We start from the raw sequence: 230,686 nt of genomic DNA on the forward strand, positions 1-230,686 counted from the left end.
ATGAGTAGGAGCACGCGATGACAGCTCGGATTCGGCTGATCGGAGACGATTCGGGAAGAGAACTGCGTGACTTGATGTCTTGGCTAGAGCGTGAGGACGAGTTTCGTGGACGTATAACTGTCGAGCAGCAGCCCGTACAGCCGGGTGAGATGGGGAGCGGATGGTCAGACGTGCTGATCGTCGCATTCGGGGCCGGTGGAGCCGGTACCGTTCTGGCTACGACAGTGGGGGTATGGATTACGCACCGAAAACCACGAGTTGATATCGAAATCGAGCGCGGTAAGGGCAAGTCGGTCAAGATCACCGGTCGTGATCTGCCTGCGAAAGAGGTGACTGAGCTGCTTCTCAAAGCGCTGGATGATTGAGGCGGTCTTCCCAATACTGCCAGGACTCCGGCAATTAGCTGCGGTGGTATCGGGATGCGATAGCAAACCAGGCACAATGTATGGCAAATCCGCTGGCACGAGGTCGAGGCCTGAGCCTGTTTCCGGCCCAGGTCCCAACTTACTCCCAATTTCATTGGACCTCGGCGAAGTCCTCCAGGTCCTCGCATGCGTCGGGGCCTCCGTGGGTGGGCTAGATGTAGTGCCTCAGGGTTGTGGCGCTGCTGGCTTGTGAAGCGGCTTTCTCGATGTCCTTGTGGCCGATCTTGGTGCCCACGGTTTTTACGGTAGGTGTGCGGGTTCATCGGCAGGACGGGGCAGGCCCACGCGGTTGCGGGCTTCGCCGATCGCGGTGCGGACGTTGTTGGGGTGGCAGAGACCACCCGAGATGCCATGGACAAAAGCATTCAACTGGTCGCGATGTCCAGCCTCCCCCGCTGGGGTTTGACCGTACGTCAGAGCACTCCGAACCAGGCCGCGATCATGCAAATCCTCGCTGATCGGTATGGCTTCTGGGAAGACGACATACCACACCCCGATCCCTTTCACGGACGACTGCATGATCCACACGAACCCTCCCCGGCAGCACCTACGCTCGAACGTCCAGTCTGAAACGAACTGCCGTCGATAGCGGAACCAAGCACGCCTGAAATCACCGAGTGCGGGCACAGTCCTCGGTCAGGGTAGCGGTTCACGTTGAAGACCGTACCGCGCGAACAGGCCGTTACGGCGCGCGATGGAAGGTGTTCATCCCGCGTCGCTCCACGTCAATCGTGGTTCATGTCCTATGATGGGCATAGGACTTGAGCACGCAAGGTGTGGCGATTCATGATCGCGCTGGTCCGCCAGGGAGAAATCGAGGTTCGAGTCCTCGACCGCCACCAACATGGCGTACTCGTTCAATTGGTAGGACACTCCCTCTCTCTACATCAGGCGGAGCCCGATGGTGGTACACGGTCCCATCCGGTTGAGGTGGGACTGGTCAAACGGGTTACGTTCAACCGAGACCGAGTTCCGCGGCGCAACTCCGCCAGCACAGACTCTTGCCGTTTCCCGAGATGTTCGATTACCTGAATCGCATTCCAGCGCGTCAACTCTGGAGTGGAGCGTGCCACGTGGGTGTACCAATTACCCAGAAACTCCAGGGTGAGATCTACGAGAGCACGTCCGGTGTGAGCATCCAATGTGTCGGTCGATGACGCGAATCGGCCATCGTGGAGCGCCGTGTTCCGCAGCGTATAGAGCCATTCGAGGTTGACCTCGAAATCTGTTGCTGTCTCATCGATCCAAGTGGCGAGCGCTGGGGGCGTGGACAGCAAAGTACGCCAGGCTTGCAACCGAAAACCAACTTCGCCCGTCAGGTATTCGGCTATAGCGCTCAGGGCATCTGCGGCAGCGCGCAGCACTGGTTCCGCGTCGGTGTCGGCTGCGAATACGTCGAGCCAGCGGTCGATGTGGTGCAGTGTTCCGTCAGATCCGACGCGGGTCCAAGCGTCGATCGAAACACGGTGAGCGTCAACTGCTTTTGCCTGCTCCAGCGCAGTGTATCGATGGAGAGCGGCCGCGTGCGCTTTCTCGGCTTGTTCCTTGACTGCTGAGTGTTGGCTTTGGATGAAGGAGGTCTCGAGGCTGCGGACCCTGCTCTCCGCCGCACGGACGGCGTCGGTCCGCGCGCGGACTGCGGCTAGCACAGAGGTCCGCACTTGATGGTGTAGATCCGTGAGTTGCTGACGAAGAGCTTGAAGACTGAGCGCACGAGCAAGGCTATTGACACTGGCGCGCTCAGATTTCACCTCCAAAGCCTCCAGAGCGACCCAGCTCAAACCTGCGGCCGTCATGGGGGCTTCGATGACGCGGGCGATATGCGCAGTACGCAGGCATTCGCGAAGCGCAGACGGCCAATTGGTGGTCAATGGATCTGCTGGTGCCGACCCCAATGCGGGCATGGAGAACCGCCGATATCGCCCCGTGCGTGGGTCGCTGACAAGAGTTTCGGGACGCAATCGCAGTTCTGCGACCCGCTGGCCCGCAACGTATTGATCGAGCAATTCTGATGCCTGAAGTCGGCCGAGGTGGGCGGCGCCGCCGAAGTCGCGAGCTCTGACTGTGAAAACCAATAGCACGTGGCCGACCGCGTGATCAGACGACGACCACTGGTTGCGCGCGGTTGAAATGAGGCCAGCTTGATCAGCCAGCGCCACCAGTTCCGTGGTCGGTACACCCCAACTGATGGCCGGTGAGTCAGCGGCGATAGTCGTTGCTGCCGCGGCGGAACCGAGCAGCCCGGTTGCCGACTCCAGTTGGGACGCGCCCTCGACAACTACCGCCACTCGGATATCACGCTCCGCTGGTAGCAGAATTTCAGAAAGTTCGGCAGAGTCCACAGTTCCTCGACTCAACGCCTTCTGCAAGCCCTCGACCAGCATCCGATACCAGCGGCCTTCCATCGTGCAGAAGGCCGCCACCTCCATCGCCAGCCGTTCCGCGACCTCGCCGGTCCTCGTCCCCTCCCACGCGGCCGCGAACTGATCGAGAAGTGCAGCCTTCACCTCCTTAGCGCACCTCGCCAAGTTTGCTGCCGCCCCCGCGCAGTCTTGCGCGCTCGTCAACCCGATCTCGCCCGTCGTCTCAATTGTCCGGAGAGTGGCGACAACTCCGTCGATAATCCCGGCTCCGAAGACCAACCTGGATGATTCGCAGACCTCCCGTGCAGCCACGACCAGTTCAAAAACATTCTTCGCGTAAGGCTGTTGCTTCTTTCGGCCCTCTCGTGCTCTAGACTCCACCGCCGATAGCGCCCGGGCTATCGAGGTCACCACCGTCTGTGTGCTGGCAGAGTGTCTGGTGAAGACCGTTTGCGGATCACACGCCGCCAAAAGAGTCTCCAGCAAAATCTGCTGTAAGTCGCTGAGTTGGCTTGTGTCGTACAGTCGGAGCCACTCGGATCGCCCTCGCACCAATGACATTCCCCGACCCTAGTGGTATCGGTAGCATTCGTGCTGGTAGTCATACAAATCTTCGGCTGCTCGGGCGGACCCTGGTATGGGTCTTGTCGTGGGGTGGGTCGTGGGTCGGCGACCTCCTGGGCGACGTGGAGATGACAGCAGCGTGCCGAGGGGAGAGAGAGGGTACCGATCCGGCATCGACGCCCAGCACCCACGTTACAAAGCAACCTAAGTTCGGCCCTGTCCCCATCAGTTGTGCGTCGATGCCACCAGGACCGAGCGATACCATCCCTCGGATCATTCGACAGGCAGGGCCAGGAAGTCATACCGTGCCGGGCGACCACGGCCCGCACGTCTTGTCGCTGACAGTAGGGTTGCCACCGTGAGATGCCTGCTGATCACGAACCCTCATGCTGCTGACGATCAACTCCGAAACGTAATGGAGGAACTATGCGTCGAGGTCGTCGCGATCGATCGCCTGCATATCGACTGGCTTACCGAGAAGCTCACCCCACCAGCGGATTTCGCCTGCGCGATACTGGCTGAACCCGCTGACGCTGAAGCTGAAGCCGCTGTGTTCGTGGACATCGGCGTCGCGCTCGGTCGAGAAGTGCCGGTCTTCCTGGTAGTCGCTCCCTCCCGGAAGGTCCCACTTGTTCTAGCCGGTCTCACCCGCGTCGACGCCGATCTCGACAATCGCGGCGCACTAGAACTGCACCTCAAGCAATTTCTGCGATCAATTAGCCGTGAAACTCCCCGCGCGCGCCAGCCGCTCGAGCAATCTCCAGCACTCACGCCCGAAGAGGCCGCCGTCGCCCGCACGAGCTTATGGGATCTAGCCCGCGAACCGCGCGGCCATAGCGCGCGGACCTTCGAGCATCTCATGCTGAACCTGCTGGACAGTCCAGGTTCCCAAGTATCCCGGCCGGTTCCGGACGCTGAAGGCGGATGGGACCTATCTCTGTGGGACCGGGGCACCGAACTCGCGATCGACGGTCCCGTACTTATTCAGCTCAAACTGTGGGACTCGCCGCCGCGCCAAGGGCTGATCACGGCCGCTCGCCGCTTCGCCGACCAACTCGCGACAAGACCAGCACCCTTCGGTCTGCTGATCTACCACGTGACCCTCCCAGGGGCATACGACATTCCGTTACCCGTTGAACTAGCATCCCGGATCGTCGTGGTGTCGGCGGGTGACCTCATCGACGTGCTCGCTGAACAACCCATCGGCAAAGTGCTCGTCTCCATGCGAAATGCCATGGTGCACGGAGGCTTTGCTCGTGGCTGAGTTGAGCAGCGCGGCGATCTCAAGCTACATGCGCCAAGCAGTCGACCCTGCGAACTCAACCTACGTGCGCGGCCGTGCCTACGAGGACGTCATGGTCCACATCTTCGAGTCGATAGCTGGATGCGAGACGCAGCGCAACAGCCTGAACCGCTTCGGCTCGGAAGAGGTCGACATAGCGGTCATGAACTTCCGAGAAGACGACGGTCTACGCTTGCTGCCCGAGATTTTCCTCGTCGAGTGCAAGAATTGGAGCAATCCTGTCGACTCTTCAACCGTAAGCACATTCGCCACCAAGATCCGTCACCGCGGATGCTCTCTCGGCGTTCTGGTTGCGGCCAACGGTGTCACCGGTAACCCACATGAGCAGACACGGGCCTACCACTCAGCGGCGTTCGCGTTGACTGAGCAGACGAGAATTCTGTTGCTGACGACGGATGACCTGACCTCGTTGACCTCCAGCAAGGACGTCGTCGCCCTCCTGCACCGCCGTCTGCTCGATCTCGTCGCGGCAGGCACATTCACAACAGCATGACTGTGCGGGCGCCGCGGTCCCAGCTGGACGCAAACAGATCGACCCGGACGAAAGGACAACGAGACACGGTGCCCCAACCCGAACCCGAACCCGAACCCGAACCCGAACCCGAACCCGAACCCGACACCGCACGCCGCGCAAGCCCGCGCCTCCGACCGCTGGTCACTACGACGGCCATACCGTACACGTCGACCTGCTCGGTCAGCCTGCCTCCGCGCCAACACTGCCATCGTTTGCTGCCCCTGGGCAGAAGGGCCACGGAAACAACAACTCTTGTCCGTGGCCATGAGAAAGTGGCTCTGGCGCACTTTCGGTGCAGTTGTCCAGCAATCGCGTTGCGGCGCTGATGGTTCCGTTGTAGATGCTGCTGGTGGCTGTGAGTGTGGTGGAGTCGTCGGTGTGCGGGGTGCTGTTCCCGCATTTGTCCGGGGTTCGAGTTGATGGTGTGGAGGCCCGCGGGTCGACGATCTGGTTCGATGCCGGCACCGACACGGATACCGCCGTCTGCCCGATGTGCGGGACGGCCTCCGACCGGGTCCACAGCCGCTACGTCCGGCATCTGTCGGATCGCAGCGTGAGTGGGCGTGAAGTGCGTATCCGCTTGAAGGTGAGGCGATTCCGATGCGCGGACCGGCGGTGCGCCCGCGTGATTTTCGCGGAGCGGCTCGGTGATCTGGCCGGGCGGTATCAGCGCCGCAGCAGCATGCTGACCACGCTGCTGACCATGGTCGGGCTGGCGTTGGGCGGCCGGGCTGGGCACCGGATGACCCGCCACCTCGCCGCCGAGGTGTCCCGTTCCACGCTGCTGCGGCTGGTCCGAGCGATTCCATTACCGCAGGTCGGCGCACTGCCTGCCGTGGGCATCGACGACTTCGCCATCCGCCGGGGCCGCATCTACGGCACGATCATCGTCGACATGGCCACCCGGCGACCAGTCGACCTGCTCGAAGACCGCACCTCCGATGTGGTGGCCGACTGGCTGCGCGGACATCCGGAGGTCAGGGTCGTCTGTCGCGATCGTGGCGGCCCTTACGCCGATGGCGCCCGCCGCGGCGCTCCCGACGCGATCCAGGTCGCGGACCGCTGGCATTTGCTGCACAACCTCACCACAGCGGTCGACCGAGTCGTGCGTGCGCATCGTAAATGCCTTGTCCAGCAAGATGATACGCATGAGAGTGATCCTGAATCGGTTGCACGGGAACCAGCTACAGTTCTGGCGCTGGGTTCCCGAGACGAGGCAATCCGGCAGCGTTATACGGAGATTCACGAGTTGTTCGCTCGCGGTGTGAACATCACCGTGATCAGTCAGCGGTTGCAGCTGAACCGCAAGACCGTCCGTCGCTACGTCCAGGCCGACGTCGTCGAGCACCTGCTGGCCCCTGCCGCCAAACGCGGCAGCGCGCTCGACGAGCACACCGCTTACCTGCGGCAACGGTGGGACGAGGGGTGCACCAACGCGCTGCGCATGCTCGAAGAGCTGCGGGAACGTGGCTATACCGGCAGCCACCGGTCGGTGCGGCGGCTGGTACAGACCTGGCGCATCGTAACGCCACTACCAGCAGCGAGTACTCCGGCGGCGCCGACGCCTCGTGACGTCGCAGGCTGGATGATGCGGCCTGCGGCCGTGCTGTCCGACGACGAAAAGCGGCAGCTGCAACAGATTCTGGCCGGTTGCGGCACGCTGCGGCAGGTGAACCAGCTCGTCGCCGACTTCGCGGGCATGGTCCGCGAACGCGGCGGCAAACACCTGGACATGTGGATCACCGCCGCCAAGTCCAGCGACATCAAACAGCTCGCCGGTTTCGCCGATGGCCTGCTCAAAGACTATGATGCTGTCCGTAATGGCCTCATGCTCGAGTGGAGCAGCGGCGCTGTCGAAGGCAACGTGAACCGTGTGAAAATGTTGAAGCGGCAAATGTTCGGCAGAGCCAACTTCGACCTTCTCCGCCGCCGCGTACTCCTGGTCGAGTAGCGCACCGTCACCGAAAGTGCGCCAGAGCCACCTACAAATGGCCATTGACAGTCGGGCGTCGCTGGTCACTCTCGAGGGTCATGTTCGACTAATCGTGGCAGTCCCATCTTGCTCATCGCGATCACACCCGCCTCCAGACCCGATCCAGCACCCGGCTACCGTGCGGTGAATGCCCTCTTCTGCCGCATACCGAGCTCTCATGACCGGCCGGGGACTGTCGGATGAACGGCTCACGACGTTGCCATAATCAGACATCGTGACCGGCCAGGGCATGCGTTGAGACTGCGTCCCACGTAAACGTGCCTTCGACTGGGCTCTGGTGGACGGCTACGAAATGCAGTGCTGTCACTTCTAGTGTGGCCGCGGTGTCTATTCCTGAAAGTGCGAGCTCGAGTGGTGCCGAGTCGCAGTTCGTGATTCCGTAGCCCAGGGATACATGCGGAATCGTCGGTGCCGCGGGGAGCGGACGCTCCGCCCAAAGATATGCGCTGCAGCGGCGCGAGTACGGTCGAGAAGCGACTGCCATCGACAGTCGTTCGGGCCGACCATTCCAACGCTGTCCTGGCGAACGAGCGGGCCGGACAGGGGATCGCGAACTTTGCGGTACCAGCGGCGATCTCCCCGAGTTCGACAGCGAACAGATCGAGCAGTGTTCGATCAATTTCATTGCGCCACCAAGGGATCCGGGTAATTGTTGCGTGCAGCCATCGGGGTTCCACTACGGCGCATCCTTCGAACCTCTCGATCGCATCGAATGCGGGCCGCATCGACGACGTGAAGTCGGCATCCGGCAGCACATAGATGTGCAATGAGTCGCGAAGCCTTGGCCACCCAAGGACATCCGGATCGAAGAGGTTCCGCACGAGCCGATCCTCGGTGCCGCCGCAGTCCGCGCACACTCCTCATGCCGCATACTGCTTGTCCACCAGATCATTTGGGGCGTGCTATCGGGAACGGTTGGGTAGGCCGTCCGGCGAGGTGCCTGCAGTGTGCGGGTCCTTTTCCGGGCGGCCTCCCGCCGAACCGGACGTGCCAGTTTCCCGGCATCCGGCTCTCCAGTGACTATTCCGTGGTGGTCCTGGGTTGGCCGGGGTGGATCGTGTCGTGGCAGGGCGGGCAGACCACGAGGGTCTTGCGTCGCTTTCGTGCCATGATCGTGTCCCATGCCGGTTGATCAGGGCCGGTGGGTGCGAGGTCGGCGAGTTTCGCGACGTGGTGGACTTGCATTTCGCCGTGGTGCCCGCAGAGCTCGCAGGTTCCGCGCAGGAGCCGGGTGATGATCTCCTTGCGTGTCAAGGGGTTCCGGGTGTGGACGCGATCGGTCAGGATCGCGGTCTTGCGCCGGGTGAGGGGGATGCCTCCGAACCGTGCGACCAGGGGCCTGCTGCTGTTGGGACGGTGGCGGGTTGCTTCCATGCAGGTGCGCAGACCGCGCGGTGTTGTGATGGTGGCCCGATGTCGGGCCGCCATCTTGGTCACCGACGATTTATGCTTGCCCGCAAGCGTTTTCAACAGCGAGGTCTGGATCACCCAGTGCAGCCGTTCGAGACGGTGAACGTCTGCGGCGAGTAGGTAATAGTTGACCAGGCCCCGATAGATGCCCCCGAACGCTGCGACGATGCTGTAGTCGTCGAAGTTCTGCAGGGTCCGCTGCGCGGTGGGTTTGCCGCCGCGCAGGTATGGCGCGCACGAGGTTTTGATCACCGGGATCGGCACCCGTAGCCGGATGGCGCCCTCGGCGGTTCTGCGGCCGCCGGTGCCGGTCTGAGTGGTGATCTCGTATCCGAGGAATCGTGCCGCGCGGGTGCGCGCGTGCGTGATCAGCGTTTTCTCCTGTGACAGGTCCAGGCGCAGGTCGTTGCGCATGAACCGAGTCAGCCGCTGTTTGATGTCCTCGGCCTCGGTTTTCGGCCCGGCGAATCCGAGCAAAACGTCGTCGGCATAGCGAATGTAGCGCAAGCGACGGTAGCCGGGATCGCGGCAGTCGACGCTGGGCAGGCGAGCCAGCCGTGCGCGCCACTGCCGCACCATATCCCGGTCACCACGCCTGCGCGCCCGCGCGAGCCGGTGACGAATCCGCTCGTATTCAGCGTTACGGATTCTTCTTGTCCCCCTTGTATATTCGGGAATGAGTGTGTTCTCAACGTAGGTGTCCAACCGGTGCAGGTAGATATTGCACAGGATCGGCGACACGACACCCCCTTGCGGGGCACCCGACACGGTGGCATTCCATGTCCAATCCTCGAGGTATCCGGCGTTGAGCATGTTGCGCATCAGCCGCAGGAACCGGTTGTCGTGAATCTTTTCCGCCAGGATCTCGATCATGACGTCGTGATCGAGACTGCCGAAGCAATCGGCGACATCGCCCTCGACGAACCAGGTTGTCCCGGTCCAGGTATCGTCCACCTCGCCCAGGGCGGTGTGGCAGCCTCGGCCAGGACGGAACCCGTGGGAGCGGTCGGAGAACCGCGGCTCGTAATACGCCTCCAACAGCAGGCGGACCACTTCGCCGAGTACCTTGTCCGACCAGGTCGGCAGTCCCAGCGGGCGCAGTTTCCCATTGCGTTTGGGAATCCAGACCCGTCGGGCGGGGCTGAACCGGTAGCGCTCGTGGCGCACCGCGTCGATGATGCGGTGAATCCGGTTCAGCGACATGCCGTCCACGGTTTCTGCGGTGGCTCCGGGTGTCATCGCACCCTTGTTGGCGTAGATGCGTCCGTAGGCCACCAAATACAACTGTGGGTTGAACAACTGTCGATACAACTCATCTAGCGGCAGCCCCTTGCTGCCGCGATCACGGAGGACACCCAGCACCGTTGCGGCGCTCTACATTTCGCATACCTCCCAGTTCCTGTGGTGTCCGATCACCTGTCGTCCTTCGCCCTGTGGACGGTTTTCCCGTCCTCCTCGGCCGGGCGTGACTCCGGCGACTACTACGACGACTCCGTCGCCCTAGGACTCGCGTCCCGTAGACGATCCCGCGTTCGTCTTCGTCGTACGTATCGAGCGCGACGTAGGCGGCCGCAGGGTAGGCTGCATGGCGAGGTATCTGTTCTACCGAATAGACCCTTTTCCAGCAGCCCCCCTCCGAACCGGGCATGCGAGCTTTCCCCGCACCACGGCTCTCCGGTGACTATTCCTTGAGTGCGGTTTTCTTCCCGTCATGGATTCTGTCGTGGCAACTGCCGCAGACCACAAGGGATTTGCGGCGCATTGTTGTCATGAGTTCAGCCCATGCGGGCCGGTCGGGTCCCAGTCGTTCGAGGTCGGCGAGCTTGCGGACGTGATGAACGCGCATATCGTCTTTCTGCTCGCAGATCTCGCACCTGCCCTTGAGGAGCCGAGTGATCAGTTCCTTGCGGGGGTAGGTGATTTCGCTTGGTATACGGTCGATGACGACCGCGTTCCTCTGCCGTTTCAACGGAATCCCGCCGAACCGAGCTACCAGTGGTTTCCTGCCTTCCCGTTCCACGGGGACTTGAAAGCACGTGCGCAATCCATGTGGTGTCTCGACGACCGCTCTATGACGTGCGGCCATCTTCGTGACCGTGGACTGATGCTTTGCTGCCAGCGTCTTCAGCATGGAGGTCTTAGCGACCCATTCCAGCCGCCGCAGCCGATAGACGTCGCCAGCCAACAGGTAATACTGGATCACGCCCCTGTACTCGGCCCCATATGTCGCGACGATGCTGTAGTCGTCTCGGTTGACCAGTTGGTTCCGACGCGCGGGTTTTCCGCGCCGGAGGTAGGGGGCGCATTTGGCCGCGATCACCGGCAGTGGCACGCGCAGCCCGATCTTCCCGTTGACCATGCGCCGGTCGCCGGTGAGCTTGCAGTCGCCGTGTTGAACGGTGATTTCATAGCCGAGGAATCTGGCAGCCCCGGTACGGGCGTGCGTGATCAGCGTCTTCTCTTGTGACAGTTCCAGCTTGAGATCATCACGTAGGAATATCGCCAAGCGCTGTTTTATTTCCTCGGCTTCGGCTTTCGGTCCGATGAATCCGAGCAAGGCGTCGTCTGCGTATCGCACATAATGCAACCTCCGGAAGCGTGGATCGTTCGGATCCCTGCTCGGCAGGCGGCGTTGCTGTTTGCGCAGTTCCCGCACGGTAGTGCGGTCGCCACGTTTGCGGGCTCGCGCAATCGCATTCTCGACCTTCTTGTAGGCAGGACTGGCTGTCCTGCGTGCTCCTCGGGTATAGTTCGGGATCAAAACTGTTTCAACAAAAGTGTCGAGCTTATCCAGGTAGATATTCGAGAGGATTGGGGATACGACGCCGCCTTGCGGTGCGCCGGACAGCGTCTTTTTGTAAACCCAGTCTTCGAGATATCCGGCTGTCAGCATATTCCGCACAAGTCGCAGGAACCGATTGTCGTGAAGATTCTCCGCCAGCGTCGAGAGCATGATCTGATGGTCAAGACTCCCGAAGTAGTCGGAGATATCCAACTCAACAAACCAGGTCGTCCCGGTCCCGGTCTTTTCCACCTCGCGCAAGGCGGTGTGGCAGCCCCGTCCCGGGCGGAACCTATGAGAATGGCCAGATAATCGGGTCTCGTAGTACGCTTCGAGAAGAAGGCGGACCACTTCACCGACCAGTTTGTCCGACCATGTCGGCATCCCCAGCGGACGTAATTTCCCATTCTTTTTCGGGATGTAGGTCCGCCGCACCGGCGCGAACCGATAGCGCTCGTGGCGCATCGCCTCGATGATCGCGTCGATTTTCGCGATGGACATGCCGTCCGCGGTTTCCTGCGTGACTCCTGGCGTCATCGCTCCCTGGTTAGAGTAGATCCGCCCATAAGCCAACAGATACAGCTCGGGATTCCACAATTGTCGATACAGTTCATTACACGGCAATCCTTTCCTGCCGCGTTCGCGGATGACACTCAATACCGTTTCGGCGTCCTGCATTTCACAGACCTCTCGGAATTAATGAGCATCCAGTCACCTGTGCCTCTTGGCCCTGTGGACGGCTTTCCCGTCCTCCCTGGTGGGGCGTGACTCCCACGACTACTACAGACACTCCGTCACCATAGGACTCGCGTCCCTTAGGTGATCCCACGTTCGTCCTTACCGTACGTAATAGCGTGATTTAGGCGTCCCGTTCGCCCCCTTTAATACCCTCGCTGGGCATCGCTCCATACCCTGGAGGTTGCGACGACCTGAATGGGATGCCATCGCAGGGCTGGCGCCGGTTTCAGATGTCTTTCCGGCGGATGAGGAGTTGCATCTTCTGGGGGCTGGGTTTCAGGCAATCCAGCTTTCACCGTGTCACGCGGATCTCTCAACGCATCATTCCGTACACCTGGACATGATCGTTGATTTTCTGCCATGCTCCTGTCCCTTTCACCTTTCGGATCCAGGTAAGGCATCAGATCCAGAAACGTTCCTCCAAGTTCCTCCCGACTGAGCCGGGAATACGGTCAGGCGCCTCGTGGCGCAGCACTCATCTCCTTGAATGTCCTCACTGGACATCGCTCCGAATCCGGAAGGCGGGCCGGCCAGCGGACGAGACCGGCCCGGGACACAGCGTCGGCGATCAGGCATCTTTCCGACGGGCGGGCATTTGCACCCGCTGGAGATTGGGCTTCAGGCAATCCAGCTTTCACCAATATCGCGCGGGTCTCCCGACGCACCGTCCCCGATACCTGGGTTCGGTCACCGGTTTCCTGACATGCTCTTGTCCCCGTTAACCTTTCGGCGCCGGGTAAGTCATCAGACCCAAGGACCTCCTTCCAATCCTTCCCGGCTGCGCCGGGGATATGACGAAGCGCCGCACGGCGCACTCCGCTCATGCCGATGACCGCGCACGCAGAAGGGCCGCCGTGTCGGGATCGGTGTAACGCGGCCTGGCGCCGTGACAGGGCTCGAGAACCACAGAGATCTCTCACAAGTCATGGGAGCGAGGCCCGACCCGGCCCAGTAGCGTCCAGGGCGAACGAAGGAGATCGAACATGACTGGTGGGCGCAACGGATTCCTGCTGCTCGGTGGTGCGGCGTCGGTCGGGGCGGGTGCGTTGCACCTGTTCGCCGCGGGACTGCATACCGAGCACGCCACCCTCGCCCGGCTGATGGTCGTGCTCGCGGCAGCACAATGCGCGGGCGGGCTGCTGGCGTCGGTGAGCACGCGAAAGGCCATGCCGGTCACGGTGATCGGGGTGAACCTCGTCGCGGTGGTGATCTGGGGGTACACCCGGTTCGCGGGGCTGCCGTGGCCGGACGGCCTCGACACGGCGGAGGCGCCGCAGTTCCTCGACAGCACGTGCGCGGCGCTGGGGCTGCTCGCGATCGCCGGTGCAACCGTCACCCTGGCGCGCCCCAGGGCGACACTGCCCACGGCACCGACCGCGGCCGCCGCCGGTCTGGCCGGCGCCCTCGCCGTCGCGGCGATGCTCGGCGGCGCCGGACACGTGCACAGCCACGACACCGGCGACCATACCCATGCCGGCGGCGACCACACCGACCACGGGACCGGCACCGCATGGCCGCGGCCGTGGGATCCGGCGACCCCGGTCGATGTGTCCGGCGTGCCGGGCGTGACCGCCGCGCAGGAGCGGCGCGCGACCGCCCTGATTCGCAGCACCCTCGACCAGCTGCCCGCGTTCGCCGACGTCAGTTCCATCGGCGCACTGGGCTTTCGCTCCATCGGCGACTCGGCCACCGGTTACGAGCATTACATCAACCCCGGCTACATCCGCGACGACCGATTCCTCGACGCTACCCACCCGGAGTCCCTGGTTTACCGGGTCGACGGCGCCGATCGGACCCTGGTCTCGGCGATGTACATCGCCAGGGGCAAGAAGATCGACGACACCGAGCTGGTGGACTACGGCGGGCCCCTGATGCAGTGGCACGTCCACGACAACCTCTGCTGGAAGAACGGCGCCGACGGTCCTCAGGTCGCCGGTGTCACCGACGCCCAGGGCACCTGCCCGCCCAACTCGATCAACCCCGGCGCGGGGAATCCGATGGTCCATGTCTGGATCACCGCCAACCAGTGCGGACCGTTCGCGGCCCTGGAAGGCCACGGCGCAGGGCAGGCAGCTACCACTGTGGACGGCCGCCGCACCGACACCTGCTCCCACGATCACACCGGCGGGCACCGCTGAGTGGCCCCTCGCCCTAGCATGAACTCCTATGCACCCCGTTCCTTCCCGAAAAGGCCAGCGCTGCTGCGGAACTCACTAGATCAACGAGTGACAAGCTGTCGGCGTCGCCTGCAGCGGAGCACCACGGAACTCGCCAGAGGTTGGACTGCGACGCGACACCAGGCACCGGCACTCCCCACGCTGACGCCGAACGGTTGGGTCGGCCGTCCGGCGAGGTGCCCGTAGTGTGCGGGTCCTTTTCCGGGCGGCCTCCCGCCGAACCGGACTTGATGGTTTCCCGATCATCCGGCTCTCCAGTGACTACTCCGTGGTGGTGGCCCGGGTGTGGTCGGAGTGGATCAGGTCATGGCAGGGCGGGCAGACCACGAGGGTTTTGCGTCGCTTTCGTGCCAGGATCGTGTCCCATGCCGGTTGGCCGGGGCCGGTGGGTGCGAGGTCGGCGAGTTTCGCGACATGGTGGACGTCCACTGCGCCGTGACTTCCGCAGAGCTCGCAGGTGTCGCGCAGGAGCCGGGTGATGATCTCCTTGCGGGACAAGGGGTTTCGGGTGTGGACGCGGTCGGTGAGGATCGCGGTCCTGCGCCGGGTGAGAGGGATGCCTCCGAACCGTGCGGCCAGGGGCTTGCTGTTGTGACGGTGGCGGGCTGCCTCGAAGCAGGTGCGCAGACCGTGCGGTGTTGTGATGGTGGCCCGGTGTCGGGCCGCCATCTTGACTACCGACGATTTGTGCTTGCCTGCAAGCATTTTCAACAGCGAGGTCTGCATCACCCAGTGCAGTCGTTCGAGGCGATGAACGTCTGCGGCGAGTAGGTAATAGTTGACCAGGCCCCGATAGATGCCTGCGTATGCTGCGACGATGCCGTAGTCGTCGAGGTTCTGCAAGGCGCGCTGCGCGGCGGGTTTGCCGCCCCGCAGATAGGGTGCGCACGAGGTTTTGATCACCGGGATCGGCACCCGCAGCCGGATAGCGCCTTCGGCGGTCTTGCGGCCGCCGGCACCGGTTTGGGTGGTGATCTCGTATCGGAGGAATCGTGCCGCGCGGGTGCGCGCGTGGGTGATCAGCGTCTTCTCCTGCGACAGCTCCAAGCGCAGGTCGGTGCGCATGAACCTGGTCAGCCGCTGTTTGATGGCCTCGGCCTCGGCCTCGGTTTTCGGTCCGGCGAATCCGAGCAAAACGTCGTCGGCGTAGCGGGTATACCGCAGTCGACGGTAACCGGGGTCACGGCAGTCGACGCTGGGCAGGCGAGCCAGCCGAGCGCGTAACTGACGCACCATATCCCGGTCTCCACGTCTGCGGGCTCGCGCCAGCCGGTGACGGATCCGCTCGTATTCGGCGTTCCGGGTTCTTCTTGTCCCCCTGGTGTATTCAGGGATGAGCGTGACGCTCGCGGAAGGCCCCTGCCTGCTTGGGCAGGTAGATCCGACGACCCGAACTCCGGATGCAAGGGCAGCGATTCAGCCAATTGGCCACAGGCCCCAGCCGACGAAAACTGAGAACCGCGGATCTCATGCGGCCCGAACAACGGCGGCCAACGGGTCAGCTGGCGATCCTCGCCGACGATGACGCCGTGCCGACCCAGGAACTGCGCCGGATGGGGCTTGATCCGAAGGCGATCGCCCAACACCTCCTCGCCGCGATTCACTCCGACGGATACCGGACAACACGGCAGCGCGCCAAGTTCGCCGACGGCCGAACCATCGAGCGATTGCCCGATGGCCGGGTAGTCACCAATTTGGCCAGACGGCCGGCGTGCGGAACTACACGAGGAGTCCTGATACGACGAATAGCCCCCTCAGCCCGTGGCTTGGGTTCACGTGGTCGTCGCAATGCTCTCGATGTGAGGGGTTGCGGCGACCGTGTCGTTTTCGGAGGATGTGGTCCCGTTCGGTGACGAGCTGGTCCAGTTGGTCAGCTGTGCGGGAAGCCGCAGCGGTGTTGGGGATTACGCGGCCGCGGTGTTATGCGATCCTGCGGGTGAAGGGCATGGTTCGCAGAATGGACACGCCGCCGATGTCCTGCAAGAGGAATCTTGGAATATTCGACGTCGAGTGGGATGCCCGGCCTATATTCGGCTGAACCATATTCAGCCTGTTGTCCGCTCTGGCCCGATTGGGCACGATAGCCTTTCGCTATGTATCGCATCTACAGATTCCTGGCCGGAACTGCGGCGGTATCGCTGGTCGCGGGGAGCGTTGTCGCCGGGGGCGCGCACGCCGCGCCTGCCGAGCAGCTGTCGTGTGGAGTGTCGTCCGGGCGAGAGCCGGAACGGGCGGCCCCGGAACAGGTTGGACTGGATTCGGGACTACTCGCGGACGCCGTGGCATTCGCGAGCGCGCGTAATCGGTTGAATGTGCAGGTGTTCCGGCACAACTGCCTGATCGGTGAGGGGCCGACGAACGACGCGACCGGAAATGTCGCCTGGAATATCTGGAGTGCGACGAAGAGCGTTGTGTCGTTGCTCGCCGGAATAGCCTGGGATCAGGGGAAACTCGATATAGCAGCGCCGATCGATCGGTATCTGCCGCCCGGCCTCGGTGATGCGCAGCATCGGTCGATCACCGTGGAGAATCTGCTGACCGAATCGTCCGGCCTGGCGGTGGGTATACTCTCCGAGGGTATCACCGGGGTGATTCCGATCGATCCGAATAGTGCCGTGCAGGCGCTCGGAGTGCCGTTGGAGAATCCGCCGGGCGCGGCATTCAGTTACAGCGAACGCGCTGTCGATCTGCTCGCCTATGTCATCGAGTTGGCCATGGGTGAGCCATTACAGCAGTTCGCGCAACGTGAGCTTTTCGATCCGCTCGGCATCGAACGCGGTGATTATTATTGGGCGCGCGATCGCGCCGGTCACACCTACGGATACGCCTATCTGCTGATCCCGCCGAACAATTTCGCGAAGCTCGGCCTGCTGGTGAGCAACAACGGACGCTGGGGCACGCGGCAACTCGTCTCCGAGACCTATCTGCGCATGGCACGCCAGCCGTCACCAGCGAACAAGTGCTTCGGCTACCTGTTCTGGATCGGCCTCGGATGCTCTGAGAACTCCGGCTTCCAGCCCGCCGACATGTACTTCATGGTCGGACTCGGCATGCAGAACGTCTTCATCGTGCCGAGTCTGGATTTGACGGTGGTGTGGACCGGAGTCTTCGGAAATGTCAGCAACCAGGGCATTGCGGAGGCCCTGCAGAACACCACGGAGCTGCCGCACGAATTCTTCCGCCGACTGTTCGCGGCATTCCAGGACCATCCGGTGCCCGATCCCGGTCCGTATGTCGAACCGCCGCCACGCGAGGATCCGGGCAAGTACGTGGATACGAATCTGCTGATCGCCGTCTTCGGTGTCGGGCCCGCGGCATATCCGGGCTGCAATGTCTTCAGCTGCCTGAACTACCCGTTGGCACCACCATTAGCGGATACCCCGCCGGGCTGCGTCGTTCAAGTCTGCCTCGGTCCGGATCCGCGCACGCCCGGCATCCGCTGAATCGGACGCCGAAGAAGGGGCGCCTATCAGCTCGGAAATCCGGCGTTAGCGCTCATGTCGCTACGAGATCCGGGTCGACGGTGTCTTGGCCGGCTTCACGAAAGCATTCAGTTGCCGCACTGGACAAGGTCACGACTCTTGACCTCAGAGGCAACTTGCTCACCCTCCCGATCGCCGACGGCGGTGTGCTCTACGTTGAACCACTGTTCACCGAGCGGATCTCGACAACACCGAGCGGATCGACGTTCCCACAACTAGCACGGGTCCTCGTCAGCTACCGCGACCCCGGCACCGGCGGCGTTCGCGTCGGCTACGCCCCAACCCTCGCCGAGGCGCTCGACCAAGTGTTCGGCGCGAATACCGGTCGGCTCGCAACCGCACCCGGCGGCGGCCCCGCGGCCCCGCCGCCACCGGGCCAGCAGCCCGCGCCTCCACCGCCGGCGCCTCCACCAGGGGAATCCCCGCAGGCTGTGGATCAGGCGAAGATCGCCGAACTCAACGCGCAGATCGAGGCCATCCGCGCGGCGCTCGACCGTCTCCAACAGCAGTTGAACGACCTCGAACGTCCCCGTCGATGAGGCTTCTTTCAGCTAGCACGACAGTTGTATTTCGTTGTGCTGCAAGCGAGTTGGTTCTGGGGTAGTTTGGCGCGGGTGCTGGATGATGTTGTGGCCGAGGATGTTTCGGCTTGGCGAGTGGGTTTCGATGAGGTGTTCGCGCGGGTAGCGGGGGTGTTCTATCGGACTGAGCCGCGGCGGTGGGCGCGGGCGTATCTGACGGGGTTGTTGGCGCCGGTGGAGCGCAAGAACTCCTGGCAGTTGGCCGATGCCGCCGGCGTGGTGGAGCCGGACGGTTTGCAGCATTTCCTGAACAGGTCCAGGTGGAGTGCTGATGATCTGCGTGATCATGTGCGCTCGTATGTGGCCGAGTCATTGGCCTGCCCGGACGGTGTCCTGGTGCCGGATGAGACCGGGTTCGTCAAGAAGGGCACGAAGTCGGCCGGGGTTCAACGCCAGTATTCCGGCACCGCGGGCAGGGTGGAGAACAGTCAGTTGGGGGTGTTTTTGGCCTACTCCGGCCGCGCTGGGCGTGCGTTGATCGACCGGGAGCTGTATATACCCGAATCATGGATCAGCGACCGAGACCGCTGTAGCGAAGCGGGAATACCCGAAAAGCGTTGCAGTGAAGGTGTTTTGACCAAGCCGCGACTGGCCGAGGCCATGATCGAGCGGACACTGAGGGCCGGGGTGGTCGCGGGGTGGGTGGCCGCTGACTCCGCCTACGGCCGTGACGGGAAGTTCCGGGCATTCCTGGAGGCTCGTCGGATGTCCTATGTCCTCGAGGTGCCGGTCAAACAGACCGTCACCGATATCGACGGGCGTCGTCGGGTCGACACTCTCATCGGCCGTGCTCCCGCCGAGGCATGGCACCGGGTTTCGTGCGGACCTGGGGTTCGAGGCGAGCGCGTCTACGACTTCGCGTGGGCCACGCTGCCCGGCTTCGGTGACCTCCCGGCCGGGTTCGTGCGCACCCTACTCGCCCGGCGATCGGTCGAGGACCCCGCCGATATTGCCTACTACCTGTGCTTTCACCCCGACACCGTGACTCGTGAGCAGATCGTCGCCGTCGCTGGAGCCCGGTGGGCGATCGAGGAATGCTTCCAAGCCGCCAAAGACCAATGCGGCCTCGACCACTACCAGGTACGCCGATGGGACCCCTGGTACCGCCACATCACCCTGGCCATGCTCGCCCACGCCTTCCTCGCAGTCACCGCCGCCACCGACCCAAAAGCCCACGCGGGCTGGGCCCGATCACAGTCGCCGAAATCCGCCGTCTCCTGGCGATAGTGCTCCACCCAGCCCGCACCCTCACCCACGCACTCGCCGCCTCCCGCTGGCGCCGACGCCACCAAACCCGCGTCCGACAAACCAGATACCATCGACAACGACTGTGACACAACGAAATACAACTGTCGTGCTAGCACGACAGTTGTATTTCGTTGTGCTGCAGGTTGGTTCGCTCTGGCGTAGTTTGTCGCGCGTGCTGGATGATGTTGTCGCTGAGGATGTTTCGTTGTGGCGGGCGAGTTTGGATGATGTGTTCGCCTGGGTGGCGGGGGTGTTCGGGCGGGCTTGGCTGGCACCCCACGCCACTCTCGCCACCGCCGCCCGGTCACAGGTCCGAACAAGAAGGTAGAGGCGTCCGTGGTGGGGAGTGTCGGGTGAACTGGACAGACCCGAAACACAGCTATTTCACAGCCCCAGTTGATACGGCAGCAGCCAGCCCTGTGCAACGTTGGGCTGGCTGCTGTGTGGGGCTATCGGGTTATTCGCCGTGCTTCATCAGCTTCCGATGGGTTGCGGCACATGTTGGGCCCGCGTCACACATTTGGGTGAATACCCGAGGCTAGAAGGCGGAACCGGTACCGGTGGGCAGGCATACCGGACCAAAGCACACGCTGCCGGACTGCACCACGGCGATACCGGCTGTGGCGCTCAGGCCGGTGGCGACAGTAAACGGCGTGCCGCCGGAGGTCGGCAGCGCAATGACCGTGCCGTCGGCAAGGGCGATGAACAGGGTGGTGCCGGAAGCGGTGATACCGACCGTGATGCCCAGGCCGGTGGCCACGGCGACGGTCGCGCCGCCGGAGGTCGGCAGCGCAACGACTGTGCCGTTGGCTTGGGCGATGAACAGGGTGCCGCCGAAAACGGTGATACCGACTGGGTTGGTCAGGCCGGTGGCCACGGTGGTGGTCGCGCCGCCGGAGGTCGGCACTGAAACGACCGTGCCGTCGGTTTGGATGATGAACAGGGTGGTGCCGGAAACGGTGATACCGACTGGGTTGGTCAGGCCGGTGGCCACGGTGGTGGTCGCGCCGCCGGAGGTCGGCACCGAAACGACCGTGCCGTTGGCTTGGGCGATGAACAGGGTGGTGCCGGAAACGGTGATACCGACTGGGCTGGTCAGGCCGGTTGCCACGGTGGTGGTCGCGCCGCCGGAGGTCGGCACCGAAACGACCGTGCCGTTGGCTTGGGCGATGAACAGGGTGGTGCCGGAAACGGTGACACCGACCGGGGTGCCCAGGCCGGTGGCCACGGTGGTGTTTATGCCGCCGGACGCCGGCACCGAAATGAGTGTGCCGTTGGTTTCGGCGATATAAATGGTGCTGCCGCCCGTCGGAGTCGGTAGTGCGGCGGCCGGGCCGGCGGCCGCGACCGCGATCACCGTTGCGAGCGCCAACGGTGCCGTTGCGGTGAGGGCCAGCACCCTACCTATGGACCGTGCCGCGGCTGCGAGGCGGGAAACAGGTCGCCCACCTCGAGTCTGGCGGAAATGCACGTTCACGCTATTTCTCCTTTTCAAAACGGGTCACAGGACGCGGGCCGCGGCGGTCGGCCAACGGCACGCTGAGTTGTCTACTGCCGAACAGGTCGCGCGGCGACCCCGTGCAGGCATAGCGAACCTCACCCGGTGAGGGCGAGGAGATGCGAACAATCTCGGTACAGGCCGCTGCGGCGGTCCGCACTGCCAGGAGTGAACGTCGGTCGATCGACGCACCGTCGCCCGATATATCACGCGAACTCTTGCACCACGAGCAAGCCGATCTTCCGGACGATCCGCTAACAGTGCCGCATCAACATATCCGCGCAATCGACGAAGTCAAGGATCACGAGCGTTTTAAAAACGCGTCGGCAGTAGCACCCCGCAGCAATCCACCGATGCAACCTCGTGCAGAATGCCAACGCATCTGAGGCCTCGTGGCTGTGCGGGGTTTGTGCTGGTAGACGTATAGAAACGGGTGTGCCCGAAGCTGGACGAATCTGCGGAGGAGCCGTGGACTGTGATTCGATTGGTCGCGGGTTCGAGCCCCGCCCGACCCACTTTATGCGTTTGACCTGCGAGGATGCGAAAACCGACAGCTAAAGATGCTGTCCACCAACGTGAAGAAAAGGTTCATGGGTTTCGCGTTCGAGGCGATTGGGCACTTGACCTGCGCTGACGGTGGCTCGGAGCGGCCGACGATGATTTCCTCGTCGCCCTCGGGATGCCGCCGCGATTTTTGACGATCATGATGTGAGACGGTGACGGCCAGGGCTATCTTGAACGTCGGCCAGCGCGTTCACAACCTGTTGGCGACGAGTAATCCCCAACTTCCGGAGTAAGTGAGCAACGTGGCCTTCGACGGTTCGAACCGAGAGCACCATGAGGTTTGCAATCTCTTTGTTGGAGAGCCCTTCTGCGACGTAGGAGGCGATGTCGCGTTCACGCGGAGAAAGTTCCGACGTCGCCGCCGACCGGGCAGCAGTGTCCTGATCACGCTCTTCGTTCAGCGCAAAGGCGATCACCTGGGCTCTCGACATCGTGGCGCCCTGTCGATGTGATTGCGTGTAGGCCGAATTACCGAGCGACCTTCGTGCACGCGCTTCGTACACTTCACGCCGCTGGACCCAGTGCTGAGATCCGTACAGCTGCATCCCGAACGAATCCCACATCGATGAAGCCGCCCCGAGCAGTACCGCCGCCCGTTCACCGGAGCCGGCCGCTGCCTCTGCCCACGACAGCAGATCTGTCACAAGAGTTGTTCCTACCGTGTCGTCGAACGCGCGCTTGAGGCCGAGGCTGATTGTCGCAAGTCGGATCGCCTCCTCGTGCTGACCTAGAACGAGAGCAACAAGGCCGAGACCGTAGACCGAGTAGGACAACATCCACTTCTCGCCCGTGGCCGACGCCTGTTCACGAACCAACTCGAAATGCTCCGCCGCGCGCAGTGTTTCACCGTTGGAACTGCACAGCATGCCCATTTCGATGTGCGCTGTCCACCGGAGATCAGTACCGTCGGGAAGCTGCTCGTAGAGCGCGAGAGCTGCCTCGAGGTGACGTTCTCCTGCTTCGAAGTCACCACCGAGGTAGGTGTTCAAACCCTGCGTCTGGCGTGCAAACGCCAAGGTCGCCTCGTCGTTCGCTGCGTGTGCACGCCGGACGGCGGATTCGAGGGTTCGAGCCGCCTGCGTTCGGTCACCCTGCATCGTTTGGAGGACGCCCATCGTGGCCTCGAGCTGGGCGATGCGGGAATCGCTGAGCGAGGTCAGCTTCAAGAAGTTCGTGATCCACATTCGGTGCTCGCGCACGGAAAATGCCGACGACCACAAGAACCACGTCGCAATCAGACCTGACGCCAGCGCAGTCGATTCGTCGGTCGGGTTACCCAGCGCTGTCTGTAACGCCAGTCTGAGGTTGGCTCGATTTTCACGGAGCCGACCGCTGACCCGTTCTTGTTCGTGGCCAGTCCATTTGCGTCGTGCGGACGCCACCAGTGCGGAACACCATCGAAGGTGGGCACACCGGAGTTGTGACGCCTCATCCGGCGTCAGCTTGCTCGCTCCGAAATGACGAAGCGTCTCCAGCATGCGAAACCGTACGCTGCCACCGCTGTCGTCTCGCAGAAGTACGGATTTGCTTACCAAACCGGCGATTACGTCCAGAACCTGACCGGTTTCCACCGTGGAGTCCGCGCACACCGTCTCGGCCATCGTGAGATCGAATCCCTCGGCGAAGATCGATAGTCGAGACCAGAGCGCCTGTTCGCGCGAGTTGCACAGGTCGTAACTCCATTCCACCGTCGCATTCAAGCTTCGGTGTCGGTCCGGGCCGCCACGATTTCCGACGGTCAGCAGTGCGAATCTGTCGTCGAGCCGTGCGGCCAGGTCATCGACGGACAGCGCGGTCAACCGTGCGCAGGCGAGTTCGATGGCCAGTGGTATTCCGTCGAGTTGAATACAGACACGTCTGACTGCGTCTCGACTGGCGTCGGTCAGGGTGAATCCGGCAATCGCGGCGGACGCTCGATTCTCGAACAACTCGATTGCCGCGCTGTTGTTTTCGCGACTGTCGTCGTCGATGGTGGACAGCGGTTCCAAGACGTAAACGTGTTCGTCCGGCACCGACAGTACTTCACGACTGGTTGCCAAGATCTTGACATCGACGGTGTTTCTGAGGATCAGCGAGATCAGCTCCGCGCAGGCAGAGATCATGTGTTCGCAATTGTCGAGAACGATCAGCAAGTTCTTGTCGCGGACGGACTCGATGAGCGATTCGAGCACGCTGCGTTCGGGCAGATCGGTGTCGCCGAACCCCAGTGCGTCCAGCACAGCTTGGGGCAGTAGCGACTTGCTTCGTAGCGACGCGAGCTCGATGAAGCACACGCCATGGGTGAACGCGCGCCGAAAGTCCGACGCGGCTTCGGCGGCCAGTCGGGTCTTACCGATACCGCCCGGGCCGGCGATCGTGACGAGTCGGCTTTCGCCGAGCATCGCACGGAGACTACGTAAGTCGTCTTTTCGTCCGACGAAGCTGGTCGAGAAGTGCGGAATGTTCGAGGCGCGACGCGCCGGCACTAACGGCGTCTGCCCGGTTGCACCCGGACTTCGTTCGGCTCTGACTCGCTGGACGGCGCGTGCGAGTGTGTTGCGCGATCCGCTCCACTGCAACTCTCGATGCAATTGAGCCACAGTCATATTCGGGTTGACATCGAGAAGTGTGCCGATTGCGGGTGCGAGCGAATCCGCCGTCGATCCGGTTCGTGGTCGGTGGTCGCGGGGCGGTGCGTCGAACGTCAGTGCCCGACGCACCGTATTGCGAGATATATGCAAGGTGGTGGCGATCGCCGAGACCGACTCTCCCGCTTTCCGGAGGTCGACGATCTGGCGCCACTCGTCGGAGTTCACTCGATGTCTCGCTTCAGTCGATGTGCTTGTGACCGGCGTCACCTAGTCGATAGTGAACTGTCGGTGCCTACTGGTCAACATGTGACATCGTGCGTATTGACGCACGGGTGCTGACTTCGAGGAGCCCTGTCAGCCCTTTGACCAGGGAGTTCGACACACTTCCACCCGGATTGGCGGACCGAGTATTTCTACGGTTTCGCGGTTGACCGCCACGATGGACAGTGATGCAGGTCATAGACGAGCGAACTTGTCGAACAGACGGAGCGACCATGAGCACGCCGGAACAGAACATCGAGGCAGCGAACAATTTCGCGAAAGTCTTCTCCACGGGTGACGTGGTGCAGATCTTGGACACACTCCATCCCGACGGGACCTACTGGGTCTCCGGGGGCATCGAGGGCATGTCGGGGACCTACGACAAGAAGGGGCTCGGTGCGCTCTTGAGCGGGGTCACCTCCGTGTACGAGAACGGCGCGCTGGAGGTCACTCCGACTGCAGCGGTCGCGCAAGGCGACAAGGTCGCCGTCGAGGCCACGTCGTACGCGAAGTTGAAGAACGGCAAGGTCTATCAGAACGCTTACCACTTCTTGTTCGAGTTTCGGGACGGGAAGATTCTGTCCGTCAAGGAGTACATGGACACCAAGCACGCGTACGACATCTTCTACGCCTGATATCGCGATATCCGTTGTGCGACAAGCACGTCAATCGTCGTTCCACCGAAAGGCACATCACCATGGCAATGGAAACCGGACTGATCGTCCACCCGTACATGCGCCCCGAGCACACCTCGCGCCAGACGTTCGAATGGTGTGTGGATCAGGCGATCGTCGCCGATCAAATCGGCTTCGACTCGGTCATGTTCTCCGAGCACGCATCACAGCGCTGGGAGAACATTCCCAATCCTGAGTTGGTCATCGCCGCGGCCGCACGTCAGACCGAGCGGATCAAGTTCGCTCCGATGGCCCACATCCTTCCCCATCACAACCCGGCGAAGCTCGCCATCATGATCGGGTGGCTCTCGCAGATCCTCGAGGGCCGGTACTTCCTGGGTGTCGGCGCGGGCGCGTACCCGCAGTCCACGTATATCCACGGCATCAAGAACGGCGAGGACACGCAGTTCACGAACGAGATGGTCCGAGAATCCCTCGAGATCATGGAAAAGATCTGGAAGCGTGAACCGTTCTACTACGAGGGACGCTTCTGGAACGCCGGCTACCCGGAAGAACTGCACGGCGACGAGGGCGACGACCAGCACATGCTCGCCGATTTCAGCCCTTGGGGCGGCGCGCCGGAAATCGCGGTAACCGGATTCAGTGCCAAGTCGCCGTCGATGAAGTTCGCCGGCGAACGCGGATTCCGGCCGATGTCGATCTTCTCCGGTCTGGACGCTCTCAAGACGCACTGGGAAACGTATTCCACCGCAGCGGAAGCCAACGGTCACGTCGCCGACCGCTCGCGCTACCACGTATCGCAGACGGTGTTCGTGGCCGACACCGATAAGGAGGCCAAGCGCCTGGTCATGGAAGGGCCGATCGGTCACTGCTTCGAGCGCTACCTCATTCCCATCTGGTGGCGCTTCGGCATGATGGACGGATTCATCAAGGACGCCGGCGCAACAAAGGCTGACGTCAACCTCGAGTGGATCGTCGACAACGTGTTCTGCGTGGGTTCACCGGACACCGTGGTCGAGAAGATCAACGCCCTGTTCGAGGCGAGCGGTGGCTGGGGCACGCTCCAAGTCGAGTCGCACGACTACTCCGATGACCCGGCGCCGTGGTTCAACTCCCTCGATTTGATCGCCAAGGAAGTGGCACCCCGTATCTCCCTTCCCACGTCGGTGTCGGTCTAGAAAGCGAGAGGTAGTCATGTCGAACCGTTTGGTAGGAAAAGTCGCCCTCGTTACCGGCGCGTCTCGCGGAATGGGCGCCTCCCACGCGCGGACCTTCGTCGCCCACGGAGCGAAGGTCATCCTCGCCGATGTCTCCGACGAGGCCGGTGAGAAGCTAGCCGCCGAGTTGGCAGACAACGCGATTTTCGTACATCACGATGTGACACAACCGGATTCGTGGACGTCGGTCGTCGAGAGCGGTGTGCGCGCCTTCGGCGAGATCAATGTTCTGGTGAACAACGCAGGTGTGCTCGGTCCGCTGGCCGTCACCGCGGAATTGAGCGAGGACGACTACCGGAACGTCTGCCGGATCAACCAAGACGGTGTGTTCTTCGGGATGAAGGCGGTACTGCCGTCGATGGAGCGAGCGGGTATCGGTTCCATAGTCAACATTTCGTCGATCGCCGGCATGGCCGCGAACTACGGATTTCCCAATCTGGCCTACGTTGCCAGCAAGTTCGCGGTCCGCGGGATGACGAAGGCGACCGCAGTCGAATACGGACGCAAGAACATTCGTGTCAACTCCGTACATCCGGGTTTCATCCAGACCCCGATGATGGTGGAAGCGACCAACGAAGAGGGTGGTGACGCGTTGGCTCAGATCCCGCTGGGGCGTATCGCCGACCCGCAGGAAGTGTCCAACCTCGTGTTGTTCCTTGCTTCGGACGAGTCGTCGTACATCACGGGTTCGGAACACCTTGTCGACGCCGGAATGCTTGCCCAGTAGGACACGAAGTACCGCCGCTGGGGTTGGTGCGCGGCGCCCACCCCAGCGGATCACCACGTCGTGCACCCGACAGCGATCGCGCGCCGGTCGCACAACTTCTCCCGAAAAGGACTGAGCGACATGCGAACACCCATCGAGCGAGTCGAGCAGGCGTTGGCCGATGTAGCCGCTGGTCGTTCGATAGTCCTGATCGGCGGTACCGCCGATCAGGACAGCTATGTTCTGGTCGCCGCGGAGAAGTCCTCGACCGCGTCGATCGCTTTCATGATTCGGCACGGTTCGGGCTTGGTCTGCGCTGCAGTGACCGGAGATGAAGCCGACCGGCTCGGTCTGTCACCGATGTCGACCACACGCACCGGAAGCAGCACCGTCGAGTACCTGGTGTCGGTCGATACAGCTGAGGGTTCGGGGACCGGAATCTCAGCAATCGATCGAGCTCGCACCCTTCGGCTCCTGGCCGATCCGCACAGTCTGCCAGCGACGTTCACCCGCCCCGGTCACGTCATGCCGGTGCGCGCCGAATCGAGCGGAGTGCTCGGTAAAGCGGGCGCGGCGGAGGCCGCGACGGATTTGACGCGCTTGGCCGGGTCCATGAGCGCCGGCGCCTACACCGCTCTGGTGTCCGCCACAGACCAGACACGAATGGCGGACCCGCAGGAGGCCCACGACTTCGCAGATCGACACGGATTGGCCTGGCTGTATCTCGACGATGTCGTGTCGTATCGCAGAGCGACCGAAACTCATGTGCGTGCGACGTTCCGGCACAACGGATCCACGATTCTCGGCTCCTACACGGCGAGGGGCTTTCACAGCGACGTCACCGACGTGGATTTCGTGGCGTACACCGTCACCGACGTGAATGACCGCCGTACTGCACCGCAAGTCGTTCGTCATCGCGAGGACTCCGCCGACGTGTGTTCTCTTGACCCGGCCGACTCTCTGGCAACGGCCATGAAGTCGGTCGTCCGGCACGGACACGGGACGGTGGTGGTCGAGCGGTACTCAGCGGGCCACTCGTTGTCCGAGTGTGCTCGTCATGCATCTGCGGTCGACGCCGACGTGGCCGAGATCATTCGGGCCATCGGGTACTCGACCGTTGCATCCGTCGAGCGGGGTGGCGGGCGGGTTGCGTCCGACGCGCCAGTCGTGATGGGACTGGTCCAACACGGTGACGTATGGCAGGCCAGCAAGATCCTGGAATCCACCGTCCGAACAACGACCAATTGAGGCAATGATGTCGAACAACGCGCACTGGAGCGAGGTCTCGCCGCTCGCGGACCTGCTCGGCCGCGGAGCCGCCGACCATCCTGACCGCGATCTCATCGTCTTCCCGGACAGCCGGTATTCGTACGCGCAGGTGTACGAGCGATCGATACGGGTGGCACGAGGCCTCATCGGTCTCGGCGTCGAAGCCGGGGACCACGTGGGCTTGTTGGCCCACAACGGAATCGAGTTCCTGGAGGGGTTCTTCGGCGCCGCACTGGCGGGGTGCGTCGTGGTGCCTCTCAACGCGAGGCACAAATCCGCCGAACTCGGCTTCATCGTCGAGAACGCGGATCTGACGGCCCTGCTGACCGTCACGGGCGACAACGACTACATCGACTTCGTCGACGTAATGCACGAGGCGCTGCCGTCGCTGGAAGCGTCGGCCCACGGTCGGCCACTGTCCCTCCCCGAGGCGCCTCGCCTGCGGTCGGCTGTCCTGCTGAAGGGAGAGGACCGCGCAGGGTTCGTCTCCCGGTCGGCATTCGCCGCCGCCGCCGACCGCGTCGACGTCGACGCGGTCGACCGCCTGCGCATGCAGGTCCGCGTCCGAGATGTGGCCGCCATTCTCTACACATCGGGTACCACAGCGAATCCCAAGGGGTGCATGCTCACTCACGAGGCAATCACCCGCGGCCCGGTGTTCCGTGCACGACACCGGCTGGTGACCGAGACGCCGCACATCAGCTGGGGCGGTGGGCCGATGTTTCACATCGCCGCCCTCGCGCCACTCATCGGCGCCATGGGAGCAGGCGGCACCTACCTCACCGACACCTACTTCGAGCCGGGTCGTGCCATCGAGCTCATGGTACGAGAGAGGCCCACGACGATATGGCCGTGGTTTCCCGGCCCCATGCAGATGCTGACCAGCCACCCGAGTTTCGATGCGACCGCACTGGACTCGGTACGCTTCATCTTCCTTATCGGGCCGCGAGTGTTGATCGCGGAGGCGCAGACTCTTTTCCCGCAAGCTGAACTCGTCGCGGCGTGCGGCATGACCGAGACGGGCGGAATCTACGCTCTCAGTGACGAGACCGAGTCCTTCGATGACCGGTCCAACGCTCAGGGTAAGCCGGCACCCGGTATCGAAGTACGCATCGTCGACCCCGTCACTCGTCGGGAACAACCGGTCGGCATCCCCGGTGAGATTCTCGTGCGCGGGTTCTGTGTCACCGACGGCTACTACAACGATGCTGCGAAGACAGCGGAAGCACTGGACGGGGAAGGTTGGCTGCATACCGGCGATTTGTACAGCCGGACCGAATCGGGATGCCTGGTGTTCCACGGCCGCCTCAAGGACATGCTCAAGGTCGGGGGCGAAAACGTCGCCGCCATCGAGATCGAGTCGTTCCTGTGCGAACATCCTGCTGTGCTCAACTCCGCGGTCATCGGTCGTCCCGACGAACGCCTCGACGAAGTGCCGATAGCATTCGTCGAGATCAGAGCGGGGCACCACCTCACCGCCGACGAGCTGTTGTCGTTCTGCCGGGGAAAGATCGGTCGCTACAAGATCCCGCGCGATATCTACTTCGTCGCGGCGGGTGAATGGCCGATGTCGGCCACCAAGATCAACAAACGAGGGTTGCACGCGATCCTCCTCGACAGGTCCGAAAGTATGAGTCCCGCTTCATGACCGAGGTTCCTCCAGCCCGCGACTCGACCGTCGTCACCTCGGCCGAGATCCGAGCGGTCGCGGAGGACGCCCTTCGAGGCGTGGCCGACGGTGACGGCATGGACGACCGCACCGCCGCGCTCATCGGCCTTTCCGTCAGAGCCGTGGTCACCACGATGGATACCGAGGGCAGCGAGCAGTACATCAGGGTGGCTCTGGCCGCCGGCGCTACCTCGGCTCAGGTCCAAGAGGTGCTCACCGTGGTGGCCGCAATCGGTGTGCACACATTGTTCGAGTCGTCGAGACAACTGGCACGTATTGCCGCAGAGCTCGACTCGGCAGACTCCACCGCTCCAGCAACGGCCGATCGCGAGCTGTGGGCCCGCTACGTCGGAGACGATCCCTATTGGGCCAGAGTGGAAGTGGAAGTCCCGGGCTTTCTCGACGCGCTGCTGCGGATGTCGCCCGAGGCCTTCGGGGCGTTCTTCGAGTTCTGTTCGGTCCCGTGGAAGAGCAGGACCGTCCCGGCGCTGACCAAAGAACTCGTGTCGCTGGCGTGCGACGCGACGCCCGGTCACCGGTACCTGCCCGGGTTCAGACTCCACCTGGCCAACGCGTTGGAGCTCGGGGCCGGCGCCCTCGTCGTGCGTGACACATTGTGCATTGCCGAGAAGGCTCCGATGCCTCGAGGAGTGCGCTGATCCCTCAGCGCCGCCGCTGGGCCACCACACTGTCAACGCACAAGTAGTTTACGTCAACGTTGATGTGGTCGACTAAGGTCGGTAAGATCGCGTGTCGTGGCTACTTCCTCGACGACCGGCAGCGGCATGAGCAAGCGTAGAAGCAGCGCTCAAAACGAGAACAGCCCCGGGTATCAGGCGAAGCGAACCGAGCTCATGGGCGTTGCCGCCGAGGTGTTCAAGGAGAAAGGATTCGAGGCGGCGACCCTCAACGACATCGCTGAGCGATTCGGGACGGATCGCGCGTCGATCTATTACTACTTCGCAAGCAAGAAGGAACTTTTCCAAGCGCTGTTCCACGACATTCTCATCGGTGTACTGAACGAGAACATCGCGGTTGCATCCGCGATCGTTGCGTCCGATATGTCGGCACCCGACAAGCTCCGAGGCCTCGTCGAGCAACAGTTGATGTCGTACGAGAACAACTATCCCTACGTGTACCTCTACATCCAGGAAGACATGACGAAGCTGAGCCTGGACAACACGGCGTGGGCCAGAGACATGGCGCGCAAGACGAAGCGGTTCGAAAAGATCGTCACCGACGTCCTTCAGCAAGGCGTGGACGAGGGTGCGTTTCGCCCCGACGTGTCGGTGGCGCTGATGGCGAAAGCACTGTTCGGGATGATCAACTGGACGCACCGGTGGCTCAAACCAGGTATGCGCAAGACCGACGCTCGACAGACTATCGACGCCTTCTGTGCGATCTTTTTCGACGGAGCAGTCAACCGCCCCCGGTGACACTATCGGGGGCGGTCGGTTCGATCGATCAGCGTCCCGTCCACACGGCAGTTCTCTTCTCCGCGAAAGCCGCACGGCCTTCCAGACGGTCGGCGCTGTACTCGTACGCCTCGATCGGCTCGTACCGCGTCGCCAGCGCGGCGTCGAGCGGCCATCCCGCGCGTGAGAGCACGGCGTCCTTGGCTGCTTGGACGGCCAGGGGTGACGCGGACGCGATTCGCTCGGCCCACCCGGTCGCAGTCTCCGCGAGCTTTTCGTACGGAACCACCTCGTTCACCAGACCGTAGCGCTGCGCCTGATGCACGTCGATGCGTTCACCGGTCAGAATCATTGCCAACGCGATGTGATGGGGGAGTTGACGAATCGCCCGGTGCATGATGCCGGCCTCACCGATGATCCCGACCTTGGTCTCGGGAATGCCGAACTTGGTGGTGTCGGCAGCAACGATGATGTCGGCGCACATCGCCAGTTCGAAGCCGCCGCCGATGGCATACCCCTGCACCGCCGCGATGAGCGGTTTGCGCAGTGTCAACAGGGGCCCGCCTACGCCGGTGAGGCCTCCGCCCAGGGCCATGCGGCGCCCGGCGCCGTCGCCCCCACCGCTGACGTCCGCACCGGCGCAGAAGGCCTTCTCACCGGCGGCGGACAACACAGCGACCCAGATATCGGGATTGTTGTTGATCTCGGTCCACGCCTCGAACAGCGCGAGGTCCATCTCGGAGTTGATCGAGTTGAGGGCCTTTGGCCGATCGAGGGTGACGCGCGCGATATGTCCATCGATCGCGAATCCGATTCCTGAGCTCATCGAGTTTCCTTCTCTAGTGCAGTTCTTCCGGACCGACAGGGCGCTTGTAGTGCGCCACTGCGGCTTTGAGGCCGACGTCGGCGATCCACGCTCGTATCTGCTGCACCGACGGCGACAGGTGCAGCAACGCGTCCATCTCCGCTCCGCTCTGCGCGGCGGTACGTACGCCCATCGCTTCCATGGAGCGGTTGATCGAGAGCTTCTTGATCCGCAGGACATCCGACGGCGTGCGGGCGATCTTGGCCGCGAAGGTCTCGACGGCGGTGAACAAATCCCGTTCGGGGAGTGCATGATTCGCCCACCCCCACTCGACCGCGGTGGATCCGTCGATGGTGTTGCCGGCCACGAATGCCATCTCTTTTGCACGTTTGGGTCCGACCAACGGTGCCCAGATCGGAGCGATGTAACCCCCGCCCAGCGGCATGGCTGGCTCGCCGATCTTCGCGTCGTCGGCCACGAACGTCAGATCGGCGAACACGCACATCTGCGTCGCACCGGCAATGCAGTATCCGTGTACGGCGGCGATGACAGGTTTGGGGTGGTCCCAGATGGCCAGGAATCGATTCACGTTGCGCGCGAGTCGTTCTCGATCCGCAACCGGATCGGGTTCGGACACCACCTTGCCTACCTGGTCGATGTCGTAACCGGCGGAGAAGCCGCGCCCGCGGCCGCGGATGCCGATCACGGGGCCACCCTCATGCGCCAGCCCGGCCAGCGCATCGCTGAACTCGTCGAGGAGTGCATCGGAGAGCGCGTTCGCTTTCATAGGGCGGTCGAGCACGATCCAACTGATCGGACCCCTGTGCTCGACCTGGAGGTTCTCGTACTCGAAAGTGCCCTGTGCAGGTTCGGCGAAATCCACCTCGGTCGGGGACGTCATGCCGACGCTCGGCCGATCGGAATCTGCTTCTTGACATGAAAATCGACAACGCCCGATGCGCGGAGCTCGCGTCGGGTGAAGCGCCAACCGCTGGCGTCGTCGAAGACGAACTCGTCGTGGTACTGGCCGAAGAAGTGACCGTCGGCCTTACCCTCCTTGGTGTAGCGGTGCCACGCGTACAGCACCGATCGAACCTTGGCCGAGCGCAGATCGTCGGTGAAGTCGACGACGACGTTGGACACGTGGTGGCTGGTCGCGCTGAAGAAAGTTCCTATCCCATCGAGGGTTTCGCGATAGGCCTTGCGCCCTTCGGCACCGAAGTTCGGGCCGTAGGCGACGTAGCAGTCCTCGGTGAACAATGCCGCGAGATCGTCGGGAAGGTTCATGTCGAGGTAATACGCGTAGTCGAAGAGGACGCGTTCGATCTTTTTGATCGACAACAACTCCGATAGTTCGCGCGTCGTCGAGTCCTGGGCAGTTGTCATGGTCGTTTCTCCTAGGTCTTCGGTGTCGGCGGTCTCGACCGTGGCGACGGTTGCCGGCGAAGGCGTCAGCAGCAGGCCGTCGACGGTTCCGTCAACGTACGTGTAGATCATGGAGCGGATGATCTGCCCTTGTCAACCACGCGAGAATGCCTCTCGGCGCAGGCTGCACGCATGAATGCAATCAACGTGCATGTGGATTCAATCAACACGTGCATTGACAATGAACTCTTGCGATGTGACTATTGACGCAGGGAGCGACGTAGGTCACAGGCGCGGTGGTTCATCTACCGGCGGCCGCAGATACATTCTCGGAAGGTGTGTTCGATGACGATCCTCGACCCGACACGAACGATCGAACGGAGCCGTTTTCGGCACGTGCTGGGCCATTTTCCGACGGGAGTCACAGCGATCACCTCTCTCGACGACAACGGCAAGCCGGTCGGTATGGCCGTCGGCTCGTTCACGTCGGTCTCGCTCGACCCACCATTGGTGGCCTTTCTGCCGGACCGCTCCTCCACGACGTTCCCGATCGTGCGTGCGAACGGCAGGTTCTGCGTCAACGTCCTCAGCTCGCGGCAACATGCCGTCTGCAGAGCGCTGTCGAGAAAGGGCCCCGACAAGTTCTCCGAAATTTCGTGGTCACCCACGGCGACGGGCTTGCCGCGCATTACCGACGCTCTCGCCTGGATCGATTGCGAGATCGATGCCGTGCACGAAGCAGGCGATCACTACATCGCCATCGGCCGTGTCGACGCCCTGGAGCTCGACGCGATCGAAGATCCGCTGATCTTCTTCCAAGGCGGCTACCGCGCCTTCGGTCCAGCCGACGCTCTCGGGTGACCCGTTCGCCCGACGTACAGGCGGCAGCTTCGGTGTACCGGATGCGATATTGGCTTGGCCGACAGGCGATCTCGGTGCCACGGGTCGTGAAGCTACGGTCCGGTTGGGTTCAAGCGTGAACTAGATCCGCGATCGATGACATGGCGGAGCGGCAGGCCGCCGAGCGACGCTAGATCGCCGAGCACGAGGACCAGGGATGTGCCCGCAACGCGGCGTCGGTGTTCGAGATCGACGACGTGATCGATCCGGCTCAGACGAGGTCATGGATCGCCGCCACGGTGCGAGAGCACGAGGCACACCCACCGCGGCCGGGCGGGCAGCGCCGAATCGACACCGGGTAGCGCTCGACGCGGGAGGTAACCGACGCGCACAGTGGAAAGCGACTCCACCCGCACAGAAAGCGGGCGGAACCGAGAGGTTCCGCCCGCTCTGGTTGTGTCGCCGAGCGCTATTCAGCGAGTGGTGTAGTTCTCGAGATCTGCTCGCTCGGTCATCTGCCAGTACTCGACGTTGAGGAAGGGCATCACGAACACGACTCGTCCGTGCCTGTTGCGGTAGTAGGTCGACATTCCGCGGTGGGTCCACACCGTCTTATCGTGGGTGGCGTCGACGAGTTCGTTGTAGCGGTCGTTCGCTTCGGCGGTGGCATCGATCGCGGTGATGTCGTTTTTGAACATCTCCGTGAGAAGCCCACGGATGTAACGCATCTGCACCTCCATGAAGAACATGAAGCTGCCGCTGCCGGGGAACGAGTTCGGGCCGCCGAGCATGAAGAAGTTGGGAAAATCGGGAACGGACACACCGAGGTACGCCCTCGGATCGTCGTCGTTCCACGCCTGTCGCAGCGAGAGTCCGCCGATTCCACGGACATCGAGAGACGACACGAACCGCGCGGCTTCGAAGCCGGTGGCCCAAATGATGACATCGGCGTCGAACTCGGCCCCGGTACTACTGACAAGGCCGGTGGGGGTCACCCGGTCCACTCCGTCGTTCACCAGCTCCACATGGTCCTTGCGGAGGGTCGCGAACCAACCGTTGTCCAGCAGGATGCGCTTGCCGAACGGTGGATAATCCGGAAGTACCTTGTCCAACAGGTCAGTACGGTCCCCGAGCTGTGCGGTGATGTAGCGCGTGAAGTACTCGCGATGCGCGTCGTTGCGCGCGTTCACCGCGCGCTCCGGATGCTCCCACTCGGGGTCGACCCGAAGTGACTCGATGACCTTGTCGCCGAATTGCCAGAACAGCCGAATCCAATACCAACTGTGGTATTCGGGGCACGCCTGCATCAGCCGGCGCAGCTCCAATGGAATCGGTGCTCGGAACTTTTCGAACGGCGCGACCCATTGTGGGGATCGCTGGAATACAGTCAGTTGCTCGACCCGATCCGCGATGGCCGGTGTGATCTGCATGGAGCTGGCTCCGGTGCCTACGACGGCGACGCGCTTGTTCTCGAGATCCAGACCCTCGGGCCAGTCGGCGGAATGGAACTGGACGCCGGAGAACGTGTCCATTCCCGGCACATGGGGCAACTTGGGTCGATTGAGGACTCCCACGGCGCTGAGGACCACGCTCGCGTTCAGGACCTCTTCGTCGCCCACGCCATTGCGTACGGCGACGTTCCACCGCTTGGTGGTTTCGTCGTAGTCTGCGCTGAGAACCTCGGTGTCGTAGCGCACCCGCTCGTTCGCACCGAGATCCTTCATCGTTTGTGTGAAGTAGAGCTGCAGGTCGTTCCGCATCTCGAAGTGCGTATTCCAGTCGTTCTTCGCGAACGAGAACGAGTAGAGGTGGCTGGGGGTGTCGACGCCCGCACCCGGGTAGGTGTTCTGGAACCAGTTGCCTCCCGCCTCGGGTTGCTTCTCGAGGATGACGTAGTCCACGCCCATGTCCTCGAGCTGCTGGGCTGCCGCGATTCCCGCTACTCCGGTACCGATCAGCACAACATTGAAACCGGGCGGCGGTTGCACTGGCTCGAGCGCGATCTCGGGGGCGTCGGGAGCCACGCGACGCGCGAGCTCCTGGGACAGCATCGGACCGTACTCGTCGCCGACGGTTTCACCTATGCACACGGTCATCATGCGGACCGTGTCTTCGGGCGACGGGGACGGGATGGCGGGTGGGTGACCCGCTTGAAGTGACAGGATCGCATCCACCGCGTGTTCGCGTATCTCGTTCTGCAGTTTCGGATTCAACCCCCCGGAATCATGGTCACCCAAACCCTTCCCGCGGGTCGGGCGGTAGGGCTCTTCGAGCCACTTCGGGTCTCCGGTCGTCTGATAGACGACCATGAGCAATGCCGGCACGTTCGCGATGGCCACCGCGGCCCGCACTTCCTGCTCGGTCAATTGGTCCGGATTGAAGTAACCGTCGCCGGCTCCGTCTGTGGCGACTCGACTGCTGTTGTCGTCTTGCATTTGTCTGTACCTCTCGGATCGATCTGCGGAACCGAACTCGTGCATCGAACGTCGCCACGGAGGGGCGGAGCATCGCATCTTGAATCAACGCTGACGTTGATAGCCGTCTCCCGAATCGTGGCAGTCCGAGTCGTTGTTGTCAACGTGGGTGTAGATTGCGACAGTAGGCGGCCGGCCTCGAGGTAACTGGGCTCCGAATAAGTAGGCAGCGGTAACTCGGCCACCATGCGCTTGGCAGCGGTACGCTGATCAGCGTCCGGTTTCCTACGGTGGTGAGGAAGGTGGAGCCATGTCGACGACCGATCGTGACTGGACCAAACCGGCGGCTATGGCCATACCGGCTGAAGGCTATTTTGAGCTGGAGCGGGGCCGATACGGCCCGATCTATCCACGGACGCCTGCCTCCTATGGTTTCTCGATCATCGCGAAGGTGAAGCCGGGGCGAGAAGACGCTATTCGCGCGTACGGTAAGCAGATAGAGGACGCGGTCGCGAGTAGTCCGGATGTGCTGGCGCCACTGCGGCTGCACTATCTGCGATGGGTGTTGTTCGATGTCGGCTCCGGATTACATTTCCAATACCAAGGCATCTTCGACACCGATTTCGACAAATACACCGAGGATGCGGTGGCGCTCTTCGCCCAGACGGGTATCACCACCGTTTTCACCAACCTCGAAGGATTCCCCGAGGATTGGAAAGAAAACCCGAGCGCGTTCGCCCGATTCGTCCGAGAGCACCACTTTCCGAGCTTCCTCGAATACGGTGAATACCCCTACGTCACCGCCGACGAAATCAAGAAAGCGCTGCGGCTCGAGGCGGCGTTCTCCGATATGCTCGACCAGATGCAGTGATCACCCCGTCGACGCTCGAGTTCGACGATATCCAGCACATCCTGCTGACGCGCACCCCGGCGATGACGGGCCGCTACGAGTTCCTGTCCTTCGACGACCCCACCGGAGGCCGGGCCTGGTTGGCCGCCTTGCTGGATCGGGTCCAGTCGGCGGCAGACGCACGCGCCTCGATGGACAGTTCCCAGCGTTGGATCACCCTGGCCTTCACCTGGGGAGGGCTGCGGGCGCTCGGGGTGTCGGAGGAATCGCTCGCCACTTTTCCCGACGAGTTCCGTGAAGGTATGCCCGCCCGCGCCGACATCCTGGGCGACACGGGCGCCAATCACCCGGACAACTGGGTGGGCGGGCTGGCCGGTGACGACCTGCATGCCATCGCGATCTTGTTCGCCCGCACCGACACCGAACACCAGAGGTGCACCGCCGAGCACAACAAGCTTGTGGCCGGCTGCCCGGGTGTGCGGGTGTTGTCGTTCCTGGATTTGAACGCGACGCCGCCATTCGACCACGCCCATGACCATTTCGGATTCCGTGACCGGTTGTCCCAACCGGTGATCGAGGGATCCGGCGAAGAACCGACGCCAGGCTCGGGTGCACCACTGAAACCGGGTGAATTCATTCTGGGCTACCCCGACGAGGAGGGGTCGGCTCACGGGCTGCCGCAACCAGAAGTGTTGTCACGCAACGGCAGCTACATGGCCTACCGGCGGCTGCAAGAACACGTCGGTGCGTTTCGGAACCATCTGCGTGAGCATGCCGACACCCCTGATGAGCAGGAGCTGCTCGCCGCGAAGTTCATGGGCCGCTGGCGAAGCGGCGCCCCCTTGGTGTTGGCCCCCGACCGGGACGATCCACAGCTGGGTGCGGATCCCATGCGGAACAATGACTTCAACTACAAAGAGATGGACCCGCACGGCTACGCAGTGCCGCTCGGCTCGCACGCGCGGCGACTCAATCCACGCGACACCGCAGTGAATATGAATCGCCGCAGGATGATTCGCCGCGGAGCCACCTACGGGCCGGCGTTACCCGAGGGAGCCCCCGACGACGGGATGGACCGCGGCATTGCCGCGTTCATCATTTGCGCCAGCCTGGTCCGCCAGTTCGAGTTCGCCCAAAACGTCTGGATCAACGACAAGACATTCCACGAACTCGGCAATGAACACGACCCCATCTGCGGCGCCCAGGACGGCACGTTGGAGTTCACAATCCCCAAACGGCCCATCCGCACAGTGGTCGAGGGGTTGCCCGCATTCACCACGCTCAGGGGCGGCGCGTACTTCTTCCTGCCCGGTATCGGCGCCCTGCGATACCTGGCCGCCCTCGACAGTTGAGAGGTGACATCATGAACACCCGACCTGGGGCACGCACCTACAACCAGAACCACATCCCGCGCCCGCACGACGGGCGCCGGCGGATAAGCATCTACTGGACGTGGAGCTACCCGTGGGAGGCCCAACGCGATCCCGCCGAAATATACAACCGTTTCTCCACGATGACCGAAGTCCGCAACGTAACGTGGCCGGGCTACGAGACCTCCGAGTACGACGCAGCGCACTTCCTGCAAGGCATTGCCGGCACACTCGAGCTGTTCCATCGCTCAACTCTGGCGTTTCAGCGGCTGGCCGGTGCGGCGACCGGTCATCCCGTGGCGGTATTCCAGCGCATCGACCAGGCCGGCTACCAATTGCCGATCGACGAGCGGATCCTGGCCGACACCGACACGCTGATGGTGTTCGGGCTCGATCACGTCCTCTCCGAGCAGGAAGCCGCAGCCGAAGAGTGCGCCGCAATCCGGGACTGGCTGCAACGCGAAGGCACCTGCTTGCTATTGGCGCCGCACCACGACGTCGGCTTCACCGACGACTACACGCAGCGACAAACTGAATACGAGCATCACGGCGACCCCTTGGTGCCTCGCCAGCAGAGATTCGGCCAATACACGCGCTCACTGATGAAAGCGCTCGACGTGCCGGTCCACAATAAGTGGGGCCTACGCCCCGCGGTTGTCGACGGCACCGACAAGATCGCTCCCCTGACCGGGTTCCGCGATCTGGACACACCTCAACTGCTGGATAACGTCACCACCTTCAATTTCCACCCCCATCTGCCGCACTACGAACTCACCGCACCGGAAAGCGAGTCCCTGCGGGTCCTGGGACGTCAGCGCGTCGACCCCACCCGGCCCCATCCCTTCACCGCGGCCGGTAATACGGAATTCAACGCGCTTATCTGGATGCCACCCAACGGGCAACGTGCCGGCGACATCGTGCTGATCGACTCCACCAACTTCACCACACTGTTCGGCGGCACCGACAGCCTCGAAAACCTGTGGCACAACCTCGCGACCATGAAATGACCGCAAGCCAGGTTGCGCTGAGCCGCCGGTCCCAACTGGCGAGGCTTGGATGGTCTTGTGCTGTTGCGTTGGCTTTGGGACGGCCACGGGAGTGTGGGAGATGAGCGCACGCGACGGCCCCAGCCTGCGGCGGTTACATCGCAGCACGCGGGTACTGCTGATCATCCTCGCGGTGTCCGTCGTGTCGTTGCTGGTTATTCCCCGCCTGACCAGTGCCTATATCAACTGGCTGTGGTTCGGTGAAGTCGGATTCCGCGGTGTCTGGCTCACTGTGCTGATCACGCGGCTGTCGCTGTTCGTCGCGGTCACACTGTTCGTCGGCGGCATCGTTTTCGCGGCGATGTGGCTCGCGTTCCGGTTCCGCCCCTTCTTCTCCGGCTCCGGGGAGGATGTACTTCGGCCGTATCGCGCCATAGTGCTCCGGTGGCCGTTGCGGTTCGGGCTGGGCATCGCCGCCTCGCTGGGGCTCATCTGCGGTCTTGTCGGGCAGTCGAGCTGGGTGACAGTTCAACTGTTCATCCACGGCGGGTCCTTCGGTGTGTCGGATCCTGTGTTCGGACACGACGTCGGGTTCTTCGTCTTCGATCTACCCTTCTATCGACTCGTTGTGAACTGGCTGTTCGCCGCCACCGTTCTCGCTTTCCTGGCCAGCCTCTCGACGCACTACCTGTTCGGGGGTCTGCGGCTGTCCGGAAACACGAGAGGCCTGATTCGCGCCGCCCGCGTTCAGCTGGCGGTGCTCGCCGGCACGTTCATCGTCGTGAAGGCAGCCGCCTACTGGCTCGACCGATATTCGCTGCTGTCGAGCAGCAGCAAGGAACCGACTTTCGCGGGTGCCGGCTACACCGATATCAACGCAGTCCTGCCCGCCCGCCTCATTCTCTTCGCGATCGCCGTCATCTGCGCTGCCGCGGTCTTCGCCGCTGTCGTGGTTCGGGACCTCCGAATCCCGGCGATGGCGACCGCGCTGCTGCTGTTGTCGTCGATCCTGGTAGGAGGCGCCTGGCCGCTGGCTGTCGAGCAACTCTCGGTTCGCCCGAACGCCGCCGACATGGAACGCGTCTACATCGAACGCAATATCGCAGCTACCCGACAGGCGTACGGCATCGGCAGCGACAGGGTCGATTACCGAGCCTATCCTGGCGTCGGCACCAAGTCGCCGCCCGACGTCCCGGCGGACGTGACCACGATCGCCAACGCCCGCCTGCTCGACCCGAGTGTGCTCTCGCGAACCTTCACCCAGCAGCAACAACTGAAGAACTTCTACAGCTTCCCGACGAATCTGGACCTGGATCGTTACCGCATCGACGGGCAACGGCGTGATTACGTGGTGGCGGTCCGCGAGCTGACCCCGAATGCGTTGAGCGGCAATCAGACCCACTGGGTCAATCGGCACACCGTCTACACCCATGGAAACGGGTTCGTCGCCGCACCTTCCAACCGGGTAAACGCCGCGGTCCGCGACGCTGCCGACGACGCCGCCGCCAGCAGCAACAGCGGATACCCCATCTACGCGGTCAGTGACATCGCGTCCCTGGCATCCGGGCACCAAGTGATCCCGGTGGATCAGCCCCGCATCTACTACGGCGAGGTGATCGCCCAGGCGAGCCCTGACTATGCCATCGTCGGCGGAGGCATCGAACCCCGCGAGTACGACACCGACACCACCAAATACACCTATGCCGGAGTGGGAGGCGTCCCGATCGGGAACTGGCTCAACCGCCTGGCCTTCGCCACAAGCTACACCGAACGCAACATCATCTTCTCCAAGGCGATCGGTCCCGAATCGAAGATTATCTTCAACCGGGATCCGCGCCATCGCATCGAGCTCGTCGCGCCGTGGTTGACGACCGACAATAACCCCTACCCGGCAGTTGTGGACGGCCGGATCGTCTGGATCGTCGACGCATACACCACAATCGACGGCTACCCCTACGCCAAACGCAGCTCGCTCGAAGCGGGCAGCGACACCCGCATCCGGAATCCTCGAGAGATCTCCTACATGCGGAACTCGATCAAGGCCACCGTCGACGCGTACGACGGTACGGTCACCCTCTACCAAGTCGACCAGCACGACCCGGTCCTGACGGCATGGATGAACGTCTTCCCCGGCACGGTCGAACCCGAGGAGTCGATCACCGCCGAGTTGCGAGCCCACTTCCGGTACCCGGAGGACCTGTTCACGATCCAACGCGAGATGCTCGCCAAATACCACGTGGATGAACCACGAGAGTTCTTCACCACCAACGCTTTCTGGTCGGTGCCCAGCGACCCGACCGTTGACACCAACCCGCACCAGCCCCCGTTCTACGTCCTGCTCGGTGATCCGGACAACGCCCAGCCGTCGTTCCGTCTGGCCAGCGCGATGGTCGGTTTCAACAGGGAATTCCTCTCCGCCTACGTCTCCGCCTACTCCGACCCTGAGAACTACGGCAAGATCAGCATCTTCCAGCTACCCACCGACACGCTCACCCAGGGACCGCAGCAGATCCAGAACTCGATGATCTCCGACACCAGAGTGGCGTCCGAGCGAACCCTGCTCGAGCGTTCGAACCGGATCCAGTACGGCAACTTGCTCACCCTCCCGATCGCCGACGGCGGTGTGCTCTACGTTGAACCACTGTTCACCGAGCGGATCTCGACAACACCGAGCGGATCGACGTTCCCACAACTAGCACGGGTCCTCGTCAGCTACCGCGACCCCGGCACCGGCGGCGTTCGCGTCGGCTACGCCCCAACCCTCGCCGAGGCGCTCGACCAAGTGTTCGGCGCGAATACCGGTCGGCTCGCAACCGCACCCGGCGGCGGCCCCGCGGCCCCGCCGCCACCGGGCCAGCAGCCCGCGTCACCACCGCCGGCGCCTCCACCAGGGGAATCCCCGCAGGCTGTGGATCAGGCGAAGATCGCCGAACTCAACGCGCAGATCGAGGCCATCCGCGCGGCGCTCGACCGTCTCCAACAGCAGTTGAACGACCTCGAACGTCCCCGTCGATGAGGTCCGGGTCCTCGGCTTAACGCCGCAGGCATTCTACAAATGCACTCGCCGAACGAGTTCGCGGATTATCGGGAACCAGAGCAGGGTGAGGATCGTCAGCGCGAGCGCGTGCCAGGGTATCCGCCACCACCATTGGACCACCGGTGGGAACGATGCTGCGGTGGTGGTGGGCGGTACGGCGAAGGACCAGGCCAGGAAGGCATCGCCGATGGGGAGGGCGCCGAAGGCGTAGCGTTTGGAGTTGCCGAGAGTGACTGGTACGCCGAGGCTTTCGCCGAGGCCGGTGAGTGGACCGGCGAGAGATCGATCGCCGTGCGCTCGGGCCGCGCCGATGGCGACCACCGTGGCCGAGGCGCTGACACCGAGAATGAGTGGTCCGGAATCCACATCGCCCGTGCCGTTCCGGCCGTGCGGATACTCCCGCACTCCCGGCAGGCCGAGCGGGGTATCGACGAATAATCGGCGGAATGCGCTGTACTGCTCTCCCGCCCACGCGGCATCTATCTCGGGCAGGAACCGCTGGATCACCGATTGTGACGAGCCGCGCGCACCCTCCAGCACAGGTGTCGCTTGGTGCGGCAGCAGACCGGTCGCTGGGTCCAGGTGCGCGCGCGCCGACGTCAGCCATTCGGCGATCACCGACTCGAAACGCGATCCGACAATACGATCGTGCAACCTCAGCGCGGCCACAGCCACCACATTGTCGACCGGCCAGGCCTGGCCCGGATACGCCGCAAGGAACGGCCCGTCCGTACCGAACGCCGCCGCGAGTGCCTCGCAATCCGCGGTGAATTGTGCCGTCTCCGGTGCGCCGGCACCGGCGAGTTCGATCACGGCCCCGCGCAACCGGCTGGACCATCCGGCGTAGAAGACCCCGTACGCCGGGCGCAGTCGCGCATCGAAAACCGCTCGCCCCGAAGGGGATCCCAAACGCTCCAGCGCCCAGCGCGCCTCCCGAAGCGCCTCGTCCCGATACATCGTGTCGCCGCGCGCGACATCGGCCCACGCCAACCCGTACAAGGCGTGTGAAAAGAAGTACCCCTCGGGGAACATGCCCTGCATCTGCTCCCCCAGCCCCGAGCCCAATTCCGCACGGAGAAACCGCAATTGGGCGATGACATCGGTACGCGGCTGCTCATCCCGATACAGCCGAACCTGCGGCACGAGGATCAGCAGCGTGAGCAGAGCCACGGCGGCGACATACATCGCTCTCGAGACGGTCCGAACGGAGATCACACTTGGAGTCATACATGTGCTGGGCTGCTCTGTCGACCAGCGCCGGGGTCATCTCGGGCTTGCGGCCGAGTCGGTCGATCACCTGCGCCGCTGCTACGGCGAGAAACCTCTGTGCTGCTAGCCTGTGGGCAACGGCGCTGATCCGGCTATCACCGGGAAGCCTCCGGAAGAACAGAACCGCCCTTGGAGCGGTTCCCAGTAGAACCGGACGTTTGTCGCACGTCATAGCGACCGAATGAGCGGCACACGGGATCGTGTGCAAGCGGGGTGGTACCGCGGGCTTCCGGACTCGATGAGTCCGGGTGTTCGTCCCCGCACGGGTTACATCACATTGCCTGTGCGAGAACGGAATTCGGGAGCCTCGGAATATGGTCCACGACGATCGGCCTGCGTCACCCTTCAGCGTCCTGCCGACGCGAATCGACCTGCCCGAGGCCGAATCGAAGATTATCGACTGGTGGCAGGAGCGGAAGATCTTCGCGCGCAGTCTCGAGCGGACCGCTGACGGGCCGCGCTGGGGGTTCTACGAAGGCCCGCCTACCGCGAACGGCTCGCCGGGGGTTCATCACGTCGAGGCCCGGGTGTTCAAGGATGTGTTCCCGCGGTTCAAGACCATGAAGGGGTATTCGGTGCCGCGCCGAGCGGGCTGGGACTGCCATGGGCTTCCGGTCGAACTGGCGGTGGAGAAGGAACTGGGGCTCAACGGCAAACCGGAGATCGAGAAATTCGGTATCGCCGAGTTCAACGCTCGTTGCCGCGAATCGGTGATGCGGCACGTGGGCGAGTTCGAGCAGTTGACCGAACGAATGGGGTACTGGATCGACCTGGCCGACCCGTACACGACGATGTCGCCGGAGTACATCGATAGTGTGTGGTGGTCGCTGAAGCAGATCTTCGATCGCGGTCTGCTCACGGAGGATTTCCGCGTCGCCCCGTACTGCCCGCGCTGCGGTACGACGCTGTCCGATCATGAGCTCGCGCAGGGCTACGAGACCGTCACCGACCCGTCGGTATACGTGCGCCTGCCGCTACTCGAGCCGGTCGCCGGGATCGACGGCGTCGACCTGCTGATCTGGACGACGACACCGTGGACCCTGCCGGCGAACACCGCCGTCGCCGCCAACCCGCATGTCACCTACGTTGTCGCGCGAACCGAGGCCGGGACGTTCCTCGTCGCCGAGCCGCTCCTGACCGCCGTCCTGGGCGAGGACACCGAGCGACTCGCCGAGATCGCCGGTGCAGAGCTCGCAGGCCTGAACTACCGCCCGGCATTCGACCTCGTCGACATCCCGAACGCACACCTGATCGTGTTGGCCGACTACGTCACCACCTCCGACGGCACCGGCCTGGTCCACCAGGCTCCGGCCTTCGGCGCCGACGACCTCGTCGTATGTCAGGCCAACGGGCTGCCGCTGGTCAATCCGATCGAATCCAACGGACGCTTCTTCGATGACCTCCAGTTGATCGGCGGGATGTTCTTCAAAGACGCCGACCCGGTGCTGATCCAGGAACTCGAGCAGCGTGGACTCCTGTTGCGCCGCACGGATTTCGAACACAGCTACCCGCATTGCTGGCGTTGCCATACGCGGTTGATGTACTACGCCCAGCCGTCGTGGTACATCCGCACCACGGCCGTACGTGAGCAGTTGCACCGCGAGAACCAGCGGACGAATTGGTTCCCCGAAACGATCAAGAACGGCCGGTTCGGCAACTGGCTCGACAACAATATCGACTGGGCCGTTTCCCGCAGTCGCTACTGGGGGACGCCACTTCCGTTGTGGCGCTGCACCAATGGGCACGTCACCGCCATCGGATCACGGACCGAACTCGGTCGCCTGTCCGGCACTGACGTATCGGCGATCGATCCGCACCGGCCCTATATCGACGCCATCGGCTTCCCGTGCCCGGAGTGCGACACCACCGCCACCCGGGTACCGGAGGTCATCGACGCCTGGTACGACTCGGGCTCGATGCCGTTCGCCGCGCTGGGATATCCACATGTCGAAAACAGCGTCGAAGCGTTCGAACGTGACTACCCGGCGCAGTACATCTGCGAAGCCATCGACCAGACCCGCGGCTGGTTCTACACCATGATGGCGGTCGGCACGCTGGTGTTCGACCGGTCCTCCTACGAGAACGTCGTCTGCCTCGGCCATATCCTGGCCGACGACGGCCGCAAGATGAGCAAGCACCTCGGCAATGTGCTGGCCCCGATCCCGCTGATGAACGCACACGGCGCGGATGCGCTGCGCTGGTTCATGGCGTGCTCGGGTTCGCCGTGGTCGGCCCGTCGGGTCGGTCCTGGCCCACTCGATGAAATCTCGCGACGGCTGCTGATGACCTACTGGAACACCGCCGCGTTCTTCGCACTGTATGCGAGCAACTCCGAGTGGCGCCCGGAGACGGTGAACCCGCCCGCCGAGCGCCCGGTTCTGGATCGCTGGATCCTGAGTGAACTGCACACGCTGGCGGGTGAGGTGGACGCCAGGCTGGAGTCATACGACACGACCGGCGCCGGTCGGTTGCTGTCGGAATTCGTTGACGCGCTGTCGAATTGGTACGTGCGACGGTCACGTCAACGCTTCTGGGCCGGCGAACAGGACGCGCTGTCGACATTGTTCGAATGCCTGGACGTATGCACTCGGCTGCTGGCTCCATTCGTCCCGTTCATCACCGAACAGGTGTGGCAGGACGTCGTACGGCCCGGTGACCCGCTGGCGCCGGAGTCGGTGCATCTTGCCGAATGGCCCGTCGTCGATCCCACAGTGATCGACCGGTCCCTCGCCGAGCAGGTGCGCATCGCCCAGGCACTGGCCGAAGCCGGGCGCGCCGCGCGCAAGGCCAGCAAGGTGCGTGTGCGCCAGCCGCTGGCGCGGGCGTTCGTCGGGTTGGCGCCCGGTGTCGACCTCCCGCGCGACCTGTTGGGCGAAGTAGCCGACGAACTCAACGTCAAGAGCCTCGAGCGATTGCGAACGGCGACAACGGTTCTCGACATCAGCGTGAAGGCGAACTTCCGTGCGCTCGGCAAACGGTTCGGCAAACAGACGCAGGCCGCCGCCGACGCTGTGCACCGCGCGGACGCCCAGAAACTCGTCGACCAGCTACGCGAAAACGGTTCCGCGGTAATCGACTTCGAGGGCACGGAAATCGCCCTCGGCCCCGACGATGTGATCGTTTCGGAACTGCCCCGAAGCGGATGGGTCGTCGAATCGCAGCGCGGAGTCACGATCGCGCTCGATATCGAGATCACCCCTGAACTCGCCGCCGAAGGCATCGCCCGCGACATCGTACGAGTGGTCCAAAATGCCCGCCGCGATTCCGGACTGGACGTATCCGACCGCATCGCACTCACCATCGCGGCCACCGACGACGTACTGGCCGCCGCGAAACAACACGCGGCCATCATCGCCCACGAAACACTGGCGACAGCACTGGACTTCGCGGATTCCATCGAAGGCGGGTTCGTCGGAACAGTAGGCGACGGCATCGAGATCACCGTGCGAACCGTCAAACCCTGATTCCGCACAACGTTCGGTGAGTGGCCCGGCGCACAACCGGGCCACGCCGACGCGCGGACGGCTGGCGGGCAGACCCGTCTCATGCCGAATCCCCACCACTGCAACAAATTTGATGTGCGCGCCGCGACCGCGAGCCCCGCTGACGTGCAGTGAAACGCTCATGAGTGGATGCCGTCACCTTCGTGGTCAGCGCGGTTGCGCTGCTCGGTGTCCGCCGACCGCCGGAGATAGCGCGGACCGACCGGGCATTGGGTGATACCGCGATGTTGTCCAGCAACAGATGACCCGACCGCACCTCGAGTACGAGCAAACCCACAACAAGGTTCGCCTGTTCGGCCACCCATACCGTGCGTGTCTCGACCAGCGCGGCGTAATCCGCTTGCATCGGCGCCGGTTCCCGACCCATGCGTTCGACATAGCCCACATAGGCCGCGCGGGCGAGTTCGGACAACGCCGCCACGTCGCTCTGCACCGCTGGTCGAATGATCGTCACCCATACAGTTTCACAGTTCACCGGGTTTCATGTGCGGGACCATGCCCGACAGCGCAGCACAATCCGCCGAGTCATCAAGAAGATAACTATATAATAGCTACTGCAGGCTATTTCGCCGGTTATGTCAGCGCTGATACGGCGGAACAGCTCGTCGACTTGCCATCTTCGCAAGCTGCGGCAAACTCACCGACAACTCGCAATCGACCCGAAAGTTGTTGGTGCATTGAGAGAGACTTCGATGCGATGCTGCTAACGTGGGCTGGTCGTCGAGTGCCGGACGACTGGTTGGGCTTGCTCTGCCGGCGGGTGAAACTACCCGGCCTGCAGGAACTGTGGGGTGACCTGGTGCGCCTGCGATTGCCCGCCAGGGTTCCGGTCCTCGACGAGGACCTCATGGCCGGGGTCTCCCAATGGTCGGCGACGCGAGGAAGGCTGAACGAAGCGCAGTGGCAGAAGGCCTTGTTGCCGTGGCGCTCTCATGGATCCTGGCCCCTTACCTGTTCATCGTCTGGAGTCACGTCTTTGACCACGCCACAGTCCGGCACCCGCGCCGGAGTCTGCCCCGTACAGCACGGTTCACCCACCAATCCCGGTGAGCCCCGACTGTCGTTGCACACTCCCGAGTTCGCCGCGGATCCGCATCGCGCATACCGCAATGCGCGCAGTCAGTACGGTTCCCTGGTGCCGATGGAGTTGGCGCCCGGGGTGCCCGCCACGCTGGTGGTCGGGTACCAGACCGCGCTGCGAATCCTCAACGACCCGGACCACTTTCCGGCCGATCCGCGGACCTGGGAACAGACGATTCCCGATGACGCGCCCGTCAAGCCGATGATGATGTGGTATCCGAACGCGCTACGCAACGCCGGTGCGGCGCATGCCCGTTACCGGCAGGCCTACACGGCGAGTATCGACGGAATCGATCTGCACGCACTGCATTCGACGGTCGAGAAGATCGCGATTCCGGTGATCAACAGCTTCTGCGAGACCGGCTCGGCCGACCTGATCACGCAATACGCGCTGCCGGTCGTATTCGAGGTGCTCAACCAGATGGTCGGCTGCTCAGCGGAATTGGGGCAGCGGGTCGCGACCGGCATGGCGATGCTCTTCGATACGATCGAGGCCGCGGCGGGCATGGCGATGCTCAGCGAAGCGCTGATGGAACTGGTGCAGCTGCGCCGCGCGGACCCCGGCGACGACGTCACCTCCCGCATGGCACATCACCCGGCCAACCTCGACGACACCGAGATGCTCAGCCAGCTGATCAGCTTCTACGGCGCGGGCATCGAACCGCAGCAGAACCTGATCATCAACACCCTGCTGCTGATGCTCACCGATGACCGCTTCGGTGGCGATGTCCTCGGCGGCAGTCTGTCCACCCGCGACGCGCTCGACGAGGTGTTGTTCAACGACCCGCCGATGGCGAATTTCGGCATCTCCTACCCACGCCAGCCGATCCTGATCGATAACACCTGGTTGCCCGCCCATCAGCCGGTCGTGGTCAGCCTCGCCGGCTGCAACAACGACCCGGCGATCCGCGGCGGCGACCGCACCGGTAACCGCTCGCATCTGGCATGGAGCGCCGGACCGCACGCCTGCCCCGCCAAGTCGGTGGCCTACCTCGTCGTGCAGGACGCCATCGATCAGCTGCTCGACGCACTCCCCGAGATGGAACTTGCCGTGCCCGCGGAGCAATTGACCTGGCGGCCCGGCCCGTTCCACCGGGCCTTGTCGGCACTGCCGGTCGTCTTCCCCAAGTCCCCTCCGTTGCCCGTGTTCTAAGGAGAGAACGATGGAGCATGAACCGATAGTCCTGGACCTGACCGGCGCCGATATCCAAGGCGAGAACACGCGGATCCGGGAGCGCGGGCCGGTCACCCTGGTGGCCCTGCCCGGTGGCGTGCCCGCGTGGTCGGTGACCGATGCCGCCGTGCTCAAGAGCCTGCTGGCCGATCCGCGGGTGTCGAAGGACGCTCGGCAGCACTGGACCTCGTTCATCAATGGTGAGGTCACCGAGGAGTGGCCGCTGCATCCCTGGGTCGCGGTGGAGAATATGTTCACCGCGTACGGCAGCGACCACCGCCGCCTGCGCAGGCTGGTCTCGCCCGCGTTCACCCACCGTCGTACCACCGCGCTGCGCCCGCGTATCGAGGCCATCACCAAGGGTCTGCTGGATGCGCTCGCGACCACGCCGACGGGCGAATCGGCGGACCTGCGTGAGGGATTCGCCTATCCGGTGCCGATCGAGATCATCACCGAAATGATGGGCGTGCCGGAGCATCTCGGTCCCGGTCTGCGCACCTGCGTCGACGGGTTCTTCGACACTTCGTTCGGGCCCGAGGAGGCGCAGGCCAACTACCTCGAGATGTACCGTCTCGTCAGCGAACTCGTGGCCTACCGGCGCGAGACGCCCGGTGACGACGTCACCAGCGTGCTGATCGCGACCCGCGATGAGGACGACGGCTCGCAGCTGTCGGAGAAGGAACTCGTCGACACACTGATGCTGGTCATCAACGCCGGACACGAGACTACCGTCAACCTGCTCGACCAGGCGATCTTCGCGCTGCTCACACATCCACAGCAGCGCGCCGATCTGGTCGAGGGCCGGGTGCCCTGGTCGGATCTGGTGGAGGAGACCCTGCGCTACGAGGCTCCGGTCGCACATCTGCCGCTGCGCTACGCGGTTGACGATATCGATATCGGCGAAATCCGAATCCCCAAGGGCGAGGCCATTCTTGCCTCCTATGCCGCCGCAGGCCGCGACCCGAACCTGCACGGTGCCACCGCCGCCGAGTTCGACGTGCACCGCGCGAACAAGGAACACCTGTCCTTCGGCCACGGCGCGCACCACTGCATCGGCGCCCCGCTGGCCCGCCTCGAGGCGACGATCGCGCTCCCGGCCATCTTCGAGCGTTTCCCCGATATGCGCTTGGCCGTGGATCCCGCCGAACTGGCACCGGTCGGCAGCTTCGTCTCCAACGGCCACCGAACCCTGCCGGTGTATCTGTAACCGGATCGCGTGGGGTGCTGTTCGCTCGGCACCCCATCACCGGTATCACCGTTCGGTGAGGGCGATTTCGAGTTGCCGTCCCTCCGGCAGCAGCAGGGCCAGAACGGATTCGGGGTCGCGCAGCCGGGCCGACGTGGTCGAGAGGAGCTTGTCGGTCCACCTCCAAGGACCTCGTCGCGGATCGGGGTGTCATGGGTACCGATCCGCGTGGTCAGCCGTAGTCGAGCGCGGACGAACCACGCGAGGGCGAGGGCGACGCAACACAGGAACAACCACACCCCGGCCGACCGAGGGCTGTTCGATTCGGTGGACAGGTACACCACGAGACAGCCACCGAGACAGGCGACGGCGCCCGCAGCGCCGATGGCGGGCCAGGTCGTCAGTTCGCCGATCCGGCGCAGGAAGAACACGGCGGCCGCGCAGACCAGGGTGTAGGCCAGGACGTAGCCGCCCGCCGAGACGACCAGCAGAATGCCGATGGCCTGCTTGGAGGTCGCGCCCGCGAGCAGCAGGACGATGGGCACGAGGGTGAGCACCGTCCTCCTCGATCGCGGCCCGCGCGACCTACACCACCAAGCAACTCTGGGTGACCCGCTACGCCCCCGACGAGCGCTATCCCGCGGGTGACCTGGTCAACCAGAACCCGGGCGGCGACGGCCTGCCCGCCTACATGGCGGCCGACCGATCCCTCGACGGCACCGACATCGTCGTCTGGCACACCTTCGGCCTGACCCACTTTCCCCGCACCGAGGATTGGCCCGTAATGCCCACCGACTACTGCGGATTCACGCTCGAGCCCTACGGCTTCTTCGCCGCCAACCCCGTCCTGAACGTGCCGGCCACCACCAGCGACCATTGCGGCCCGGCACATGAATCCCATTGTCATGGTGGCTGATTCGCTCCGCACGCGGTCTCGGAACCACGTCCTGGGCCGCGTGCTCGCCACTGTCACCATTGCCACTGCGAGTCTGCATATCGCCGGCGTCGGTGCACACGGCATGCGCCACGGCATTGTCCTGGCCATCATGGCCCTGGCCGGTGTGCGCTGCGTACCTGTCCTGTGGAATCGACCGTCCGCCAATGCGTTCGGGCTGGTGGCGCTGATGAGTCTGGTGATGCTCGCCGTGCATTTCTCGATGCTGACCCCGGTCGGGTACCCGCCGGGGCACCACCACGGCGGTATCTCGACCCTGAACGAATCGTTCGATCCGTTCACCGCTGTCACTCTGGTCGTAGCTTCTTTCGAAGCTCTCCTGGCCACCTCCGCCGTTTTCGCCACGACACGTGGGGCTGTGCGCGCTATCGCCGATTGAGCGCATTCCGCCAGTAGGCAGTCTCATTCAGGGAGGTCGCGGATCGCGTCGCGGTGCCCGCGCCGACGAGGATGAGCAGTTGGCCCAGCGCGCTGAGCGGGTGGACCTCGCGAAAGCCGACCATGGTCATCGTGGTCACGGTCTGATAGAACGCAACGGGCTCACGCGAGGATTGTCCACCCGCGACAACGGTCATGCCGCACAACGCGTCCGCGGGGGCGGTGTTATGAGGTTGTCGGTTGTTCCTCGGTTGCCGGATGCTGTTCCTCGGTTGCCGGAAGCGGAGCGATGGCGCCGTCGATGGCGCCGACCACCGCGCCGACGGCGGCACCGGCCGCGGCGGCGGGGATGGCGATGACGGCGTAGCCGATGGCCGCGCCGATGATCGGGACGACGATCAGACCCGCGGGGGCGAAGACGATTCCGGCGATGAGTCCGGCGACAGCGCCGACCATTGCGCTGGTACCGGCGAGCGGACTGGCGAGGGTCGAGCCGACCGAGGCGCCGATCAGGCTGGCTCCGATGACATCGCCGGCCATGTAGTCGGCGCGGGCGGGTTCGACTCCGGCCAACTGTATGCCCTGTGCGAGGCCGGTTTGGGCACCTGCGGACGCGTCGTTGATCTGGGCGGCCTGTTCGGGGGGCAGCCAGTCGGGGCGGTCCATCTGGATGGTGCCGATGCGGATCCTGTTATCGGGGGTCGCGGCGGTCGAAGTGGGCAACGTCTGCGGGACCGTCGTGGCCGCGTCTTGGCGGTCGGGCGCTGCGGATGGTTCGGGGACCGGCGCGATGGCGTTGCGCAGCGACAACAGTGGGAATGTCGCCGGGTTGTCGACGGGAGCCGACGGATCGGCGACCAGTGCCAGTCCGTATGGAGTCTGTGTGAGGGCCGGGTAGCCGAGTGGCTGCGGGGCGGCGGTGGCTGGGGCGGTGCTGATCAAAGCGACGGACAGTGGCAGAGCACTGGCCAGCGCAAGTGCGGCCGCACGTCGACACAGGGGTCGGATCGGCGATGGGCGCTGATGTGTTCCCATAGGTAACCTCATTCCGAAAGTCGATGTTTACTTACTGCATTCGGAACCGCCCGCCTTTCGGATGAAGATTTCACAAGACCAATAAATTCCGGCTGGCCGGTAGGATCTGGAACGGTTGTAGTTCAGACAGAATCATTCTCGAAGTGATGTTCCCGGCGGATATGAAAGCCATTGGCTCGCAAGAAAATCAGTGGCCGCGCAGCGGGGTGGATTTCTACACTCCAGAGGTGCACACCGCTGAAATTCTCCATCACTTCCGCATGCACGCCGCGCCGCTCGAATTGTCCAAGGCCGGGGCTGTGGCGTGGGATGACGTGGATTTTCATCGGGCCGCATATCGCGCGGATCCGGCGGGATATGCGCTGTTGGCGCTGGTCCCGGGAGTACAGGAGCGGCAGCGGGCACGTGTGCTGCTGCAGGTGCTGGCGACTTCTCGGGCCGGGCTCGGCGAGGAAGTGCGCGGCACGCTCGACAAGACCACCCGAACTGCGCCGAGCACGGCGGCCACAACTTCGTTCCAGATGAAGAACATCGCCTGTTAAGCGACATTCGACCCGCCACTGTGTCGGCCGCCTGTCCCGTTTCTACTTTCTGATGACAGCGCGCGGCGCGAAACCGTGCCGCGCGCTGTCACGGATCAGGCGACGGCGACCAGTCGCGCCGCATTCGCCGACTCGTCGTCGGCGGCCTTGTTGGCGGCCAGTTCGGCCTCGACACGCTCGCGGTAGCGGGTGATTTCGCGGTCTGTGTCGGCGGCGTCCCAGCCGAGGCGCGACCCGATCAGCATGGCCACTTCGGGCGCCGCGAGCAGGCCGCGATCCTGAGCCTCGATGGAGATGCGCGTGCGACGGGTGAGGACATCGTCGAGATGCAGTGCGCCCTCATGGGTTACCGCGTACACGGCCTCCGCGGCGAGGTATTCCGCGGCGCCGGGGAGCGGCTCGGCCAGCTCGGGCTCGGCGGCGATGAGCTCGAAGATATCGGAGACCGCGCAACCGTAGCGGCCGAGCAGATGTTCGACGGTCGCCGCGGGCAGCCCGGCCCTTTGCGCGACGCTGTCCAGGTCGGCCGCCAGTTCCTGGTAACCGACGGCACCGAGCAGCGGCAGATGTTCGGTCACCGACGGTGCGGCCGCACGGCCCAGACCCTTGACGGCCGCGTCGACGACATCGGCGGCCATCACGCGGTAGGTGGTGTACTTGCCGCCCGCGATCACGAACAGACCCGGAACCGGTTCCGCGACAGCGTGTTCGCGCGAGAGCGTCGCGGTATCACTGGACGTGCCCGACAGCAGCGGCCGCAGGCCCGCGTAGGTGCCGACAATGTCGTTGCGGGTCAACGGCTCTCGCAGCACCGCGTTCAGGTGATCGAGGATGTACTGCACGTCGGCATCGCTGGCGACCGGATGATTCTTGTCCAGCGACCAGTCGGTGTCGGTGGTGCCGATGATCCAGTGCCGGTCCCACGGGATCACGAACAGCACGCTCTTCTCGGTGCGCATGATCAGGCCGGTGTCCAGATCCAGCCGCTCGCGCGGGACCAGAATGTGCACGCCCTTCGACATGCGCACGTGGAACGGGAATTCCACGCCGGTCATCTTGTTCATCTCATCGGTCCAGACGCCGGTCGCGCTGATCACCCGGCGGGCGCGCACGGTGTACTCGCGGCCGGTCTCCAGATCGGTGACGTGCGCGCCGATGACCCGCTCGCCGTCGCGCAGCAGCCCGGTGACCTTGGTACGGGTGAGCACGGTCGCGCCGTGCTGGGCCGCGGTGCGGGCGATGGTCATGGTGTGGCGCGCGTCGTCGACCTGCGCGTCGAAGTAGCGGATCGCGCCGACCATCGCGTCATCGCGCAGTGCGGGCGCCAAAGCCATCGCACGCGTGTGGGACAGGTGCCGGTGCATGGGCAGCGCCCTGGCTCCGCCGATGGTGTCGTACAGCGCGACGCCCGCGCCGATGTAGGCGCGCTCCCACACCCGGTGCCGCAGCGGCAGCAGGAACGACACCGGGCGCACCAGGTGCGGGGCGAGCCGGTGCAGCAGCAGGCCGCGTTCCTTCAAAGCCTCACGCACCAGCCAGAAGTCGAGCTGCTCCAGATAGCGCAGGCCGCCGTGGATGAGCTTGCTCGAACGGCTCGAGGTGCCCGCCGCGAAGTCCCTGGCCTCGACCAGCGTGACGGTCAGGCCGCGGGCGGCGGCATCGAGGGCGGCGCCGGCGCCGACTACGCCGCCGCCGATCACGAGTACGTCGATTTCATTGTCGCCCAGTGCGTTCAGCGCATTGGCGCGGTAGATCGGGTCCAAACGTGCGGACACGGGTTTGTCTCCTTGTTTCGGTGCAACTAAGTCTTCGTGGTTCGGGCCGAGAGGGTTTCGGATACCACTGGCGACTGCTTGCAGGTCGCTCGAAAGGGTCAGTCGACGTCGATCCAGTCGAGGGTGTGCGAGACGGCCTTCTTCCAACGGGCGTAACCGCGCTCGCGCTGTTCCTCGGTCCAGGTGGGCGTCCAGCGTTTGTCCTCGTGCCAGTTCTGCACGAGTTCGTCGGTGTCGCGCCAGAATCCGACCGCGAGACCGGCCGCGTAGGCGGCGCCGAGTGCGGTGGTCTCCGCGACCACCGGTCGCGATACCGGCACGTCGAGGAAGTCGGCCTGCAACTGCATGCACAGTTCGTTGGCGGTGACGCCACCGTCCACCCGCAAAGTGTCCAGGCGCACACCGGAATCGGCCTCCATGGCCTCGACCACATCGCGGGTCTGATAGCAGATCGACTCCAGCGTCGCCCGCGCGAGGTGGGCGTTGGTGCTGTAGCGGGACAGGCCGACGATGACGCCGCGCGCATCCGAACGCCAGTACGGCGCGAACAGTCCCGAGAACGCGGGCACGAAGTACACCCCGCCGTTGTCCTCGGCCTGCCTGGCCAGCGATTCGCTTTGCGCCGCACCGGAAATGACGCCGAGCTGGTCGCGCAGCCACTGCACCGCCGATCCGGTCACCGCGATCGAACCCTCCAGCGCGTACACCGGCTTCTCGTCGCCGAGTTGGTAGGCGACGGTGGTGAGCAGCCCATGCTGCGAGCGCACGATATCGGTTCCGGTGTTGAGCAGCAGGAAGTTTCCGGTGCCGTAGGTGTTCTTGGCCTCGCCCGGACGGAAGCACACCTGGCCGACGGTGGCCGCCTGCTGATCGCCGAGCACACCGGCGAGGGGCACCTCGCCGCCGAAGGGGCCGTCGGCCCGGGTCTTGCCGAACAGGTCCGGATTCGACGAGGGTGCGATGGCCGGCAGCATCGCGCGCGGAATTCCGAAGAGGGATAACAGTTCTGCGTCCCAGTCGCAGGTCTCCAGATCCATCAGCATGGTGCGGCTGGCATTGGTCGGATCGGTGACGTGCACGCCGCCGTCGACGCCGCCGGTGAGATGCCACAGCAGCCAGGTGTCGGTGGTGCCGAAGATCGCCTCGCCGGTCTCGGCATCGGCGGCGACGCCGGGAACGTTGTCCAGGATCCACTGCAGCTTGCCGCCGGAGAAGTAGGTGGTGGGCGGCAAACCGGCCTTGCGACGAATTATTTCACCGTGCCCGGCGCGTTCCAGCTCGGCGGCGATCTTGTCGGTGCGGGTGTCCTGCCAGACGATCGCGTTGCAGTACGGCCGCCCGGTCCGGCGGTTCCACACCACGGTGGTTTCGCGCTGATTGGTGACGCCGACCGCGGCCAAGTCGCGCGCGACGAGATCGGCCTTGTTGAGGGTGGATTCGATGACGGAGCGGGTGCGCTCCCAGATCTCGGTCGGATTGTGCTCCACCCAGCCCGCGCGCGGCAGAATCTGCTCGTGTTCGAGCTGATGGCGGGCGATCTCGTTACCGCCGTGGTCGAACACCATGAAGCGCGTGCTCGTGGTGCCCTGATCGATGGCGCCGACGTACTGGCCGAAGTTCACCGTTGAGCCTCCGTCTACTGTCCTGCCGCGGGTGCGGCCGCTGAAGCCGACGTTACGGCCGGACTGCTGAACCGGACATACCTCGCGTTCGACAATGCCGAACGGTTGTGGTGGTGATTCGCCATCGGCCGCCAGTACTGTCCAGCGCTCGTGGAGATCGCTACGGCGCAGGTCACATCGGGCAGCGGTGGTGATGCGCACTAGCTCCCGTGTGTTCGACATTGTCGAACTAGGTACTTCCGGATAGGTTCCGCGTATGCCGGGTCCGATTCAATCGATCGAGCGAGCGGCGGCCGTGCTGCGTCTGCTCGCCCGCGGTTCCGGCCGCCTCGGGGTCGGCGAGATCGCGGGTGCCCTCGATCTGGCCAAGCCGACCGCGCACGGCATCCTGCGCACCCTGCAGGGTGTCGGCTTCGTCGAACAGGATCAGGCCAGCGGCAAGTACCAGCTCGGCGCGGCCATACTGCATCTGGGCACCAGTTATCTCGACAACAACGAACTGCGCTCGCGGGCGATCAACTGGGCCGACGCACTGGCCGCGCGCACGGGGGCGTCGGTGCGGATCGGCGCGGCCGCCGACGGGAATGTGGTGGTCGTCCACCATGTCTTCCGGCCGGACAACACCGAACAGGCGCTCGAGGTCGGCGAACTGCTGCCGCCGCACGCGACCGCGCTGGGCAAGGTGCTGCTCGCCTACGATGCCGAGCTGGCCAACGTGGTTCGCAGTGGTGAGTTGGCACCGCTCACCCGCCGCACGATTGTCGACCGGGCGGTGCTCACCCGGGCGCTGGCCGCGGTCCGGCAGGCCGGGTGGGCGGGGGAGACCGAGGAATTCCGATCCGGCGTCGCGGGCATCGCGGCACCGATCCGGGCGCACGGCGGACTCGTGGTCGGCGCCATCGGGATCAGCGGCCCGGTCGACCGGATCTGCGATCCGCAGCTGCGGCACCGGCCGTCGCTGGTCGGGCACGTCCGCGACGCCGCGCACGCGGTATCGCGAGATCTCGCCGGACACTGATTTTCATCCAGCTCGACGCTGAGCACGCTCCATCGAACCGAATCACCGTCCGACAGGAAGCAGTCGCCGATGTCGCAACGTTATGTGCTGGCGATCGACCAGGGCACCACCTCGACCAGGTGCATCCTGTTCGATCAGCGTGCGCGCCTGGTCGGGGTCGCGCAGCGCGAACACCAGCAGCACTATCCGCGTCCCGGCTGGGTCGAACAGGACGCGCTGGAGATCTGGCGCAATGTCGAGCGGATCGTGCCGCAAGCGCTGCGGGATTCCGGTATCGCCGCCGAACAGGTTGCGGCCCTTGGTATCGCCAATCAGCGCGAGACCACGGTGGTATGGGACCGGCGGACCGGTGTGCCGATTCGGCGGGCGATCGTATGGCAGGACGTGCGCACCGATGAGCTGGTGCGCGAATTCGAGAGCAAGCCCGGCGCGGAACGGATTCGCGAGCTGTGCGGCCTGCCGCTGGCGGGTTATTTCGCCGCGCCGCGACTGCGCTGGCTGCTGGATACCGTTGCGGGACTGCGTGATCGGGCCGAACGGGGCGAAGTGCTGTTCGGCACCATGGAGACCTGGTTGATCTGGAATCTGACCGGCGGCGCGGACGGCGGGGTGCATCTGACCGATGTCACGAATGCCAGCCGCACGCTGCTGATGAACATCACCACACTCGCCTGGGATCGGGAACTGTTGGAGTTCTTCGGAATTCCCGCGGCGATGCTGCCGAGCATTCAGCCGTCGACCGCGTCCTACGGGACGACCAGCCGGGTGGTGCCCGGTATCCGGATCGCTGCCGCGCTCGGCGACCAGCATGCCGCGCTGTTCGGCCAAACCTGTTTCGCCCGTGGGGAAACCAAATGCACCTATGGCACCGGCGGCTTCCTGATGATGAACACGGGACGTGAGTTGGTGCAGTCCTCGCATGGTCTGCTCACCACCATCGGCTATCAGATCGAGGCCGAACCGGTGTACGCGCTGGAGGGGCCGATCGCGGTCACCGGATCGCTGGTGCAGTGGGTGCGCGACAATATCGGTCTGGTGTCGAGTGCTCCGGAGATCGAAACCCTCGCTCGCACTGTGGAAGACAACGGCGGCTGCTATATCGTGCCCGCCTTCTCCGGTCTGTACGCGCCGCATTGGCGCAGCGACGCAAGAGGTCTCGTCATCGGACTGACCTCCTACATCAACAAGGGGCACCTCGCGCGCGCCGTACTCGAGGCGACCGCATGGCAGACGCGCGAAGTCGTCGACGCGATGAACGCCGACTCCGGCCTGCAGGCCCGCACCTTGCGCGTCGACGGCGGCATGACTTCCGACAACCTGCTCATGCAGATCGTCGCCGACGTCCTCGATATCCCCGTCATGCGCCCCTTCGTCGCCGAAACCGTCTCTCTCGGAGCCGCTTACGCCGCCGGACTCGCCGTCGGCTACTGGCCGGACCTGGAAGGTCTGCGCAGTAATTGGCGCTTGGCCGGACAGTGGGTGCCGCAGATGGACTCGGCGCACCGTGCGGACGAATACGACAACTGGAAGCGCGCGGTCGCACTGACCTTCGGTTGGTCGCGGTCGAAACGAGCGGCGGGTCCGCCCACCGAATCGAGGGGTTCGTAGCGAATGGTTTTCGTGCAGGATGTACGGCATGGAGGGGAATTCGAAGAAGGCCGCGTCCCCGGCGTGGGTGGCCATCATGGCGATTAGATATCGCCGATATTGCCCTGACCCAACGTTTCGTCACGACCATCGGCGGCACCTGGAATGCGGACAGCATCGAGTACGGCGACCGCGAATTCGTCGGATAGCCCCACTGCGAGATGGGCCGCAGCGCTTAGGCTGAACAGGTTGCCGGTCGGCAGGGCAGGAGAGTCACGGTGGGCACTTCACTCGTCAAGGGACAGAACGGCCCGCTGACGGTATCGAATGTCGTTGTCTCGGTGCGATCGACGGCCGCGGCCGATGTCAGCGCGCTATTGGTGACCGCGGCCGGCCGGGTGCGCACCGACGCCGACTTCGTCTTCTTCAATCAGCCGAATGCGCCCGGTGTCGAATTGCGGTCGGGAACGCCCGCGTCGCTGGCCGTTTCCTCGGTTGACGTGCCCGCGGAGATCGCGCAGATCCGCGTGGTCATCACCCTCGACGATGCCGCAGCGACCTTCGGGCAATTCGCGGCCCCCGTCGCGACCGTCGCCGACGGATCCGGAAATACGCTGTACGAGTACGTGCTCGGGGGGCTGGGCAGCGAGTCGGTTGTCATCGCGCTGGAGTTGTATCGGCGTGGTGCCGAGTGGAAGATCCGCGCGGTCGGGCAGGGTTATGCGGGTGGTTTCGCCGCGCTGGTGACCGACCACGGTGTCAGCGTCGATGACGAGCCGGCGTCCGCCGCGCCGCAAGCCCCTGCCGCCCAGCCATCCCCTGAGGTCCGCACCGTCCCCGGCGAGGCAAAACTCTCCTTCGAAAAACGCGCGAAACTCGACCTCCGTAAACGCGAAGTCGCCAAGGTGCTGATCACCAAGAACGCCTTCGGAATTCGTGCCCGCGTCGTCCTGGTCATCGACAAGACCCTCAGCATGACCAGGCAGTACAGCAAACAGGTCGTGCACCGCGTCGTCCAGCGGATGATCCCGATCGCGACCCAGCTCGACGAGGACGGCACCTTGGAGGCCTACCTCTACGCCCTGTCCTTCGCGAAACTGCCCGATATCACCGTCGAGCACGGTGACGAATGGGCGCAGACCTTCCTGCACCTCACCGGCACCCACCAGGGCATCGACTACGCCGCGATCGGCGGCCGCAACGACGAACTGCCGATCATGCGCGACATCATCGCTTCGCTGCGCCCCGGCGATGCCCCGACCCTGGTGCTGTTCTTCACCGACGGCGGCTTCGCCAAGAAACGCGAGATCACCGCGCTCATGCGCGACGCGTCCCGCCTGCCCGCGTTCTGGCAGTTCGTCGGCCTCGGCAAAGCCAACTACGGCCTGCTGCGCACCCTCGACGAAATGTCGGATCGGGTCGTCGACAATGCCGGCTTCTTCGCCATCGACGACATCGACCAGGTCGACGACGCGCAGCTCTACGCCAGGCTGCTCGGCGAATTTCCGGACTGGCTGCACGCGGCGGGCCGAGCGGGCATCCTGCGCTGAATCGCGCACGATCCCACGGCATCCCGCACCGATGTGCGCCTACGTGCCGATAACAGCGTTCATGATGGTCCCCGCACTGGTCGCGACCACGCCGCCGATCATGGCTCCGGCCACCATCTTCGGGGACTCCAGGCCGCCGCCGCTCCACTTCTCCCAGGCGAAGCGCCCGCCCGCGTAGATGATGGCGACGACGCCCGCGAGCAGCACGAACCAGGTCAGATAGCGGACCAGTTGGAGGAACTTATCGGCCACCGGCGGGGCCTCGGGGGTGGGGTTGCCGATCTGCGCCCAAGTGTCGTAAACGGTGGCCAGGATCATGTCGTGTTGCTCATTCTGGATGTGGGACAAGGATCTTATTCGCGCTCACCGAGGATGGTATCGGTTTCTCGGCGACCGCGCAGTCACCTCCGACCTTGCCGGTCCCGGTGTCGAGGGGATGATGAGCGGCCCGCCGCCTGCCCGATTTCCGGCAAATGTGTGGCTATACTCCGGCTGATCTCTCGAAGTTGTCCGACCTGATCGGAAGTAGGGAGAAAGGCATGAGTGATGTGTCGCGGCGATCTTTGCTGATGGCCGGTGCCGCTGCGGGCACGGGGCTGGTCGCGTGTGGCAAATCGACGGATTCCGATGGCTCGGCGAGTTCGAGCAGTACGCCGCCCAGTGATCCGCGTTCGATCGCGACCGACGCCTATATCTTCGGCTATCCGCTGGTACTGGTGGACGTTACGAGGGAGTCGAGTGCCGCGGCCCTGCCCGCCAACCAGATCGCGGCAATCGGCGCGATCGACCCGACGCTGAACGCGGTGGTGATGCCGAATATCGATACCGTCTACGCCGGGGCCTGGCTGGATCTGCGGGCCGAGCCGGTGGTGCTGCAGGTCCCGGAGATGGACCCGGGCCGCTACTGGCTGATGCAGATCATGGACGCCTGGACCAACACCGCACACAATCCCAGCAGCGTCGCACCGCAGGTGAAGGCCGGCCAGAATCCGCCCTACGGCTATGCGATCACCGGCCCCAATTGGTCGGGCACGCTGCCGGACAATCTGACCCGATTGGCGATGCCCACCGCGACCGCGTGGCTGATCGGTCGCATCGAACTGCGGAATTCGGCCGATCTCGCGGCGGCCGATGGATTGCTGCGGCAGGTGCTGATGGCACCGCTGAGCGTCTGGCAGCGCGGTGAACGACCGCCTCCGATCATCGATCCGGAGACCGCCATCCCGATCTCGCCGCCCCAGCAGGTCGCGCGGATGGACGGGCGCACCTTCTTCGATCGGCTCTGTGCGCTGATGGTCACCAATCCGCCCGCCGCCGACGATGCTCCTGCCATGCACCGGTTTTCGAAGATCGGCATCGGGCCCGGCGGCAAGGTGGACGGCGTCGCGGTCGCTGATCTCAACGCCGCGGTGGCGGCGGGACAGCTGCACATCCCGGACTACGCCAATCCCGAGGCCAGGCGCGAGAACGGTTGGGACCTGGCGACCAATCTCGGCGCCTACGGCACCGATTACCTGTTGCGCGCCTCCACCGCGTGGACCGCGCTCGGCGCGAATCTGCCGCAAGATTCCGTCTACCCGGAGATCAGCGCGAACGCGGGGGAGCAGGGCGCGCCGCGCCGGTACCGGTTGCGCTTCGAACCAGGGCAGTCACCACCCGCGCGGGCCTTCTGGTCACTGACGGCTTACACCGCCGAGCGCTACCTGGTGCCGAACGCGGCGGGCATCTACTCGGTCGGCCACCAGCGTCCCGTCGTGCCGCTACCGGATGGTGCGGTGGAGCTCGCCATCCAGGCCGATGATCCGGGACCTGATGTGCCACAAGGTAATTGGTTGCCGATTCCGGAATCTGGAACGTTCCGGCTCGCTCTGCGCCTGTATGTGCCCGAGGACCGGGCGCTGGACGGCAGTTGGAAACCGCCGAGTCTGGTCCGAGTCGGATGAGCAGGGAGATTCATGAACACCGAAGGTGATGCACCGCTACGCCCTCGCCCGTGGGTCTCGCGCCGTGCCGTCATCGGGCTCGGTGTCGCCGGTATCGCACTGGCCGCCTGTGGAAAATCGTCGGACCACACCTCCGAGTCGACCAGCACGGCATCCGACGAGGTCAAGGACATCGCCATGGACGCCTACGTCTTCGGCTATCCGCTGGTGCTGATGGACCTCACCCGGGTTGCGGCCGAGGCGATCACACCGGTCAACACCTTCCAGCACACCACGGCGCTGCCGACACCGCAACGCCGCGATCTCGTGCGGCTCAACCTGGACACCCTGTATTCGGCCGCATGGCTCGATGTTTCGGCGGAGCCGATGGTCTTGCAGGTGCCCGCCATGGATCCGGGCCGCTACTGGCTGATGCAGTTGCTCGACGCCTGGTCCAATACCGTGCACAATCCGAGTAGCGTTCGGCCGCAGGCGAACTCGCAGGCACAGCAGTTCAGCTACGTCGTCACCGGCCCGGAGTGGTCGGGCACCCTGCCCGCGGACCTGACCCAGCTGCCGGTGCCGACGCCGACGGTGTGGCTGTTCGGCCGGATCCAGGTCAATGGTCCCGAGGATATTCCGGCCGTCGCCGCGCTTCAGCAGCAGCTGAAACTGGTGCCGCTCAGCGCATGGACGGTGAACAAGGACACGCCGACCCGGTCGGTCCCGACGCCGACGGATGCTGACGCGACACCGCCGCCGAAGCAGGTGCTGGAGATGGACGCGGCGACGTTTTTCCAGCGGATGTGCGCGGCGATGGCGGTGAACCCGTCGCGCCCCGAGGACGAACCGGCCATGAGACGCTTCGCCGCCATCGGTATTCGGCCGGGCGGCAGCGTGCATGGCATCTCCGACGGCGATCTGACGGCGGCGGTCACCGCGGCGCAGAAGGAGATTCCCGCCTACGCGGACCCGAAGATGGTGAACGAGAACGGATGGAGCTTCAACCCGAATGTCGACCTGACCATGCGGCTGTACGCGCCGAAAGACGTTGCCATCGAAGGGCGTTGGCGACCGCCCGTACTGACGGTTGTGCCTTAGGAGGCGAGACACCATGGGTCGCTTGGCTTTCCCTATCTCGGTCGCCGCTGCGGCGGTGCTGGTATTCGCCGCGCCCGTTGCCGCGGCGGATGTGGGTGATGAGGACGGTGTGCCGTCGCGGACCGCGTTCTCCTTCCGGTCGGTGGTGCCCGGTGTCCAGTGGGGCACCAGCAACGAGTACGAGATGCGCACCGGATTGTCGCTGGTCAAGCTCTATATGGTCGACTACGCGCTGCATCGAGGTGATGGGTCGGCGACGGATCTGGCGTTGGCGGAGCGGATGATCCGCTATTCCGACGACTCCGCGGCCGACGCACTCGGCGCGAAGTATCCGGAGGCGATCGACGCCATCGCCGCGGAGTACGGCCTGACCGGCACCAGATCGGGCCCGGCCTGGGGTAGTTCGTACACCAGCACCGCGGATGTGGCCACTTTCCTGGCGACCAAAAAGCGCACCGAACCCGGTTCGCCGATCTTTACCTGGATGGCCGCAGCGGGTGCGCAGGCGGCCGACGGCACGTCTCAGGATTGGGGGACCGCACGGCTGCCCGGCGTCCAGGGCAGCAAATGGGGCTGGTCCGATAGCGGTCCGCTCGAGGTGGCCTCGGCATCATTCGGAGCGGGTTTCGCGGTCGCGGCGCATACCCGCGGCACACCCGAGGATCAGACGGCTGATGTCACCGCCACCTTGCCGTGGTTGGTACTGGCTCTGGTCGAGCGCGTGACGGGATAGGCGGCGGTCAGTCGTCGTTGCCGTCCCAGGTCCAGTGCGGCACGGCGCGGATCGGGTGCAGTTCGTCGTCGGTCTTGGCATGTGAATTCTGTTGTGCCACTTGGGCGCCGAATTCGGCATGCTCGCGCACCGCGGCGCGGAAGGCCGGATCGTCGAACAGCCCCGCCTCCTCGAACGCCTCCAGATACAGCTGGGCGAAGCGCTCTCGCTGTTCATCGGTGATCGCGAGACCGCGGTGCACGGCGATGATGTAGTCGAAGCCGAGGTCGCGGGTGAAACGGTCCGGCCCGCCGAAGGATTCGGCGGTGAACCAGGTGAGGTGGTCGACGTGCGTCGGGCGGCGTTCGGTGAACTGGGTTTTCAGCCGGAGCCGTGATGGCTGATCGCTATGTAAGTGGCGTGCGAATGCGCGGCAACCGCGATTCAGTAAACAGGTATTACTAAACACTGTTCACAGACCCCTGTTGTGTGATTTCATCTCCTTCGGAACGTGTTCCACACAACGTCGTGAGGTCTGCAGCCAAGTCAGACCGGTAGGAGATAGCCGTGACCGTGACCACGCCATCGATTCCCGCGGGATTCGACTTCACCGACCCCGATCTGCTCGCCACCCGCCTGCCCATCCAAGAATTCGCCGAGCTGCGCCGGACCGCCCCGGTCTGGTGGTGTGCGCAATCCGGGCGGGCCAGCGGCTTCGATGACGGCGGCTACTGGGTCGTCTCCAAGCTCGAGCACATCAAGGAGATCTCGAAGAATCCGGAGGTGTTCTCCTCGCACGAGAACACCGCGATCATCCGGTTCAACGAGGAGACCACCCGCGAGCAGATCGACATGCTCGGCAACATGCTGATGCTGAACCTCGATCCGCCGCAGCACACCAAGATCCGCCGCATAATCTCCAAGGGCTTCACCCCGCGCGCGGTGGAGAGCCTGCGCGGCGCGCTCACCGAGCGTGCGGCCCGAATTGTGGACGAGGCCAAGAAAACCGGCCGCGGCGACTTCGTCGAACAGGTCGCCTGCGAGCTGCCGCTGCAGGCCATCGCCGAGCTCATCGGCGTCCCACAGGACGACCGCAAGAAGCTCTTCGACTGGACCAACCAGATGATCTCCTACGACGATCCCGAGTTCGACGGCAACCACCACACCGCGACCGCCGAAGTCATGGGCTACGCCTGGAGTATGGCCGAGGAGCGGCGCAAATGCCCGGCCGACGATATCGTCACCCAGTTGATCAACGCCGATATCAACGGCGAGAACCTGGGTTCGGACGAGTTCGCTTTCTTCGTGATCCTGCTGTCGGTCGCGGGCAATGAGACCACCCGCAATTCGATCACGCACGGCATGAAGGCCTTCGTCGACAACCCGGAGCAGTGGGAGCTCTACAAAGAGCAGCGCCCGCGCACCGCACCCGACGAGATCGTGCGCTGGGCCACCCCGGTGACCGCCTTCCAGCGCACCGCCACCCAGGACACCGAGATCGGCGGCCAGCAGATCAAGAAGGGCCAGCGGATCGGCCTGTTCTACAGCTCGGCCAACTTCGACGAGGACGGTTTCGAGGATCCGTTCACGTTCGACGTGCTGCGCAACCCCAACCCGCACGTGGGTTTCGGTGGCACCGGCACGCACTATTGCGTCGGCGCCAACCTGGCCCGGCTGCAGATCGACCTGATGTTCAACGCCATCGCCGATGTGATGCCCAATCTGCGGCAGGTCTCCGATCCGGTGCGGCTGCGCTCGGGGTGGTTGAACGGCATCAAGCGCTGGGAAGTCGAATACGCTTGAATTCCCTCATGAACAGGTCCAAGCCGCGGGGGCGGGCGCCGGTGCTCTCCGATGCGGATATCCGCCGGGTGGCGCGCGCACTGCTGGTCGAGTACGGTCCCGACGCGGTCACGCTGCGGGCGATCGCCCGCGAACTCGGCATCACCGCGCCCGCGCTGTACCGGTACTACAATTCGCGCGAGGACCTGTTGGAGAGTCTGCGCCTGGAGTTCTGCGAGGACCTCGCCGCGGATTTGTCCGAGCAGATCGCCTCCCTGCCCGATGACGGCGCGGTGCAGTTCTTCGCCATCTGCAAGGGGTTCCGGCGCTGGGCGCTGGCGCACACCAGGGAATTCACCCTGGTGTTCGCCTCGCCGGGCGCGGGCCGCGCGCGTTTGCTGCGGCGCTTCGACGAACCGTTCGGGCGGATCTTCCTGGCGGCCGCCGGTCGGCTTCTGGCCACCTATGACGTGGTGACGCCGCCGACCGATGTGATTCCGGCGGAGCTGCGCGATGATCTCGTGCTGTTCCAAACCGAGTTGCTGGCAGCGCTTTCCGAATCCGGGCAGAAGTTCCCCGCCGAAAAGCTCGACCTCGGCGTGACGTATCTGATGATCCAGATCTGGGCCCGGCTCTACGGGCACGTCACCCTCGAGGTATTCGGGAATTATCCGATTCCGCTATCGAATCCGGAGATTCTCTTCGATGCGATGCTGGCGGATCTCGGGCGCACCGCCGGGTTGATCAGCGAGTGAGCCGGGACAGCCATTCGGCGTAGCCGATGCCGATCGCCTCGCCCTGCTCGCCCAGATTGGCTGGCGCGCAACAGCGTCCACGGAATCTCGCCCGCGGTGACCACTCGTTCCTGGTCCACCTTCGTCCGGTAGTAGGCGATGGGCACGAGATCGCAGCCGACGATGGAGATTTCGACGGTACGCGGCTCAACGTGGGCCATCGCATATGCCTGATTCGCCACATCGGTGTTCCGGTGCGCGGATGCGTGCGGTATCGGACAGGTGACCGGTCGTGTGGTTACGTCAGATCCGCGCGCCTTTGGCCCGGTTACAGGCACGGCAGAGGATCTGCAGATTGGTCGCGCTCGTCGCGCCACCGCGGCTGAGCGGAATGATGTGGTCGAATTCGAGGTAGTGGCCGTCGCCGCATTCGACACATTTGCCGCCGTCGCGTTGCCACACTTCGGCTTTGACCTCCTGGGGGATGCTGCGGGTGTCGCGCTGGCCCGGGGTGAGGATCAGGCGTTTGGCGACACGCAGCGCGCCCTCCATGGCGGCCGCGACGTAATCGGGGTCCTCGACATCGAAGGTGGCGCCGCCGCGCGCCGAGGTCGCCGCGATGACCACCGTGCGTTGCTCGACCCGCACCGAAACCACCCGGTTCCACGGCAATTCGGTGCCGGTGTCGATTCCGACGAAGCGCAGCTTCTTATTGCTGGCGATCAGCCTGCCGTCGGTGTGTTTCGGGCCGCGCGCCAACTGCCGGATATGCACCGCGGCCAGGTCCAGGTGCACCTTCTCCTCGGGATCCAGATGCAGTCCGGGCGTCCGGACCAGCGGCAGATCACCGCCGCGCAGCCGGGACAGCAGGTGGCCGCGGTGCATTCGCCTGCGCAGATCCTCGACCAGCGGCCCGGTCAGACCCAGCTCATGGATCGCCTGCTCGAACGCCTCGAACTCCGGCTGCTCGATCTCCCCGTCCGCGAACGCGAAGGTGACCAGTCGCTCAACATAGCTCAGCGCCACCGCACGCAACGCATCCCGGCCCAGGTTCTCGTCGATCCGCTGATACCGCAACGACGCCCACAACGCGTCCCAATCCGCGCCGCGCGGCCCCGACGTGGTGAGCACCCGCCAAGCCTGGGTGTGCCAGTGCGTCAGGTACTCCTCGATCTCGGCCGCACAGTACAGACACGCCGCAAGACCACCGAACAGCTTGCGCCGCCTGAGATGTCCGCAACGCGCACACTCGCGTGCGCGCGGGGGTCGGGGCGGATACCCGGCGCCGGTCCACTGCGTCCCATCCCACCACCGCAACCTCGACGGATCCTCGGGATCCGCATACCAGTCGGCGCGTTGGGAATTCGGCGGCGGTGCGAGCGGACCGGGTTCAACCGCCTGTCGACGTCGGTCGAGATCGATCGGCCTGGTCGGCTGGGATGGCATCGGGGTGTTATCCGCTCGCGAAGCGGTCGGCTCATGGTCGGCGCCGGTCGGTTCGCGCTGCGATCGGTGCGTTGCGCCCGACGCTCGCGCGTCGGGTTCGTCGACGTTGACGCCGAATTCGGTGACGAGTCCGGGCAGTCCGCTCGACCAGCCCTGGCCGATGGCGCGGAACCGCCACTGGTCCTCGCGGCGATAGAACTCGCCGAACATCATGGCGGACACCGAATCGGCGTCGGTGATCTCGAATCGCGCGATCGGGCCGTGAGCGGCTTCGATGGTGAGGGTCAAACCCGTGATATCGCCGAAGGTTCCCGCGTCGACCGAGCCCGCGACGACGATCCGTGCCACATCCGATTCGGTGCGCGGTAGCGAGACACTCAGTCGCGCGGTGCCCGGCGCGGGCTCCTGATCGAGCGTCACCGCCTGCGACATATGCCGGGGCGCGTTGAAGAACACCAGATCCCGATCGGTGCGCACCGATCCCGCCGCCGCCAACAACAACGCATGCGCATCCACCGCATGCTCCGACCGCCACGAAACAACCACGGCAAGAAGGGAAGTCGGTACCGCCGTATTGGCCCCTTTACTGAGTTTCATCGCCACGGAACTATGCCACGACCCTCCGACACGCCGACCCGGTCGGTCCCGATATTCGGCGATGCGCGCGAACCGCAGTCCCAGCCCGGCAGGCACGGCACAAACCGGCCGCGTCGTTCATGCCCGGATCTGGGGCACCCACAAGGATGCGAAGGAGCGGTGGGGTTGGGACGCGCGGGGCTCAGCGAGTGGCGCGGTAGGTGGCCGCGGCTTTGAGGAGGGTTTCGTGGTATTCGTCCTCGGGGTCCGAGTCCAGGACGATGGCGCCGCCCGCGCCGATCCGCCACTGGCCGTCGTGGCGAACGGCGGTCCGGATGACGATATTGAGGTCCGCCGTGCCCGCCAGACCGAGGAAGCCGATGGTGCCCGAATAGATACCGCGCGCTTCGGTTTCCAGTTCGTCGATGATCTCCATGGTGCGCAGCTTCGGGGCCCCGGTCATCGAGCCGCCGGGGAAACACGCCCGCAGGCAATCGATGACGTCGACATGCGGGCGCAAGGTGCCCCGGATGGTGGAGACCAATTGGTGCATGGTCGAGTACGTCTCGGTCGCCATCAATTTCGGCACGTGCACACTGCCGATCTGGCAGACCCGCCCGAGGTCGTTGCGCAACAGGTCGACGATCATCAGGTTCTCGGCCCTGGTCTTGGGACTGTCGGCCAGTTCGCGCCGCAGCCGCTCGTCCTCTGCGGGCGTACTCCCGCGCGGCGCGGTGCCCTTTATCGGCTTGCTCTCCACGGTGCGGGCCCGGTCGACCTTGAGGAAGCGTTCCGGTGAGGAGCAAGCGATTTCGAGATCGTCGAAGCGCAGATATGCCGCATACGGTGCGGGATTGCAGCGGCGCAACGTGCGATAGAAATCGAGCCCGTCGGACTCGCGTGCCGCCATGGACGCGCTGTCGGTGAGACAGATTTCATAGGACTCGCCCGCGTGTAGTCGCTCCTGGCAGACCGCGATATCGGCGAGATACCGATCCCGCCCACGGGTGAACAGCGGTGCGACGGAGGCGGTATCGGAGAACACCTCGAGCGTCGGTGGATTCGCCCACGTCGGTAGGGATTCCAGAATCTCGCGGGTATCGCGCAACCAATCCGCCCCCGCCCGAAGGGCTTCCGGCGCGGGATCGGTGAGTGCGAGCAGATGGGTCCGCCCGCCGACATGGTCGACGACGACGATCCGGTCGGCGAAGATCCATTGCGCATCCGGCGTCGGTGCGCGATGCGCGGCGCTCGCCCCGCAGTCGGCCTTCACTTCATAACCGAGATATCCGATATATCCGCACGCGAAATCGAAAGGCAGATCCGGCAGTTCGGTATGCCGCAGATGTAGCTGCCCGGCTAGATAGTCGAGAATTCCGCCGGGCACTGTCCGCCGATTCCCATCCGAGGATTCGACCGTCACCATGTCCTCGCCGACCCGATACCGAACCACTTCGGCCAGCGGCCCGCTCGCATCGCCGAGAAAGGAGAACCGATCCAGCCCCGGCTCGACCTGCTCGCTGTCCAGCCAGAACGCGGTGCGGGAGTTGCCGTACAACCGGATGAACGCGGCCTCGGTATCGATCGCACGCTCGATCACCGCATGCCGGAGCTGCCACGAGCGCCGCGATTCGCGATACTCATGTCGGCTCGCGAGCGGCTCGGCATACTCGAACGGCCCAATGATGCTCGACCGAATCCGCTGTGCCGCAGTCAGTTTCGCGAAGTTGCCGAGTAACGCCGCGCCGTACTCGCTGGCGATCGATTCGGGATGGAACTGCACACCCCACTGTGGTCTGCTCCGATGCCGAACCCCCATGATCACCCCATCGGCCGCGACGGCGGTGATCTCGAGACCGTCCGGCAATGGTCGCCGCGCACACAGCGAGTGATACCGCACCGCGGTGAAACCCTCGGGGAGTCCGGCGAACAGGTCGTTGCCATCGTGCTCGATGTGGTCGAGATAGCCGTGCCGAGCGGCAGGCGCGGTGGTGACAATGCCGCCTTCCGCGACGACGATGGCCTGATGTCCGAGGCAGACGCCGAGCAGTGGCAGCTCGGCGTCACGAATCACCGCGGCCGAGATGCCGATATCCCGGGCGACGTCGGGCCGGCCGGGGCCGGGAGAGATGACGATATTGTCGAAACGCTCCAGTCGCAGCCGCGCGATATCGTCGACCGCGTCATTGCGCACGACCGTGGGTTCTTCCCCGTTCACCTCGCTGATCAGCTGATACAGGTTGTAGGTGAACGAGTCGTAATTGTCGATCAAGAGCGTACGCATCGTGCTCCGAACCCTACGCCGCACCGGTCGCGGCAAACTGTTGTCATGCGCCTTCAGTTTGGTCCGCCGTGTGGTGCACAATGTGGGACATGTCTGTTGCGCAACCGGTCGATGTGGATCGAGATGTCGTCGACTTCGCTGTCGTCGGTAAATGGATGGATGAGCAGGGTTTGCCGGCCGGCGAGTTCGAGGATGTGACCTCTCTCGGCGGTGGCACGCAGAACATCATGCTGCGCTTCGCCCGCGGCGGCCGGGACTACGTGCTGCGGCGCGGGCCGAAGCATCTGCGCGCCAAGAGTAATGACGTCATCCGTCGCGAGGCCCGGCTGCTCGGCGCGCTCGACGGCACCGGTGTGCGCGCCCCGCGAGTGATCGCCGCATGCCCCGACGAATCGGTCCTCGGCGCGGTCTTCTACCTGATGGAGCCCATTACCGGCTTCAACCCGCAGAACGAATTGCCCGAACTGCATGCGGGCGATCCGGAGGTGCGGCGGCAGATGGGCCTGTCCGCCGTGGAGGCTATCGCCCGCCTCGGCGCCCTCGACTATCAGGCGCTCGGACTCCAGGACTACGGCAAGCCGGACGGCTTCCTGGAGCGCCAGGTGCCGCGCTGGCTCGGCGAGCTCGAGTCCTATTCGGCCAATGAGGGCTACGCGGGTCCGGAGATTCCCGGCGTGCGGCAGGTCGGGGAGTGGCTGGATCGGAATCGTCCCGCACAGTGGACTCCCGGCATCCTGCACGGCGACTGTCACCTGGCCAACATGATGTTCTCCTATGACGGCCCGGAGGTGGCCGCGATGGTGGACTGGGAGATGTCGACCATTGGCGACCCGCTGCTCGACCTCGGCTGGCAGATCGCGACCCGCCCGGAACCCGGCACCACCGGCGCGGCGCTGATCGGCAAGCTCGGTGCCGTCGGCGGCCTGCCGACGCCGGCTGAGATGATCGCGCACTACGGCAAGTTCTCCGACCGCGACCTGAGCAACGTCACCTGGTACACAGTGCTCGCCTGCTTCAAGCTCGGCATCGTGCTGGAAGGTACGCACGCCCGGGCCTTCGCGGGCAAGGCGCCCAAGCAGGTCGGCGACTTCCTGCACGCCATCACCCTCGAACTCTTCGAGCGCGCACATCGCCTGATGGAGTGATCGCAGCTCTGGGCGAGAGGCTGTCGGAATCTTGCCGATGACTGGCTGGATATGTTCCGAGCGGCCCGACGCCGCAATCCGCCCGGACGACTCGACCTGGTCGGCGCTCGAGTACGCCGCCCATGTTCGCGACGTCTGCCGAATCTTCACCTATCGCGCGGCTGTGACGGCCCGCGCCAGCGCGGTCGATCCGCGGGTCACCGGCTTCGATGCGAAAGGTCTCGACGCCGGCGAGACGGCTGATGGCATCCCGGTGTTCTCGAACTGGGATCAGGACCTCACGGCCATCGCTGATCGATACGGTGAGCAGGACCCCGGCAAGGTGGCCGCGGAGCTGACCGAGGCGGCCGATGCGACCGCGCGTGCCTTCGAATCGGTCCCCACCGCCGACCTCGCCCGGCAGGCGCGGCGCAGCGACGGTTCGATCTTCACCGTCGAATCCCTGGCGTCCTACTTCGTGCACGACGTAATCCACCATGTGCACGACGTGCGCGGCTGAAGTCGGGCAATATCGGATCCGAGCGGGTGCTTCGCGGGGGCGAACTGGAACTCGTTCGGGGGTCTGGTCAATCCCTGTCGGCGAATTTTCGACCCAGTACTAGAACGCGTTCCAGTTTTCTCGTACTGTGGGTGCAGTCACATTGAAGCCCGTGCATGCGAGAGGTCGACAGGAATGAAGACGAAAGGCGCGATCCTGTGGGGGATCGACCAACCGTGGTCGGTGGAGGAGATCGAGGTCGGCGATCCAGTCGCCGGTGAAGTCCAGATCCGGATGGAAACCGCCGGAATGTGCCACTCGGACCACCACATCGTGACCGGTGCGACACCGATGCCCGCATTCCCCGTCATGGGTGGCCACGAGGGCGCGGGCGTGATCACCAAGCTCGGGCCGAACTGCCCCGCCGACCTGCAGGTCGGCGACCACGTGATCCTGTCGTTCATCCCCGCTTGCGGTCGCTGTCCGGCCTGCGTGAGCGGCAATATGGCGCTGTGCGACCTGGGCGCCGGACTGTTGATGGGTCAGGCCATCAGCGACGGCACCTACCGCATCCAGGCGCGTGGCGAGAATGTCATCCCGATGTGCCTGCTCGGCACCTTCGCGCCGTATATGACGGTGCACCACACCTCGGTGGTCAAGATCGATCCGAGTATCCCGTTCGAGGTCGCCTGCCTCGTCGGCTGCGGCGTGCCCACCGGCTTCGGCTCCTCCACCCATGTCGCCCAGGTACAGCCGGGCGAGACCGTGGTGATCGCCGGCATCGGCGGCGTCGGTATGAGCGCGCTGCAGGGCGCGGTGCTCTCCGGCGCGTCCAAAGTGGTCGCGATCGATCCGAATCCGTGGAAGCGCGAGCAGGCGCAGAAGTTCGGTGCGACGCACACCTACGAGAGCATGGCCGCCGCGATCATGCCGCTGATCGAGGCCACCGAGGGTCGGATGGCCGAGAATGTCATCCTCACCATGGGTGAGATGCACGGCGAATACATCGAGGAGGGGCTGATCCTCACCGGCAAGGCGGGGACCCTGGTCGTCACCTCGATGGGCCGGATGGACGAGAGCGACGTCAAGCTCAACAGCTTCCTGCTGTCCATGCTGCAGAAGACGGTGAAGGGCTGCATCTTCGGTGGTGGCAATGCCCGCCAGGACGCGCCGCGCCTGCTCGCGCTGTACAAGGCGGGTCAGCTGAACCTCGACGATATGATCACCCGCCAATACTCCCTGGAGCAGATCAACCAGGGCTACCAGGACATGCTGGACGGCAAGAACATTCGCGGCATCATCAAGTACACCGAGGCCGACTGGTAGATCACGTCACCGCTCGGCGAGTTCGGTGGCGATCCGCGTGATCAGGTCATACGGAACCGGCTTGCCGAGCGGGAATTTCAACATGCCCTTCCCGGCCCGGTACGGCTCGACGGTCGAAGCCTCCGCCTGGGCCCGCGTTCTCTGCGTCTCGTACGCTCGTTTCGTGCGTTCACTCGAGCAGATCAGGGACTGGCCGGTTCGGCACGCGGCGGCAGGGGTGGTGACCCGCGACGGCGCGCGGACGGCGGGCGATGTCGAGCGTGTATTCCCCCTCGCCTCGGTGACCAAGCCGCTGGTCGCTTATGCGGTGCTGGTCGCGGTGGAGGAGGGCGCGGTCGAACTCGAGCAACCCGCGGGCCCGCCGGGAGCTACCGTCCGGCATCTGCTCGCGCACACCTCCGGCATCGCCTTCGATACCACCGAGGAACTCGCCGCCCCGGGCACGCGACGGATCTACTCCAGCGCGGGCTTCGAGATACTCGCGGCCTTTGTCGCGGAGCAGACGGGCTTCGCGTTCCCGGACTACTTGCGGGAGGCCGTATTCGAGCCGCTCGGCATGACGGCCTCGGTGCTCGCCGGTCCGGCCGGGCACGCCGGCCGGTCCACCGCGGCGGATCTGGTGCGTTTCGCCGCCGAACTGCTGAACCCCCAGTTGATTTCGGCGCAGACCCACGCCGAGGCCACCTCGGTCCAGTTTCCCGGGCTCAATGGTGTGCTGCCCGGTTACGGATCGCAGCGTCCCAATGACTGGGGGCTGGGCTTTGAGATTCGTGACGGAAAATCGCCGCATTGGACCGGCGCGGCAAATTCCGCAGGTACCTATGGCCATTTCGGTCAGTCCGGCACATTTCTGTGGGTGGATCCCGAAATTGGGGTGGCGAGTATCGCTTTGAGCGACGAGAATTTCGGCGACTGGGCGCGGGAGGCTTGGCCCGTCTTCTCCGATGCGGTGATCGCGGAGTCGACCCTCGCACCGAACTCGGGTCCGAAGTAACAGCTCGGACACGCATCCGAAGTAACACGTGTAACTTCGGGCACTCCAGTACACTCGGGCAACGCCAGGTTCGACAGGTCGTTGGGGAAGACGTTCCTCGTCGAAGCTGGAGGTGTTAGTGGTGCGCGCATCGAGTCAGTTCGCGGACGCGACGGCGGGTGTGGTCTACATCCACTCGTCGCCCGCTGCGCTGTGCCCGCACATCGAGTGGGCGCTCACCTCGGCCCTCGGCGCGCCCGCGAAGTTGCGCTGGACCGCGCAACCCGCCGACGGTCAGCTGCGCGCGACCACCGACTGGATCGGTCCCGTCGGTACCGCCTCCCGGATTGCCCAGTCGTTGCGCTCCTGGCCCGTGCTGCGCTTCGAGGTCACCGAGGACCCCAGTGACGGCGTGGACGGCGAACGCTACAGCTTCGTCCCCACCCTCGGCCTCTGGCACGGCTCCACCTCCGCCAACGGCGATGTGACCATCGGCGAAATGCGCCTGCGCGCCATGCTGCAAGCCAACCGCGAACTCGGCAACTACACCGGCTACGACCTGGCCACCGAACTCGACCGCGCCCTCGGCACGCCCTGGGACGAAGACCTCGAGGTTTACCGCTACGGCATCGAATCCGGCGCCGAAGTCACCTGGCTGCGCCGCGACGTCGGTTAGTCCCCAATAACCAGCACAGGCGATGGTTTTTTCTTCAACAAACCGTTATCGAATGCACCGTTAAATAGCGGTACAATCCTTGCGGATATGATTTCGATCACCATGGGGCACCGCGGGAAGGCCTGTTCATGATCGCAGTCGGGCGGCCTGTGGAGCTATCGGCGCTTTCGGATGCGTTGCACGCCGAAGACATCGGCTATCGAAGATCGCTGCGCACACGCCAAGTTCAGATGATCGCGATCGGCGGCGTGATCGGCACCGGGCTGTTCCTCGGTGCGGGCGGGCGCCTAGCGGGCGCCGGTCCCGGATTGTTCCTGCTATACGCCGTCTGTGGCGTATTCGTCTTCTTTATTCTGCGGGCGCTCGGCGAACTGGTGCTGCATCGTCCGTCCGCCGGATCGTTCGTCTCCTACTCGCGTGAGTTCTACGGTGAGAAGCTCGCTTTCGCCGTCGGCTGGATGTACTTCTTCCACTGGTGCATGACCGGCATCGTCGATATCACCGCCATCGCCATATATGTCCGCTACTGGGGCATGTTCGAGGCCGTCCCGCAGTGGGTGATCGCGCTCATCGCCCTGATCGTGGTCGTGAGCACCAATCTGATCTCGGTGCGCTGGTTCGGGGAACTGGAATTCTGGGTCGCGCTGATCAAGGTTGTCGCGCTGGCCGGATTCCTGATTATCGGCACGGTGTTCCTGGGCTGCCGCTTCCGGGTGCACGGTGAAACCACCGGAATTTCGGTGATCACCCAGCACGGCGGATTGTTCCCGACCGGGCTACTGCCGCTGGTCACGGTTACCACCGGCGTCGTATTCGCCTATGCCGCAGTCGAACTGGTCGGCATCGCGGCGGGGGAGGCAGAGCAACCGGAGCAGATCATGCCGCGGGCGATCAATTCGGTGATCACCCGCATCGCCCTGTTCTACGTCGGGTCACTGATACTGCTCGGATTGTTGTTGCCCTACACCGCCTTCCGGGCGGGCGAGAGTCCGTTCGTCACCTTCTTCTCGCGCATCGGAGTTCCCGCGGCCGGATCGATCATGAATCTGATCGTGCTCACCGCCGCCTTCTCCAGTCTCAACGCAGGCCTCTACTCGACCGGCCGAATTCTGCGCTCGATGTCGCGTAACGGCAGCGCCCCCGCTGCCGCCTCACGCATGTCGCGCACCGGTGTGCCCTATATCGGTATCCTCGCGGCCGGTTCGATCGCCCTGATCGGGGTCGGGCTCGACATGGTGGTGCCGGACAAAGCATTCGAGATCGTCTTGAACGTCTCGGCGCTCGGCACCATCATGTCGTGGACCGCCGTCATGCTCTGTCAACTGCGGCTATGGCACCTGTGGCGCCGAGGCGTGGCGCACCGTCCGGCCTTCCGGCTCGTCGGGACCCCCTACACGAGTGTGGCGACGCTGATTTTCCTCGCGGCCGTAGTCATCCTGATGGCCTGCGGTGACGACCCGGTACAGCGCGCCGCCGTGCTCGTCATGGTCGTGTTCGCGGCCCCCGCCATGGTCTGCGGCTGGTTCCTGGTCCGCCGAAGGGTTCTGCGCATAGCGGCAATCCGCCACGATCACACCGGCCAGTTCCCCGTCGTAGCCGAACGCCCCTGGCCCGGCCACCCGGAAGAGCCGGACGTGATCGTCGAGGAGCCAGGGCATCGATTCCGAGACCAGAGCGGTCTCTAGCGCCGCGCGTTGTCGCCTGTTGCGCGACCGCTACCGATCCGCCCCGTGTGCAGCGTCGAGTCCGTCTATCGCCCGCCGGACCCGCGTGCCTGTTTCGCCTCTGCTCCCTTCCGTCTGAACGCGGCGTTCAGCAGATACGGCCGGGTGAATGCCGTATTCAGACGGCTCAATAGGGGAGCGAGGGGGCGTGGATCGATCTCGTGGAGTGCCTCGGTGAGCAGGCGGATGGGTTCGGCGCACGAGGCGTAGCGACCATCGGGGTCCTTCGCGAGCGACCGGTGCAGGATCGCGTCGAGCTCAGGCGGGATCCAACGGTTGCGCCCGGAGATTTCGGGGGGTGGGTCGTGCAGGTGGGCTTGCGCGGTGGCCATGAGGTTCCCGCGGGCGAACGGCGGGCGGCCGGTGAGCAGTTCGATGGCCGAGCAGGCCAGCGCGTACTGGTCCGTCGCCGGCGACACCGTGCCCGCCTGCAGCAGTTCCGGCGCGGCGTAGGGCACCGATACGACGACGAAACCGTTTGTGGCCAGGGGCGGTTCGGGCCGGTTCAGCCACCGGGCCTGATCGAAGTCCGAGATCTTCACCGCCGCCGGCTCATCCACACCGACCAACACGTTCGCCGGTTTCACGTCGAGATGGACCACATTGTTGGCGTGCGCGAAATCCAATCCCGCCGCGACATGCGTCAGCACATGCAGCACCCGCCGCAGATCGGGACGTTGATGCGGCATCCGCACGAGCGTCGCCGCTGTCGCACCTGCGATGTACTCGTGCGCCGACCAGAGCCTCCCGTCGGATTCACCATGCGTATACATCCGCACGATATCCGGGTGCCGCAGCGTGGACAGGATGTCGAACTCGTGCACGAACCGCGCACGCGCCTGCGCCGACCGGCTGTCGTTGGGTCCCAAAATCTTCAGCGATACCGACCGCGATCCCTCCGGATCCTCGGCCAGGTACACGTCGCTGCCACCGCCGTGACCGAGCCGGGCCCGCACAACAAATCCCGCAAACTGGTCACCTGGTTCTAGCGCCACGGCCCCACCCTAGTGCGCCAGTGACACAATTCCCCGCCCCTGTTGGGAAGCGGTGGGCGCAGACGGGTTCGAGCCCCGACCGCTGGTGCATCACGACACAATCCGTCGACGAGTGCTCGACCACCTCGACGTCGGCGCGGACCACGTCGCGATCCAGCCCAACAGTGTTGCATCTAATCCGATATCGGCGCTTTGATCTCGCTTGCGTCCTTGTCGCTGCGCAGGCCGCGCCAGCTCGGGTGGCGCAGGCCGTCGCCGGTGTACTCGCGGTACTCGATATCGCCGACCAGCTCCGGGCGTACCCAGTGCACGCCGCCGATGCCGCCGTGACCGGTGACGGGGGTATCGAACGGGCTCCGGTCCGTGGCGAGCGCGTCGAGGTGGGCACGCAGCTTGCGGCGGGTGGCCATCGTGAACCCGGTGCCCACGTTGCCGATGTAGACCAGGCGCCCATCCGGGGCGTGCGCCGCGAGGACGAGAGAACCGAACGTCGAACTCAGCATTCTCGTGCCGGTGGTCCATCCGGCCACGATCGCCTCGGTGGTAGTGCGCAGCGGCGTTTTGATCCATGACGGTGACCGATACCCGGGGTGGTAGGCGGACTCGACTTGTTTGGACATGATCCCTTCCAGGTGATGCTCGAGCGCCAGCTCGAGCATCCGATCCGCCGCCACTCCCAGCCAATTCGGCGGGACGCTCACCAGCTGGCTGGGCAGTTCCAGCTCATCGAGACGGGCACGGCGGGCTGAATAGGGCAGTGCGGTGGTCGGTTCGCCGTTGATGTCGAGCACGTCGAAGCCGTAGAACTGGACCGGTATTGATCGGATCAGCTCCGGAGATGGCCGCGCGACGTGCATTCGGCGTTGCAGCAAACCGAAAGACGGCGCGCCGGAGGCGGTTTGCGCGAGCACCTCGCCGTCGAGGATCAACGCCCGCCTCCGCGCCGACGCGGCCAGCGCCGCCGCGAGCTCAGGATATGAACCGGTCATATCTCGGCGATTCCTGCTGTACAAGCGAGCATATGTGCCATAGCAGACGGCGATGGTGCGGACGCCGTCCCACTTCATCTCGATCGCCCAGGCAGCGTTATCCGGCGGCCGCCCTGGGACGGCAAGCATCGGCGCTGGCACTGCTACCACAGGATCAGCGTATCGCCAGCTATCGATCCGCATCCACTATCGACGTCGGGCAGAAGATATGTCATGAGGCGAAAGTATGTTCGAGATCCTGGATGAAGCCCTCGGCGAGGGGCTGAAGGGCCGCTGGTCGCGGTGGATCGCGCCGCGTAGCCGGACGATTTGCGGGCTCGGATGGCGGCGATTCCGGGCCGGGTCGGTGCCGAGGCCCCGCACGCCCAGGTCGGCCGCGGATGTCATCGCGGTCGGCGGCGGGTTGGGGGAGGTGCTGCCTGACGGCGGTCTGGCCCGGGGCAGCGTGGCCGGCTGTACCGGTGGTGGCTATGCGCTGTTGGGTCTTCTTGCGGTGGCGACCGGTGCCGGGCAGTCGGCGGCGGTAATCGGGGCGCCGCGGTTGGGGTGCTCACATTCGAGCAGATGGGTGGTGACCTCGCGCGGCTCGCATATCCCCGATCGGGGACCGGATCCGCTGTCGATCGTCGCACGGGTGCATAGCCGATCCCCGCACTGCATCCCCAGCACCAGGACCATCGCCCTAGTGCTGGGCGTGTTGCACCCGATGGCCCCGGGGTGTGACGGCGGTGGCTCCCTTCGGGTAGTGGCGGCGCAGGTTGGCGGCGATGACGCGGTCGAGGGTGCGGTCGGACAGCATCCGGGTCAGGCGAGTGACCAGGGCGGCATCCAGGCCGATGGTGTAGCGGGTGCGCGGTCTGCGGGTCGTCACGGCCTTCGCGATGACCCGGGCGGCGGCGTCGGCGGTCACGCCCGATGCGGTGCCCGAGGCCATGAACTTGTTGTTCGCCTGGACCAGGCTGCCGTAGCGCTCGTCCTGTTCCGGCGTCATTTGGGCGGCCAAGGCGTTCGCTGTCTCGATCCCGCGGGCGGCCATCTCCGTGCGGACGCCGCCGGGCTCGACCACGACCACCTGCACGCCCAGCGGCGCGACCTCCCGGCGGAGCGAGTCGCTGACCGCCTCCAGGGCGAACTTCGTGCCCGCGTACGCGCCGTATGTGGCCATGGCGACCTTGCCGCCGACCGAGCTGATGTTGATCACGCGACCCTCGCTGCGCAGTAGCGCGGGTAGCAGCGCCTGGGTGACGGCGATGTGGCCGAACAGGTTGACTTCGAACACGCGCCGCCACTCCCTGGCTCGTGCCCGACGATTGACGCGACATCGAGATCCTGCCGGGTGGCTCGAGTGTGTGCCTGCTCCACGTTTGCTCCATGGAAGGGATATGGTGCAGGTGTGGCGAGGCGGTGAAACCGTTGTCTACCTGCATCTTCAGTTGTGGGCGCAGAGGGTTCGAACCCCCGACCGCTGGTGTGTAAAAGCGCGCCACATCGTCCAGCAGGTACCGCCGCGTCCATCCCGTCCAGGTCAGAGGCATGGGAACGTTCAGCCAGTACGGCTGTGTCCGGCTCGTATCTGCCTGTCTTGGCAAGGTCTTGGCAAGTTCGGGGGTACGCCGATCATGCCTATGACCTGCGCGGCGGGTGATCCGTTCGGCAACATCACGGTGCGCTGCCAGTACCGCCTCCGCGACCGTGATGGCCTGACCTGGGCTCGGAGCAGCCCAGAGCCTGCTACGTATCCATAGGGTCATCCTTCGCGACCTGCCAAGCTGTTGCGATCTCGATATCGCCGGTAGCGGCATCACAGATGCGTTTCCAGCTGTCGATCTGCCGCACACCCCAATCACCGGTTTGGTCGTCATCTCGTGTGGCCGTGGTGTACCAGCGATATGCCGGGTCGGAGTCTCTGATGTGCACGGCCGAGAACAGGTAGTTGTCAACGCGAAAGCGGATAACCGATCCGGGCGGCGGCTCGGGAAGATCTCGGTGCTCCGATATGCCCAGCTGCTCCGTTTCGGGCGGTGGTTGCTGCTGAACAGCTTTCGGCTGCTTGACGTAGTTGATCGCCATCCGAAACCTTCCACTGTGTGGTGCACCATCGGTCGCAGCGTAGATAAGCCACAGCATCCGGGACGTGGATTCGTCCGATCGCTTGCTGCGTCAACCTGCCCGCCGCTCCAACTCGGCCGTGATCAGTTCGCGCGTCGCGTCTCCGTAGACGGCCTGCTCCGCCAGCCGCGCGAATACCTTCTCGTACAGGGCGATCTCGCGGGGCTGGGTGATGGCGGACTCGGCGGTGATCGTCTCCACGAGCACCTTGCGCGGCCCGTAGAGCACGAAGTCGGTGAGGCGGCGGAAGTACGGACTTTCCCCCGGCACGATGCCGAACACCAGCCGAGGCAGTGTCATCAGGTCGAGCACATGCCGAAGTTGCTCGGCCATAACCTCATCGCTGCCGACCGTCGTTCTGAGTGCCTGCTCACCGACCAGCAGGCAGAACCGGTGCCGACCCTCACGGAGCACCCGTTGCCGTTCCATCCGCGCCGCTACCGCCGCATCGAGATCGCGTTCCGTGCCCAGGAACTCCATACCCGCTGCCAGTAGCGCCCGCGCATAGACGGCGGTCTGCAATAGGCCGTGGAACACCTGCGGGTCGAATCCGCGCAGCAGTTCAGCATGGTCCTCCATCTCACCGATGCGCCGTTGGTGGGAGGCGTATCCGTGGCCGACGATGCGCCGCCACTCCATCCAGGCGGCGGAGATATTGCGCACCGTGGCGAGCAGGTCGGGCAATTCGGCATCGGCCCCAGTAAACCGGCACCACGCGGCCAAGTCGTCCTCGGTCATCGACTGCGTACCGTGCTCGATGCGTGAGACCTTCGCAGGGTGCCAGCCCGCCTGTTCGGCGAGCTGATATCCACGCAGGCGCGCCGCTACCCGAAGAGCACGGAGACGGGCTCCCAGGTCGCGGCGTGCCTCACCGACATTGGTCACTTGGCGTATTCGTTGTGCGGAATGGCCTTTGCCCACAGCTCGTCTCGGCGTTGGGCGTATTGCGCGACGATTGCCGGATCGGTGATCGCTACCCAGCCCGGCAGCGCCGCCCCGTCACTGGTGAACACCGTGTACGCGGCAAGTTCGCCATCGAACAGCCACCAGTCATCGTCTGGAAGATGGGCTGGGGCATCCTGTCGCGGTAGCCACCGGATGTCTTCGCCCACTTCGATATTGGCGGCAGTGGTGCCGACCGAGAAGTGGGTGTAGTCCCCGTGCGGCTCCGTTATGACCCGGACCCGTTGCACCTCGGTGCCGTTGGCCGTGACCTCTCGCATGAGGGCGTGCCACCGCGCGCTTGCCCCTGGATCCTGCTGCTCACCGTTCATGAACCGCCGCACCCGGTCCGCCTCCCCGGCTACGCCGCTGTAGTCGTCGCGGACCTCCAGATGGAAGGCGCGGCGGTGGGTGCGCATGGCCTCGGCTAGGTCATCGAACGAAAGGTGCCGCATCGCGCCGCTGCTCCGTTCCGATCGCAACTTCTACCGCCGACTCGTGGCCGGGCAGCCGGATCTGTTCCAGGGCTTCGGGATCCGTGACCGGTTCGCCCGAGAGCAAGAACGTGCCGTGTCCGGTGTCGCGCAGCAATGCGCCGAGACACGTCCCGGGCTTTAGGAAACGGATCAAACGCTGAGGAATTTCGATGGTGTCGGGTCTGTCGGTGCTCCAGCCCTGCGTGACGTATGTCTCCCTATCACTGAGGAAGAGGGTGGGTGATTGTCCGTCTGTGCTGTCTCCGCCGAGTCGTTCGAGCTTCATGATTGGTCTCGTTTCTCGTGGTGAATGGGTGACGCACTCTCATCATCGGCGGATTGTCCGTGTCGCGCAGCCGACTTCGTCGCAATATGGCGCAATTTCCTGTTGTCAGCCAATTTCGCACGCCTAGCGTCTTTTTCAGCCCCGCCGCCGGGTTGCCTTGCCTCGGCGGTGGGTGCACACCAACACGGACGACCGAAGGGGGCGGGAGATGCATCTCCCCGCGCGATTCGATGACGAAGATCTCCGCAAGCTGGCGATAGCCCCGGACGACGAAGAGGGGTACAGCTATCGCCAACGCGATGACGGGTCATGGTCGCTGGTCGATAACGAGGGATGGGAAGTCGAGTTCGCCGAACCTAACGCCGATGTGATTTCGGCGATTGCGTCAGCGATGACCGCGCCGATCGACATAGAGCCGATTTCGTTGCGGGACAACGAGATTCGATGATTGGCGACGGGTGGATCATGCTCGGGTGGGTGGTCGTGTTCGGCCTGCCGCTGATCGTGTTCATCGCGGTGATCTTCTGGCCATCGAACTGAGGGTTGGTCCTCATTGCTGCGATGCTGAGATCACCTGCGCTGTACGTTCTTCCCCGTGTCCGAAGGGGAAAAGGCAGTAGCCGAGGCGTCCAGTAGTGATGTAGCCGGAGGGTGGGTCCGCCGAGTACGCACGTGGTGGCGTCAATCGCTCTGGGCCAATCTGGCGTTCATGGTGGTCGGCGCTCTGGTGGCGGGGTACGGTGCTGCCCTGTTCTTCGGGGTTCCCGCCGGGTTCTCTCAGCCCCTGGCAACATTCCTAGCCGGTGCGGGCGCGCTGTCCGCTGGTGTCCTGGCCTATCTCAACGGCGAACGCGCTCGCGATCTCTCCAGGGGCCAGCACGAAGCCGACACGAAGCGCGAACTACAACGGCACGAAGCCGACTCTCGCCGCGCAGAGGTATCGACTCTGCGGGAACGCTATAGCGCCATTGCTGCGCAGATCGGCCACGAGTCCGCTGCCATCCGGCAAGCGGGCGTCTATGCGCTGACCGCGCTCGCCGACGACTGGCACGCATTCGGCGAGGACGACGAACGCCAGGTCTGCATCGACCTTCTCCAGTGGTATCTGCGTGTCCCGTTTCCCGAGAGCGACGACCCCAATGAGCCGAACCTGCCCGAACGTGAAATCCGACAGACCATCGTCGGCATCCTCATACGACGCCGACGACGACCAGCCAGTGATCCGAAGTCCTGGGAAAAGGCTGTCATCAGCCTGGAGCACGCATCATTGCCCGGATGCGTTCTCGGGGGACTCGATTTCGTCGGGCTTGATTTGATCGGGGCGAACCTGAAAAGCGCGTACCTGGTTAACGCGAAGCTGTCTAGCGTGGATCTGCGTGATGCGAATTTGACCGACGCGAAGCTGTCTTACGCGAACATGACCAAGGCGGTACTGAAGGACGCGGATCTGACCAAGGCCTCCCTATTCCACGCGGTTCTAAACGACGCCATCCTGACTGATGCGATCCTCTTGAATGCCGATCTGGGGGACGCAAAACTGATTCGCGCAGATTTATCCGGGGCCTATCTGCACGGTGCGGATCTGACCGACATGGATCGGACCGACGCGATAACCGATAGGTACACGGTGTGGAGGGACAAGACCAGGCAGGAGACAGAAGACCCGGTAGACCCTCTAGCTGTCTGATTCCTAACCGCCGATAATTATCGGCGGTCAGAATTGCCCGTTTCCGAGGGTCGGAAACGCAGCCCGCGTCAGACATCCGCCCACGGTTCGGTGTCCTTCTCGAGCGGCGGTTCGAGCATGGCCGCCGTGATTCCCAGCGCGGCAAGATCTTCGGCCACGCGGGGCATGAAGGTCTCGTCCGACATTCCGGGAAGCTGCGCGAGGATAAGACGCTCGGGCATCGGCAAGCCGTGCAGTTTGGCCCGCCGGTCGTGGATGCGGAGCACCAACTCCGCTGCCTTCAGATCATCACCGTTGATGGCAGCGGGCCAGTACTTCCGAAACAGCGCCGCAGTCGCATGTCCTCCACCTTGCGCAGCTCCCGTGGCTGCATGGGATTCCACACGCTGGAGCAGTGATTCCACGGCTCGGATCGGCACGGCCCGCCGTATCGGCCGGGCGCATCATGGCCACTCCGGGCGAGCCGAATGGGCGGCGCGCTGCGCGGGGGCCGATGTGGTGATTCTTGATTGCCTGCGCCCGATCCTGGACCTGTCTTGGCCTTCGTCTGCCAGCACGCCGAAGGGGTGCGGTACGCGGAGGTGACCGCGAAGTTCGGCGACAAGGCGGGTCGGTACCTCGATCGACTGCGCGCCTCTGGCCGAGTCGTCCGGCCGAAGCGCGGCGTGTACGTCGCGGCCCCCGACACCGCGCAGCCGCTCGAGCCTCAGGGCGTGAAGGAACGGACCGTCACCACCATGCTGATTCAACTCTCGGCCGCGCTCGATGACGCGATGGAACAGGGACTCGTCACGCGCAATGTGGCTCGGTTGGTGAAGCGACCCGATATCGCCGATACCGAGATGCAGGTGTGGACGCGGGAGCAGAGTCGGGCATTCCGTGAGCACGTTCGCGGGCACCGCCTGTACGCCCTGTTCATGCTGTCGCTGTGTGGTCTGCGTCGTTCGGAAATCATGGGGCTGCGCTGGTCCCGTATCGAGGACGCGACGTTGAATGTGCGCCGGGGTCGTGTCGCGGTCGGCAAGGACGTAGAAGAGGACGATCCGAAGTCGCGACGCAGCAAGCGCAGCCTGCCGCTACCGGCCGATGTAGTTGCCGCGCTAAACCGGTTGAAGATCACCCAGAAGGCCGAAGCGCTGGCGATGGGGGAGTCGTGGTCAGACGACCGCCTGATCTCCGTCCACGAGGACGGCTCTCCAATTCGGCCCGAGTGGTATACCGATGAATTCCAGCGTCAGGCGAAGGCGGCGGGCTTGCCCGTGATCCGTCTGCACGATGCGCGCCACACTGCCGCGACGATCCTGCTCGACTCCGGCGCTGCCGTGTCGGCGGTGGCGAAGTGGCTCGGTCACGATCCGGCCGTGTTGTTGCGGGTCTATGGGCACGTGTACCCCGAGGCGCTGGAGGCGGCGGGCGCGGCCCTGTTCGGCGACGAAACCGACGAGACCGGAACCTAGCTCGCCGACCCGTTGGCAAGTTCTAGGCAAGATCAGCTTGCGCGGCGGGTGTTATGCGGGGACGGGGTGGACGGAAACAGGCAATGACCTGCATATTCAGTTGTGGGCGCAGAGGGGTTCGAACCCCCGACCGCTGGTGTGTAAAACCAGAGCTCTACCACTGAGCTATACGCCCGGTTCGCCGTCGGGTATCCGACGGCGACGGTTTATGAATCTAGCGCGGCGAGCGCGTTCTCCCAAGCCGCCTGGTCACGGGCCTCTCCGGGGCCGTTCATTTCGGCGAAACGGATGTGGCCGGACTTGTCGACGACGAAGGTGCCGCGGTTGGGGTAGCCGGATTTCTTGTTGAAGACGCCGTAGGACTGGGCGACGGCGCCGTGTGGCCAGAAGTCGGACAGCAACGGGAAGACGTAGCCCTGTTCGGCCGCCCAGATCTTGTGGGTGGGCGGCGGGCCGACCGAGATGGCGAGGATCTCCGCGTCATCGTTTTGGAACTTGGGCAGTTCGTCACGCACCTTGCACAGCTCGCCCTGGCAGATCCCGGTGAAGGCGAGCGGATAGAACACGATCAGCACGTTCTTCTTGCCGCGATAGTCCGAGAGCGTGACGTCCTGGTTGTTCTGGTCCTTCAGCGTGAAATCCGGCGCAACAGTGCCGACTTCCAGCGGGCCAACCTCGAGCGGCATCACTGATCCTCCATCGTGTCGGGCTACACCGGGCGGTGGGAACACCGCCCGGCGAAACCATAGCGAAAGCGGTCAGCGTTGCTTCGAGGGTGCCTTGGGCTGCACGAGGCGGCTTCCGGACCAGGCACCGAGGCTGATCGCCGAGGTTTGCGTCAGACCCGCGGTGGGCGCCGCTTCGGCGATATCGCTCGGATCGACATGGCCAGGTTGCCCGGTCTTGGGGGTGAGTACCCAGATGAAGCCTTCGTCGGCCAGCGGGCTGATGACTTCCATCAGCTCATCCGCCAAGTCGCCGTCGCCTTCTCGCCACCACAGCAGTACGGCGTCGACGACCTCGTCAGAGTCTTCGTCGACCATCTCCCCGCCGCTGGCCTCTTCGACATCGGCCCGCAGGTCGTCGTCGGTGTCCTCGTCCCAGCCCAGCTCCTGGACAACCATGCCGTGTGTAATGCCAAGCTTCTGAGCGTAGTTCTGCGCGTCCGCCGCGGCGACCACGGTGGTGTCCTCCTCAACTCCAGACAATAGGTAGTTGCAAGCGAACATGGTTATCGCCTCGAGCGCAAGCTGATCGGACGAAATACCCACGGAATGTCGCATGACAACCTCGTCTCGTCGGCCGATTTTCGCTGACCGGGCATGGTTCTGGCCCGAATCCTCGTGATGTGGTTTTCGCGGCGAGTCGCTCGGCTCAGCGTTTCGGGCAGGCGTCCTTGACCGCGTTGCGCGCGTCGTTGACCCGCTTGCTCGCATCGTTGAGCCCGCCGACCGGTGCGGTGTAGGTCATCTTGCGGGTCTCCGCGGCCAGCTGCCGCGCGGCCGCGACGTACTCGGCGAATTTCGCTTGCAGTTCCGTGGGTAGCGCGCCGTTGGCGTTGTTCACGCCGGTCTCGACCTTGGTGGCGGCGTCCTCGAGCGTCTTGGCCGCGGTGTCGCGCTTGGCGTTGTAGTCCGGCGCGTTCGCGTCGTGCGCATCTACGAATTCGTTGTACTTCGAAACACCGACACCTGTAGTTGTGGGGAATTGACCACAGTTGTCGCCGATCGCCTGCGCCTGTGCGGCGGCCTTGCGCGAAGAAGTGGCCGCAGCGGAGGATGAGGCCGCCTCGGTCTTGTACGCGGCAAGCTCCGAGGCATTCGGATTGGCAACTCCGTCAACGTGTTTCGCGCATCCCGCGACAGTCAGCCCGAATACGACCGCCACTGTCGCGCACACCGCTCCGAACCCGCGTGGGTCCAGCACCTTCATCGTCCTCCGCGCTCCTGTTCGTCTCGGCGGTCCTCGACTCACGTTCCCTGCGGAACGGTAACGCAGATGCCCCTGACATGATGACCTGGGCCACAACTTCCGCAAGGATGGAGGTGCGCCCGAACCTAACGCAGACGGACGGTCCGCCAACCACGCGTGCCCGCCCGGGGAAACAGACGCCCATCAGCATGTCCACCCCCTGTACGAGGAGCAGATTTGACCGACCTGATCCACTCTTCCGCGCCAGCGAAATCCGCTGGCACCGAATCCGCACCTGCCCCGGCCACGGGCCGCGATCCGCACGGATCGCACAACCAACCGGCCGAGCGCGTGCGGGTCATCCGCGAAGGGGTGGCGTCCTACCTACCGGACATCGACCCGGAGGAAACCTCCGAATGGCTCGAATCGTTCGATGAAATGCTCGACCGGGAAGGTCCGGGCCGCGCGCGTTACCTCATGCTCCGGCTGTTGGAACGCGCCGGTGAGCGTAGGGTCGCCATACCCGCTTTGACCTCCACCGACTATGTCAACACCATCCCCACCGAGAACGAGCCGTGGTTCCCCGGCGACGAAGAGGTGGAGCGACGGTTCCGTGCCTGGATCCGCTGGAACGCGGCGATCATGGTGCATCGGGCGCAGCGCCCCGGCATTGGTGTGGGCGGCCACATCTCGACCTACGCGTCCTCGGCGGCGCTCTACGAGGTCGGCTTCAACCACTTCTTCCGCGGCAAGGACCACTCCGGTGGTGGCGACTCGATCTTCATCCAGGGTCACGCCTCGCCGGGGATCTATGCCCGCGCCTTCCTCGAGGGCCGGTTGAGCACCGACCGGATGGACGGCTTCCGGCAGGAGTACAGCCACGGCGGACCGGGCCACGGCCTGCCGTCGTACCCGCACCCGCGGCTGCTGAACGACTTCTGGGAGTTCCCGACGGTGTCGATGGGCCTCGGCCCGATGAACGCCATCTACCAGGCGCGGTTCAACCACTACCTGCACGACCGCGGCATCAAGGACACCTCCGATCAGCACGTCTGGGCCTTCCTGGGCGACGGTGAGATGGACGAACCGGAGTCGCGCGGCCTGATCCAGGTGGCCGCGAACGAGGGTCTGGACAACCTCACCTTCGTGATCAACTGCAACCTGCAGCGCCTCGACGGCCCGGTGCGCGGTAACGGCAAGATCATCCAGGAGTTGGAGTCGTTCTTCCGCGGCGCGGGCTGGAACGTCATCAAGGTGATCTGGGGCCGGGAGTGGGACGCGCTGCTCGGCGCCGACCGCGACGGTGCCCTGGTGAACCTGATGAACACCACCCCCGACGGCGATTTCCAGACCTACAAGGCCAACGACGGCGCGTATGTCCGCGACCACTTCTTCGGCCGCGACCCGCGGACCAAGGCGCTGGTGCAGGATCTGTCCGACGAAGGCATCTGGAACCTCAAGCGCGGCGGTCACGACTACCGCAAGGTCTACGCCGCGTACGCGGCCGCGATGGCGCACAAGGGCCAGCCGACGGTGATCCTGGCCAAGACCATCAAGGGCTACACCCTCGGCAAGCACTTCGAGGGTCGCAACGCCACCCACCAGATGAAGAAGCTGACGCTGCAGGACCTCAAGGACTTCCGCGATCTGCAGCGGATTCCGATCAGCGACGCCGAACTGGAGAAGGATCCCTACCTGCCCCCGTACTACCACCCGGGTATGGAGGCGAACGAGATCCAGTACCTGCTCGATCGCCGCAAGGCGCTCGGCGGCTTCTTGCCCGAACGGCGCACCACGGCAAAGCCGCTGCAACTGCCGGGCGACGAGGCATACAAGTCGGTGCGCAAGGGTTCCGGCAAGCAGAACGTGGCCACCACCATGGCCCTGGTTCGGCTCATGAAGGAGCTGTTGCGGGACAAGGAGATCGGCAAGCGGATCGTGCCGATTATTCCGGACGAGGCCCGTACCTTCGGTATGGACTCGTGGTTCCCTTCGTTGAAGATCTACAACCGCAACGGCCAGTTGTACACCTCGGTCGACGCGGAATTGATGCTTGCCTACAAAGAGAGCTCGGTCGGGCAGATCCTGCACGAGGGCATCAACGAGGCCGGATCGACCGCGTCGTTCACCGCGGCGGGCACGTCCTACGCCACCCACGGCGAGCCGATGATCCCGCTGTACATCTTCTATTCGATGTTCGGCTTCCAGCGCACCGGCGATGGATTGTGGGCCGCCGCGGACCAGTTGGCCCGTGGCTTCGTGCTCGGAGCAACCGCCGGGCGAACCACGCTGACCGGTGAGGGTCTGCAGCACAACGATGGCCACTCGCTGCTGCTGGCCTCGACCAACCCGGCCGTGGTCACCTACGATCCCGCGTTCTCCTTCGAGATCGCGCACATCGTGCGGGACGGCCTGCGTCGCATGTACGGCGGCGGCACCGCGGAGCCCGGCCCCGGCGCACTGCCCGGCACGCACCCGCACGGGTCGGCGGGCGAGTTCGGCGGCGAGGACATTTTCTACTACATCACCCTCTACAACGAGCCGTATGTGCAGCCCGCCGAGCCCGACGATCTCGATATCGCCGGTCTGCTCAAGGGCTTGTATGTGTACAAGCGCGGTGGCGAGGGCAGTGTGCGCGCGCAGATCCTGGTCTCGGGCGTCACGGTGCCCGACGGTGTGCGGGCCCAGGCGCTGCTCGCCGAGGAGTGGGGTGTGCAGGCCGATGTCTGGTCGGTGACCTCGTGGGGCGAACTCCGCAAAGAGGCGCTGAGCAAGGAGATCGCCGAGCTGCGCAACCCGGGCACCGATGCCGGGGTGCCATACGTCACCCAGGCGCTGGCCAGGGTCGAGGGTCCGTATGTGGCCGCGACGGACTGGATGCGCGCGGTGCCCGATCAGGTCCGCAAGTGGGTCCCCGGTGATTTCACCACGCTCGGCACGGACGGATTCGGTTTCTCCGACACCCGTCCCGCCGCGCGCCGGGTCTACAACGTGGACGCGCAGTCGATTGTGGTCGCGGCGCTGTCCGCACTCGCTCGCACGGGGAAGATCGACCCTGTGAAGGCGCGTGAGGCGGCGGCCAAATACCGCATCGATGATGTCGACGCCGCGCCGAAGTCGGCTCCCGGCGCCGAAGATGAACTCGCATAGCGGACGATTGGATGGTGGAACGTAAACCGCCGCGGCCGCGACGGATCTCCGAAGGCTCCTCCGAGCACGAGGTGTATCTGCCGACGGGCGCGCTCTCCCCGAACCGGCAAAACCGCGATCCGCTCCCGGATACGCTGCTCAAACGCGTGAAGCAGTTCTCCGGGCGTCTCTCTACCGAGGCGGTCGGATCGATGCAGGATCGGTTGCCGTTCTTCGCCGATCTGGACGCCGCGCAGCGCGCGGGCGTCCAGATGCTGGTGCAGACCGCGGTGGTGAACTTCCTCGAATGGCTACAGGACCCGGATAGCGATATCCGGTTCAGCCTGGACGCCTTCCAAGTGATTCCACAGGACCTGGCGCGGCGGCTGACGCTGCGCCAGACCGTGGACATGGTCCGCGTCGCCATGGAGTTCTTCGAACAGTGGCTGCCCGCGCTCGCGCGCAACGACCGGCAGCTGGTCGCACTCACCGAGGCGGTGCTGCGCTACGGGCGTGAGCTCGGATTCGCCGCCGCCTCGGTGTACGCGAGCGCCGCGGAATCCCGCGGTGCGTGGGATACCCGCCTCGAGGCGCTCGTCGTGGACGCCGTGGTCCGTGGCGATACCGGCCCGGACATGCTGTCGCGGGCCGCGACCCTCAACTGGGATGCCACCGCACCGGCGACGGTGCTGGTCGGTACGCCGCCGGGAGACCAGGGCGTTTCGATGGTCGGCTCGGTGCACACCATCGCCGCGCGGCACGGTCGCGCGGCACTGGCCGTCGTCCAGGGCGCCCGGCTGGTCATGGTGGTCAGCGGAAATCTCGGTGAGTCCTCTTTTATATCGCCGTTCCTCGCGGACCTGCTCGCCGAGGTGTTCTCGGACGGGCCGGTGGTGATCGGCCCGACCACGCGCACCCTTGGCGCCGCGCATGCCAGCGCGGTGGAGGCGCTGGCCGGAATGGAGGCCGTGGTGGGCTGGCGCGGCGCGCCACGCCCGGTGCACGCAACGGAATTATTGCCCGAACGCGCTTTGTTGGGTGACCGAGCTGCGATCGACGCGTTGAACGAGTATCTTGTCCTTCCGTTGGCCGCTGCGGGTTCCTCGCTGGCCGACACTCTCGAGGCCTATCTGGATTGCGGTGGCGCGGTCGAGACGTGCGCGCGTCAGCTGTACGTTCATCCAAATACCGTTCGGTACCGCCTCAAGCGGATAGCCGAGATCACCGGGCGTGATCCGATGAATCCGAGGGACGCGTATGTGCTCCGGATCGCCGCCACGGTAGGTCGTTTGACACGAACCCGTAACGAATCGTCAACATCTACCCCAGAGGTCACTCAATTCTCGATGGGTCACGACGGCGTGTAACGGCGGCAGCGGATCAGTCGATCGGGACAACTCACGTGGCCTTTTGTGGGACCCCCACAAAACCACTCGGCAAGGTTCATTCGCGTCGACATCTCGTGCGGCCCACCTCACAGTGTTGTCTTAGAGGTGTGATCGCGTTGTTCGCCCCAGGACAGGGGTCCCAGACACCCGGCATGCTCGCGCCTTGGCTCGACCTTCCCGGCGCGACCGATCGGCTCGCTCTCTGGTCCAAGGCCTCCGGCCTGGATCTGGTCCGCCTCGGCACCACCGCGACGGCCGAAGAGATCACCGATACTGCCGTTACCCAACCGCTCGTGGTTGCCGCGGCGCTGCTGGCATTTTCGGAAGTAGAGCCGGATTCACTTCCGGCCGCTACCATCATCGCTGGACATTCGGTCGGTGAGCTCGCTGCCGCCGCGGTCGCCGGAGTCATCTCCGCCGACGACGCGGTCGCGTTGGCCGCCATCCGCGGTGCGGAGATGGCCAAGGCGTGCGCGCTGGAGCCGACCGGTATGTCCGCGGTGCTCGGTGGCGATGAGGCCACCGTGCTCGCGCGGCTCGAAGAGCTCGACCTCGTCCCGGCCAACCGCAACGCAGCGGGTCAGATCGTGGCCGCTGGACGAATGGCTGCCCTGGCGGAACTCGCCGCGAACCCACCCGAGAAGGCTCGGGTGCGTGCGCTGCCCGTCGCGGGTGCCTTCCACACCGCGTTCATGGCCCCGGCTCAGGACGCTGTGACGGAAGCCATAGCCAAGATCACGCCGAAGGAGCCGACCCGGATCCTGCTTTCGAACTTCGACGGCAAGGTGGTCGCCTCCGGCGCTGATGCGGTCGCTAAGCTCGCGGCGCAGGTCACCCGGCCCGTCCGTTGGGACCTGTGCACCGAGACCGTCCGGCAAGCGGGGGTTTCGGCAGTGGCGGAGCTGCCGCCGGCGGGCACCCTCGTCGGCATCGCGAAACGGGAGATGAAGGGCACGCCCACGCTTGCCCTGAAGACCCCCGAAGACCTCCCCGCGTTGGCCGGGCTCACCATCTCCGGCTAGCTTTCCCTCCGCGGCCGTGCAACGAAAACGCACGATCGTGACCGAGCAGACGGTAACCATCGCCTGACTCGATTCGAAAAACAACAGTAGAAGCCCTGCAAAGTAGATAAGAAGGGAGCCACGAAGTGGCCGCTCTGACCCAGGAACAAATCGTCGAGGAACTCGGCAAGATCATCGAAGAGGTAACGGGTATCGAGCCCGCTGAGGTGACGATCGAGAAGTCCTTCGTCGATGACCTGGACATCGACTCGCTGTCCATGGTCGAAATCGCAGTGCAGACCGAGGACAAGTACGGCGTGAAGATCCCTGACGAGGATCTGGCCAGCCTGAAGACGGTCGGCGACGCTGTCGGCTACATCCAGAAGCTCGAGGCCGAGAACGCTGACGCGGCCGCGGAGCTCAAGGCCAAGTTCGACGCCGAGTAGGGCCGACACTGTGACCACTCCTTCCACTTTGAACGGGAACTTCCCCAACGTCGTCGTCACGAGTATGGCGGCGACCACGTCGATCGCTGGTGATGTCGATGCGACGTGGAAGGGACTCCTCAACGGCGAGAGCGGCATCGACGTTCTCGAGGATTCCTTCGTCGAGGAGTACGACCTGCCGGTCCGCATCGGCGGTCACCTGAAGGTTCGGCCCGACACCCTGCTGTCCCGTGTCGAGTGCCGCCGGATGGCCTACGTTGAGCAGCTCGCGACCGTGCTCGGTCGCGAGGTCTGGCGCAACGCGGGCAGTCCGGAGGTCGACCCGGAGCGGCTGGGGGTGGCGATCGGCACCGGACTCGGTGGCGGTGACGCCCTCATCGACTCGGTCGACAAGCTGAAGAACGGTGGCTATCGCAAGATTTCGCCACTGGCTGTTCAGATGGTCATGCCGAATGGCCCGTCGGCTGTTGTCGGTCTCGAATTGAAGGCCAGGGCAGGAGTGGTCACTCCGGTCTCGGCGTGCTCATCGGGCTCCGAGGCCATCGCCAATGCTTGGCGGATGATCGTCATGGGTGACGCCGATATCGTCGTCACCGGTGGCGTGGAGGGTTTCATCGACGCGGTGCCGATCGCGGCGTTCACCATGATGCGCGCGATGAGCACCCGTAATGACGACCCGAAGGGCGCATCGCGCCCGTTCGACAAAGACCGGGACGGTTTCGTCTTCGGTGAGGCCGGTGCGCTGATGGTCATCGAGACCGAGGAGCACGCCAAGGCACGCGGAGCCACCATTCACGCTCGCCTGCTGGGCGCCGGAATCACCTCCGACGGTTACCACTTGGTCGCGCCCGACCCCACGGGTGACGGCGCCGCGCGGGCGATGACCCGGGCGATGCAGACCGCTGGTCTGACCAAGAAGGACATCACCCACATCAATGCCCATGCGACCGCGACCCCGATCGGCGATACCGCCGAGGCGAACGCGATCAACAAGGCCGTGGGTAACCACGCTTCGGTGTACGCGCCGAAGTCGGCACTGGGTCACTCGATCGGCGCCGTGGGCGCGCTGGAATCGATTTTGACCGTGCTCAGCATTCGCGACGGCATCGTCCCGCCGACGCTGAACCTGGAGAACCAGGATCCGGAGATCGATCTGGATGTGGTGCACGGCGAGGCTCGCCGTCAGGAGATCGCGTACGCGATCAACAACTCATTCGGTTTCGGTGGGCACAATGTCGCGCTCACCTTCGGTCGGGCATAGCCGCTCGGTAACCGATTCAGTCTGTGCGGAGCCCCTACATGGTTACGCAAGCTGCCGCCTCCGGGGCTTGACCGCACAGACTGGCTGACTGCACAGCGATCCCCGGTGGGGTCGGCAACTCCACAGTTGTCCGACCTCACCGGAGTTCGACATACGCAGCCGCGGTAGCGGCGCACTTCCTGAGGTGAGGAGAAAACGCGATGACAATTATTGCTCCCGCGTTTCAACCAGAGACTGCGACCGATCCGCGTGATCCGCTCGGTCGACTCCAACGCTTCTTCGATCCTGGGACCGTTCTACCGCTACACCCGCGGGACAAGTCCGGTGTGCTCGCCGCGATCGGCGAGGTGGACGGTGTCCGTACGGTCGCCTACTGCTCCGACGCCACCGTCATGGGCGGCGCGATGGGCGTCGAGGGCTGCAAGCACATCGTCGACGCGATCGACACCGCCATCGAATCCGCCGTCCCGGTGGTCGGCATCTGGCACTCCGGCGGGGCACGCCTGGCCGAGGGCGTCGAGGCGCTGCACGCGGTCGGCCTGGTCTTCGAGGCCATGGTCCGCGCGTCGGGCCTGGTGCCGCAGATCTCGGTGGTGCTCGGCTTCGCGGCCGGTGGCGCCGCCTACGGTCCCGCGCTGACCGATATCGTGATCATGGCGCCCGAGGGCCGGATCTTCGTGACCGGTCCCGATGTGGTGCGCAGCGTCACCGGTGAGCAGGTCGATATGGCCACCCTGGGTGGTCCCGAGACGCACGGCAAGAAGTCCGGTGTCACCCATATCGTGGCCAACGACGAGGCCGACGCGCTGCACCGCGGGCGTCGTCTGGTGTCGATGTTTTCCGAGCAGGGCGAATTCGATCTGGTCGCCGCCGCGCACGGTGATGTCGACCTGAAGGCGATGATGCCCGAGTCGGCCAAGCGCGCCTACGACGTGAAGCCGATCATCCACGAGCTGCTCGACAACGTCGACGGTGAGTCGTCGTTCGAAGAGCTGCAGGGTGGTTACGCGCGCAGCATTATCACCGGTCTCGGACGGCTCGGTGGCCGCACCGTTGGTGTGCTGGCCAACAACCCGATCCGGCTCGGTGGCTGCCTGAACTCCGAAAGCGCCGAGAAGGCCGCGCGTTTCGTGCGGTTGTGCGATGCCTTCGGCATTCCGATCGTGGTGCTCACCGATGTGCCCGGATACCTGCCCGGTGTCAGCATGGAGTGGGAAGGGGTCGTGCGCCGCGGCGCGAAGCTGCTGCACGCGTTCGCCGAGGCGCGGGTGCCGCGGGTCACGTTGGTCACCCGCAAGATCTACGGTGGCGCCTACATCGCGATGAACGCCCGTTCGCTCGGCGCGACCGCGGTGTACGCGTGGCCCGGTTCCGAGGTCGCCGTGATGGGCGCCAAGGCCGCGGTCGGGATCCTGCACAAGAAGGCACTGGCCGCCGCGCCCGCGGACGAGCGTGAGGCGCTGCACGAGCGTCTGACGGTCGAGCACGAGCGCATCGCCGGTGGGGTGGAGCGGGCCATCGCGATCGGTGTCGTCGACGAGGTCATCGACCCGGCCAAGACGCGTAGCACGCTGGCCGCCGCACTGGCCGCCGCGCCGGCTCGAAAGAGCCACCACAAGAACATTCCGCTGTAGACCCAGTTCCGGAAGCGGGCCTCGGGATTTCCCGGGCCCGCTTTTCGTTCGTATTGTTCTGGTCGGCGGACCTGGGGCGACGGGCATATATCGATCGGGTTTCCGAGCAGCAATATCGACGAAACATCGGTGATACGCATTGCTCGTACGTTGCCGCCATGAGTGTGCGGAGCGAACGAATCATGTGCCAGCGCGCATCGCGCATGCCGGAGCCGAGCGCCAGCGAGGTGCAGGCATGAGCGTGACGATCGAATCTGGCGCCGAGCCGACTGTGGTGCGCAAACCACCGTGGTATCGGTCGCTCTTCATGCAACTGCTGGTGGCGATTGTCGCCGGAATTCTGGTCGGCAAGCTGTGGCCGGGCTTCGGTGCCGATCTCAAGCCGCTGGCCGATGGGTTCATCAAGCTGATCAAAATGGTTATCGCGCCGATCATCTTCTGCACGGTGGTGCTCGGCATCGCCCATGTGGGGGATATGAAGGCGGTGGGGCGGATCGGTGTGAAGGCGCTGATCTACTTCGAGGTGATCACCACCTTCGCGCTGTTGTTCGGGCTGCTGGTCGGCAATCTGGTGAAGCCGGGTGCCGGATTTCATGTCGACGCGCAGACATTGGCGACCGGTGCGGAGAAGATCGCTAAGACGACGAAGAACGGTGAGCTGCCGCATACCGTCGACTTTCTGCTGAATATCATTCCGGCGTCGGTGATTTCGGCGTTCGCGGAGAATGCGCTGCTGCAGGTGTTGTTCTTCGCGGTGCTGTTCGGATTGGCGTTGGCGAAGTTCAGGGAGCGCTCGGGGACGGCAGTCGGCGGAGCCGACGGGGTGGGTAAGCAAGCGCCGCCGGTGATTCTGGAGGCCGTCGATCACATCGGGAAGATCTTCTTCACGATTATCGGCTGGATCATGAAGTTGGCGCCACTCGGTGCGTTCGGTGCGATGGCCTACATCGTCGGGCAGTACGGACTTTCCTCGTTGCAGAGTTACGGCAAGCTGATCGCCTGTTGTTATGTGGCGGCGGTGTTGTTCCTGCTGGTGCTCGCGGTGGTGGTGCGGGTGTTCGCGGGCGTGAGTCTGTGGAAGTTGATCAGGTACATCAAAGATGAGCTGTTCCTGGCGCTCGGCACCGCGTCTACCGAGGTGGTGTTGCCGCGGATCATGATCAAGTTGACCGAGGCGGGGTGCTCGCGGGCGACCACGGGGCTGGTGGTGCCGACCGGGTATTCGTTCAATCTCGACGGCGCGACGCTGTATCTGTCGATCTGCGTGCTGTTCCTGGCGCAGGCGCTCGGGGTGGATCTGAGTCTCGGGGAACAGATCACCGCGGTCGGCGTGCTGATGCTGACCTCGAAAGGGATGGCGGGCGTACCGGGTTCGTCGTTCCTGGCGCTGTCGGCGACGATCACCGCGATCGGGCACGGGTCGATTCCGGTGGCGGCGGTGGCGCTGCTGCTCGGGGCCGATCGGCTGATGGATTCGATGCGGGTCACGGTGAATCTGCTGGGCAATTGCGTCGCGACGTTCGTGGTGGCGAAGTGGGAGGGGCAGTTGGATTCGGAACGGATGCGCAAGGTGCTCGACGGGCAAGCGGTGCCGCCGTTGCAGGAGGATGCCGATCCGATGGTCGCGTACTCGTCGGAGGTGGCCTGAGCGCCAAATGGGCGCTGAGCGCATGGCGCCTCGGTAGCATCGACAGGTGCGCTACGAGGAACTTGCCGATGAGCCGTGTTCGATCACGCGGCCGCTGGTGGTTCTCGGCGATCGGTGGACCCTGGTGATCCTGAAGTACTCGTTCGCGGGCGTCCGACGCTTCAACGCGTTCCAGAGCGCGCTCGGCATCTCCCGGAGCCGATTGCAGGATCGGCTCGACCGGCTGATCGAACACGGGATCCTGGTCAAGCAGAAGGCGGCCGTCGGTGTGCACGAGGAGTATCGGCTGACGCCGAAGGGGCACGATATCTACCCAATCCTGATGGCGATCCGAGACTGGGGCGATACGTACATGGCGCCCGATGGGCCACCGGTGGCCTACCGGCATCGGGACTGCGCAGGTGAGGGACACATCACCTTCGAATGTGACGCGTGCGGAACCGAACTCACGGCGCGGGATATCGAGGCCGGGCCGGGGCTGCAGTCGGAGGCTTCCGAAGCCGGACGTCAGGCTGGGTGACCTCGCGGTCGCTAGCTCGATTGCGAGCTGAGGCAAGCCTTTTCGGCGCGGCTGACGCACTCCTGGTAGGGGTTCGGGTTGCCGATGAGTTCTTGGCCGTCCCAGGTGCTGGCGCCGACGGTGACCGGATGACGACACCGCGGTCCCACAGCTCCGATTGGAAGCCATAGGCATTCGTGACAGTTGCAGTTGCGTGCCACGGCGGCCCGATGCATCGGGATGGACCACGACCGGGTCCTGCCGACAACGGCAGGTGGATTCAGTCGGTGTGCCAGGTGGCGACTCGGTCGAGGTCTGCTCGGGAGGTGCGGAAGGTGTTGACCGCGTGGTCGGTGTCCGGGTGGCCGAAGGAGATCGCGGCGATTACGCGGCGGTTGTCCGGGAGGTCGAAGTAGGTGCGCAGGAAAGGGGAGTAGGAGGCGAGCGCGGCTTGGGGAGCGGCGCCGAGGCCGAGGCTCTGGGCGGCGAGTAGGAAGGTGCCGATATAGAGGCCGCAGTCGATGGCGCCGTAGACGCCGAGGTCGGCCTCGGTGGTGACGATCGCGACGTGCGGTGCGTCGAACAGTTCGAAGTTGCGCAGGGCCTGGCGCATGGTGCCTTGGTGATCGCCCTTCACGATGCCGACGCTGTCATAGAGGCGCAGGCCGCATTCGCGTCGGCGGTCCCGGTAGACACCGGCGTACTGCGCGGGAAAGACGAAATCCGGTTCCGGTGTCGCGGTCGCGACGTGCTGGACCAGCGCCTCGCGGAATCGGTCGGTGCCCGCGCCCTCGGTGATCACGACCTGCCAGGGCTGGGTATTGCACCAGGACGGGGTGCGCTGGGCCAGTTGTAGCAGGGCCTCGATGGTGTCGCGGGGGATCTGGTCGGGGGTGAACTGACGGCAGGTCCACCGGTCGTCGAGGATGCGGCGCAATGCCGTGAACTCGTCGGTCTGCAGGCTGGTCGGGTTCATGGGCCCACCCTCTCGAATTTGGTCTTGTTTCGAGACTGAACGCTAGCATTTGTGGTCTCGTTTCGGAACTGGTGAGCTATGGGCGATTCCGCTGTACGGGGTCCGGGTGGCGGGTAGGTGGCATGGGGGCTATGCTCGCCGACGCGGCACCGTCGCGCGCTGCCTGGTCGGGCGTCGAGATGAAAATGATTGACTCGCAGCGAGATACGCAGTGCGGTAGCCGCCGAAAGTCGGGGCTCGGAAGCTGGAGTAATTCGGCGAAAGATGCCAGGAGAGCCCGAGCCGACTTGTAGTCTCCCGGCTGGACTGAATACAACTGCTCCTGATAGCTAGAACGGGGAATGTGTTGAAGGTTTGTCTCGCAACTGTGTTCGCCTGCGGTGTGGTGCTGCTCGGCGCCATCGGCTGCAGTAGCGGGACGGAGTCGCATGGCGACCACACCCCGACCAGCACGCCTGTTCCGACTACGGCACCGGCGCCGACGAGCGCGGTGGCGCAGTCGAGCCAGGCTCCCGCCCCACAAGCGGAACCGGTACCGGAAGCGGTACCCGTCGAGCCGCCGGCGCCCGCGGCAGTGCCACAACCGCAGGCGACCACGGAAACGCAAGCGCCACCGGCCGTCCCGGCGCCGCAGCCCGAACCGGCCAAGCCCGCGCCCACGTTGACCGCACCCGGATTCGAGCCGCGCGCCGGCTACTGACAGCGGAGTGATCACCTTGACCAGCAAGCTCTCTCGTCGTTGTGCCCAATGGCTGGGGGCGGTGACGGCGACCGTGGCGGCCGCGGCCGGTGCGCCCGCGGCGGCGCAGGCGGCCCCGGCCCCGGGCAGCGCTCTGGTGGTGCTCGGGGATTCCTTCGCGGCCAATGGTCTCCGGTGGGAGACGGATGCGAAGGAATGTCTGCGCGGACCCGCCTCGTGGCCGACGCAGTTGAGCCAACTGATGGGTGTCGCGGGCAGCTCCGACTTCGTCGACCGGTCGTGCTCCGGTGCGGCGATCCAGACCGAAAAGGGCTACTCGCTGGTCCAAGAGGCGATCGACGCCGATAAGGCGGGCGCGTTCGGTCCGCGAACCAAGCTGGTCGCGTTGCAGTTCGGGCTCAACGACACCTGGGGTGCGAACACGGCGACGCTGTGGACCTCGTTGGTGCCGTGCGTATTCAATGTCGCCGACGGATGTGGGCTGGAGGCAGCCGCGCAAGGCCGGATCACCGACTATCGCGGCGTTACCGGTGCGGACTATGCCCAGCGTATCCGCGAGGTGGTCGAGTACCTGCGCTACTACGCGCCGCAGGCGAAGATCGTGCTGGTCGGCTACCCCGAATTGTTCCCGGCCGGACAGCAGTTCGCCTGTCTCGATGTGCTCGGCGTCGGGCAGTATGTGCAGCCGAAGGGCGCGGGGGTGGTGGAATACCTCGATCGCGTCGACGCCGCGCAGCGGGTGGCGGCGGCGCAACTCGGGATCGAATTCTTCGACGCCAGGGCGGTGACCACCGGGCACGGATTGTGCACGGCGCAGCCGTGGTTGAACGGTGCGCTGGATCCGCGCGCGGATCTGGTCGGGATCCCGTTCCATCCATCGGCACACGGTGATTCGGTGCTGGCGGGAGCGTTGTACGAGCGGTACGGCAAGTGACGGCGGCGCCGGGCAGACGCGCGAACCCGGAGAGCCCGGCGCGGTCGGTGGAGTCGGCGCGGCCTGCGCTGCCGTCGTTGACCGGGGCGCGGTGGTGGGCGGCGTTTGCGGTATTCCTGTTGCACGCGTTGGTGTTTCTGCCGGTTTATCCGTTTCAGAAGTCCGAGCTGTTCCGGCATATCCATCAGGTGATGCCGATGCAGCTGGGGGCGGCGGGGGTCACGTTCTTCTTCGTACTGTCCGGGTTCATCATCTATTGGTCGTTCCGGCCGGGGAATTCGGTGCCGCGGTTCTACTGGCGGCGGGTACTGAAGATCTATCCGACGCATCTGGTGGCGACGGCGGCGTTCATCCTGATCGCGAGCGTGCCGCTATCGCGACTGGTGGTCTGGGCGCCGAATGTGCTGCTGATCCACACCTGGGTGCCGAAGTGGTCGACGGTCGGCGGGCTCAATGTGCCGTCCTGGTCATTGGGTGCGGAAATGCTGTTCTACCTGAGCTTTCCGCTCGCTTTGCCGCTGGTGCGCCGCATTCGCGGGGATCGAGTGCTCTGGGTGCTGGCGGGGCTGCTCGTCCTGATCCTGGCGCCGCACACCGCGTACTACCTGTGGGTGCCCGGTCCGAAGGGCATCGAGAATGCCTTTGCGCCACGGCTGGTTCCGGGGGATGCGTCGCCGTTCTTCGAGCTGCACGCCTCACCGGCGTGGTTCGCGCAGCCGGATATCCCGGTGGCCCCGTCCTATTGGCTCAGCTACACCTTCCCGGCATCGCGGCTGCCCGAGTTCTTCCTCGGGGTGCTCGCGGCGCGGCTGGTGCTGGAGGGGCGTTGGCGCAATACGCGGTTGACCTGGCCGCTGCTGGCACTGGCGATCGCCTTCGCGGCGACGTGGGTGGTTCCGGTGAACTACAAGATGTCGGCGCTGCTGCTGGCGCCGATGACCGCGGTGGTCGCCACCCTCGCGGCGCGGGATCTGGCCGGTATCCGCGGACTGAACTCCTCGCCGCGAATGGTGTGGTTCGGCAATATCTCCTTCGCCTTCTATCTGATCCAATTCCCGGTGATGGTGCTGATCACCCGGCTGTTCATCGGCGGCAGGCAGTTCGGTCTGCTCGGCTGGCTCGGATTCGCCGGATTGAGTCTGGTCGTCGCGACGGCGGCGGCCGCCGCGATCTACCGATGGGTGGACGAACCGCTCATGCGCCGGTTCTCCGGCCGCCGCGCGACGCGCCCGCCCGTGGCACCGCGGGAACCGGTCGACCGCGTTACCACCGTGGTCGGGCCGTGACGAGGCAGAATCCCTGGCATGGATTCCGGGGAACCGGCCGCGCGCGACCGCAAACGGCACGGTAGGCACTACACGCCCCCCGCCCTGGCGCGTTTCCTCGCCCAGCGGCTGCTGCACCATGTGCCGCGCTCCGGTGCTGCCGGTTTACGGGTGCTCGATCCGGCCTGTGGAGACGGTGAGCTCCTGCTCGCGCTGCACCGGGAGGCCGGTGTGTTGCTGCCGGGGGTTCGAGTGGAGCTGGTGGGGTACGACCTGGATGCGGCGGGGGTGGCGGTGGCCCGGGAACGGGCGCGGGCCGCGGGGATCGCGGTCGAATGGCATGTCGGGGACTTCTTGACCGCGTCGGCGGGAATCGCGGCGGGGGCGTTCGATGCGATCATCACCAATCCGCCGTATGTGCGGACCCAGCAGTTGGGTGGTCCGACCGCGCAGTTGCTGAGTAAGCGGTTCGGGTTGCAGGGGCGGATCGATCTCACCCATCCCTTCGTCGCGGTCGCGGCGCGGCTGCTGCGGTCGGATGGGGTGCTCGGGTTGTTGTGCGCCAACCGGTTTCTCACCACCAAGGCGGGTTCGAATGTCCGGAGCCTGCTGCTCACCGAGTTGGCTCCGGTCGAGCTGTATGACCTCGGCGATACGAAGCTGTTCGAGGCGGCGGTGCTGCCCGCGGTCACCATCGCCACCCGTAGCGCATCCCGCGACGTGTGCCGATATGTCTCGGCCTACGAGGTCGACACGCCCGAAACCATCAGTGGAACAGATCTTTTCGAGGCGCTGACGGCCGAAGACAGTCATTGCGTTACGCATGGCGGCCGCACGTTCGCGGTCGAGGTCGGCACCTTGGCAACGGGAGATCAGGTGGAGTCGGCGGTCTCCGTGGCGCTTCCGGTCGCCGTCGGTGCCGCCGATCATCGAAGGGGTGCGGCGGTCGAAGCGCGTGCGGCGTGGCGGATGTCGCGGCCGGGAGTGGATGGGTGGTTGGCCGAGATCGAGGCGGGAACGTGGCGGACGTTCGGGGAGGTGGCGCGAATTCGAGTGGGGATCAAGACGACCGCTGATCGGGTGTTCATTTCGGATCGGTGGGGGGAGATGCGGCCGCAACCGGAGGCGGAGCTGTTGTTCGATCTGATCACGCATCACGATGTCGAGCCGTGGCGGATTTCGCGGGCGCGCGATACTCGGGTGCTATATCCGTATGACACGTCCGAGTCCGCCCGAACACCGGTGGATCTACGGGAATTTCCCGGTGCCGCAGCGTATTTGCGGGAGCATCGGGAGGCGTTGGCCGGTCGGAAGTACCTGACCGACAGCGGCCGGGAGTGGTTCGAGATCTGGGTGCCACAGCGACCGCAGCTGTGGCGGGTGCCGAAGTTGGTGTTTCCCGATATCAGTGAACGGCCGCGGTTCGCATTGGATCGGTCGGGGGCGGTGGTGAACGGGGACTGCTATTGGATGTCGCTGGCCGATTTCGGGGTGGACGGTGCGGCACAGCGGCTCGCGTACTTGCTGATGGGCGTGGCGAATTCGGCGCTGGGGCTGCGGTTCTACGATGCGGTGTGCGGGAATCGGCTGTATTCGGGCCGGCGGCGGTGGATCACGCAGTATGTGTCGCGGCTGCCGCTGCCGGATCCGACGACGATGCGTGCGGGCGGAGTCGTCGAGCTGGTACGGGATTTCGTGGACGGCGGTCGGGTGCCCGATGCGAATGCGCTGCGGCTGCTCGATGAGTGGGTGGCGGCCGCGTTCGGCATGCGGATGTTCGAAGTTCGCTAGGCGCGAACCGATCATGCGGTGGTGCGGACACCGACCATCGGCAGCAGGGTGCGGCGCGCGAAATCGCGGCCCGCCTCGACATCGTCGATCGGAATGAGCCCATCGGGCGTCAGTGCCAGCGAGAGTGCCAGTCGGGCCATGATCTCGGCGACCAGATCGGCGTCGAAGTCGTCGTCGGCACCACTGCGCAGTTCCCGCAGCTTCTCGGCCAGATAGGTGCGCCCGACGGCGATGATCGGTCCGGCCTCGGTGGTGAGCCGGGGCAGGATGAGGTCGGGTTCGGTGCGCAGCAGCCGGCGCAGCAGTTCGTTGCCCGCGATCGCGGTGATGACCGCGACGAAGATCTCCACCAGTTGTTCCTCGACGCCGTCGACCTTCTGCACCCGCTTGTCGATTTCGGCGACGAAGCGCTGTGCCTCGCGCACGCTCACCGCCTCGACCAACTCGTTCTTCGATTCGAATCGGCGATACAGGGTGGCCGGGCTGATCCCGGCGCGTCGGGCGATCTCGCCCATGCTGGTGCGCTTGATGCCGAAGTCCAGGAAGGCCGACAGCGCGCTCTCCAGGAGCTTCTCGCCGTCGCTGACGGGCTTTTCCAGGATGCGCTGGAGGATGGGCGGGACGGTCGGCATCGAGTCTCCAGTCGAATCGGCTCGGACGCCGATGGTGGCCGGGCGTCGCGACGGTGCGGGTGATGGGGGTTTCATTATTTCACCGGGTCGCAGCGGTTCGGCCGGGGATCGGCGTCGCAGATCGTGCGGACTCGCGTCGTCCGAGGGTTCGAGGGGAGCGGTGGCGCGGTTACTGGCGCGGTAGGTCCAGTTCCGCCATCTCTTGTTCGATCGCATTGGCGGCGAAATCCACTCCACTGGAGCGCAATTCGTGCACCCGTCGTTGTAGCGCCTCGACACCGCCCGGCTGGGCCGCGATATCGGCCACACTGATCCGCCCCAACGGCCGGTGCATACTCTGCTGCACGTACGTCACCGTGATACCTCCTACCTGCACGCAACGCAGCCACTATCCCGGTGGGCTCACCCTCCGCGCTACAGGCCACTCGACAGCTGTGTCGGCGGGAGATCCCGGGACACCGGGCACGCTGGCAAAAGGTTATCAGCGATTTATCATGGTCGATTGACCAGTGTGCCCTGTCTCACAGTTGCTTCGCGGTCCGGTGGTTGGCCATGTTGTGTAGGTAGACAGCGCTATTCAGCCGAATGCCGTCCTGCTGGGCCTCACTCAACTCCCGGCGCACCTTCCCGGGCACGCCCGCGACCAGCGAGCCGGGCGGAATTTGCGCGCCCTCCGGAATCAGCGCATTGGCGGCGATCAGACTGCCCGCGCCGATCACCGCGCCGTTGAGCACCGTCGCGCCCATGCCGACGAGCACATCGTCGCCGACGGTGCAGCCGTGCAGGATCGCGTTGTGCCCCACCGAAACTCCGGTGCCGACGGTGAGCGGGAAGCCGGGATCGGCGTGCAGGACGCAGCCGTCCTGGATGTTGGTGCGCGCGCCGACGCTGATCGCCTCGAGATCGCCGCGCAGCACCGCGCTGTACCAAATGCTCACCTCGGCGGCGAGTCGGACGCGTCCGATCACGGTCGCGTTCGGTGCGATCCACGCGGTGTCGTCGATATCGGGCGTATGTCCGTTTACCTCGATCCTCATGCCGAAAACCTAGACGACTCGGTCGGCCGTTCCGCAATCTGTGCCGGTTACCCGAGCTGACCGGAGAACGTGGCTCGGTGGGCGGCGGGACTGGTGCCGAGGATGCGGTGGAAGTGATGGCGCAGGCTGACCGCGGTGCCGAAGCCGGTCTCGGCGGCGATGCGGTCCATCGTGGCGGTGGTTGATTCCAGCAGCAGCCTGGCCCGGTCGGTGCGCTGGTGCAGCAGCCATTGTTGCGGGCTGTTGCCGGTGCGGTCGCGGAAGCGGCGGGTGAAGGTGCGCCGGGACATGAGGGCGACGCGGGCCCAGCTGTCCAGATCGATCGGTTCGCCGAGATTGGTTCGTGCCCAGACCATCGCGTATTCGATCGGATCGTCATCGGCGGCTTCGGGCACGGCCACCGGGATGTACTGGGCCTGGGATCCGCTGCGGTGTGGGGCGGTGACCAAGGCTCTGGCGAGTTCGGTGGCGGCCCGGCTGCCCAGGTCGCCGCGCACCAGGTGCAGGCAGCAGTCGAGGGCGGCGGCGACGCCCGCGGAGGTGACGATGTCGCCGAGATCGGACCAGAGCGTGTCGGCGCGGACCCGGACCGCGGGATGGGCCGCGGCCAGGTCGGCGGCCGCGGCCCAGTGGGTGGTGACTTCCCGGCCGTCCGCCAAGCCGCTGGCCGCCACCGCGAACGAGCCGAGGCACAGGCCGACGATTCGAGCGCCCCTGGCGTGGGCACGATGCAGGGCCGCGCGCAGTTCGTCCGAGATGTCCATGCCGCGCTCCCAGCTCGGGATCACCACCAGGTCGGCGCGCTCGAAGGCGTCGAGTCCATGCTCGACGATGATGTCGAACCCGGCCGGGGTGCGCAGGGTGCCGGGATGTTCGGCGCAGACCTCGACGCGGTAGTCCGGACGGCCGCCGACGCCGACTCGGCCGAAAACCAGCGTCGGCACAGATAGATGGAACGGGATGACGCCATCGAAGGCGAGTACGGCGACACGTCGCATGGCCCGATCTTATCGGTAGGCGGCTCACGGGCCACTTTTGCGCTGTGGTCGCGGCCCGCAAGATTGGTCGCATGACCGAGACAATCGAACGCACCACTGTCGAAGCACTGCACATCGGCGGGCCGACCCTGCGCTTCCGGTACGGCGGCCTGACCTGGCTGACCGATCCCACCTTCGATGGGCCGGGCGACTATCCCGGACCGATCACGCTGCACAAGCTCACCGGGCCCGCGGTGTCGCGGGAACAGGTGGGGCCGGTGGATGTGGTGCTGCTGTCGCATGATCAGCACGCGGATAATCTCGACAACTCCGGTCGCGAATTCTTGGCCACCGTGGTGACCGTGCTCTCGACGCCGGATGCGGCCGGTCGCATCAATGGTGTTCGGGGACTGGAGAACTGGGAGACCGTCACGGTGGGTGATGTGCGCGTGACGGGTGTGCCCGCGCTGCACGGGCCGGTGGGATGCGAGCCGCTGACCGGTGTTGTCACCGGGTTCGTATTGCAGGCCGATGGTCTGCCGACGGTGTACGTATCGGGTGACAATGCCTCGGTCGATCTGGTCGAGCAGATCGTGGCGCGGTTCGGGCGGATCGATATCGCGATCCTGAATGTCGGGGCGGCGAATGTCGGCCGGTTCGGCGATAGCGATCTCACATTGAACGGGCGTACCGCCGTGCAGGCCGCTGAACTGCTCGGTGACGCCGTCATCGTTGCGGTCCACGCCGAGGGGTGGGCGCATTTCAGCGAGCACCTCGACTACCTGACGCGCAACTTCGGCTACGCCGGACGTTCCGGCCAACTGCGCGTCCCGCGGTCGGGGCAGCCGTTCGCGGTGTGAGCGCTTCCGGAAACCACAGGCAGCGTCCGCGCGGCGGTCGTGGCGTAGACACTCGCGGTGGTCCACGATGGCGATATGAGGATCGCAGTTCCACGGGAGGTCAAGGAACAGGAGTTTCGGGTGGCGCTGACCCCGGCGGGCGCCGGGGAACTGATGCGCCACGGGCACGAGGTGCTGATCCAAGCCGGTGCGGGGGTGGGGTCCGGATTCGCGGACGCGGATTATGTCAGCGCGGGTGCGCGGCTGGTACCTGCCGCCGATCAGGTCTGGCGGGAGGGCGAGCTGGTGCTGAAGGTCAAGGAACCGATCGCCGAGGAATATCCGCGGTTGCGGCGGGAGCAGGTGCTGTTCACTTACCTGCATCTGGCCGCGTCACGGGAATGCACCGATGCGATTCTGCGGTCGGGTATCACCGCGATCGCATATGAGACGGTACGGGCGGCGGATGGGTCGCTGCCGCTGCTCGCGCCGATGAGCGAGGTTGCGGGCAGGCTCGGTACGCAGGTCGGCGCGTATCACCTGATGGCGCCGCTCGGTGGCGCCGGGGTGCTGCTCGGTGGGGTGCCCGGGGTGCGTCCGGCCGATGTAGTGGTGCTCGGTGGCGGGGTCGCCGGGACGAACGCGGCCACCGTCGCGGCCGGGATGGGGGCGAAAGTTACTGTCCTGGATACGAATTTGACTCGGCTGCGGGAGCTCGACGCGCGGTTCCACGGGCGGGTTGCGACGTTGGCTTCGAATGCGGTCGAGATCGAACGGGCGGTGCGGGCGGCGGATCTGGTCATCGGCTCGGTGCTGGTGCCCGGTGCGCGGGCGCCGAAATTGGTGTCCGAGGAGTTGGTCGCGGGTATGCGGCCGGGTTCGGTATTGGTGGATATCGCGATCGACCAAGGCGGGTGTTTCGCCGATTCGCATCCGACCACGCATGCGAATCCGACCTTCCGCGTGGCGAATGCGCTGTTCTACTGCGTGGCGAATATGCCGGGTGCGGTACCGCATACCGCGACAGTGGCGCTCACCAACGCCACGCTGCCGTATGTGCGGGCCATCGCCGAGCATGGGTGGCGGGAGGCGTGCCGCGCGAATGCCGAGCTGGCGCGAGGGCTCGCCGCGGACAAGGGGCGGTTGCTTTCGGTGGAGGTCGCGGCGGCGCACGGGTATTCGGCGCCGAAGCCGGTGGGGCTCGCCGGTTGAGAGTATGCGGCCGTAGCCTGTGGCGTGGGCGGGAGAGAGGGTAGTGGTGGTAGGAGGTTTCGGGCGCTGGGGCGGCGTGATCGTTGTCGCGCTGCTGTGTTTTCTGCTGGTGCCGTCGTCGGTCGGCGTTGCCGCGCCGGTGGTCGGTCCGGCGGCGGTGGATCGGTTCATGTCCGAATACCTCGCGCGCACGCGGTTGCCGGGGGCTTCGATCGCTATTACACACGGGGATCAGGTGGTTTATGCCGCGGGATACGGGCACGATTCCACGGGTGCGGCGATCACCCCGACGACCAGAATGCCGATCGCTTCGGTGAGTAAGTCCATGACCGCTATGGCGGTCATGCAGTTGGTCGATGCGGGGAAAGTGCAATTGGATGCACCGGTTCACCAGTATCTGACGGACTTTCGGCTGGCCGATTCACGCGGTGATCGGATCACGGTGCGGCAGTTGTTGAATCAGACGTCGGGGATGTCGGATACCGCGTTTCCCGATCTGCGGCGGCCGCAGGCGGATTCGTTGGCCGGTGCGGTCGAGCGACTACGAACGGCTCGGCTGGCCGCTGATCCCGGGACGCGATTCAACTATCACAACCCGAATTATCAGGTGGCGGCTCGGTTGGTCGAGGTGGTCAGCGGGGAGCCGTTCGCGGATTATCTTCAACGAAATGTATTCGGGCCCATCGGGATGCGGGACAGCATGACGGTGGATACGGCGCGCGATGCCGACAATGTGTCGCACGGATACATTCGGGCATACGGCTTTGCCGTACCGGTGCGGGAGCCGGATTGGTTCGTCGGCGGTAGTCACGGCGTGATCACCACGGCCGCGGATCTGGCCGGATGGCTGATCACCCAGAACAACGGTGGTAGGGCGCCGGACGGACACCAAGTCGTGTCCGCCGCGGCGGTGGCCGAGATGCACACGTCGTCCGGGGTCGGCGACGACGACTACGGAATGGGTTGGTGGCGTGTGCAATCCGATGACGGGGTGCGGATTTCACACAATGGCGACTGGTTCACCTACACCGCCCACCAAGTGTTGTTGCCAGACACCGGTTATGGCATCGCGGTGATCGCCGATACCGGCATGTCGCTGGCGGACGATCCGGAGATCATCGCACGGGGGTTGATCGAGCTGACCCGGGGCGAGACGCCCGATGTGCACCGCCCATGGGCAATCTACGCCGACTGGGGAATGGCGCTGTTGACGGTCGGCGTGATCGGGCTCGGCGGGTTCTGTGTGCTGCGATCGCGGCGTTGGGCAGACCGGCAGTCCAACCGACCCGCATGGTTGATCGTGCTCCGGCAGTTGCCCTATCTGGCTCCGATCGTGGTCCTGGCCGTGCTACCGCAACTCGCGAGCCTCGTCTTCGGTGGGCGAGCGGGAACCTTCGCCCAGGTGACTTATGTGTGGCTCGCCCTCGTGGTGTTCTTGTGCGTCGCCGCGGCGGCGGGCCTGAGCGTTCTCCTGGCCCGCGCGGTTCGACTCATTATGTTGCGGCGCAGTCGATTTGGTGGAGATGCCCAATCCGAAGAGCCTGTCGCCGAAGTATCGGCCTGAGCGCGTCTGACCGGCCTGGACGTCCCGATGGTTCGGGCATCTCGGGAGCGTGATCGTGTGCACCCCCTTTGTCGAAGCCGCACACCGATTACACGAGGTGCGCAGCTGCGGCAACGGGTGTGGCGATGCGACCGGGGTGTGCGGCGCGCGATCGGCGGCGGCCCGCACATGTGAGATGTGCGGGCCGCGTGGTTGGTTGGTTAGTCGGCGTTCGGGCCGAGGTACCAGTCGGGGGCGCCTTCGGTGGGGAGGTCGTGCAGTTTGTCGGGGTTGCGGACGACGTTGATGGCGACGATGCGGCCGTCGTCGATGGTGAAGGAGAAGACGCCGGTGTGGGTGCCGTCGAAGACGACGAGGCCGGGGGCGCCGTTGACCAGGACCGCGCGGCCCCAGGCGCCCGCCGCGGACGGTGCGTGGTACCAACCGAGCAGCATCTTCGCGATGAGTTCGGCGCCGCGCACCGGCTGGCGGATAGCGGGGACCTTGCCGCCGCCGTCGGCGGTGAGACTGACGTTGGCGTCGAGCACGCCGAGCAGTGCGCTGAGATCACCGGAGCGCCAGGCGACCGCGAAGGCCGAGACGACCTTCTCCTGTTCGTCGGGCGAGGCCGGGAACCGGGGTGTGCCGTCCTCGACGCGCTTGCGGGCGCGGGAGGCGAGCTGCCGCACGGCCGCGGGGGTGCGGCCGACGACCTCGGCGACCTCGGGGCCGCTCATGCCGAAAACATCCTGCAGTACGAAGGCGGTGCGCTCGGCGGGGGACAGGGATTCCAGGACGACCAACAGTGCCGTGGTGACGCGCTCGTCCTGGGTGATCCGGTCGGCCGGATCGTCCCAGGTAGTGACCTCCGGCTCCGGAAGCCATTCGCCGACGTACTGCTCGCGGCGGGCGCGGGCCGAGCCGAGCTGATCGAGGGCGAGGCGGCCGGTCACGGTGGACAGCCAGGCGCGCAGGTTCTCGATCTTGCCCGCGGTCCCGGCCTCGTGCTGGCGCTGCAGCCGCAGCCAGGCCTCCTGCACCACGTCGTCGGCGTCGGTGAGACTGCCGAGTGTGCTGTAGGCAAGCCTGCGCAGATACGGCCGGTGCTCCTCGAAACGCCGGGCCAGCTCGGCCTGGTCGATGGGTTCGGGGGAGGGCTGCTCTGCTGTCACTGATCTCGCCGTTCGGTCGTACGGCCCCCTCTCGGGGGCGAGTTTATGAGTGCGTCACCATGGAGACGACGCAGGGGTTGGCGAGTGTGACATCTGGGCGGGCGACGGTGTGCTGGGCGGGCACCCGCTACCCTCGCCGGGTGCGAACGGGGACATCGACTGCTGCCGGACTGCTGCTCGGCTTCGCGCTGGATCGGGTCTTCGGTGACCCGCGTCGGTGGCATCCGGTGGCCGGATTCGGTTCGGCGGCCGGTGCGTTGGAGCGGGTGACCTATGCCGATCGGCGGTCGGCGGGCGTGGTGCACGAGGTGCTGCTGGTCGGTGCGGTGACGGTGTTCGGGGTCGGACTGCGGCGCGGCGGCGTGGTGGCTTTCGCGTTGGCGACATGGACGGTGCTCGGCGGGCGGAGTCTGGCGCGCGCCGGGCGGGAGATGGCCGATCGGCTCGAATCCGGTGATCTGGCGGGGGCTCGGGCGCTACTGCCTTCGCTGTGCGGGCGCGATCCCGAAGTGCTCGACGCGGACGGATTGGCCAGGGCCGCCTTGGAATCCATTGCCGAGAACACCTCCGACGCCACGGTCGCGCCGCTGGTATGGGGTGCCGTCGCGGGGACGCCGGGGCTGCTCGGGTACCGCGCGATCAACACGTTGGACGCGATGGTCGGTTATCGCGACGACCGCTACCTGCGTTTCGGCTGGGCCGCCGCCCGGGTGGACGATCTCGCCAATCTGTTGCCCGCCCGCATCACCGGAATGCTCACCGCCGCCTTGGCTCCCGTAGTGGGCGGGCATCCCGCCGACGCACTGCGCGCCTGGCGGCGAGACGCGTCCAAACACCCCAGTCCCAATGCGGGCGTCGTCGAGGCGTCCATGGCGGGTGCGCTCGGCGTCCGGCTCGGCGGGCGCACCCAATACCGCTACGGCACCGAACTGCGCCCCACTCTGGGCGATGGGCCCGCACCTCGAGTAGCGGATCTGCGTCGCGCCGTGCGCATGTCGGAAGCAGTCCAGTTGGGCGCGGTCGTGACAACCGCACTCTGGTCGATCCTGCGCCGTCGCTGACCCGACGGATCGACCCGGTCCGGGCGTGCGCTTTTCGCAAGAGTGTGGCCGAAACGGGCTGTTCCAGCATGCGCCAAAAGGGCGATAGTGACGTCACACCGGGGGTCCGAATAACCTCTCGGCGAGCACGATGCGGTGGCCGCGGTGCCGGAGTCGGTGCCGGCCGAACTGCGGCGCGACGTACGCAGTGTGCTGGCGGATGTATCGGGTCAGCGGTTGCCGCCGTAGCGGTCGGCGAGGCGTTGCTCGTTGGTGGAAGTTGGTGCGGGGGTTTCGGTGGGGGTGGGTTTCGGGATGGCCTTTTCTTTGCGGCGTTCGCGGATTTCGGCGTAGACGAAGTAGCCGAGGCCGAGCGGGGCCATGATGCCGAAGGCGAGCCATTGGAGGCCGTAGGAGAGGTAGGGGCCCGCGTCCAGTTGTGGGAGGGGGGTGGGGGTGAAGACGCCGGGCTGATTTTCGCTGAGTTGCAGGTAGCCGCCGCGTTCGCCGGTGGGGATGACGGTCAGTGGTTCTTGCAGGACGGCCATTTCCTGGGTGGTGTCCACCGAATAGACCTGGCGGTAGCCGTCCTGGACCATCGGGTCCTTGCCGGGGGTGACGCCCTCGGACATTCGGATCCGAGCTTCGACCTTCTGCGGTCCAGTGGGTGGGTCGGGAATCTGCGGTGGGCGCGATCCGTCGACGGCCGCGACCAGGCCACGGTCGACGAGCAGGATGCGGCCGTCATCGAGTTTGAAGGTGGCCAGCACCGAATAGCCGGGTGCGCCGTCGAGGTGGCGCAGGCGGACCAGTGCCGTCGAATTCGGCATATAGCTGCCGGTCGCCGTGACCCGACGCCATTCGGTGTGCGAGTCACCGCTCTGGTCGTCCAGGACGGTGGTGATGTCGATCGGTGCGGCGTCCACCGAATCGGCGATCAGCTGGTTGCGGTGCGAGGTGGTGGTGTTCTTACCGAGCTGCCACGGTGCGAGCACGGTGAAGCACAGGTAAGCGAAGGCTGCCACCAGTACAGCCAGGATCAGCCAGCTCGGGCGCAGGAGGAACGTCAGGCGGCGCATCAGCGGTGTCCGTCGGGGACGGGTTCGGTGAACCGGTCGGTCGTGCCCGGTCCGCCGTCCGCGTCGAGGGTTTGTTCCGCATCGGTAGGGCGGTCGTGATCGGGGCTATCGGAAGTGGGGCTGCCGTTGCGGGCGGCGAGGGTGGTTCGCACCCAGTCCAACAGACCGGGGATGGCGGCGGCGATCTGATCGTGGACCAGTTCGAAGTCGGTGGTGTCGCCGTAGTAGGGATCGGGGACGTCGCGGGTGTCGGCGGCGGGGTCGAAGCTGCGCAGTAGGCGGCGGCGGTCCGCTGGGATGCCGAGGGTGGCGAGGCGGCGTTCGTGCCCGGAGTCGAGGGCGACGAGGAGGTCGGCGGCGCGGTGGTCGTTGCCGAGCTTCGCGGCGACGTGACCGGTCGGGTAGCCGTGGCGGCGAAGGGTCGCGCTGGTGCGGGCGTCGGCGTCCTGCCCGGCGTGCCAGCCGTCGGTGCCGGCGCTGCTGACTCGCACGTAGTCGGCGAGCCCCTCGCGGTACAGGTGTACCGCGAACATCTTCTCCGCCATCGGCGATCGACAGATGTTTCCGGTACAGACGAACGACACGTGCAGCGCACCCACGACAGCCATTCTGGCCGGTCGCTCCGATGGGCCGCCACGTAGGGTGTTTTCTCGTGTCCGAGAAGAGCGTCGATCACGCGAAACTGCGTCACCACGGTGACGTCGACGCGCGTCCCGGCATGCTCGATTTCGCGGTGAACGTGCAGGGCAGCGCGCCGCCGGACTGGCTGCGTGACCGACTGGCCGCACGGCTGGCCGACCTCGGCCGGTATCCGAGCGCGACCGACGAGCTCGCCGCGCGCACGGCGGTCGCGGCTCGACACGGCCGCAGCCCGGCGGAGGTGCTGCTGCTCGCCGGTGCGGCCGAGGGTTTTGCGATGCTGCCCCGGCTCGCACCGCGACTCGCCGCGGTGCTGCACCCCTCGTTCACCGAGCCCGAGCTGGCGTTGCGTGAGGCCGGTATTCCGGTGGTCCGGGTCGTGCTCGACCCGCCGTACGCGCTCGACCCGGCGCTGGTGCCCGCCGCGGCCGATCTGGTGGTGCTCGGCAACCCGACCAACCCGACCTCGGTCCTACACCCCGTCGACACCATCCGCGCATTGCGCAGACCGGGCCGGATCATCCTGGTCGACGAGGCCTTCGCTGATGCGGTGGTCGGCGAACCACAATCGCTGGCGGATTCCGCCGCGCCCGACATCCTCGTCCTGCGCAGCCTCACCAAAACCTGGGCCTTGGCGGGGCTGCGCTGCGGTTACTTCCTCGGCACACTCGAACTGCTGGCCCGACTGAATCACGGTCGCGCGCATTGGCCGCTCGGGACACTGCAACTCGAGGCGATCATCGCGACCGCCGAGCCGAGTGCGGTCGCCGCGGCGCAGGAGCGAGCGCAGGCGATTGCCGCCGAACGCCGGTCGATGATCGAGCGATTGACCGCACTAGGTGTCCAAGTCCACGCACCAGCCGATGGACCGTTCCTACTGCTGCGCGTCCCCGACGGCGAACTTCTGCGAAAGCACTTGGCGGACCAGGGAATCGCTGTTCGACGCGCGGATACATTTCCTGGGCTCGGTCCCGACTACCTGCGTGTTGCCGTCCGAGGTCCCGCCGAGGTTGATCGGTTGGTTGCCGCTATGCGTGCGGCAGGAGTCTGATGTTGGCCCAGATGGGCGGTCGCCGCGCCGAGCGGGTGTGCTTGCCTTCGATTGCGTGGTGCGGCGTCAACGCGCGTTGTGCACCGGCCGGACGTGTGGCGCGGGCAGAACGTCGAGGTTGGCCGTGGCGTTGGGCGAGCAATGCTCGCTGGTGGGGGCCGGTCACGGTGGGTGGATTCGAAGCGATGTGCCGCGGATTCGCGGGGTGCGGACCCGATCCGGCCGGGGCGCAGGTCGATTCACGGCCGAGCGTGTGCGGGACGAGTGACTGCGGTGGGGGCGGAAGTGGTCGGGACATGGATGGAGTGGAGGTAGGCGGATGGTGACGACGTTGGCGGATCTCGTCGGGGTGCTGGACGCGGCTTATCCGCCGAAGTTGGCGGAGGGGTGGGATTCGGTGGGGTTGGTGTGCGGGGATCCGGGGGACGAGGTGACTCGGGTTCTGTTCGCGGTTGACGCCACTGCGGCTGTGGTCGATGAGGCGATCGATTGGCGGGCACAGGCTTTGGTGGTGCATCATCCGTTGCTGTTGCGCGGGGTCGATACCGTTGCCGCCGATACGCCCAAAGGTGCGCTGCTGCATCGGCTTATCCGGTCGGGGTGTGCGCTGTTCGCGGCGCACACCAACGCGGATTCCGCCGATCCGGGGGTTTCCGATGCGTTGGCCGCGGCGCTCGGGCTAACTGTGACCGGGCCGTTGGATTCGAAACCACAAGCTGCCGTGGACAATTGGGTGGTACAGGTGCCGCGTTCGCACGCCGATGCGGTGTTGGCGGCGTTGTTCGCGGCCGGTGCCGGCGGTAGTGGTACTTATCGCGACTGTGCGCTGCGGGTGCCGGGGGTCGGGCAGTTCCGTCCGGTCGCGGGGGCGAATCCGGCGGTCGGTTCGATCGGGGAACTGCAGCTGGTCGACGAGGATCGCCTCGAGGTGATCGCGCCGCCCTCGGCGCGGGCGGCGGTGCTGGCGGCACTGCGGGCCGCGCATCCCTACGAAGATCCCGCCTACCACGTCACCGAGCGGGCGGCGTTGCCGTCGGGACTCGGTATCGGTCGGGTCGGCACGCTGCCGGAACCGGAGTCCTTGCGCGAGTTCACCTCTCGGGTCGCCGCCGCCCTACCCGCGACGACCTGGGGCGTTCGCGCCGCCGGTGATCCGGACCGGATGATCCGGACCGTCGCCGTTTGTGGCGGCGCGGGCGACTCCTATCTGTCCACCGTGGCGCGCCTCGGCGTGGACGCCTACGTCACCTCCGACCTGCGCCATCACCCGGTCGACGAACATCTGCGCAGCGGCGGCCCCGCCGTGATCGATGCCGCCCACTGGGCAACCGAATTCCCTTGGTGCGCACAGGCGCAGACGGTAGTGCAGACCGCCCTGCCCGACCTTGAAACCCACGTCTGCACGCTGCGCACCGATCCCTGGACGATCAGCGTATGAGCACGCACATCGCGCTCGCGCCGATCAACGGCATGTCGTACGGGTGGGCCGTGCCTTCGGTGCGAGTCGCGCAACCTATGCGTGAGCGGCACATCGTGGACTGAGTGCGCGTTCACACGGCGTTGTGCGGCGCGGGTTATCGACGACCACAGCGCCTTTGGCCATTGGTGGGACCATATTCGGATCGTGGCGCGATCCGCAGTTGCGGCGGCGTGTTCAGGGCGTGTCGTGATCGGTTCGGGGGAATGCCATTTCGTTTACCTGAGTTGACACCCTCGCACGGGGTACAACTACCCCATGAACTTCCCGGTGGACTTCGGGATCGTGCAGATCGGGTTGATGCTGATCATCCTGGTGGCGGTCGCGTTGCTGATATCGGCGCTCGTGATGGTGCGCAAAGTTGGGCTGCGGGTTTTGATCGGGCGCGGCGCGGGTGGATTAGGGCTGCTCGTCGTCGCCGTGGTGCTGCTGTGGCTGGTGACGCTCATGCAGACGTTCCTCGGGCTGAGCGGGGAGATCAAGGCTGCGCACGTGGTGGTGAGTCAGGTTGCGGGCCAGGATCATCGGCTCGAGGTCGACCTCACGCTCTATGGCGACAAGGACCATCCGGACAAGCACGAGAAGTATCAGGTCGAGGGTGATCTGTGGGTGCTGCAGGCCAATATCGTCGAACTGGAGCCCTGGGTGAACGCCCTCGGCTTCCACTCCGGCTACAAGGTGACCCGCCTCTACGGCCAGCGCCTCGACGGTGTGGCCACCACCCAGAACCAGATCTTCGTCAACGGCGAAGACCAAGACTTCTTCAACGATATGCGCACCCACAAATGGTGGACCGACCCCTTCGTCCGCTCCGCCTATGGCAACGCCGTAATCGCCACCCCCGGCACCTACGACGTCTTCATCTCCCGCGACGCCATCAAAACCCGCGCGCCCGGAAGCTGACGCAGACCTGTTGGGCGCCTCGCAATAGGTACACCTTCTGCGCGGCGTCCAATAGATATGCGCAGCCTGTGTCGACCCACACCGCTCCCAGCATCACCACAGCAGCCCCAACCACCACACCCCGCACAACCTCAGCGGTGCGCATATCACGCCTGCTCTCGGCGTATCGGCTCTCGGCGCCGGGCATTCCCGTCGCGACTAGTAGGACCCACCGAACCCCGTCTCGGTTCCGTCCGATCTCCCCGCCCATACCCGCTGACGTGGCGTGGGACCGGAGCACCCACCATCCGGGGTACGGTTGAGCACTGGTATCACCGCGCTCCCGCGGTCCGCGTGCCCCCATCCGTCCATAATGTTCAGGAGTTTGTCCGCGTTGAATGTCGAAGCACCTGTCCAGGCCAAGCTGCTTCAGCTCGCTGCCGTCGACGCCGAACTGACGCGGATCGCGCATCGGCGCACCGTGCTGCCCGAACAGCAGGAGGTGGCGCGGCTGGAGGCCGAGCGGAATGCGCACAAGGATGCGGCGGTGGCGGTCGAGATCATGCTGGACGATCTCGACCGCGATATTCGCAAGCTGGAGGGCGAGGTCGAGGCGGTGCGCAAGCGCGAGGAGCGCGACCGCGGCATGTTGACCTCAGGTTCGGTGGGCGCCAAACAGCTTTCGGAGATTCAGCACGAGTTGGGCAGCCTGGAGCGGCGTCGTTCGGTGCTCGAGGACGAGCTGCTGGAGGTGATGGAGCGTCGCGAGGCATCGGCGTCGGATCATGATCACGCGGGGGCCCGGCTCAGCAAGACCGAGCAGGACCTGGCCGACGCGCAGCGACTGCGCGATGAGGCGCTGGCGGATCTGGATGTGGCGCAGGGCCGTTGCAATGCCGATCGCAAGGAATTGGTCGCGCGGTTCCCGGCCGAACTGCTGAGCATCTACGACCGCCAGTACACCCAGCACGGCGTGGGCGCGGCACTGCTGCAGGCCCGCCGGTGCGGTGCGTGCCGGATCGAACTGGACCGCGGCGAGATCGCGCGCATCGCGAAGGCCGCACCCGAGGTGATCGTGCGCTGCCCGGAGTGCGGCGCGATCTTGGTGCGAACCAAAGAATCGGGTTTGTGAAGCGCGGTCGAGTGGAACAAGGGGAGAGATGACCCAGCGCGAAGTGCTCGTCGAAGCCGATGGCGGCTCCCGGGGAAACCCGGGTCCGGCCGGTTACGGTGCGGTCGTCTTCGATGCCGAGCACGGCCGAGTCCTGGCCGAGCGCAGGGAGTATATCGGCATCGCCACCAACAATGTCGCCGAATACCGCGGTCTCATCGCGGGTTTGGCGGCGGCGGCCGAACTCGGTGCGCGCACGGTTACGGTGCGGATGGACTCCAAGCTCGTCGTCGAGCAGATGTCGGGTCGCTGGAAGATCAAGCACGCGGCCATGATTCCGCTGGCCGATCGGGCGCGCAGGCTGGTCGCCGGATTCGATCGGGTCACCTTCACCTGGATTCCCCGTGCCGAGAATTCGTATGCGGATCGTCTGGCCAACGAGGCGATGGACGACGCCACGCTGATCGGCGAGGTGCACGCCGCCGAACGGCAGCTGCTCGATTCGGGGGACGCTGCCGCCACGTTGGCGGAGGAGGTCCGCGCGGCCGAGGAACAACTGCTCAACTGGACCGACGAACCGCCGCCGGAAGAGCAACAGCCGAGTTGGATCGATGACGTCCGGGACGCGCAGTCGAATACTCCCGAACGCGATGCCCCCATGACCGCCGCCGAGCAGGCGCCCGGCTGGACCGGCGCAACCGGCCGCCCCACCCGCATGCTCCTGCTGCGCCACGGCCAAACCGCGCTCTCGGTCGAACGCCGCTACTCCGGCCGTGGCAACCCGCCTCTCACCGAACTCGGTCGCGAACAAGCCGCCCGCGCCGCGAAAATGCTCGCCGCCAAGGGTGGCATCTCCGCCGTGGTCACCTCACCGCTCGGCCGCGCCCGCGAGACGGCCGAGGCCGCCGCGACCGCGCTCGGCGTCCCCGTGCGCGTCCTCGACGGCCTCACCGAAACCGATTTCGGCGACTGGGAAGGCCTCAGCTTTGTGGAGGCGGCACAACGGGATCCGGAACTGCACGCCCGCTGGCTCGGCGACCCGTCGACCCCCGCGCCGAACGGCGAAAGCTTCGACCAGGTCCGCGAGCGAGTCGAAGCAACCCGCCGCGATCTGGTCGCGCTGTATCCGGGCGAGAACATCGTGGTGGTCAGCCATGTGACGCCCATCAAGACCCTGTTGCAGCTGGCCCTCGGCGTCGGTCCGGCGCTGCTGTATCGCCTGCACCTGGACCTGGCGTCACTGTCGATCGCCGAGTTCTACCCCGACGGCGGATCGTCGGTGCGATTGGTCAACGACACGTCCTATCTCTGATGGACATCCGACCAATCCGTATGTTCGTGAACCATGAATTATGGCGCATCACAATGGATTCGGCCTGCCGAAACGTGGCCTTTGCGGCGAATCTCACTCAGTAACGTTTCAGACACGGTCTTAGCGGTAGGCTTCGGGTCGGTCAGGCACAGGCATCCCGCCCGCCTGTCTGGTCGGGGATGACATCGGTCTTCGAACAGTGCCGCTCGGGGGGATGAGAGCTGGCGAGCAGTGTGGCTCGGTGGTCGCTTCGAAAGTATGAAGTGGTCCTGTGCTGTCGAGTGGCTCGATGGAAGCGCAGGTTCGAATGAGTAGTCCGATCAAGGTTGTCGTGCTGGGTGCGGGCATCGGAGGGCTCACCACGGCCGCCGCCTTGCGACAGGCGGGCTTCGCGGTCGAACTGTACGAGGCCGCTCCCGAACTGCGCGCACAGGGATTCGGACTTTCGGTGCAGGCCAACGGCATCAACGCGCTGCGCGCGATCGGCCTCGGCATCGAGGAGGAACTGCTCGAGCGCGGCGGCAAGGTCGAGACCTTCCGCTTCAACAATCCGGACGGCACCCCACTGCGGGTCCTGCCGGTGCACCGCCAGGACGACCGACTCGGTGCACCGAGCGTCGCCCTGCACCGCACCGATCTGCACGCGGTCCTGCTCCGCGCGATCGGCGACACTCCCACTCATGCTGGCGCACAAGCGATTCGGTTCATCGACGACGGTGACCACGTGCGCGTCGAATTCGCCGACGGCCGCATCGCCGAGGGCGATCTGCTGATCGGCGCCGACGGCATCCACTCGGTGGTACGCGCCCAACTGCACGGCCGCGCCGAACCGCGCCCCGGCAATTTCGTGGCCTGGCTGGCCTGTGTCCCCTTCGAGCATCCCGCTGTGCCGCGCGGTTATTCGGCCCATTACTGGGGCACCGGAATGCGTTTCGGCATCCACGACATCGGCCACGGCCGGGTGTACTGGTGGGGCACCATGTCCATGCCGGGCGACGAGGCCGCCAATTGGCAAGGGACCAAGGAAGATCTGCGGCGGCTCTACGCCGACTGGGCCCCGGAGGTGCGCGCCTGCATCGAGCAGACCGAGTGGGCCGATGTGCTCGCCGTGCCGTGCCAGGACCGCCCGCCGCTGGAAGGCTGGGGCCGCGGCCGGGTCACCCTGCTCGGTGACGCCGCGCATCCCATGCTGCCCAGCCTCGGTCAGGGCGCGAACTCGGCCATCGAGGATGCGGTCGTGCTGGCGCACACGCTGAAGACCTCGCTGGATCCGGTTGCGGGCCTGCGTCGTTACGAACAGGTGCGCGCCGAGCGGACCGCCATGTTCGTCAACGGATCCTGGTCGCTCGGCAAGATCGAACAGACCACCGATCCGAACCTGGTGAAGCTGCGCAACACCTACTTCCGGTACGCGCCGACCGAATTCTTCCTGCGCGAACTCGGCAAGCCGATGTCGTTCCCGCCGCTCGCCGGCCCGACCGCGCAACTCCCGCGCCAGCTGTCTCCGGTGGAGCGCTGGCACTGGATCGCGGATCAGCTCGCACCCCTGCACATTCTGGCCCGAGTCAGGGTGCACGGATCGATCACCGCGGCCCGGGTACGGGCCGGTCTCGACGAGGTGCAGCACCGACATCCGCTGCTCCGCGTCGCGGTGGCGGCCGAACCCGACGGCACCGCACCGCGTTTCGTGCCGGTCCCGACGCCGATTCCGCTGCGCGTGGTCGAGTCCGCCGATCCGGACACCTGGTTGACCGAGATCGACGAGGTCGAACTGCGCGAGCCCTTCGACTGGCACTCCGGTCCGCTCGCGCGTGCCGTGCTGATCACCGATTCGACCGGCCAGACCAGCGATCTCGTGGTCACCCTGCACTATGCGATCGCCGACGGCGAGAGTGCGATGTCGGTGGCCAAACAGGTGCTGCAGGTCGCCTCGGGCGATGGCCCCGAACTCGCGCCCGCACCGGTCCGGCCGGGCCCGGAGCAGCTGTTCCCGGCGAAGTTCCAGGGCGCCAAGGGCATCGGCCGCACCGTGGGATCGTTGCTGCGGGACCAGAAATCGCAGCTCAACCGGCCGCGCCGACTGGAGCCGACCGAGCTGGTGCCGCCCGCGCGGCGGCGCAGCCGGGTCGTGCACCGCGGCCTCGACGCTGATCGGCTCGACGCGTTGTCCGCCGGTTGCGAGCGCAACGGCGTCGGGCTGCAGGCCGCGCTCTCGGCGGCGCTGCTCGTCGCGGCGGCCCGCGAGTCGGGCACCTACCGGCAATCCTGGTACACCGTCGGCAGTTCGGTGAACTTCCGCGACCACCTCGACGGCGCGGTCGCCGATACCGAGGTCGGCACCTACCAGGGCATGATCGCGACCCCGGCGAAGTACGCGCCGTGGTCCTCGCTGTGGCAGATCGCCGGCGAGATCGAGCGGGAGTACGGCGCAAGGATGGACCGTCGCGACCACCTCGCGGCACTGAATCTGCTGCAGGTCGCCGCGCCGAAGTCGGTGGCCGCCAGCGCATCCACGGTCAAGCTGATGGACACTCGCGGTCCGGGCCATCTGTGCATGACCTACCTGGGGCGCTACGCGTTCCCGGACAAGATCGGCTCCTGGCAGCTGTCGGGCGCGCAATTCGTTTCCGGCATGTCGGTGAGCGGTTTCATCATGGCCACCGCCAATGCCACGCACGGCGAATTGTCGTTCAACATCGGCTATGTCGAGCCCGCGGTATCGCGCGAGCGTGCCGAGCGGCTCGCCGATGAGAGTGTGCGCGCGCTGCTGTCGGTGATCTGACGGCGTAAGTAACCGCGCGCCCATAAACGGCCGCGAATTCCGGCATCGATGTCGATGTCGGTGATTCGCGCTATCTGAAAACTGGATACGAGTGGTCACAGCTTTGCGTTTGGCGTCATCAGGGGGTCCTGGACAGATTTGCGCACGGTCTGTGCCGCAACCGTCGCGATAGGAGTGACTGTGACGTCCGAAACGAGCGCAAACCCCGACAGACCCACCGAGGCATGGCCGGTCAGCGCGTATCAGCGCGACGTGCTCGGCCTGGCATTGCGGCTGGCGCCGGAACCCGTTGCCCAGCAGACCTATAGCCTGCGCATGGACGAGCCGCTGGATATCGGGCGACTGCGGGCGTGCTGGCGGCGAGCACTGATGAGTGACGAAGCGCTGCGCCTGCGCTTCGCCTTCGACAACGGTGAGTTCCGGCAGTGGATTTCGGATGAGATTCCGCGGGTTGAGGTCGTCGATCTGACCGGTGCGCCGGATCCCGAGGCCGCGGTCCAGGAGTGGCTGTGGCGCGAGGTGGGCGCGCCGGAGCGACCGGATCGGCCCGCGCGCCTGGCCGCCGTGGTGGACCGGCCGGACCGGTTCTTCCTGTTCATCTCGGTCCATCACGCGCTGGCCGACGGGTACGGCATGAATCTGGTCATCGCCACGCTCGATACCAGCTACAAGATGAAAGACGTACCGCCCGACCAGCTCGCGGTGCCCGAGCCCGTCAACGAGCACACCGACCGTTCCGTGGCGACCTACCGGCGGATCATCGAGGACGATGAGGCGTACCGGGCCTCTGAGCAGTACACGGCGGACCGCGACGGCCTGCTCGCCGCGCTCGACGGCGTCGAGCCGGCCCTGTTTCCGAATCGGACCAGCGCGGCGAGAATCGCGCGTGGACACTACAACACGATGATCTCGGGGGAGTACCTCGATCGGGTCCGGGCCACCGGCGTCACCGTCTTCGCCTACCTCACGGCCGCGGTCGCGACCTATCTCGCGACGATCCACCGCACCGATCAGGTGGTGATCGGCGTGCCGATGCTCAACCGGCACTCGGCGGAGACCTACCGTACCCAGGGCCATCGCGCCAATGTCATTCCGCTGCCGGTGCGCGTCGAACGGGACGTGCCGCTCGCGCGGATCGCGGAGCAGGTGACCCAGCAGATTCGAAAGCTGAAGAAGCATCAGCGATTTCCCTACGGTGAACTGACCCGCGCGCTGAATCCGGACCCGGTCGCGCCGCCGCTGTACGACGTCGCCTTCTCGCACACCAAACTGCCGGATGCCGACTACGTCCACGAGCTCATCTCGAAGTGGACGGTGCACAATCCGGGTTCGGTGACCAACGCACTCACCATCGTCACCGCGGAGAACGGCCGCGACGGCTCGATCAGCCTCCAGTTGTTCTACGACACCGACATTTTCGACGCGAGCTTCCCGATCGAGTCGGCGCTGCGCAGTGTCGCGGAGATGGTCACCGCATCGCTGGATCATCCGCAGACCCCGGTGGGTGCGCTGCCGCTGCTCTCGGAGCCGACCAGTGCCGAAGTGTCGACCTTCGAGGCGGGGCCGCGAATCGAGTTCCCCTACACCACCATTGATCGGCTCTTCAACGAACAGGCTGCCGCGCATCCGGACCGGGTGGCCATCGTGCCCGCCGCCGGATCGGGTGAACGATGGCTGACCTACGGGCAATTGTCCGGGCTGGTAGACGGTTTCGCAGCGAAGCTGCATGAGCTGGGCGCGACCGGCAACGAGTGCATACCGGTAATTCTGCCTCGGACCACCGACATGGTGATCGCGGTGCTGGGAATACTGCGCGCCGGTTGCGCTTACGTGCCGCTCGATCCGGATTATCCGGCGGCGCGGATCGAAACGGTCCTCGCCGATTGCGAGGCGCGGTTCGTGGTCGCCGGGCGCGAGCACGCGCGGCTCTATGCCGATCTCGGCGTCACCCGCGTCACGGTGGCCGACACGCTGCCCGGCATTGTCGAAAATGTCTCGCACCCAGCGGATCTGAGCTATCTGATCTACACCTCGGGCTCGACCGGTGTGCCCAAAGGCGTGATGATCGAGCACCGCTCGGTGGTCAACCGGCTCACCTGGATGCAGCGCCGCTACCCGCTGGCCGCCGACGATGTCATCCTGCAGAAGACGCCGGTCACCTTCGACGTGTCGGTGTGGGAGTTGTTCTGGTGGGCCATCACCGGAGCCGAGGTGGCGTTGCTGGAGGTCGGCGGCGAACGGGATCCGCGCCGCATCGCCGAGGCCATCGAGGCGAATTCGGTGACCGTCGTGCATTTCGTGCCGTCCATGCTGGCCGCCTTCGTGGACGAGCTGACCGCCGATCGCACGATCGTGCCGCGCATCGCGGGCCTGCGCCGGGTGTTCTGCAGTGGTGAGGCGCTGCCGCCCGCGCTGGTGCGCCGCTTCCACGCGGCCTTCGCGGCGGTGCAACAGCAGCCGCCGCGGCTGGTGAACCTGTACGGCCCCACCGAGGCCACCGTCGACGTGTCGTATTTCGATTGCCCCGCCGCTAGCGACTGCTTGCAGGTCACTCGAAACAACCAGCACGATTCGCTCGATGTAGTGCCGATCGGCCGACCGATCGACAATATCGACCTGCTGGTGCTCGACGAATCCGGACGCAGAATGCCCATCGGCGTGCCCGGTGAACTCAATATCGCCGGTGTCGGCGTCGCCCGGGGTTACCGCGGTCGCCCCGAGCTGACCGCCGCCGCCTTCGTCGACGATCTGACCGTGCCGGGCCGCCGCCGCTACCGCACCGGCGATCTGGCGCGCTGGCTGGCCGACGGCACCTTGGAGTACCTGGGCCGCTTCGACGACCAGGTGAAGATCCGCGGCAACCGGATCACCCTCGGCGAGGTGGAGAACGCGATTCTGGGTTGCCACGGTGTGCGCGGCGCGGCCGTGCTCGACGAGCAGTCGCAGACACACGGTGCGCATCTGGTCGGGTACTTCGTCGGCGACGCGGTGACCGGCGACGAGATCGCCGAACAGATCGCGACCCGCCTGCCCCGCTACATGATTCCGACCCGGCTGCTGCGCGTGGATCGGATCCCGTCGACCCGCAACGGCAAGGCCGATCGCAAGGCGTTGACCAGGCAGGCGGCGGCCGCCGACCATGCGGTCGCGGCGGCGGTCGAACCACGAACACCGGTCGAGGCCGAGCTGGCACAGGTCTGGCGGACCGTGCTCGGCATCGACTCCATCGGTGTACACGACAACTTCTTTACCCACGGCGGCGATTCCATACTCGCGCTTTCTGTGCGCACCGCCGCCGAGCGGGCCGGGATGTTCTTCGATGTGGATGCCTTCTACGAGCATCCGACGATCGCCGAACTCGCCCGGATCGTCTCGGATGGCCCGGACGGCGAGCGGATTCGGATCGCCACGACACTGGAGACGGTGCCGCTGATCGACCGCGCGGCACTACATCAGGCCGAGGACGCCTTCCCGGCCAACGCGCTGCAGCTCGGCATGCTCTTCCACAGCATCGAGCGCGCCGATTCGGTGACCTACAAGGACGTATTCCGCTACCGACTCGACATGCCGTGGGATGCCGCGCAGTTCCGTGCGGCGTTCGACCGACTGGTGCGCCGTCAGCCCGCGCTGCGTTCGTCGTTCGAGCTGAGCAAGTACTCGGTTCCGCTCCAAGTCGTGCACACCGCGGTCGACTACGAGGTCGAGATCGTCGATCTCACCGATATCGACCAGGTGCTGGCCGATCAAGAGGTCGAGGACTACATCCAGGAGCGCAGGCACGCTCCGTACGACCTCACCCGCGCCCCGCTGCACGCCCTGTGCGTATTCCTGCAGTCCGCCGAAAGCGCTGGTCGGACTGTTGATCTGGTGTTCAGTTTCCACCACGCGATCCTCGATGGGTGGAGCGTCGCGACCTCGGTGCTCGAGCTGCTGCTGGACTATCTGAACAAGCTGGGGTTGCTCCAGACCGGCCTCGCCGCGGCCCCACATTCGGCCACCGTGCTCGCCGAGTACGCACAAGCCGAAATCGCGGCGGCGCACGACGATTCGGCGCGTGCGTTCTGGCGTGACACGCTGGCGGGGGCCGAACCGACCGCGCTGACCGCGCTCGGTGTCCATGAGGGTGTGGTGGCGCGGGAACCGCAGGCCCGCGCGCTGGTGCCGCGCCGGCTCGCCGAGCGGATCACCGCCTTCGCGGCCCGGCACCAGGTGCCCGAGAAGGCCGTCTATTTGGCGGCGCACTGCTTGACGCTGCGCACGGTGACCGGGCGTGCCGATATCACCACCGGCGTGGTCAGCCACGGCCGTCCGGACCGGGCGGGCGCGGAAAGTATTGCGGGCCTGTTCCTCAACACGCTGCCGATGCGACTGGACGATACCGCCGTGACCTGGCGTGCGGCCGTCGACCAGGTGGCGCGCCGGGAACGCGAGGCCTACCCGCATCGGCGCTATCCGCTGCGCTCGATCCTGGCCGATGGCGGTCCCGTCTTCGAGACCGCATTCAACTTCATCAACTACCACCTTTTCGCACCGATCGTCGGAGCGGACGGAGTCGCACTGCGCGACTTCGACGTTCGCGAGGACACCAACTTCCAATTACTGGTGACGGTGGCCAACGACCCGCGCGACGGCCGAATGTGGGTGCGGGTCAACGGCGATCACACCCTGACCAGGGATCAGTGCGAGACCGTCGCGATCACCCAGCTGCGCATGCTGGCGAGCATCGTCGCGGATCCGGATGCGGCGATCGATCGCAGCGCCGGTCCGCTGACCGCCCGTGATGTCGGCACGCTGGTCGCCGAGGCGGCCGCGCTGAATCCGGACACGATCGCCGTGCGGGGCGACGAGTCCAGCATGACCTACAACGAACTGATCGAGCGCTGCGGTCGACTTGTGCGGCGGCTCAGCGGTTTCGGCATCCGGCCCGGCGACCGGATCGGCATTCTGATGAGCCGTCGCCCGGAGTTGGTGCTGCTGGTGCTGGCGCTCATGCGGATCGGCGCGGCTTGTGTGCCGCTCGACGTCAGCTACCCACGGGCCCGGCTGAATCTGATGATCGACCGCGCCCGTCCGCACCGCGTGATCGCCGACGCCGACTACGCCGAGATCGTCGACAACGCCGCACTTGTACTGGACACCGCGGCGCTGTTCGACCCGACCGTTGGACATGCGCAAGGCGTTGTCCCGGACCAGGTATCGCCCGACGCGATCGCGTATGTCCTGTTCACCTCCGGCTCCACCGGCGAGCCCAAGGGCGTCGCCATGCCGCATCGCGGCCTGACTTCCCTGGTCGACTGGCAGAACCGCAGCCCATCGGGTATCGACCTGGCCAGCACATTGCAGCTGGCTCCGCTGAGCTTCGACGTCTCGTTCCAGGAGATCTTCACGACACTGGCCGCGGGTTCCACGCTGCGAGTGAGTTCGGCGGATCTGCGCGCCAATGTCGAGGAGTTGTTGAATACCGTCGTCGACGAGGGCATCGAGCGACTGTTCCTGCCTTACGTCGCGCTGCAGGCCTTCGCCGAGGCCGTGGTCGCCCGGCGGATGTTTCCAGTGAACCTGAAGGTGCTCGCCTCCTCCGGTGAGCAGTTGCGCATCACCGACGAGATCCGCGCACTGTGCAAGGTGGTGCCGGGACTGCTGCTGGAAAACCAGTACGGCCCAACCGAATCCCACGTCGCGACCACCTTCACGCTCACCGGTTCGCCCGACGACTATCCGGCGCTGCCGCCCGTCGGCCGCGCGGTCGACGGCGATACCGTCGAACTGCTCGACGGCGCACTGCGTCCGGTGGCCGACGGTGTGATCGGTGAGATCTACCTGGGCGGACGGTCCATCGCGAGCGGGTACCAGGGCCGGGCGGCGTTGACCGCCCAGCGGTTCGTGGCCACCCACGGCGGTGCAATCCTTTATCGCACCGGTGATCTCGGCGTGCGGCTGGCCGCAGGCGATATCGTCTGCCTAGGCCGCAGCGACAGTCAGGTCAAGATCCGCGGCTTCCGGGTGGAGCCCGCCGAGGTGGAGCTGTGCATCCTCGGGCTGGTGGAGCGGTATCCGGCCGTCACCGAAGCCGCTGTGGTGGCACGGGGTTTCGGCGGGATCGACGGTGCGTTGATCGCCTTCCTGGTCGGGGACGCCGAACAGACCGATCTGGCCGCGCTGCGGCACGATCTGCGCGGCGTGCTGCCGGCGCATATGGTGCCGTCCCGGTTCGTCTTCCTCGACGAACTGCCCCGCACGCCGAGCGGTAAGCGCGACGACCGGGCGCTGCGCTGCATCGTCGAGGCCGCACCGGAATCTGTTGCCACCCAGCGGGAACCGGCCGACGAGTACGAGCAGTCCGCGGCCGCGCTCCTGGCGGAGTATGCCGGCCTGCGTTCGATCGGTCTGGACGACGATTTCTTCGCCGCGGGCGGCACCTCCATCGGAGCCATGCGCGTGGTGATGGGGCTGTCGCGGCGTTTCGGCGTCGAGGTGCCACTCGACTCGTTCATCGGTGCGCCGACGGCCGCCGAACTCGCCGCGCTGATCCGGTCCGGTGATACCCACCGCACCTATGACCCCGTGGTGCCGATCAGCGTCGGCGGTGATAAGCCGCCGCTGTTCCTGGTGCATCCGATCGGTGGAAATGTGCTGTGCTACTTGGCACTTGCCCGCCACCTCGATCCGGATCGCGCGGTCTACGGGTTACAGGCCGCGGGCGCCGATCCCGGGAGCACACCGGAGAAGTCGATCATCGCAATGGCCGAGTCCTATCTGGCGGCGGTGCGCCGGGTGCACCCGCAGGGGCCGTACCACCTGGCGGGCTGGTCGTTCGGCGGCAATGTCGCGCTCGAGATGGCGCGGCAGTTGCCCGAGCACGAAGTGGCCAGCGTGACGCTGCTGGACACGATGGCGTTGCGCCAGCAGGCCCGCGAGCTTATCGCCGAGGAGCAGCTCATCCGCTGGTTCTTCCTCGAATTGCTCTGGTACGCCCGGGGAAATCAGGCCGCGCTGGTCGATTTCGAACCCGACGTGCACGGGTCCGAGGCGTTGTTCGACGCGATGCTCACCGAGGCGATACGGTCCGGGATCCTGCCCACCGACAGTTCACCGCAGGCGATCCGCAGGCTCTACGACGTGTTCTACGCCAACTACACGGCGCTGCTGGAGTACCGGCTCGAGCCCTATGACCGCGATATCACCCTGCTGCGGGCCGAGGAGGGCCTGCCGCCGGGTGTCGATATCGCGCACCAGGCCGTGGGGAGCATGTTCGACAGCGGGAACAACGGGTGGCGGCAGTATGCGGCCCGGCGCTTCACGCTGGTGTCGGTGCCCGGCGATCACCTGCACATGATGACCGAACCGCATGTCGGTGCGGTCGCGATGCAATTGGACGCGGCGCTGGCGGCGGCCGATCCGAGTATGGATCGTGAGTTGGACGCCGAGATGCTCGACGCCTGAAGTCCGCGACCCGCCGTTATGCGGACGATTCCGCATACGGTTGGGTTTCGGCGGGCGGGTCCGCGATCTTGAACTAGAGTTCCGAGATGGCCGCAACTGTCGGGGCGGCTCTCCATCGTGTGCGGTTGGCCAACGCCTGAGTCGATTCCGATGTCGGCCAGCGCTTTTCGAGAAGGAGAGTACTTGCCGTGAAGTTCGGTTGGATGGCGCTGATCTCGGCCGCCGTGGCGACATCGGGTCTGGTGGCCGGTACCGCGCAGGCGGCGGGAAACGCGGTGGTCGGCGGTAGTTCCGGCCTGGTCTTCGACAACAACGCCGTATGCTCGCTGACCGCGATCGGCTATGACAACGCCGGGCGACTGGTCGGATTGACCGCCGGACACTGCGCCTCGACCGGTGCGCTATTCGGCGCCGAACAGTTCCTGGATGCGGCTGTCATCGGCACCGTCGCGTACTCCGACGACGGCAAGGGCGTCGATTTCGCGGTGCTGCAGTTCGATCCGGCGAAGGTCACACCCGTGCGCAGTATCGGCCCGGCTACCATCGCCGGACTCGGCGCCGCACCCGCTCCCGGCGAACCGGTGTGCACGAGCGGGCGCAGCAGCGGATTCGACTGCGGTGTCGTCTGGGGCTCGCTGCAGGGCAGCACCATCAACCAGTCCTGTTCCAAGCCGGGCGATTCCGGTGGTCCGGTCACCGTGGGGGATCGGTTGGTCGGGATGAATCAGGGGCGGCTGACCGGACTCGGTGGCGTCGGCTTCAATATCCCGTGCCTGTCCGGTGCGAATCCCATTCACTCACCGGCGTTCTTCGCGCCGATCGATCAGATTCTTCAGGCCGTGGACGCCACCGGCGGCGTCGGCAGCGGGTTCCAGCCCATCTGATCCGTCGCGAGCCCGCGCAGGGCTTCGGCGGTGAATGCGTTCAGCGGGTAGAACAATTCGATCGCGAGTTCGGACAGCGTCACGTCGGCGGGTGCGCCGAAGGTGGCCATGGTGCTGAACATGCGCAGTTCACCGAACGGGGTCCGGACGCGCAACGGTACCTCGAACGGACTCGGTTGTGCCGCATCGTCATCCGGCTCCTCGACCGGATCCGGCGGCAACGGGTAGGCGGCCACTTCGTCGAAGAGCGCCCGCAACTCGGCGTCGCCGGTCGCATTGACCTGGCGGGACAGTCGCTCCAGGAACAATTCCCGTACCTGGGTCAGGTTGGCGAGTCGTCCCGCGAGGCCCTCGGGGTGCAGCACCAGCCGATAGACATTCGGTTTCGGCAGCAGCAGTTGCTCGGGGATACCGGTCATCAACAGCCCCATCGCCGCATTGCCGGTGACCACGTTCCAGAGCCGGTCCACCACGACCGCCGGATACGGTTCGTGCGCGGTCAGCATGATATCGAGCGCGGATCGGACCGATGCCAGGTGCGCGTCGTCGAGGCTGCTCTCCCGGTAGGCGGGTGCGTAGTCGGCGGCCAACAGCAGGGTGTTGCGCTCGCGCAGCGGCACCTCCAGCGCATCGCAGAGCCGCAGGATCATCGCTCGGCTCGGCATCGCCCGTCCGGTCTCCACGTAGGAGATGTGCCGCGAGGAGCTGTCCGCGGACAGCGCCAGGTCGAGTTGGCTGAGCCTGCGTCGCTGTCGCCAGTCGCGCAGCAGCGCGCCGACCCGCGATTGCGTCTGAGTTGGTGCCACCTGACCAGGCTAATCAGCGCCGCATGCGCGCAGCCATGACCTCGGAGGTTATTGAGACCTGCACCTCAGGCCCGGCATGGTCGGTCCCGGGAGCCGATCGGCTGCCACGGATCGACCACAGGAGAACGAGATGAGCACAGTCAGCGCCCGGCCTGCGTCGGACACGGATTTCCTGCGGACCGTACTGCGGCTCGACGGCTGGGGCACGGGGATCTTCGGCGTGGTGATGCTGGCCGGGGCGGCGGCCCTGAGTGGGCCGTTGGGGCTGCCGCCTACGTGGTCACTCCCGTTCAGTGTCGCCATGATCGGCGGTGGGCTCGCGCTGTTGCTCATCGCCGGGTATCCCGAACTCGTGCCGAGTCACGCGAACGCTGTCATCGGCGTCAACGCGGTGTCGGCGGTGGCACTGGTGGTGCTGGCGTGCTCGGGTTTGGTCGACCTGACCGGCCTCGGCGTCGTATTCCTACTGATCGGAGCGGTGTGGGTCGCGGTGTTCGCCGGGCTCGAGGTCCGCGGCGTGCGGCAGGCCGGGCGGTAGCTACTTCGGGCCGCAGGCGAAGACCATTTCGCTCTCCAGGCGCGGATCACGTAGGTCGAACTGAATGTTCCCGGTGGTGATCCCGCCAGTGCGTCGAGCCGGATCTCCCGCGCGACCGTCCACTCTTCCCCACCCAATTGCCGCACCCGCATTCCGCGATCTTGCACCGGCAGGTCCGGTCGCGCAATGACCCCTGAGTTCAGCGCAGCCGTCCGCGACGGCTCACCGGCCGTCCGTGGTGTGCTTCGGTGTGCTGCGTGTCCGTCTGGTCCGGTGTGATCGTGTGCTGGTCACGGGCGAGTTCGAGCATGGTCAGCCCGGTTTCGCGGATGAGACCGTCGAGGTCGTCGAGCATTTCGCCGATGGCGTCGCTGGTCGCGCGCAACTCGGTGTCGCTCGGGTCGCGCCGGTCGAAGACCATGCGGAGCTTATGTAGTCGGAGTCCGACGTCGAAGAGGCGGCGCACCAGCCGGTCGCTGGAATCGGCGAAGGCTGTCGCATTTTCGGACCACCCCTCGGCGGGGACGAAGGATCGTCGTGGCTTACGCCGAGCGGTTCGGCCGACACGGGTGCCGCGCCGTAGGCGGGTACCGCTCTGGGGGCTCGACCGCACATCGTCGGGCATCGCATCCTCCTGAGTCGTTGATTCGTATTGGTGGCCACGCTTCGGGACCCGGAGACGTGTGTACTCTAACGCGCACGATAGGACAGCAATGGACTGACCTCTCTCGAAATCGATACTACTGTGCCAATCTGTGGACTGTTTTCGGCGGGTAATTGCTTGGTAGACAACAGGATCAGAACTCGACGGACACCGCGTTCGTCGAGTCCGAACGCCCCGGCGGGACGCGTGGCGATCGATTAGGGGCTGCTTCGGATGCCAAACGGGTGGACAATAGAGACATGGCGTTGGACGGTGTGCGGGAATCGCGCGAACTGTCGGTCGATACATCGTTGCATTTGCTCGGGACGATCGGATTCGGGCGTGTCGCATTCTCGCGCTACGCATTACCCGCTATTCGACCGGTCAGCCATGCGATCGTCGAGGACCATCTGGTGCTCTACGCCGACTCCGCCACGACCAGTTCGCTCGACCATCAGGTCGTGGCCTACGAGGTGGATGCGATCGACCACCACACCCATCTCGGCTGGTGTGTGATCGTCACCGGCATCGCCGACACCGTCCGCGACGAACACGAAATCGTGCGCTATCAACAGTTTCTGCCCGCCCGCACAGTCGGCGCCGGTGATCGAGTGACCAGGATCCTCCCCGATATCGTCACCGGAATCGAATACGTCGGCCCGGCGGACACCGCACGGTAGCCACTATCGGTCCCGGATCGGTTCGGCGAGCAGGGGTTCGAGCTTCGCCAGGAAACGAGCGAAGTGCGGGTCGGAGTCGGGATGGTCGAAGGTATCGATGTCCCACCAGTGGGCATCGCTGAATTCGCCTGGATCCAGGGTGTATTCGCGAGTGCGGTCGCCGCGGATGACGTACCAGAGGCTGACATCCTGGTGTCCGCTGTCCATGCCGACCGTGGTGGTCACGGTGAGGAACAGCGGTTCGGTTCCGGCGACGGTGAATTCGGGATCGATGCCCAATTCCTCCGTCGCCTCCCGTGCGGCGGCGGCCAGCGGATGTTCTCCGGGTGCGATATGACCGCCGGTCGGCAGCCATAATCCGGCGAGCCGATGGCGGCCGAGGAGAACGCCGCGGGTCCGCGGATCCACGAGCACGACATAGGAGACCAGATGGCGTGCAGGAGTGTCGGGTTTGACCCGGCGGAATACATCATCGGTCGAGGCGAGCCAGGCCAGCGTGTCAGCGATGTGCTGGTGTTCGAGCGCATCGATCGGGTCGATCCGGTCGACGATATCGGCGACTGCCGCGGTCGCGAGGTTCATGGTCGGCGACGATAGCGGCAGGCACCGACAGCGCCGATCAGTTGAGCACGACCGGGCGCAACCTGGTGGTATATACCCCCGCCCGATCCAGGGCGTCGGCCGCGGCGTCGAGCTCGATCAGTGCTTCCTCGAACACTTCTCGCGCACCCGCGATGCAGTAGGCCGCGGTGGTGAGCGCTCCGATGCCCTCGGTATCGACCAACATGCCCGAGGCCTGCAACGAGCCGTATCCGGAGTCCAATTCCGCGAGTTCGCGGCGAAGTTCGCGCAGCCGATGAAACACCTGCTGCCGCCGAATCTCCAGTGCCAGTGGATCGGTCATCGCACGCTCCCCGAATCGGCCGCCGACGCAATTCGCCTACCGCAATCTACCGCGACACCCCGACCCGTGCCGTGCCCTGGAAGAGCGCAGGTCAGCACAGGCCCGCGAGTTTGTAGAGCACCAGCGACCCCGCGACCGCGACGTTGAGGTGCCGCAGGGTATTCCCGTGGTTCAACGCGTCGGGCACCCACGGTCGCCGCGGTACCGCCATACAGGCGCCGACCGCGTCACAGGTGCGCAGCAGGGAGGCAACGATTCTCATCGCGGTGATGCTTCGCGGCGCATCCGGGCCATCGACGTGGCCGGTCGTGATCGACCGACGGGGTGTGCCCAGAATACCGTTCGCATCACCGCGAGGGCGATGTCAGGGGCGCAGCACCGATACCAGGAACTCGGTCTGGTCGTACACGGTCTGTTCGAAGACGTCGTCGAAGTAGAGGTCGAAATGTCCTACCGGATACCGCTTTACGACCGCGTGCTTAGTGCGTTGGGCCGCGCGCAGCGTCGGTTTGGGCGGTGCGATCGAGTCGTTATCGGCGATCGCGTAGAACACCGGCATCTTCAGCGCTTTGGCCCGGCGGCCCGGGGAATCGAACAATGTCGAGAACGCCACACGGGCAGCGACTTTCGGTTCGTAGGTCTCGCTCTCCTCGACGAGCCTGCCGAAGCCTTCCGGCACATCCGGCGCGCTCATCAGCGCCGCCGCGCGCTTGCGACCGGCCAGCCGGATACGAATGGGCTTGCGCCGGATCGAGCCGATGAGCAGATCGGTGGCGGCGATGGTGGCCACCTTGGTCAGGCTGGTCGGGCCCTTGGCCATGGCCGAGGCCCAGCCGCTGGTGAACGGAACCTGGGCGACTACCGCCGCGATGTAATCGTCGTCGGGTGCGACCGCCAGTACGTGGCCGCCGCCGAAAGAGGTGCCCCACAGGGCGATTCGAGTCGCATCGAAGCCACGCAGGGTGCGCCCGTACGCGATGGCCGAGCGCCAGTCCTCGCGCTGCCGGGCGATATGTAGTAGCTGGCGCGGTGAGCCCTGGCTGGCGCCGAAGTGCCGGTAGTCGAATACCAGCACACCCATGCCCGCGGCGGCGAATCGCCGAGCGTACCGGTCCAAACCCATCTCACGGTTGGCCCCCAAACCGTGCCCCATCACCACGAGTGGGCGGGGCTTGGGGACGCCGTCGGGGGGATACAGCCAGGCAGCGCAGTGCTCGCTACCCGAGGGAAAACTGACCTCGACACGTTCCATAGCACCTCACCGTACTGTTTCGGTCCGAGCTGTTGCGCTCCGACCGGTCGCCAGGTCAGGCCATTGATTCCGCCCCGCCCGGAAGGGCGGGGATTCCTGGCTCATGCTGCCTGATCGCTCGGCGAGCGCTCAGGTCGTCTGCAATCAACACCAGCAGGGTCGAAACCAGCCCTGTTGAGTCTTTCAGCCCGAGAGGAACATGACGAGTACTGAGATATCTATCCCGTTGTGCGAAACGGCATCTCATGGCCTGTGTCAATGGCACTAGCCCACTGCCAACACCATGACCTGGGGTGGGCCACCTCTGATGACGGATCGAGTGCGTGACATTGCCGGTGATGGTGGCCCGTTCGACCTTCCCGTTGTGCGAAGCGGCACTTTATGTCCTCTGCGGCAGGCCAATAACGTCGGATTCATGGAGTGGAATTTTCTTTCGGCCGAAGAGCTTTCAGCTGCCTTGCGGGCCGGTGAAGTGACCTCGGTAGAACTCACCGACGAGGCGATCGCCCGCATCGAGCGCGACGACAAGGCGATCAACGCGATCTGTGTGCCGGACTTCGACCGTGCGCGGGCCGCCGCACATCGTGCCGACCAGGCGCGCGCCCGCGGCGAGGACCGGCCGCTGCTCGGTATTCCGGTGACGGTCAAGGAGTCCTACAACATCGCCGGGCTACCCACGACCTGGGGCATGCCGCAGCACGCGAACTACGTACCGACCGAGGACGCGGTACAGGTGTCGCGGTTGAAGGCGGCCGGCGCGGTGCTGCTCGGTAAGACCAATGTGCCGTTGATGCTGCGAGATATCCAGAGCTTCAACGAGATCTACGGCACCACCAACAATCCGTGGGATCACGGCCGCACGTCGGGTGGGTCCTCCGGCGGTTCGGCGGCGGCCCTGGCGGCCGGATTCGGCGCGCTGTCCATCGGCTCCGACCTCGCCGGTTCGCTGCGCACCCCCGCGCATTTCTGCGGTGTCTACGCGCACAAGCCGACACTCGGGCTGGCGGCGGCCCGCGGTATGGTCGCGCCGCCAGCGCCGGCCTTGCCGGTCGATCTCGACCTCGCCGTTGTCGGTCCGATGGCGCGCACCGCCCGCGACCTCGCGCTGCTGCTCGACGTGATGGCCGGACCGGACCCGCTGACCCACGGCGTCGCCTACGACGTCGCACTGCCGCCCGCGCGTCACGAGCGGCTGTCGGACTTCCGTGTCCTGATCATCGAGGACCATCCGCTCATTCCGACCGGATCGGCGGTGCGGGCGGGCGTGACCCGGGTCGCCGAGGCGCTCGTCGACGCGGGCGCCCGCGTCGAACGGCGCAGTCCGCTGCTGCCCGATCCGACCGAAGCGGCGACGCTCTACATGCTGCTGATGCTGTCGAACGCCGCCGCAGGTATTTCCCTCGACGTGTACGAACAGCTGCGGACCCACGCCGCCGCCCTGAGCGCGGACGACCGGAGTCTCGATGCGGCGCGGCTGCGCGGCATGGTGCTCAGCCACCGCGACTGGGTCGAGGCGAACAACCGTCGCGAACTCCACCGCCACGGCTGGCGGCAGCTCTTCGCCGAGTTCGATGCCGTGGTGTGCCCCATCACGCCAACTCCCGCCTTCCCGCACGACCACAACGGAGGTCTGGAGAACCGGCACATCGACATCGACGGCATCGAGTACCCGTACTTCGACCAGCTCGTCTGGGCCGGTGTGGCGACCATGCCCGGTCTGCCCGCCACCGCCATCCCTGCGGGCCGGTCCCCCGAGGGGCTGCCGGTGGGAGTGCAGCTCATCGGTCCGATGTTCGAGGACCGCACCCCGCTGCGGCTGGCCGAACTGCTCGAGCAGAAGATCGGCGGCTTCCGGACACCGAAGTGACGCGCACCACCGGGTGTCCACCCAGGACGAAGCGCCCGCCGAAATCGCAACCGACCACGACAACCCGAGAATCGTTGCAGAAATCAACCTCCGCCAATTGCCACGGGCGTTCGCGGCAACGCACGGTATCGCCGCTGAGTGCGCGACGCACATCGAACACCTGCTCGCCATAAACCGCGAAAGTCGAGAGGGACACAATGAGCACCGACGCATTCCTCCCCACCTGAAGGACCGGGCATCCACTCCCGGTGAAGAAGGTACCCCTTGATCAAAGTAGGCTGAACGTCGCGGACGAGTTGGCCGGGCGGCCGCGGTGACAGGAACGGGCATGCGAGTGCCGCCGCCTGTCGCCGAGGAAAGTCCGGACTCCACAGAGCAGGGCGGTTGCTAACGGCAACCCGGGGTGACCCGCGGGACAGTGCCACAGAGAACAGACCGCCGACGCGCGAGCGTCGGTGAGGGTGAAACGGTGCGGTAAGAGCGCACCAGCGCCCCGGGTGACCGGGGCGGCTAGGTAAACCCCGCCCGGAGCAAGGTCGAAGGTCGCACCGTTCGCGGTGCGGCTGCGCAGGTGTTCGAGGGCTGCTCGCCCGAGCCTGCGGGTGGACCGCTCGAGGCACCCGGCGACGGTGTGCCCAGATGGATGGTCGTCACCCGGTGCGAACCGGGGACAGGATCCGGCTTACAGGCCAACTCGTCCGCCCCTTGATTCAGTGCCCGCTCGGTAATCCGGTGCCATGATGGAAGAGGGCCGCATCGGTGCGGTCAGGCACTTCGTATGGGGCGTGGCCATGGATATTCTCAGCATTATCGGGGCGATCATCGGGGTGGGCGCGATCACCGGCGGGGTGCTCACCGCGCTGAGCGCGCGCGTGGTCGCACAGTACGAGCGGGGGCTGGTGTTCCGGTTCGGCCGCGTGGTAGGGACCCGAGATCCCGGTCTGCGCCTGCTGATTCCGTTCGTCGACCGGATGCGCAAGATCTCCACCCAGATCGTCACCATGCCGGTGCCCGCGCAGGACGGCATCACCCGCGACAACGTGACCGTGCGCGTGGACGCGGTGGTCTATTTCCGGGTGATCGACCCGGTGTGCGCCGTGGTGGAGGTGCAGAACTATCTGTTCGCGGTCGGGCAGGTGGCGCAGACGTCCCTGCGCTCGATCATCGGCAAGAGCGATCTGGACAGCCTGCTGGCCAACCGTGAGGAGCTGAACAAGGGGCTGGAAATCATGATCGACAGTCCGGCGCTCAGCTGGGGCATCCACATCGACCGGGTGGAGATCAAGGATGTTTCGATCCCGGATGCGCTGAAGCGCTCGATGTCGCGCCAGGCCGAGGCGGAGCGGGAGCGGCGGGCCCGGGTCATTTCCGCCGAGGGCGAGTTGCAGGCGTCGAAGATGTTGGCACAGGCGGGCGCGCAGATGTCGGAGTCACCGGCGGCGCTGCAATTGCGGCTGCTGGAAACCGTGGTTCAGGTTGCGGCGGAAAAGAATTCGACATTGGTGCTGCCGTTCCCGGTGGAGCTGCTGCGGTTCCTGGAGCGTGCTACCCCGCCGGAGCGGAACGCTGCCGAGCCTGCGGTGCGGACGACGCTGACCCCAACCGAAAAGACCACGGAAATCAATCTGCCCGAGCCGCCCCCTGCGCTCGATCAGGGCAACACGCCAGCGGCAGACCAAGATGGAATGCGCTCGTAACACATCGGGCGTATACCGATACGGGTACGGCGGGCCGTACGGCCGCATCGGTTAGCACAACGTTAGGAAACCGGGCCGATGTCCATTCTGATTCCCGTTATCTCGATCATCGTGATGATCACCGTCGGGTACGTATTGAAGTACCTGCCCAATTATTTGCCGTGGCAGAAGGATTGATTGCTCGGCACTGAAGCTGATCAGCAGAGCATCTTCGCCATCTGGTAGATCGCCTGGGCCTCTTCCTTGGAGGCCTCGGTGGCGCCGGTCTTGGTCCGCTTGATGACGTTCTGGACGACCTCGTCCTCGCCCTTGCCGTCCTTGATGTCCTTGCAGGTGTCGACCAGGATGTCGCGAATCTTGGTGTCGTCCTTGCCCTCGGCGAGCTTGGGGAAGGCGCTGCGGTAGCTCACCACGAATGTCCCCGCCTTGACATTGTCTAGAGTTTCGCCGCCTGCCGCTTTGGCCGCCGAAGTGGTTGCGGCAGCGGAGGAGGAAGCGGCGGGGGCGGATTTATCATCGCCGCAACCCGCGAGGAGCAGGGCCAAGACGGCGGAGCTGGCCGCGATTGCGGTGGTAGTTCTGGTCACGCAGCGGGATGCTAGCGGCACTTGGAAAACGTCGCCTCCCGTGTGGTTAACGGAAGGCAACGAAGACCGCATCGGTATCGGTGAGGTCAGGTCGGGTTGATCATGAAGACCTGCGCCCAATACAACGCCTGCTCGGGGCCGAGCAGTGGCGCGAGGTAATCGAAAAGAAGCGTTGACATGAGTTGCGTAACTCCCAATTGTCGACGTACGGGACACTTGCGGAATGTGCGGGAAAGTTCGACCCCGCTACGCCGGGCAACCCTAGCAGCCGGGGTGTGGTACCGCCGCGTCGGCGTGTCCGGCATGGCGATTCGGACGGTACTGGCCTAGAACGTGAGCGACGTCATAGAGTAGGCGCCGTTGGTAAGCCCCGTTGCCGGGATACCACGAACCTCACATTCTCCGATCACGGAAGCAGGTCTCAACTTTATGCGGATTGTTCGTTCACTGGTCGCCGGTGCGCTGATCGCCGGGGCCGCATCGGTTTTCGCCGTGCTGGGTGCCGGCTCCGCTTCGGCGGTCGCGGTCACCCCGCTGGCGGGTGGGGTCAAGGTCGATCTCAGCCCGGCCGACACCGCTTGGGTGGCCCAGAACCATTTCGGGCAGACCATCGCTGGTCTGCCGCATCCGTCGGCGGCGTCGTTCGGCGAGGCGCTGGACGCCGCGGCGGACGTATCCTCCAACGTCCCGGGTGGCCGGGTGACCTTTACCGTGTACGGCCCGCTCAATGAATTGAACGGCACCATGCTGGCACTGCAGTAGAGCCCGACTGCGGCAGCGTGGAACTCCACCAGCGGATCATCTCGGCACCGGTCGATTTCGGTGCCATTCGATCCGAATTCGGGTTGACCTCGGCGTATCCCGCCGAGGCCACCGCGGCGGCCCGCGACGCGATCGACGCGTTCGCGGGCATTCGCGGTGATCACACCGATATTCCCTTCGTGACCATCGACCCGCCCGGTGCCATGGACCTGGACCAGGCGGTGCATATCGAGCGCACCTCTTCCGGCTTCACTGTGCATTACGCGATCGCCGATGTCGGCGCCGTAGTCGACCCCCTCGGCCCATTGGCCGAGGAAGCGGGCGTGCGCGGTCAGACCTTCTACCTCCCCGATGGCGCCGTGCCGCTGCATCCGCCGATCCTGTCGGAGAACTCCGCGAGCCTGCTGCCCGAGCAGACCAGGCCCGCCGCGCTGTGGACCATCGAATGCGATGAGAACGCCGAACCGCGGCGGTTCTCGGTTGTTCGGGCCACTGTGCGCTCCAGGGCCCGGCTCGACTACACGAGCGTCCAGGCCGACGCCGACGCGAACCGCCTGCATCCCTCGATCGCGGCCCTGCCGGAATTCGGCACGCGGCGCATCGAGGCCGGGCTGGCGCGCGGCGCGATCGGGCTGCGCCTGCCCGCCCAGAGCGTGATTCGCGACGACAACGTCGACGGACACTGGCGGCTGGTGGTGGAACCGCGCACCGCCGCCGACGACTGGAACGAGCAGATATCGCTGCTGACCGGCATGTGCGCGGCCCGAATCATGTTGAACGGCACCGACGGTGCACCCGCTGCGGGTGAACGCATCGCGCTGCTGCGGACCATGCCGCCGCCCAGCGAATCGGCGATCGATTCGATGCGCAGGACGGCCGCGGCGCTCGGGGTCGACTGGTCCGCTGATCAGTCTGTCGGACGGATGCTCGCGGGGTTGGACCCGAATGCGCCCAAGACGATGGTGCTGATGTCGGAAGCCACCGGACTGCTGCGCGGCGCCGCCTACACCGTGCTGGACGGCGAGCCGCCGGAGGATGGTTCGCAATCCGCCAAGCCGAACGGTCGCGCGCGCTCGACGAACGGCGCACCTTCCCCGAACAACCTGCGGCACAGTGCGATCGGCGCGCCCTACGCGCATGTCACCGCACCGCTGCGACGGCTCGCCGACCGGTTCGCCACCGAGATCTGCCTGGCCCGCTGCGCGGGAACCGAAGTGCCGCAATGGGTCCGCGGCGGACTGACGCCCACCGCCGAATCGATGAAGCGCAGCGACAGCATCGCGGGCAAGGTGGAACGCGCCTGCATCGATCTGACCGAAGCCACACTGCTCGCCGAGCGCAGCGGCACCGTCTTCGACGCCGTAGTAGTCCGCGAAGCCAACGGCAGCCGCCCCGCCGAGGTCTTCGTCGCCGCCCCACCCGTTGTCGGTCCCTGCGCCGGCGCACCCCCGGAAGGAGCAAAGGTCCAGGTCCGCTTGATCGCCGCCGACCCAGCAATCCGCAAGATCAGCTTCGGCTATCCGATCTGAGCCGACGGCGGTCACGCCGCGTCAGCGAACCTCTGAACCCGTACCGAACCGCGTTGTGACTCACGCAGAAACAAAGGCTGCCGCGGCGGGGTATTTGGCCAGCGCTTCGCCCGCGGCGATTTCCTCGGCATCGGCCAGCAGGGCATAGATGGTGGCGTTGACTCCGGTGGCGTGGGTTTCGTCGGCGCGCGCCAGGATCGCTTCACGGGATTCGACCGCGTCGCGGTGGTCGCCGAGGACGGTTTGCAGGCGTTTGGCCTCGTTGCCGAGATCTTTTGCGGGACTGCCGAGTACGTCGATCGCGCCCTCGCAGGAATAGCGAAGTCGTTTGGCGCCCTTGCGGATATCGTGCAGCAGTTCGACGCGTTCTTCGGGGGAGACGGCGGGTTCGGCGTAGACGAGTCGCCGCAGTCGCTTGCGGTCCTTGCGCAGGATGCGTTCGAAGACTTCGGCAGCGGGCTGGTTCGACTTGGCGGCATCCAGGGGTGGTTCGGTGCGCCAGGCCGAAAGACGGTGGCGCAGGGTGTGATAGCGGTGCTTGTCGAGGGCGTCGAGAATGTTTGCGTGCGCCCGCGCGTACCGGTCGCGTTCCGCGCCGACCAGCTCGGTGCGCACGTACTCGGTGGTGCCGGGCACGTAACCGTTTCCGGCGGTCTTCGAGGTGCCGGCGGCCGCGGATTCCGTTGCGAGCCGGGCGAATTCATCCTGCGGCGCGTGTGCGGCGAGCAGCGCCGCGAACCGCTCCGCGCGCACTTCGGCGTCCCGGGCGACGCCGAGCAGATCCGCCAGCCATTTCAGCTCTTGCTGCATTTCGGCGATCGGCGATGGTTCGAAGAGCGTGCGGTAGGAGCGCAGCACACTGCGCAGCCTGCGCGTCGCGACCCGCATCTGGTGCACCGAATCCCAGGCGTCGGCGCGGACGTCGGGTTCGGCGGCCAGCAGCCGGTCGACGTCGTCGCGCAATGCCCCGACGATGGCGTTTCCGGCCGTGACCATGATCAGCTCACTTTCGCGAATCCGTCGGTTGCCTCGACGAGATGGTGGGTGATGCCGGGTTCGTTCGCGGCATGTCCGGCGTCGTCGACGATGTGCAGTACCGAACCGGGCCAGGCACGGTGCAATTCCCAGGCACTGGTCGCCGGGCAGACAATGTCGTGGCGACCCTGCACGATAACGGCCGGGATGTGGGCAATGGTACCGATATCGCGCAGCAGCTGCCCCTCGTCGAGGAAGCCGGCGTTGACGAAGTAGTGGTTCTCGATCCGGGCGAAGGCGAGCGCGAAGCGCGGCTCGGCGGTCTCCTCGACCCGATCCGGTTGCGGCAGTAGCGAACTCGTCGCGCCCTCCCAGGTGGACCAGGCGACCGCGGCGTCGCGCGCGACCTGCTCGTCGGGGGAGTGCAGCAGCCGGTGATACACCCGCACCAGATCGCTATCGCGTTCGGCTTCGGGCACCGGGGCCAGGAACTTCTCCCACTGGTCCGGATAGACGTATCCGGCGGCGCCGTTGTAGTACCAGTCGATTTCCTTGCGCCGTAACAGGAAGATGCCGCGCAACACCAGTTCGGTGACCCGGTCCGGATGTCGCTGCGTGTAGGCCAGCGCGAGTGTCGAACCCCACGAGCCGCCGAACACCTGCCAGCGCTCGATGCCGAGGTGCTCGCGCAGCGCCTCCATATCGGAGATCAGATGCTGAGTGGTGTTGGTCTCGAGGCTCGCGCCGTCGGCGATATGCGGCGTGGACTGCCCGCAGCCGCGTTGATCGAAGAGCACGATCCGGTAGACCGCCGGGTCGAAGAACTGGCGGTGGAACGGCGCGGTGCCGCCGCCGGGGCCGCCGTGCAGGAATACCGCGGGTTTGCCGTCCGGGTTGCCGCTGACTTCCCAGTACACGGATTGGCCTGCGCCGACGTCGAGCATGCCCGTGTCGTACGGCCGGATCGGGGGGTAGAGGGTGCGCATCAGAAGGCGAGTCCCGAAGCGAGATCCTTCAATTCCAGTGCCTCGATCGCCTGCTGGTGCACATCGGCGCAGCTCTTGATGGTGATCCGGTCGATTATCGCCTTATCGGCCAGCACATGGCCGTTGATGCCGCCGTTGCGCAGTGCCCACTCGTGCACCAGCGCGTTGAGTCCGATCCGGCCCAATGTCGGGCCCTGCACCCGCCAGTTCGACAGTTCGGGGCGGATCATGTCGCAGAGCTGCGTTGCCGAGGCGTCGGAGATCTCCAGGCTGGTCGGTGCGGCGCCGGTGGTCTTGCCGGGCGCGGTGGTGGCGGTCGCCGATCCGGTGGTCGTGCTCGAGCTGCCGGTGGGTGCCGGGTTCGAGTCGCTCCCGCAGGCGGTCAGTGCCGCGGCGGCGAAAACGCCCGCCACCACCAGCGTGCTGCGTGAAATCCAACGGGGTTGCGGCATCGGTACCTCTGCTCGTGTCGACATTGTCGGTTTCGAGTCTGCCATTGTTTGCCGCGGGTGGCCCGCGCGAGTTTGCTGGAGATCGCGGATCAACCGTGGTCGTGCAAGCCCGAGCGCAGATCGTCCAGTAGACCTCGCAGAAACCGGGCGAAGCGCGGTGGTGTGGCATCGATGGTGCGCCATGGGTGCAGGGCGACCAGCGGGGCGAGCCGGTCGGCGAGTGCGATCTCGGCCTCGGTGACGGTCCCGGATCGCCGCCATCGGTCGAGGTATTCGGTGCGGTGCGGTCCACGCAGCACCCGCCAGGACAGCAACGGGTGGGTGAGCACCGCATCGCCCCAGTCGAACAGCAGGCCGGTGCCCACATCCGAATCGGTGAAGACATTGCCGGGCTGCAGATCGTTGTGTTCGATGCTCAGCCTGCCGAATTCGGCGAGCGCGGTGGCGGCCTCGGTGATCGCGCCGCCGAGGCCGGGCACGCGCGGCTCGAAGTGGCGGTAGACGGTGATCAGTTGGGGCGGTGGCAGATACGGCGTGCCGGTGGCGCGCAGCTCATCGATGTGGTCGGTCATCGCCAGCTGTAGGTCGGCATAGCGGCGGACCAGATCGGTCCACGCCGCCTCGGTGTCGCGGGCGGTGGGTCCGCCGTCCGGGCTGAGCAGCCAGCCGTGATCCGCCTGCACCGCAAGTGGTTCCAGGACGCTGCCGGGCCGAAGCCGGGCCAGCGCCAGCAGCAGCGGACCCTCATGGGCGCAGGCGCGCGAGTTGGCCTTCAGCCACATCGGACCCGCGTCGGTCGGGATGCGCGCGATCAATGACCATGCGCGGCGGCGGGTTTCCGCGGGCGCCCCGGTGATCGTGATCCCGCGGTCGGTGAGAACGCCGGCGGCCCAGTCGAGTATGGGCGCGAGCGGCTGGCCGAGCAGTGCCGCGGGCGCGTGCACCGCTCGACCGGTCATTGTGAACTCAGAAGCTGTGTTCGGGGCCGGGGAAGGTCCCGCGCCGTACCTCGTCGGCGTAAGCGACCGCGGCGGAACGCAGTTCATCGCCGACATTGCCGAACCGCTTGACGAACTTGGCGGTCTTGCCCGAGGTGTAGCCCGCCATGTCCTGCCAGACCAGCACCTGGGCGTCGCATTCATGGCCCGCACCGATGCCGACCGTCGGAATGGTGAGCTTGCGGGTCACCTGTCCGGCCAGTTCGGCGGGCACCATCTCCATCACCACGGAGAACGCGCCGGCCTCCTGGACCGCGATGGCGTCGGCGACGAGCTGTTCGGCGCCGTCGCCGCGCCCCTGCACCCGGAAACCGCCGAGGGTGTTGACGCTCTGCGGGGTGAAGCCGATATGCGCCATCACCGGGATACCGGCCGAGGTGATCAGCGCGATCTGCTCGGCGACCCGCTCACCGCCCTCCAGTTTCACCGCGTGCGCCCCGCCCTCCTTCATGAACCGGGTCGCGGTCGCCAGCGCCTGCTGCGGCGAGGACTCGTAGGTGCCGAACGGCAGATCGGCCACCACCAGCGCGTGCGGTGCGCCGCGGACCACACCGCGCACCAGCGGGATGAGTTCGTCGATGGTGATCGGCACGGTGGTGTCGTAGCCGTAGACGACATTCGCCGCGGAGTCGCCGACCAGCAGCACCGGAATCCCGGCCTCTTCGAACAGCCGGGCGGAGGAGTAGTCGTAGGCGGTCAGCATGGACCAACGCTCACCGTCGGACTTCATCTGCTGCAGATGATGCACCCGCGTCTTGCGCTTGGCCGCCTTTGGGGCAGGGGCAGCACCGTAGGCAGGGGTTTCCGAATCGGATACGGACATCATCGTCCCTTTCATGGTTGTCGCCTCGAGGCCCGTTCGGGTCCCCGGGTTTGTATGACGAATCCAGTGTGCACCTCCTGCACGGCCTGCTTAAGGCCATGTGCGGTGCAATTGGTCACATCGCAATGCCATCGCGACGCCTGATTTCGCACGAACATCGGTAACTCGTCGGGTACGCCCAGGACTTATCGCGCCCCCGACTGTCGGTCCGGTGGCCAAGGTTCGAGGCACTTACGACCGGCAAAAGTTTCGGGGAGGCGGGGGCGCCATGCCAGGATCGTCGACATGTCATTGGTGCGGAGTGGTCGTGGGTTGCTGGTGGGGGTGGCGCTGGCGATGGTGGTGGCCGGGTGCACGGTGTCCAAGAACGAGCCGGGCCAACCGCTACCCGCACCGCCCGCGGGCTTGGAGAAGTTCTACAGTCAGACGGCGAACTGGGGTTCCTGCGACGGTTTCGGCTCCGCGGACGATCCCCTCGCGCCCAAAACCGAGTGCACGCGCATCTCCGTGCCCGTCGACTACACCAAGCCCGACGGCGCGACTGCGCAGATCGCGCTGGCCCGAATCCCGGCCAGCGGCAAGCGGATCGGTTCGCTGCTGCTGAACCCGGGCGGGCCTGGGGTGTCCGGTCTGTCGATGTCGGCCATCGCGGGCAAGACCGCGTTGGCCGAGCGTTTCGACCGGGTCGGCTTCGATCCGCGCGGCGTCGGCTCCTCGACCCCGACCATCGCCTGCTTGACTCCGCAGCAGAACGACGCCGAACGAGCCGAGCCGCCGAGCGACAACACCCCGGAGGGCATCACCGCCGCCGAGGACGAGAACCATCAGTTCGTCGACCACTGCGTGCAGCGCACGGGCACCGAGTTCCTGGCCCATGTCGGCACCCGCGAGGTGGTCCAGGACATGGACGTGATCCGCGCCGTACTCGGTGACCCGAAGCTCAGCTACCTCGGCTACTCCTACGGCACCAAACTCGGCTCGGCCTATGCCGAGAAGTTCCCGGACAACGTGCGCGCGCTGGTGCTCGACGGTGCGGTGGACTCCTCACAGGACCCGGTGCAGGAGTCGCTGCGGCAGGCGGCCGGGTTCCAGAAGGCCTTCGACGCCTACGCCACCGACTGCGCCAAGCAGGCGGACTGCCCGCTGGGCACCGATCCGGCCCGGGCCGTCGCCAACTTCCGCGCGCTGGTGAATCCGCTGGAAACCAAGCCCGCCTCGACCACCGATCCGCGCGGGCTCAGCTACGGCGACGCCGTCACCGGCGTACAGCAGGCGCTCTACTCCGACGATTTCTGGCGGGTGCTCACCCTCGGCCTGTCCGAATTGCGCGACGGGCGCGGTGACACGCTGCTGAAGCTCGCCGATCTCTACGACGGTCGCCGCGACGACGGCAGCTATGACAACACCCAGGAGGCGTTCAACGCGATCCGCTGCGTCGATGATCCGAGCATCGATGATCGGGCGGTGACGGGCCGCCAGGATGCCGAGTACCGCAAGGCGGCCCCGTTCCTGGACGACGGCCGCGGCACCGGCGCCGCCCCGCTGGAGTTGTGCGCGACCTGGCCGGTGCCCAATACCAGCGAGCCGCACAAGATTTCCGCGCCCGGGCTGCCGAAGACGGTGGTGGTGTCGACCACCGAGGATCCCGCGACGCCCTATCAGTCCGGTGTCGATCTGGCCAACCAGCTCGGTGCCGCGCTGATCACCTTCCGGGGCACCCGACACACCGCGGCATTGGTTGCGGGCGACCAGTGCCTGGACGACACGGTGATCTCCTACCTCACCGATCTGCAGGTTCCGGAGGCCGGATTGACCTGCTGACGCGCCCTCACGATGCGATCTTGCCGGGTGTGCGATTCATTCCGAATGACGGGATTGCAATCCCTAAGCGTGTACGTAACACGGATTTAACGCCGGGTGCTTACGCTCGGCGACATGGATCGCCAGAAGGAATTCGTGCTGCGGACGCTCGAAGAACGGGATATCCGCTTCGTGCGTCTCTGGTTCACCGATGTTTTGGGCTATTTGAAGTCCGTTGCCATCGCCCCCGCCGAACTAGAGGGCGCCTTCGAGGAGGGCATCGGCTTCGACGGCTCGGCCATCGAGGGCTTCGCCCGCGTGTCGGAGGCGGACATGGTCGCGCGGCCGGATCCGTCGACCTTCCAAGTGCTGCCGTGGTCCACCAGTAAGGGCCACCAGCACTCCGCGCGCATGTTCTGCGACATCACCATGCCCGACGGTTCGCCGTCCTGGGCGGATCCGCGCCACGTGCTGCGCCGCCAGCTGAACAAGGCCGCCGACGTCGGCTTCAGCTGCTATGTGCACCCAGAGATCGAGTTCTTCCTGCTCGAAAACGGCCCGCGGGACGGCTCGGACCCCCGTCCCGCCGACAGCGGCGGTTTCTTCGACCAGGCCGTGCACGACTCCGCCCCCAATTTCCGTCGGCACGCGATCGACGCGCTGGAGTCGATGGGCATCTCGGTGGAGTTCAGTCACCACGAGGGCGCGCCCGGTCAGCAGGAGATCGACCTGCGCTACGCCGACGCGCTGTCGATGGCCGACAACGTGATGACCTTCCGCTACCTGATCAAGGAAGTGGCCATCGACGAGGGTGTGCGCGCGACGTTCATGCCCAAGCCGTTCGCCCAGTACCCTGGCTCGGCCATGCACACCCACATGAGCCTGTTCGAGGGCGAGGCCAACGCCTTCCACGATCCGGACGATCCGATCAACCTCTCGGAGACGGCGCGCGCGTTCATCGCGGGCATCCTGGAGCACGCGCCGGAGATCAGCGCGATCTCCAACCAGTGGGTGAACTCCTACAAGCGGCTCATCCACGGCGGCGAAGCGCCGACCGCGGCCTCGTGGGGCCGGTCCAACCGCTCCGCGCTGGTGCGGGTGCCGATGTACACCCCGAACAAGTCCTCCTCGCGCCGCGTCGAGATCCGCAGCCCAGATTCGGCCTGCAACCCCTACCTGACCTTCGCGGTGCTGCTGGCCGCCGGTCTGCGTGGCATCGAGAAGGGCTACACACTGCCGCCCGAGGCCGAGGACGACGTGTGGTCGCTGACCGCCGCCGAGCGTCGCGCCATGGGCTTCCGCGAGCTGCCCGGCACGCTGGACGAGGCCCTGCAGGCGATGGAGCGCTCGGAGCTGGTCGCCGAGACGCTCGGCGAGCACGTATTCGACTTCTTCCTGCGCAACAAGCGCCGGGAGTGGGCGGACTATCGCAGCCAGGTGACACCGTACGAGCTGAAGGAGTACCTCGGCTTGTGACGCTCTAAACGGCTACGTTTACGCGTCTTTCCCACCGGCCTTGCTGGCAACAGATGATCGGGCAACTAAGTTGGACTTATGGTCCGGCCGCCGTCTGCTCGTTCAGCTGTCCCTGGTGTCGGTCGGCTCGGATTGCTCGAGCCGACCGCCGCCGTATCGTTGCGAGAGTTGGCGTGGGACAACATCGACAGCATTCCGGTGCTGTGGGCGTTGTCGCGCGCGCCGGATGCCGATCTCGCACTGCTGACCCTGACGCGGCTGCGGGCCGCGCTGGGCGAGGAGTGGCCCGAGCTGGATTCGACGCTGCGGGTTGATAGTGCGTTGCGCGGCAGGCTTTTCGCGCTCATCGGATCGTCGAGCGCCTTTGCCGATCATCTGGTCGCCGATCCGGCCGCGTGGCGAATTCTGCTGCGGGACAAGCTACCTGCGCGCGCGGAGCTGATCGCGGATCTGCTGGCCGCCGTGCGGGCGGTGCCTGTGGCGAGTCCGAATCCGGATGCGCTGCTGTACCGGGCCGAGATATCTGGTCCGGAGGCAGTTCCGTTGCTGCGCAATCGGTATCGTGATCAGCTCATGCTGTTGGCCGCGCTGGATCTGGCGGCGACCGTGGAGAACGAACCGGTGGTGCCATATCAGGTGGTCGGCCGTCATCTCACCGATCTGGCCGATGCGGCATTGACCGCCGCGTTGGCGGTGGCGGTGGCGCGGGTCTGCAAGGACGAGCCGGTTCCGGTGCGGCTGGCCGTGGTCGCCATGGGTAAGAGCGGTGCGTGCGAACTCAACTACGTCAGCGATGTCGACGTCGTCTTCGTCGCCGAGCCCGCCGATGCCACCGCGACCCGGTTGGCGGCCGAGATGATGAGCGTGGGCAGTGCGGCCTTCTTCGAGGTCGACGCGGCGCTGCGGCCCGAGGGCAAGGCGGGCGCGCTGGTGCGCACGCTGGAGTCGCATGTCGCCTACTACAAGCGGTGGGCCAGGACCTGGGAGTTCCAGGCGTTGCTCAAGGGGCGTCCGATGACCGGCGATCTGGCGCTGGGGGAGCAGTACCGCGATGCGCTGATGCCGATGGTGTGGACCGCCTCCGAGCGTCCCGATTTCGTCGCCGACGTGCAGTCGATGCGGCGTCGGGTGGAGGATCTGGTCCCCGCCGATCTGCGTGAGCGCGAACTCAAGCTCGGGCACGGCAGCTTGCGTGATGTCGAATTCGCCGTGCAGCTCTTGCAATTGGTGCACGGCCGGGTGGACGAGACGCTGCACGTGCAGGGCACCGTCGAGGCGCTGACCGCATTGGCCGCCGGCGGCTACATCGGGCGCGACGACGCCGCGAACCTCACGGCCTCTTACGAATTCCTGCGCCTGCTCGAGCATCGGCTGCAGTTGCAGCGGCTCAAGCGCACCCACACCCTGCCCGCCGCCGATGACGAAGAGGGGATGCGCTGGCTGGCCCGCGCCGCGCACATCCGCCCCGATGGCCGGCAGGACGCGGTGGGTGTGCTGGCTAACGAGATTCGCCGTAATGCGGTGCGGGTGCGGCGATTACACGCCAAGCTCTTCTATCGTCCGCTGCTGGAATCGGTCGTGAAGCTGGAACCCGACGCACTGCGGCTGAGCCCGGACGCGGCTATCCGGCAGTTGGCGGCGCTGGGCTATATCGCGCCGGAGAACGCGCTCGGGCATCTCAAGGCGCTCACCGGCGGGGTGTCGCGCAAAGGCCGGATTCAGGCGCTGCTGTTGCCGACGCTGCTCGAATGGCTCGGTGACACACCGAATCCCGATGCCGGACTGCTCGCCTACCGGCGGGTGTCGGAGGGGCTGGACGATCAGATCTGGTTCCTGCGCGAGTTGCGCGACGAGGGGGCGATCGCGCAGCGGTTGATGATCGTGCTCGGTTCGTCGGAGTATCTGCCGGATCTGTTGATCAACGCGCCGGACACCATTCGGATGTATGCCGATGGACCGGGCGGGCCGCTGTTGCTCAGCCCGCAGCCCGAAGACGTTGCGCGCGGGATCCTTACGGCGGCGGCGCGCTATGAGGATCCCAATCGTGCGGTGGCGGCGGCACGTTCGCTGCGCAGGCACGAGTTGGCGCGTGTCGCCTCGGCCGATCTGCTCGGCATGCTGGATGTGCCGCAGGTGTGTCGTGCGCTGTCCTCGGTGTGGGTCGCGGTGCTGGAAGCCGCACTGCGCGCGGTGATCCGAGCCAGCGAGGCCGAACTCGGCGAGCCGGCACCGGCCGATTTCGCGGTGATCGGGATGGGTCGCCTCGGCGGTATGGAACTGGGCTACGGGTCCGATGCCGACGTACTGTTCGTCTGCGATCCGCGGCCCGGTGCGGACGAGACCAAGGCCGTGAAGTGGGCGATCAGCGTCGCGGAGAAGGTGCAGCGGATGCTCGGCGCGCCGAGCACCGATCCGCCGCTGCAGGTCGATGCCGGGCTGCGGCCGGAGGGCCGCAATGGTGCGCTGGTGCGCACGCTGGCCGCCTATGCCGCCTACTACCAGCAATGGGCACAGCCGTGGGAGGTGCAGGCGCTGCTGCGCGCGCATCAGGTGGCCGGGGACCAGGAACTCGGTGTCCGGTTCCTGCACACCGTCGACAAGGTGCGCTATCCGGAGGGCGGGGTGTCGAGTGAGGCGGTGCGCGAGATCCGCCGGATCAAGGCGCGGGTCGATGCCGAACGCCTGCCGCGCGGTGCGAATCCGGCGACCCACACCAAGCTCGGGCGCGGCGGCCTGGCCGATATCGAGTGGACCGTACAGCTGATGCAGCTGCGCTACGCCCACGATGTGCTCGGCCTGCACAACACCTCGACACTGGAATCCCTGAACGTCATCGAGCAGACGAAACTTCTTGATACCCAGGATATTTCGCTGCTGCGCGAGGCCTGGCTGACGGCCACCAAGGCGCGCAACGCCCTGGTGCTGGTACGCGGCAAGCCCGCCGACCAGCTACCCGGCCCGGGCCGTCTACTATCGGCCGTCGCGCGGGTGGCGGGCTGGCCGAACGATGACGGCAGCGAGTTTCTCGACAACTACATGCGCGTCACGCGGCGGGCGAAAGCGGTGGTCGAGCGCGTCTTCGGGGGCTGAGCAGGTCAGGGCAGGGTGATACCGGCGCGGTCGGCGCGTTTGCGGCCCCATTCGTAGAGGGCGGTCAGAACCGGGACCAGGCTCCAGCCCTCCTCGGTGAGGTCGTATTCGACCTGGGGTGGCACGGTATCGAAGACGGTGCGACGGATGAGGCCGTCGGTTTCCAGCTCGCGCAGCTGCTGGACCAGCATCTTTTCACTGGTGGACGGCATCAGCCTGCGGAGTTCGCCGTAGCGGCGCACGCCCTCTTTGAGGTGGGCGAGGATGACCGGCTTCCATTTGCCGTCGATGAGGTCGACGGTCACCTCCACCGCGCAGTAGTAGCGCTTCTCCGGCATCGCCAGCCTCCCGGTACTCACCAAAAAGTGCGTTCTTGTAACACTGTAATCATCGGGCTTTCATGGAACTCGCACTGCGGCGCGGCCGCACCACATTCTGCAGACATGGAGCTCAATTCCCATGAAAGTCATCGTTTTCGACAGCTTCAAACCCGGCGTGACGATGGAGACCATCACCCCGTACCTCCCCGAAGAGGTCGCCAATGTATGGCGGCTGTGGAAGGCGGGCATCGTCCGCGAGAACTATGCGCGCGCCGATGAACCCGGCGTAGTGATCGTGTTCGAGGTCGACAGCGTCGAGGAGGCCAAGGGCTACGTCGCTGATTTCCCGCTGACCAAGGCCGGCTACCTGGAGTGGACCTACGTTCCGGTGCAGGCGCCGCTGCCGCTCGAGGCGCTGATGGATCCGTCCGTCGACGTCGCCGAGCCTTACGACCGGACGAAGGTGGGTACCGCCTGATGCGTCACGCTTACGGTCTCAGCATTCCGCAGACGCTCGCCGATGCCTGCGATCCGACCAGGATGGCGCTGATCATCTACGACATGCAGGTCGGCATCGTGCGTCAGCTTCCGGACGGGGACAAGATCGTCCGATCCTGCCTGCAACTTCGGGATGCGGCGCGGGAGAACGGGTTTCGCGTCTTCTACACCCGGCACATGTCGCTGCCGCCCGCTGCGGCCGGTGTCGCCCAGCTGCGTACGGCCATGGAGTGGCAGCGGGTCGACGACCCGAGCGAGGTGCACTCCAGCTTCCCACAGGACTCGCCGCAGTATCAGCTCGTCCCCGAGCTGACTCCGGGGCCGAACGAGGTGGTCTTCGACAAGATCACCATGTCCGCGTTCGCGGCCACTCCGCTGGATATCGCGTTGCGCGACTGCGGCATCGACACCTTCGCCATCGCGGGTATCGCTATGGAGGTCGGCATCGAACCCACCGTGCGGCACAGCCTGGATCTGGGCTATCTCCCCATCCTGGTGACCGACGCCTGCGGTGCGGGCCATCCGGCCGCGGCCGAACGCGCCGCGGCCACACTGGCTTTCGCCGGTGGTTCACTCACCACGGACGTCGCCGTGCTCGTCGAGCGGATGCACCGAGAATGAGCCCTGCCTGACCCACTGCGGTCAGCATCTGGAAGCGGTTCACGAATTCGCGCAGTGCGCGGCGGTCCGATCGCGGCCGTCAGGCCCGTTTGTGGCCGAGCCGGGTGGCGCGGCAGGCTGATTCCGAGTACACGGGATCTGCACAATCGCGGCGCGGGTTCTCCTTCGGTGACGGTTAAGGTCGGGGGATGCGGAAGTGGGTGGAGCGGGTGGTGCTCGGGGCCGGGTGGTGTGCCGTGGTGGTGGGGGTGGTCGGGATTGTGTTGCATTTCGGGGCCTGGCGGTGGCAGGTGTTGGTGCTGGTGGCGTCGGGGGCTTCGTATCTGATGCTCGGGGCCGCTGTGGGGCTGGTGCTGTTCTTGGTCGCGCGAGGGTGGCGGAGTGCGGTGGCGGCCGGGGTGATCGTCGCGGCGGTGTTGTGGACGCAGCTGCCGATGTTCGTGCCCGAGGGGCGGGCGGCGAGTGGGCCGGAGGTAACGGTCATGCAGTCGAATCTGTTGTTCGGGGAGGCGGATGCGGCGGCGGTGGTCGGCGCGGTACGGGCGAACAACGTCGAGGTGCTGACCGTCGATGAGCTGACACCGGAAGTGGCGCAACGGCTTGCGGATGCGGGCATCACGGAGTTGCTGCCGCATCAGTTCCTGCAAGCCCGCGGTGGCGGTGGTGGCACCGGGATCTTCAGCCGATATCCGTTGCGGGACACCAAGAAATACGACGGCTTCCTGCTCGACAACCTGACCGCGACAATGGAACATCCGCAGCGCGGGGCGGTCGCGGTATTCGCCTTCCACCCGGTGCCGCCGTCGGTCGACTTCCCGGCCTGGAGTTCGGAACTCGGCAAGATCCGCGAAATACTCGACGCGCAACAGGGTCCCGCGATCGTCGGCGCGGATTTCAATGCCACACGCGATCATTCGGCGTTCCGCGCATTGCTGCGCGGACGATTCGTCGCCGCGGCCGACCAGGCGGGCGCCGGACCACTGCTCACCTTCCCAGCCGATCGCCGGTGGGGACCGGTGATCGGCATAGACCACATCCTGGTCGCCGACGGGACCGCCGCCGATGTGCGGTCATTGACCATTCCTGGCTCGGATCACCGAGCCGTGCTGGCCCGGGTGCAGTTGAACGCCTGAGGTATTGGTCTGAGCGCCCATCCTTTGGCCATGGGATACGGCGGATTTCGGCCGAGAAGGGGCGCTGAAGGCCATTCCCACGCCCAGACGTATACGCGCGCCCAGCTTTCTGCGATTACCATGTGATCGCTCGACGGGGCAGGCGTAGATGAACCCGGTCGAGTCAGGGTTCGCCGAGGACGGGCCCGTGGTGAGTTCGGGGAGGAAAGACCTGATGAGGACTAGACGGCTGCGGTTCGGGGTGGTCGCCGTATTGATGCTGGTCGGCGCGGCGCTGGTCGGCTGCGACAGTAATTCCGGTGGGACGGTGAGCGCGGTGACTGCGGACAATCCGTGGGAGCTGACCGGATCGGTCTCCAGCAACGGGCCGAGCGGCCCACGCAAGGGCGTGCCGGACGCCGCGCTCACCGCGGAGAACGGCGACGGCGGCGCGGTCGACAAACTCGCCCTCAACACCATCGCCGACCTGGAAGACTTCTGGAAAACCGAGTACGGCAAAGACTTTCCCGGCACCTTCAAGCCGGTGAGCCGCTACTTCTCCTGGGATGCCAGGGCGCCCAAGGAACAAGCGATCAAGTTCTGCAGGTCCAGCACGTACCACTTGGTCAACGCCGCCTACTGCAGCATCGATCACACCATCGGCTGGGATCGTGGGGTACTGCTGCCGCTGTTGCAGCAGAAGTACAGCGATATGGCGATCGTGATGGTGCTCGCGCACGAGTACGGCCATTCCATCCAGGGCCAGGCCAAGATCGCCGGCTTCTTCAGCGGTGCGCTGGTGAAGGAGCAGCAGGCCGACTGCCTGGCCGGAGTCTTCCTTCGGCATGTGGCGGAGGGGAATTCGGCGCACTTCACACTGAATATGACCGACGGCCTCAACGCGGTGCTCGGCGCGACCATCGCGGTGCGCGATACCGATCCGGACAACCCGAAGAACGTGCACGGCTCCGCCTTCGAGCGGACGACGGCGGTGCAGATCGGCTACACCGACGGTGCGGCGGGCTGCAAGAAGATCAACAAGAAGGAGATCGAGCAGCGCAGAGGGACCCTGCCCACGACCTATGAGGACGGTGAGCAGGACGCCCAGCTGCCGGTCGACGTGGCGTCGCTGACCAGCCTGAGCCAGGCGCTGGCGAAGATCTTCCCGCTGCAACAGGCCCCGCAGTACGACTACAACGGCGTGGTGAAGAACTGCTCGAAGGTGACCGCCACCGAGCCGGTCTCGTATTGCCCGAGTTCGAACAAGATCGGTACCGATGTTTCCGAACTCGCCGAACGCGCCGGGGCGATGCAGGGTGACGACGAACCGCTTTCGGCGGTCGTGGACGGTGACTACAACGCCTTCGCCGTCTTCATCTCCCGCTATGTCCTTGCGGTGCAACAGGAGCGCAAGCTCTCGATCACCGGTGCGGGGACGGCCGGACTGCGCACCGCCTGCCTCACCGGCGTCGTGACCACGAAGCTGAGCGAGCCGGGCAGCGATCCGAGGCTATCGGCGAACGACCTCGACGAGGCGGTCTCCGGATTGCTCGCCGACGGTCTGGTCGCCAGCGATGTGGACGGCAAGGTGGTGGGGAGCGGCTTCCAGCGGCTGGAGGCGTTCCGCACCGGTGTGCTCGACGGCGAGCAGAGCTGCCTGGCGAACTACCGCTAACTCACCGGCAGCGAGCGCAGGGAGCTGAGGGTGGTCGCCAGTGCGCGGGCCGCCTCGGCTCCCTTCGTCACGAAGTGCTCGGTGAAGTAGGTGACATGCTCGCTGTGCTCGTGGAAGTGATGCGGGGTGAGCACGACGGAGAAGGCCGGCACATCGGTGTCGAGCTGCACCCGCATCAGCCCGTCGATCACCGCCGACGCGACGAAATCGTGCCGGTAGATGCCGCCGTCGACGACCAGGGCCGCCGCGACGATCGCCGAGTACTTGCCGCTGCTCGCCAGTCGCTTGGCGTGCAGCGGGATCTCGAACGCGCCGGGCACCTCGAAGACGTCGACTGTTGCCGGGTCGAATCCGAGGCCGGCGTACTCGGCGGTGAAGCCCTCGTACGCCTTGCCGACGATCGAGCTGTGCCAGGTGGCACGAATGAATGCGACTCTTTCTCCCATGGCCAGAGCCTACTTGCCGGTTCTACTCGCCCGGTAGGTGCGCTTCGAGCCACTCCACCACGTCGGCGAGCACCTTGTCCTGTTCGGGTTCGTTGAAGACCTCGTGGTAGAGGCCCTCGTAGCGGATCACGGTCAGATCCTTCGACCCCGCGGAATTCTCCAGCCGGTCGCTGCTCGACGGTGCCGCGATGGCGTCGGCGGTGCCGTGCAGGACCAGGAGTGGCACCGTGAGCTTGTCCAGCCGGTTCTTGACGAACTCCGTCGCATTCAGCATCTCCATACCGGTGCGGGCCGGGAGTTTGCCGCGGAAGACCAGCGGGTCCGCGTCGTAGGCGCGGACCACCTCGGGATCGCGGCTGATCATCGACGAATCCAGTTTCAGCACACCGAGATTCGGCGCGAACCGGGACAGCAGCGGGCCGACCAGGCGCTGCAGCGGATTGCCGACGGCGATATCCAGCGGCGGGGCCGAGACCACGATGCCATCGACATCGATCGGTGCGCGGGTGGCCAGGTACAGCGTGATCAGGCTGCCCATCGAATGTGCGACCAGGAAGCGCGGCACATCCGGATGCTCACGGCAGGCGATCTTCAGCATCTGCGCGACATTGTCGGCGGCGCCCGCCATCGAGCCGATATTCGCGTTGTTGCCCGCCGATTTGCCGTGGCCGAGATGGTCGAGCGCGTAGACGGCGAAACTGCTGTCCGCCAAGCGTTTTCCGACATGCACGTAGCGTCCGGAGTGTTCGGCGACGCCGTGCACGAGTACGATCGCCGCGCGGGCCGGACCCTCGGGAAGCCATGCGCGCCAAGCGATCCGGCTGCCGATGCCATCGAATTCGCCACTCGCGGTGCGGGTCGCCGGTTCGGGGGACTCGCTCGCTTCCGGATCGGTTGTCATGCGTCGGCTCCTGGTGTCGGTGGCGGCGCCGCGAGCTGATCGATCAGCCGCCGATTGAACTCGATGAGCCGAGCGTAGTTCACCAGGGAGATGCGCTCGTCGGTTCCATGGATCGTTTCCAGATCCGCCTGGGTCAGCACGATGGGGGCGAAGTTGCAGCGGGTGGCGGCGAGGCCGTCGTAGTGCCGGGAATCGGTGGCGCCGGGGACGATTCCGGTGGTCACCGCGATGCCGGGGACAATGGCCGTGGCGAGGCCGGCGATCAAGTCGAATGCCGGGCCGGGCGGTTTGCCGGGGGACGGCTCGGAGGTCTTGCCGATGACCTCGATCCGCACGTCCGCGTCGCGCACCACCTTGCGGCAGTGTGCGAGCACCGAGGCGATCGAATCGCCGGGCAGGATGCGGAAATTCACCAGGGCTTCGGCCTGCTGGGGCAGCACGTTGGGCTTCACACCGCCGCGAATGACCGTCGGCGCGGTCGTCGTGCGGACCAGCGCCTCGGTTTGCGGGCTCGCCGCCATCACCCGGGTGATCACCGGCGCGGCTACCCTGGCGAACCTGAGCAGGCGGCGGCGATACGCCGGCATGACCTGGCGCAGCCGCTCGAGCATGTCGGCCACCACGGGGGTCAGCCGCAGCGGCATCGGATGATCCTGAATTCGGCCGACCGCGCGGGCGATCCGGCCGACGGCGGTCTGTCTGCCGGGCATGGAGGAATGTCCGCCCACGGCGGTGACCGAAAGGCGAACGGTCACATAGCCTTTCTCACCGACCATGATCGAGGCCACCGGTCGGTCCACCTCATTGGTGACGCCGTCGAGGATGACGCCGCCCTCGTCGAGCAGCAGATCCGCGTGGACACCGGATTCACGCAGCCGCCGCGCCATCAGGCTCGCGCCGGTGTCCCCGAATGCCTCCTCGTCGTGCCCGAACGCAAGATAGATGGTGTGTCGCGGTCGAATGCCTGCCGCGAGCGCGGATTCGACCGCCTCCAGAATGGCGAGCAGCCGACTCTTGTCATCGATCGCGCCACGCCCCCAAATGAATTCGTCATCCACGACCCCCGCGAACGGCGGATGCGTCCACCGTCCCAGGTCATCGCACGGCACTACATCCTGATGCGCGAGCAGGATCGCCGACACCTGGTCCGGCTCGGCCCCCGCCCAGCGATAGAGCCTGCTGTGGCCGAACCGCTCCAACTCGAGTTCGGCGTGCACCAGCGGGAAGGACTGCTCGAGGTGGGCGGCCAGGCGGACGAATTCGGCGTCACTGGTGTCCGGTCGGTCCGTCGAGGTGATGTCCGGTTCGTGGGAAATCGTCGCGCAGCGCAGGGCTTGCGCGAGGCGTTCGGCGACGTCGGCGTCGACGACAACCGCCGCCGGGTGGGTATGCGCGGCGTTACTCGTCATCGAGGGCCGGTCTCGTTCGGCAAGTTCATGGGCATTACTGCATTGTTCAACACGTCGGGGCCGAGGGTGCGGACCTTCTGGTCACGCCACTTCGCCCAGGCCTCGCTGGTGCCGCCGGTGCGGTCGGGGGTGCGGGGATCGGTGAGGAGGGGAAGTTCGAGACGAGCCGCGAGGACGGTGACCTGAGCGTTGGCGGGGGCGTGGGACCAGACGTCGTCGACGACATCGGTGATGCGGACGCCGAGGCGGTGGCCCGCGGGGATGGGCCAGTCCTGCGCGAGGAGTCTGATGTCGGCGGTGTCGGCGACCGGGGCGATGCCGCGGGTGATGACGGTGGCGCGGCCGCTGGGTTCGATATCGAACAACTCGACCGCGGCCGTCGCCGACGGGGGACCGGACAGGCGCAGCGATGCCGTCGGAATACCCGAGATGTGCTGCTCGGATGTCAGCGGTTCGGATATGGACCAGATTTCCCGATCGGGCCCCGGCAGCAGGCCGCGGTCGGTGTACGTGCCGATGCGCAGGTCGATCGGGACGCGGCGCGAATCGGCGGGCGGCCACGCGGTTTCGGAGCGCCAGCCGCCGTCGAATTGGCCGACGGTGATGCGCGGGCCCGGCACCTCGACATCGCGGCCCGCCACCTGTCTATCGAAGAAGGCGAGCAGTTGGGAGTCGAAATCCGGTGCGGCGCATTTGGTATGGCAGTCGTTGTGACCCCATTGGCCGAACCAGGCGCGGTGCTCGCCGGGGCCGAGTCCGTTCCAGACGTCGAATATGCGATAGGCGCGGGTGTTGTAGTCGAGGAAGCCTTGGCCGAGAAACAGCGGAATGGTGTTGTCGCGCAACTGTTCCACGAGATCACGGTCACGCCAGAAGGCGGTGCCGCCGTTGTGGTCGGTGGCGTTCGCCGCGAATTGCCGGTAGCACTCGGGAGATATCTGGACGGCGTTGGACCGGTACTCGGGAGAGTCGTCCGGACGGCCCGGGGTGGAGGCGATCAGCAGATGCTCCATACCCGCCATATCCGACGGGCGAATCCCTTGTTCGGTGACCGGTTTACCGGAGAACTTCCAGGAAATGCCCTGCATGTAGAGGTACGAATACTGATCGACGCCCGATCCGAACGCGGCGACGGCGGCCAGACCCGCGGGCTTGACGGCCAGGCCCATCATCCCGGTCCACCCCTCGTACGAGGTGCCGATCATGCCCACCCGGCCGGTCGACCACGGTTGGCCCGCGGCCCACTGCACCGCGGTGGCTACATCCGAACGTTCGCCCGGGCCACCGAAATCCGGACAGCCCGACGACCCGCCGTACCCGCGAAGGTCGACGATGACATAGGTGTAGCCCGCGTTCAGGAACATCGCCACGTGCAAGTCTTCGGTGGACGGACCGCCCTCCAGCCGCGGCAGGCTCAGATAGGCGGTATGCGACCGATACGGGCTGACCGTGAGCACCACCGGCGTGCGAGTGTCCTCGGCAACACCCTCGGGACGCAGGATATCGGCGTGCAACCGAGTGCCGTCCGCCGCTGTGATGAAGGTCTGCGACCACTGGAAGGGCACCCCCACCGGCTCGGCCGCCGTCACCGGCGCGAGCACACTAAGCATCAGCACAACCCCGGCCAGCCCCCGCCACACCACCGAACCGACAGCCACCCGAGAACTATCGACCGCCGTTGGTCGATAGTCCAGCCCCCGGAACCGGGGTGTCTACGCGGCTCGCATCGCTGCGTTGGCGGACCGGGGACCGGCTTCGGATCCAGTATCGATCACGTCCGGACTACGGCTGCATCAGGCCGACAATATTGTCGTCGGCGTCCTTGAACATCGCGATCAGCTTTCCGCCGCCGACGTCGGTCGGCTGCTGGACCACCTCCGCGCCCGCCTCCACCAGCGCGGTCAGGTGCTTCTCGATGTCCTCGACGTGCCAATAGCCGACCGGGCCGGTCATACCCTTCTTGTGGCCGTTGGGGTCGAGACCGATGTCCTGACCGGCCACGCGTCGACGCCTTCCTCGCCGCATCGCGCAGCGGCGAATTCGAGGCGCTGCTGACCCTGCTCGATCCCGACGTGGTGCTGCGCGTCGACGCCGCCGCGCTCGCGACCGGCGCGGCGGGCGCGCTCGGCGCGGATGCCGTGGCGCAAACCTTCTCCGGCCGGGCCAAGGCGGCGCGACTGGCGCTCATCGACGGCCGCGCGGGCGCGGTCTGGGCGGTGGGCGGCACGGCGCGGGTGGTCTTCGACTTCACCGTCTCCGAGGGCCGCATCGTCGCCATCGATCTGCTCGCCGATCCGGCGACATTGGAGCTCATGGAACTCGAGGTGCAGGCGGGCTGAGCCGCGCTGTCACATCTTTGCCGAGCCATCGGTCAGTGGTGTGACGGCGCGTGACGAGATCGCGCCGAGCGAACGAGGCAGGGAGAGCCACGATGAGCAACGCACGATCGATCGGATATTGGGTTACCACCGCACTGCTGGTCTTCGTACTGGCGACGGGCGGTGTCGCCGACTTGCTCCAACGCGGCGGCACCGCTGGCGGCATGACCGAACTGGGCTATCCGACCTATGTCATGACCATCCTCGGATTCTGGAAAGTGCTCGGCGCCATGGCAATTCTCGCGCCGCGATTTCCGCTGGTGAAGGAATGGGCCTATGCCGGTGCGTTTTTCGATCTGACCGGCGGGTTCGCATCGCATATCGCCCACCATTCCGCCGCGAATCACCTGATCTACACGGGCTTTTTCGCGATATGCGTGGTGGCGTCGTGGGGGCTGCGGCCGGCGAGCCGCACGCTCGGCGTTCCGGTTTTCCGCGGGCTCGGCCGCGTCGCGGAATTGGAAGCTCGCGACCGGCGACCGCGGAACGCGACGATGCCATCGGGGCCGGTTGCCGCCGCGGCTTGATTCAAGGAGCGTGGCCCGTCGTTCGGGGGAGAACGGCGGGTTATTCGCTATTGCTATCGCAGATCTGAAGTTTGCGCTCGGCCAATAATTTTCGGCTGGTGTCTCAGGTAGCGGGGCGTAAGATCGGGCCAGTGCGAGTCCCCGGGGGAAGTATGAGTGAGCCGGTGACCACGGATTGGGACAAATTCGTGCGGGCACTGGCGCAATGCCTATCCGAACTGCCTTCCCGGGCAACGCTGATCATCGCGGCGCCCGGCAATCGATACGTCCAATTCGTGCAATACGACATCAAACTGTCCGTCGAACTGGCGGGCAATTCCTATCTCGCGCAGCCCATCTCGTCGACCGGTGAGCGTACATTACGCGATCTCGGCTGGCGCGAGCCGATCGTGCGGCGCGAAATCGATAATTGGACCCGCACCCTGCTGTGGCCATTGTCCCTGGACACCCTGGTCGGACTCGCCCGTTCGGTGGCCATCGGCCTGCGTGACGCGCTCGGCGTCGCCGAACCGGTCGAACTGCGTGCCATGGGCTGGACCGAGACCTCCGGTGATCTGGATCTCACCGCCCTCGGCCCGATCGCCCGTCGCGGGCTGAACTGACGCGGTGGGCCGACGCGCCCGACGTGGCACTATCCTGTGAACCATGGCAGTAGGCAAGGGCGGCACGCCGTCGAAGGAAGCGAAGGCCGCGGCGAAAGCGGCCCGCAAGCAGCAGTCGAAAGAACGCCGCAAGCAGCTCTGGCAGGCGTTCCAGATGCAGCGCAAGGAAGACAAGCTGCTGCTGCCTTTGATGATCGGCGCCGTCGTCGGCATCACGGTCGTATTTCTGGTGGTCGGCCTGATCTTCGGGCTGCAGTGGTTCCTGCTGCCGCTCGGTCTGCTGCTCGGCGTGCTGGTCGCGTTCATCATCTTCGGTCGCCGGGTGCAGCGCAATGTCTACGCCAAGGCCGAGGGCCAAGCAGGCGCGGCGGCCTGGGTGCTGGAGAATCTGCAGGGCAAGTGGCGGGTCAGCAACGGCGTCGCCGCAACCACCCAGCTGGACGCGGTGCACCGGGTGATCGGCCTGCCCGGCGTCATCCTGATCGGCGAGGGTTCGCCGCAGCGGCTGAAATCCCTGCTGGCGCAGGAGAAGAAGCGCACCGCGCGCCTCATCGGTGACACCCCGATCTACGACATCATCATCGGCAACGACGAGGGCCAGATCTCGCTCAAGGAACTGCAGAAGCACCTGACCAAGCTGCCCCGCAATATCGACGTCAAGCGGATGGACCTCATCGAGGGCCGCCTCTCCGCACTGGGCTCGAAGGGCGGTCCCGCACTGCCCAAGGGTCCGATGCCCGCGGGCGCCAAGATGCGTGGCGTGCAGCGCACCATCCGTCGCCGCTGAGCAGTTCGTTCTCGAGGGCCCGCATCCCCATCAGTTGGGTGCGGGCCTTCGCTTATTTATCGGCCGGGCGTGATCACTCCATCAGGATGACATCCCCGCTGTCTGAGACGAACCATTCAACGCTGGCGCACCGGGTGTGTTCGCCTCGGGCGCGTCCGAAAGTCGGATCGGCCGGGCGCTAGCGCGAGCGGACGACGGCGGTGCCGGTGGCGCGATCGTGCATACCGCGACCGTCGGCGTCGGTGAACAGGGCGGGCACTACGAAGACCAGCAGGACCTGGCGGGCCAGTGCGCGCACGAAACCGACCGCTACCGGGGCGTCGACACGGATGACGCGCAGGCGCAGGAAGTACTGGCCCGGGGTGTAGCCGAACAACGACACCGCGACGACACCGATAACGAACCAGACGAGCAGATTCGGGGTGGTCAGCGCGCTCACCACGGCCTCGAAATTCGAGGGCCGCGGCTTTCCGGCTGGGATATCCATGCCGGCGATGATTTTGTCCGGATTGGGCCGGATGATGATGGCGGTCACGCCGAGCGCGATGAACCAGTCCACCACCAGCGCGGCGATGCGGCGCAGCATGCCGACCAGCGACCCCGCGCCCGAGCGCGGCAGGCCCAGGTTCTGGCCGGGGAACTCTGGAGTTGCCGGATCGCCCGGGTCCGCCGAAGGTCCGGAGAGCCAGGATCCGCTGATGCGTGCCATGACCCCCAGAATAGGCCCCTACGACCGTGCGTAGGACATCGCATAACCGGAGTTGACCTCGGCGAGTGCTGTCACGGATGGCAGGATTACCATGCTGTTCGAGCCCGGGTGGCCTTCAACACCCGGCCAGCCGCACGTGTAACACTGGCGAAACACAGCCTTGATGACTGGGAAACACCGCGTCCATACCGTCTGGACGCGACGAACCCATGCAATCGACACTGGCTGGGAACCGATCCGTAAGGAGAACAAGTGACGTTCAGCACGGCCGACGAGGTCATCAAGTACATCAAAGAAGAGGAAGTCGAATACGTCGACATTCGCTTCAGCGATCTTCCGGGTGTGCAGCAGCACTTCTCGATCCCCGCGAAGGCTTTCACCGCTGACCTCGCTGAGGAAGGGCTAGCGTTCGACGGCTCCTCCGTCCGTGGCTTCCAGTCCATCGACGAGTCGGACATGCTGCTGCTCCCCGACTACGGCACCGCGCGCCTGGACCCGTTCCGCGCCGCCAGGACGCTGAACCTCAACTTCTTCGTGCACGACCCGTTCACCCGCGAGGCCTACAGCCGCGACCCGCGTAACGTCGCGCGCAAGGCGGAGGAGTACCTGAAGAGCACCGGCATCGCCGACACCGCCTTCTTCGGTGCCGAGGCCGAGTTCTACATCTTCGACTCGATCCGCTACGACTCGGGCATGAACGGCGCCTTCTACGAGATCGAGTCGATCTCGGGCTCCTGGAACACCGGCGCGGAGTTCAACCCGGACGGCACCCTGAACCGCGGCTACAAGGTCCGCAACAAGGGCGGTTACTTCCCGGTCGCGCCGTACGACCACTACGTCGACCTGCGCGACAAGATCTCGACCAACCTGCAGAACGCGGGCTTCGAGCTCGAGCGCGGCCACCACGAGGTCGGCACCGCCGGTCAGGCCGAGATCAACTACCGGTTCGGCACGCTGCTCGGTGCGGCCGACGACCTGCAGCTGTTCAAGTACATCGTGAAGAACACCGCGTGGGCCGAGGGCAAGACCGTCACCTTCATGCCGAAGCCGCTCTTCGGTGACAACGGCTCGGGCATGCACGTGCACCAGTCGCTGTGGAAGGACGGCAAGCCGCTGTTCCACGACGAGGCCGGATACGCGGGTCTGTCGGATCTGGCACGCCACTACATCGGCGGCATCCTGCACCACGCGCCGTCGCTGCTGGCGTTCACCAACCCGACCGTGAACTCCTACCACCGTCTGGTTCCGGGCTACGAGGCCCCGATCAACCTGGTCTACTCGCAGCGCAACCGTTCGGCCGCCGTGCGTATCCCGGTGACCGGCAACAACCCGAAGGCCAAGCGCATCGAATTCCGCGCGCCGGACTCCTCGGGCAACCCGTACCTGGCCTTCGCCGCCATGATGATGGCCGGTCTGGACGGCATCAAGAAGAAGATCGAGCCCAAGGCCCCGGTCGACAAGGACCTCTACGAGCTCCCCCCGGAGGAGGCCAAGAACATCCCGCAGGCCCCCACCAGCCTGGCCTCGGTCATCGACCGCCTCGAGCAGGATCACGACTACCTGACCGAAGGCAACGTCTTCACCCCGGACCTCATCGAGACCTGGATCACCCTCAAGCGCGAAAACGAAATCGCCCCGGTGAACCTCCGTCCGCACCCCTACGAGTTCGAGCTCTACTTCGACGTGTAAGTCGTTGTAACGCAAGACGTTTCGAGCCCTCCCGCTACCGCAGCGGGAGGGCTCGTCCCGTTCCGTCGGTGCCGATCATCCGACGCTGCCATGTCGATTCGAGCGAAACCCGCTGGTGGTACCTACGTCCACCTGGACAGAATCGACGCCATGGCCGATATGACCCACGAAGGCATGAAGAGCCCCGCGGCAACTCTCGACGACTATGAGTGGCGCGATGGTCCCATTTCCGAGAAGGAACGGCAGCGAGCCTGCGACGCGATCGGTCGGGCGTTGGGCGGGCCGGTCGCATCACCAGTGTCTTGGTCGGCCCCGAGATATGACAATTAGGTTATACTCGCGGTGGTGACCTGGGAGATCAGTCTTCATCCGGAGGTGGAGTCGTGGTACTTGGTAACCTGCTCGAGCGATCCCGAGACAGGCGATCTCATCGAAGACGCCCTCGATCAGCTTGCCGAAGAAGGTCCGTGTGCGGGTCGGCCGTTGGTCGATCGGATCAAGGGCAGCAGCTATCACAACATGAAAGAGTTGAGGCCTCCCTCGGCTGGGTCGACAGAGGTGCGCATGCTGTTCGCCTTCGACCCGGCCAGAGAAGCGATTTTCCTTGTCGCAGGCGACAAGTCGGGTAACTGGCAAAGGTGGTATCGCGACGCGATTCCATTGGCCGACAAGCGCTTCACCGAGCATCTCGAGGCGCTGAAGGAGCAGCAATGAGTACCGAATACGCGAAATGGAAAGACGTCAAGGCGAAGGCTCGGGCGGCCGATCCGCGTACCGATGCGGAGCGTGCGGCAGGTGTGGCCGCGGCGCGCGATCGGCGCGAGGCGTATGTCCGCGGGCATCAGTTGGCTGAAATGCGTAAGGCCGCTGGTCTTACGCAGGTAGATCTCGCCGAAGCACTGGGCGTATCGCAGGCCAGAATTTCGAAGATCGAGCATGGAGAGATTGCGGGCATCGACACCATCAAGGCATACGTCACGGCTCTCGGCGGGACGGTCGATGTCGTCGTGACTCTTGGTGATCGGACCTGGAAGGTCGCTTGAGGATTCCATCCGAAACCTTGCCTACTATGCGCGCATGACCTGGCGGGAAGACGAATACATCCGCATGCTCGCGGACGCGCGGGAGGACTTCGCTTGGGTGATGGAGCGTTGCGGTGGGCGCACGCCGGAGCAGGCTGTCGCTGATGCGCTGGCGGCGTATCCGTTCGAGCCGAGCGATGTGCCGCATCGGGGGCTGGTCTTTCATGATGACGCGTGGCACTGGGCGATGGTGGCGATCCATGGGTATCTGTACTGGCGTGAGCATCCGGAATTGGAGCGCCCGTCGGCTGAGTATCTGGAGCGACGCGGATAGTTGCTGGGAGCGTTTGGGGTGCGAGTGCGGAAATGGTTGGGCTGTAGGGGATTTCGGTGGTGAGTCTCGGTGGGTGGAATGGGGGTCTCGGTGAGTGGGGTATCGGCGGCGGGATCGGGCGGAAAGCTAGTCGGGCGGGTGGCACAGCTCTACTGTTCCGCGCCATGAAGATTTCAGTTCTTTCTCTTATCGGTGCTGCCGCAGTGACATTCGGCTTGATTGCGAGTGGGGTGCCGCCGGCGGTTGCCGAGCCGACGGTCGAGACCGCTGCTGTGCGGATCGACTTGCAAGGGGCAGTGAATGTTCGGGATATCGGCGGGTATCGGACTTATGACGGGGCGAAGGTCAAGTCGGGCAAAGCTATTCGGGCGGATTCGCTGGAGAAGCTGACCGATTCGGATGTGGCGAAACTCGGTGCGCTGAATCTGAAGACCGTCATTGATTTGCGGACGGCGGCGGAGGTCCAATTCATGGGCGCGGACAAAGTGCCTGCGGGGGTGCAGCAGGTGGCGCGGCCGATCGATGACACCGGGCTGTTCCAGCAGATGATGGCGGCGATTCAGTCACGGGATCCGCAGCGGCAGGAGGATCTGCTCGGGAACGGGAAAGCCGAGGAGATCATGGCCACCGTATATCGGAGCTTCCTCAGTGCGGATTCGCGGGCGAAGTTCGGACAGACGATTCGGGATCTGGCGGCCACCGATCGGGCGACGCTGTATCACTGCACCTCCGGTAAGGATCGGACCGGGTGGCTGACATATGTGGTGCTGCGGGCGGTCGGTGTGCCGGAATCGACTGCGCGGCAGGATTATCTGCTGTCGAACCAGTATCGGGCCGCGGCCGATGCCAAATTGCGTGAGCAAGTGAAGCAGGCGGGGCTGATGCAGAATCCGGATCTGCTCATCCCGCTGCAGGAAGTGCGTGTCGACTATCTGGATACCGTGATCGATGCGCTGGAGCAGACCTACGGCGACTTCGGGAAGTTCCTGACTCAGGGCCTCGGGCTTGATGGCGGAACCCTCGTCCAACTCCGCAAGAACCTGGTCAGCTAGTAGAAAGGTTCGGGCCCATCCTGCACAGGGTGGGCCCGAATTGCGTGGATCTAGCTGAGCGGTTCCTGTCCGCGCGGCTCGACTCAGCGAATTGTACTGCTAGCCTTGCTTTTTGGTGTGCTCGCGGATGGTTGCGGCAAGAGCGCCCGGCATGGGCTCGTGGCGGGTATAGGAGCGGGTGAAGTCGCCGGTGCCGTGCGATATCGAGCGCAGATCGATGGCGTACCTGGTGAGTTCGAGCTCGGGCACCTCGGCGTGGATACGGGTGCGTCCGGTGCCGTGTGGTTCGGTGCCGAGCACGCGTCCACGACGGCTGGACAGATCGCTCAGCACCGGCCCGACATAGTCATCCGATACCACCACCCAGACCTCGGCCAACGGCTCGAGCAGATCGATGCCCGCGCTCGCCGCCGCTTCGCGCAGTGCGAGCGCACCGGCGGTCTGGAACGCCGCGTCCGAGGAATCGACGGAATGGGCCTTGCCGTCGAAGAGCGTCACGCGGACATCGACCAGCGGATATCCGGCCGCCACCCCGCGCGCGGCCTGCGCCCGCACACCCTTCTCCACCGACGGAATGAACTGGCGCGGAACGACTCCGCCCACCACCTTGTCCACGAACTCGATACCGGACCCGCCGGGCAGCGGCTCCACCTCGATTTCACAGACCGCGTACTGGCCGTGGCCGCCGGACTGTTTGACATGCCTGCCCTTGGCGGCGGCCTTACCCGCGAACGTCTCCCGCAGCGCGACCTTGTGGTCCTCCACATCGACCTGCACCCCGAATCGGGTGCGCAGCCGCTCCAGCGCCACATCACGATGCGCCTCGCCGAGACACCACAGCACGATCTGATGGGTATCGCCGTTCTGCTCCAACCGCATCGCCGGATCCTCGGCCGCCAACCGGGACAGGCCGTGCGAGAGCTTGTCCTCGTCGGCCTTGCTGTGCGCCCGAATAGCAATGGGCAGTAGCGGATCGGGCATCCGCCAGGGCTCGATGAGCAGCGGCGCGGCGGTGCCGGAGAGGGTGTCGCCGGTCTCGGCGTGGCTCAGTTTGGTGACGTAGGCGATGTCACCGGCGATGGCCTGCGTGAGCGGGCGCTGCTGTTTACCGAACGGCGCGGTGACGGCCCCGATCCGCTCGTCGATATCGTGACTCTCGTGGCCGCGGTCCTCCAGACCATGTCCGCACACGTGCACCGTCTCGTCGGGACGCAGGGTGCCGGAGAAGACACGGACCAGCGAGACCCGCCCGACGTAGGGGTCCGAGGCGGTGCGGATCACTTCGGCCGCCAGCGCGCCGTCCGGATCGCACAGCAGCGGGGTGGGCGCGGCGCCGTCGGTGGTGGTCGCGGCCGAGACCGGATGTTCCGAGGGCGTCGGGAAGCCGCCGATGATCAGGTCGAGCAGTTCGACGGTGCCAAGCCCGTGCTTGGCGCCCTCCGGTGCGGGCGCGCCGATCAGGACCGGATGGAAGCTGCCGCGCGCGACCGCCCGTTCGAGATCGGTGACCAGGGTGTCCAGGTCGATATTCTCGCCGCCGAGGTAGCGCTCCATGAGCGATTCGTCCTCGCTCTCGGCGATGATGCCCTCGATGAGCCGGTTGCGGGCCTCCGCGATCCGGGTCGCTTGGTCGGCGGTCGGCTCACCCTGGCTGCGTTCGCCCGCGGTGTAATCGCAGACGTGCTGGGTGAGCAGTTCGACGAGCCCGGTAACCGGGCGGTGCCCGTCGGCACCCCGCGGCCCGTACTCGGGAAGATGCAGGGGGAGAATGCTTTCCGACGACCCGCCGCCCAGCACGGTGCGGCAGGTCTCGGTCATTTCCTCGAGGTCGGCCCGCGCGGTGTCCAGGTGGGTGATCACGATCGCGCGCGGCATGCCGACGCTCGCGCATTCCTCCCACAGCGTGCGCGTCGCACCGCTGACCCCCTCCGCGCCCTCGGCGGCCGACACCACGAACAGGGCGGCGTCGGCGGCCCGCAGGCCCGCGCGCAACTCACCGACGAAATCGGCATATCCGGGGGTATCCACCAGATTGATCTTCTTGCCCGACCACGCCATCGGCACCACCGACAGCTGCACCGACCGATGCTGGCGATGCTCGATCTCGTCGTAATCCGACAGTGACGTCCCGTCCTCCACCCGCCCCGCACGATTCACCGCACCCGTGGTCAGCGCCAACGCCTCCACCAACGTGGTCTTACCCGACCCGCTGTGCCCGACCAGCACCACATTCCGGATGTCCTCCGGCCGCCGCACCGTCACAGCCTTACCGTTGGTCCCTGCGGACGCACTCGCTTTCTCGACCATGTGTCTCGCTTCCTCGGTCGACACCTGCGGTACATCGAGCTTCCCACCAGCGGTTGCGTCGCGTCCACGAATCGGACGATCCGGTGTGTACGGGTGGCGTGCACGGGGGGTTTTGTTCGGGTTACGCGGATTCAATGCGTCCGAGGTGTCAGGCGCGGGCAGGTGCGCTTTCGGCGGTCGCGGGCTGCGCACACCCGTCACCTGGTGCCGTCGCGATTTCACTGCTTGCGCGAGTGAACCAGCGGATTCCGCCCGTCGGATCGTCCAGGGGGACAGGGCTGTTGCTGTGACATTGCCGAAAACCGGATGGAACCGATCGGCTCGTCGGTGCGTCAATAGTGGGTGAACGACACATCTGAAGATGTCGATGCGTGATTTGCGCAGCGAGGTTCTCGTCGACCGGGTAGTCGGCGGTAAGTAGTCGCGAGGTGGGAGGTGTTGATGGCCGTATTCGATCCGAGCCGTGCCGCGGAGAGTATCGCGCAACTTGCGGAGGATTTCGAACGTCAGGCCAAACGGTTCGAGGAGTTGCAGGGACGGATGGCGGCGCTGACGGTCACCGATTCGAGCGCTGGTGGCCGGGTGAGTGTCACGGTGGACAGCAATGGCGTTCCCACTGCGATCAACCTGTCGACGAGTACCCGGGGGATGGATCCGGCGATGGTGTCGGCCGAGATCATGTCCTGTCTGCGGCGGGCGCAGGCGAAGCTGCGCGCTGAGGTTGCCGAGGTTGTTCGGGGCACCGTGGGTGCTGATCCGTCGGGCGCGGCGATCGTCGAAGGATTCGCTCTACGTTTTCCGGATCCCGAGCCGAGCGGAACCGTGGTGCCGGCGTACAACGCACTGCCGCCCGCTTCCGATGCGCCACAGCCGCCGCCTACCTATGCCCCGCCGCCCGCACAGTCTTGGGCGCAGCCGGGGCCCGAGGCACCGGCCCCATGGGAATCGTCAGCGCCGACGCCACAGGCGCGCAATCGCAAACCCGACCGCGATCAGATCGTCACCCCGGATGAACCGGACCCGGATGACGAGTACTACAACCGGAAGTCTTGGTTGGTGTAACCATGGGCAATCCTGACGCTATTTCGGTAGATCCCGGCGAGGTTCGGGCACACGCCGCGAAGGTGAAAACACTCATGGAGAGTTTGACCTTGTCGCTGGAGGCAGCCACCTATCTCGGCAGTGCGGATGACGGTTTCGGCGCGATACCGCGGCCGCTCGTGAAGATGGTGCTCGACGACAACCACACCGACACCATCGCGGCGATCCGCAAGCTCGCCGAGGATGTGTCCGTGCTACCGGACAAACTCGAGCTCGTCGCGGAGACATTCGACGAAAAGGATGGCGATTTCGGCAAGTCGCTGACGGAGTTGCGCGCGACGATCGCCGCGACGAACGGAGGGGCGAAGTGAGCACGCAGATCGGCGATTGGCTCAACGAGAACACGGTCGGCTTCAACGACCAGAAGAAGCCCGACAACCGGCTGATCGCCGACGGCACGGACTATCGGGATGAGTACTTCCAGGAAACGGCCTTCCTGTGGCACGACGTCGGCCTCAAACAGGATGACGAGACCAAGCTCCCCGGGTTCTTGTCCGGCACCATCGCCGGTGACGCCTGGGAGGCATATGCGAACCTGCGAAACGGCAAGACATTCGAGTCGATCACGGGTGGAGTCGCAGTCGGCGTGACCGTGGCGGATGCCTTCTACGATCCGTTCGGATTCGTGGGCGATCAGATCGCCGGGTGGATGCTCACGCATGTCGAGCCCTATCGGAAGACCTTGGACGCGCTTGCCGGAAACGATGAGATGGTGCAGGCCTACTCCGACACTTGGACGAATATCGCCAATGAGCTCACCAGTATGAGCGAGGGTTGGCAAAAGGGCGTGGAGGCCGATATCGCGACGTGGACCGGAAGCGCCGGCGACGCCTACCGCAGCCGTGCCACCGATCTGATCGACCAGATCGCCGGAGCGGGCGGGGTAGCCGCCAGCCTCGGCGAAACCATGGCGCTCGTGTCGAAGATCGTCAAGGTGTTCCGGAAGTTGGTGCAGGACATCCTGACCAGTCTGGCGGGAGCGCTGATCGGGTACACGATCGAAATCGCGTGCACCTTGGGCGGCGGGATCCCGCACGTAATTACGGCGGCGGTGGGGCGGATGGCTCGTGACGGTTTCAAGATTTCGGCACTGCTCACCGAAATGGCCGCAGCCTTCAAGGATGTGCACACACTCGTCCAGGCCGTCACCGCGGTCATCTACGCCCTTCTCGGCAAGGAAAACCAGCCTACGCAGGCGTGACGTCAGCGTTCGGCGGTTCGTGGGTGACTTCCCGCGGACTGTCAGCGCATACCCGAAAGAGAACTTTCTACCGTGAACAATGAGCAACGGCCTGGCCCTGCGTCCGGCGCGCCAGGGACCCCGCCGTACGCGGGTCCGCCGCAAACCGGGCCGCACCAGCCCTATCGGGACTCCGGGCCTATGCCGCACAACACATTTCAGCCATACGGAACGCCCATGCCTCAGCAGTATGCTCCCGCGCCGCAGCAGCCCGGCATGGCCGCAACGTACGCGGCTCCGCCTCCGAATACGGTTGGCCCGCACGGGTTTCTGCTGAAACACGGCACCGCGCACGACCCGGTGGAAGCCTACCGTCCGCAGCCGGGCCAGCAGGGGATCCTCGTCCACGCGGAATACTATCGATGGTGGATCATGGGACCGGCCTTCGCGACGGCCGGACCGCGAATCTTCGTGAACGGCAACGAAATACCGGATACCTCATGGGGCGCGACGTACCTACCCGCGGCACCGGGCCTCTACCATGTCGAAGTCCACACGCGCCCACCAAACTTCTTCTTCCGGCGCTTCGTACACCCCTGGTGGACCTCGGATACGGGGCCCGCGGATACCGTGGTTCCGGTGGCCCCGGGACAGCAGACTCCGGTCTACTACCGCCCGGCGGCGGCACGCCGGATGCTCGGCGCGATCGCCCCGCAACCGCCGCGATGGCCTGGTCTGCTCTGGATGAGGTTCTCCTCAGTGATCATCGCCGGGTTCATCGGACTGATGCTTTTCGGCGTACTGATGAACATCCTCGACTGATTCGAGCGCTCGACGCCGCCGCGCGTAGTGGCGGCGGTCCTCGTTGTGGAAGGTGCTCTATCGCCGCCTGTCCACCGGTCAGGCGGTGCATCGGATCAAAGTCTGCCCGCTCGATTCGAATCAGCGGACTGCTATCGCCGATCTGTTCGGTTCACCGCTCTTTCCCAGGGATTACCGGACGGCCAGACGCGGCTTACGTGGGATGGGCGAGAGTTGTTGCCCGCGTGATGGATTTAAGACAGCTCCCGGCACCCACGCGATGCCGGGTGCTGTCGAATGCTTGCCTATGGACTCGGTTCGGCCGTGCGGAGCAGCATGAGCAGTCCGTTTACGGCGGCGTACTTGTCTTCTGACAACGGGTCCGTTGCAAAGTGCATCAAATCATTTCGCACATTACGAACCCTGCCCAGGAGTTCCACGACCTGGTCGTGGTCGAGTCGCCAGCCGAGCTTTCTCCAGCGATCGGGATCTTTGAGCAGATGTACGTAGTTGCCGAAGGTGAGATCTCCGGCGTCTTTGACACGAGACTTCTGGTGGGGTGGGACCGCGGCTTTCAAGTCATCGAGATCGAAGTGCTCGACCGCTCGCCGGAGCCGGTTCTCTGCTTCTTCGATAAGCACGAAAGGCCTTGCGAGGGTGCCGAACTGCCAAGTGAGGTCCGAGGCGGTAAGGATACCGGTGACGCGGACACGATCCGGATCGCGGACGAAAATGAAACCCTTGTCGTAGATCACGCTGATCTGGTCGAGCAGCAGCGCGTCGTGGTCGACGACAAGAGCCGGAACTGTGGCATTTGCCAAAGTCGGGTCCTCACTGGCGATATGGGCTTGTCCGATTGATTCCCAGGTCACCGCGCCGTGGTATGTGCCGTCCTCGTCGATCACCGCGACCTGTGAGAACTGATGCTGCAGCATCAGCGTTTTGGCGAAGGTGAGATCGACAGAGGAGTAGACCGAAACCAAACGGGCCGGAAGACTTCCCAAGCGGCGGGACATGGGTTCGGGCTCGGTCACGTCCTCGATGTTCTCGCCACCATTGGTCACCGTGGACGGGCCGCCGGGCTCTGTGCCGAGCGGAACCAACGCCACGATGTCGCTCAGCGCGCCTTCGGTGAACGCTGGACGAGTGGTCAACCCCTTGCTCGCGAGGTCGGACTTGATCGTGGAAATGACTGGCGCGGTTCGGCGTTCGAGCCCCCAGTGCTCGAGTAGGCTTCGGATCGTCAACTCACGGGGGTTCGATGCATCCCGGGAGGCTGCATCCTCGAGCAGTTCGGCCGAACTGGTGACCTCTTCATCGCCGTCGAAACCGGGATCGGTGCCATGTGCTGCTAGGTGGGCGATGCGCGCCGCGGCATCGTGGCGCGTCAACCCGCATACGGTCAGCAGCGAGCCGAGGCTGGCTCGCAAATCCGGCCTGATCACTTCCCATGGCAAATCGGGACGAACCCAATCGACCTTTCGCACCTGCCGAAAGTCTTCGGGTTCATCGGCTCGGTACTCGTAAGGTCCGCTCACTCGGCCGACCGCCACGTATCCGGGCCGGGTCTTCAGTGGCATGAGCACCAGGTCGCCGTACTCGATCTCGGTGTCGAATTTCCAGAGTTGACCGGTCCAGTTGCCGATCACCGTTCGGCCGGTGCTCGGGTATGCCATCTGCAGCGCGGCAGTAAGCTCTTGCCACGTCTTATAGGCGCTCAGATCGCCGACCTCAGCCCAACCGACTATCGCGAGGCCCTCGCTCAGCGCTCGGCTCTCGCGTTCCCCGTTTCGCCCGCTGCGGATCAGCCATGCGTGTGGTTCGCGCTGAAGGTCACTGGACACGAGTTCGTCTCCTCCCCACCTGTCAAAGCTCATCGGAACCCGAACAATTCATACCGCAGACTGCGCCGACGTGGGGAATGATTCGGACTGTTGTTCAGCCGGTCGCAGAGGACGACCGCATTCGGCACGCTGCCGGGCGCGGCTTTATCGGCGTTGCAGGCGAATTCGGCGCCGTATGCGGAGTAGTGGCGGACGTCTGTTTCGCGGACGCGGTGCCCGCGGTGGCGGTGACGAACGCAGCCGTGGCGGCGACCAAGGCCGCAGCGACGGTGATCTTGTGCAATGGGATTGTCTCCAAATGTGTTGTGGGGATTGAGGATCGCGGTGAGATATAGTGCCTCGACTTCCGTCCTCTGGTCCGTCGTGTCGGGGTCATTCATCGGCCCGCCCGGTGGCGTGCCCGGCCGAGCCGTTGGAGCTGACTGCCATTGGCGGTGGCCAGGTCGGCGAGGCTGTTCGCGCCGGCGAGGGCGGCGAGTCCGATCGCGATATCGGCCGTGGCGGCCGCGTCGGCACCGGCATGATGGTGGTCGTCCAACGTGACGCCCAGAGCGCCAGCGACGTAGGGCAACCGGTATTTCTCCAGCGACAGTTGCCGTTTCGACCACGCGTAAGTGCATCCATACATCCAGTCCGGCAGGTCCGTACCGGTGAAGGAGCACGCTCGGGTGAGGTTGTCCATGTCGAATGCGGCATTGTGCGCGACCACCGGCAGGCCACCGATCACCGCCAACACCTCGGGCAGCCGCTGTGCGAAGCCGGGCTGACCAGCGATATCGGCCGGGGTGATCTTGTGGACCCGCACGTTGTACGGCGAGAATTCGCCGATCGGCGCCGGGGGCCGGCACAACCATGTATGGGTAGCCACCCGGACACCGCCGCGCACGATGGCGACGCCGATCGAGCAGATGCTGCCTCGTTTGGGGTTGGCGGTCTCCACGTCGAACGCGGCGAACGAGAGGTCGGTTGTCATCGGATTTCCTCCAAGGGGAGTGGATGGGCGGAAGGTCCGCCGGGGGAGCGAGGTATTCGCGTGCGAGGCGCAGGGATTCGAATGCCGACCAGGCATCGGCCACGGCCGAGGTAGTTGACTGCGACTCTGTAGATGGGCATGCGAGATCAGACCGAGGCAGCGCGGCCTTGGTGAGACGGGCGGGACGCTGATCCGTCCCCTGTGTTGAGTTGTCGGGTGATTCAGCTCGAACGGCGTCTGTGGGAGAGGACGCGACGCGCTACCTGCCTGGCGCGATCGGCGTGCGCCCGCAGAGCCTTGCGCCGGGTTCGCCTTCAGCCATGATCTGCTGCGGTGCAATATCTTTCGGAGCAGGAGTACTTGCACACTTCGCGGCGAACTGCGCGCCCGCTTCGCTGGGACTCGGCACCGGCCCGCTGCGCGCCGGAATGTCGCTCAGCGATAGGCCCGTCGAGCTGCGTATGGGGCCGCCGTTGGAGATTCCGGTCGTGCGCGCCGTATTGCTGAGCGTTGCACCGGTTGAGGTGCACATCGGAGTGCTGATGGCCGTTCGCGGACCGGTCGACATCCGTGCCTGGACTTCGGTCAGCGTCTGACTCGTCAGATGCCAGCCGTGGCACGTCGGGCACTGGTAGACCCGCCGTTCCCGACGCCGCGGATTGTGGGATCGATGCAGGCCAGCACCATTTCCGCGTCGCCACGGGTGAAGTACCCGCGCTTTCCATGCAGGCAGTGGGTAGTCGGAACTCCGGCCGGTTGATTCTTCAGATCGTTGCCGAGTGTGCCGCCAGCGCGATGATGGCCACGAATATGTCGACGCATTGTCATAACCTCTCCTTTTGGTGCGGCACAACGTCGGTCGCACAGGCCGGAACACGGCCGTGTGACGTCATGCCGATACGCGTTGTGGTTGGGAAAGCTGATGGGGCGCAATCCGATTCGAAGTTGCACGCGGCGGCGCTCGGCCGCTCCGGGATGAGATGAACAGCAGAGCGTGATCTGCGGTGGCAAGTATCTCGGCGGTGCGCCATATCCGGTGGAACCGGTTGTGGTGCAGTGGGTTCGGCGGTGTATTCGGGTTCGGTTGTGGAGGGGCAGGCTGCGTCCCGCAGCGTCGGTGGGAAGTCGGCACGGGCAGGCAGCGGCGGATCGGTGACGAGATTCCCGGTTATCGCTAAGCGTCTGGACGCTGTCACCAATGACCATGAAGCCCAGCCGGTTCTTGAAATTGCCGCGGGGCACGTGCAGCGCGGGCAGCTGACGCGCGTTCAGGGTGACCGGCGGCAGGATGTAGTCGTCCTGGTTCTCTCGCATGTAGCTGTTGATGTTCTTCACGTGGTCGGTCATCAGGGGCCGGTTCGTGGTGTTGGTGGGATCGCCGCCCTTGTCGACGGAATCGGAGACGACCTGGTGGGAGAGGAAGGAATATGGGAATGAGGTCGAGATCATCGTCCGCTGTCCCTGTTGGAATACGGTGCAGGGGAAGACGCGAGCTCCTGCCGCTGCCGCATCGGCGGAAGCGGCCGTGAGCGCCTTGTCCACGCCGTCATGTTCCATCAGGCCCATGTGATTTTCGATGATGGTCATTTCCTTTGCTTCGGTACTACCAGTGGATGATTGCTTGGGGCTCATTTACGCGCCACGACACCTCGCTGTTGAACGGGTGGCGTGGGGTTGCCGGTCCGATCGCCGACGGTCGTGACAGCGGTCAACATTGTTCTATGTATGACGAATTTCATTCTGTGACAGTGAAATCGGGAGGAACGCTGTTGGTTCGATCCCGGTTCCAGCTGCTTCGATGCGCAGGCGGGCGAGTGCGGTTGCCGTGATTGATGCGCCTGGCCGCTCGGGTTATTGGCCCGTGTGTCAACAGGATTAGAGAGACAGCGTGCTCAATCCCGGGCGCTGCCGGTGACGCTGATTACCGTGACCAATGCGAGCGACTGTGCACAACAGCGTGATGCAACGCGCGGAACTCGATGCTCGCGCCTACGTTAGCGCTGATAGCGGCCCGGATGGGATAGAAGTTCGGACGTCGAGTGACTGACTCTCAGCGACCTGATCGCCGTTGTGCCCGTTATGCATTGGAATCCCTTATCGCGATCACCCAGTTGGGTGACCCGGACGATCCGAGTAGAACAGAATGACACAGTCCAAAGGTCATTGCAAATCGCATCGATTGCAGATGTCCTTGTGCGCGAAGGGATCTGGTGATCTTGTTCGGCATGCGGTGTGCGTGTCGGTCCGTAAGATGGGGGAGGGCGTGGCAGCGAGATCAGTTGCTGTTGCGGTAGTTTGACCGTCTCGATGGGCGAGTCAATTCGCCAGAAGGAGGGGGGCGGTGGCACTGCAGTCGGCCTCGACGGCGCGCTATGCGCTGTCATTCACCAGTGGTGCCCTCCTTATGCGTGAGGCCGTGATTGCTGCGCCGATCTACCTGCGTGAGGGTGACTGGTCCAAGGTTCGAGAGATCATCGGCGGCGACAACCTGCTGCAAGCCCGCACTGTGTCTTCCGGGTTGAGACTCGGGCGCGAAACCGTACAGCGACTCGCCGTGCTCACCGATGCCGAGATCGAGCTGTTGACCGAGGCGACGGCCACCGAGCGAGGCCACCTGCTGTGGTCGGCGGCATGCCGTCGCTATGGCCTGATCGGCGAGTTCGCCGAGGAAGTCGTGCGGGAGCGGTTCCTCATGCTGACGGTCACCCTCGACCACGGGGATTTCGATGGATTCGTGCGTGGAAAGGCTTTGTGGCATACCGAATTGGCCGAACTCAAGGACTCGACACTGCGCAAGTTGCGGGCGAACGTGTTCAAGATGCTGAGCGAGGCTGGCTTGCTATCCGACCGCGGGCACATCCTCCAGGTGGTCCTGTCTCAGCGCGTCTCCGGTGCGCTGGCGGACCGGACGCCAAGTGAACTGCGGTTCTTCCCGACGAACGACGCCCACCGGGAGAACTGACATATGACACCCAACGAGATCTCCAAGCAGGAAGAGCACCTGTTCGCGGTGCTCAGCGGTCAGCGGTTCCTCCAAATGGAGGGGCTGAGTTATGACATGCCGTTCTTCATTTACCCCTACGACCCTGAGGACGCGCTCGCGATTTCGGGGTCGAAGACGCGTATCAAGAACCGTCTCGGCAACAAGGGCGTTCATGTCCGTGAGATCAACCTCTATGACCTGTCGGTGGAGATCCTCAACGATCGCGATGTCTGGGATCGGTTGCTTGCTCTTGAACTGGAGCAGAACAAGAACGACTTCCGCGACCTGCTCCAGGGAATGCTCGACCCGCAAGGGCACATCGCACCGGCCATCCGCGCAAAGCTGGCTGAGAGTGAGTTCGACATCCTTTTCCTCACCGGCATCGGCGAGGTCTTTCCGTACATCCGATCACACAACGTGCTGAACAACTTACAGAGCGTGGTGTCCGGCAAGCCGATGCTTGTGTTCTTTCCCGGCCGATACGAACAGTCCGACACCTTGGGGTCGTCGCTCGTGCTGTTCGGGCGACTCAAAGACGACCAGTACTACCGAGCCAAGAACATCTTGGATCAGGAGGCTTGACTCGATGAACCTCAACGCGATCTTCGCCAAGGACGTCCAGCGCTCCATTGAGGGTGTCATCAAGGCTGACGATGCCGCGCACTTGGGGACCGAGGTCGACGAGTACGTCCTGACGAACGAGGCAGCGAAGGGACTCGAGCAGCTGCTCGAGGCGTATACCAACTACACCAACACGAACGGTGTGTGGATCTCCGGGTTCTTCGGCTCCGGTAAGTCGCATCTGCTCAAGATGCTGGCCCATTTGCTCGGCAACGTGGATGGCCAGGAGTTTCCGCGTGCGCGTGTCTCGGAGAGCTTCAGGTCCAAGGCACACGGTTCGTTCCTACCGGCGCTCCTGGGCAAGGCCGACCGTATCTCGGCCAAGAGCCTGCTGTTCAACATTGACCAGAAGGCCACCCTGATCACGAAGGACCAGACCGACGCGCTGCTGAAGGTGTTCGTCAAGGTCTTCGACGAGAGCCGCGGCTACGCAAACCAGGGGCACGTCGCCCGGTTCGAGCGTGACCTGGACAACCGCGGCCAGTACGAGGCATTTAAGGCTGCTTATGCACGGATCGCGGGCCGCGACTGGACGCTGGGTCGCGAAGAAGGCGTGCTCGAAGAAGTCAACGTGGCCAATGCTTACGCCGAGGTCAGCGGCCAGGCCGAGGGCGCGCCGACGAACATCCTCACGAAGTACCGCAACGAGTACGCGGTCTCGATCGAGGATTTCGCCGACGAGATCAAGGTCTGGCTCGATAAGCAAGATGAGGGCTTCCGGCTGAACTTCTATGTCGACGAGGTCGGTCAGTTCATCGGGTCGAACACGCACCTGATGCTGAACCTCCAGACGATCGCTGAGTCGCTCAACACGAAGTGTCAGGGACGCGCGTGGGTGTTTGTCACCTCGCAGGAGGACATGGACAAGGTCGTCGGTGACCGCACCAAGCAGCAGGGCAACGACTTCTCCAAGATCCAGGCGCGGTTCGCAACCCGTGTCAAGCTGACCAGCGCCGACGTCGAAGAGGTCATCCGTAAGCGCCTGCTGGAGAAGAACGAGGCCAGCAAGCCAATCCTCAGCGCGATCTACGCTGCGGAGTCAGCGAATTTCAAGACGCTGTTCGACTTCGTCGACGGCGCGACGACCTACCGCAACTACACCGACGAGGCGCGCTTCGTCGACACCTACCCGTTCGTCAGCTACCAGTTCCCGCTTTTCCAGGCGGCAATCGCCGGGATCTCTGAGCACAACGTATTCGAAGGCCGCAACAGCTCGGTCGGCGAGCGCTCGATGCTCGGTGTCGTGCAGAAGGTTGCCAAGGATATCGGTGATGTCGAAGTGGGTGCCCTCGCCACGTTCGACCACATGTTCGCGGGCATCCGCGCATCGCTGAAGTCCGCTGCACAGCGTTTGATCGGTGTCGCCGAGCGCAACCTCGACAACGAACTTGCTGTACGGCTCCTCAAGGCGCTTTTCCTCGTCAAGTACGTCGAAGGCTTCCACGCCACCCCGCGCAACCTCACCGTTCTGGTTTACGACCGATTCGGCCTAGACCTGCCAGCTCTGTCCAAGCAGGTGCGGGAGGCGCTGATGCTGCTGGAGTCGCAGACGTACGTGCAGCGCAACGGCAACGTCTACGAGTACCTGACCAACGATGAGAAGCGCATCGAGGAGGAGATCAAGAATGTCGATATCGACGCCGCCGAGATCAGCGCACGTCTGTCGAAGATTCTGTCGGGCGATGTGATCCGAACCAACAAGTTGCGCTACGCCAAGAACGGCCAGGACTTTCCGTTCGGCTACAAGCTCGACGATCAGGTGCACGGGGCGCAGCGTGAACTGACGTTGCACTTCATCACTCCGGAGTACCCTTTCGGGCCCGACGAGATCCGCATGCACAGCGCGGGCAAGGACGAGCTGCGCGTCATCCTTGAGCCCGACGAGCGCGCACTCTCGGACTTGCGCCTGCTCATCAGGACCGAGAGGTACACGAAGCGCAAGCAGACGACCTCGCTCACACAGGTCGAGGATCAGATCTTGCGTTCCAAGGCGACGCAGAACGTTGAGCGCGAAAAGGAAGTCGTCGAGCGCATCCGCAGCGCCGTCGGTAAATCTGAACTCGTGATCAACGCCACGGACGTCTCTTCCAGCTCACAGGACGCGATCACGCGCGTGACCGATGGGTTCCAGGATCTCGTCAGCCGCACCTACACCCAACTCAGCCTGCTCGGTGGGACGACCTACAGCGAGCAACAGGTTGCCGTGTTCGCCAACCCCGATCAGTCCGTCCTGATCGACGACCCGTCGCTATCGAAGCTCGCAAATCCGGGCGAGGAGATCCTCTCGTATGCATTGCGGCGCGACCGGCTCGGCGAGCAGGTGACCGTCAAGGCGATCGTGGACGCGTTCCAGGCAAAGCCGTATGGCTGGGATCTGGCGTCGATCGAAGTGGTGATCGCTTGGCTGGCCGGAACCTCGAAGATTACCGTCACCGTCGACGGCAATGCCCTCAAACGCTCCGAAGTCCCTGCGGCGCTGCGTAACACGCAGAAGCACTCTCATGCCGTGGTTGCACCTCAGAGGTCTTTCGACGACCGCAAAGTCACAGCGTTCCGCAAGTTCTGCATGGATTTCTTCGACGAGGCGGCTGCACCCAAGGATCCGCTGGAACTTGTCCGGCATGGTAGCGACAAACTGCGTGGCAAGCTCGACGAACTCAAGGCGTGGGTCACCGGGTCGAAGTATCCGTTCGTCGCACAGTTGGCGGCGCCGATCGGGTTGCTAGAGCAGATCGTTGGAAAGCCGGACGAGTGGTACCTGACCGAGTTCGGTCTTGGCGACGATCTGCTCGATACCAAGGAGTCCTTGATCGACCCCATTCAGTCGTTCCTCAACGGCGGCCAGCGCATCATTTACGACGAAGCCGTTGCACTGCTCGATGCGAACGTGAACAACCTCAACTACCTGCCCACGGACAGCGACGCTGTTGTGAAACGAATACTGAGGGACCCCAACGCGTTTCGCGGTAACCGCATGACCCAGCTTAAACAGGCTGTCGACACACTGGGCAAGCAGGTCGACGAAACCCTCTCATCCCGTCGAGCCGCAGTGATCGAGGCGATCGAGGGCCGCAAGACCGAGATGGTCGGCAGCACCTACTTCGAGAATGCTACCGACGATGTTCAGAAACAGGTCGTCCGAACGATCGACCTGATCATTGCCCGCGTCGGTAGCGAGACGCAGATCGCGCATGTCCGCGAACAGGGCAATGGCTTCGAGGAGACGGACTACCCCAAGCTGATCGACCAGCTCGTATCGTCGGCGCGACCCACGGATGCCGACGAGGCAACGCCCTCACCGGTCACACAAACCGTTTCGGTGAAGACGATATCGGCGCCAGGCGTGCACGGTCTGCTCGAGACCAGCGAAGACATCGACCGTTACCTTGACGCGCTGCGTGTCGCGCTGGTGGCCACCATCAACGGCGGAAAGCGAATTGCCCTCTGATGGAAACCGGCCCACTGAAAAGCTTCGCCACCTGGGCGCGTACGGCGCTGATCCGCGAGGTAACTGCCCGCATCGCCGTTGTGCTCGCCCCGGCGTCACCAGAGCGTGTCGAGTGGCCGAGTACGGTTACGGCGCTCCAAGACGCCGTCAAAGATGCAGGCGGCGGCGACGTGGGCCGTAACACGGTGGCGGACAAGGTGGCCTACACCTGGTTCAATCGTATCGTCGCCCTGCGGTTCATGGATGCCAAGGGCTATACCGGGATCGGTGTGGTCTCTCCCGAGCATGGTCGCGAGGTTGGCCAGCCGGAGATCCTTGCAGAGGCCAAGCGTGGAAACATCGACACCACGGTTGTGACCGACAGGCGCACCGTGGAGACCGTGACAAGTCTGCTCAACGGTACGCGCCGCAGCAACGACCCGCAGAGCGAGGCGTACGCGCTACTACTCGGTGCGTACTGCCGCCACTGGAATAGCGCAATGCCGTTCATGTTCGAGAGCGAGGGCGGGTATAGCGGGCTGTTAATGCCTGCGAACCTGCTCGCTGACGACTCGGTAATGGCCCACGCCGTGAGCGTGCTCACCACTGAGGTCTGCAAGGATGTAGAGGTTATCGGCTGGCTGTACCAGTTCTACATATCTGAGCGGAAAGACGAGATCTTCGCCGGGTTCAAGAGGAACAATAAGGCTGGCGCCGCCGAGATCCCCGCAGCGACCCAACTCTTTACACCGCATTGGATCGTTCGCTACCTCGTCGAGAACTCCCTCGGACGTCTGTGGATGCTTAATCGGCCTGACTCACGCTTAGCAGAGCAGATGGAGTACTACGTTGCCCCGGTCGCGGAGGAGGCTGACTACCTCAAGATTGCCCGCCCCGAGGAGCTGAAGGTCATCGACCCTGCATGCGGCTCGGGTCACATGCTCACATATGCATTCGACCTGCTCTATGCAATTTACGAGGAAGAGGGACACGCCCCGCCGGACATTCCCGGCCTGATCCTCTCGAACAACCTGTTCGGTACAGAGATTGACCCCCGTGCCGGGGGGCTCGCGGCCTTCGTGCTCATGATGAAAGCACGTGCTCGTCAGCGCACGTTCTTCAACAAACAAATCGAGCCCAATATCTGCGTGCTCGAACCGATCTCGTTCACACCGAGCGAGCTGGAGATTCTCGTCACGCGCGGCGGCAACGGCGCGCGTGAGGAGGCATTTTGGAACCAGTTCAGGCAGGCCGACACATTCGGCTCGCTCATTCGTCCGGACGAGGATCTGATCGCGATGCTCAAGCGCCACGCGGATGCGGAGCTAACAGACAACGGCGACCTCCTCAGAAACGATTTGAGCGCTCGTGCGCGGAAATTGGTTCTCCAATCGGAGTTTCTATCCTCTCGTTACCATATTGTGGTCGCAAACCCTCCGTACATGGGATCGGGAAATATGGGACCCGAGCTGGCGGTGCGGGCACGAAGAGAATGGCCGTCGAGCAAGGCGGACCTCTTCGCTATGTTTATCGAGCGCTCTCTGTGTGCTGTGGAAGACCATGGCTATGTGGCTATGATTGCAATGCAGAGCTGGATGTTTCTGTCGACTTTCGAGGAGTTCCGTGAGCGTCTCCTCAGGTCGTCAGCGATTCTGTCAATGGCTCACCTTGGGCCTGGGGCATTCGACACTATCGGGGGTGAGGTCGTTGCGACGACCGCCTTCGTCCTCAAGCGCGATACGGACTCAACCGTCGTGGGTGTTTACTTCCGTCTCGTCGATGTTCCTGCGGCGAGAAAGACCAGTCATTTCCACGAAGCCTTGCATTCTCATGAGCCCGGCATAACTCGCTTCGAGGTCTTGCCATCCGAATTCGGCTCAGTCCCTGGATCGCCAATCGCATACTGGTTATCATCGGCCACTAGAAAGGCATTCGAAGGTGCGATATTTCTTGGAGAGATAGCCAGCATCCGAGAGGGGATCAATACAGGAAATAATGCTCTCTTCCTCCGTCGGTGGTGGGAGGTAAGTCGAAGTGACATCTCGTTCAACCGAACCACGAACTCCGAGCCGTCGGAGCGATGGGTGCCGCACAAGAAGGGAGGTGGCTTCAGGCGCTGGGCGGGCAACGAAGAGTACGTGCTCGACTGGGGCAGCCAGGGCGCCAGTATTCACGCGTACCACAGAGTGCCACTGTCGACGAACGGTGCGCCCATGCGGGGAAAGGCGCACTTTTTTCAGCCTTCACTCTCGTGGAGCCGGATCAGCACTTCAGACTTCTCGATCCGGGAGTACCCGGCTGGGTTCTCGTATGACTCCACGGCTCCCTCGATCTTCACTACCGAGCGGCGTCTTGAGATGCTACTCGGGCTTCTGAATAGTGTCGTGGTCGGCCATCTGCTGCACGCGATGAGCCCGACATTGGACTATCGGATCACCGCACTGAGCAGAGTTCCGTTGCCTACCCGCTGGGAAGAGATCGACCTATCGAGTGTTCGTCGCCTGGAGGAACTGGCGCGTTCGGATTGGAACGACTCCGAGACGTCGTGGCACTTCATGCGCTCGCCGTGGATTCCGGAAGATCGGCAGCCGACACGCGTTTCTGCCCTCTGGGATCGAGTGCTGCACGCAAGGCGAGAACTAACTGCAGAAGTGCGATCTCTTGAGCAGGAGAACAATCGAGCTTTCCTGGATGCGTACAGCCTCCTCGATGAGCTTGACGCGACGGTTCCGGAAAGACGGGTCGCTCTTGGTGCGAACGCCAGGTGGCGCTTTCCCGGTGTACAGGACGCAAAAGCCACGCGGAAGTTGGTGGTCGCGGACGCGGCGCGCGACCTGTGTTCCTATGCGGTGGCGTGTATGTTCGGCCGCTATAGCATTGACGAGCCCGGATTGATTCTCACGAATATGGCGGAGGAGAACTACCTATTCCAAGCGTCGGGTGCGGCGTTCATGGTTGACCAGGACAATGTCATCCCGATTGTCGATGGTGAGTGGTTCGAGCACGACATCGTGGCGCAATTCCGGCAGTTCCTGCGGGTGGCGTTCGGGGAGCAGCACTTCGAGGAGAACCTGCGGTTTGTCACCGAGTCGCTCGGTGTGAAAGACCTGCGTGACTACTTCGTGAAGTCGTTCTACAAGGACCACTGGCAGCGGTACAAGAAGCGTCCGATCTACTGGCTGTTCTCCAGTCCGAACGGTTCGTTCAATGCGCTGATCTACATGCACCGCTACACACCGTCCACCGTGTCGACGGTTCTGAACGAGTACCTGCGCGAGTACATGGCGAAGTTGGAAGCCAGCCGCCAGCATCATGAGCGCCTCGCTGACGGAACAGGCACGCCACGGCAGAAAGCTGCCGCGCAGAAGGAGGTGGACCGTCTACGGAAGGTCCTGCTCGAACTCGATCAGTACGAACACGACGTGCTGTATCCGCTTGCGACCCAGCGGGTTCAGATCGACCTCGATGACGGCGTGAAGATTAACTACCCGAAATTCGGTGCAGCACTTAAGAAGATCCCCGGCCTGGAGGCAAGCGATGAGTGAGGCATCTGCCATCCGGCCGCATCTGGAGCGTCTCTTCGAGACACAACGTGTGGTGTTCTGGCATGACCCCAAGGGCGAGTACGATACCGAGTTGGATTCGCTCGGCCTGGTTGGCGTCGTAACCGTGCGTATCGCCAACGACGAGTACGCGGTGAAGAACCGCCTCCTGCATATGGAGCCGACTGCGAAGTTCCTCGTCTACCGTGCGGGTGCCGTGCCGACGGGGATCGGCAACTGGTTGCTCGACCTGGAGCTTGCATACGGGGTGTTCACCGCCGACCGGATCTCACTGTTGCAGCAGGAGCTCGGGCTTACCGCCGATGGCATCGGCGAGATCGTGCAGGCTTCCGAGAAGTTCTTCGGGACCAGCAAATGGGCGCAGAGTCTCAGGGCGATTCTCGACGCTGACGATGACGCGACGTTGTTGCAGGCCAAGATGTCGGCTGTGCTGCTCGGTCAGCGTGAGCACACTCTGCTGGAGATAACCCGTACTCTGCTTACCGAGAACGCTGACGGCGCGGACACCAAGTATCGCGCTCTCGCCGAGTACAGCCTCGACGACTTCTACTGGCATGGCGTGGCCGAGATCTATGGCTACAAGTCGCCGAGCCCGAGCATCGATGACTTTGTATTGTGGGTGTTCAAGCAGGCGATTGCAGAGTTCACCTCCGAGCGTCCTGGCGGGCTCCGCAACATCCAGCTCGACTTCGGGAGCCTCCGTTATGACGTCCGGAGTCAAAAGGCACTGGCAACGCTTGCGAAGCGTTCAGCACGCGACTTGAACATCGCGAGCACGATCGAAGACACACCATTGCGCGACTTGGTCGGCAACGACCTGTTCGAGGAAGTCGACCAGAAGATCATCAGCGACCTCGCGCGTGCAGTCGCCGACCGTACAGCCACCGCACGCGAGGTTGCCGAGATCATTCGCAGCCGCCAGAGCAGCATCTGGATCGACGGGTACCGCAAGCTGTACGCCGCGGTCGGCAGCGCCTCGGAGCTGCTGGCCGCGCTCAACGCGCTCAGCCTGACGATGCAGTCATTCGACGAGGGCCTGGAGAGATACCGTGCCGAGTGGTTCCGCATCGACCAGCTCTACCGTCAGTTCACCTACGCCGCCCGGACAGCCGAACACTCCGGTCCCCTGGAGGTGCTGCGGTCGCAGGTGGAGTCGTTCTATACGAATAGGTTCGTATATAAGCTCGGTGCGGAATGGCAGCAGCAGGTCGACGCCATGGAGCGATGGTATTCCGCCGCCCTCTATTCACAGACATCATTCTTTGCCAACTACGTCAAACCGATCACCCGCGACGGCCGCCGCAAGGCAATTGTCATCGTCTCCGACGCACTCAGGTATGAAGTCGCCGACGAACTCGGGTCACGCATCCGACAAGAAGATCGATTCGACGCCACCCTCGATGCCATGCTCGGTGTACTGCCGAGCTACACCCAGCTCGGGATGGCTGCGTTGTTGCCACACAGCACGATCGGACATTCGACGGACGGTGATCCTGTCGTCGTCGACGGTCTGCGCTCGGATGGCACGCAGAACCGAAGCAAAATCCTGAGCGGTGTGGCGGGGCGAGCGATCCAGGCCGAGGATGTCTTCTCGTTGACCCGGGACGAACTACGCGAGCTGTACCAGCAGAACCAAGTCCTATACGTCTACCACAACCGCATCGATACGACGGGTGAGAAGGGAGGCACTGAACGCCAGGTCTTCGAAGCAGCCGAGGACACGCTTCGAGAGCTAGTAGACCTGGTCAAACGCCTGACGAACGCAAACGCGACGAATCTTTTCATCACCGCCGACCACGGCTTCCTGTTCCAAGACACGGCCTTGGCGGATGCGTTCTACCTGTCGACGCTCCCTCAGGGCGACGACATCAAGGTCACCGATCGCCGCTATGTCCTCGGACGTGGACTGAAAGACGACCCGGCGTTCAAGACCTTCACCGCGTCCCAGGTCGGGCTCGACAGCGACCTGGACGTGCAGATCCCGAAATCTATACATCGCTTGCGGCTCTCGGGAGGGGGATCACGCTTCGTCCACGGCGGTGCCTCTCTGCAAGAAGTGGTTGTTCCTGTTCTGGCTATCAACAAGAAGCGCAAGAGCGACACCCGCCCGGTTAACATCGAGATTTTGCCCGAGTCGGACAAGATCACCACCGGTCAGTTGGTCGTCAAACTGTTCCAGGCTGAGTCAGTCACCGACAAAATCCAGCCCCGAACGCTACGCGCGGGCTTGTACGTGGACGAGACCCTGATCTCGAACCACTCCATGCTGGTGTTCAACCAGGAATCGACCGACAAGCGCGACCGCTACCAGACGGTGGTCATGCTGCTCAGTCAGGACGCGAACGACTACAACAACCGTATGGCCGAGTTCCGGTTAGAGGAGCGGATCCCCAACACGAACCAGTGGCGGAGGCTGCCGGCCAAGGCGATGTACATGCTCAAGCGATCTTTCACCTCGGACTTCGACTTCTAGGACGGTGCAGCGATGAGTGACCTGAGTGAGATCAGCCCGGAGGCGTTCGGAGAGCCCGAGGCCGAAGAGTCGGCTGACACCCCACCGCCCCAGAGCGAGCTGGACCGCAAGATCAACCGGCTCTTCCCCGGAGTGGTCGTGCGCAAAGACCTGGTCAAGGCTGTCAAGGGCAACGCCATCGTGCCGTCCTACGTGCTGGAGTACCTGCTCGGGCAGTACGCCGCATCCGACGACGAGGCCACCATCCAGGCGGGTATCGACACAGTTCGCAAGATCCTTGCCGACCACTACGTGCATCGCAACGAGTCCGAGCTGGTGAAGTCGACCATCCGCGAGCGCGGTCGGCACCGCGTTATCGACAAGGTCACGGCCACCCTCAACGAGAAGGACGATGTCTACCAGGCCGAGTTCGCGAACCTCGGTATAAAGGGCGTCCTGGTTGAGCCTGCGATAATCAAGGCACATCCCAAGCTGCTTGTCGGCGGGGTCTGGTGCATCTGCGACATCGAGTACTTCCACAGCGAGGACTCCCGAGTGGTGCCGTGGATCCTCGGGTCGATCAAGCCCATCCAGCTGTCGAGCTTCGACGTCGGGGACTACCTCGCTGCACGGCGCGAGTTCACCACCGATGAGTGGATCGATCTGCTCGTGCAATCCATCGGCTTCAACCCAGAGCTGTTGGGTAGGCGCGCCAAGCTCATCCAAGTCGTGCGGCTGATTCCCTTCGTCGAGCGGAACTACAACCTTATTGAGCTCGGCCCGAAGGGCACCGGCAAGTCTCACATCTTCTCGGAGTTTTCGCCTCACGGCATGCTCATCTCCGGCGGGGAGGTTTCCGTCCCCAAGTTGTTCGTCAACAACGCCAACAGTCGCCTCGGCCTTGTCGGCTACTGGGATGTCGTTGCCTTCGACGAGTTCGCGGGCAAGAAGAAGCGCGCCGACAAGGCGCTCGTCGACATCATGAAGAACTACATGGCGAACAAGTCGTTCTCACGTGGCGTTGAGACGCTAGGCGCAGAGGCGTCAATGGTGTTCGTCGGCAACACCTCACACACCGTGCCGTACATGCTCAAGCACTCCGACTTGTTCGACGAGCTGCCTGAGAGCTACCACGACTCCGCCTATCTCGACCGCCTCCACCACTACATCCCGGGTTGGGAGGTCGACACGATTCGCGGCGAGATGTTCTCCGACGGCTACGGCTTTGTCGTCGATTACATCGCGGAAGTACTGAGGTCGATGCGGTCGCAGGACTACTACGACCGCTACCAGCAGTACTTCACGCTGTCGTCAGATATCTCGACCCGTGACCGCGACGGCATCCATAAGACCTTTTCTGGACTCATGAAACTGCTGTACCCGCACGGGGAGGCGAGCGCCGACGAGATAGAGGAGATCCTGCGGTTCGCGATCGAGGGCCGCAAGCGTGTCAAGGATCAGATCCTGCGCATCGACTCGACGATGGCCGACGTCAAGTTTGGCTACTCCGATAAGAGTGGCGCTTGGAGGCCAGTTTCCACACTTGAGGAAGACGAGTACCCGACCTACTACCACCGTGAGCGCCACCAAGGCGGCGTAGCGTCGGCCGAAAGCAGCGAATCCACAACGGCTTCCGTTACCGACGCACCGGTCGAGCCCGAACTGTCACTGTTCGAGGGACACCGCGAGTTCCAGGAGAACCAGCGTGGTGTCACGTACGCCACTCTGCTCATCCCGCACTTGCAGGGTGCCGGTGCGATCACCATCACGGACCCGTACATTCGCCAGTTCCATCAGGCACGCAATCTCATGGAACTCATCGCAGCGATCGCGTCGACCAAAGACGCTGCCGACGAGGTGAATGTCAAACTCATCACCTCCGAAAACACCCAGGGCGAGGACCAGCTGCGCAAGCAGCTCGAACTTCTCGTCAAGGTGAAGAACGCGGCAGCGGCCGCAGGCATCATTTTCGAGGCCGCCTTCGATAGCACGATCCATGATCGCTCGATCATCACCGACACCGGCTGGAAGATCGTGCTAGGCCGTGGCCTCGACATCTTTCAGCACGTCACCGGCGACGCGTTCGACCTCCCCACCCGGCTCCAGGAGTACCGTCAGGTTAGGCGGTTCGGAGTCACCTACATCCGCGAGCGCGAGTGAAGCATTCGCCTCACGTTGGACCCTGCCGGGTGTCTCGTCGTCCAGAGGGAGATGGCCGAAGTCAGGCTGACACCGGTCATGTTCGACCCTATCGATCGTTGAGGTCGCCCGCGGCGATCCGGTCCCCTCCGGATCGAGTTCTTGCTTCCCCCTCTCGGGGATGTCGACGGTGGCATCGCCGAACTGCGCTCGGTGCTCGACGAGGTGGTCGCCGCCAACGGCGATGGCTGCGAAACCGCGTTGTTCCTGAGGTATGACCTCGGTGAAGTGCTCGCCAGCACGGGGCAGGTCCCTCTCCGACGCGCGCACTGTGTTGAACGCGTTGTACGAGGATCTGTGCGTAGTCAACGGGCAAACAGATGATCACGATTCAGGTAGTCGAACTCCTGCGGGCGTTGCCAGCGGTCTGAACCGGCCGCGCCCTCGCTTCATGCATATCCCCGCTTGCTAGTCATCGGTCTTGATGAGACTGGATTCTTCGCGCGCAACCGGCACCAATCAGGCTCCAGGTACCCGATGGTCGTCTGCGGACTTCCGTCATCGTGCGGCACCTGTGCCATAGAGCCGACATGCGATCCCGGCCGGTCCGAAGTCCCCGTGATTACGCGGGTGGAGGCGTACGGCGAGGGGCGCTTCTGCCGACGATGTATCGCTACTGAAGCACGCCAGTGCGGGCATCTTCGGCTGAGACCGGTCATGCGGGCGCAGAGCGTCTGCACCGGTCAGGTGCCGCGCGACAGCAATCCGGCGCGAGAGGTGAGCGTCGCGTGCACCGATGCGCGCACCGGCAGATCGCCGAGTTCGTCGGCGAAGCGGGGCCATACCTGCTGGGCGCGTTCGATGGTGCTCAACGCGGTGGCCTGAAGATCCGCCGTAGTTCGAAGCTTTTGCGCGAGTCGGCCGAACTGGTGCACGCGCACCGTGTCGAATCGCCTGCTCCCCGCGAACTTCATGCCGAGATCTTCTGGGTCGGGCCCGATCTCGTAGGGCTCGGTCGCCATGATGTCGTAAGCCGGGGAGAGGGTAGGGACGCGCCGATCACGGTAGATAAGCGACCAGTTCTTCAGATGGGCGTCACCGTTCCCGATGAGGACGAAAAATACGAGCCGACGTACGAATTCGTGCAAGGCGGTGGTGTCGCGGCCACGATAGGACAGTGCCGCAACGGTTTCGAAGTTGCCGTCGTACTTCTGCGCCGGGTATACGCCGCGGATCTGGGCGAAGTCCTCGATGTGCACGAGTCCGCGATCCGCGCCGCGGTCGAATCGCCGCACGGCGTAGGCGTATTCTTCGTCGCCGGGCCAGACGCGCGCGGGCAGGCCCGCGATGTCGTCGCGATGCACCATGGTGACATCCGGAACCTCGATCCCGACGGCGGCTGCGAATCGCATCATGACGAACTCGTTGTGGGGCACTCCGGCGAATCTGCTGTCGGGTAACTTGACGATCCAATCGCCGCCTTCCCCGGTGGCGGTGCAAGTGAACTTTGCGCCGTCTCGCAACATCGAGAACTTCAGGCCGACTCCGGCCAAGGAGAACTTCCAAGGCTGATGCTCGGGATCCCGACGAGCCGGCGACGTCGACGCGGATTCGAGAACAGCCTCGATATCCGGCACGGGATGCTGGCCGTCCGGCAGAACCCGGACGGCACCTGCCAAGTCGTGGCCGACCTGCGCTAGTAGCTCCACTTCCCGCTGGGGGGCGACATCGCGCGCGGCAGCGATCCATGTACGCAGTACCCCCTCCGGCAGCAGATTGGAAAACCATGGGGGTAGAACAACATTCGAGCCGAATCGAGCACGCGGGCGCTCCTCGAAACGCAGCCCGAGCACCGGCCGGTCGATGCTGTCGAGGTATTCGTCGCAGAACTCGAACCAACTGTAGTTGTCGTGATGGAACAACCAGCCGACGTGCCGGTCATACAACCAGACAGCGAGCCGCGTTGTATCACTCATCGAGGCCCCAGTCGGGTTCGTCGATTTCTTTCGGGTCGTCGAGCCAGGCGTCGGAGTCCTGATCGTCTGGGTCGGCTCCTGAATCGTCGGGCTGTGAGCCCAATTCGGATTCCAGATCGTCTAGTACCAGATGATCCAGAGGCGGAGTGTCTTCGTATCCGTATTCCAAGCGCTGATGCATAAAGCTGTCGACTCGGTCGCGCAGGGCTTCGACGCGGTGCCGCGTGAATTCCCACGCCTTGCCTTCGGCCAGCCAAGTGGCGATGTCAGGGTCGATGACGTGCGACTCCAGGGCGCGGTTCCACTCCGTTTCGGTGACCCCGAGGGGCCGTTCGGCGAGGATCGCGGGTACTTCCGAAGGAGCCGCTTCCAGGCCCGGGACCAGCAGCCACCGTGCGGCCCAGTCCGATTTCGACGCTGTGGCCACCACCGATCGCGGCACCACCGCGGTAAGGGCCGGGCGCGGCGTCTGTGCCTCGCCGAGGGCGTCGACCAGGTCGTTGAGGTCAAGTCGCCGAGCGTCGCGCAGCGAGCGAGGGTTCTTGGACCACAGCACGCACGCGATGATTTTGCCGCTGGCGTGATTGGTGCGGAAGTGATAAGCGCTGGGCCAGTTGATTTTCTCGGAGGGAACAGCATCGAGCAGCCCCGTCAGCGTCGCATCCAGATCGCCGGGGACCACTAGCGCGCACAACGTCCTGGTCGTTCCGGCCACGCCGCCGGGAAATAGGGTCGTCCCTGCCGCCGCGGCCCGCCAATACCAGCGGCGCAACAGTTGGGTTTGCCGGTCGTCGAGTTCTGGGTGATGGCCGAATACCCTGGTCAGCACCACCAGGAGATGTCGGTAGGGCAAGAATGCGAAATGTGGTGTGTCCGCGTGCAACTGGAGAAACTCTACGGCGCGATCCAATGCTGATTGCGCCTCGCGATAGGCCGTTTCAGCATCCTCACCGGGGAACTCGCCGGAGCGGCGGTCGGCGAATTCGGTGCGCATCTCGCGCGTCACATCGGGCCCGCGCCGGGCAAGGACGGCCTTGAAGATGGTGTTGCCGTCAACCACCCCGAAGTCCAGATCGGCGGAGATATGACCGATGATGTCCTCGATCGCGGTCGATGCGCTACGCCCGGTTCCGGTCGGTACCGGATGCAGGGCGGTGAACACCTCGGCGCGGGTGAGGCGTTTGCCGTAGCTGTTGAGGCGATCGAAGATGTCGCGCAACACTGACTCGTCCTGCGTTTCCACGACCGATGCCGGGATCTTGAACTGGCGAATCTTTGTCGCCGCCACGGTGGCAGCGTCGAAGTACTGCATGGCGTCGGGAAAGTCGCGGAACCAGGCCATCAGCTGCGGGAGGTCGAACAGCAACGGTAGCGGAATGGTGAAGGGGCGGGCGCCCGCGGTCGGCACGATCTGCCCTGTTACCGGGTCGAAACTGAGTGCGAATCGCTCATCACCCACTGACGCCGCGGATAGCGCGTTCGCCAGTGTGGTGACTCGTTGTTGGCCGTCCACCACCCACAGCGCGTTATCCATCTGGGGTGCGTCGATGCGCAGCGCGCCGAGTGTGATGTGCGCGGCGTCCGCCGGTCGAGCCCACAGCAGCAGGCTGCCGAGCGGATAGCCTCGGATAATGCTGTCGAACAGGCGGCGCGCGTCCTCTATGCCCCAGCGGAACGGGCGTTGGAATTCCGGAATTCGAATCTTCCCGTCGCGCACCATCGTCACAATGGCCTCGACCTCGAAAACGTGTGCGGTCGGTGTCGTGCCCAGACTCATAGTCATCGTCAGCCCTTCTCCTCACCCCGCCAGCCGAACGTATCGCACCTGACAGAACGTTTCCGTGGTCGGACCGCGGCTGTTTCGCTGGTAGGAACCAACTTATCAATGACTGTCAGCACTGCTGCCGCACCGCACCGCTGGGGTCGGCTCGATGTTCCGGCTTCTACTAAGTAGCGCGGCAGCTCGGGCGGAGGGGTCACTGCGGGCGCAGGATGGTGCGCATCCAGTCGAGGGTGTGGTGTAGGCCGTCGGGTAGGGGGGTGGTGGGTTGCCAGCCCAGGAGGGCTCGCGCGTGAGTGAGATCCGGGCTCCGTGCGGTGACCTCGGTAGTGCGGGCGGGGGCGACCTCGAGCCAGCCGCTGCCCGCGAAATCGATGACCGTACGCGCGAACTCGGCTAGGGTGACCACGTTCGGGCCGCCGATATCGACCGGCCCGGACGCTTCGCTGTCGAGCATCGCGACCATGGCCTCGATCGTATCGGCCACGTAGACGAATGATCGCGTGTCACCGTCGATGACCTGCAGGGTCTGATCGCGCAGAGCGGCAGCGCAGCACGAGGCCGTGACGCGGCCGTCGCCCGGCCACAGGTGTGGACCGTACACCTCGAAGGGCCGGACGATGCCTACGTTCGCGCCTCGATAGTGGCGGGCGACGGCCTCGGTGACGTGGCTACCCGCAGTGTGCGCGCCGAAAATGCTTGCCGGGCCGATGTTTCCGAGGTGCGGTCGGTGTGGCGGCCCGAGGTTCGATTCGCTGTAGATCTCGGACCCGGACGCCACGACGATGCGGGCGCCGCAACTCTTGGCCAGGTCGAGCGCGGCCAGGGTGCCGGTCGACGCCGCCCGGAGGATATCGACCGGCCACCGGGCGGTGGCTTTCGGGCCGCCCGGGCACGCGAGATGCGCGATGTGCGTGACGGCGGCGAGGTCGGCGAACGCGCCAGGCGCGGTCACATCGGCGGTACGGAGGGTGAATCGTGGGTGTGCCGTGAGGTTTTCGACGGTGGCCATTCGGCCGGTGCTCAGGTTGTCGATCGCGGTGACCCGATACCCGCGCTCGAGCAGCACGCGGCACAGGTGGGAGCCAAGGAAACCGGCGCCCCCGGTGACGACAATGTGGTTCACGACGGCATCTCCCATGGGCGGCGTCCGCGTGCGGAGTCGGGTGTGATGTGTCCGGCTGCGACCAGCGTGGCGAACGCGGCACGCTTTCGGGCGCAGTCGTGTTCGCGGTGCAGTCGCATCGCGCGATGGGCATCGTCGAGCGTCAACGGTGGGGAGGGCAGGTCACATGTCCACGCCGCCGGCCACTGGACCGGACGCAAGGCGCAGCGCGCTCGGACCGGACGGCGTGCGGGAGCTGGGCGGCGCGGCCGGTCGACTGGCCACACGCACCCCAGGGCGATCACCGCGATAACGCATCCGGCGAGTACCGCAAACACACTCGACACCACGTGCCACGGGGCCACGGCCACTCACCCCTCCCGGCTGTCGCCCGAGCGCGGGCGCATATCGCACGCCAGCTCGCGCAGTCCGTCCAGAACCTGGTGCAAGGTCACGGGTTCCGGTGCGCCGCAGGGAAATAGTGCACCGGCGGTGGGACCCGGCGGTGGCGGGGATGACGCAGGGGCGGTGGGAAATTCGATGCCACGCCGATGCGCGCGCTCGCGCGGACTCAACGTCTGCGGCGCGATCCGGCCGTAATACACGAGTGTGCGGTAGGCGACCCACTTCCACGCGCAGCGGTGGATCCGGCACTCCCGGTGCCGCCGCATCAGCCGATGGGCCAAGTCGATTTCGGCACTGCCGCAGATGCTCGGCGGGGTGCGGATCGACTCCGCGCTCACCAGGGCGCCAAGTCTTTCCGGCTCGAGGTGACCGTCGTCGCCTGGGACGGGCCGAAGGCCACCTTCGGTCGACCAATGCTGGGGTTGACTCGGGGAACTCATCGCGCGGCCCCCGCCTCGACGCCCGGCGCGGGCTGCGCACTGCGCACCCACGTGCTCGGCGGGGAAACCGTTTCCAGGTCGCACCCCGCATCGCAGACCAGGGCGGGCTGGTCGTTCACCTGCGCCAGATCGAAGACGACGATGACCTCGACGCCGAGCCCGGCGGCGATGCCGAGGGCGTACCCGATCGGGTCCGGATCGTCGGCCGGTGGGCGAACCGTGTACACGTACCGGTAGCCCAATGCGCAGGCGTGCCGGTGTATTTCGTTGGCATGGCGAGGCGCGTGCAGCCCGGAGACATCCGCGCGGATGAACCCGATGGCTTTCGGCCTGCCGGTGGTTGGTGGCGGTTCGATAGCTTGCGTGTGTGGCATGAGACTCCCCGGAACCTGTCGATGTGCGAGATCTGCTGAGGCGTCCGGGGAACGGGCAACAACGAATCAGCACGGTTGCCAGGTCGGCTCGCGAGGGTGGTGCCGAGCCGAGAGGCATACCGCCGATGTTGTTGCAGTTCCGACAGATTCGGGTGTTTCGAGAGCTCCGACCTGCGGTGTCACCCGAACGCCGGGACCAAGCACACCACCGATCGAGCGCGAAGTCAGCTCAATCGGGTACCCGATCAGAATTCATCCAAAATCACACGACCCGACCCGATAATGCGGTACAACTGACCCGATTGCGTGACCGATTCAATCCGTTTCCGCGACAAGGGGGATAGAAGATTATGACCAGCACCGACGCCGACACGGACGCCGTACCCAGCTCGACGTTACCGCGACGCCAGCTCGGCCGATTCCTGCGCGACCGGCGCGACGCAAACGGCTTCACCGTCGCCGCCGCCGCGAAGCTGGTGGACCTGTCCGCCTCAGCCTTGCAACGGATCGAAGCGGGACAGACCCAGAAGGTACGTAAGCAGGATGTCCGGGCCCTGTGCGAGCTTTACGACGTCGGACCCGATGACACCGACGCCGCCGTCGGCTTGGCGGCGATGGCCAGGACGCAGAGCTGGTACCACGCGTATGGCGGCTTGTACTCCAGCGCGTACAACATGTACGTCGGGCTCGAAGCAGGTGCGCAGCAACAGATCACCTACCACGAACATGTCCCGGGCCTGCTGCAAACAACCGACTACGCCCGCGCCATCATCGGTGCATACCCTGGATTCAGCAGCCGCGACGATATCGATCTCCGGGTGGAACATCGACTGAGGCGACAGGCCATCGTCACCCGCAAGACCAACCCGGTGGAGCTGGAAGTTCTACTGCACGAGTCGGCACTGCATCGGGTGGTCGGTAGCCGCAGGATCATGGCGGCGCAGCTCCGGCACCTGGCCGAGATCTCGAAGCTACCCAATGTCACGTTGCGGATACATCCCTACGATGCGGGCTTGGCCTGGGGAATGCCATATGGCATGTTCACTCTTCTGTCGTTCGAGACGAGCACCAAGGGCGAGCCGGTCGAACCACCTGTTGTTTTCATGGAGGGAGGACCGACCCAGGACGTCTACCTCGAGAAGCCCGAGGAGGTACGGCTCTATAGTGAACTTGCAGGGGCCATTCGGAGCACATCGCTGGATGAAAGACAGACCCGGGAGCTGATTCGCCGGGTAACGAAGGAGCTTGAGCGTGACCAACATCGACCTATCCAGAGCCCCCTGGTTCAAGAGCAGCCACAGCGGCAGTCAGAGTGCTTGCGTTGAGGTGGCGTGGCTCGACGGCGGCGAGGTCGGCGTCCGCGATTCGAAGAACCCGACCGGTCCAGCGTTGGTCTTCACTCCCAGCGAGTGGGACGCGTTCGCCGCAGGCGTGCGAGAGGGCGAATTCGAGGGAGTGTGAAGCGTGAAAGCTGATCTATCCGGGGTGAACTGGTTCAAGAGCAGCCACAGCGGCGGCCAGACCGACTGTGTTGAGGTGGCGTGGCTGGCGGGCGGCGGTGTCGGCGTTCGTGATTCGAAGAACTCGACCGGTCCAGCGTTGGTCTTCACTCCGGGCGAGTGGGACGCCTTCGCGGCGGGCGTGCGAGTGGGCCAATTCGACCGACCAGCCTGACCATCACTCCAACTGAATCACAGCAGCGGCCGAGTGCTCGACTGCCGGCCCCATAGCTCGACGGTGCGCACGGCACCACCGTACGCACTGCTTCACCGGTCGATGTCGATCATCGGTGGAACCGAATGGGTGCCCGCCGCGTCCTACACTACGAGCACAACTATTGGGTGGCCCGAGGGGAGCAGTGGTGGGACGACGGATGACCGCTGCGGTAGCGGTGCTGGCAGGGGTGTTCGTGGTCGCCACCGGGTGTGACTCGGCGAACGGTGGGACGGCAACAACGGTCTCGACCACAGATAAGGCGGCGGCGACTGCGGCGCTATGGGATCCGTGTACCCAGATCAGTGACGAGACCCTGCGGCAGGTTGGGGTGGACCCGTCGACACGGGGCAACACAATCTCTGGAGTGGAGAACGTTGAGGGCTGGAAACTGTGCTCATGGCACGATAAGCCTTCTCGATGGGACTACGCGCTCGGAGTGTGGTCCACCACCCACACAATCGACGAGTCGAAGAAAGATGAAAACAATGTGGACTTCGCTGATATCTCTATCGCTGGCCGAGAAGGCGTCCAGTTCCGTCGGAGAGAAGATCGTAATGATGAGATCTGCTATATCAGCTTTCCGTCTAGCGGTCAGGCGATAGATATCTCTGTCTACAAAACGGTATTGACGAAGGACAATCGAGGTCCGTGTGTCATCGCTGCCGCAGCGGCGGAGATATTGGTGCCAATCTTCCCAAAATGAGAGACTGAAGGTACATCGATGGGCATGCAAGAGGATATTACTCTGTGGCAGTACCTCTCCGGGGAAGCGAAGGCGGGGAACTTGTATCTCGATGATTCTGTAGCCAAGCGCTGCCGCACGGCGATCGATAATCAGATCAATGTTTATACAGAGTGCTTGGAAGAAATTCAACAGATGGCCCGTGTAACAGGTCTGGGTGAATTCGCATGCGGTAAAGAGCTTGCCAAGCTGCTCGGATTGAAGGCTGTCGACCCCGAAGGTGACGGTGATCTGAACACCGCTCTGAGAGACCACATCCGTGTCCTCGGACTCATGGGTGATGCCATCCAATCCTCGCTGGACCGCCTGCAAGAGCAGGACACCAGCAACGCGCTAGACTTCGGTCGGATCTGAATCACGGGGGTGCGGGGTGTTCGGTCTGCCATCATTCGAATCCATTGTCGTCAATGTCGGCACGATGATTGCGCACGGCCCGCTCGGCGCAATTGCCGCCGGTGCCAATGATATGAATCAATCGGCTGCGGCGGTGGCTGCGGCACTGGGTGAGCAGAGCCCGGAGTCCATCGCGGCGCGCAACCGTATCAAGGATTTGACCGATAACCATTTCGAGGGCGAGTTTCATAATTCGCGGATTCCGGAGTCTCTGTTCGGGAATGTTCGGACCGAGGATCTGGATGAGCTGTACCGGAAGACGCAATCGATCGATGTCGGTGTCATGACGACGCTGCAGCAAATGTGGAAGTCGCGGGCGGATAAACTCGGGACCGGTCTCACCCAGTTCGGCCCGGAAATATGGTCGGCAATGGCGGAGTCCTGGTCGGGGGCGGCCAGCCAGGCCGCGGCTCAGGGAATTATCGATTATGTGAACAAGGCCCAGAACATGGTGTCGGCCACGAAGATCGTCGCCGACAAAGTCGAGATCGTGACCTCCGCGGTCGAGCTGACGAAGTCCAATGTGCAGCCGAAGCCGGATACCGGGTGGGCCAGCACCGTCGCCGGGTGGGTGCCGGGTCCGACGTGGAAGATGGACCGCAACCGAACCGATGCCGCCGAGTTGGCCACCTATACCGTGCTCGAGCAGGTCTACCAGCCAGGTATTCGGGAGGGAGATACTTCGCAACCGCGAATTCCGTTGGCCTACAACCCGGTTCACGATCCTGGCACTGTTGCATCGGTGCCGCCGCCGTCTGGTTGGCAGCCCGGTCCGGGTGGACCTTCGCCGTCCGGCGGCTCGGATCCCGATGACGGCGGCTCGCCGGGCGCAAGCGGGGAACCTGGTGACACGACCCCGGCAGGCGTGGATCAGCTTGCGGCACTGGTGAATCAGCCGGGCCTCGGATCCGGGGACACGACAGCAGCGGGGCTCGACGCGACGCCGACCTCGACCGCACCCGCTGGTCTGAGCCCCGATACGAGTACGGGAACTGGTCCCGGATCCACCGGCTCGGGCCTCGGGAGCGCTGTCCCGGGTGGCTCGAGCAGCGCTGTCCCCGGCGGTCCGGGCCGCTCGATTCCCGGTCCGGGTACAAGTGTCCCCGGCGTGGGCTCCGGCGTCGCCGCTGCGGGCGGCGGCAATGCCACCACCCGCAGCGGTATGTCCGGTATGGGCGGGATGTCGCCCGGCGCGCGTGGTAAGGGTGACGACGATAAGGAGAAGGGGAAGTCGGCGGTGGCCGAGGCGATGGTGACCCGCGAGCACGGTGAGGAATTGACCGGCATGGATGCGGAGCATCGCCCGAAAACCGTGCCGCCCGTGTTGGGTGAATGACGGTCCAGGTTGATGACGGTGTGCGGTGAATGATGGTGCGCGGCAGATGACGCCGCAGATGTGGTCGATATCGGCACTGGAGCTGACCGTGCTGTGGCATGCCATCGGCAGGGACGTGCTGCCGTACCCGCTGCGGTACCGGCCGACCGAGGACACCGCCGAGGCATACGAGCGTGCCTACAAGGCCTCCGCCTCCGGGGTGCGGGCGATATTCGACGAGGATATGTACGGTCCGCTGCGGGTGCTGGTCGAACCGGAGGCCAGGATCGAGGTCGCGGGATTCGCCGGTACGCCCCGGGGTGTGCTGCCACGCGAGGACGCGGACCCGGCCGCGCTGGTGCGTATCCACGCCGCTGTCTCTGGTCGCAGCGCGGTGATCCTGACACAGGAACCGACACCGGATCCGAACCGCGGCGGCACCGTGCGGATGGTGCTGGTGGGGGCACATACGGTGGCCCGCCGCGTGCTCGCCGCCCTGCCGGAGGCGCCGCGCGGCACCGGTGCGGGCTTCGAGATCAACCGCGCCGACCTGGACGGCGACGATGATCGGCCGTTCACCGGGTTCTCCGATGACGCGCCTCGTTCACGGCGCACCGAGGTGGAGCGGTTTTTCGAACGCCGCCGCACCACGGTCGCGCATATCGCCGTGTACGCGGGCGGCGCGTTCGACAACCGGCCGACGCGCAAGCGCGACTTCCACATCATGGACTACCCGGAGGGCCGCTACCGTGTCGGCGCCACCGCCGCCATACACGCCGCCCCGGCCGCCACCGCCGAACTGGGCCCGCACCTGCAAAGCCTGCTCGACCGAACCTTGCGGGAGTATCGCGAGGACAACGACCCGACCTACGAATACACCTAAGAGCGTCAGCGTGTCGGTGTCGGCGAGCGCTTCGCCGGTCGCGGCGATCACCGAACTGATCCACGCCAACGAAACCGCCAGTCACACATAGTGAATGGTTACACACGTGTCTCCGACGGTGCGTAAACCGTTGCAGGAGTCCTGCCTTCGGTCACATTTGCCAAACTGCGGCAAGTATCGACGCTGTCGGATTTACTTGCTGTTATGTCCTCCAATTCCGCCGCTGTCACCGGGCTGCCCCCGGTGGTCACAGGCCGCCTCCGTAATACCAAGCGCTTCGTTACCGACCCGATTACATTCCTCTCCGACTCTATGACTCAGCACGGCAACGTGTTTCAGTTCCAGCTGATCAACGGGAACATGGTCGGGATCACCCATCCGCACCACATCAAGTACATCTTGCAGGAACGCATGGCGAACTTCACCCGCGAGACTCAGATGTACGACATCATCGAACCGTTCATAGGGCGCGGGCTGGCGTCCATCGCCGACCACAACCGGTGGCGACGCAACCGGCGCCTCGTCCAGCCCGCCTTTCACCACAAGAAGATCAATGCGCTCAGCGAGATCATGGTGGCCGAGATCGACTCCATGTGTGACAAATGGGCCGAACATGCGCGAGCCGGCCGGACGATCAACGTCGGCGAGCAGATGAGCCATCTCACCCTGCGGATCGTGGTGCGGGCGCTGTTCGGATTGGATCCCCAAGGCCCGGAGGTCACCGGCTTTTCCAACGCGACGCAGCGGTTGAATGCCGAATTGGGGAAGTTCGTGCGGATGCCGTTGGTCCCCTTGAAGTTTCCGACGCCGAGCCACCGACGCTTCTGGCGGGCGATCGCCGATATGGATGCCATCGTCTACGCGGTGATCAACAAATTGCGCGACACCGACAGCAGCGGCTTGCTGGCCATGCTCATGAACTCCACGGACGCTGATACCAACGAGAACCTCACCGACAGGGAGTTGCGCGACGAGGTCGTCACCATGCTCTTCGCCGGTCACGAGACCAGCTCCTCGGCTCTGACGTCCACCATTTTGCTTCTGCAATTGCATCCGGAGGTTCGTCAGCGGCTGCGCGATGACGTCGACACCGCATTGCCCGGCGGGCACGCCACCATGACCGACCTGCCCGCGCTGTCGTACAGCAAGCAGGTGATGGAGGAGGTGTTGCGGCTCAAACCGCCGGCATGGATGGGACAACGCCGCGCCGACGAGGAAGACGAGATCGGAGGCTACCGCATCCCGGCAGGTACTCCGGTGATGTTCAGTTACTATCACGCACACCGGAACCCCGAGTGTTGGGACCAGCCGGACACCTTCGACCCAGACCGCTTCACCGCCGACGCGGTCGCCGCCCGTGACCGGAACGTGTACCTGCCCTTCGGCGCGGGCGGACACCTCTGCATCGGCAACGCGTTCGCGATGATGGAGATGCAGCTCGCGCTCTCGACCATCATGCGGCGATTCGAATTGACCATCGAGAACCCGGACCTCACCCCGACTTCCGCGCTAACCCTTAACACCAAGTTCCCGGTTATCGCTACGCTGACCGAACGGCAATAGCGCTGCGAACAGTGCGGTTCGAACCGCTGGCGAATCCATGACTTCGATGGACTCGCCGGGGCGGTTCGATGCTGTTGCCGGGTCTATTTCCATCCCCGGCCGCTTGTGTAGTTCGGTCAGGTCTGATTGCTCGTGCCGCTCGCCATCTGCGGGTTTGCCGAAACCTCGGAGATGAATTGCGGCGCAATGAGTCTGGTGTGTTGTTCAGATTCAAGCGGTCATCGCAACACTGTCCTGTTGGAGTGAGCCTAGATGATGGTCGAGGACTTCGGCGGGGGTTCGCCAGCCGAGGGTCAGCCCGGTGGTCGGGGCGGATCGGGGTAGATGCAGCCGGGTTCTTCGTGCGTGGCGGGCGATGCGGCCGGGCAGTGAGAACAGGTGCAGCCGTTGCGTTTTCGGTTCCCAGCGGCGAGCTTCGTGGTGTGTGAGTGCCAGCATCTGCATCCAGGCGGTGAGGTCGAGCGCGAGCGTGACCAGCGCAACCCAAATCTGGTTCGCTGCCAAGGATTTGAAGGGCAGGTTACACATCCCGGTGTCCTTACCGGCTTTGATGCGATTCTCGAAGCGAGCCCTGCGGCGGTGCCGAAGCTCGAGATCGGGCAGTTGCCCGCGGCCGGTGTTGGTGACGAACGCGGTCAACCGCAGCCCGTCGACGTCGGCGAACCGCAGCTGTGCGCCGGGGTGGGGACGTTCTTTCCGCGCGACCAGCCGCATCCCGGTCGGCCAACCGGAAAGGTCGAGCATGTCGGTGATTTCGGCGACCCACGCGCCCTTGCGCATTGCCATCGGCATCGTAGGCGGGGGTCCACACCTTCTTCGGGACCTTGTTCACCGCCTCGACGATGGTGTCGGTAAGGGTGAATCCGAGCGAGTATTGCGCCCGCCGGGCATGGCAGTAATCGACGAGCTTGTGCGTGCCGCCACCAGCGTCGGTGCGCACCAACACTTTCCGGTCCACTCGCCACGACGCCCGCCACGGCAACAGCGCTTCGGCGAGGACTGTTTTGTGGTCGGCGGCGGTGTTCGCGCCGGAATGCCGGCGCGCAGCAGGATCGCGGCGGGTTCGCCGGTGCCGTCGACGCCGTGGTCGATGAACGCGCACTAGTGAGCTTGCAGCGGCCATTCGAACCACATCGCTGGATGAGAGACAGTCCCGGGAGCGGCGGCCGGACGGGAGCAGTGGTGGGACGACGGACGACAGCGGCGGTAGCGGTGCTGGCAGGGGTGCTGGTGGTCGCCACTGGGTGTGGGACGACGAACGGGGGGGTGTCCCTATGGTTTTCGTCAAGGTGGAGCGGGGTGCTTGCGGATGTCGGTGAGCTGAGGTGCGGGCTGGTGCCTATGGCGGCGGGGTGCAGGTCGTGATGCAGAACGGGTGGCCTGCTGGATCGAGTAGCACTCGCCAGCGCGGGTCGGGTTGCGTGGGTGCTGGTTTCGCTCCGATCCGGAGCGCGCGCAGCTGGCATTGGTCCAGGTCGGTGTCCGCGGCTAGGTCGAGGTGGACGATCGAGGTTCCGGGCCAGGATGGTGCCGTGTAGTCGGCGACTTTCTGGGCGATCATGGTGAGCCCGGAAGGGATGCGGATCCCGGCGCTGCCGTCGTTGTTCCATAGGAGGCGCCCGCCGAGCAGTTCGATATAGAAACGTGCCAGGGCCTCGGGGTTACCGCAATCCAGGGATATCCCGGCCAGTTGTAAGGGCTCTGTCATCGACCAACTCCTGTGCTGCTGCCCGGGTGGAATCCGCTCGCGCCATGGTGGCATCACGTCGTCGCTGGTGCCAGCGTATTTCGGTAGGGCTCTTTGGTTTTGAGCATGGCGTAGAGGACGTCGCAGCGGCGCCGGGCCAGGCAGATGAGGGCGGCGTTGTGTTTCTTGCCCTCGCCGCGTTTGCGGTCGTAGTAGGTGCGGCTGGCTGGGTCGTGTAGCGCGGCGAACGCGGACAGGAACAAGGCCCGTTTGAGTTTGTGGTTGCCCGATCGGGCCGGGTGCTCGCCGCGGATCGAGCTGCCGGAGCGATGGGTGACCGGAGCGATTCCGGCGTAGGAGGCGAGGTGGCCGGCCGAGGCGAAGGCCGAGCCGTCACCGACCTCGAGCAGAATGCGAGCGCCGGTCCTGACTCCGACGCCGGGCATCGAGGTCAGGACCTTGGCAAGAGGGTGGTCATCGAGCATCTCCTCGATGTCGGCGGCGACTTGGTGTCGTTGCAGCAGAACATTTTTCAACGAGTTAGCCAGCTTCGGCAGCACGATCTCAGCGGCGTTGGATCCGGGAACTGTGACCGTCTGGGCGGGCAGTGCGGCCAGGATTTCCTCGACCAGACGCGCGCCCATGCGAGGTGCGTGTTTGGTCGCGATCGTGGTGAGTTTGCGTCGGCCGGCGGCGCGGATTCCTTCAGGTCCGCCGCACCGCGACAAGATTTCCAGGACGGCCGGGTGCGCTACTCGTGGGCCGAGGACCCGTTCGAGGGCGGGGTGGATGCTGGTGAGCAGGCCTCGGATGCGGTTGCTGGTGCGGGTCGCTTCGCCCGCCAGGTCGTCGTCGAAACCGACGAGGACCCCGAGCTCGGTGAGGGTTTCATCGCCGGTGTCGACCCGGCGCAACGTGTGGGGCATGGTGCGGGCCGCGTCGGCGATGATGTGGGCGTCGCGGGCATCGGTCTTGGCTTGACCGGGGTAAAGGTCAGCGATGCGGCGCATCGACAGCCCGGGCAGATAGGCCACATCGTGGCCGCAAGCGCGGGCGACGGTGACTGGTAGGGCGCCGATGGTGTTGGGCTGGTCGACCACGATCAGCAGCGGGCCGCGGGTGGCGAGCTGGTCGAACACCGCCCGTAGGCGGGTCTCGTCGTTGGGTAGCGCTTTGTCGAACAACCGCTTCCCGGCCGGGTCGAGACCGACCGCGTGGTGTTCACCTTTTCCCACGTCAATGCCGCAAAACACGGCATACGCCTGTGTCACTTTGCAGTTCCTCATCGCATCGAAACGCTCCGATACGGTCGCCCGATCTGGCGTCAACGCCCGGCACCCACGTTACGAAGAGACCTACGAGCAGCCCTGTCCCCATCAGCGGTCCGTCGACGCCACCAGTACCCGGCGACACCACCCCCCGGATCATGAGTGCGACAGGGGGAAGAAGTCATACCGGGACCGGCGACCGTGAGCCCGTTGGGGCTCACGAAAAAGGTAACGGGGGGGACCGCTTCGCAGCGTGGCTGCGGGATTGTCGCGCAACCGATTCGGTGATTGCTCCAGATACAGGCTCAGCCAAAGTGATTCCCGTTAACGGATCGCTGAGCGGCAACCGTCAATGCCGATGGGTTACCAGTTCGATTGCCAGTCAGCGTAATTCCCGTAAGCGGGATCGTTGACCGGTCAAACGTTGAATCCGGAAACCGCCGTTTGAGTAGCGAAAATGCGCTATTCCCGCAGAAGATCCTCCAAGGCGTCGATTCCGCGGTTGGCGCGTACCGGCAGCATAACTGGTCCGATTACACGGCTGGGAGCACTTGACTCGCGCGCCAGGACGGCACTCAGATCTTCGGTGCCGACTGCTCGACTCGACGTGAGTTAACTAAATATTAGCCATGACTGCTGATGTTGCCCGCTCCGTGCGTCAACCCGCGCCGCCGCCATCACGGCGTTCCCGTCCGAGGCTCCTCACGGTCGACCCCAAACCAAACTTGTTGAGCTATCAACCCACAGCTAGAAGTCGTGCGAGCGCGGGAAAGGCCCGCAGCAGTCTCGGTTGCCCCTTACCTTGCGCGCGAAAGAGGCGCACAATGATTGCGATACACCGGTTTCAGGGTTTGTGATCGACGGGTAGCTGGATGTCCGCTGACAAGCATTCGGACGGGCATCCGCCGTAGTGACAGCGTCCATATACAGGGTCGCGGCGCCTGGATTCACTGTTGGCATCGCGGCCGCGCTCCACACCACACTCAACGCCGGGCACCGCGAATGCTGCCTGTAGCGACTACGGCCGCCCCCGCCAGTTCGGCACTATCAATCGATAGGAAGCGCCATGTCAGAGCAGAACAAGGCCGCCGCCAAGCGCGTCTTCGACGCATGGAACATGCGAGATCTCGATGTATTCGACGAGGTGATTGCGGCTGACTGCATCAACCACGATCCACAGAACCCGTTCGCCGATGTCCATGGTCCCGACGGCTTCAAAAGGCTCGTGCAGATGTATCTCGCCGCGTTCTCGGATCAACGGTTCTTGCTCAACGAACAGATCGCCGAAGGCGATTTCGTCACTACCCGATGGACGGTGACAGGCACCAACGACGGCGAGATGATGGGCATGTCCCCGACAGGCAAATCAGCGGTCGTTCAGGTAATCACAATCAATCGCTTCCAGGACGGCAAGATCGTCGAAAGCTGGGCATGTTGGGACACGCTCGGGATGATGCAGCAACTCGGTGTCGTCCAGTCGGCGCACTCTGCAACAACCTGACAGGGTGATGACAACATCTCAGTCCTGAGACTGCGACGACGATGCGGTGACCACACACGATTCACCTGGGATGGGCGAGAGTCGCTGCCCTCGTGACGGATTGGAGGCGGTGCGTCGAACTAGCTCGCTCCGGTAACAGTCGGGGTGAGCCTACTCAGCTCGAGACCGACCGACCTCGACCTGGTTGTGGGCGTGCGGTATTCCAGCACGTGACCGGTGGTTGACGACCTGATACGTTTGCGAAAACCTGCGGAATCGACGCGGGCGCAAGATGATCGGGTGGTTGGGGCGGAATGGCTGAGGACACCGAAGAGTTGGCCGCGCGGATCAAGCGGATCAACGAGGCGACCGAACAGGTACGAGGGCGTGCGCGGTCCGCAGACGGCGCTGTCTACATCGAGACCGATGCCCGTGGGGCGATTACGGATCTGCGGCTCGCACCCCATGCTGTGGAGCATGGAATGAACCGACTGGCGATGCTCATCGCCGATCGGCATCGGGCGGCGTTTGCGAATGCCGAAGCCGAGGCGCAGCAGATCTTCACGGAGCTGTCGCAGGAGCAGCCGCGCTTGGACGGCCGGTCCGGTGACACCCGGCGCGAACGGGCGCCGATTTGGGGCTCGGAGCAGTCGGCCGCGCCGCCGACGTATGTCCCAACGCATCGCCGCGGTGACAGCGGCACTGGCCGTAGTTCGTTTGGCGACCACAAATACGTCGTCTGAGGTCGTGAGATGTTCGAGATCGATCCTGCGCGAGTGCGTGAGCTCGCCAACGGCGTGCGTGGACACGCGACCACCATTGCTGGCAAGGCGCCGATGGCCGTCCCGGCTCGCGATGAGGCCCGTGCCGCGGCGAAGGGATCGCTGGCGCTGACTCGGGCCGAGGAGACGCTGAAAGCTCTTGATGGAGTGCTGAAATTCCATGCTGGACGGTTCAGCGGAATCGGGGATCTCGCGGAGAAAGCGGCGAACGACTTCGAGGACTTGGACCGGCAGCGCGCCATAGAACTCGATCAGGCAGGGCCGCGATGAGTGAAGCGACACCGCTGAGGATCTCGCAGGTACTGGCCTGGAATCTCAACCCAGCCGACGACCTGGCCCTATCCCTTAGTCGGGTAGCCGAGGAAATCGAAGCGGAAGTCGAAGCTGCCGCCAGCGCGCTCGCGGGCTCGTATGAGTACTTCAACACCGAGTCCGGCGAATCCGCTCGCCAGCGCGCTCAGGACGACCGCAAAGACGCGCTCACCACCGTCGACATCTACCAAGAACTGTCCGGGGTCATCGCTTCCACGACAGCCGTTTTCGAGGGCATGATTCTCCTGATTCGCGCGGCGATCAAGGAGGTGGAGGGCTCCGAATGGGATCTCTTCTACACGGATGACGGCGAGGTGATGTCGTGGAAGTCCAACTGGGAGTGGATGAAGAAGTACTGGTGGTCACCGGGCACCGCTATCGCGCATAAGGAACTCGAGGAGGCTCGGCTGACCGGTGGGCTGCGCGTCTGCTTGAACCGAATTCAGGAAGCGGACCTGATGGCAGAGGGAACGATTCAAGGCGTGCTCGAAAAGGTCCCGAATTCGGCCCGGCAGGCCCTCATCGCCATGCCGACCGATACCGAGCTGGCGAAGATCCTCACCGACTATCAAACGGACGCCACCAAAGAAACTGTGGTGTGGCCAAGCGGCTGGGTCCTCGACATCGTCCGTGGATGGGATCCGACCTTCAAAGCAGGGGCGATGCCGCGTGAGGAAGCCACTGCGCTGGAAAACTTGATCGGCAAGCATGGGCTCCTCGGCCTCAAGGAGTTCTACGACATCAAGACCGAGGCGGAGCAAGCCGCGAAGGACCAGTTCCCTGGATTCGATGTGGAGACCCAAGAACGAGTACTTTCCGATGGTCATGGTGATGCGTTCCGGCATGCGTATTGGAACGCGCGGATGACTCAAGAATTCGGCGAAGACTGGACTCAAACCTATACGACGGCGCACGAAAAGAGCGGCGGGAATCCGCCGGCTCGTGAGGCAATGGATTTGTACAACAATAAGCTAGGTCGTGAAATCGCCATCGATAACCGCGACGCAAGTCCGGAACAGTTGCGGACCAAGATTTCGGAGGCCATTCAGGATGGGCATGCGGTCGTGCTCAAAACGCCAGAGGGGCAATCTCAGCCACAGATAATCTGGAGCAATCAGGTGGGGGTCGCCGAAACCGATATCCAATCAGGGGTGGGGCTTCCGCTGCCCGGGAAGCGATGAGGACTGATATGAAGATCCGATATTTTGCCCTCGTTGCGGTGGCGGTGTCCATGATGAGCGCGTGCGAGCAGCCGCCATCCGCCGAGGAAGTATGTGGCTCGGACATTTTCGACTTCGGCAGTCGGCTCGAGCCATTGGGATCTGGTTCACGTCTCAAGGAGGAGATCGGTAAGGCGGCTGCCGCCAAAGCCGCGACTACCCTCGGCGATATCGCTCGCGATGCCGGATGGTCCGATAACTGGGATCGGATGATCACGGTCTACGCGGATCCGGACATCGACGAACTGAACAAGGCAGCACAGATCGACAGGCCCGAACCCTGTTGGCGGGGACTTCCGTACCACGTGAACTCCGATGGCCCATCGGACGGCTACTATCTGTTCCTCTCGAACAGAAAACGCGTGCAATCCGTGGGATGGGATACCGTCGTCCACCCTCCGCTGAGCCTGCGCCGTCATCCAGCACTCACACCGCAATCCGCGCTGGTTGTGGACAAGGACGGTAAACTCGTGCCCGCCAGTTGACGCAGCCGTCGTGGGGCAGAGAGAACGGCCGGACTCGCTGAGGAGTGCGATGAAGACGGTAAATTGCCCACAGTTCCTCCCTCTACTGACGGCGTGCGTACATTCTGTTGCCTACGGGTCGTCGAGGAGGCGAATCTGCCGCAATGGTTTGCCCTTTGGAAATAGCACGGTCCTCGTATGCCCTGTGATCAGGACATACGAGGACCGACGTGATGCGTTACTTCGGGACCTATCCGCCGATGCGCGCCAGGACCGAGCTGCGGGCTTCCTATGAGGCGGTGCCTTCCTGTGCGAGATGTGCCATGGCGGGAAAGATTTCGCGCCCGTGGTGGGCCATGGCTTGGGCGTCTCGCGCAGGAAGAATAGTCGACGCCGCTGCGGTGCCTGCAACCACTGGAAGACAAGCCGCCGGCTGAACCCCTGGCGGGTGCGGCGAGTGCGGATGGCGCCAGAACGGCGAGGGCGGCGGTCAGGCCGAGGGTGAGCGCGGGCGAGAGGGCGCGGGTGGCGTTGAGAGTGACGTGGTTCGGTGGGGGACAGAGCGCGACGATGCCGAGCGACACTCCCGTCGGGTGCCGCCCCGCCGGTATCGTTACACCTTTTTGTCGCCAAAACCCTGCTCTTACGGTGCCTTTCGGATTCTCGTGAGGCGTTCGCGCTGAATACCGTTGGTGGGTCGACTGTGCGGGCGAGATGGAGGGTGACCTCGATGCTGGTTGTCAACGAACGGGCGGCGGTTACGCGATCCGAGCAGTGCGTGCTCGACTGGATGCGAACCTGGACCGGCCAATATGTCATTGTGGGGCTTGCTATTTCGGGGTGCTACCTGCCCGACCGTAACTGTGGGGGGAAGGCGCGGGAGGCGGGTCTGGTGGTGATCACACCACGTGCGGTGGTCGTGATCGAAGCCGAGGGGACCGCACCCGAGGTGGCTACCGGGGTGCTCTCGGTGCAGGCCGACGGGCGCTGGCGGCTCGAGGGGGTCGAGGGCGATCCGGTTTCTGTCCGCGATAGCGACAGCAGTCCGCTCGACCAGGTGCGGAGCCATGTACTCGATCTGGAGGAGGTGGTGCGCCAGCGGCACCCGGACGCCTTCGTCGACGGATTGGTCGTGGTGGTGCCGCCCCGGGAAGGCGCCATCACGCTGGATATCGAAGCCTCCGAGCATGGTCACTGCGTGGTCCTCGGAACGTCGGCCGGGTTGCGGGCTTGGTTCCATCGGACGGCGAATCGGAAGCTGATCTGGACCGCGGAGCAGGCGCATGCGCTACTCGGCGAGCTTCACCTGTCGGACGTGGTTACCGTCGAAGATCTCGAGGCCGAGGGATTTCCGTCACAGTCGGGACGGCGTAAGCGTAGGGAATCGAGGGCGCTGGTGGGCGCTGCCCACGCGTCTTCCCCGCACGGTGCTATCTCGGATTCACCGCCGGTCGGCAGTTCGAGTGTGGCTGCTGGACAGACGGACTCGGCTGGGCTCTCGGAATCACGGTCCGCGTCGCCGGCCCGGCCGCAACCTTTCGATGCCGTCGAACTTGCCGTCGACGATCACTTGACGTCAGCGTCGGACGACTCGAGGGCGCTCGTCGGAACACTATCACTATCGAAGCACGATGGGCCGCAGTCCGTTTCGTCCGCGATAGTAGACCAGGGGATCGTACCCGGCGGACCGCAGCCCTTGTCGGCACCTCCCACGGCTCCGTACCCGCCATGGCTGCTGGCTGACATCGCGAGGGCGCAGGCGAGGGGTGCGAAACGCTCGCGGCGCGCGGCCGCCGCGCAGGCGTTGTCGCGTTCGTACGTATCCCTGCCGCAGGCAGATCCGCCGACGGCTGCGGCCGCTACCGATCAGGCTGCTACCAATCAACTCGCTACCGATCAACTCGCTACCGATCAGGTTGCTACCGATCAGGTTGCTACCGATCAGGTTGCTACCGATCAGGTCGATACCGATCAGGTCGATACCAATCAGGCGTGGCCGGATCGGTCGGCACCGCCATTGCCGTCGCCTTTCGCGGACCCCCGCCGGTCGTCGTGGGTCGACTCCGACGGCCCGTCGGACGACGGTAGGTCATACCTGCAGAACCTGACACCGACTCCACCGCAGGCTGAGCCGGAACCTCTGCGGCTGTTGTGGCAGGCAACTCCGCCCGCCGCCGCTGAGCGGCTGAACCAGGTTTCGTCTTCCCAGCGGGTATCCGCAGCACGCACGCGTACTTCGACCGCTTGGGCAAAAGGAGTTTCGACCGCGCGGTCGAAAGGACCGGACCTCATCCTCCAACTCCCGAAACACCTCCCGACTTTGCTGATCGTCGCGGTCGTCATCGCCACGATCTGGATACTGGTTTCGGCGGGGATCGACCCGCACCGCGCCGCGGTCCAGCCCCGCCCCGTGTCGAGCACCGCGACAGTCGCGCCGCCGGAACCACCGGCTCCGGCTCAGCCGCCTGCGCCACAGTGCTTTCCGTTCCAGCCGGTGTGTTGATCGGCGCATCGATCTTCATCAGCCTCGGCACCTGGCGTTTGCACCGCGAACCGACGGGATTCGCGCTGTACGTCCGACGTTGCCGGGCTCGCACCGACTACCCAGTGCCAGTCCCAACCGGAGTTGCCCGGCATCGGGTGCCCTGAAACGGCACGGTCCTCGTATGCCCGGTGGTCAGAACATACGAGGACCGAGGTGATGCACTACTTCTCGACTAGCTGCCGAAGCGGGCCAATACGGAGCTGGCCTCTTGGGAAGCGGTGCCCTCCTGGGCGAGATGTGCCATGGCGGGGGAGATTTCGCGGCCGTGATGGGCCATAGCCTGGGCGTACAACCGCCCCGCGCGGTAGGAGGAGCGGACCAGTGGTCCGGCCATTACACCCGCGAAGCCGATTTCCTCGGCCATCTTCGAGTGTTCGACGAACTCCTCGGGCTTTACCCAGCGGTCCACTGGGTGGTGGCGCGGGGAGGGGCGCAGGTATTGGGTGATGGTGAGGATGTCGCAGCCCGCCTCGTGGAGGTCGCGCATCGCTTGGGTGACCTCTTCGGGGGTTTCGCCCATACCGAGGATCAGGTTCGATTTGGTGACCAGGCCGTCCGCACGGGCCGCGGTGAGCACGGCGAGGGAGCGCTCGTAGCGGAAGGCCGGGCGGATGCGCTTGAAGATGCGCGGCACTGTCTCCAGGTTGTGCGCGAGCACTTCGGGGCGCGCGGAGAAGACCTCGGCGAGCTGGTCGGGGACGGCGTTGAAGTCGGGGATGAGCAGTTCGACGCCGGTGCTGGGGTTCAAAGCCTTGATGGCGCGGACGGTTTCGGCGTACAGCCAAGCGCCGCCGTCCTCCAGGTCGTCGCGGGCGACGCCGGTGATGGTGGAGTAGCGCAGGCCCATCGCCTGCACGCTCTCGGCGACGCGGCGCGGCTCGTCACGATCGAGTGCGGCGGGTTTGCCGGTGTCGATCTGGCAGAAGTCGCAGCGGCGGGTGCATTGCTCGCCACCGATCAGGAAGGTGGCCTCACGGTCTTCCCAGCATTCGAAGATGTTGGGACAGCCCGCCTCCTCGCACACCGTGTGCAGGCCTTCGCGTTTCACCAGGCCCTTGAGTTCGGTGTACTCGGGGCCCATCTTGGCTCGGGTCCGAATCCATTGAGGCTTGCGCTCGATCGGGGTCTCCGCGTTGCGCGCCTCGATGCGTAGCAGTTTGCGTCCTGCCGGTACTGAAGCTGAGGTCACTCGATCGACCTTACGCCTCGGCTAATCGGTTGCGGCGGGCGCTCCGGCCGGTGTGATGCGCGCGATATTGTGCTCGGTCACCGGGAGTTCGCCGTTGAGCGCGCGGGCGATCGCATCGGCCACGAGCGGCTTCACTTCGGCCACCGTCACCTCGCGGCCGAGTTCGCGCGTCAGCGTGGTGACTCCGGCGTCGCGAATGCCGCACGGGACGATCGCCTGGAAGCCGTCCAGGGCGGAATTGCAGTTGAGCGAGATGCCGTGCAGGGCGACACCGCGCTGCACGCGCACGCCGATCGAGGCGACCTTGCGCTCGGAGTAGAACTCGGTGGCCGGCAGCCACACACCCGAGCGGCTCTCGACCCGGCCGCAGGTCAGCCCGAGATCGGTGCACACGGTGATCAGCGCTTGTTCCAGCCTGCGCACGTACTGGACGACATCCACCGGCTCGGCGAGGCGCACGATCGGGTAGCCGACGAGCTGGCCCGGCCCGTGCCAGGTGATCTTGCCGCCGCGATCGACCTGCACCACCGGGCTGCCGTCGATCGGCAGATCATCGGCCTCGGTGCGGCGGCCCGCGGTATAAACCGACGGATGCTCGAGCAGGAGCAGATGGTCGGACCCCTGGCCTTCGGCCCGCTGCGCGGCGATCGACCGCTGCAGGTCCCAGGCGCTGTGGTAATCGATCAGTCCGAGATCCTCGACCACGATCGGGGTCGTATCGAATCTGGCAGACCAAGCGGTACGCGCGTCGTTCACGTACCTGACGGTACGCTGAGCCTGCCCCTCGGATAAAGGGACCCGATGTGGTAGATGCCACAGGGTTGCCAGGTTTAGTGATCACGGCTGCGGGGCAGGCTCGGTTATGGCGGCGGGCCTCGGCGCTCGCGCCGTTGAGGTATGCGCTGGGATGCGCCGAATTCCGCTGCTCGGGACTCGGATCCGTTAATCGCCCTCGACCGGCAGGGTCAGCTGCATCAGCGTCAGATCCATCCAGCGACCGAATTTGCGGCCCACCTCCGGCAATTCCCCGACTGTGCGGAAGTCGAAGCGTTCGTGCAGCGCAATCGATCCGGTATTGCTGGACTCGATGGCGGCGACCATGGCGTGCACGGTGCCCGCGGAACGGGCGCGTTCGATCAGCTCGGTGAGCAGGGCGCTGGCGACGCCGCGGCGTTGGAAACGATCGGCGACGTAGACCGAGTTCTCCACGGTGAAGCGGTAACCCGAGCGCGTCCGCCACGGGCCGTAGCTGGCGTAACCGGCGACCGCGCCGTCGATATCGGCGACCAGGATGGGCAGACCGGCGGCGGTGCGCTCGCGGAACCAGGCGTGCCGGTCGTCGAGATCGACCTGCTCGTGGTCCCAGATGGCCGTGGAGGTGGCGATGTTGGCGTTGTGGATGTCGAGGATCTCGGGCAGGTCGCCAACGTGTGCGTCCCGAATGACGGTGGCAGGTCGGGTTTCCAGCTCGGTCATCGATCTACTCCATTGCGGCGCTGGGTCTTCGGGATCAGCTGGGTCTTCGGGATCAGCTGGGTCTTCGGGATCAGCTGGGTCTCCAGGATCAAGCGCTGAGTCTCCGGGGTCATCGGTCGTCATCCCGGCCGAGGGCGGCCGCCAGCGCGGCACCGATGGTCTGATGCCGGAACGGATAACCCGCTTCCTCCAGCGCTGTCGGAATCGCCCGCGGTCCGCGCAGGATCGCCTCCTCGGCGAATTCGCCGATCAGCGCGCGTAATGCGAACGCGGGCACCACAAATGGGGTCGGCCGGTGCAGGATGCGGCCGAGCGCGCGATTGAATTCGGCGTTGGTGACCGGTGCCGGGCCGACCGCGTTGATCGGTCCGGTGAGGGTGTCGTGGGTGAGCGCGAACATGATCGCGCCGATCTCGTCGGCCATCGAGATCCACGGCGTGTACTGGCGCCCATCACCCAATCGACCACCGAGACCGAGCGAGTACAGCGGCTGCAGCATGCCGAGCAGGCCGCCGCCGTGCGACAGGACAACGGCACTGCGCAGCAGTACCGTGCGGACCCCCGCGTCGACGGCGGGTTTGGTCGCGGCCTCCCAATCCCGGCACAGGGAGGCGAGGAAACCCGAACCCGCGGCGGCGGTTTCGTCGACCACCCGGTTGCCGGTATCGCCGCCGTAATAGTGCACGCCGCTGGCATTCACCAGCACCGGCACGCCCGCGGCGGCGACCGCGTTGGCCAGGACGTCGGTCGGGGTGAGTCGGCTGTCGCGCAGCTCTTGTTTGTAGCTGCCGTTCCAGCGTCGTCGCCCGATGCCGGCCCCGCAGAGGTTGACCACCGCGTCGGCGCCACGCAGGCCCCGCTCGTCCAGATCGGCGCGAGCGGGATCCCAGCGATATTCGTCCGGCGCGTTGGGCGAGCGGCGTACCAATCGGGCGACCTCGTGCCCGTCGCGGCGCAGTGCCGCGACGAGCGCAGTCCCGATCAACCCGGATGAACCGGCGATCACCACCTTCATGGGCGACAGACGACCTTCCGGATTACAGGCCGAGATCAGCCTCGAACGCCGCTTCCTCGAGCCGGTGCCGGATCGTGGTCAGGAAGCGACCGGCGTCGGCGCCGTCGACGAGGCGGTGATCGTAGGTGAGCGGCAGGTAGCACATCGACCGGACGCCGATGGATTCGTTGCCGGTCTCATCGGTGACCACCACCGGACGCTTGACGATCGCACCCGTGCCGAGCATGCCCGCCTGCGGCGGCACCAGGATCGGGGTGTCGAACAGCGCGCCTTGGCTGCCGATATTGGTGATGGTGAAGGTGCCACCGGACAGCTCGTCCGGCTTGAGGCCGCCGTTGCGTGTCCGGTTGGCGATATCGGCGATGGCCCGGGCCAGTCCGGCCAGCGACAGGTCGCTGGCGTTGTGGATCACCGGGGAGAGCAGACCCTGCTCGGTGTCGACGGCGATGCCGAGGTGCACCGAGGCGTGGTAGGTGATCTCCTTGGTGGTCTCGTCGTAGCTGGCGTTCACGTTCGGGTGCACGCCGAGCGCCTCGACGACCGCCTTCGCGAAGAACGGCAGGAACGTCAGGTTGACGCCCTCGCGCTCCTTGAACGCGGCCTTGGCATGCGACCGCAGCGTCGCGATCTTGGTGACATCCGCCTCGTGCACCTGGGTCAGCTGGGCGGTGGTCTGCAGCGATTCCCGGGTCTTGGTCGCGGTGATCTGACGGATGCGACTCGCCTTCTGCACCGTGCCACGCAGATGCGCCAGCTGCGACGGGACCGCAGCCGGAGCGGCGGGGGCCTTCGCGGCGGGTGCGGCGGCTGCCGCGGGCGCGGCGGCGGGAGCCTGCTTGGCCTCCACGGCGGCGAGCACGTCCTGCTTGCGGATGCGCCCACCGACACCGGAACCGGTGATGGTGGCGAGGTTGACGCCGTTCTCCTCGGCCAGCTTGCGGACCAGCGGCGTGACGTACGGGGTTGCGCCGTTGCCGGAGGTGTCCGGCGCCGGAGCCGGTGCGGTGGCGACCGGAGCCGGGGCGGGCTTGGGCGCCGGAGCCGGGGCTGCCGGAGCGGGTGCGGCAGGGGCCGGAGCGGCGGCCGCGGGGGCCGGAGCAGGCGCTGGGGCCGGAGCAGGCGCTGGAGCCGCTGGGGCCGGGGCGGCGGGTGCAGGCGCCGGGGCGGCGGCCGCGGGGGCGCCGCTGCCGATCACACCGAGCTGTCCGCCGACGGCGATCACATCGTCTTCCTGCGCGGAGATCTCCAGCAGGGTGCCCGCGACCGGCGACGGGATCTCGGTGTCGACCTTATCGGTGGAGACCTCGAGTAGCGGCTCGTCGACGGCGACCTGGTCACCGACCTGCTTGAGCCAGCGGGTGACGGTGCCCTCGGTCACCGACTCGCCGAGCTCCGGCATCTTGACCGGAGTGCCCGACGCGGCGGCGGGGGCGGGTGCGGCGGGAGCCGCTGGTGCGGGGGCCGGGGCCGCGGCGGCGACCGGCGCGGGGGCCGGTTCCGGTGCGGGCGCCGGGGCGGGGGCAGGCGCGGCTTCGGGGGCGGGTGCGGCGGCAGGTGCGGGCGCTTCGCCCGCTTCGCTGATCACACCGAGCTCGCCACCGACCTCGACGACGTCATCCTCTGCGGCGACGATCTTCGACAACACGCCCGCCGCGGGCGACGGGATCTCGGTGTCGACCTTGTCGGTGGAGACCTCGAGCAGTGGCTCGTCGACCTCGACCGTGTCTCCTTCCTGCTTCAGCCACCTGGTCACCGTTCCCTCGGTGACGCTCTCACCAAGAGCCGGCATCTGGACGGAGAAGGCCATGTCCGTTGACTCCTCTGACTGCTCGACGGGTTCTACAACAGTTGATCTCACTGCGGGCACCCATCGCGGGTTGCGATGGATGCCCGAAAGCCACCGATCATTGTGCGTGGCACCGGAGATCTGTGTGGTTCTTGTACCGCGATCCATCCTTGCACTCGTCCGCGAGACGTGTAGCACAGGGCAGCGAACTGCACAGTGCTGGCAAGATGGAATGACCGGTGCTGAGCACTCGGTCGCAGGTGAAAGGAGGTCGGCGTCGTTGGGTTTGCTGGATCGTTTCCGGAGCGGCGCGGCCCGGGGTGGCGGCGCTTTACGTGGTGGTGTGGGTAGCGGTGCGGACGCCCGCTATCTGGCCGAGTGGGTGCACACCCGTATCGGGGTCGAAGGCTACATAGAGCCGAAGACGACCATTACCGATGTCACTGTCGTGTTGATCGCGGCCGACGGGGAATGGACGCGGCGCATCGTCGGCGAGCGCGGCGCGCGGCGGCTAGCCGGTGGTTTGCGGATCCCTGTTTACGACGTCCGCAAGACCGGTTATCCACAACGGATGCGCGATTACGACGCGCGCAGGCGGGTGGAGCGCCAACGGGCGGTCGAACGCGATTTGCGCGACCAGTAGCGCTGTTCGTTTCGTTCAAATTGTTCGCGGCGCGTGTCTGTCACCGGTGCGCTACTCAGATGCGGTACGCACGTTCGAGGCCAACGGGCGGGTTCTGCGCTCGGCTGCGATGTGCCCGACAGTCCGCGGCTTACCCGTCGAGCGCCGCCAGGATGTCGGAGACCTCGGCGCGCTCGCGGAAGTCGCCATTGCGGAATGCGTAGGTGATCCGCCCGTCCGTCCCGATGACGTAGGTCGCGGTGATCGGTAGTTGCCAGCCGGTGCCGGACAGGTCGGTGCCTGCGGTGACGAAGGCGTCGCGGATGTCCTCGGCGATAGTGAAGACCAGACCGTACGCGTCGGCGATCTCGTTGCCGGGGTCGGTCAAGACGTCGAATTCCAGAGCGTTGCGCTGCGCCGTGGACGAGGAGTCGTCGGGGGATTCCGGTGCGACGGCGACCAAGCGCGCGCCGCGAGCGCGGAATTCGGGCAGCGCGGCCTGCAGAGTGCGCAGTTCGAGGTTGCAGTACGGGCACCAGCCGCCGCGGTAGAAGGACAGCACGACCGGGCCCGCGGTGCGGGCGGTGGCGAGGTCGAATTTCGCTCCGGCCGTGTCGGTCAAGGTGAATCCCGGTGCGATGGCGCCGACATCGACGGCCTCCCGACCGAGATCGGTGAGCGTTTCGGCATGGGCATCGACGCGGGCCAACAGGTTGGCCGGAACCTGGTTGCTGATCTGCTCGCGAAGAGTTATTCGCTGTTCGGAGTAGCTTTTGATCATGTGGCCAACGCTACGGCCGTCCGGGTCTCGCGACCATGACCGAGCAGCGCTGTTTCATAGCCGAAAGTCTCATATCCTGAGTGTCATGGATGTGTTGACCGACGTGCTCGCCGCGACCAAGCTCGGCGGATCGGTGACCGCGAAGCTGACCGCCGTTGCGCCGTGGGGTATTCGGATGGATGACGTGCCGAAGGCGACGTTCCATGCCGTCATCCAGGGCAGCTGTTGGCTGCGGCGTCCCGGCGTGGGACCGGTGCAACTGGCGGCAGGGGATTTCACGCTGATGCCGACCGGTATCGGGCATGCACTGTCGAGCGCGCCCGACAGTGCGCTGGTCCCCAATGAACTGGTCGAAACCGATGACGTCCCACGCAGATCCATTCGCATCGAGGGCACCGGCGCAGAAACAAAACTCATCTGCGGTGCCTACCGGTACGATGCCTTTCCATCGCACCCGTTGCTGCGTCTGCTGCCGCCACTGGTGCATCTCCCGGCGGGGCAATCGCCGGAACATCGTGAATTGGCCGACACGCTGCGACTACTCGCCACCGAGGTCGAGCGGGAACGTCCCGGCGTGCAAACCATCGCCGACCGGCTGGTCGATATCGTGTTCGTCCAGGTGCTGCGCCTGTGGTCCGCGAATCGGGCCGGTGCGGGCGCGTCTTGGCTTGCGGCGCTGCGGGATCCGGAGGTCTCGCGCGCGATGGAGTTCATGCACGAAGATCCGGGGTGGGCATGGACCGTCGAGGAATTGGCCGGGAAGGTCGGCGTCTCGCGCGCCACGCTGGCCCGGCGGTTCACCGCGTTGGTCGGCGAACCGCCGCTGACCTATCTCGCGCGCTGGCGGCTGGAGCTGGCTGCGCGACGGTTACGTGACAGTCCGGATTCGGTTGCGGCCGTAGGTAAGAGCGTCGGTTACGCATCCGAATTCGCGTTCTCCCGCGCCTTCAAACGCGCGCACGGCGCGTCTCCGGCGAACTTCCGGCTGTCGGTCCGCGCACGGACCGACAGCTAGCCCGCCTACTCCGTGATGCTGTCTTCGACGGCGATATCTTCGATGACCGAGACCAGGGTGCGGACCGGGACGCCGGTGCCGCCCTTGCCGATGTAGCCGAACGGGCCGCCGGTGTTGTAGGCCGGGCCTGCCACGTCCAGGTGCGCCCACTGCACGCCCTCCGGGACGAACTCCTGGAGGAAGATCGCGGCCGAGAGCATGCCGCCCCAGCGGTGCGGGGCCACATTCGCCAGGTCGGCGACCTTGGAGTTCAGATCGGCGCGTAGTTCGGTGGGCAGCGGCATGGCCCAACCGTTTTCTCCGGCCAGGCGGGAGATCCGGGCGACGCGGTCGCGGAAGTCGTCGGTGCCCATCACGCCGGGGGTGCGGGTGCCGAGGGCGACCAGCTGGGCGCCGGTCAGGGTGGCGACGTCGATGAGGTACTCCGGTTCGTCCTCGCCGGCGCGCACGATCGCGTCGGCCAGGATGAGGCGGCCCTCGGCGTCGGTGTTGAGTACCTCGACGGTCTTGCCGCCGTACTGGGTGAGCACGTCGCCGGGGCGCTGCGCGGTGGCCGAGGGCATGTTCTCCGCCATCGGGACGGTGGCGATCACGGTGACCGGGAGGTCGAGTTTGGCGGCCGCGATGGTCGCGGCGATGACCGCGGCGGCGCCCGCCATATCCGAGGTCATGTTCTCCATATTGGCGGCGGGCTTGATGGAGATGCCGCCGGTGTCGAAGGTGATGCCCTTGCCGATCAGTGCGACCTTCTTGTCGCCGCCGCTATAGGTCAGCCGCACCAGTCGGGGCTGGCGCGAGGAGCCCTTGCCGACCCCTAGGACGCCGCCGTAGCCGCCGTCGGCGAGCGCCTGCTCGTCGAGGATCTCCACCGCCAGACCGGCGGCCTCGCCGAGTGCCTTTGCGCGGGCGGCGAATTCGGCCGGGTACAGGTGGCTGGGCGGGGTATTGACGAAATCGCGTGCGATGGCGATGGATTCGGCGATCACCCAGTCGTGGTTGAAGCCCTTGCGGTAGGACGCGCTGGGGTCACCCACCAGCAGCTCGACCTTGCGCACCGGGTACTCGTCCGGTTTGCCGTTGGAGTTCTCGGATTTGAACGAGGTGAAGGTGTACGCGCCGAGGAAGAACCCTTCGGCGGTGGGGCCGATACCGCCCTCCAGCCCCGACAGCGTGGTCACGGCCAGGCCGACACCGGTCAGCGAACGCGCGGCCACACCTGCCGAGCGGCGGATCTGCTCGGCGTCGATCTTCTCCGCGGCGCCGAGTCCGACGGCGAGCACGCTCTTCGCGCCGAGACCGGTGGGTGCGGGAATCCGGGTGAGTTCTTCGGCCTTGCCCTTCGCACCGACGGCGCGCAGCTGTTCCTCCAGCGTCGCGCGCACCTGCGCGGAGAGGATGCCGTCGACGAAGTCGTCCTCCAGGGTGGCGATCGCCGGGCCGTCCGCACCGGACACCAATCCGATCACCAGTACGTCGGTGTCGGGGCCGATGGTGTCGACCAGGTCCAGTTCCGGTCCGAGCGAGCGATCTGCAGCAGCGGTCATGGGCACAGGCTATTCGGTCGGTGGCGGGTGGCGCACTGTGACGTCGCCGGGGCGCAGTCCGGACCTGCGGTTTTTGCGGCGGTGTCGGATGTCGGCCGTTAGCATTGGCGACGAGGAAGATCGTTTCGCGGCCCACCCCCTGCCCGAGGGCGGTCCGACGCTGCTGCCGATGGGGTTCGCGGCTGACCGAGCGGCACGGGCCCGAGTCTTCGGGGCGGGGGAATCCGGGTGAGTTCCTTCGACCTCGCCCGTCGCGCCGACGGCGGGCAGATCAGCTCGGACGGTGGACACTGCACTCCGACATCGTCGACCTGCGCGTGTGGCGATGCCCGAAACTGGTCCATACATTGGTGAAAGGCGGATCGTTTCGTTGGTGAAAGGGTTGACCTGATGACAGCGCTCACGGTTCGGCGGGCAGACGGCGACCTTCGCGAGGTGGTGCTCGAGGCATTCGCCGCCGGCTGCGTCGACGAGGTAGTGAACGCGTGGGTGCTGGAGGGCTATCCCATCGAGCGGTTCCTCTCCGCCTACACGCCCGCCATAATCGACCAGGCGCTGCGTGACGACGAGGTGTGGGTCGCGGGGGCCGGGGACGAGATCTGGGCGGTGTCGTTGTGGCAGCACATCACCTCGGCGGCGCGATTCGAGGCGGAGGCCGTCGAAGCGGCGCAGCGCGCGGCGGCGGCACCGGAGCTGCGCCCGCTGCGCCGAGCGTCCACGGTCATGGCGCTGCTCGCCCGGGAACATCCGCGGGAGTTTCCGCACCGCTATCTCCAGGTGATCGTCACGGTCCCGGAGCATCGGGGTAACGGCGCGGGCGCGGCGATACTCGCCGATCGGTTGAAAGCTGCTTCGGACGAGGGGATTCCGGCGTTTCTGGAGGCCAGCACGGAACGCTCCGCGCGGTTGTACACGCGCATGGGATTCGTGTCCGACGGCACGGCCCACACCCTGCCCGAGGATGGTCCGACGCTGCTGCCGTTGTGGTATCGCGGCTGACCGAGCGGCACCGGCCCGAGTCCGCGGGACGCGGCGTTAAGCTCGCCGGGTGACCGATACGACTCTGCTGCAAGGCCCGATCCATGACGTGCACGTCGAGCTCGGGGCGAAGTTCGCGCCGTTCGGCGGGTGGGAAATGCCGGTGTCGTATGCGGGGACGGTCGGTGAGCATCAGGCGGTGCGCACCACCGTCGGGCTGTTCGATGTGAGTCACCTCGGCAAGGCGACCGTGCGCGGGCCGGGCGCGGCGGAGTTCGTGAATTCGGCGCTCACCAATGATCTCGGTCGGATCCGGCCGGGGAAGGCGCAGTACACGCTGTGCTGTGCGCCCGACGGCGGTGTGATCGACGATCTGATCGCCTACTACGTCAGCGATGAGGAGATCTTCCTGGTCCCCAATGCCGCCAACACCGCGGCGGTGGTGGCCGAGTTGCAGAAGGTGGCGCCGGCGGGCATCACGGTGACCGATGAGCACCGCGAGTACGGCGTATTCGCGGTGCAGGGCCCGCGGTCGACGGAGGTCCTCACCGCACTCGGACTGCCGACCGATATGGAGTACATGGCCTACGCCGACGCCGAGTGGGACGGCCGCCGGGTCCGGGTCTGCCGCACCGGTTACACCGGCGAACACGGTTACGAGCTGCTGCCGCGCTGGGCCGATGCCGCGCCGCTGTTCCGCGCGCTCGTCGAGCAGGTCCGCGCGCACGACGGGCAACCCGCTGGGCTGGGAGCCCGCGATACGTTGCGCACCGAAATGGGTTATCCGCTGCACGGACACGAACTGTCCCTGGAGATTTCGCCGGTGCAGGCGCGGTGCGGCTGGGCGGTCGGCTGGAAGAAACCCGAGTTCTGGGGCAAAGCCGCACTGGAGCAGGAGAAGTCGGCGGGGCCGCGGCGAATCCTGTTGGGGCTCGAGGCGCTCGACCGCGGTGTGTTGCGTCAGGGGCAGAGCGTATTGCGCGACGGCGAACCGGTCGGCGAAACCACCTCGGGCACCTTTTCACCCACCCGGCAGATCGGCATCGCCCTGGCCTTGATCGACACCGAGGCGGGCCTCGAGCCCGGTACCGAGGTCGAGGTGGACGTGCGCGGACGCCGCCTGCGCTGCGAGGTCATCCGTCCGCCGTTCGTCCAGGTCCGGACCTCCTGACCCGAGCTTGCCGAACACGCGCGTCGCGGCGGATCGGCGCCGGATAGGATCAGGCTCATGACCGTTGCCGCACAGTTCACCCGTCTTCCGCATCCCGCGCCCACCCCGGCGCAGCGGGTACAGGAGATTCTGGTGGCACCGGGGTTCGGACGCTTCTTCACCGACCACATGGTCTCCATCGACTACACCGAGGGTGACGGGTGGGGCAATGCCCGCGTCGAGCCGTACGGGCCGTTGGCGATGGATCCGGCGACGATGGTGTTCCACTACGGACAGGCCATCTTCGAGGGGCTGAAGGCCTACCGCCAGAACGACGGCAGCGTCTCCTGTTTCCGTATCGACGCGAACGCGACGCGCTTCCGGAAGTCCGCGCGCCGGATGGCGATGGCGGAGCTGCCCGAGGAGCTGTTCATCGAGTCGGTGCGTCAGCTGCTCGAGGTCGACGGCAGCTGGGTGCCCGCGGCCGGCGGCGAGGAGTCGCTGTACCTGCGGCCGTTCATGTTCGCCACCGAGACCGGGTTGGGCGTCAAACCCGCCTCCGCCTACAAGTACCTGCTGCTGGGTTCGCCTGCGGGCGCGTACTTCCCGCGCGGGGTGAAGCCGGTGCGGGTGTGGTTGTCCACCGAATACGTGCGGGCCGCACCGGGCGGCACCGGTGAGGCGAAGGTCGCGGGCAACTACGCGGCCTCACTGCTGGCGCAGGCGCAGGCCTCCGAGCAGGGGTGCGACCAGGTCGTCTGGCTGGATGCCTGTGAGCGCCGCTATGTCGAGGAGATGGGTACCAACAACCTGTTCTTCGTCTTCGGTTCCGGCTCCGAGGCACGGCTGGTCACTCCCGAACTGTCGGGTTCGCTGCTGCCCGGCATCACCCGCGACTCGCTGCTGACCCTGGCCGCCGATGCGGGCTATGTGGTCGAGGAGCGCAAGGTTTCGGTCGAGGAGTGGCGTAAGGGCGCCGAATCCGGTGAGATCACCGAGGTTTTCGCGTGCGGAACCGCCGCAGTCATCACGCCCGTCGGCTGGGTTCGTTCCGCCGACGGTGAATTCGCTGTCGGCGGTGGGGAACCCGGTGAGGTCACCATGGCGCTGCGGGATACGTTGACCGGAATCCAGCGCGGCACCTTCGCCGATATCCACGGGTGGATGCGCGGAATGTAGTCCTGCCGGTCCCCGCGAGCGGGACATGACGGTGACTGTTTTGCGCGGCCACGTCCCGTTCGCGAACTCAGCTGGGCATGAACATATGCCATTCCTCTAGCGTCTGCGGGCGCATCACGTAGTTGGTGTCCTTGACCGAGGACAGTGCGGCGAAGGGTTCCTGGGAGTACCAGTGGCCCGGGTAGACGACGGGGTCGCCGGACAGACCTGCCAGATAGCGCAGGCTGCGGAACATTTCGTCGGAGTCGCCGCCCGGAAAGTCGGTGCGGCCGCAGCCGTCGACGAAGAGCGTGTCGCCCGCGATGAGGCGATTGTCGAACAGGAAGCACTGGCTGCCCGGAGTATGGCCCGGGGTGTGCAGCAGTTCGATGTCGAAGGCGCCGACGCTGATCTTGTCGCCGTGCTCGTGGCCGGTGAGTTCGCTGGGCGCGATACCGGTGACGTTGGCGACCCAGGACAGCTCCTCGGCATTCACGTGCACCGGAACGCTGGTCTTCTCGAGCAGTTCGCGCACCCCGCGCAGCGTGAAGCCGAGCATGGTGCCGCCGACGTGATCGGGATGGTGGTGGGTGGCGAGCACCCCGGTCAACCGCAATCCGTCGCCTCCGGCGATATCGACCAGATCGCCCGCCGCATACGCCGGATCGACCACAACGCACTCCCCGGACTCCCGATCGCCGATCAAATACGCGAAGTTCCGCATCTGCGTCGCGATCGGATCACCCACGGCGAAGTCTCGACCGGATAACAGCTGACGAAAATACAGGCGCTCGGAAGACATACCGCTCACCTTATTGCCCGACCCAGACAATGCGCGCACCACGCCAGCTATCGCCCCATCTTCGGTGCTTCCGGCCCGGTTCCGGCGATGCCAGATGTAGCGGACAATCGTCGATGCGGCGGATGGCACACCCCCTGCCGTG

193 protein-coding genes, 1 tRNA gene, 1 other RNA gene and 6 pseudogenes are annotated in these 230,686 nt (G+C 65.1%); 120 read left to right on the forward strand and 81 right to left on the reverse strand.

Annotated elements, in window-relative coordinates; translation table 11 throughout:
* Positions 1-17 precede the first annotated feature (17 nt).
* On the forward strand, positions 18-365 hold the full coding sequence (locus tag OG874_RS02720; protein ID WP_330253542.1) for an effector-associated constant component EACC1: 348 nt from the start codon (positions 18-20) through the stop codon (positions 363-365).
* A gap of 300 nt (positions 366-665) precedes the next feature.
* Here OG874_RS02720 and OG874_RS02725 read toward each other — a convergent pair whose 3' ends face one another.
* Both OG874_RS02725 and OG874_RS02730 read right to left on the reverse strand, forming a co-directional pair.
* Positions 666-953: a hypothetical protein gene (locus OG874_RS02725; RefSeq protein WP_330253543.1), complete on the reverse strand. Its 288-nt coding sequence runs from the start codon at positions 951-953 to the stop codon at positions 666-668.
* A gap of 359 nt (positions 954-1,312) precedes the next feature.
* Positions 1,313-2,932, reverse strand: a complete 1,620-nt coding sequence (locus tag OG874_RS02730; protein WP_330253544.1) for a hypothetical protein — start codon at positions 2,930-2,932, stop codon at positions 1,313-1,315.
* Positions 2,933-3,902: 970 nt separating this feature from the next.
* Between OG874_RS02730 and OG874_RS02735 the strand changes: the two genes are divergently transcribed.
* The 3 genes from OG874_RS02735 (at position 3,903) to OG874_RS02745 (ending at position 7,120) form a co-directional block, all read left to right on the forward strand.
* Positions 3,903-4,616, forward strand: coding sequence for a hypothetical protein (locus tag OG874_RS02735; protein ID WP_330253545.1), 714 nt, complete (start codon positions 3,903-3,905; stop codon positions 4,614-4,616).
* The gene (locus tag OG874_RS02740) at positions 4,609-5,148 is read left to right on the forward strand and encodes a restriction endonuclease (protein ID WP_330253546.1); all 540 of its coding nucleotides are present in this window, start codon (positions 4,609-4,611) and stop codon (positions 5,146-5,148) included. Before OG874_RS02735 ends, OG874_RS02740 begins: the two co-directional genes overlap by 8 nt.
* A 361-nt stretch (positions 5,149-5,509) precedes the next feature.
* Positions 5,510-7,120, forward strand: a complete 1,611-nt coding sequence (locus OG874_RS02745; protein WP_330253547.1) for an ISL3 family transposase — start codon at positions 5,510-5,512, stop codon at positions 7,118-7,120.
* Between the two features lie 1,062 nt (positions 7,121-8,182).
* Here OG874_RS02745 and OG874_RS02750 read toward each other — a convergent pair.
* Together OG874_RS02750 and OG874_RS02755 are read right to left on the reverse strand one after the other, a co-directional pair.
* Positions 8,183-9,934: a reverse transcriptase domain-containing protein gene (locus tag OG874_RS02750; RefSeq protein WP_330253548.1), complete on the reverse strand. Its 1,752-nt coding sequence runs from the start codon at positions 9,932-9,934 to the stop codon at positions 8,183-8,185.
* Positions 9,935-10,253: 319 nt separating this feature from the next.
* Complete coding sequence (locus tag OG874_RS02755) at positions 10,254-12,032, reverse strand: reverse transcriptase/maturase family protein (protein WP_330253549.1); 1,779 nt, start codon at positions 12,030-12,032, stop codon at positions 10,254-10,256.
* 1,043 nt (positions 12,033-13,075) lie between these two features.
* Here OG874_RS02755 and OG874_RS02760 point away from each other — a divergent pair.
* Positions 13,076-14,230 (forward strand): hypothetical protein, encoded by a 1,155-nt coding sequence (locus tag OG874_RS02760; RefSeq protein ID WP_330253550.1) that lies wholly within the window; start codon positions 13,076-13,078, stop codon positions 14,228-14,230.
* Between the two features lie 300 nt (positions 14,231-14,530).
* Here OG874_RS02760 and OG874_RS02765 read toward each other — a convergent pair whose 3' ends face one another.
* The gene (locus OG874_RS02765) at positions 14,531-15,505 is read right to left on the reverse strand and encodes an HNH endonuclease (RefSeq protein WP_330253551.1); all 975 of its coding nucleotides are present in this window, start codon (positions 15,503-15,505) and stop codon (positions 14,531-14,533) included.
* 857 nt (positions 15,506-16,362) lie between these two features.
* Here OG874_RS02765 and OG874_RS02770 point away from each other — a divergent pair.
* The 3 genes and pseudogenes from OG874_RS02770 to OG874_RS02780 all read left to right on the forward strand — a co-directional run bounded on the left by OG874_RS02770 (position 16,363) and on the right by OG874_RS02780 (position 19,559).
* On the forward strand, positions 16,363-17,712 hold the full coding sequence (locus tag OG874_RS02770) for a serine hydrolase domain-containing protein (RefSeq protein WP_330253552.1): 1,350 nt from the start codon (positions 16,363-16,365) through the stop codon (positions 17,710-17,712).
* Positions 17,713-17,861: 149 nt separating this feature from the next.
* A pseudogene (locus OG874_RS02775) lies at positions 17,862-18,290 on the forward strand (UPF0182 family protein); the annotation flags it as partial.
* A 90-nt stretch (positions 18,291-18,380) separates the two neighbouring features.
* On the forward strand, positions 18,381-19,559 hold the full coding sequence (locus OG874_RS02780; protein WP_442943482.1) for an IS701 family transposase: 1,179 nt from the start codon (positions 18,381-18,383) through the stop codon (positions 19,557-19,559).
* Between the two features lie 559 nt (positions 19,560-20,118).
* On the opposite strand, the gene OG874_RS02785 is transcribed toward OG874_RS02780, so the two are convergent.
* Entirely contained in the window at positions 20,119-21,057 is a 939-nt protein-coding gene (locus OG874_RS02785; protein ID WP_330253553.1) for a hypothetical protein, read from the reverse strand.
* A 722-nt stretch (positions 21,058-21,779) separates the two neighbouring features.
* Entirely contained in the window at positions 21,780-24,437 is a 2,658-nt protein-coding gene (locus OG874_RS02790; RefSeq protein ID WP_330253554.1) for a LuxR C-terminal-related transcriptional regulator, read from the reverse strand.
* A 269-nt stretch (positions 24,438-24,706) separates the two neighbouring features.
* On the opposite strand from OG874_RS02790, the gene OG874_RS02795 reads away from it, so the two are divergent.
* The 7 genes from OG874_RS02795 to OG874_RS02825 all read left to right on the forward strand — a co-directional run bounded on the left by OG874_RS02795 (position 24,707) and on the right by OG874_RS02825 (position 31,405).
* Entirely contained in the window at positions 24,707-25,108 is a 402-nt protein-coding gene (locus OG874_RS02795; protein ID WP_330253555.1) for a nuclear transport factor 2 family protein, read from the forward strand.
* Between the two features lie 62 nt (positions 25,109-25,170).
* Positions 25,171-26,286 (forward strand): LLM class flavin-dependent oxidoreductase, encoded by a 1,116-nt coding sequence (locus tag OG874_RS02800; protein WP_330253556.1) that lies wholly within the window; start codon positions 25,171-25,173, stop codon positions 26,284-26,286.
* A gap of 16 nt (positions 26,287-26,302) precedes the next feature.
* A complete protein-coding gene (locus OG874_RS02805; protein WP_330253557.1) occupies positions 26,303-27,052 on the forward strand; it encodes a glucose 1-dehydrogenase in 750 nt (249 codons plus the stop codon).
* A gap of 120 nt (positions 27,053-27,172) precedes the next feature.
* Entirely contained in the window at positions 27,173-28,279 is a 1,107-nt protein-coding gene (locus tag OG874_RS02810; RefSeq protein ID WP_330253558.1) for a 3,4-dihydroxy-2-butanone-4-phosphate synthase, read from the forward strand.
* A 4-nt stretch (positions 28,280-28,283) separates the two neighbouring features.
* Complete coding sequence (locus OG874_RS02815) at positions 28,284-29,948, forward strand: class I adenylate-forming enzyme family protein (RefSeq protein ID WP_330253559.1); 1,665 nt, start codon at positions 28,284-28,286, stop codon at positions 29,946-29,948.
* On the forward strand, positions 29,945-30,628 hold the full coding sequence (locus OG874_RS02820) for a carboxymuconolactone decarboxylase family protein (protein WP_330253560.1): 684 nt from the start codon (positions 29,945-29,947) through the stop codon (positions 30,626-30,628). The genes OG874_RS02815 and OG874_RS02820 overlap by 4 nt, the downstream gene beginning before the upstream one ends.
* 96 nt (positions 30,629-30,724) lie before the next feature.
* Complete coding sequence (locus tag OG874_RS02825; RefSeq protein ID WP_330253561.1) at positions 30,725-31,405, forward strand: TetR/AcrR family transcriptional regulator; 681 nt, start codon at positions 30,725-30,727, stop codon at positions 31,403-31,405.
* 28 nt (positions 31,406-31,433) lie between these two features.
* Here OG874_RS02825 and OG874_RS02830 read toward each other — a convergent pair whose 3' ends face one another.
* Genes OG874_RS02830 through OG874_RS02840 form a run of 3 tightly spaced genes read right to left on the reverse strand, consistent with a single transcriptional unit; the run spans position 31,434 to position 33,686 of the window.
* Positions 31,434-32,210, reverse strand: a complete 777-nt coding sequence (locus OG874_RS02830) for an enoyl-CoA hydratase-related protein (RefSeq protein ID WP_330253562.1) — start codon at positions 32,208-32,210, stop codon at positions 31,434-31,436.
* A gap of 13 nt (positions 32,211-32,223) precedes the next feature.
* Entirely contained in the window at positions 32,224-33,090 is an 867-nt protein-coding gene (locus OG874_RS02835; RefSeq protein ID WP_330253563.1) for an enoyl-CoA hydratase-related protein, read from the reverse strand.
* A complete protein-coding gene (locus OG874_RS02840) occupies positions 33,087-33,686 on the reverse strand; it encodes a nuclear transport factor 2 family protein (protein WP_330253564.1) in 600 nt (199 codons plus the stop codon). Before OG874_RS02840 ends, OG874_RS02835 begins: the two co-directional genes overlap by 4 nt.
* A 213-nt stretch (positions 33,687-33,899) precedes the next feature.
* Here OG874_RS02840 and OG874_RS02845 point away from each other — a divergent pair, with 213 nt between their 5' ends.
* Positions 33,900-34,415, forward strand: a complete 516-nt coding sequence (locus tag OG874_RS02845; RefSeq protein WP_330253565.1) for a flavin reductase family protein — start codon at positions 33,900-33,902, stop codon at positions 34,413-34,415.
* A 452-nt stretch (positions 34,416-34,867) separates the two neighbouring features.
* Here OG874_RS02845 and OG874_RS02850 read toward each other — a convergent pair whose 3' ends face one another.
* On the reverse strand, positions 34,868-36,829 hold the full coding sequence (locus OG874_RS02850; protein WP_330253566.1) for a flavin-containing monooxygenase: 1,962 nt from the start codon (positions 36,827-36,829) through the stop codon (positions 34,868-34,870).
* A gap of 289 nt (positions 36,830-37,118) precedes the next feature.
* Between OG874_RS02850 and OG874_RS02855 the strand changes: the two genes are divergently transcribed.
* The 4 genes from OG874_RS02855 to OG874_RS02870 all read left to right on the forward strand — a co-directional run bounded on the left by OG874_RS02855 (position 37,119) and on the right by OG874_RS02870 (position 43,030).
* Positions 37,119-37,679, forward strand: coding sequence for a hypothetical protein (locus tag OG874_RS02855; protein WP_330253567.1), 561 nt, complete (start codon positions 37,119-37,121; stop codon positions 37,677-37,679).
* The gene (locus OG874_RS02860; protein ID WP_442943266.1) at positions 37,676-39,010 is read left to right on the forward strand and encodes a Dyp-type peroxidase; all 1,335 of its coding nucleotides are present in this window, start codon (positions 37,676-37,678) and stop codon (positions 39,008-39,010) included. Before OG874_RS02855 ends, OG874_RS02860 begins: the two co-directional genes overlap by 4 nt.
* 11 nt (positions 39,011-39,021) lie before the next feature.
* Positions 39,022-40,035 (forward strand): hypothetical protein, encoded by a 1,014-nt coding sequence (locus OG874_RS02865; RefSeq protein ID WP_330253568.1) that lies wholly within the window; start codon positions 39,022-39,024, stop codon positions 40,033-40,035.
* Positions 40,036-40,135: 100 nt separating this feature from the next.
* The gene (locus OG874_RS02870) at positions 40,136-43,030 is read left to right on the forward strand and encodes a UPF0182 family protein (RefSeq protein WP_330253569.1); all 2,895 of its coding nucleotides are present in this window, start codon (positions 40,136-40,138) and stop codon (positions 43,028-43,030) included.
* 33 nt (positions 43,031-43,063) lie between these two features.
* On the opposite strand, the gene OG874_RS02875 is transcribed toward OG874_RS02870, so the two are convergent.
* Positions 43,064-44,266, reverse strand: a complete 1,203-nt coding sequence (locus OG874_RS02875; RefSeq protein ID WP_330253570.1) for a hypothetical protein — start codon at positions 44,264-44,266, stop codon at positions 43,064-43,066.
* Between the two features lie 368 nt (positions 44,267-44,634).
* Here OG874_RS02875 and ileS point away from each other — a divergent pair, with 368 nt between their 5' ends.
* Entirely contained in the window at positions 44,635-47,784 is a 3,150-nt protein-coding gene (gene ileS, locus OG874_RS02880) for an isoleucine--tRNA ligase (protein WP_330253571.1), read from the forward strand.
* A 79-nt stretch (positions 47,785-47,863) separates the two neighbouring features.
* On the opposite strand, the gene OG874_RS02885 is transcribed toward ileS, so the two are convergent.
* Positions 47,864-48,277, reverse strand: coding sequence for a hypothetical protein (locus OG874_RS02885; protein WP_330253572.1), 414 nt, complete (start codon positions 48,275-48,277; stop codon positions 47,864-47,866).
* 522 nt (positions 48,278-48,799) lie between these two features.
* On the opposite strand from OG874_RS02885, the gene OG874_RS02890 reads away from it, so the two are divergent.
* From OG874_RS02890 to OG874_RS02905, 4 genes and pseudogenes are all read left to right on the forward strand, one after another.
* Positions 48,800-50,056 carry a cytochrome P450 gene (locus tag OG874_RS02890; protein WP_442943489.1) on the forward strand — a complete coding sequence of 419 codons (1,257 nt, stop codon included), beginning with the start codon at positions 48,800-48,802 and terminating at the stop codon, positions 50,054-50,056.
* 10 nt (positions 50,057-50,066) lie between these two features.
* A complete protein-coding gene (locus tag OG874_RS02895) occupies positions 50,067-51,284 on the forward strand; it encodes a cytochrome P450 family protein (protein ID WP_330253574.1) in 1,218 nt (405 codons plus the stop codon).
* 535 nt (positions 51,285-51,819) lie between these two features.
* A pseudogene (locus OG874_RS02900) lies at positions 51,820-52,179 on the forward strand (copper amine oxidase); the annotation flags it as partial.
* Positions 52,172-52,597, forward strand: coding sequence for a hypothetical protein (locus tag OG874_RS02905; protein WP_330253575.1), 426 nt, complete (start codon positions 52,172-52,174; stop codon positions 52,595-52,597). The pseudogene OG874_RS02900 and the gene OG874_RS02905, both read left to right, overlap by 8 nt.
* Positions 52,598-52,646: 49 nt before the next feature.
* On the opposite strand, the pseudogene OG874_RS02910 reads toward OG874_RS02905, so the two are convergent.
* Positions 52,647-52,751 (reverse strand): annotated as a pseudogene (locus OG874_RS02910) (potassium channel protein); the annotation flags it as partial.
* Positions 52,752-52,821: 70 nt separating this feature from the next.
* Positions 52,822-53,538, reverse strand: a complete 717-nt coding sequence (locus OG874_RS02915) for a hypothetical protein (protein WP_330253576.1) — start codon at positions 53,536-53,538, stop codon at positions 52,822-52,824.
* Positions 53,539-53,774: 236 nt separating this feature from the next.
* On the opposite strand from OG874_RS02915, the gene OG874_RS02920 reads away from it, so the two are divergent.
* Positions 53,775-54,173: a hypothetical protein gene (locus OG874_RS02920; RefSeq protein ID WP_330253577.1), complete on the forward strand. Its 399-nt coding sequence runs from the start codon at positions 53,775-53,777 to the stop codon at positions 54,171-54,173.
* Positions 54,174-54,268: 95 nt separating this feature from the next.
* Here the strand turns inward: OG874_RS02920 and glpD are convergent, their stop codons facing one another.
* Together glpD and glpK (OG874_RS02930) are read right to left on the reverse strand one after the other, a co-directional pair.
* Positions 54,269-55,948, reverse strand: coding sequence for a glycerol-3-phosphate dehydrogenase (gene glpD / locus OG874_RS02925; RefSeq protein ID WP_330253578.1), 1,680 nt, complete (start codon positions 55,946-55,948; stop codon positions 54,269-54,271).
* Between the two features lie 98 nt (positions 55,949-56,046).
* Positions 56,047-57,792: a glycerol kinase GlpK gene (glpK, locus tag OG874_RS02930; RefSeq protein ID WP_330253579.1), complete on the reverse strand. Its 1,746-nt coding sequence runs from the start codon at positions 57,790-57,792 to the stop codon at positions 56,047-56,049.
* A gap of 34 nt (positions 57,793-57,826) precedes the next feature.
* On the opposite strand from glpK (OG874_RS02930), the gene OG874_RS02935 reads away from it, so the two are divergent.
* From OG874_RS02935 to OG874_RS02945, 3 genes are all read left to right on the forward strand, one after another.
* Positions 57,827-58,588 (forward strand): IclR family transcriptional regulator, encoded by a 762-nt coding sequence (locus OG874_RS02935; protein WP_330253580.1) that lies wholly within the window; start codon positions 57,827-57,829, stop codon positions 58,586-58,588.
* Positions 58,589-58,657: 69 nt separating this feature from the next.
* Complete coding sequence (gene glpK / locus OG874_RS02940) at positions 58,658-60,196, forward strand: glycerol kinase GlpK (protein ID WP_330253581.1); 1,539 nt, start codon at positions 58,658-58,660, stop codon at positions 60,194-60,196.
* 257 nt (positions 60,197-60,453) lie between these two features.
* On the forward strand, positions 60,454-61,725 hold the full coding sequence (locus OG874_RS02945; RefSeq protein WP_330253582.1) for a vWA domain-containing protein: 1,272 nt from the start codon (positions 60,454-60,456) through the stop codon (positions 61,723-61,725).
* Between the two features lie 39 nt (positions 61,726-61,764).
* On the opposite strand, the gene OG874_RS02950 is transcribed toward OG874_RS02945, so the two are convergent.
* Entirely contained in the window at positions 61,765-62,043 is a 279-nt protein-coding gene (locus OG874_RS02950) for a hypothetical protein (RefSeq protein ID WP_330257697.1), read from the reverse strand.
* Positions 62,044-62,264: 221 nt separating this feature from the next.
* Here OG874_RS02950 and OG874_RS02955 point away from each other — a divergent pair, with 221 nt between their 5' ends.
* From OG874_RS02955 to OG874_RS02965, 3 genes are read left to right on the forward strand one after another with little or no spacing between them, the layout of a single operon-like run.
* Positions 62,265-63,668 carry a DUF1254 domain-containing protein gene (locus tag OG874_RS02955; RefSeq protein ID WP_330253583.1) on the forward strand — a complete coding sequence of 468 codons (1,404 nt, stop codon included), beginning with the start codon at positions 62,265-62,267 and terminating at the stop codon, positions 63,666-63,668.
* A 12-nt stretch (positions 63,669-63,680) separates the two neighbouring features.
* Positions 63,681-64,748: a DUF1254 domain-containing protein gene (locus OG874_RS02960; RefSeq protein ID WP_330253584.1), complete on the forward strand. Its 1,068-nt coding sequence runs from the start codon at positions 63,681-63,683 to the stop codon at positions 64,746-64,748.
* Positions 64,749-64,761: 13 nt separating this feature from the next.
* Positions 64,762-65,481, forward strand: coding sequence for a hypothetical protein (locus tag OG874_RS02965; RefSeq protein WP_330253585.1), 720 nt, complete (start codon positions 64,762-64,764; stop codon positions 65,479-65,481).
* Positions 65,482-65,488: 7 nt separating this feature from the next.
* Here OG874_RS02965 and OG874_RS02970 read toward each other — a convergent pair whose 3' ends face one another.
* Positions 65,489-65,929: a globin domain-containing protein gene (locus OG874_RS02970; protein ID WP_330253586.1), complete on the reverse strand. Its 441-nt coding sequence runs from the start codon at positions 65,927-65,929 to the stop codon at positions 65,489-65,491.
* A gap of 104 nt (positions 65,930-66,033) precedes the next feature.
* Between OG874_RS02970 and OG874_RS02975 the strand changes: the two genes are divergently transcribed.
* Both OG874_RS02975 and OG874_RS02980 read left to right on the forward strand, forming a co-directional pair.
* Positions 66,034-67,263, forward strand: coding sequence for a cytochrome P450 (locus tag OG874_RS02975; RefSeq protein WP_330257698.1), 1,230 nt, complete (start codon positions 66,034-66,036; stop codon positions 67,261-67,263).
* Positions 67,264-67,271: 8 nt separating this feature from the next.
* Positions 67,272-67,997 carry a TetR/AcrR family transcriptional regulator gene (locus OG874_RS02980; RefSeq protein ID WP_330253587.1) on the forward strand — a complete coding sequence of 242 codons (726 nt, stop codon included), beginning with the start codon at positions 67,272-67,274 and terminating at the stop codon, positions 67,995-67,997.
* Positions 67,998-68,279: 282 nt separating this feature from the next.
* Here OG874_RS02980 and OG874_RS02985 read toward each other — a convergent pair whose 3' ends face one another.
* Both OG874_RS02985 and pabB read right to left on the reverse strand, forming a co-directional pair.
* A complete protein-coding gene (locus OG874_RS02985; protein WP_330253588.1) occupies positions 68,280-70,019 on the reverse strand; it encodes a TerD family protein in 1,740 nt (579 codons plus the stop codon).
* A gap of 181 nt (positions 70,020-70,200) precedes the next feature.
* The gene (gene pabB / locus OG874_RS02990) at positions 70,201-72,282 is read right to left on the reverse strand and encodes an aminodeoxychorismate synthase component I (protein WP_330253589.1); all 2,082 of its coding nucleotides are present in this window, start codon (positions 72,280-72,282) and stop codon (positions 70,201-70,203) included.
* Positions 72,283-72,371: 89 nt separating this feature from the next.
* On the opposite strand from pabB, the gene OG874_RS02995 reads away from it, so the two are divergent.
* The 6 genes from OG874_RS02995 (at position 72,372) to OG874_RS03020 (ending at position 78,565) form a co-directional block, all read left to right on the forward strand.
* Positions 72,372-73,427 carry a phosphotransferase family protein gene (locus OG874_RS02995; protein ID WP_442943267.1) on the forward strand — a complete coding sequence of 352 codons (1,056 nt, stop codon included), beginning with the start codon at positions 72,372-72,374 and terminating at the stop codon, positions 73,425-73,427.
* Between the two features lie 37 nt (positions 73,428-73,464).
* Positions 73,465-73,926, forward strand: a complete 462-nt coding sequence (locus OG874_RS03000) for a DinB family protein (RefSeq protein WP_330253591.1) — start codon at positions 73,465-73,467, stop codon at positions 73,924-73,926.
* A 174-nt stretch (positions 73,927-74,100) separates the two neighbouring features.
* Entirely contained in the window at positions 74,101-75,231 is a 1,131-nt protein-coding gene (locus OG874_RS03005) for an NDMA-dependent alcohol dehydrogenase (RefSeq protein WP_330253592.1), read from the forward strand.
* Positions 75,232-75,394: 163 nt separating this feature from the next.
* Positions 75,395-76,225, forward strand: coding sequence for a serine hydrolase domain-containing protein (locus OG874_RS03010; RefSeq protein ID WP_330253593.1), 831 nt, complete (start codon positions 75,395-75,397; stop codon positions 76,223-76,225).
* Positions 76,226-76,346: 121 nt separating this feature from the next.
* The gene (locus OG874_RS03015) at positions 76,347-76,880 is read left to right on the forward strand and encodes a DUF3145 domain-containing protein (RefSeq protein WP_330253594.1); all 534 of its coding nucleotides are present in this window, start codon (positions 76,347-76,349) and stop codon (positions 76,878-76,880) included.
* A 128-nt stretch (positions 76,881-77,008) separates the two neighbouring features.
* Complete coding sequence (locus OG874_RS03020) at positions 77,009-78,565, forward strand: amino acid permease (RefSeq protein ID WP_330253595.1); 1,557 nt, start codon at positions 77,009-77,011, stop codon at positions 78,563-78,565.
* Between the two features lie 65 nt (positions 78,566-78,630).
* Here OG874_RS03020 and OG874_RS03025 read toward each other — a convergent pair whose 3' ends face one another.
* The 7 genes from OG874_RS03025 to OG874_RS03055 all read right to left on the reverse strand — a co-directional run bounded on the left by OG874_RS03025 (position 78,631) and on the right by OG874_RS03055 (position 84,401).
* Positions 78,631-79,599, reverse strand: coding sequence for a serine/threonine-protein kinase (locus tag OG874_RS03025; RefSeq protein ID WP_330253596.1), 969 nt, complete (start codon positions 79,597-79,599; stop codon positions 78,631-78,633).
* Positions 79,600-79,772: 173 nt separating this feature from the next.
* On the reverse strand, positions 79,773-80,771 hold the full coding sequence (ligD, locus tag OG874_RS03030; RefSeq protein ID WP_330253597.1) for a non-homologous end-joining DNA ligase: 999 nt from the start codon (positions 80,769-80,771) through the stop codon (positions 79,773-79,775).
* A gap of 499 nt (positions 80,772-81,270) precedes the next feature.
* Complete coding sequence (locus tag OG874_RS03035; RefSeq protein WP_330257699.1) at positions 81,271-81,972, reverse strand: SDR family NAD(P)-dependent oxidoreductase; 702 nt, start codon at positions 81,970-81,972, stop codon at positions 81,271-81,273.
* A gap of 347 nt (positions 81,973-82,319) precedes the next feature.
* Positions 82,320-82,658 (reverse strand): hypothetical protein, encoded by a 339-nt coding sequence (locus OG874_RS03040; protein WP_330253598.1) that lies wholly within the window; start codon positions 82,656-82,658, stop codon positions 82,320-82,322.
* 90 nt (positions 82,659-82,748) lie between these two features.
* Positions 82,749-83,582 carry a helix-turn-helix domain-containing protein gene (locus OG874_RS03045; RefSeq protein ID WP_330253599.1) on the reverse strand — a complete coding sequence of 278 codons (834 nt, stop codon included), beginning with the start codon at positions 83,580-83,582 and terminating at the stop codon, positions 82,749-82,751.
* Entirely contained in the window at positions 83,579-84,094 is a 516-nt protein-coding gene (locus OG874_RS03050) for a DUF6879 family protein (protein WP_330253600.1), read from the reverse strand. The genes OG874_RS03045 and OG874_RS03050 overlap by 4 nt, the downstream gene beginning before the upstream one ends.
* On the reverse strand, positions 84,072-84,401 hold the full coding sequence (locus OG874_RS03055) for a hypothetical protein (RefSeq protein WP_330253601.1): 330 nt from the start codon (positions 84,399-84,401) through the stop codon (positions 84,072-84,074). The genes OG874_RS03050 and OG874_RS03055 overlap by 23 nt, the downstream gene beginning before the upstream one ends.
* 208 nt (positions 84,402-84,609) lie before the next feature.
* Between OG874_RS03055 and OG874_RS03060 the strand changes: the two genes are divergently transcribed.
* Together OG874_RS03060 and OG874_RS03065 are read left to right on the forward strand one after the other, a co-directional pair.
* On the forward strand, positions 84,610-84,849 hold the full coding sequence (locus OG874_RS03060) for a hypothetical protein (protein WP_330253602.1): 240 nt from the start codon (positions 84,610-84,612) through the stop codon (positions 84,847-84,849).
* A gap of 147 nt (positions 84,850-84,996) precedes the next feature.
* Entirely contained in the window at positions 84,997-86,088 is a 1,092-nt protein-coding gene (locus OG874_RS03065) for a pentapeptide repeat-containing protein (RefSeq protein ID WP_330253603.1), read from the forward strand.
* A 68-nt stretch (positions 86,089-86,156) separates the two neighbouring features.
* On the opposite strand, the gene OG874_RS03070 is transcribed toward OG874_RS03065, so the two are convergent.
* The gene (locus tag OG874_RS03070; RefSeq protein WP_330253604.1) at positions 86,157-86,492 is read right to left on the reverse strand and encodes a hypothetical protein; all 336 of its coding nucleotides are present in this window, start codon (positions 86,490-86,492) and stop codon (positions 86,157-86,159) included.
* Positions 86,493-86,624: 132 nt separating this feature from the next.
* On the opposite strand from OG874_RS03070, the gene OG874_RS03075 reads away from it, so the two are divergent.
* Positions 86,625-87,545 carry a tyrosine-type recombinase/integrase gene (locus OG874_RS03075; RefSeq protein ID WP_330253605.1) on the forward strand — a complete coding sequence of 307 codons (921 nt, stop codon included), beginning with the start codon at positions 86,625-86,627 and terminating at the stop codon, positions 87,543-87,545.
* A 103-nt stretch (positions 87,546-87,648) separates the two neighbouring features.
* Here the strand turns inward: OG874_RS03075 and OG874_RS03080 are convergent.
* The 4 genes from OG874_RS03080 to OG874_RS03095 all read right to left on the reverse strand — a co-directional run bounded on the left by OG874_RS03080 (position 87,649) and on the right by OG874_RS03095 (position 89,477).
* Positions 87,649-87,720, reverse strand: a tRNA-Val gene (locus tag OG874_RS03080).
* Positions 87,721-87,751: 31 nt separating this feature from the next.
* Positions 87,752-88,231: a peroxiredoxin gene (locus OG874_RS03085; protein ID WP_330253606.1), complete on the reverse strand. Its 480-nt coding sequence runs from the start codon at positions 88,229-88,231 to the stop codon at positions 87,752-87,754.
* Between the two features lie 72 nt (positions 88,232-88,303).
* Positions 88,304-88,726, reverse strand: a complete 423-nt coding sequence (locus tag OG874_RS03090) for a DUF3052 domain-containing protein (protein ID WP_040688342.1) — start codon at positions 88,724-88,726, stop codon at positions 88,304-88,306.
* A 193-nt stretch (positions 88,727-88,919) separates the two neighbouring features.
* Positions 88,920-89,477, reverse strand: coding sequence for a hypothetical protein (locus OG874_RS03095; RefSeq protein ID WP_330253607.1), 558 nt, complete (start codon positions 89,475-89,477; stop codon positions 88,920-88,922).
* Between the two features lie 330 nt (positions 89,478-89,807).
* Between OG874_RS03095 and aceE the strand changes: the two genes are divergently transcribed.
* The 8 genes from aceE to OG874_RS03135 all read left to right on the forward strand — a co-directional run bounded on the left by aceE (position 89,808) and on the right by OG874_RS03135 (position 100,483).
* Positions 89,808-92,606, forward strand: a complete 2,799-nt coding sequence (aceE, locus tag OG874_RS03100) for a pyruvate dehydrogenase (acetyl-transferring), homodimeric type (protein WP_330257700.1) — start codon at positions 89,808-89,810, stop codon at positions 92,604-92,606.
* Positions 92,607-92,617: 11 nt separating this feature from the next.
* The gene (locus OG874_RS03105; RefSeq protein WP_330253608.1) at positions 92,618-93,952 is read left to right on the forward strand and encodes a PucR family transcriptional regulator; all 1,335 of its coding nucleotides are present in this window, start codon (positions 92,618-92,620) and stop codon (positions 93,950-93,952) included.
* Positions 93,953-94,080: 128 nt separating this feature from the next.
* Positions 94,081-94,995, forward strand: coding sequence for an ACP S-malonyltransferase (locus OG874_RS03110; RefSeq protein WP_330253609.1), 915 nt, complete (start codon positions 94,081-94,083; stop codon positions 94,993-94,995).
* Positions 94,996-95,120: 125 nt separating this feature from the next.
* Positions 95,121-95,420, forward strand: coding sequence for a meromycolate extension acyl carrier protein AcpM (acpM, locus tag OG874_RS03115; protein WP_330253610.1), 300 nt, complete (start codon positions 95,121-95,123; stop codon positions 95,418-95,420).
* A gap of 10 nt (positions 95,421-95,430) precedes the next feature.
* On the forward strand, positions 95,431-96,681 hold the full coding sequence (locus tag OG874_RS03120) for a KasA/KasB family beta-ketoacyl-ACP synthase (protein WP_330253611.1): 1,251 nt from the start codon (positions 95,431-95,433) through the stop codon (positions 96,679-96,681).
* A 200-nt stretch (positions 96,682-96,881) separates the two neighbouring features.
* Positions 96,882-98,315 carry an acyl-CoA carboxylase subunit beta gene (locus tag OG874_RS03125; RefSeq protein ID WP_330253612.1) on the forward strand — a complete coding sequence of 478 codons (1,434 nt, stop codon included), beginning with the start codon at positions 96,882-96,884 and terminating at the stop codon, positions 98,313-98,315.
* Between the two features lie 235 nt (positions 98,316-98,550).
* Complete coding sequence (gene dctA / locus OG874_RS03130; RefSeq protein ID WP_330253613.1) at positions 98,551-99,963, forward strand: C4-dicarboxylate transporter DctA; 1,413 nt, start codon at positions 98,551-98,553, stop codon at positions 99,961-99,963.
* A 46-nt stretch (positions 99,964-100,009) separates the two neighbouring features.
* A complete protein-coding gene (locus tag OG874_RS03135; RefSeq protein ID WP_330253614.1) occupies positions 100,010-100,483 on the forward strand; it encodes a winged helix-turn-helix transcriptional regulator in 474 nt (157 codons plus the stop codon).
* Positions 100,484-100,742: 259 nt separating this feature from the next.
* On the opposite strand, the gene OG874_RS03140 is transcribed toward OG874_RS03135, so the two are convergent.
* The gene (locus tag OG874_RS03140; RefSeq protein WP_330253615.1) at positions 100,743-101,438 is read right to left on the reverse strand and encodes a nitroreductase; all 696 of its coding nucleotides are present in this window, start codon (positions 101,436-101,438) and stop codon (positions 100,743-100,745) included.
* 343 nt (positions 101,439-101,781) lie between these two features.
* On the opposite strand from OG874_RS03140, the gene OG874_RS03145 reads away from it, so the two are divergent.
* From OG874_RS03145 to OG874_RS03160, 4 genes are read left to right on the forward strand one after another with little or no spacing between them, the layout of a single operon-like run.
* Complete coding sequence (locus OG874_RS03145) at positions 101,782-102,138, forward strand: hypothetical protein (protein WP_330253616.1); 357 nt, start codon at positions 101,782-101,784, stop codon at positions 102,136-102,138.
* Between the two features lie 16 nt (positions 102,139-102,154).
* Positions 102,155-103,072 carry an SGNH/GDSL hydrolase family protein gene (locus OG874_RS03150; RefSeq protein ID WP_330253617.1) on the forward strand — a complete coding sequence of 306 codons (918 nt, stop codon included), beginning with the start codon at positions 102,155-102,157 and terminating at the stop codon, positions 103,070-103,072.
* Positions 103,069-104,358, forward strand: coding sequence for an acyltransferase family protein (locus OG874_RS03155; protein ID WP_330253618.1), 1,290 nt, complete (start codon positions 103,069-103,071; stop codon positions 104,356-104,358). The genes OG874_RS03150 and OG874_RS03155 overlap by 4 nt, the downstream gene beginning before the upstream one ends.
* A gap of 18 nt (positions 104,359-104,376) precedes the next feature.
* Positions 104,377-106,128, forward strand: coding sequence for an Eco57I restriction-modification methylase domain-containing protein (locus OG874_RS03160; RefSeq protein ID WP_330253619.1), 1,752 nt, complete (start codon positions 104,377-104,379; stop codon positions 106,126-106,128).
* An 11-nt stretch (positions 106,129-106,139) separates the two neighbouring features.
* On the opposite strand, the gene OG874_RS03165 is transcribed toward OG874_RS03160, so the two are convergent.
* The 4 genes from OG874_RS03165 to OG874_RS03180 all read right to left on the reverse strand — a co-directional run bounded on the left by OG874_RS03165 (position 106,140) and on the right by OG874_RS03180 (position 108,795).
* On the reverse strand, positions 106,140-106,760 hold the full coding sequence (locus tag OG874_RS03165; RefSeq protein ID WP_330253620.1) for a TetR/AcrR family transcriptional regulator: 621 nt from the start codon (positions 106,758-106,760) through the stop codon (positions 106,140-106,142).
* A gap of 169 nt (positions 106,761-106,929) precedes the next feature.
* Entirely contained in the window at positions 106,930-107,115 is a 186-nt protein-coding gene (locus OG874_RS03170) for a hypothetical protein (RefSeq protein WP_330253621.1), read from the reverse strand.
* A 166-nt stretch (positions 107,116-107,281) separates the two neighbouring features.
* Complete coding sequence (locus OG874_RS03175) at positions 107,282-107,797, reverse strand: gamma carbonic anhydrase family protein (RefSeq protein ID WP_330253622.1); 516 nt, start codon at positions 107,795-107,797, stop codon at positions 107,282-107,284.
* A gap of 47 nt (positions 107,798-107,844) precedes the next feature.
* Positions 107,845-108,795 (reverse strand): GlxA family transcriptional regulator, encoded by a 951-nt coding sequence (locus OG874_RS03180; RefSeq protein WP_330253623.1) that lies wholly within the window; start codon positions 108,793-108,795, stop codon positions 107,845-107,847.
* Positions 108,796-108,866: 71 nt separating this feature from the next.
* Here OG874_RS03180 and OG874_RS03185 point away from each other — a divergent pair, with 71 nt between their 5' ends.
* The 3 genes from OG874_RS03185 to OG874_RS03195 all read left to right on the forward strand — a co-directional run bounded on the left by OG874_RS03185 (position 108,867) and on the right by OG874_RS03195 (position 112,389).
* Positions 108,867-109,634 carry an MBL fold metallo-hydrolase gene (locus OG874_RS03185; protein ID WP_330253624.1) on the forward strand — a complete coding sequence of 256 codons (768 nt, stop codon included), beginning with the start codon at positions 108,867-108,869 and terminating at the stop codon, positions 109,632-109,634.
* Positions 109,635-109,709: 75 nt separating this feature from the next.
* Positions 109,710-110,825, forward strand: a complete 1,116-nt coding sequence (ald, locus tag OG874_RS03190; protein ID WP_330253625.1) for an alanine dehydrogenase — start codon at positions 109,710-109,712, stop codon at positions 110,823-110,825.
* 43 nt (positions 110,826-110,868) lie between these two features.
* Entirely contained in the window at positions 110,869-112,389 is a 1,521-nt protein-coding gene (locus OG874_RS03195; RefSeq protein ID WP_330253626.1) for a serine hydrolase domain-containing protein, read from the forward strand.
* A gap of 200 nt (positions 112,390-112,589) precedes the next feature.
* Here OG874_RS03195 and sigJ read toward each other — a convergent pair whose 3' ends face one another.
* Positions 112,590-113,540, reverse strand: coding sequence for an RNA polymerase sigma factor SigJ (sigJ, locus tag OG874_RS03200; protein WP_330253627.1), 951 nt, complete (start codon positions 113,538-113,540; stop codon positions 112,590-112,592).
* Between the two features lie 140 nt (positions 113,541-113,680).
* Between sigJ and OG874_RS03205 the strand changes: the two genes are divergently transcribed.
* Positions 113,681-114,601: a cobalamin biosynthesis protein gene (locus OG874_RS03205; RefSeq protein ID WP_330253628.1), complete on the forward strand. Its 921-nt coding sequence runs from the start codon at positions 113,681-113,683 to the stop codon at positions 114,599-114,601.
* Positions 114,602-114,810: 209 nt separating this feature from the next.
* Here OG874_RS03205 and OG874_RS03210 read toward each other — a convergent pair whose 3' ends face one another.
* Both OG874_RS03210 and OG874_RS03215 read right to left on the reverse strand, forming a co-directional pair.
* A complete protein-coding gene (locus tag OG874_RS03210; RefSeq protein WP_330253629.1) occupies positions 114,811-115,659 on the reverse strand; it encodes an SURF1 family cytochrome oxidase biogenesis protein in 849 nt (282 codons plus the stop codon).
* Between the two features lie 146 nt (positions 115,660-115,805).
* Positions 115,806-116,267 (reverse strand): annotated as a pseudogene (locus OG874_RS03215) (low molecular weight protein-tyrosine-phosphatase); the annotation flags it as partial.
* Positions 116,268-116,311: 44 nt separating this feature from the next.
* On the opposite strand from OG874_RS03215, the gene cobC reads away from it, so the two are divergent.
* The 8 genes from cobC to OG874_RS03255 all read left to right on the forward strand — a co-directional run bounded on the left by cobC (position 116,312) and on the right by OG874_RS03255 (position 133,240).
* Entirely contained in the window at positions 116,312-117,349 is a 1,038-nt protein-coding gene (gene cobC, locus OG874_RS03220; RefSeq protein ID WP_330253630.1) for an Rv2231c family pyridoxal phosphate-dependent protein CobC, read from the forward strand.
* A gap of 319 nt (positions 117,350-117,668) precedes the next feature.
* Positions 117,669-118,787, forward strand: coding sequence for a Nif3-like dinuclear metal center hexameric protein (locus OG874_RS03225; RefSeq protein ID WP_330253631.1), 1,119 nt, complete (start codon positions 117,669-117,671; stop codon positions 118,785-118,787).
* Between the two features lie 297 nt (positions 118,788-119,084).
* Positions 119,085-119,729, forward strand: coding sequence for a hypothetical protein (locus OG874_RS03230; RefSeq protein ID WP_330253632.1), 645 nt, complete (start codon positions 119,085-119,087; stop codon positions 119,727-119,729).
* A 373-nt stretch (positions 119,730-120,102) separates the two neighbouring features.
* Complete coding sequence (locus OG874_RS03235) at positions 120,103-120,840, forward strand: zinc ribbon domain-containing protein (protein WP_330253633.1); 738 nt, start codon at positions 120,103-120,105, stop codon at positions 120,838-120,840.
* 28 nt (positions 120,841-120,868) lie between these two features.
* Positions 120,869-122,131, forward strand: coding sequence for a bifunctional RNase H/acid phosphatase (locus OG874_RS03240; protein ID WP_330253634.1), 1,263 nt, complete (start codon positions 120,869-120,871; stop codon positions 122,129-122,131).
* Between the two features lie 307 nt (positions 122,132-122,438).
* Positions 122,439-124,913, forward strand: coding sequence for an FAD-dependent monooxygenase (locus OG874_RS03245; RefSeq protein WP_330253635.1), 2,475 nt, complete (start codon positions 122,439-122,441; stop codon positions 124,911-124,913).
* Between the two features lie 180 nt (positions 124,914-125,093).
* Positions 125,094-132,356 carry an amino acid adenylation domain-containing protein gene (locus OG874_RS03250; RefSeq protein ID WP_330253636.1) on the forward strand — a complete coding sequence of 2,421 codons (7,263 nt, stop codon included), beginning with the start codon at positions 125,094-125,096 and terminating at the stop codon, positions 132,354-132,356.
* Positions 132,357-132,544: 188 nt separating this feature from the next.
* Positions 132,545-133,240 (forward strand): S1 family peptidase, encoded by a 696-nt coding sequence (locus OG874_RS03255; RefSeq protein ID WP_330253637.1) that lies wholly within the window; start codon positions 132,545-132,547, stop codon positions 133,238-133,240.
* Here the strand turns inward: OG874_RS03255 and OG874_RS03260 are convergent.
* On the reverse strand, positions 133,189-134,046 hold the full coding sequence (locus OG874_RS03260; protein WP_330253638.1) for a helix-turn-helix domain-containing protein: 858 nt from the start codon (positions 134,044-134,046) through the stop codon (positions 133,189-133,191). The genes OG874_RS03255 and OG874_RS03260 overlap by 52 nt on opposite strands.
* Before the next feature lie 130 nt (positions 134,047-134,176).
* Between OG874_RS03260 and OG874_RS03265 the strand changes: the two genes are divergently transcribed.
* Entirely contained in the window at positions 134,177-134,584 is a 408-nt protein-coding gene (locus OG874_RS03265; protein WP_330253639.1) for a hypothetical protein, read from the forward strand.
* Between the two features lie 199 nt (positions 134,585-134,783).
* On the opposite strand, the gene OG874_RS03270 is transcribed toward OG874_RS03265, so the two are convergent.
* On the reverse strand, positions 134,784-135,209 hold the full coding sequence (locus OG874_RS03270; protein WP_330253640.1) for a hypothetical protein: 426 nt from the start codon (positions 135,207-135,209) through the stop codon (positions 134,784-134,786).
* A gap of 278 nt (positions 135,210-135,487) precedes the next feature.
* Here OG874_RS03270 and OG874_RS03275 point away from each other — a divergent pair, with 278 nt between their 5' ends.
* Positions 135,488-135,907, forward strand: coding sequence for a pyridoxamine 5'-phosphate oxidase family protein (locus OG874_RS03275; RefSeq protein ID WP_330253641.1), 420 nt, complete (start codon positions 135,488-135,490; stop codon positions 135,905-135,907).
* 3 nt (positions 135,908-135,910) lie between these two features.
* Here the strand turns inward: OG874_RS03275 and OG874_RS03280 are convergent, their stop codons facing one another.
* The 4 genes from OG874_RS03280 to OG874_RS03295 form a co-directional block, all read right to left on the reverse strand.
* On the reverse strand, positions 135,911-136,489 hold the full coding sequence (locus tag OG874_RS03280) for an NUDIX domain-containing protein (protein ID WP_330253642.1): 579 nt from the start codon (positions 136,487-136,489) through the stop codon (positions 135,911-135,913).
* Between the two features lie 37 nt (positions 136,490-136,526).
* Entirely contained in the window at positions 136,527-136,811 is a 285-nt protein-coding gene (locus tag OG874_RS03285) for a hypothetical protein (protein ID WP_330253643.1), read from the reverse strand.
* A 91-nt stretch (positions 136,812-136,902) separates the two neighbouring features.
* Positions 136,903-137,073, reverse strand: coding sequence for a hypothetical protein (locus OG874_RS03290; RefSeq protein ID WP_330253644.1), 171 nt, complete (start codon positions 137,071-137,073; stop codon positions 136,903-136,905).
* A 102-nt stretch (positions 137,074-137,175) separates the two neighbouring features.
* Positions 137,176-138,063: an alpha/beta hydrolase gene (locus OG874_RS03295; protein WP_330253645.1), complete on the reverse strand. Its 888-nt coding sequence runs from the start codon at positions 138,061-138,063 to the stop codon at positions 137,176-137,178.
* A gap of 415 nt (positions 138,064-138,478) precedes the next feature.
* Here OG874_RS03295 and OG874_RS03300 point away from each other — a divergent pair, with 415 nt between their 5' ends.
* From OG874_RS03300 to OG874_RS03310, 3 genes are all read left to right on the forward strand, one after another.
* Positions 138,479-139,930, forward strand: a complete 1,452-nt coding sequence (locus OG874_RS03300; RefSeq protein ID WP_330253646.1) for an amidase — start codon at positions 138,479-138,481, stop codon at positions 139,928-139,930.
* 292 nt (positions 139,931-140,222) lie between these two features.
* Positions 140,223-140,631: RNase P RNA component class A (gene rnpB, locus OG874_RS03305), an RNA gene on the forward strand.
* Between the two features lie 90 nt (positions 140,632-140,721).
* Complete coding sequence (locus tag OG874_RS03310; RefSeq protein WP_330257156.1) at positions 140,722-141,627, forward strand: slipin family protein; 906 nt, start codon at positions 140,722-140,724, stop codon at positions 141,625-141,627.
* Positions 141,628-141,824: 197 nt separating this feature from the next.
* On the opposite strand, the gene OG874_RS03315 is transcribed toward OG874_RS03310, so the two are convergent.
* The gene (locus tag OG874_RS03315) at positions 141,825-142,214 is read right to left on the reverse strand and encodes a hypothetical protein (protein ID WP_330253647.1); all 390 of its coding nucleotides are present in this window, start codon (positions 142,212-142,214) and stop codon (positions 141,825-141,827) included.
* Between the two features lie 429 nt (positions 142,215-142,643).
* On the opposite strand from OG874_RS03315, the gene OG874_RS03320 reads away from it, so the two are divergent.
* Positions 142,644-142,976: a hypothetical protein gene (locus OG874_RS03320; protein ID WP_330253648.1), complete on the forward strand. Its 333-nt coding sequence runs from the start codon at positions 142,644-142,646 to the stop codon at positions 142,974-142,976.
* Positions 142,977-142,993: 17 nt separating this feature from the next.
* The gene (locus OG874_RS03325) at positions 142,994-144,505 is read left to right on the forward strand and encodes an RNB domain-containing ribonuclease (protein WP_330253649.1); all 1,512 of its coding nucleotides are present in this window, start codon (positions 142,994-142,996) and stop codon (positions 144,503-144,505) included.
* 60 nt (positions 144,506-144,565) lie between these two features.
* On the opposite strand, the gene OG874_RS03330 is transcribed toward OG874_RS03325, so the two are convergent.
* The 5 genes from OG874_RS03330 to panB form a co-directional block, all read right to left on the reverse strand.
* Positions 144,566-145,501, reverse strand: a complete 936-nt coding sequence (locus OG874_RS03330; protein WP_330253650.1) for a CHAD domain-containing protein — start codon at positions 145,499-145,501, stop codon at positions 144,566-144,568.
* A 2-nt stretch (positions 145,502-145,503) separates the two neighbouring features.
* A complete protein-coding gene (gene pip, locus OG874_RS03335) occupies positions 145,504-146,466 on the reverse strand; it encodes a prolyl aminopeptidase (RefSeq protein WP_330253651.1) in 963 nt (320 codons plus the stop codon).
* Positions 146,466-146,918, reverse strand: a complete 453-nt coding sequence (locus OG874_RS03340; protein WP_330253652.1) for a hypothetical protein — start codon at positions 146,916-146,918, stop codon at positions 146,466-146,468. Before OG874_RS03340 ends, pip begins: the two co-directional genes overlap by 1 nt.
* 89 nt (positions 146,919-147,007) lie before the next feature.
* On the reverse strand, positions 147,008-147,877 hold the full coding sequence (locus tag OG874_RS03345) for a phosphotransferase (protein WP_330253653.1): 870 nt from the start codon (positions 147,875-147,877) through the stop codon (positions 147,008-147,010).
* A gap of 7 nt (positions 147,878-147,884) precedes the next feature.
* Complete coding sequence (gene panB / locus OG874_RS03350; RefSeq protein ID WP_330257157.1) at positions 147,885-148,739, reverse strand: 3-methyl-2-oxobutanoate hydroxymethyltransferase; 855 nt, start codon at positions 148,737-148,739, stop codon at positions 147,885-147,887.
* 285 nt (positions 148,740-149,024) lie between these two features.
* Here panB and OG874_RS03355 point away from each other — a divergent pair, with 285 nt between their 5' ends.
* The 3 genes from OG874_RS03355 to OG874_RS03365 all read left to right on the forward strand — a co-directional run bounded on the left by OG874_RS03355 (position 149,025) and on the right by OG874_RS03365 (position 155,105).
* Complete coding sequence (locus OG874_RS03355; RefSeq protein ID WP_442943270.1) at positions 149,025-150,560, forward strand: alpha/beta hydrolase; 1,536 nt, start codon at positions 149,025-149,027, stop codon at positions 150,558-150,560.
* Between the two features lie 114 nt (positions 150,561-150,674).
* Entirely contained in the window at positions 150,675-152,015 is a 1,341-nt protein-coding gene (glnA, locus tag OG874_RS03360; protein WP_330253654.1) for a type I glutamate--ammonia ligase, read from the forward strand.
* Positions 152,016-152,093: 78 nt separating this feature from the next.
* Positions 152,094-155,105 carry a bifunctional [glutamine synthetase] adenylyltransferase/[glutamine synthetase]-adenylyl-L-tyrosine phosphorylase gene (locus OG874_RS03365; RefSeq protein WP_330253655.1) on the forward strand — a complete coding sequence of 1,004 codons (3,012 nt, stop codon included), beginning with the start codon at positions 152,094-152,096 and terminating at the stop codon, positions 155,103-155,105.
* A 5-nt stretch (positions 155,106-155,110) separates the two neighbouring features.
* Here the strand turns inward: OG874_RS03365 and OG874_RS03370 are convergent, their stop codons facing one another.
* The gene (locus tag OG874_RS03370) at positions 155,111-155,464 is read right to left on the reverse strand and encodes a winged helix-turn-helix transcriptional regulator (RefSeq protein ID WP_442943271.1); all 354 of its coding nucleotides are present in this window, start codon (positions 155,462-155,464) and stop codon (positions 155,111-155,113) included.
* Positions 155,465-155,564: 100 nt separating this feature from the next.
* On the opposite strand from OG874_RS03370, the gene OG874_RS03375 reads away from it, so the two are divergent.
* From OG874_RS03375 to OG874_RS03390, 4 genes are all read left to right on the forward strand, one after another.
* Positions 155,565-155,903 carry a hypothetical protein gene (locus tag OG874_RS03375; protein WP_330253656.1) on the forward strand — a complete coding sequence of 113 codons (339 nt, stop codon included), beginning with the start codon at positions 155,565-155,567 and terminating at the stop codon, positions 155,901-155,903.
* Entirely contained in the window at positions 155,903-156,544 is a 642-nt protein-coding gene (locus OG874_RS03380; protein ID WP_330253657.1) for a cysteine hydrolase, read from the forward strand. Before OG874_RS03375 ends, OG874_RS03380 begins: the two co-directional genes overlap by 1 nt.
* Before the next feature lie 188 nt (positions 156,545-156,732).
* The gene (locus tag OG874_RS03385; RefSeq protein ID WP_330253658.1) at positions 156,733-157,677 is read left to right on the forward strand and encodes an endonuclease/exonuclease/phosphatase family protein; all 945 of its coding nucleotides are present in this window, start codon (positions 156,733-156,735) and stop codon (positions 157,675-157,677) included.
* A 214-nt stretch (positions 157,678-157,891) separates the two neighbouring features.
* Positions 157,892-159,331, forward strand: coding sequence for a metallopeptidase (locus OG874_RS03390; RefSeq protein ID WP_330253659.1), 1,440 nt, complete (start codon positions 157,892-157,894; stop codon positions 159,329-159,331).
* On the opposite strand, the gene OG874_RS03395 is transcribed toward OG874_RS03390, so the two are convergent.
* The 5 genes from OG874_RS03395 to OG874_RS03415 form a co-directional block, all read right to left on the reverse strand.
* On the reverse strand, positions 159,328-159,777 hold the full coding sequence (locus OG874_RS03395) for a 6,7-dimethyl-8-ribityllumazine synthase (protein WP_330253660.1): 450 nt from the start codon (positions 159,775-159,777) through the stop codon (positions 159,328-159,330). The two genes, OG874_RS03390 and OG874_RS03395, sit on opposite strands and share 4 nt — an antisense overlap.
* Before the next feature lie 22 nt (positions 159,778-159,799).
* A complete protein-coding gene (locus OG874_RS03400) occupies positions 159,800-160,678 on the reverse strand; it encodes an alpha/beta hydrolase (protein ID WP_330253661.1) in 879 nt (292 codons plus the stop codon).
* Positions 160,675-162,087, reverse strand: a complete 1,413-nt coding sequence (locus OG874_RS03405) for a M20/M25/M40 family metallo-hydrolase (protein WP_330253662.1) — start codon at positions 162,085-162,087, stop codon at positions 160,675-160,677. Before OG874_RS03405 ends, OG874_RS03400 begins: the two co-directional genes overlap by 4 nt.
* Complete coding sequence (locus OG874_RS03410; RefSeq protein WP_330253663.1) at positions 162,084-163,745, reverse strand: CocE/NonD family hydrolase; 1,662 nt, start codon at positions 163,743-163,745, stop codon at positions 162,084-162,086. Before OG874_RS03410 ends, OG874_RS03405 begins: the two co-directional genes overlap by 4 nt.
* A gap of 124 nt (positions 163,746-163,869) precedes the next feature.
* Positions 163,870-164,088 carry a VOC family protein gene (locus OG874_RS03415; RefSeq protein ID WP_330253664.1) on the reverse strand — a complete coding sequence of 73 codons (219 nt, stop codon included), beginning with the start codon at positions 164,086-164,088 and terminating at the stop codon, positions 163,870-163,872.
* Between the two features lie 71 nt (positions 164,089-164,159).
* Here OG874_RS03415 and OG874_RS03420 point away from each other — a divergent pair, with 71 nt between their 5' ends.
* The 4 genes from OG874_RS03420 to OG874_RS03435 all read left to right on the forward strand — a co-directional run bounded on the left by OG874_RS03420 (position 164,160) and on the right by OG874_RS03435 (position 166,381).
* Complete coding sequence (locus OG874_RS03420; RefSeq protein WP_330253665.1) at positions 164,160-164,426, forward strand: hypothetical protein; 267 nt, start codon at positions 164,160-164,162, stop codon at positions 164,424-164,426.
* A gap of 92 nt (positions 164,427-164,518) precedes the next feature.
* Positions 164,519-164,992, forward strand: a complete 474-nt coding sequence (locus tag OG874_RS03425; RefSeq protein ID WP_330253666.1) for a DoxX family protein — start codon at positions 164,519-164,521, stop codon at positions 164,990-164,992.
* 152 nt (positions 164,993-165,144) lie between these two features.
* Positions 165,145-165,594 carry a TY-Chap domain-containing protein gene (locus OG874_RS03430; RefSeq protein ID WP_330253667.1) on the forward strand — a complete coding sequence of 150 codons (450 nt, stop codon included), beginning with the start codon at positions 165,145-165,147 and terminating at the stop codon, positions 165,592-165,594.
* A 43-nt stretch (positions 165,595-165,637) separates the two neighbouring features.
* The gene (locus OG874_RS03435) at positions 165,638-166,381 is read left to right on the forward strand and encodes a DUF4191 domain-containing protein (RefSeq protein ID WP_330253668.1); all 744 of its coding nucleotides are present in this window, start codon (positions 165,638-165,640) and stop codon (positions 166,379-166,381) included.
* Positions 166,382-166,559: 178 nt separating this feature from the next.
* Here OG874_RS03435 and OG874_RS03440 read toward each other — a convergent pair whose 3' ends face one another.
* Positions 166,560-167,090, reverse strand: coding sequence for an RDD family protein (locus tag OG874_RS03440; protein WP_330253669.1), 531 nt, complete (start codon positions 167,088-167,090; stop codon positions 166,560-166,562).
* A gap of 252 nt (positions 167,091-167,342) precedes the next feature.
* Between OG874_RS03440 and glnA (OG874_RS03445) the strand changes: the two genes are divergently transcribed.
* The 5 genes from glnA (OG874_RS03445) (at position 167,343) to OG874_RS03465 (ending at position 171,187) form a co-directional block, all read left to right on the forward strand.
* Positions 167,343-168,779, forward strand: coding sequence for a type I glutamate--ammonia ligase (gene glnA, locus OG874_RS03445; protein WP_330253670.1), 1,437 nt, complete (start codon positions 167,343-167,345; stop codon positions 168,777-168,779).
* A 345-nt stretch (positions 168,780-169,124) separates the two neighbouring features.
* Positions 169,125-169,493 (forward strand): type II toxin-antitoxin system RelE/ParE family toxin, encoded by a 369-nt coding sequence (locus OG874_RS03450; RefSeq protein WP_330253671.1) that lies wholly within the window; start codon positions 169,125-169,127, stop codon positions 169,491-169,493.
* Entirely contained in the window at positions 169,490-169,822 is a 333-nt protein-coding gene (locus OG874_RS03455) for a helix-turn-helix domain-containing protein (RefSeq protein ID WP_330253672.1), read from the forward strand. The genes OG874_RS03450 and OG874_RS03455 overlap by 4 nt, the downstream gene beginning before the upstream one ends.
* A 34-nt stretch (positions 169,823-169,856) precedes the next feature.
* A complete protein-coding gene (locus tag OG874_RS03460) occupies positions 169,857-170,135 on the forward strand; it encodes a hypothetical protein (RefSeq protein WP_330253673.1) in 279 nt (92 codons plus the stop codon).
* A gap of 164 nt (positions 170,136-170,299) precedes the next feature.
* The gene (locus OG874_RS03465) at positions 170,300-171,187 is read left to right on the forward strand and encodes a tyrosine-protein phosphatase (RefSeq protein WP_330253674.1); all 888 of its coding nucleotides are present in this window, start codon (positions 170,300-170,302) and stop codon (positions 171,185-171,187) included.
* Positions 171,188-171,286: 99 nt separating this feature from the next.
* On the opposite strand, the gene OG874_RS03470 is transcribed toward OG874_RS03465, so the two are convergent.
* Positions 171,287-173,494: an elongation factor G-like protein EF-G2 gene (locus OG874_RS03470; RefSeq protein WP_330253675.1), complete on the reverse strand. Its 2,208-nt coding sequence runs from the start codon at positions 173,492-173,494 to the stop codon at positions 171,287-171,289.
* Positions 173,495-173,935: 441 nt separating this feature from the next.
* Here OG874_RS03470 and OG874_RS03475 point away from each other — a divergent pair, with 441 nt between their 5' ends.
* From OG874_RS03475 to OG874_RS03490, 4 genes are all read left to right on the forward strand, one after another.
* Complete coding sequence (locus OG874_RS03475) at positions 173,936-174,556, forward strand: YbaB/EbfC family nucleoid-associated protein (protein ID WP_330253676.1); 621 nt, start codon at positions 173,936-173,938, stop codon at positions 174,554-174,556.
* Between the two features lie 74 nt (positions 174,557-174,630).
* Positions 174,631-174,906 (forward strand): hypothetical protein, encoded by a 276-nt coding sequence (locus OG874_RS03480; protein ID WP_330253677.1) that lies wholly within the window; start codon positions 174,631-174,633, stop codon positions 174,904-174,906.
* Positions 174,903-175,796, forward strand: coding sequence for a hypothetical protein (locus OG874_RS03485; protein ID WP_330253678.1), 894 nt, complete (start codon positions 174,903-174,905; stop codon positions 175,794-175,796). The genes OG874_RS03480 and OG874_RS03485 overlap by 4 nt, the downstream gene beginning before the upstream one ends.
* A 216-nt stretch (positions 175,797-176,012) precedes the next feature.
* Positions 176,013-176,597, forward strand: a complete 585-nt coding sequence (locus tag OG874_RS03490) for a hypothetical protein (RefSeq protein ID WP_330253679.1) — start codon at positions 176,013-176,015, stop codon at positions 176,595-176,597.
* A gap of 284 nt (positions 176,598-176,881) precedes the next feature.
* Here OG874_RS03490 and OG874_RS03495 read toward each other — a convergent pair whose 3' ends face one another.
* Complete coding sequence (locus OG874_RS03495) at positions 176,882-178,420, reverse strand: CBS domain-containing protein (RefSeq protein ID WP_330253680.1); 1,539 nt, start codon at positions 178,418-178,420, stop codon at positions 176,882-176,884.
* A gap of 376 nt (positions 178,421-178,796) precedes the next feature.
* Positions 178,797-179,393, reverse strand: coding sequence for an exonuclease domain-containing protein (locus OG874_RS03500; RefSeq protein ID WP_330253681.1), 597 nt, complete (start codon positions 179,391-179,393; stop codon positions 178,797-178,799).
* 239 nt (positions 179,394-179,632) lie between these two features.
* On the opposite strand from OG874_RS03500, the gene OG874_RS03505 reads away from it, so the two are divergent.
* A complete protein-coding gene (locus OG874_RS03505; protein ID WP_330253682.1) occupies positions 179,633-179,989 on the forward strand; it encodes a hypothetical protein in 357 nt (118 codons plus the stop codon).
* 4 nt (positions 179,990-179,993) lie between these two features.
* Here OG874_RS03505 and OG874_RS03510 read toward each other — a convergent pair whose 3' ends face one another.
* Entirely contained in the window at positions 179,994-180,980 is a 987-nt protein-coding gene (locus OG874_RS03510) for a DNA sulfur modification protein DndB (RefSeq protein ID WP_330253683.1), read from the reverse strand.
* 754 nt (positions 180,981-181,734) lie between these two features.
* On the opposite strand from OG874_RS03510, the gene OG874_RS03515 reads away from it, so the two are divergent.
* From OG874_RS03515 to brxL, 6 genes are read left to right on the forward strand one after another with little or no spacing between them, the layout of a single operon-like run.
* Positions 181,735-182,355 (forward strand): DUF1819 family protein, encoded by a 621-nt coding sequence (locus OG874_RS03515; protein WP_330253684.1) that lies wholly within the window; start codon positions 181,735-181,737, stop codon positions 182,353-182,355.
* A gap of 3 nt (positions 182,356-182,358) precedes the next feature.
* Entirely contained in the window at positions 182,359-182,958 is a 600-nt protein-coding gene (locus tag OG874_RS03520; RefSeq protein WP_330253685.1) for a DUF1788 domain-containing protein, read from the forward strand.
* 4 nt (positions 182,959-182,962) lie between these two features.
* Positions 182,963-186,445, forward strand: a complete 3,483-nt coding sequence (gene brxC / locus OG874_RS03525) for a BREX system P-loop protein BrxC (RefSeq protein ID WP_330253686.1) — start codon at positions 182,963-182,965, stop codon at positions 186,443-186,445.
* Positions 186,445-189,969 carry a BREX-1 system adenine-specific DNA-methyltransferase PglX gene (gene pglX, locus OG874_RS03530; protein WP_330253687.1) on the forward strand — a complete coding sequence of 1,175 codons (3,525 nt, stop codon included), beginning with the start codon at positions 186,445-186,447 and terminating at the stop codon, positions 189,967-189,969. Before brxC ends, pglX begins: the two co-directional genes overlap by 1 nt.
* Positions 189,962-192,460 carry a BREX-1 system phosphatase PglZ type A gene (gene pglZ, locus OG874_RS03535; RefSeq protein WP_330253688.1) on the forward strand — a complete coding sequence of 833 codons (2,499 nt, stop codon included), beginning with the start codon at positions 189,962-189,964 and terminating at the stop codon, positions 192,458-192,460. The genes pglX and pglZ overlap by 8 nt, the downstream gene beginning before the upstream one ends.
* Positions 192,461-192,472: 12 nt before the next feature.
* Positions 192,473-194,599 carry a BREX system Lon protease-like protein BrxL gene (gene brxL / locus OG874_RS03540; protein WP_330253689.1) on the forward strand — a complete coding sequence of 709 codons (2,127 nt, stop codon included), beginning with the start codon at positions 192,473-192,475 and terminating at the stop codon, positions 194,597-194,599.
* Between the two features lie 722 nt (positions 194,600-195,321).
* On the opposite strand, the gene OG874_RS03545 is transcribed toward brxL, so the two are convergent.
* From OG874_RS03545 to OG874_RS03565, 5 genes are all read right to left on the reverse strand, one after another.
* The gene (locus OG874_RS03545) at positions 195,322-196,554 is read right to left on the reverse strand and encodes a type II toxin-antitoxin system HipA family toxin (protein WP_330253690.1); all 1,233 of its coding nucleotides are present in this window, start codon (positions 196,552-196,554) and stop codon (positions 195,322-195,324) included.
* Positions 196,547-198,337, reverse strand: coding sequence for a DUF262 domain-containing protein (locus tag OG874_RS03550; protein ID WP_330253691.1), 1,791 nt, complete (start codon positions 198,335-198,337; stop codon positions 196,547-196,549). Before OG874_RS03550 ends, OG874_RS03545 begins: the two co-directional genes overlap by 8 nt.
* A 193-nt stretch (positions 198,338-198,530) precedes the next feature.
* Positions 198,531-199,460 carry an NAD-dependent epimerase/dehydratase family protein gene (locus OG874_RS03555; RefSeq protein ID WP_330253692.1) on the reverse strand — a complete coding sequence of 310 codons (930 nt, stop codon included), beginning with the start codon at positions 199,458-199,460 and terminating at the stop codon, positions 198,531-198,533.
* Between the two features lie 350 nt (positions 199,461-199,810).
* Complete coding sequence (locus OG874_RS03560) at positions 199,811-200,182, reverse strand: hypothetical protein (RefSeq protein ID WP_330253693.1); 372 nt, start codon at positions 200,180-200,182, stop codon at positions 199,811-199,813.
* A gap of 98 nt (positions 200,183-200,280) precedes the next feature.
* Positions 200,281-200,658 (reverse strand): hypothetical protein, encoded by a 378-nt coding sequence (locus OG874_RS03565; protein WP_330253694.1) that lies wholly within the window; start codon positions 200,656-200,658, stop codon positions 200,281-200,283.
* A gap of 350 nt (positions 200,659-201,008) precedes the next feature.
* On the opposite strand from OG874_RS03565, the gene OG874_RS03570 reads away from it, so the two are divergent.
* The 8 genes from OG874_RS03570 (at position 201,009) to OG874_RS03605 (ending at position 207,270) form a co-directional block, all read left to right on the forward strand.
* Entirely contained in the window at positions 201,009-201,983 is a 975-nt protein-coding gene (locus OG874_RS03570; protein WP_330253695.1) for a helix-turn-helix domain-containing protein, read from the forward strand.
* Between the two features lies 1 nt (position 201,984).
* On the forward strand, positions 201,985-202,119 hold the full coding sequence (locus OG874_RS44620) for a DUF397 domain-containing protein (protein WP_442943274.1): 135 nt from the start codon (positions 201,985-201,987) through the stop codon (positions 202,117-202,119).
* 3 nt (positions 202,120-202,122) lie between these two features.
* The gene (locus OG874_RS03580; protein WP_330253697.1) at positions 202,123-202,332 is read left to right on the forward strand and encodes a DUF397 domain-containing protein; all 210 of its coding nucleotides are present in this window, start codon (positions 202,123-202,125) and stop codon (positions 202,330-202,332) included.
* Between the two features lie 199 nt (positions 202,333-202,531).
* Positions 202,532-203,077, forward strand: coding sequence for a DUF3558 domain-containing protein (locus OG874_RS03585; protein ID WP_330253698.1), 546 nt, complete (start codon positions 202,532-202,534; stop codon positions 203,075-203,077).
* Positions 203,078-203,095: 18 nt separating this feature from the next.
* Positions 203,096-203,470: a hypothetical protein gene (locus OG874_RS03590; RefSeq protein WP_330253699.1), complete on the forward strand. Its 375-nt coding sequence runs from the start codon at positions 203,096-203,098 to the stop codon at positions 203,468-203,470.
* Positions 203,471-203,582: 112 nt separating this feature from the next.
* Positions 203,583-204,845 (forward strand): hypothetical protein, encoded by a 1,263-nt coding sequence (locus OG874_RS03595; protein ID WP_330253700.1) that lies wholly within the window; start codon positions 203,583-203,585, stop codon positions 204,843-204,845.
* Positions 204,846-204,891: 46 nt separating this feature from the next.
* Positions 204,892-205,707: an ESX secretion-associated protein EspG gene (locus OG874_RS03600; RefSeq protein WP_330253701.1), complete on the forward strand. Its 816-nt coding sequence runs from the start codon at positions 204,892-204,894 to the stop codon at positions 205,705-205,707.
* A gap of 312 nt (positions 205,708-206,019) precedes the next feature.
* On the forward strand, positions 206,020-207,270 hold the full coding sequence (locus tag OG874_RS03605) for a cytochrome P450 (protein WP_330253702.1): 1,251 nt from the start codon (positions 206,020-206,022) through the stop codon (positions 207,268-207,270).
* Positions 207,271-207,480: 210 nt separating this feature from the next.
* On the opposite strand, the pseudogene OG874_RS03610 reads toward OG874_RS03605, so the two are convergent.
* The 3 genes and pseudogenes from OG874_RS03610 to OG874_RS03620 form a co-directional block, all read right to left on the reverse strand.
* Positions 207,481-208,371 (reverse strand): annotated as a pseudogene (locus OG874_RS03610) (IS1380 family transposase); the annotation flags it as partial.
* A 238-nt stretch (positions 208,372-208,609) separates the two neighbouring features.
* Positions 208,610-208,978, reverse strand: coding sequence for a VOC family protein (locus OG874_RS03615; protein ID WP_330253703.1), 369 nt, complete (start codon positions 208,976-208,978; stop codon positions 208,610-208,612).
* Positions 208,979-209,031: 53 nt separating this feature from the next.
* A complete protein-coding gene (locus OG874_RS03620) occupies positions 209,032-210,228 on the reverse strand; it encodes an IS110 family transposase (protein ID WP_330253704.1) in 1,197 nt (398 codons plus the stop codon).
* Positions 210,229-211,291: 1,063 nt separating this feature from the next.
* Between OG874_RS03620 and OG874_RS03625 the strand changes: the two genes are divergently transcribed.
* The 6 genes and pseudogenes from OG874_RS03625 to OG874_RS44625 form a co-directional block, all read left to right on the forward strand.
* Positions 211,292-211,726, forward strand: a complete 435-nt coding sequence (locus OG874_RS03625; RefSeq protein WP_330253705.1) for an ester cyclase — start codon at positions 211,292-211,294, stop codon at positions 211,724-211,726.
* A gap of 293 nt (positions 211,727-212,019) precedes the next feature.
* Positions 212,020-212,448, forward strand: a complete 429-nt coding sequence (locus OG874_RS03630; RefSeq protein ID WP_330253706.1) for a YbaB/EbfC family nucleoid-associated protein — start codon at positions 212,020-212,022, stop codon at positions 212,446-212,448.
* A 9-nt stretch (positions 212,449-212,457) separates the two neighbouring features.
* Positions 212,458-212,757 (forward strand): hypothetical protein, encoded by a 300-nt coding sequence (locus tag OG874_RS03635; RefSeq protein ID WP_330253707.1) that lies wholly within the window; start codon positions 212,458-212,460, stop codon positions 212,755-212,757.
* Positions 212,754-213,980 carry a DUF6973 domain-containing protein gene (locus OG874_RS03640; RefSeq protein WP_330253708.1) on the forward strand — a complete coding sequence of 409 codons (1,227 nt, stop codon included), beginning with the start codon at positions 212,754-212,756 and terminating at the stop codon, positions 213,978-213,980. The genes OG874_RS03635 and OG874_RS03640 overlap by 4 nt, the downstream gene beginning before the upstream one ends.
* Positions 213,981-213,988: 8 nt before the next feature.
* Complete coding sequence (locus tag OG874_RS03645) at positions 213,989-214,504, forward strand: hypothetical protein (RefSeq protein WP_330253709.1); 516 nt, start codon at positions 213,989-213,991, stop codon at positions 214,502-214,504.
* A 769-nt stretch (positions 214,505-215,273) separates the two neighbouring features.
* Positions 215,274-215,609 (forward strand): annotated as a pseudogene (locus OG874_RS44625) (nuclease-related domain-containing protein); the annotation flags it as partial.
* A 492-nt stretch (positions 215,610-216,101) separates the two neighbouring features.
* Here the strand turns inward: OG874_RS44625 and OG874_RS44630 are convergent.
* The 6 genes from OG874_RS44630 to sucB all read right to left on the reverse strand — a co-directional run bounded on the left by OG874_RS44630 (position 216,102) and on the right by sucB (position 222,515).
* Entirely contained in the window at positions 216,102-216,485 is a 384-nt protein-coding gene (locus tag OG874_RS44630) for a pentapeptide repeat-containing protein (RefSeq protein WP_442943376.1), read from the reverse strand.
* Positions 216,486-217,200: 715 nt separating this feature from the next.
* On the reverse strand, positions 217,201-218,217 hold the full coding sequence (lipA, locus tag OG874_RS03655) for a lipoyl synthase (protein ID WP_330253711.1): 1,017 nt from the start codon (positions 218,215-218,217) through the stop codon (positions 217,201-217,203).
* Between the two features lie 21 nt (positions 218,218-218,238).
* Positions 218,239-218,973, reverse strand: a complete 735-nt coding sequence (gene lipB / locus OG874_RS03660; RefSeq protein WP_330253712.1) for a lipoyl(octanoyl) transferase LipB — start codon at positions 218,971-218,973, stop codon at positions 218,239-218,241.
* A 186-nt stretch (positions 218,974-219,159) separates the two neighbouring features.
* Positions 219,160-219,693, reverse strand: a complete 534-nt coding sequence (locus OG874_RS03665; protein ID WP_330253713.1) for a GNAT family N-acetyltransferase — start codon at positions 219,691-219,693, stop codon at positions 219,160-219,162.
* 109 nt (positions 219,694-219,802) lie between these two features.
* Positions 219,803-220,708, reverse strand: coding sequence for a TIGR01777 family oxidoreductase (locus tag OG874_RS03670; RefSeq protein ID WP_330253714.1), 906 nt, complete (start codon positions 220,706-220,708; stop codon positions 219,803-219,805).
* A 22-nt stretch (positions 220,709-220,730) separates the two neighbouring features.
* On the reverse strand, positions 220,731-222,515 hold the full coding sequence (sucB, locus tag OG874_RS03675; RefSeq protein ID WP_330253715.1) for a 2-oxoglutarate dehydrogenase, E2 component, dihydrolipoamide succinyltransferase: 1,785 nt from the start codon (positions 222,513-222,515) through the stop codon (positions 220,731-220,733).
* A gap of 259 nt (positions 222,516-222,774) precedes the next feature.
* Between sucB and OG874_RS03680 the strand changes: the two genes are divergently transcribed.
* Complete coding sequence (locus OG874_RS03680) at positions 222,775-223,137, forward strand: oxidoreductase (RefSeq protein ID WP_330253716.1); 363 nt, start codon at positions 222,775-222,777, stop codon at positions 223,135-223,137.
* Between the two features lie 130 nt (positions 223,138-223,267).
* Here the strand turns inward: OG874_RS03680 and OG874_RS03685 are convergent, their stop codons facing one another.
* Positions 223,268-223,897: a peroxiredoxin-like family protein gene (locus tag OG874_RS03685; protein WP_330253717.1), complete on the reverse strand. Its 630-nt coding sequence runs from the start codon at positions 223,895-223,897 to the stop codon at positions 223,268-223,270.
* Positions 223,898-223,982: 85 nt separating this feature from the next.
* On the opposite strand from OG874_RS03685, the gene OG874_RS03690 reads away from it, so the two are divergent.
* The gene (locus OG874_RS03690) at positions 223,983-224,912 is read left to right on the forward strand and encodes an AraC family transcriptional regulator (RefSeq protein ID WP_330253718.1); all 930 of its coding nucleotides are present in this window, start codon (positions 223,983-223,985) and stop codon (positions 224,910-224,912) included.
* 5 nt (positions 224,913-224,917) lie between these two features.
* On the opposite strand, the gene OG874_RS03695 is transcribed toward OG874_RS03690, so the two are convergent.
* Entirely contained in the window at positions 224,918-226,456 is a 1,539-nt protein-coding gene (locus OG874_RS03695; RefSeq protein ID WP_330253719.1) for a leucyl aminopeptidase, read from the reverse strand.
* A 390-nt stretch (positions 226,457-226,846) separates the two neighbouring features.
* Here OG874_RS03695 and OG874_RS03700 point away from each other — a divergent pair, with 390 nt between their 5' ends.
* Genes OG874_RS03700 through OG874_RS03710 form a run of 3 tightly spaced genes read left to right on the forward strand, consistent with a single transcriptional unit; the run spans position 226,847 to position 229,763 of the window.
* Positions 226,847-227,455 (forward strand): GNAT family N-acetyltransferase, encoded by a 609-nt coding sequence (locus OG874_RS03700; RefSeq protein ID WP_330253720.1) that lies wholly within the window; start codon positions 226,847-226,849, stop codon positions 227,453-227,455.
* Between the two features lie 49 nt (positions 227,456-227,504).
* Positions 227,505-228,605, forward strand: coding sequence for a glycine cleavage system aminomethyltransferase GcvT (gcvT, locus tag OG874_RS03705; RefSeq protein ID WP_330253721.1), 1,101 nt, complete (start codon positions 227,505-227,507; stop codon positions 228,603-228,605).
* A gap of 57 nt (positions 228,606-228,662) precedes the next feature.
* The gene (locus OG874_RS03710; RefSeq protein WP_330253722.1) at positions 228,663-229,763 is read left to right on the forward strand and encodes a branched-chain amino acid aminotransferase; all 1,101 of its coding nucleotides are present in this window, start codon (positions 228,663-228,665) and stop codon (positions 229,761-229,763) included.
* Between the two features lie 67 nt (positions 229,764-229,830).
* Here OG874_RS03710 and OG874_RS03715 read toward each other — a convergent pair whose 3' ends face one another.
* Positions 229,831-230,544: an MBL fold metallo-hydrolase gene (locus OG874_RS03715; RefSeq protein ID WP_330253723.1), complete on the reverse strand. Its 714-nt coding sequence runs from the start codon at positions 230,542-230,544 to the stop codon at positions 229,831-229,833.
* Positions 230,545-230,686: the final 142 nt, after the last annotated feature.

Source organism: Nocardia sp. NBC_00565 (genome assembly GCF_036345915.1).
In the GTDB taxonomy this organism is placed as follows: Bacteria; Actinomycetota; Actinomycetes; order Mycobacteriales; family Mycobacteriaceae; genus Nocardia.

Coding starts and splice junctions, on each gene's coding strand:
- OG874_RS02985 (WP_330253588.1), bottom strand. CDS start 70,019: ATGAAACTCAGTAAAGGGGCCAATACGGCGGTACCGACTTCCCTTCTT.
- OG874_RS02815 (WP_330253559.1), top strand. CDS start 28,284: ATGATGTCGAACAACGCGCACTGGAGCGAGGTCTCGCCGCTCGCGGAC.
- OG874_RS02840 (WP_330253564.1), bottom strand. CDS start 33,686: ATGATCTACACGTACGTTGACGGAACCGTCGACGGCCTGCTGCTGACG.
- glnA (WP_330253654.1), top strand. CDS start 150,675: ATGGATCGCCAGAAGGAATTCGTGCTGCGGACGCTCGAAGAACGGGAT.
- OG874_RS03640 (WP_330253708.1), top strand. CDS start 212,754: ATGAGTGAAGCGACACCGCTGAGGATCTCGCAGGTACTGGCCTGGAAT.
- OG874_RS02965 (WP_330253585.1), top strand. CDS start 64,762: ATGGGTCGCTTGGCTTTCCCTATCTCGGTCGCCGCTGCGGCGGTGCTG.
- OG874_RS03500 (WP_330253681.1), bottom strand. CDS start 179,393: ATGACAACCGACCTCTCGTTCGCCGCGTTCGACGTGGAGACCGCCAAC.
- OG874_RS03330 (WP_330253650.1), bottom strand. CDS start 145,501: ATGGTCACGGCCGGAAACGCCATCGTCGGGGCATTGCGCGACGACGTC.
- OG874_RS03455 (WP_330253672.1), top strand. CDS start 169,490: ATGAGTACCGAATACGCGAAATGGAAAGACGTCAAGGCGAAGGCTCGG.
- OG874_RS03300 (WP_330253646.1), top strand. CDS start 138,479: ATGGAGTGGAATTTTCTTTCGGCCGAAGAGCTTTCAGCTGCCTTGCGG.
- OG874_RS03380 (WP_330253657.1), top strand. CDS start 155,903: ATGCGTCACGCTTACGGTCTCAGCATTCCGCAGACGCTCGCCGATGCC.
- OG874_RS02955 (WP_330253583.1), top strand. CDS start 62,265: ATGAGTGATGTGTCGCGGCGATCTTTGCTGATGGCCGGTGCCGCTGCG.
- OG874_RS03460 (WP_330253673.1), top strand. CDS start 169,857: ATGACCTGGCGGGAAGACGAATACATCCGCATGCTCGCGGACGCGCGG.
- OG874_RS02980 (WP_330253587.1), top strand. CDS start 67,272: ATGAACAGGTCCAAGCCGCGGGGGCGGGCGCCGGTGCTCTCCGATGCG.
- OG874_RS03390 (WP_330253659.1), top strand. CDS start 157,892: ATGAGGACTAGACGGCTGCGGTTCGGGGTGGTCGCCGTATTGATGCTG.
- OG874_RS02800 (WP_330253556.1), top strand. CDS start 25,171: ATGGCAATGGAAACCGGACTGATCGTCCACCCGTACATGCGCCCCGAG.
- OG874_RS03280 (WP_330253642.1), bottom strand. CDS start 136,489: ATGAACCTCGCGACCGCGGCAGTCGCCGATATCGTCGACCGGATCGAC.
- sucB (WP_330253715.1), bottom strand. CDS start 222,515: ATGGCCTTCTCCGTCCAGATGCCGGCTCTTGGTGAGAGCGTCACCGAG.
- OG874_RS03000 (WP_330253591.1), top strand. CDS start 73,465: ATGACTGGCTGGATATGTTCCGAGCGGCCCGACGCCGCAATCCGCCCG.
- OG874_RS02870 (WP_330253569.1), top strand. CDS start 40,136: ATGAGCGCACGCGACGGCCCCAGCCTGCGGCGGTTACATCGCAGCACG.
- OG874_RS03160 (WP_330253619.1), top strand. CDS start 104,377: ATGGATTCCGGGGAACCGGCCGCGCGCGACCGCAAACGGCACGGTAGG.
- OG874_RS02935 (WP_330253580.1), top strand. CDS start 57,827: ATGCCGGGTCCGATTCAATCGATCGAGCGAGCGGCGGCCGTGCTGCGT.
- OG874_RS03060 (WP_330253602.1), top strand. CDS start 84,610: ATGCATCTCCCCGCGCGATTCGATGACGAAGATCTCCGCAAGCTGGCG.
- OG874_RS03510 (WP_330253683.1), bottom strand. CDS start 180,980: ATGACCATCATCGAAAATCACATGGGCCTGATGGAACATGACGGCGTG.
- OG874_RS02960 (WP_330253584.1), top strand. CDS start 63,681: ATGAACACCGAAGGTGATGCACCGCTACGCCCTCGCCCGTGGGTCTCG.
- OG874_RS03695 (WP_330253719.1), bottom strand. CDS start 226,456: ATGACCGCTGCTGCAGATCGCTCGCTCGGACCGGAACTGGACCTGGTC.
- brxC (WP_330253686.1), top strand. CDS start 182,963: ATGAACCTCAACGCGATCTTCGCCAAGGACGTCCAGCGCTCCATTGAG.
- OG874_RS03055 (WP_330253601.1), bottom strand. CDS start 84,401: ATGAAGCTCGAACGACTCGGCGGAGACAGCACAGACGGACAATCACCC.
- OG874_RS03180 (WP_330253623.1), bottom strand. CDS start 108,795: ATGCGACGTGTCGCCGTACTCGCCTTCGATGGCGTCATCCCGTTCCAT.
- OG874_RS03665 (WP_330253713.1), bottom strand. CDS start 219,693: ATGACCGAGCTGGAAACCCGACCTGCCACCGTCATTCGGGACGCACAC.
- OG874_RS03475 (WP_330253676.1), top strand. CDS start 173,936: ATGGCCGTATTCGATCCGAGCCGTGCCGCGGAGAGTATCGCGCAACTT.
- OG874_RS03440 (WP_330253669.1), bottom strand. CDS start 167,090: ATGGCACGCATCAGCGGATCCTGGCTCTCCGGACCTTCGGCGGACCCG.
- panB (WP_330257157.1), bottom strand. CDS start 148,739: ATGTCCGTATCCGATTCGGAAACCCCTGCCTACGGTGCTGCCCCTGCC.
- OG874_RS03615 (WP_330253703.1), bottom strand. CDS start 208,978: ATGACAGAGCCCTTACAACTGGCCGGGATATCCCTGGATTGCGGTAAC.
- OG874_RS03005 (WP_330253592.1), top strand. CDS start 74,101: ATGAAGACGAAAGGCGCGATCCTGTGGGGGATCGACCAACCGTGGTCG.
- OG874_RS03340 (WP_330253652.1), bottom strand. CDS start 146,918: ATGCCGCAACCCCGTTGGATTTCACGCAGCACGCTGGTGGTGGCGGGC.
- pabB (WP_330253589.1), bottom strand. CDS start 72,282: ATGCGTACGCTCTTGATCGACAATTACGACTCGTTCACCTACAACCTG.
- OG874_RS03185 (WP_330253624.1), top strand. CDS start 108,867: ATGACCGAGACAATCGAACGCACCACTGTCGAAGCACTGCACATCGGC.
- OG874_RS03645 (WP_330253709.1), top strand. CDS start 213,989: ATGAAGATCCGATATTTTGCCCTCGTTGCGGTGGCGGTGTCCATGATG.
- OG874_RS03700 (WP_330253720.1), top strand. CDS start 226,847: ATGACAGCGCTCACGGTTCGGCGGGCAGACGGCGACCTTCGCGAGGTG.
- OG874_RS02865 (WP_330253568.1), top strand. CDS start 39,022: ATGAACACCCGACCTGGGGCACGCACCTACAACCAGAACCACATCCCG.
- OG874_RS03435 (WP_330253668.1), top strand. CDS start 165,638: ATGGCAGTAGGCAAGGGCGGCACGCCGTCGAAGGAAGCGAAGGCCGCG.
- OG874_RS02795 (WP_330253555.1), top strand. CDS start 24,707: ATGAGCACGCCGGAACAGAACATCGAGGCAGCGAACAATTTCGCGAAA.
- OG874_RS02760 (WP_330253550.1), top strand. CDS start 13,076: ATGACTGGTGGGCGCAACGGATTCCTGCTGCTCGGTGGTGCGGCGTCG.
- OG874_RS03625 (WP_330253705.1), top strand. CDS start 211,292: ATGTCAGAGCAGAACAAGGCCGCCGCCAAGCGCGTCTTCGACGCATGG.
- OG874_RS03165 (WP_330253620.1), bottom strand. CDS start 106,760: ATGCCGACCGTCCCGCCCATCCTCCAGCGCATCCTGGAAAAGCCCGTC.
- pglX (WP_330253687.1), top strand. CDS start 186,445: ATGGAAACCGGCCCACTGAAAAGCTTCGCCACCTGGGCGCGTACGGCG.
- OG874_RS03520 (WP_330253685.1), top strand. CDS start 182,359: ATGACACCCAACGAGATCTCCAAGCAGGAAGAGCACCTGTTCGCGGTG.
- OG874_RS02810 (WP_330253558.1), top strand. CDS start 27,173: ATGCGAACACCCATCGAGCGAGTCGAGCAGGCGTTGGCCGATGTAGCC.
- OG874_RS03470 (WP_330253675.1), bottom strand. CDS start 173,494: ATGGTCGAGAAAGCGAGTGCGTCCGCAGGGACCAACGGTAAGGCTGTG.
- OG874_RS03405 (WP_330253662.1), bottom strand. CDS start 162,087: ATGACGAGTAACGCCGCGCATACCCACCCGGCGGCGGTTGTCGTCGAC.
- OG874_RS02805 (WP_330253557.1), top strand. CDS start 26,303: ATGTCGAACCGTTTGGTAGGAAAAGTCGCCCTCGTTACCGGCGCGTCT.
- OG874_RS02720 (WP_330253542.1), top strand. CDS start 18: ATGACAGCTCGGATTCGGCTGATCGGAGACGATTCGGGAAGAGAACTG.
- OG874_RS02770 (WP_330253552.1), top strand. CDS start 16,363: ATGTATCGCATCTACAGATTCCTGGCCGGAACTGCGGCGGTATCGCTG.
- pip (WP_330253651.1), bottom strand. CDS start 146,466: ATGCGCACCCTCTACCCCCCGATCCGGCCGTACGACACGGGCATGCTC.
- OG874_RS03105 (WP_330253608.1), top strand. CDS start 92,618: ATGGTGGAACGTAAACCGCCGCGGCCGCGACGGATCTCCGAAGGCTCC.
- OG874_RS03570 (WP_330253695.1), top strand. CDS start 201,009: ATGACCAGCACCGACGCCGACACGGACGCCGTACCCAGCTCGACGTTA.
- OG874_RS03400 (WP_330253661.1), bottom strand. CDS start 160,678: ATGACAACCGATCCGGAAGCGAGCGAGTCCCCCGAACCGGCGACCCGC.
- OG874_RS03270 (WP_330253640.1), bottom strand. CDS start 135,209: ATGCCCGACGATGTGCGGTCGAGCCCCCAGAGCGGTACCCGCCTACGG.
- OG874_RS03290 (WP_330253644.1), bottom strand. CDS start 137,073: ATGAGAATCGTTGCCTCCCTGCTGCGCACCTGTGACGCGGTCGGCGCC.
- ileS (WP_330253571.1), top strand. CDS start 44,635: ATGGTCCACGACGATCGGCCTGCGTCACCCTTCAGCGTCCTGCCGACG.
- OG874_RS03490 (WP_330253679.1), top strand. CDS start 176,013: ATGCCTCAGCAGTATGCTCCCGCGCCGCAGCAGCCCGGCATGGCCGCA.
- OG874_RS03125 (WP_330253612.1), top strand. CDS start 96,882: ATGACAATTATTGCTCCCGCGTTTCAACCAGAGACTGCGACCGATCCG.
- OG874_RS03020 (WP_330253595.1), top strand. CDS start 77,009: ATGATCGCAGTCGGGCGGCCTGTGGAGCTATCGGCGCTTTCGGATGCG.
- OG874_RS02830 (WP_330253562.1), bottom strand. CDS start 32,210: ATGAGCTCAGGAATCGGATTCGCGATCGATGGACATATCGCGCGCGTC.
- OG874_RS03245 (WP_330253635.1), top strand. CDS start 122,439: ATGAGTAGTCCGATCAAGGTTGTCGTGCTGGGTGCGGGCATCGGAGGG.
- OG874_RS03240 (WP_330253634.1), top strand. CDS start 120,869: ATGACCCAGCGCGAAGTGCTCGTCGAAGCCGATGGCGGCTCCCGGGGA.
- OG874_RS03050 (WP_330253600.1), bottom strand. CDS start 84,094: ATGCGGCACCTTTCGTTCGATGACCTAGCCGAGGCCATGCGCACCCAC.
- OG874_RS03345 (WP_330253653.1), bottom strand. CDS start 147,877: ATGACCGGTCGAGCGGTGCACGCGCCCGCGGCACTGCTCGGCCAGCCG.
- OG874_RS03385 (WP_330253658.1), top strand. CDS start 156,733: ATGCGGAAGTGGGTGGAGCGGGTGGTGCTCGGGGCCGGGTGGTGTGCC.
- pglZ (WP_330253688.1), top strand. CDS start 189,962: ATGAGTGAGGCATCTGCCATCCGGCCGCATCTGGAGCGTCTCTTCGAG.
- OG874_RS03605 (WP_330253702.1), top strand. CDS start 206,020: ATGACTCAGCACGGCAACGTGTTTCAGTTCCAGCTGATCAACGGGAAC.
- OG874_RS03690 (WP_330253718.1), top strand. CDS start 223,983: ATGGATGTGTTGACCGACGTGCTCGCCGCGACCAAGCTCGGCGGATCG.
- OG874_RS02755 (WP_330253549.1), bottom strand. CDS start 12,032: ATGCAGGACGCCGAAACGGTATTGAGTGTCATCCGCGAACGCGGCAGG.
- OG874_RS03585 (WP_330253698.1), top strand. CDS start 202,532: ATGACCGCTGCGGTAGCGGTGCTGGCAGGGGTGTTCGTGGTCGCCACC.
- glpK (WP_330253581.1), top strand. CDS start 58,658: ATGTCGCAACGTTATGTGCTGGCGATCGACCAGGGCACCACCTCGACC.
- OG874_RS03365 (WP_330253655.1), top strand. CDS start 152,094: ATGGTCCGGCCGCCGTCTGCTCGTTCAGCTGTCCCTGGTGTCGGTCGG.
- OG874_RS03375 (WP_330253656.1), top strand. CDS start 155,565: ATGAAAGTCATCGTTTTCGACAGCTTCAAACCCGGCGTGACGATGGAG.
- OG874_RS02845 (WP_330253565.1), top strand. CDS start 33,900: ATGACGATCCTCGACCCGACACGAACGATCGAACGGAGCCGTTTTCGG.
- OG874_RS02765 (WP_330253551.1), bottom strand. CDS start 15,505: ATGGTGCGTCAGTTACGCGCTCGGCTGGCTCGCCTGCCCAGCGTCGAC.
- OG874_RS03545 (WP_330253690.1), bottom strand. CDS start 196,554: ATGAGTGATACAACGCGGCTCGCTGTCTGGTTGTATGACCGGCACGTC.
- OG874_RS03140 (WP_330253615.1), bottom strand. CDS start 101,438: ATGAACCCGACCAGCCTGCAGACCGACGAGTTCACGGCATTGCGCCGC.
- OG874_RS03175 (WP_330253622.1), bottom strand. CDS start 107,797: ATGAGGATCGAGGTAAACGGACATACGCCCGATATCGACGACACCGCG.
- OG874_RS03355 (WP_442943270.1), top strand. CDS start 149,025: ATGTCATTGGTGCGGAGTGGTCGTGGGTTGCTGGTGGGGGTGGCGCTG.
- OG874_RS03635 (WP_330253707.1), top strand. CDS start 212,458: ATGTTCGAGATCGATCCTGCGCGAGTGCGTGAGCTCGCCAACGGCGTG.
- OG874_RS03085 (WP_330253606.1), bottom strand. CDS start 88,231: ATGCCGCTCGAGGTTGGCCCGCTGGAAGTCGGCACTGTTGCGCCGGAT.
- OG874_RS03230 (WP_330253632.1), top strand. CDS start 119,085: ATGAACTTCCCGGTGGACTTCGGGATCGTGCAGATCGGGTTGATGCTG.
- OG874_RS03715 (WP_330253723.1), bottom strand. CDS start 230,544: ATGTCTTCCGAGCGCCTGTATTTTCGTCAGCTGTTATCCGGTCGAGAC.
- OG874_RS02895 (WP_330253574.1), top strand. CDS start 50,067: ATGGAGCATGAACCGATAGTCCTGGACCTGACCGGCGCCGATATCCAA.
- OG874_RS02855 (WP_330253567.1), top strand. CDS start 37,119: ATGTCGACGACCGATCGTGACTGGACCAAACCGGCGGCTATGGCCATA.
- OG874_RS03565 (WP_330253694.1), bottom strand. CDS start 200,658: ATGCCACACACGCAAGCTATCGAACCGCCACCAACCACCGGCAGGCCG.
- OG874_RS02820 (WP_330253560.1), top strand. CDS start 29,945: ATGACCGAGGTTCCTCCAGCCCGCGACTCGACCGTCGTCACCTCGGCC.
- OG874_RS03275 (WP_330253641.1), top strand. CDS start 135,488: ATGGCGTTGGACGGTGTGCGGGAATCGCGCGAACTGTCGGTCGATACA.
- OG874_RS03310 (WP_330257156.1), top strand. CDS start 140,722: ATGGATATTCTCAGCATTATCGGGGCGATCATCGGGGTGGGCGCGATC.
- brxL (WP_330253689.1), top strand. CDS start 192,473: ATGAGTGACCTGAGTGAGATCAGCCCGGAGGCGTTCGGAGAGCCCGAG.
- OG874_RS03465 (WP_330253674.1), top strand. CDS start 170,300: ATGAAGATTTCAGTTCTTTCTCTTATCGGTGCTGCCGCAGTGACATTC.
- OG874_RS02745 (WP_330253547.1), top strand. CDS start 5,510: ATGCTGCTGGTGGCTGTGAGTGTGGTGGAGTCGTCGGTGTGCGGGGTG.
- OG874_RS03285 (WP_330253643.1), bottom strand. CDS start 136,811: ATGACCGATCCACTGGCACTGGAGATTCGGCGGCAGCAGGTGTTTCAT.
- OG874_RS03225 (WP_330253631.1), top strand. CDS start 117,669: ATGGTGACGACGTTGGCGGATCTCGTCGGGGTGCTGGACGCGGCTTAT.
- OG874_RS02850 (WP_330253566.1), bottom strand. CDS start 36,829: ATGCAAGACGACAACAGCAGTCGAGTCGCCACAGACGGAGCCGGCGAC.
- OG874_RS02950 (WP_330257697.1), bottom strand. CDS start 62,043: ATGATCCTGGCCACCGTTTACGACACTTGGGCGCAGATCGGCAACCCC.
- OG874_RS03595 (WP_330253700.1), top strand. CDS start 203,583: ATGAATCAATCGGCTGCGGCGGTGGCTGCGGCACTGGGTGAGCAGAGC.
- ligD (WP_330253597.1), bottom strand. CDS start 80,771: ATGCGGATCGATAGCTGGCGATACGCTGATCCTGTGGTAGCAGTGCCA.
- glpK (WP_330253579.1), bottom strand. CDS start 57,792: ATGTCGAACACACGGGAGCTAGTGCGCATCACCACCGCTGCCCGATGT.
- OG874_RS03210 (WP_330253629.1), bottom strand. CDS start 115,659: ATGCGCCGCCTGACGTTCCTCCTGCGCCCGAGCTGGCTGATCCTGGCT.
- OG874_RS03685 (WP_330253717.1), bottom strand. CDS start 223,897: ATGATCAAAAGCTACTCCGAACAGCGAATAACTCTTCGCGAGCAGATC.
- OG874_RS03040 (WP_330253598.1), bottom strand. CDS start 82,658: ATGGCGATCAACTACGTCAAGCAGCCGAAAGCTGTTCAGCAGCAACCA.
- dctA (WP_330253613.1), top strand. CDS start 98,551: ATGAGCGTGACGATCGAATCTGGCGCCGAGCCGACTGTGGTGCGCAAA.
- OG874_RS03600 (WP_330253701.1), top strand. CDS start 204,892: ATGACGCCGCAGATGTGGTCGATATCGGCACTGGAGCTGACCGTGCTG.
- OG874_RS03710 (WP_330253722.1), top strand. CDS start 228,663: ATGACCGTTGCCGCACAGTTCACCCGTCTTCCGCATCCCGCGCCCACC.
- OG874_RS02835 (WP_330253563.1), bottom strand. CDS start 33,090: ATGACGTCCCCGACCGAGGTGGATTTCGCCGAACCTGCACAGGGCACT.
- OG874_RS03430 (WP_330253667.1), top strand. CDS start 165,145: ATGAGTGAGCCGGTGACCACGGATTGGGACAAATTCGTGCGGGCACTG.
- OG874_RS02995 (WP_442943267.1), top strand. CDS start 72,372: ATGTCTGTTGCGCAACCGGTCGATGTGGATCGAGATGTCGTCGACTTC.
- OG874_RS03550 (WP_330253691.1), bottom strand. CDS start 198,337: ATGACTATGAGTCTGGGCACGACACCGACCGCACACGTTTTCGAGGTC.
- OG874_RS03395 (WP_330253660.1), bottom strand. CDS start 159,777: ATGGGAGAAAGAGTCGCATTCATTCGTGCCACCTGGCACAGCTCGATC.
- OG874_RS03320 (WP_330253648.1), top strand. CDS start 142,644: ATGCGGATTGTTCGTTCACTGGTCGCCGGTGCGCTGATCGCCGGGGCC.
- ald (WP_330253625.1), top strand. CDS start 109,710: ATGAGGATCGCAGTTCCACGGGAGGTCAAGGAACAGGAGTTTCGGGTG.
- OG874_RS03670 (WP_330253714.1), bottom strand. CDS start 220,708: ATGAAGGTGGTGATCGCCGGTTCATCCGGGTTGATCGGGACTGCGCTC.
- OG874_RS03630 (WP_330253706.1), top strand. CDS start 212,020: ATGGCTGAGGACACCGAAGAGTTGGCCGCGCGGATCAAGCGGATCAAC.
- OG874_RS03095 (WP_330253607.1), bottom strand. CDS start 89,477: ATGAAGGTGCTGGACCCACGCGGGTTCGGAGCGGTGTGCGCGACAGTG.
- OG874_RS03425 (WP_330253666.1), top strand. CDS start 164,519: ATGAGCAACGCACGATCGATCGGATATTGGGTTACCACCGCACTGCTG.
- OG874_RS03480 (WP_330253677.1), top strand. CDS start 174,631: ATGGAGAGTTTGACCTTGTCGCTGGAGGCAGCCACCTATCTCGGCAGT.
- OG874_RS03265 (WP_330253639.1), top strand. CDS start 134,177: ATGAGCACAGTCAGCGCCCGGCCTGCGTCGGACACGGATTTCCTGCGG.
- OG874_RS03590 (WP_330253699.1), top strand. CDS start 203,096: ATGGGCATGCAAGAGGATATTACTCTGTGGCAGTACCTCTCCGGGGAA.
- OG874_RS03295 (WP_330253645.1), bottom strand. CDS start 138,063: ATGGAACGTGTCGAGGTCAGTTTTCCCTCGGGTAGCGAGCACTGCGCT.